This window comes from Nocardioides ganghwensis (genome assembly GCF_014779655.1).
GTDB lineage: Bacteria > Actinomycetota > Actinomycetes > Propionibacteriales > Nocardioidaceae > Nocardioides > Nocardioides ganghwensis.
Map to the genome: position 1 here is coordinate 56424 of NZ_JACXYX010000001.1, position 225869 is coordinate 282292.

General features: G+C 72.3%; 215 protein-coding genes, 2 tRNA genes, 2 pseudogenes and 1 riboswitch (2 of these 220 cut by a window edge). Of the genes and pseudogenes, 119 read left to right on the forward strand and 100 right to left on the reverse strand.

From position 1 onward, the window contains the following. On the reverse strand, window positions 1-281 hold the beginning of the coding sequence (lexA, locus tag IEZ24_RS00265; RefSeq protein WP_129455302.1) for a transcriptional repressor LexA. Its footprint begins 442 nt before the window's first position; 281 of the gene's 723 nt are visible here — the first part of the coding sequence; it begins with the start codon at window positions 279-281; its stop codon lies beyond the left edge, outside the window. 135 nt (window positions 282-416) lie between these two features. Here lexA and IEZ24_RS00270 point away from each other — a divergent pair, with 135 nt between their 5' ends. Further along, window positions 417-1208 carry an SDR family NAD(P)-dependent oxidoreductase gene (locus IEZ24_RS00270; protein ID WP_129455301.1) on the forward strand — a complete coding sequence of 264 codons (792 nt, stop codon included), beginning with the start codon at window positions 417-419 and terminating at the stop codon, window positions 1206-1208. Window positions 1209-1227: 19 nt separating this feature from the next. Here the strand turns inward: IEZ24_RS00270 and IEZ24_RS00275 are convergent, their stop codons facing one another. Further along, a complete protein-coding gene (locus tag IEZ24_RS00275) occupies window positions 1228-2436 on the reverse strand; it encodes an NAD(P)/FAD-dependent oxidoreductase (RefSeq protein ID WP_165356086.1) in 1209 nt (402 codons plus the stop codon). Between the two features lie 290 nt (window positions 2437-2726). Between IEZ24_RS00275 and IEZ24_RS00280 the strand changes: the two genes are divergently transcribed. From IEZ24_RS00280 to IEZ24_RS00290, 3 genes are all read left to right on the forward strand, one after another. Continuing rightward, entirely contained in the window at window positions 2727-3080 is a 354-nt protein-coding gene (locus tag IEZ24_RS00280; RefSeq protein WP_129455299.1) for a LysM peptidoglycan-binding domain-containing protein, read from the forward strand. 333 nt (window positions 3081-3413) lie between these two features. Further along, window positions 3414-3926, forward strand: a complete 513-nt coding sequence (locus IEZ24_RS00285) for a hypothetical protein (protein ID WP_129455298.1) — start codon at window positions 3414-3416, stop codon at window positions 3924-3926. Beyond that, on the forward strand, window positions 3926-4705 hold the full coding sequence (locus IEZ24_RS00290; RefSeq protein WP_129455297.1) for a hypothetical protein: 780 nt from the start codon (window positions 3926-3928) through the stop codon (window positions 4703-4705). The genes IEZ24_RS00285 and IEZ24_RS00290 overlap by 1 nt, the downstream gene beginning before the upstream one ends. 181 nt (window positions 4706-4886) lie before the next feature. Here IEZ24_RS00290 and IEZ24_RS00295 read toward each other — a convergent pair whose 3' ends face one another. Continuing rightward, on the reverse strand, window positions 4887-5165 hold the full coding sequence (locus IEZ24_RS00295) for a hypothetical protein (protein WP_129455296.1): 279 nt from the start codon (window positions 5163-5165) through the stop codon (window positions 4887-4889). Window positions 5166-5568: 403 nt separating this feature from the next. On the opposite strand from IEZ24_RS00295, the gene nrdR reads away from it, so the two are divergent. After that, complete coding sequence (nrdR, locus tag IEZ24_RS00300) at window positions 5569-6054, forward strand: transcriptional regulator NrdR (protein ID WP_129455295.1); 486 nt, start codon at window positions 5569-5571, stop codon at window positions 6052-6054. 105 nt (window positions 6055-6159) lie between these two features. Then, the gene (locus tag IEZ24_RS00305; protein ID WP_129455294.1) at window positions 6160-9066 is read left to right on the forward strand and encodes a vitamin B12-dependent ribonucleotide reductase; all 2907 of its coding nucleotides are present in this window, start codon (window positions 6160-6162) and stop codon (window positions 9064-9066) included. 97 nt (window positions 9067-9163) lie between these two features. On the opposite strand, the gene IEZ24_RS00310 is transcribed toward IEZ24_RS00305, so the two are convergent. Together IEZ24_RS00310 and IEZ24_RS00315 are read right to left on the reverse strand one after the other, a co-directional pair. After that, window positions 9164-12184: a DUF3427 domain-containing protein gene (locus tag IEZ24_RS00310; RefSeq protein ID WP_191192788.1), complete on the reverse strand. Its 3021-nt coding sequence runs from the start codon at window positions 12182-12184 to the stop codon at window positions 9164-9166. 141 nt (window positions 12185-12325) lie between these two features. Further along, window positions 12326-12727, reverse strand: coding sequence for a (deoxy)nucleoside triphosphate pyrophosphohydrolase (locus IEZ24_RS00315; RefSeq protein ID WP_191192804.1), 402 nt, complete (start codon window positions 12725-12727; stop codon window positions 12326-12328). A 485-nt stretch (window positions 12728-13212) separates the two neighbouring features. Here IEZ24_RS00315 and IEZ24_RS00320 point away from each other — a divergent pair, with 485 nt between their 5' ends. Both IEZ24_RS00320 and IEZ24_RS00325 read left to right on the forward strand, forming a co-directional pair. After that, window positions 13213-13644, forward strand: a complete 432-nt coding sequence (locus tag IEZ24_RS00320; protein WP_129455292.1) for a hypothetical protein — start codon at window positions 13213-13215, stop codon at window positions 13642-13644. Window positions 13645-13789: 145 nt separating this feature from the next. Then, window positions 13790-14230 (forward strand): hypothetical protein, encoded by a 441-nt coding sequence (locus IEZ24_RS00325; protein WP_129455291.1) that lies wholly within the window; start codon window positions 13790-13792, stop codon window positions 14228-14230. Between the two features lie 25 nt (window positions 14231-14255). Here the strand turns inward: IEZ24_RS00325 and IEZ24_RS00330 are convergent, their stop codons facing one another. Together IEZ24_RS00330 and IEZ24_RS00335 are read right to left on the reverse strand one after the other, a co-directional pair. Then, a complete protein-coding gene (locus IEZ24_RS00330) occupies window positions 14256-14810 on the reverse strand; it encodes a hypothetical protein (RefSeq protein ID WP_129455290.1) in 555 nt (184 codons plus the stop codon). Between the two features lie 34 nt (window positions 14811-14844). Next, window positions 14845-15294, reverse strand: a complete 450-nt coding sequence (locus IEZ24_RS00335) for a hypothetical protein (protein ID WP_129455289.1) — start codon at window positions 15292-15294, stop codon at window positions 14845-14847. 246 nt (window positions 15295-15540) lie between these two features. Between IEZ24_RS00335 and IEZ24_RS00340 the strand changes: the two genes are divergently transcribed. From IEZ24_RS00340 to IEZ24_RS00350, 3 genes are read left to right on the forward strand one after another with little or no spacing between them, the layout of a single operon-like run. Then, a complete protein-coding gene (locus tag IEZ24_RS00340; protein WP_129455288.1) occupies window positions 15541-16029 on the forward strand; it encodes a hypothetical protein in 489 nt (162 codons plus the stop codon). Window positions 16030-16036: 7 nt separating this feature from the next. Then, window positions 16037-16276: a hypothetical protein gene (locus IEZ24_RS00345; protein WP_129455287.1), complete on the forward strand. Its 240-nt coding sequence runs from the start codon at window positions 16037-16039 to the stop codon at window positions 16274-16276. Next, complete coding sequence (locus tag IEZ24_RS00350; RefSeq protein ID WP_207206819.1) at window positions 16273-16653, forward strand: PIN domain-containing protein; 381 nt, start codon at window positions 16273-16275, stop codon at window positions 16651-16653. The genes IEZ24_RS00345 and IEZ24_RS00350 overlap by 4 nt, the downstream gene beginning before the upstream one ends. A 35-nt stretch (window positions 16654-16688) precedes the next feature. Here the strand turns inward: IEZ24_RS00350 and IEZ24_RS00355 are convergent, their stop codons facing one another. Continuing rightward, a complete protein-coding gene (locus IEZ24_RS00355) occupies window positions 16689-19505 on the reverse strand; it encodes a DEAD/DEAH box helicase family protein (protein WP_242498490.1) in 2817 nt (938 codons plus the stop codon). A gap of 328 nt (window positions 19506-19833) precedes the next feature. Between IEZ24_RS00355 and IEZ24_RS00360 the strand changes: the two genes are divergently transcribed. Both IEZ24_RS00360 and IEZ24_RS00365 read left to right on the forward strand, forming a co-directional pair. Then, window positions 19834-20376: a DUF488 domain-containing protein gene (locus IEZ24_RS00360; protein WP_129455285.1), complete on the forward strand. Its 543-nt coding sequence runs from the start codon at window positions 19834-19836 to the stop codon at window positions 20374-20376. Further along, entirely contained in the window at window positions 20373-20669 is a 297-nt protein-coding gene (locus IEZ24_RS00365) for an MGMT family protein (RefSeq protein ID WP_129455284.1), read from the forward strand. Before IEZ24_RS00360 ends, IEZ24_RS00365 begins: the two co-directional genes overlap by 4 nt. Before the next feature lie 58 nt (window positions 20670-20727). Here IEZ24_RS00365 and IEZ24_RS21430 read toward each other — a convergent pair. Both IEZ24_RS21430 and IEZ24_RS21435 read right to left on the reverse strand, forming a co-directional pair. Next, window positions 20728-20988, reverse strand: a pseudogene (locus IEZ24_RS21430) (DUF2249 domain-containing protein); the annotation flags it as partial. A gap of 135 nt (window positions 20989-21123) precedes the next feature. After that, window positions 21124-21525 (reverse strand): annotated as a pseudogene (locus tag IEZ24_RS21435) (hemerythrin domain-containing protein); the annotation flags it as partial. 43 nt (window positions 21526-21568) lie between these two features. Here IEZ24_RS21435 and IEZ24_RS00375 point away from each other — a divergent pair. From IEZ24_RS00375 to IEZ24_RS00385, 3 genes are read left to right on the forward strand one after another with little or no spacing between them, the layout of a single operon-like run. Next, window positions 21569-22204 carry a helix-turn-helix transcriptional regulator gene (locus IEZ24_RS00375; RefSeq protein WP_129455282.1) on the forward strand — a complete coding sequence of 212 codons (636 nt, stop codon included), beginning with the start codon at window positions 21569-21571 and terminating at the stop codon, window positions 22202-22204. Next, window positions 22201-23325, forward strand: a complete 1125-nt coding sequence (locus IEZ24_RS00380) for a hypothetical protein (RefSeq protein ID WP_191192789.1) — start codon at window positions 22201-22203, stop codon at window positions 23323-23325. The genes IEZ24_RS00375 and IEZ24_RS00380 overlap by 4 nt, the downstream gene beginning before the upstream one ends. Continuing rightward, window positions 23322-25970 (forward strand): multicopper oxidase domain-containing protein, encoded by a 2649-nt coding sequence (locus tag IEZ24_RS00385; protein WP_129455281.1) that lies wholly within the window; start codon window positions 23322-23324, stop codon window positions 25968-25970. Before IEZ24_RS00380 ends, IEZ24_RS00385 begins: the two co-directional genes overlap by 4 nt. A 2-nt stretch (window positions 25971-25972) precedes the next feature. Here the strand turns inward: IEZ24_RS00385 and IEZ24_RS00390 are convergent, their stop codons facing one another. The 5 genes from IEZ24_RS00390 to IEZ24_RS00410 form a co-directional block, all read right to left on the reverse strand. Then, window positions 25973-26443 (reverse strand): methyltransferase family protein, encoded by a 471-nt coding sequence (locus IEZ24_RS00390; RefSeq protein ID WP_129455280.1) that lies wholly within the window; start codon window positions 26441-26443, stop codon window positions 25973-25975. Continuing rightward, entirely contained in the window at window positions 26440-26751 is a 312-nt protein-coding gene (locus IEZ24_RS00395; RefSeq protein WP_129455279.1) for a hypothetical protein, read from the reverse strand. Before IEZ24_RS00395 ends, IEZ24_RS00390 begins: the two co-directional genes overlap by 4 nt. Window positions 26752-26838: 87 nt before the next feature. Beyond that, window positions 26839-28449 carry a helix-turn-helix transcriptional regulator gene (locus tag IEZ24_RS22170; protein WP_242498489.1) on the reverse strand — a complete coding sequence of 537 codons (1611 nt, stop codon included), beginning with the start codon at window positions 28447-28449 and terminating at the stop codon, window positions 26839-26841. 20 nt (window positions 28450-28469) lie between these two features. Then, window positions 28470-29591 (reverse strand): flavin-containing monooxygenase, encoded by a 1122-nt coding sequence (locus tag IEZ24_RS00405; RefSeq protein ID WP_129455278.1) that lies wholly within the window; start codon window positions 29589-29591, stop codon window positions 28470-28472. Between the two features lie 120 nt (window positions 29592-29711). Continuing rightward, complete coding sequence (locus IEZ24_RS00410) at window positions 29712-30515, reverse strand: alpha/beta hydrolase (RefSeq protein WP_242498488.1); 804 nt, start codon at window positions 30513-30515, stop codon at window positions 29712-29714. A 139-nt stretch (window positions 30516-30654) separates the two neighbouring features. On the opposite strand from IEZ24_RS00410, the gene IEZ24_RS00415 reads away from it, so the two are divergent. Further along, window positions 30655-30843, forward strand: coding sequence for a DUF1918 domain-containing protein (locus tag IEZ24_RS00415; RefSeq protein WP_129455277.1), 189 nt, complete (start codon window positions 30655-30657; stop codon window positions 30841-30843). Window positions 30844-30922: 79 nt separating this feature from the next. On the opposite strand, the gene IEZ24_RS00420 is transcribed toward IEZ24_RS00415, so the two are convergent. From IEZ24_RS00420 to IEZ24_RS00445, 6 genes are all read right to left on the reverse strand, one after another. Continuing rightward, the gene (locus IEZ24_RS00420) at window positions 30923-31516 is read right to left on the reverse strand and encodes a hypothetical protein (protein ID WP_129455276.1); all 594 of its coding nucleotides are present in this window, start codon (window positions 31514-31516) and stop codon (window positions 30923-30925) included. Window positions 31517-31651: 135 nt separating this feature from the next. After that, on the reverse strand, window positions 31652-32101 hold the full coding sequence (locus tag IEZ24_RS00425; RefSeq protein ID WP_129455275.1) for a nucleoside deaminase: 450 nt from the start codon (window positions 32099-32101) through the stop codon (window positions 31652-31654). A gap of 15 nt (window positions 32102-32116) precedes the next feature. Then, window positions 32117-33016 (reverse strand): ABC transporter permease, encoded by a 900-nt coding sequence (locus tag IEZ24_RS00430; RefSeq protein ID WP_129455274.1) that lies wholly within the window; start codon window positions 33014-33016, stop codon window positions 32117-32119. Continuing rightward, a complete protein-coding gene (locus IEZ24_RS00435) occupies window positions 33013-34113 on the reverse strand; it encodes an ABC transporter permease (RefSeq protein ID WP_224744647.1) in 1101 nt (366 codons plus the stop codon). Before IEZ24_RS00435 ends, IEZ24_RS00430 begins: the two co-directional genes overlap by 4 nt. Then, on the reverse strand, window positions 34110-35687 hold the full coding sequence (locus IEZ24_RS00440; protein ID WP_242498487.1) for an ABC transporter ATP-binding protein: 1578 nt from the start codon (window positions 35685-35687) through the stop codon (window positions 34110-34112). Before IEZ24_RS00440 ends, IEZ24_RS00435 begins: the two co-directional genes overlap by 4 nt. Beyond that, on the reverse strand, window positions 35684-36745 hold the full coding sequence (locus IEZ24_RS00445) for a BMP family protein (protein ID WP_224744648.1): 1062 nt from the start codon (window positions 36743-36745) through the stop codon (window positions 35684-35686). Before IEZ24_RS00445 ends, IEZ24_RS00440 begins: the two co-directional genes overlap by 4 nt. A 181-nt stretch (window positions 36746-36926) precedes the next feature. Between IEZ24_RS00445 and IEZ24_RS00450 the strand changes: the two genes are divergently transcribed. From IEZ24_RS00450 to IEZ24_RS00485, 8 genes are all read left to right on the forward strand, one after another. Then, a complete protein-coding gene (locus IEZ24_RS00450) occupies window positions 36927-38447 on the forward strand; it encodes a PucR family transcriptional regulator (RefSeq protein ID WP_165356085.1) in 1521 nt (506 codons plus the stop codon). Between the two features lie 187 nt (window positions 38448-38634). Further along, a complete protein-coding gene (locus IEZ24_RS00455) occupies window positions 38635-39810 on the forward strand; it encodes a T3SS (YopN, CesT) and YbjN peptide-binding chaperone 1 (protein WP_129455271.1) in 1176 nt (391 codons plus the stop codon). A gap of 46 nt (window positions 39811-39856) precedes the next feature. Next, window positions 39857-41506, forward strand: coding sequence for a nuclease-related domain-containing DEAD/DEAH box helicase (locus IEZ24_RS00460; RefSeq protein ID WP_129455270.1), 1650 nt, complete (start codon window positions 39857-39859; stop codon window positions 41504-41506). A 78-nt stretch (window positions 41507-41584) separates the two neighbouring features. Continuing rightward, the gene (locus tag IEZ24_RS00465) at window positions 41585-43462 is read left to right on the forward strand and encodes a BTAD domain-containing putative transcriptional regulator (protein WP_207206818.1); all 1878 of its coding nucleotides are present in this window, start codon (window positions 41585-41587) and stop codon (window positions 43460-43462) included. Window positions 43463-43484: 22 nt separating this feature from the next. Next, entirely contained in the window at window positions 43485-44867 is a 1383-nt protein-coding gene (locus tag IEZ24_RS00470; protein ID WP_129455269.1) for an FAD-binding oxidoreductase, read from the forward strand. Window positions 44868-44957: 90 nt separating this feature from the next. Further along, window positions 44958-46325 (forward strand): FAD-binding oxidoreductase, encoded by a 1368-nt coding sequence (locus IEZ24_RS00475; protein ID WP_129455268.1) that lies wholly within the window; start codon window positions 44958-44960, stop codon window positions 46323-46325. A gap of 210 nt (window positions 46326-46535) precedes the next feature. Then, entirely contained in the window at window positions 46536-47957 is a 1422-nt protein-coding gene (locus IEZ24_RS00480; RefSeq protein ID WP_165356084.1) for a sensor histidine kinase, read from the forward strand. Further along, on the forward strand, window positions 47954-48598 hold the full coding sequence (locus IEZ24_RS00485; RefSeq protein ID WP_207206817.1) for a response regulator: 645 nt from the start codon (window positions 47954-47956) through the stop codon (window positions 48596-48598). Before IEZ24_RS00480 ends, IEZ24_RS00485 begins: the two co-directional genes overlap by 4 nt. Here IEZ24_RS00485 and IEZ24_RS00490 read toward each other — a convergent pair. The 3 genes from IEZ24_RS00490 to IEZ24_RS00500 form a co-directional block, all read right to left on the reverse strand. Next, complete coding sequence (locus IEZ24_RS00490; protein WP_129455265.1) at window positions 48576-48869, reverse strand: DUF6907 domain-containing protein; 294 nt, start codon at window positions 48867-48869, stop codon at window positions 48576-48578. The two genes, IEZ24_RS00485 and IEZ24_RS00490, sit on opposite strands and share 23 nt — an antisense overlap. Before the next feature lie 90 nt (window positions 48870-48959). Next, window positions 48960-51860 (reverse strand): HYR domain-containing protein, encoded by a 2901-nt coding sequence (locus IEZ24_RS00495; RefSeq protein ID WP_191192790.1) that lies wholly within the window; start codon window positions 51858-51860, stop codon window positions 48960-48962. A 259-nt stretch (window positions 51861-52119) separates the two neighbouring features. Beyond that, a complete protein-coding gene (locus tag IEZ24_RS00500) occupies window positions 52120-53130 on the reverse strand; it encodes a zinc-dependent alcohol dehydrogenase (RefSeq protein WP_129455263.1) in 1011 nt (336 codons plus the stop codon). Window positions 53131-53363: 233 nt separating this feature from the next. On the opposite strand from IEZ24_RS00500, the gene IEZ24_RS00505 reads away from it, so the two are divergent. From IEZ24_RS00505 to IEZ24_RS00515, 3 genes are read left to right on the forward strand one after another with little or no spacing between them, the layout of a single operon-like run. After that, window positions 53364-54614, forward strand: a complete 1251-nt coding sequence (locus IEZ24_RS00505; protein WP_129455262.1) for a DUF2786 domain-containing protein — start codon at window positions 53364-53366, stop codon at window positions 54612-54614. A 39-nt stretch (window positions 54615-54653) separates the two neighbouring features. Continuing rightward, the gene (locus tag IEZ24_RS00510) at window positions 54654-54881 is read left to right on the forward strand and encodes a type II toxin-antitoxin system CcdA family antitoxin (RefSeq protein WP_129455261.1); all 228 of its coding nucleotides are present in this window, start codon (window positions 54654-54656) and stop codon (window positions 54879-54881) included. Beyond that, window positions 54868-55275, forward strand: a complete 408-nt coding sequence (locus IEZ24_RS00515; protein WP_129455260.1) for a type II toxin-antitoxin system VapC family toxin — start codon at window positions 54868-54870, stop codon at window positions 55273-55275. The genes IEZ24_RS00510 and IEZ24_RS00515 overlap by 14 nt, the downstream gene beginning before the upstream one ends. A 64-nt stretch (window positions 55276-55339) precedes the next feature. Here IEZ24_RS00515 and IEZ24_RS00520 read toward each other — a convergent pair whose 3' ends face one another. Continuing rightward, window positions 55340-55993 carry a nucleoside/nucleotide kinase family protein gene (locus IEZ24_RS00520; RefSeq protein WP_129455259.1) on the reverse strand — a complete coding sequence of 218 codons (654 nt, stop codon included), beginning with the start codon at window positions 55991-55993 and terminating at the stop codon, window positions 55340-55342. Window positions 55994-56012: 19 nt separating this feature from the next. After that, a complete protein-coding gene (locus tag IEZ24_RS00525; protein WP_129455258.1) occupies window positions 56013-56420 on the reverse strand; it encodes a hypothetical protein in 408 nt (135 codons plus the stop codon). Between the two features lie 120 nt (window positions 56421-56540). Between IEZ24_RS00525 and IEZ24_RS00530 the strand changes: the two genes are divergently transcribed. Then, the gene (locus IEZ24_RS00530; RefSeq protein ID WP_129455257.1) at window positions 56541-57716 is read left to right on the forward strand and encodes a hypothetical protein; all 1176 of its coding nucleotides are present in this window, start codon (window positions 56541-56543) and stop codon (window positions 57714-57716) included. A 55-nt stretch (window positions 57717-57771) separates the two neighbouring features. On the opposite strand, the gene IEZ24_RS00535 is transcribed toward IEZ24_RS00530, so the two are convergent. After that, window positions 57772-58599 carry an oxidoreductase gene (locus tag IEZ24_RS00535; protein WP_129455256.1) on the reverse strand — a complete coding sequence of 276 codons (828 nt, stop codon included), beginning with the start codon at window positions 58597-58599 and terminating at the stop codon, window positions 57772-57774. A gap of 40 nt (window positions 58600-58639) precedes the next feature. Continuing rightward, on the reverse strand, window positions 58640-61768 hold the full coding sequence (locus IEZ24_RS00540; protein WP_129455255.1) for a M14 family metallopeptidase: 3129 nt from the start codon (window positions 61766-61768) through the stop codon (window positions 58640-58642). A gap of 122 nt (window positions 61769-61890) precedes the next feature. On the opposite strand from IEZ24_RS00540, the gene IEZ24_RS00545 reads away from it, so the two are divergent. After that, window positions 61891-63027, forward strand: a complete 1137-nt coding sequence (locus tag IEZ24_RS00545; protein WP_129455254.1) for a serine hydrolase domain-containing protein — start codon at window positions 61891-61893, stop codon at window positions 63025-63027. Between the two features lie 24 nt (window positions 63028-63051). Here IEZ24_RS00545 and IEZ24_RS00550 read toward each other — a convergent pair whose 3' ends face one another. Genes IEZ24_RS00550 through IEZ24_RS00560 form a run of 3 tightly spaced genes read right to left on the reverse strand, consistent with a single transcriptional unit; the run spans window position 63052 to window position 64902 of the window. Next, a complete protein-coding gene (locus IEZ24_RS00550; protein WP_129455253.1) occupies window positions 63052-63240 on the reverse strand; it encodes a hypothetical protein in 189 nt (62 codons plus the stop codon). Further along, window positions 63233-64018, reverse strand: coding sequence for a phosphatase PAP2 family protein (locus tag IEZ24_RS00555; RefSeq protein ID WP_129455252.1), 786 nt, complete (start codon window positions 64016-64018; stop codon window positions 63233-63235). The genes IEZ24_RS00550 and IEZ24_RS00555 overlap by 8 nt, the downstream gene beginning before the upstream one ends. After that, the gene (locus tag IEZ24_RS00560; protein ID WP_129455251.1) at window positions 64015-64902 is read right to left on the reverse strand and encodes a 2-oxo acid dehydrogenase subunit E2; all 888 of its coding nucleotides are present in this window, start codon (window positions 64900-64902) and stop codon (window positions 64015-64017) included. The genes IEZ24_RS00555 and IEZ24_RS00560 overlap by 4 nt, the downstream gene beginning before the upstream one ends. Before the next feature lie 121 nt (window positions 64903-65023). On the opposite strand from IEZ24_RS00560, the gene IEZ24_RS00565 reads away from it, so the two are divergent. The 7 genes from IEZ24_RS00565 to IEZ24_RS00595 all read left to right on the forward strand — a co-directional run bounded on the left by IEZ24_RS00565 (window position 65024) and on the right by IEZ24_RS00595 (window position 70973). Continuing rightward, entirely contained in the window at window positions 65024-65968 is a 945-nt protein-coding gene (locus IEZ24_RS00565) for an ABC transporter ATP-binding protein (protein ID WP_129455250.1), read from the forward strand. 8 nt (window positions 65969-65976) lie between these two features. Next, window positions 65977-67152 (forward strand): ABC transporter permease, encoded by a 1176-nt coding sequence (locus tag IEZ24_RS00570; RefSeq protein WP_207206816.1) that lies wholly within the window; start codon window positions 65977-65979, stop codon window positions 67150-67152. Continuing rightward, window positions 67149-68312: an ABC transporter permease gene (locus tag IEZ24_RS00575; RefSeq protein ID WP_129455249.1), complete on the forward strand. Its 1164-nt coding sequence runs from the start codon at window positions 67149-67151 to the stop codon at window positions 68310-68312. The genes IEZ24_RS00570 and IEZ24_RS00575 overlap by 4 nt, the downstream gene beginning before the upstream one ends. Window positions 68313-68388: 76 nt before the next feature. Beyond that, window positions 68389-68628: a hypothetical protein gene (locus IEZ24_RS00580; RefSeq protein WP_129455248.1), complete on the forward strand. Its 240-nt coding sequence runs from the start codon at window positions 68389-68391 to the stop codon at window positions 68626-68628. A gap of 7 nt (window positions 68629-68635) precedes the next feature. Continuing rightward, on the forward strand, window positions 68636-69145 hold the full coding sequence (locus IEZ24_RS00585; RefSeq protein WP_129455247.1) for a mycothiol transferase: 510 nt from the start codon (window positions 68636-68638) through the stop codon (window positions 69143-69145). 83 nt (window positions 69146-69228) lie between these two features. Next, on the forward strand, window positions 69229-69450 hold the full coding sequence (locus tag IEZ24_RS00590) for a hypothetical protein (protein ID WP_129455246.1): 222 nt from the start codon (window positions 69229-69231) through the stop codon (window positions 69448-69450). Between the two features lie 41 nt (window positions 69451-69491). Further along, window positions 69492-70973, forward strand: coding sequence for a cryptochrome/photolyase family protein (locus IEZ24_RS00595; RefSeq protein WP_129455245.1), 1482 nt, complete (start codon window positions 69492-69494; stop codon window positions 70971-70973). 219 nt (window positions 70974-71192) lie between these two features. On the opposite strand, the gene IEZ24_RS00600 is transcribed toward IEZ24_RS00595, so the two are convergent. Genes IEZ24_RS00600 through IEZ24_RS00610 form a run of 3 tightly spaced genes read right to left on the reverse strand, consistent with a single transcriptional unit; the run spans window position 71193 to window position 73627 of the window. Further along, window positions 71193-71924 (reverse strand): matrixin family metalloprotease, encoded by a 732-nt coding sequence (locus IEZ24_RS00600; RefSeq protein WP_129455244.1) that lies wholly within the window; start codon window positions 71922-71924, stop codon window positions 71193-71195. A gap of 45 nt (window positions 71925-71969) precedes the next feature. Next, complete coding sequence (locus IEZ24_RS00605) at window positions 71970-72317, reverse strand: DUF7674 family protein (RefSeq protein WP_129455243.1); 348 nt, start codon at window positions 72315-72317, stop codon at window positions 71970-71972. Next, window positions 72314-73627 carry a WXG100-like domain-containing protein gene (locus IEZ24_RS00610; RefSeq protein ID WP_129455242.1) on the reverse strand — a complete coding sequence of 438 codons (1314 nt, stop codon included), beginning with the start codon at window positions 73625-73627 and terminating at the stop codon, window positions 72314-72316. The genes IEZ24_RS00605 and IEZ24_RS00610 overlap by 4 nt, the downstream gene beginning before the upstream one ends. Before the next feature lie 83 nt (window positions 73628-73710). Between IEZ24_RS00610 and IEZ24_RS00615 the strand changes: the two genes are divergently transcribed. Then, the gene (locus tag IEZ24_RS00615; RefSeq protein ID WP_129455241.1) at window positions 73711-74469 is read left to right on the forward strand and encodes an MOSC domain-containing protein; all 759 of its coding nucleotides are present in this window, start codon (window positions 73711-73713) and stop codon (window positions 74467-74469) included. On the opposite strand, the gene IEZ24_RS00620 is transcribed toward IEZ24_RS00615, so the two are convergent. The 3 genes from IEZ24_RS00620 to IEZ24_RS00630 form a co-directional block, all read right to left on the reverse strand. Continuing rightward, window positions 74459-74758, reverse strand: coding sequence for a WXG100 family type VII secretion target (locus IEZ24_RS00620; protein ID WP_129455240.1), 300 nt, complete (start codon window positions 74756-74758; stop codon window positions 74459-74461). The two genes, IEZ24_RS00615 and IEZ24_RS00620, sit on opposite strands and share 11 nt — an antisense overlap. After that, on the reverse strand, window positions 74755-75084 hold the full coding sequence (locus IEZ24_RS00625) for a WXG100 family type VII secretion target (protein WP_129455239.1): 330 nt from the start codon (window positions 75082-75084) through the stop codon (window positions 74755-74757). Before IEZ24_RS00625 ends, IEZ24_RS00620 begins: the two co-directional genes overlap by 4 nt. Window positions 75085-75148: 64 nt before the next feature. Next, entirely contained in the window at window positions 75149-75808 is a 660-nt protein-coding gene (locus IEZ24_RS00630) for a TetR/AcrR family transcriptional regulator (protein WP_242498486.1), read from the reverse strand. A gap of 124 nt (window positions 75809-75932) precedes the next feature. Between IEZ24_RS00630 and IEZ24_RS00635 the strand changes: the two genes are divergently transcribed. Further along, entirely contained in the window at window positions 75933-76724 is a 792-nt protein-coding gene (locus tag IEZ24_RS00635) for an SDR family NAD(P)-dependent oxidoreductase (protein WP_129455237.1), read from the forward strand. A gap of 7 nt (window positions 76725-76731) precedes the next feature. Next, window positions 76732-78285 (forward strand): acyl-CoA synthetase, encoded by a 1554-nt coding sequence (locus IEZ24_RS00640; protein WP_129455236.1) that lies wholly within the window; start codon window positions 76732-76734, stop codon window positions 78283-78285. On the opposite strand, the gene IEZ24_RS00645 is transcribed toward IEZ24_RS00640, so the two are convergent. Then, entirely contained in the window at window positions 78251-78565 is a 315-nt protein-coding gene (locus IEZ24_RS00645) for a WXG100 family type VII secretion target (protein WP_129455235.1), read from the reverse strand. The two genes, IEZ24_RS00640 and IEZ24_RS00645, sit on opposite strands and share 35 nt — an antisense overlap. Before the next feature lie 135 nt (window positions 78566-78700). Here IEZ24_RS00645 and IEZ24_RS00650 point away from each other — a divergent pair, with 135 nt between their 5' ends. Next, window positions 78701-80068: a GntP family permease gene (locus IEZ24_RS00650; RefSeq protein ID WP_207206815.1), complete on the forward strand. Its 1368-nt coding sequence runs from the start codon at window positions 78701-78703 to the stop codon at window positions 80066-80068. Beyond that, the gene (locus tag IEZ24_RS00655; RefSeq protein ID WP_129455233.1) at window positions 80065-80607 is read left to right on the forward strand and encodes a gluconokinase; all 543 of its coding nucleotides are present in this window, start codon (window positions 80065-80067) and stop codon (window positions 80605-80607) included. Before IEZ24_RS00650 ends, IEZ24_RS00655 begins: the two co-directional genes overlap by 4 nt. Before the next feature lie 11 nt (window positions 80608-80618). Here the strand turns inward: IEZ24_RS00655 and IEZ24_RS00660 are convergent, their stop codons facing one another. Beyond that, complete coding sequence (locus IEZ24_RS00660; protein WP_224744649.1) at window positions 80619-81107, reverse strand: TspO/MBR family protein; 489 nt, start codon at window positions 81105-81107, stop codon at window positions 80619-80621. Window positions 81108-81135: 28 nt separating this feature from the next. Further along, window positions 81136-82710 carry a bifunctional NAD(P)/FAD-dependent oxidoreductase/class I SAM-dependent methyltransferase gene (locus tag IEZ24_RS00665; protein ID WP_129455232.1) on the reverse strand — a complete coding sequence of 525 codons (1575 nt, stop codon included), beginning with the start codon at window positions 82708-82710 and terminating at the stop codon, window positions 81136-81138. Window positions 82711-82787: 77 nt separating this feature from the next. Here IEZ24_RS00665 and IEZ24_RS00670 point away from each other — a divergent pair, with 77 nt between their 5' ends. Together IEZ24_RS00670 and IEZ24_RS00675 are read left to right on the forward strand one after the other, a co-directional pair. Then, the gene (locus IEZ24_RS00670; protein ID WP_129455231.1) at window positions 82788-83348 is read left to right on the forward strand and encodes a helix-turn-helix domain-containing protein; all 561 of its coding nucleotides are present in this window, start codon (window positions 82788-82790) and stop codon (window positions 83346-83348) included. A 41-nt stretch (window positions 83349-83389) separates the two neighbouring features. Next, complete coding sequence (locus IEZ24_RS00675; RefSeq protein ID WP_129455230.1) at window positions 83390-83602, forward strand: hypervirulence associated TUDOR domain-containing protein; 213 nt, start codon at window positions 83390-83392, stop codon at window positions 83600-83602. A 92-nt stretch (window positions 83603-83694) separates the two neighbouring features. On the opposite strand, the gene IEZ24_RS00680 is transcribed toward IEZ24_RS00675, so the two are convergent. Next, window positions 83695-84084, reverse strand: a complete 390-nt coding sequence (locus tag IEZ24_RS00680; RefSeq protein WP_129455229.1) for a DUF2237 family protein — start codon at window positions 84082-84084, stop codon at window positions 83695-83697. Next, window positions 84081-85016 (reverse strand): acyl-ACP desaturase, encoded by a 936-nt coding sequence (locus tag IEZ24_RS00685; RefSeq protein WP_129455228.1) that lies wholly within the window; start codon window positions 85014-85016, stop codon window positions 84081-84083. Before IEZ24_RS00685 ends, IEZ24_RS00680 begins: the two co-directional genes overlap by 4 nt. A 174-nt stretch (window positions 85017-85190) precedes the next feature. Here IEZ24_RS00685 and IEZ24_RS00690 point away from each other — a divergent pair, with 174 nt between their 5' ends. After that, on the forward strand, window positions 85191-85874 hold the full coding sequence (locus IEZ24_RS00690) for an AIM24 family protein (RefSeq protein WP_129455227.1): 684 nt from the start codon (window positions 85191-85193) through the stop codon (window positions 85872-85874). 98 nt (window positions 85875-85972) lie between these two features. Here the strand turns inward: IEZ24_RS00690 and IEZ24_RS00695 are convergent, their stop codons facing one another. Both IEZ24_RS00695 and IEZ24_RS00700 read right to left on the reverse strand, forming a co-directional pair. Further along, on the reverse strand, window positions 85973-87406 hold the full coding sequence (locus IEZ24_RS00695; RefSeq protein ID WP_129455226.1) for a serine hydrolase domain-containing protein: 1434 nt from the start codon (window positions 87404-87406) through the stop codon (window positions 85973-85975). Between the two features lie 23 nt (window positions 87407-87429). Continuing rightward, a complete protein-coding gene (locus IEZ24_RS00700) occupies window positions 87430-88623 on the reverse strand; it encodes an endonuclease (RefSeq protein WP_129455225.1) in 1194 nt (397 codons plus the stop codon). A gap of 312 nt (window positions 88624-88935) precedes the next feature. Here IEZ24_RS00700 and IEZ24_RS00705 point away from each other — a divergent pair, with 312 nt between their 5' ends. Genes IEZ24_RS00705 through IEZ24_RS00725 form a run of 5 tightly spaced genes read left to right on the forward strand, consistent with a single transcriptional unit; the run spans window position 88936 to window position 94547 of the window. Then, window positions 88936-92334, forward strand: coding sequence for a sensor histidine kinase (locus tag IEZ24_RS00705; protein WP_129455224.1), 3399 nt, complete (start codon window positions 88936-88938; stop codon window positions 92332-92334). After that, window positions 92331-92768: a roadblock/LC7 domain-containing protein gene (locus tag IEZ24_RS00710; RefSeq protein WP_129455223.1), complete on the forward strand. Its 438-nt coding sequence runs from the start codon at window positions 92331-92333 to the stop codon at window positions 92766-92768. The genes IEZ24_RS00705 and IEZ24_RS00710 overlap by 4 nt, the downstream gene beginning before the upstream one ends. Window positions 92769-92781: 13 nt before the next feature. Further along, a complete protein-coding gene (locus tag IEZ24_RS00715) occupies window positions 92782-93150 on the forward strand; it encodes a DUF742 domain-containing protein (RefSeq protein ID WP_129455222.1) in 369 nt (122 codons plus the stop codon). Then, on the forward strand, window positions 93131-93727 hold the full coding sequence (locus IEZ24_RS00720) for a GTP-binding protein (protein WP_056906137.1): 597 nt from the start codon (window positions 93131-93133) through the stop codon (window positions 93725-93727). The genes IEZ24_RS00715 and IEZ24_RS00720 overlap by 20 nt, the downstream gene beginning before the upstream one ends. Window positions 93728-93731: 4 nt before the next feature. After that, window positions 93732-94547 carry an ABC transporter substrate-binding protein gene (locus IEZ24_RS00725; RefSeq protein WP_165356082.1) on the forward strand — a complete coding sequence of 272 codons (816 nt, stop codon included), beginning with the start codon at window positions 93732-93734 and terminating at the stop codon, window positions 94545-94547. Window positions 94548-94619: 72 nt separating this feature from the next. Here IEZ24_RS00725 and IEZ24_RS00730 read toward each other — a convergent pair whose 3' ends face one another. Next, a complete protein-coding gene (locus IEZ24_RS00730) occupies window positions 94620-95789 on the reverse strand; it encodes a calcium:proton antiporter (RefSeq protein ID WP_129455220.1) in 1170 nt (389 codons plus the stop codon). A gap of 35 nt (window positions 95790-95824) precedes the next feature. Further along, a complete protein-coding gene (locus IEZ24_RS00735) occupies window positions 95825-96832 on the reverse strand; it encodes a GTP pyrophosphokinase (protein ID WP_129455219.1) in 1008 nt (335 codons plus the stop codon). Between the two features lie 106 nt (window positions 96833-96938). Between IEZ24_RS00735 and IEZ24_RS00740 the strand changes: the two genes are divergently transcribed. Beyond that, entirely contained in the window at window positions 96939-97538 is a 600-nt protein-coding gene (locus IEZ24_RS00740; protein ID WP_129455218.1) for a hypothetical protein, read from the forward strand. A gap of 9 nt (window positions 97539-97547) precedes the next feature. On the opposite strand, the gene IEZ24_RS00745 is transcribed toward IEZ24_RS00740, so the two are convergent. Continuing rightward, window positions 97548-98948: a phosphodiester glycosidase family protein gene (locus IEZ24_RS00745; RefSeq protein ID WP_129455217.1), complete on the reverse strand. Its 1401-nt coding sequence runs from the start codon at window positions 98946-98948 to the stop codon at window positions 97548-97550. A 103-nt stretch (window positions 98949-99051) separates the two neighbouring features. Between IEZ24_RS00745 and IEZ24_RS00750 the strand changes: the two genes are divergently transcribed. Further along, on the forward strand, window positions 99052-100296 hold the full coding sequence (locus tag IEZ24_RS00750) for a site-specific DNA-methyltransferase (RefSeq protein WP_242498485.1): 1245 nt from the start codon (window positions 99052-99054) through the stop codon (window positions 100294-100296). 74 nt (window positions 100297-100370) lie between these two features. Here IEZ24_RS00750 and IEZ24_RS00755 read toward each other — a convergent pair whose 3' ends face one another. Next, the gene (locus IEZ24_RS00755; protein WP_129455216.1) at window positions 100371-101777 is read right to left on the reverse strand and encodes a WS/DGAT/MGAT family O-acyltransferase; all 1407 of its coding nucleotides are present in this window, start codon (window positions 101775-101777) and stop codon (window positions 100371-100373) included. Window positions 101778-101869: 92 nt separating this feature from the next. Then, on the reverse strand, window positions 101870-103003 hold the full coding sequence (locus tag IEZ24_RS00760) for a glutamate--cysteine ligase (RefSeq protein WP_129455215.1): 1134 nt from the start codon (window positions 103001-103003) through the stop codon (window positions 101870-101872). Window positions 103004-103082: 79 nt separating this feature from the next. Here IEZ24_RS00760 and IEZ24_RS00765 point away from each other — a divergent pair, with 79 nt between their 5' ends. Beyond that, entirely contained in the window at window positions 103083-104471 is a 1389-nt protein-coding gene (locus tag IEZ24_RS00765) for a threonine/serine exporter family protein (protein WP_242498484.1), read from the forward strand. Here the strand turns inward: IEZ24_RS00765 and IEZ24_RS00770 are convergent. The 6 genes from IEZ24_RS00770 to IEZ24_RS00795 form a co-directional block, all read right to left on the reverse strand. Further along, entirely contained in the window at window positions 104449-105018 is a 570-nt protein-coding gene (locus tag IEZ24_RS00770; protein ID WP_129455214.1) for a DUF402 domain-containing protein, read from the reverse strand. The genes IEZ24_RS00765 and IEZ24_RS00770 overlap by 23 nt on opposite strands. Window positions 105019-105257: 239 nt before the next feature. Next, complete coding sequence (locus tag IEZ24_RS00775) at window positions 105258-106103, reverse strand: SDR family NAD(P)-dependent oxidoreductase (RefSeq protein WP_129455213.1); 846 nt, start codon at window positions 106101-106103, stop codon at window positions 105258-105260. Window positions 106104-106124: 21 nt separating this feature from the next. Further along, window positions 106125-107519 carry a sensor histidine kinase gene (locus IEZ24_RS00780; RefSeq protein ID WP_129455212.1) on the reverse strand — a complete coding sequence of 465 codons (1395 nt, stop codon included), beginning with the start codon at window positions 107517-107519 and terminating at the stop codon, window positions 106125-106127. Continuing rightward, complete coding sequence (locus IEZ24_RS00785; RefSeq protein ID WP_397190522.1) at window positions 107519-108235, reverse strand: response regulator transcription factor; 717 nt, start codon at window positions 108233-108235, stop codon at window positions 107519-107521. Before IEZ24_RS00785 ends, IEZ24_RS00780 begins: the two co-directional genes overlap by 1 nt. A 56-nt stretch (window positions 108236-108291) precedes the next feature. Beyond that, on the reverse strand, window positions 108292-109461 hold the full coding sequence (locus IEZ24_RS00790) for an RNA polymerase sigma factor (protein WP_129455210.1): 1170 nt from the start codon (window positions 109459-109461) through the stop codon (window positions 108292-108294). A gap of 7 nt (window positions 109462-109468) precedes the next feature. Then, entirely contained in the window at window positions 109469-109876 is a 408-nt protein-coding gene (locus IEZ24_RS00795) for a YciI family protein (protein ID WP_129455209.1), read from the reverse strand. 184 nt (window positions 109877-110060) lie between these two features. On the opposite strand from IEZ24_RS00795, the gene IEZ24_RS00800 reads away from it, so the two are divergent. The 5 genes from IEZ24_RS00800 (at window position 110061) to IEZ24_RS00820 (ending at window position 117111) form a co-directional block, all read left to right on the forward strand. Further along, complete coding sequence (locus IEZ24_RS00800) at window positions 110061-110486, forward strand: hypothetical protein (RefSeq protein WP_129455208.1); 426 nt, start codon at window positions 110061-110063, stop codon at window positions 110484-110486. 116 nt (window positions 110487-110602) lie between these two features. Beyond that, complete coding sequence (gene hrpA / locus IEZ24_RS00805) at window positions 110603-114445, forward strand: ATP-dependent RNA helicase HrpA (protein WP_129455207.1); 3843 nt, start codon at window positions 110603-110605, stop codon at window positions 114443-114445. 9 nt (window positions 114446-114454) lie between these two features. Further along, window positions 114455-115051: a hypothetical protein gene (locus IEZ24_RS00810; RefSeq protein ID WP_129455206.1), complete on the forward strand. Its 597-nt coding sequence runs from the start codon at window positions 114455-114457 to the stop codon at window positions 115049-115051. A 173-nt stretch (window positions 115052-115224) separates the two neighbouring features. Beyond that, window positions 115225-115698, forward strand: coding sequence for a type II toxin-antitoxin system PemK/MazF family toxin (locus IEZ24_RS00815; RefSeq protein ID WP_129455205.1), 474 nt, complete (start codon window positions 115225-115227; stop codon window positions 115696-115698). A 9-nt stretch (window positions 115699-115707) separates the two neighbouring features. Further along, window positions 115708-117111 carry an extracellular solute-binding protein gene (locus IEZ24_RS00820; protein ID WP_129455204.1) on the forward strand — a complete coding sequence of 468 codons (1404 nt, stop codon included), beginning with the start codon at window positions 115708-115710 and terminating at the stop codon, window positions 117109-117111. Window positions 117112-117336: 225 nt separating this feature from the next. Here the strand turns inward: IEZ24_RS00820 and IEZ24_RS00825 are convergent, their stop codons facing one another. Further along, window positions 117337-118638 (reverse strand): HRDC domain-containing protein, encoded by a 1302-nt coding sequence (locus IEZ24_RS00825; RefSeq protein WP_129455203.1) that lies wholly within the window; start codon window positions 118636-118638, stop codon window positions 117337-117339. A 4-nt stretch (window positions 118639-118642) separates the two neighbouring features. Then, on the reverse strand, window positions 118643-119263 hold the full coding sequence (locus tag IEZ24_RS00830) for a DUF3000 domain-containing protein (RefSeq protein ID WP_129455202.1): 621 nt from the start codon (window positions 119261-119263) through the stop codon (window positions 118643-118645). A gap of 71 nt (window positions 119264-119334) precedes the next feature. On the opposite strand from IEZ24_RS00830, the gene hemE reads away from it, so the two are divergent. Continuing rightward, a complete protein-coding gene (gene hemE, locus IEZ24_RS00835; protein ID WP_191192791.1) occupies window positions 119335-120381 on the forward strand; it encodes a uroporphyrinogen decarboxylase in 1047 nt (348 codons plus the stop codon). Window positions 120382-120394: 13 nt separating this feature from the next. Here hemE and IEZ24_RS00840 read toward each other — a convergent pair whose 3' ends face one another. Together IEZ24_RS00840 and IEZ24_RS00845 are read right to left on the reverse strand one after the other, a co-directional pair. Further along, on the reverse strand, window positions 120395-121327 hold the full coding sequence (locus tag IEZ24_RS00840) for a DUF4349 domain-containing protein (RefSeq protein ID WP_129455200.1): 933 nt from the start codon (window positions 121325-121327) through the stop codon (window positions 120395-120397). A 58-nt stretch (window positions 121328-121385) separates the two neighbouring features. Further along, window positions 121386-122366, reverse strand: a complete 981-nt coding sequence (locus IEZ24_RS00845; RefSeq protein ID WP_191192792.1) for an NYN domain-containing protein — start codon at window positions 122364-122366, stop codon at window positions 121386-121388. A 55-nt stretch (window positions 122367-122421) separates the two neighbouring features. Here IEZ24_RS00845 and hemG point away from each other — a divergent pair, with 55 nt between their 5' ends. Genes hemG through IEZ24_RS00860 form a run of 3 tightly spaced genes read left to right on the forward strand, consistent with a single transcriptional unit; the run spans window position 122422 to window position 125382 of the window. Continuing rightward, window positions 122422-123771, forward strand: a complete 1350-nt coding sequence (gene hemG / locus IEZ24_RS00850; protein WP_242498569.1) for a protoporphyrinogen oxidase — start codon at window positions 122422-122424, stop codon at window positions 123769-123771. Between the two features lie 4 nt (window positions 123772-123775). Further along, window positions 123776-124498 (forward strand): hydrogen peroxide-dependent heme synthase, encoded by a 723-nt coding sequence (gene hemQ / locus IEZ24_RS00855; RefSeq protein ID WP_129456378.1) that lies wholly within the window; start codon window positions 123776-123778, stop codon window positions 124496-124498. A 38-nt stretch (window positions 124499-124536) separates the two neighbouring features. Next, window positions 124537-125382, forward strand: a complete 846-nt coding sequence (locus tag IEZ24_RS00860) for a hypothetical protein (RefSeq protein WP_129456377.1) — start codon at window positions 124537-124539, stop codon at window positions 125380-125382. Here the strand turns inward: IEZ24_RS00860 and msrB are convergent, their stop codons facing one another. Further along, window positions 125383-125781, reverse strand: a complete 399-nt coding sequence (gene msrB, locus IEZ24_RS00865; protein WP_129456376.1) for a peptide-methionine (R)-S-oxide reductase MsrB — start codon at window positions 125779-125781, stop codon at window positions 125383-125385. Window positions 125782-125863: 82 nt separating this feature from the next. On the opposite strand from msrB, the gene IEZ24_RS00870 reads away from it, so the two are divergent. The 3 genes from IEZ24_RS00870 to IEZ24_RS00880 are packed head-to-tail and all read left to right on the forward strand — an operon-like array spanning window position 125864 to window position 128391. Beyond that, window positions 125864-126748: a hypothetical protein gene (locus IEZ24_RS00870; protein ID WP_165356167.1), complete on the forward strand. Its 885-nt coding sequence runs from the start codon at window positions 125864-125866 to the stop codon at window positions 126746-126748. A 33-nt stretch (window positions 126749-126781) separates the two neighbouring features. Continuing rightward, a complete protein-coding gene (locus IEZ24_RS00875; protein WP_129456373.1) occupies window positions 126782-127867 on the forward strand; it encodes a DNA polymerase domain-containing protein in 1086 nt (361 codons plus the stop codon). Next, window positions 127864-128391 (forward strand): mycothiol transferase, encoded by a 528-nt coding sequence (locus tag IEZ24_RS00880; protein ID WP_129456372.1) that lies wholly within the window; start codon window positions 127864-127866, stop codon window positions 128389-128391. Before IEZ24_RS00875 ends, IEZ24_RS00880 begins: the two co-directional genes overlap by 4 nt. Window positions 128392-128410: 19 nt before the next feature. Here the strand turns inward: IEZ24_RS00880 and IEZ24_RS00885 are convergent, their stop codons facing one another. Then, entirely contained in the window at window positions 128411-131179 is a 2769-nt protein-coding gene (locus IEZ24_RS00885) for a stealth conserved region 3 domain-containing protein (RefSeq protein ID WP_165356166.1), read from the reverse strand. A 76-nt stretch (window positions 131180-131255) separates the two neighbouring features. On the opposite strand from IEZ24_RS00885, the gene IEZ24_RS00890 reads away from it, so the two are divergent. Further along, a complete protein-coding gene (locus IEZ24_RS00890) occupies window positions 131256-132341 on the forward strand; it encodes a sulfotransferase family protein (RefSeq protein WP_129456370.1) in 1086 nt (361 codons plus the stop codon). A gap of 11 nt (window positions 132342-132352) precedes the next feature. Here the strand turns inward: IEZ24_RS00890 and IEZ24_RS00895 are convergent, their stop codons facing one another. The 6 genes from IEZ24_RS00895 to IEZ24_RS00920 are packed head-to-tail and all read right to left on the reverse strand — an operon-like array spanning window position 132353 to window position 137564. Further along, the gene (locus IEZ24_RS00895; protein ID WP_129456369.1) at window positions 132353-132940 is read right to left on the reverse strand and encodes a hypothetical protein; all 588 of its coding nucleotides are present in this window, start codon (window positions 132938-132940) and stop codon (window positions 132353-132355) included. Continuing rightward, window positions 132937-134058 (reverse strand): ATP-dependent DNA ligase, encoded by a 1122-nt coding sequence (locus tag IEZ24_RS00900; protein ID WP_129456368.1) that lies wholly within the window; start codon window positions 134056-134058, stop codon window positions 132937-132939. Before IEZ24_RS00900 ends, IEZ24_RS00895 begins: the two co-directional genes overlap by 4 nt. Before the next feature lie 36 nt (window positions 134059-134094). Continuing rightward, complete coding sequence (locus tag IEZ24_RS00905) at window positions 134095-134793, reverse strand: ABC transporter permease (protein WP_165356165.1); 699 nt, start codon at window positions 134791-134793, stop codon at window positions 134095-134097. 11 nt (window positions 134794-134804) lie between these two features. After that, entirely contained in the window at window positions 134805-135716 is a 912-nt protein-coding gene (locus IEZ24_RS00910; RefSeq protein WP_129456366.1) for an ABC transporter ATP-binding protein, read from the reverse strand. Next, complete coding sequence (locus IEZ24_RS00915; RefSeq protein ID WP_129456365.1) at window positions 135713-136612, reverse strand: ABC transporter permease; 900 nt, start codon at window positions 136610-136612, stop codon at window positions 135713-135715. Before IEZ24_RS00915 ends, IEZ24_RS00910 begins: the two co-directional genes overlap by 4 nt. Then, window positions 136605-137564, reverse strand: coding sequence for an ABC transporter ATP-binding protein (locus IEZ24_RS00920; RefSeq protein ID WP_242498568.1), 960 nt, complete (start codon window positions 137562-137564; stop codon window positions 136605-136607). Before IEZ24_RS00920 ends, IEZ24_RS00915 begins: the two co-directional genes overlap by 8 nt. Before the next feature lie 103 nt (window positions 137565-137667). On the opposite strand from IEZ24_RS00920, the gene IEZ24_RS00925 reads away from it, so the two are divergent. The 5 genes from IEZ24_RS00925 (at window position 137668) to IEZ24_RS00945 (ending at window position 140369) form a co-directional block, all read left to right on the forward strand. After that, a tRNA-Gln gene (locus IEZ24_RS00925) sits at window positions 137668-137749 on the forward strand. Window positions 137750-137766: 17 nt separating this feature from the next. Continuing rightward, window positions 137767-138144, forward strand: a complete 378-nt coding sequence (locus IEZ24_RS00930; RefSeq protein ID WP_165356164.1) for a hypothetical protein — start codon at window positions 137767-137769, stop codon at window positions 138142-138144. Then, entirely contained in the window at window positions 138141-138605 is a 465-nt protein-coding gene (locus IEZ24_RS00935; protein ID WP_165356163.1) for a TspO/MBR family protein, read from the forward strand. Before IEZ24_RS00930 ends, IEZ24_RS00935 begins: the two co-directional genes overlap by 4 nt. A 118-nt stretch (window positions 138606-138723) precedes the next feature. Next, the gene (locus IEZ24_RS00940; RefSeq protein WP_129456363.1) at window positions 138724-139014 is read left to right on the forward strand and encodes a hypothetical protein; all 291 of its coding nucleotides are present in this window, start codon (window positions 138724-138726) and stop codon (window positions 139012-139014) included. Then, window positions 139011-140369 (forward strand): glycosyltransferase, encoded by a 1359-nt coding sequence (locus IEZ24_RS00945; RefSeq protein ID WP_129456362.1) that lies wholly within the window; start codon window positions 139011-139013, stop codon window positions 140367-140369. Before IEZ24_RS00940 ends, IEZ24_RS00945 begins: the two co-directional genes overlap by 4 nt. 6 nt (window positions 140370-140375) lie before the next feature. On the opposite strand, the gene IEZ24_RS00950 is transcribed toward IEZ24_RS00945, so the two are convergent. The 4 genes from IEZ24_RS00950 to IEZ24_RS00965 form a co-directional block, all read right to left on the reverse strand. Further along, window positions 140376-142031: a SulP family inorganic anion transporter gene (locus IEZ24_RS00950; protein WP_129456361.1), complete on the reverse strand. Its 1656-nt coding sequence runs from the start codon at window positions 142029-142031 to the stop codon at window positions 140376-140378. A gap of 74 nt (window positions 142032-142105) precedes the next feature. After that, window positions 142106-143044 carry an alpha/beta fold hydrolase gene (locus IEZ24_RS00955; protein ID WP_129456360.1) on the reverse strand — a complete coding sequence of 313 codons (939 nt, stop codon included), beginning with the start codon at window positions 143042-143044 and terminating at the stop codon, window positions 142106-142108. Next, window positions 143041-144510 carry a flavin-containing monooxygenase gene (locus IEZ24_RS00960; protein ID WP_129456359.1) on the reverse strand — a complete coding sequence of 490 codons (1470 nt, stop codon included), beginning with the start codon at window positions 144508-144510 and terminating at the stop codon, window positions 143041-143043. Before IEZ24_RS00960 ends, IEZ24_RS00955 begins: the two co-directional genes overlap by 4 nt. Window positions 144511-144562: 52 nt before the next feature. Next, window positions 144563-145201, reverse strand: coding sequence for a TetR/AcrR family transcriptional regulator (locus tag IEZ24_RS00965; protein WP_165356162.1), 639 nt, complete (start codon window positions 145199-145201; stop codon window positions 144563-144565). A 126-nt stretch (window positions 145202-145327) separates the two neighbouring features. On the opposite strand from IEZ24_RS00965, the gene glmU reads away from it, so the two are divergent. Together glmU and IEZ24_RS00975 are read left to right on the forward strand one after the other, a co-directional pair. Further along, window positions 145328-146764, forward strand: a complete 1437-nt coding sequence (gene glmU / locus IEZ24_RS00970) for a bifunctional UDP-N-acetylglucosamine diphosphorylase/glucosamine-1-phosphate N-acetyltransferase GlmU (protein ID WP_129456357.1) — start codon at window positions 145328-145330, stop codon at window positions 146762-146764. 112 nt (window positions 146765-146876) lie between these two features. Next, a complete protein-coding gene (locus IEZ24_RS00975) occupies window positions 146877-147848 on the forward strand; it encodes a ribose-phosphate diphosphokinase (RefSeq protein WP_129456356.1) in 972 nt (323 codons plus the stop codon). Here IEZ24_RS00975 and IEZ24_RS00980 read toward each other — a convergent pair. Together IEZ24_RS00980 and pepN are read right to left on the reverse strand one after the other, a co-directional pair. After that, window positions 147839-148474 (reverse strand): maleylpyruvate isomerase family mycothiol-dependent enzyme, encoded by a 636-nt coding sequence (locus IEZ24_RS00980; protein WP_129456355.1) that lies wholly within the window; start codon window positions 148472-148474, stop codon window positions 147839-147841. The genes IEZ24_RS00975 and IEZ24_RS00980 overlap by 10 nt on opposite strands. 263 nt (window positions 148475-148737) lie before the next feature. Then, window positions 148738-151173: an aminopeptidase N gene (gene pepN, locus IEZ24_RS00985; protein ID WP_224744699.1), complete on the reverse strand. Its 2436-nt coding sequence runs from the start codon at window positions 151171-151173 to the stop codon at window positions 148738-148740. Window positions 151174-151416: 243 nt separating this feature from the next. Here pepN and IEZ24_RS00990 point away from each other — a divergent pair, with 243 nt between their 5' ends. The 3 genes from IEZ24_RS00990 to IEZ24_RS01000 all read left to right on the forward strand — a co-directional run bounded on the left by IEZ24_RS00990 (window position 151417) and on the right by IEZ24_RS01000 (window position 153744). Continuing rightward, a complete protein-coding gene (locus IEZ24_RS00990) occupies window positions 151417-152097 on the forward strand; it encodes a 50S ribosomal protein L25/general stress protein Ctc (RefSeq protein WP_129456353.1) in 681 nt (226 codons plus the stop codon). Window positions 152098-152264: 167 nt separating this feature from the next. Continuing rightward, window positions 152265-152849, forward strand: a complete 585-nt coding sequence (gene pth / locus IEZ24_RS00995; protein WP_129456352.1) for an aminoacyl-tRNA hydrolase — start codon at window positions 152265-152267, stop codon at window positions 152847-152849. A gap of 178 nt (window positions 152850-153027) precedes the next feature. Further along, window positions 153028-153744 carry a class I SAM-dependent methyltransferase gene (locus IEZ24_RS01000; protein WP_129456351.1) on the forward strand — a complete coding sequence of 239 codons (717 nt, stop codon included), beginning with the start codon at window positions 153028-153030 and terminating at the stop codon, window positions 153742-153744. Window positions 153745-153847: 103 nt separating this feature from the next. Here IEZ24_RS01000 and IEZ24_RS01005 read toward each other — a convergent pair whose 3' ends face one another. Next, window positions 153848-154870 (reverse strand): hypothetical protein, encoded by a 1023-nt coding sequence (locus IEZ24_RS01005; RefSeq protein WP_129456350.1) that lies wholly within the window; start codon window positions 154868-154870, stop codon window positions 153848-153850. 200 nt (window positions 154871-155070) lie between these two features. Here IEZ24_RS01005 and IEZ24_RS01010 point away from each other — a divergent pair, with 200 nt between their 5' ends. From IEZ24_RS01010 to IEZ24_RS01040, 7 genes are all read left to right on the forward strand, one after another. After that, complete coding sequence (locus IEZ24_RS01010) at window positions 155071-155883, forward strand: glycosyltransferase family 2 protein (RefSeq protein WP_129456385.1); 813 nt, start codon at window positions 155071-155073, stop codon at window positions 155881-155883. Continuing rightward, window positions 155880-157013: a glycosyltransferase family protein gene (locus IEZ24_RS01015; RefSeq protein ID WP_129456349.1), complete on the forward strand. Its 1134-nt coding sequence runs from the start codon at window positions 155880-155882 to the stop codon at window positions 157011-157013. The genes IEZ24_RS01010 and IEZ24_RS01015 overlap by 4 nt, the downstream gene beginning before the upstream one ends. 160 nt (window positions 157014-157173) lie before the next feature. Further along, the gene (locus tag IEZ24_RS21930; RefSeq protein WP_129456348.1) at window positions 157174-158667 is read left to right on the forward strand and encodes a lipopolysaccharide biosynthesis protein; all 1494 of its coding nucleotides are present in this window, start codon (window positions 157174-157176) and stop codon (window positions 158665-158667) included. Window positions 158668-158671: 4 nt separating this feature from the next. Beyond that, the gene (locus IEZ24_RS01025) at window positions 158672-159469 is read left to right on the forward strand and encodes a hypothetical protein (protein ID WP_129456347.1); all 798 of its coding nucleotides are present in this window, start codon (window positions 158672-158674) and stop codon (window positions 159467-159469) included. Window positions 159470-159512: 43 nt separating this feature from the next. Next, entirely contained in the window at window positions 159513-160967 is a 1455-nt protein-coding gene (locus IEZ24_RS22175) for an O-antigen ligase family protein (protein ID WP_165356161.1), read from the forward strand. A gap of 7 nt (window positions 160968-160974) precedes the next feature. Continuing rightward, complete coding sequence (locus tag IEZ24_RS01035; RefSeq protein ID WP_165356160.1) at window positions 160975-161934, forward strand: glycosyltransferase; 960 nt, start codon at window positions 160975-160977, stop codon at window positions 161932-161934. A gap of 385 nt (window positions 161935-162319) precedes the next feature. Beyond that, on the forward strand, window positions 162320-162967 hold the full coding sequence (locus IEZ24_RS01040; protein WP_129456344.1) for a hypothetical protein: 648 nt from the start codon (window positions 162320-162322) through the stop codon (window positions 162965-162967). Here IEZ24_RS01040 and IEZ24_RS01045 read toward each other — a convergent pair. The 6 genes from IEZ24_RS01045 to IEZ24_RS01070 all read right to left on the reverse strand — a co-directional run bounded on the left by IEZ24_RS01045 (window position 162942) and on the right by IEZ24_RS01070 (window position 168828). Then, window positions 162942-164177, reverse strand: a complete 1236-nt coding sequence (locus tag IEZ24_RS01045) for a class I SAM-dependent methyltransferase (RefSeq protein ID WP_129456343.1) — start codon at window positions 164175-164177, stop codon at window positions 162942-162944. The genes IEZ24_RS01040 and IEZ24_RS01045 overlap by 26 nt on opposite strands. After that, complete coding sequence (locus IEZ24_RS01050; RefSeq protein WP_129456342.1) at window positions 164158-164811, reverse strand: PIG-L deacetylase family protein; 654 nt, start codon at window positions 164809-164811, stop codon at window positions 164158-164160. The genes IEZ24_RS01045 and IEZ24_RS01050 overlap by 20 nt, the downstream gene beginning before the upstream one ends. Next, on the reverse strand, window positions 164808-165662 hold the full coding sequence (locus IEZ24_RS01055; RefSeq protein WP_224744650.1) for a sugar phosphate nucleotidyltransferase: 855 nt from the start codon (window positions 165660-165662) through the stop codon (window positions 164808-164810). Before IEZ24_RS01055 ends, IEZ24_RS01050 begins: the two co-directional genes overlap by 4 nt. After that, a complete protein-coding gene (locus IEZ24_RS01060) occupies window positions 165659-166891 on the reverse strand; it encodes a class I SAM-dependent methyltransferase (protein WP_129456341.1) in 1233 nt (410 codons plus the stop codon). The genes IEZ24_RS01055 and IEZ24_RS01060 overlap by 4 nt, the downstream gene beginning before the upstream one ends. Beyond that, a complete protein-coding gene (locus IEZ24_RS01065) occupies window positions 166888-167916 on the reverse strand; it encodes an NAD-dependent epimerase/dehydratase family protein (RefSeq protein WP_242498567.1) in 1029 nt (342 codons plus the stop codon). The genes IEZ24_RS01060 and IEZ24_RS01065 overlap by 4 nt, the downstream gene beginning before the upstream one ends. Window positions 167917-168126: 210 nt before the next feature. After that, entirely contained in the window at window positions 168127-168828 is a 702-nt protein-coding gene (locus IEZ24_RS01070) for a polysaccharide deacetylase family protein (protein WP_165356159.1), read from the reverse strand. Between the two features lie 229 nt (window positions 168829-169057). Between IEZ24_RS01070 and IEZ24_RS01075 the strand changes: the two genes are divergently transcribed. Continuing rightward, entirely contained in the window at window positions 169058-170512 is a 1455-nt protein-coding gene (locus IEZ24_RS01075; protein WP_129456338.1) for a glycosyltransferase family 4 protein, read from the forward strand. Here IEZ24_RS01075 and IEZ24_RS01080 read toward each other — a convergent pair. Then, on the reverse strand, window positions 170473-171459 hold the full coding sequence (locus IEZ24_RS01080) for an endonuclease/exonuclease/phosphatase family protein (RefSeq protein ID WP_165356158.1): 987 nt from the start codon (window positions 171457-171459) through the stop codon (window positions 170473-170475). The genes IEZ24_RS01075 and IEZ24_RS01080 overlap by 40 nt on opposite strands. Window positions 171460-171571: 112 nt before the next feature. Here IEZ24_RS01080 and IEZ24_RS01085 point away from each other — a divergent pair, with 112 nt between their 5' ends. The 5 genes from IEZ24_RS01085 (at window position 171572) to IEZ24_RS01105 (ending at window position 176541) form a co-directional block, all read left to right on the forward strand. Next, complete coding sequence (locus tag IEZ24_RS01085) at window positions 171572-172498, forward strand: glycosyltransferase family 2 protein (RefSeq protein WP_129456336.1); 927 nt, start codon at window positions 171572-171574, stop codon at window positions 172496-172498. A 172-nt stretch (window positions 172499-172670) separates the two neighbouring features. Then, window positions 172671-173531: a hypothetical protein gene (locus tag IEZ24_RS22180; protein WP_207206893.1), complete on the forward strand. Its 861-nt coding sequence runs from the start codon at window positions 172671-172673 to the stop codon at window positions 173529-173531. Further along, window positions 173516-174763, forward strand: coding sequence for a pyridoxal-dependent decarboxylase, exosortase A system-associated (locus IEZ24_RS01095; protein WP_242498565.1), 1248 nt, complete (start codon window positions 173516-173518; stop codon window positions 174761-174763). Before IEZ24_RS22180 ends, IEZ24_RS01095 begins: the two co-directional genes overlap by 16 nt. Window positions 174764-174803: 40 nt before the next feature. After that, entirely contained in the window at window positions 174804-175106 is a 303-nt protein-coding gene (locus tag IEZ24_RS01100) for an acyl carrier protein (RefSeq protein WP_129456335.1), read from the forward strand. 1 nt (window position 175107) lies between these two features. Then, entirely contained in the window at window positions 175108-176541 is a 1434-nt protein-coding gene (locus tag IEZ24_RS01105) for an AMP-binding protein (RefSeq protein ID WP_129456334.1), read from the forward strand. A gap of 54 nt (window positions 176542-176595) precedes the next feature. On the opposite strand, the gene IEZ24_RS01110 is transcribed toward IEZ24_RS01105, so the two are convergent. From IEZ24_RS01110 to IEZ24_RS01125, 4 genes are all read right to left on the reverse strand, one after another. Next, window positions 176596-178143 carry a sugar transferase gene (locus IEZ24_RS01110; protein ID WP_129456333.1) on the reverse strand — a complete coding sequence of 516 codons (1548 nt, stop codon included), beginning with the start codon at window positions 178141-178143 and terminating at the stop codon, window positions 176596-176598. 321 nt (window positions 178144-178464) lie between these two features. After that, window positions 178465-180327, reverse strand: a complete 1863-nt coding sequence (gene asnB, locus IEZ24_RS01115; protein WP_129456332.1) for an asparagine synthase (glutamine-hydrolyzing) — start codon at window positions 180325-180327, stop codon at window positions 178465-178467. Continuing rightward, window positions 180324-181007 carry a response regulator transcription factor gene (locus IEZ24_RS01120; RefSeq protein ID WP_129456331.1) on the reverse strand — a complete coding sequence of 228 codons (684 nt, stop codon included), beginning with the start codon at window positions 181005-181007 and terminating at the stop codon, window positions 180324-180326. Before IEZ24_RS01120 ends, asnB begins: the two co-directional genes overlap by 4 nt. Beyond that, window positions 180991-181665 carry a sensor histidine kinase gene (locus IEZ24_RS01125; protein ID WP_129456330.1) on the reverse strand — a complete coding sequence of 225 codons (675 nt, stop codon included), beginning with the start codon at window positions 181663-181665 and terminating at the stop codon, window positions 180991-180993. Before IEZ24_RS01125 ends, IEZ24_RS01120 begins: the two co-directional genes overlap by 17 nt. A 687-nt stretch (window positions 181666-182352) precedes the next feature. On the opposite strand from IEZ24_RS01125, the gene IEZ24_RS01130 reads away from it, so the two are divergent. Together IEZ24_RS01130 and IEZ24_RS01135 are read left to right on the forward strand one after the other, a co-directional pair. After that, window positions 182353-183159, forward strand: coding sequence for a response regulator transcription factor (locus tag IEZ24_RS01130; RefSeq protein WP_129456329.1), 807 nt, complete (start codon window positions 182353-182355; stop codon window positions 183157-183159). Between the two features lie 10 nt (window positions 183160-183169). After that, window positions 183170-183940 carry a 3'(2'),5'-bisphosphate nucleotidase CysQ gene (locus IEZ24_RS01135; RefSeq protein ID WP_129456328.1) on the forward strand — a complete coding sequence of 257 codons (771 nt, stop codon included), beginning with the start codon at window positions 183170-183172 and terminating at the stop codon, window positions 183938-183940. 14 nt (window positions 183941-183954) lie between these two features. On the opposite strand, the gene IEZ24_RS01140 is transcribed toward IEZ24_RS01135, so the two are convergent. Beyond that, entirely contained in the window at window positions 183955-184269 is a 315-nt protein-coding gene (locus IEZ24_RS01140) for a DMT family transporter (protein WP_129456327.1), read from the reverse strand. Window positions 184270-184281: 12 nt separating this feature from the next. Further along, a riboswitch (guanidine-III (ykkC-III) riboswitch) is annotated at window positions 184282-184347 on the reverse strand. A 47-nt stretch (window positions 184348-184394) separates the two neighbouring features. Here IEZ24_RS01140 and IEZ24_RS01145 point away from each other — a divergent pair. Continuing rightward, window positions 184395-184808, forward strand: coding sequence for a VOC family protein (locus tag IEZ24_RS01145; protein ID WP_129456326.1), 414 nt, complete (start codon window positions 184395-184397; stop codon window positions 184806-184808). 11 nt (window positions 184809-184819) lie between these two features. Here the strand turns inward: IEZ24_RS01145 and IEZ24_RS01150 are convergent, their stop codons facing one another. From IEZ24_RS01150 to IEZ24_RS01160, 3 genes are all read right to left on the reverse strand, one after another. Further along, window positions 184820-186343: a M28 family peptidase gene (locus tag IEZ24_RS01150; RefSeq protein WP_129456325.1), complete on the reverse strand. Its 1524-nt coding sequence runs from the start codon at window positions 186341-186343 to the stop codon at window positions 184820-184822. Between the two features lie 64 nt (window positions 186344-186407). Beyond that, a complete protein-coding gene (locus tag IEZ24_RS01155; protein WP_129456324.1) occupies window positions 186408-187103 on the reverse strand; it encodes an immunoglobulin domain-containing family protein in 696 nt (231 codons plus the stop codon). A gap of 100 nt (window positions 187104-187203) precedes the next feature. Next, window positions 187204-187929, reverse strand: coding sequence for a hypothetical protein (locus tag IEZ24_RS01160; protein WP_129456323.1), 726 nt, complete (start codon window positions 187927-187929; stop codon window positions 187204-187206). A gap of 198 nt (window positions 187930-188127) precedes the next feature. Between IEZ24_RS01160 and mfd the strand changes: the two genes are divergently transcribed. The 4 genes from mfd to IEZ24_RS01180 all read left to right on the forward strand — a co-directional run bounded on the left by mfd (window position 188128) and on the right by IEZ24_RS01180 (window position 194420). After that, window positions 188128-191718, forward strand: a complete 3591-nt coding sequence (mfd, locus tag IEZ24_RS01165) for a transcription-repair coupling factor (protein WP_207206892.1) — start codon at window positions 188128-188130, stop codon at window positions 191716-191718. Continuing rightward, window positions 191715-192395: a hypothetical protein gene (locus IEZ24_RS01170; protein WP_129456322.1), complete on the forward strand. Its 681-nt coding sequence runs from the start codon at window positions 191715-191717 to the stop codon at window positions 192393-192395. Before mfd ends, IEZ24_RS01170 begins: the two co-directional genes overlap by 4 nt. A gap of 5 nt (window positions 192396-192400) precedes the next feature. Then, window positions 192401-192820 carry a MazG nucleotide pyrophosphohydrolase domain-containing protein gene (locus IEZ24_RS01175; RefSeq protein ID WP_129456321.1) on the forward strand — a complete coding sequence of 140 codons (420 nt, stop codon included), beginning with the start codon at window positions 192401-192403 and terminating at the stop codon, window positions 192818-192820. 142 nt (window positions 192821-192962) lie between these two features. Next, window positions 192963-194420 carry an HNH endonuclease signature motif containing protein gene (locus IEZ24_RS01180; protein ID WP_191192793.1) on the forward strand — a complete coding sequence of 486 codons (1458 nt, stop codon included), beginning with the start codon at window positions 192963-192965 and terminating at the stop codon, window positions 194418-194420. A 61-nt stretch (window positions 194421-194481) separates the two neighbouring features. Here the strand turns inward: IEZ24_RS01180 and IEZ24_RS01185 are convergent, their stop codons facing one another. Together IEZ24_RS01185 and IEZ24_RS01190 are read right to left on the reverse strand one after the other, a co-directional pair. Then, complete coding sequence (locus tag IEZ24_RS01185) at window positions 194482-195756, reverse strand: APC family permease (RefSeq protein ID WP_129456319.1); 1275 nt, start codon at window positions 195754-195756, stop codon at window positions 194482-194484. Further along, on the reverse strand, window positions 195753-196604 hold the full coding sequence (locus IEZ24_RS01190) for a helix-turn-helix domain-containing protein (RefSeq protein WP_165356157.1): 852 nt from the start codon (window positions 196602-196604) through the stop codon (window positions 195753-195755). The genes IEZ24_RS01185 and IEZ24_RS01190 overlap by 4 nt, the downstream gene beginning before the upstream one ends. A gap of 110 nt (window positions 196605-196714) precedes the next feature. Here IEZ24_RS01190 and eno point away from each other — a divergent pair, with 110 nt between their 5' ends. From eno to IEZ24_RS01230, 8 genes are all read left to right on the forward strand, one after another. After that, window positions 196715-197992 carry a phosphopyruvate hydratase gene (eno, locus tag IEZ24_RS01195; RefSeq protein ID WP_129456317.1) on the forward strand — a complete coding sequence of 426 codons (1278 nt, stop codon included), beginning with the start codon at window positions 196715-196717 and terminating at the stop codon, window positions 197990-197992. Window positions 197993-198011: 19 nt separating this feature from the next. Beyond that, window positions 198012-198656 (forward strand): FtsB family cell division protein, encoded by a 645-nt coding sequence (locus IEZ24_RS01200; RefSeq protein WP_129456316.1) that lies wholly within the window; start codon window positions 198012-198014, stop codon window positions 198654-198656. Continuing rightward, window positions 198653-199174 carry a DUF501 domain-containing protein gene (locus tag IEZ24_RS01205; protein ID WP_242498564.1) on the forward strand — a complete coding sequence of 174 codons (522 nt, stop codon included), beginning with the start codon at window positions 198653-198655 and terminating at the stop codon, window positions 199172-199174. Before IEZ24_RS01200 ends, IEZ24_RS01205 begins: the two co-directional genes overlap by 4 nt. Window positions 199175-199178: 4 nt before the next feature. Next, window positions 199179-200099, forward strand: coding sequence for a Ppx/GppA phosphatase family protein (locus IEZ24_RS01210; protein WP_129456314.1), 921 nt, complete (start codon window positions 199179-199181; stop codon window positions 200097-200099). Beyond that, on the forward strand, window positions 200096-200935 hold the full coding sequence (locus IEZ24_RS01215) for a uracil-DNA glycosylase (RefSeq protein WP_129456313.1): 840 nt from the start codon (window positions 200096-200098) through the stop codon (window positions 200933-200935). The genes IEZ24_RS01210 and IEZ24_RS01215 overlap by 4 nt, the downstream gene beginning before the upstream one ends. Continuing rightward, the gene (locus tag IEZ24_RS22185; RefSeq protein ID WP_129456312.1) at window positions 200932-201450 is read left to right on the forward strand and encodes a glycine cleavage system protein R; all 519 of its coding nucleotides are present in this window, start codon (window positions 200932-200934) and stop codon (window positions 201448-201450) included. The genes IEZ24_RS01215 and IEZ24_RS22185 overlap by 4 nt, the downstream gene beginning before the upstream one ends. Before the next feature lie 11 nt (window positions 201451-201461). After that, a complete protein-coding gene (locus tag IEZ24_RS01225) occupies window positions 201462-202019 on the forward strand; it encodes a peptide deformylase (RefSeq protein WP_129456311.1) in 558 nt (185 codons plus the stop codon). A gap of 19 nt (window positions 202020-202038) precedes the next feature. Continuing rightward, window positions 202039-202112, forward strand: a tRNA-Leu gene (locus tag IEZ24_RS01230). 15 nt (window positions 202113-202127) lie between these two features. On the opposite strand, the gene IEZ24_RS01235 is transcribed toward IEZ24_RS01230, so the two are convergent. Continuing rightward, window positions 202128-202583, reverse strand: coding sequence for a GNAT family N-acetyltransferase (locus IEZ24_RS01235; protein ID WP_242498563.1), 456 nt, complete (start codon window positions 202581-202583; stop codon window positions 202128-202130). A 230-nt stretch (window positions 202584-202813) separates the two neighbouring features. On the opposite strand from IEZ24_RS01235, the gene IEZ24_RS01240 reads away from it, so the two are divergent. Continuing rightward, window positions 202814-203665 (forward strand): Bax inhibitor-1/YccA family protein, encoded by an 852-nt coding sequence (locus IEZ24_RS01240; protein WP_129456310.1) that lies wholly within the window; start codon window positions 202814-202816, stop codon window positions 203663-203665. 74 nt (window positions 203666-203739) lie between these two features. Here IEZ24_RS01240 and IEZ24_RS01245 read toward each other — a convergent pair whose 3' ends face one another. Beyond that, window positions 203740-204789, reverse strand: coding sequence for an SGNH/GDSL hydrolase family protein (locus IEZ24_RS01245; protein WP_129456309.1), 1050 nt, complete (start codon window positions 204787-204789; stop codon window positions 203740-203742). A 61-nt stretch (window positions 204790-204850) separates the two neighbouring features. Between IEZ24_RS01245 and IEZ24_RS01250 the strand changes: the two genes are divergently transcribed. The 5 genes from IEZ24_RS01250 to IEZ24_RS01270 are packed head-to-tail and all read left to right on the forward strand — an operon-like array spanning window position 204851 to window position 209146. Continuing rightward, window positions 204851-206245, forward strand: a complete 1395-nt coding sequence (locus tag IEZ24_RS01250; RefSeq protein WP_129456308.1) for a cystathionine beta-synthase — start codon at window positions 204851-204853, stop codon at window positions 206243-206245. Next, window positions 206242-206682, forward strand: coding sequence for a hypothetical protein (locus IEZ24_RS01255; RefSeq protein WP_129456307.1), 441 nt, complete (start codon window positions 206242-206244; stop codon window positions 206680-206682). The genes IEZ24_RS01250 and IEZ24_RS01255 overlap by 4 nt, the downstream gene beginning before the upstream one ends. 12 nt (window positions 206683-206694) lie before the next feature. Then, a complete protein-coding gene (locus IEZ24_RS01260) occupies window positions 206695-207474 on the forward strand; it encodes a sulfite exporter TauE/SafE family protein (RefSeq protein ID WP_129456306.1) in 780 nt (259 codons plus the stop codon). 35 nt (window positions 207475-207509) lie between these two features. Next, window positions 207510-208523, forward strand: a complete 1014-nt coding sequence (locus IEZ24_RS01265) for a YihY/virulence factor BrkB family protein (RefSeq protein WP_129456305.1) — start codon at window positions 207510-207512, stop codon at window positions 208521-208523. Then, window positions 208520-209146, forward strand: a complete 627-nt coding sequence (locus tag IEZ24_RS01270) for a YigZ family protein (protein WP_129456304.1) — start codon at window positions 208520-208522, stop codon at window positions 209144-209146. The genes IEZ24_RS01265 and IEZ24_RS01270 overlap by 4 nt, the downstream gene beginning before the upstream one ends. Here the strand turns inward: IEZ24_RS01270 and IEZ24_RS01275 are convergent. After that, window positions 209139-209498, reverse strand: a complete 360-nt coding sequence (locus tag IEZ24_RS01275) for a YchJ family protein (RefSeq protein WP_129456380.1) — start codon at window positions 209496-209498, stop codon at window positions 209139-209141. The two genes, IEZ24_RS01270 and IEZ24_RS01275, sit on opposite strands and share 8 nt — an antisense overlap. Window positions 209499-209550: 52 nt before the next feature. Between IEZ24_RS01275 and IEZ24_RS01280 the strand changes: the two genes are divergently transcribed. Continuing rightward, the gene (locus tag IEZ24_RS01280) at window positions 209551-210090 is read left to right on the forward strand and encodes a hypothetical protein (RefSeq protein WP_129456303.1); all 540 of its coding nucleotides are present in this window, start codon (window positions 209551-209553) and stop codon (window positions 210088-210090) included. 25 nt (window positions 210091-210115) lie between these two features. After that, the gene (locus IEZ24_RS01285) at window positions 210116-210652 is read left to right on the forward strand and encodes a DinB family protein (RefSeq protein WP_129456302.1); all 537 of its coding nucleotides are present in this window, start codon (window positions 210116-210118) and stop codon (window positions 210650-210652) included. Between the two features lie 17 nt (window positions 210653-210669). On the opposite strand, the gene IEZ24_RS01290 is transcribed toward IEZ24_RS01285, so the two are convergent. Beyond that, entirely contained in the window at window positions 210670-211053 is a 384-nt protein-coding gene (locus tag IEZ24_RS01290) for a VOC family protein (RefSeq protein WP_129456301.1), read from the reverse strand. A gap of 92 nt (window positions 211054-211145) precedes the next feature. Between IEZ24_RS01290 and IEZ24_RS01295 the strand changes: the two genes are divergently transcribed. Next, on the forward strand, window positions 211146-211661 hold the full coding sequence (locus IEZ24_RS01295) for a GNAT family N-acetyltransferase (RefSeq protein WP_129456300.1): 516 nt from the start codon (window positions 211146-211148) through the stop codon (window positions 211659-211661). Here IEZ24_RS01295 and IEZ24_RS22190 read toward each other — a convergent pair. Next, complete coding sequence (locus tag IEZ24_RS22190) at window positions 211634-214924, reverse strand: fibronectin type III domain-containing protein (RefSeq protein ID WP_129456299.1); 3291 nt, start codon at window positions 214922-214924, stop codon at window positions 211634-211636. The genes IEZ24_RS01295 and IEZ24_RS22190 overlap by 28 nt on opposite strands. A 173-nt stretch (window positions 214925-215097) precedes the next feature. Here IEZ24_RS22190 and IEZ24_RS01305 point away from each other — a divergent pair, with 173 nt between their 5' ends. Further along, complete coding sequence (locus tag IEZ24_RS01305; RefSeq protein ID WP_129456298.1) at window positions 215098-215748, forward strand: response regulator; 651 nt, start codon at window positions 215098-215100, stop codon at window positions 215746-215748. A 132-nt stretch (window positions 215749-215880) separates the two neighbouring features. Further along, window positions 215881-216489, forward strand: coding sequence for a hypothetical protein (locus IEZ24_RS01310; protein WP_224744651.1), 609 nt, complete (start codon window positions 215881-215883; stop codon window positions 216487-216489). Window positions 216490-216567: 78 nt separating this feature from the next. Here IEZ24_RS01310 and IEZ24_RS01315 read toward each other — a convergent pair whose 3' ends face one another. Next, complete coding sequence (locus tag IEZ24_RS01315; RefSeq protein ID WP_165356128.1) at window positions 216568-218157, reverse strand: GAF domain-containing sensor histidine kinase; 1590 nt, start codon at window positions 218155-218157, stop codon at window positions 216568-216570. Between the two features lie 35 nt (window positions 218158-218192). Next, on the reverse strand, window positions 218193-218633 hold the full coding sequence (locus IEZ24_RS01320; RefSeq protein ID WP_129455913.1) for a pyridoxamine 5'-phosphate oxidase family protein: 441 nt from the start codon (window positions 218631-218633) through the stop codon (window positions 218193-218195). Between the two features lie 159 nt (window positions 218634-218792). Here IEZ24_RS01320 and IEZ24_RS01325 point away from each other — a divergent pair, with 159 nt between their 5' ends. The 3 genes from IEZ24_RS01325 to IEZ24_RS01335 are packed head-to-tail and all read left to right on the forward strand — an operon-like array spanning window position 218793 to window position 222794. Beyond that, complete coding sequence (locus IEZ24_RS01325; protein ID WP_242498538.1) at window positions 218793-220202, forward strand: sigma 54-interacting transcriptional regulator; 1410 nt, start codon at window positions 218793-218795, stop codon at window positions 220200-220202. After that, window positions 220195-220749 carry a GNAT family N-acetyltransferase gene (locus tag IEZ24_RS01330; protein ID WP_129455914.1) on the forward strand — a complete coding sequence of 185 codons (555 nt, stop codon included), beginning with the start codon at window positions 220195-220197 and terminating at the stop codon, window positions 220747-220749. Before IEZ24_RS01325 ends, IEZ24_RS01330 begins: the two co-directional genes overlap by 8 nt. Beyond that, entirely contained in the window at window positions 220746-222794 is a 2049-nt protein-coding gene (locus IEZ24_RS01335; protein WP_129455915.1) for a VWA domain-containing protein, read from the forward strand. The genes IEZ24_RS01330 and IEZ24_RS01335 overlap by 4 nt, the downstream gene beginning before the upstream one ends. A 96-nt stretch (window positions 222795-222890) precedes the next feature. On the opposite strand, the gene IEZ24_RS01340 is transcribed toward IEZ24_RS01335, so the two are convergent. Next, window positions 222891-223313, reverse strand: coding sequence for a nuclear transport factor 2 family protein (locus tag IEZ24_RS01340; protein WP_129455916.1), 423 nt, complete (start codon window positions 223311-223313; stop codon window positions 222891-222893). 12 nt (window positions 223314-223325) lie between these two features. Further along, a complete protein-coding gene (locus IEZ24_RS01345) occupies window positions 223326-224678 on the reverse strand; it encodes an ABC1 kinase family protein (protein ID WP_129455917.1) in 1353 nt (450 codons plus the stop codon). A 129-nt stretch (window positions 224679-224807) separates the two neighbouring features. Between IEZ24_RS01345 and IEZ24_RS01350 the strand changes: the two genes are divergently transcribed. Beyond that, window positions 224808-225869 carry the 5' portion of a S8 family serine peptidase gene (locus IEZ24_RS01350; RefSeq protein ID WP_242498539.1) on the forward strand. The gene runs 411 nt beyond the window's last position, so only the first 1062 of its 1473 coding nucleotides appear in the window; it begins with the start codon at window positions 224808-224810; its stop codon lies off the right edge, out of view.

Here is a 225869-nt window from a genome sequence, read left to right on the forward strand (position 1 = left end):
GCGGCCATCACCTCGGGCAGGAACACCTCGAGGGCGCGGGGCCGGTTGGGGTCGCGCTTGAGGAAGCCCTTGCCCTCGAGCACGCGGAGCTGGTGGGCCACGCTGGAGGACGACGTGAGGCCGACGGCCTGGCCGATCTCACGCATCGACGGCGGGTAGCCCTTGGACTCGATCGAGTCCTTGATCGTGGCGAGCACGCGCTGCTGGCGCGGTGTCAGCCCGGTGGCGTCCGGGGGGCCGTCGGGCATCTCGATGACGTTCTTGTCGTCCTGCTTGGCCATGGCGTCCTCCACTGCGGGGTGCCCCCACCGTCCGCGCCGGGCGGGAGCCGTGCGCTCACCGTAGCCCTCCGGGAGCCGTGGGATCAAACACCTGTTCGAAGTCGCGTGTCGCTGGTTGTCGCTAGTGTCGGTGCGATGCAGACCTCGTGCGTCGTCACCGGTGGAGCCCGCGGGATCGGGCGTGGGATCGCGGAGCTGATGGTCGCGCGCGGCCACGCCGTCGTCATCGGCGACCTCGACGGGTGGGCGGCCGCTGCGACGGCGGCGGAGATCGGCGCGGTCGCGGGCCTCGCCCAGGACGTACGCGATCCCGCCTCCCACGTCCTGGTCGCGGAGGAGGCGGCGCGCCACGGGGCGCTGACGTCGTGGTTCAACAACGCCGGCGTCGGCGACGACGGCACCCTGGCCTCGCTGTCGGAGCAGCAGGTGCGCCGCCTCGTGGAGGTCAACCTGCTCGGTACGACGTGGGGCACCCGCGCCGCGCTGGCGGCCTTCGGGCCGGCCGGTGGCGACGTCGTCAACGTCGCCTCGCTGTCCGGGCTCGGTCCGGTGCCGGGCTACAGCATGTACGCCGCGACGAAGGCCGCGGTCGTCTCGCTGTCGGCGTCGGTCAACGCCGAGGCGCCACGCGGGGTGCGGGTCCACGCCCTGTGCCCCGATGGGGTGGACACCGCGATGCTGGCCGCCCAGGACCCCGACGGCCTGGGCTCACAGCTGACCCACTCCGGTGGCCCGATCCTCGGCGTGGCCGAGGTCGCCGAGGCGGCCGTCGCGCTCGTGGGCTCGCGCCGCGTGGTGCGGACCGTGCCCGGCTGGCGCGGGGCAGTGGTGCGCGGCGCGGCTCTCGCCCCGGGCGTCACGCAGCACGCCGCGTCGCTGTTCGCGGCGCAGGGGCGCCGCGCGATGCGGCGCCGCTCCGCCTCCTGACCTGACTCCTCGACGAGGGTCAGGGCAGTCGCACCTGGCCGTGCTTCATCTTCCAGAGGAAGTACTTCTCGAAGCCGAGCTTCATCGCGTGCGCCTGCGGGCCGGGGATCAGCACGCCGTGCTTGCGCGGCGGCAGCATCTTGTCGGCGAGGATGATGACGCCGTTGTTGCCGGCGTCCATCACGCACACCGCGGGGATGTCCCCGAACGCCTTGTGCGCGTCGGGTGCCTCGCCCTTGATCTGCGCGGCGATGTTGACGGCCGCGACGTGCGCCTGCTGCTCGGTGGGGAAGCCGGTCTTCGGGATGCCGACCGGCGTGGGGGTCTGCCACGGGACGTCGACCGCGGCGGCCACGCCCACGGCGTACACGTCGTCGTAGGCCTCGCTCTGGTAGGTGTCGCGCACCTTCACGAACCCGTTGTCGTCGGCGAGCTTGGGCGTGCGGAGGATGACCTCCTGGCCGGAGAACGGCGGGATGATCATCGCGTAGCCGAAGTCGAGCGCGCGGCCGTCGGCGAGCACCAGCCGGCCCTCGTCGACGTGGTCCATGGCGGTGTCGAGGACGACGTCGATGCGCTCCTTCTTGAGGAACATCCCGAGCAGCGCCTCGCCGTGGGGGAGGCCGCCGATGCCGAAGTGGCCGAGGAACGGCTCGGCGCTGACGTAGGTGAGCTTCACGCGGTCCTTGAGACCGGCCTTCTTCAGCTGGTAGCTGGTGTTGAAGAGGAACTCGTACGCCGCGCCGAAGCAGCCGGCGCCCTGGGTCGCGCCGATGACGACGTCGCCCGGCTTCTCGCGGAAGCGGCGCCAGCCCTCACCGGCGTGGATCGCGTCGTCCAGCGTGGTGATCGTGAACGCGTTGCCGCCCTCGCCGAGGCCGGGGATCACGTCGAAGCGGTTGCGGTAGCCGGTGGCGATGACGAGGTAGTCGTAGTCCTGCGGGCCCGCGGTGGTCTCGACGCGTCGCGCCTCCGGGTCGATGGCGGTGGCCTCGGCGTGGACGAACTCGACCTCGTGGTCCTCGAACGTCGGGCCGAGCTTGAACGTGATGTCCGCGCGCGTGCGCTTGCCGAACGGCACCCAGATCAGCGACGGGGTGAAGAGGAACTCGTCGGAGGAGGACACGACGGTCACGTCGACGTCCCCGTGCAGCTGGTGCTTGACCGTGATGGCGGCGGTGAGACCGCCGAAGTTGCCCCCCAGGACCAGGACCTTCTTGCGCGACATGGCTCGCTCTCCTTGTGTCGTCGTGCGTCGTCGACGTGTCGTCGTGCCTCCACGCTCGTCGCTCGTCGGTGCGGCGGGTAGGTCCGTTGGTCCCCTCCGGGCCGGGCCTTCTGGGGCTTCGAACATTCGTTCGTCGAGGTGCTTGACCTGTTCGAACACGTGCTCTAACGTCGTACACATGTTCGATCGAACGTCTGATCGACACCCGGTGGCGCAGGCCACTGTCGGTGGGTCCGACTAGACATTCGCTCGACAGAGACATCCGGCTGAATCTTCCCCAGGAGGCCACCATGAGCACCCTCAGCCTTGCCCCCGCCTTTGCCCCCGTTCCCGTCCGCCGCGGCTCGACCGTGCGGCTGACCCGGCGCGGGCGGCTCGTGGTCTTCCTGACCTCGCTGTTCCTCGTGCTCGCCGTGGCCTTCATGCTCGCCGGCGGTGCCGTAGGCACGGGCTCGTCCGGTGAGCCGGCGCCCACCGAGATCGTCCAGGTGGCGCCCGGCGACACCCTGTGGGGCATCGCCAGCGAGATCGCGACCGACGGCGACGTCCGCTCCATGATGAACGAGATCGAGCGGCTCAACGCCCTCGAGTCCGCCGGCCTCTCCGCCGGCCAGAAGCTCCGCGTCCCTGTCGTCTCCGACTGACGCGCGAGGCCTCCATCAGCCGCTTCGACCCCGGCTGGTGGAACCAAGGGGAAGACCGAGGGGCGGGCCTGTGGGCCCGCCCCTCGGCGCATTTGCTGCTTCGGTGGTCGAGTGGCTGCGAGGCGGCGTCCTGAGTGCCGGTGAGGGACGAGCCGGCGTATCGAAGGGGACGAGCGGGCGACAACGTGGAAGTTCTGAGTCACCTGGTGACCCAAGAGCTCCACGATCTTTTCGAGCGCCGGTTGTCCACAGGCTTTGCCTCCGGTCTGGTTCAGACCACGCCCGAATGGGTAGTTTCACCCGTGCTGACGTTGTTCTCGGGAAGGCACCTTCATGCACGTACGCCGCGCACTCGCGCTCACCCTCGCGGTCCCCGCCCTACTGGCCGGGTGCTCCGACGACCCGGAGCCCACGCCGAAGATCCCGGAGCCGACGAGTTCGTCGCCGACGCCGAGCCCGACGGAGTCGGAGGAGCCGGAGGCGGAGAGTCCGGAGGAGTTCATCCGGCGCTGGGTTGAGGCCGGCGACGAGATGCAGGTAACGGGAGAGACCGCTGAGTACGACCGGATGACTCCGGAGTGCAGGCCATGTCAGGACTTCGTCGCCAACGTTGAGCAGGTGTACGAGAACGGTGGTAGCGCGGAGTTCGCGGGCTCCACAATTGTCGACCTCGAGCGAATGGCAGGTAATCCGCCGACCTACAACCTGACGAAGGACATCCCCGAGACGGTCATTCTGCGTCCTAGCGGGGAGACTCAGACGCTGCCAGAAGGCCGATCGACCATCCGCGTGACGCTGGGGAAGGTGGAAGGCGAGTGGGTCGTGACCCACTTCGCGATCGTGTGATGCGACAGCGTTTGTGGATTCCTTTCCTCGCCTGGGCACCGCTGGGCGGCATGACGCTGACGGCCTCGCCCGCAGTTGCTGATCCGTCGTCATGTATCGCGGTGGGCTGGGAGCAGGCTGATGCTGAATGCAGCTGGACCTTCGCTGAGTACCAAGAATCGTCCGGTTCAGGTGACGGCCACACTTGGGTCGTCACCATCCAATGCGGCAACGGCGGCATCTGCGCTGAGCACGTCGAATGCGTCGAGAACGGAGAAGAGGGCTTCATGCATGACGTCTTCAGGGACGGCGTGGATGTGGGCGACGTGTGCGTGCCAGAAGACGCGGTGCAAGAAGTCGACCTCGTCAAGCTGATCATCCGGGAGTTCAAGCGCATGGAGTGGCCAGCGTCGACGTTGGTCGTGCAGCCGAGGGGCGGCAAGACCCTGGTCAACTTCAAGACCAACTTCTACACGCCGGACCACCGGCTCATCGAACGTGAGGTCACCTTGGCGGGCCAGCCGGTCACCATCCGCGCGGTCCCGGTGTCGTACAAGTGGCACTTCGGCGACGGCACCAGCACCACCACGACAAGCCCGGGCAGCCCGCACCCTGACCTCGAGATCACGCACGAGTATGCCAACGTCGACGAGGTCGCAGTACGCGTCGACACGACCTACGCCGGCGAGTTCCGCATCGGCAACGGCGACTGGGCCTCGATCCCGGAGACCCTCACCGTCGCTGGTGCGGCCCAGGACCTCCAGATCGTCGAGGCCCTCCCACAACTGGTCCTCAGATAGCGAAGGTCGAAGTTCACTCGTACCACGCACGAGCGAACTTCGAGTCCGACCCCGCCCAAGCTCCTGGGCGCGAAGAGTGCGGTGCGTGTGGTTCACCAGGCGCACCACGGCCACCGCACAGACGATCAGCGAGCAAGATCGTGGCAGTTCCGAGCCACCGGGTGACTCAGGTCCTCCACGATCACCGCGCGGCGCGCTTCCCGCCGACGGGGCGCGGGGGAGCGTCGGGCGACGGGGGCGGTGAGGTGATCCCCATGACCCGCATCATCCGCGCGACCAGGAGCAGGCCGACGAAGAGGCAGGCGATGGCGCCGGCGCAGGCAAGGGCCATGAAGGTCCACGCCGACGAGTTGCCCCCGCGCGCGGCCGTACCGAAGTCGATCGCGGCGTACACGAGGTAGCCCCAGGCCACCACCAAGAGGGTGGTCGCGGCGCCCAGGAGCAGCGCCGCCTTGTTCAAGGGACGGGGCTGGCGGGCGCCTCTGCGCGACCCTGCTCTCTTCCCCGTGGACACGGGCTCCATTGTGGCGGATGTGACCTGAGTGGGGCAGCCGAACGACCCAGAAGGAGGGGCCCGACACGCCGCCGCTGGACCACGTCGCAGAGCCCTGACCTGCGGTTTTGTCGAGGGCTCGAAATTGATCCGACGAGCTTCGGCATTCGCTTGCCATGCGTTGTGGTCGGGGCGTACGGTTACCACTACATCTAGTAGTTACACCGCTGTAGTTATCCACATCTGGTGCACAGGCTGAGGGCGTGAACCCACAGGCGCAGGCTAGATGTCCACAGGAAGATCCACAGGCGCCACCCCGTTATGAGGGTGTACGAACCGCGCCCTGAACGTACCCGGGAGGAGGGCCGCCATGCACTGTCCCTACTGCAAGAACGAGGACACCAAGGTCCTCGACTCCCGCGTCGCCGACGACGGTGGCTCGATCCGCCGCCGGCGTACGTGTGCGGCCTGCGACCGTCGCTTCACGACGGTCGAGAAGATGCAGCTCACCGTGCTCAAGCGCTCGGGCGCGACCGAGCCGTTCAACCGCGACAAGGCGATCGCCGGCGTCCGCAAGGCCTGCAAGGGCCGCCCGGTCACCGACGCCCAGCTCGCCTGCCTCGGCCAGGAGGTCGAGGACGCACTCCGTCTGAGCGGGCAGGCCGAGTTCGACGCCAACGACGTCGGCCTCGCGATCCTCGCCCCGTTGCGGGCGCTCGACGAGGTGGCGTACCTCCGGTTCGCCTCCGTCTACCGCGCGTTCGAGTCGGCCGACGACTTCGACGCGGAGATCAAGATGCTGCGGCTCGAGCGAGCCGCGGACGACCAGCCAGCGCATCCGGCGCATTCGGGCTGACCCACATTCGGCCCGGCAGGTAGTGGGGAAGCTGCCTGCCGGGCTTACCAAGCAGCCGCGAGAAGACTCGCGAAGTTGAAGCAGAACCAGGGAAGAGGAGAACCCATGACCGAGACGGTGAGCACCCGCGCGAAGGCGAGGGGCAAGGGCCTGAAGATGGAGCGCGTCTTCAGCACCGAGGGCACCCACCCCTACGACGCCATCACGTGGGAGCGTCGCGACGTCGTCCAGCAGAACTGGAAGACCGGCGAGACCGTCTTCGAGCAGCGCGGCGTGGAGTTCCCCGACTTCTGGTCGGTCAACGCCTCGACGATCGTCACCACCAAGTACTTCCGCGGCGCCGTCGGCACCGACGCCCGCGAGTGGAGCCTCAAGCAGCTCATCGACCGGGTCGTGAAGACCTACACCAAGGCCGGCATCGACCACGACTACTTCGCCACCGACGCCGACGCCGAGATCTTCGAGCACGAGCTGACCTGGCTGCTGGTCAACCAGTACTTCTCCTTCAACTCTCCCGTCTGGTTCAACGTCGGCACCCCGTCGCCGCAGCAGGTCTCGGCCTGCTTCATCCTCTCGGTCGACGACTCGATGGACTCGATCCTCAACTGGTACAAGGAGGAGGGCTTCATCTTCAAGGGCGGCTCCGGCGCCGGCCTCAACCTCTCCCGCATCCGCTCCTCCAAGGAGCTCCTCTCCTCCGGCGGTACGGCCTCCGGCCCCGTCTCCTTCATGCGCGGCGCCGACGCGTCCGCCGGCACCATCAAGTCGGGCGGCGCGACGCGTCGTGCGGCCAAGATGGTCGTCCTCGACGTCGACCACCCCGACATCGAGGAGTTCGTGATGACGAAGGCCAAGGAGGAGGACAAGATCCGCGCCCTCCGCGACGCCGGGTTCGACATGGACCTCGGCGGCGCCGACATCACCTCCGTCCAGTACCAGAACGCCAACAACTCGGTCCGTGTCAGCGACGAGTTCATGCGCGCGGTCGAGGACGGCACCGAGTTCGGCCTGCGCTCGCGCGGCACCGGTGAGGTCATCGAGACCGTCGACGCCCGCGACCTCTTCCGCAAGATCAGCGAGGCCGCCTGGGCCTGCGCCGACCCGGGCCTGCAGTACGACGACACGATCAACGACTGGCACACCAACCCCGAGACCGGCCGCATCACCGCGTCCAACCCGTGCTCGGAGTACATGTCGCTCGACAACTCCTCGTGCAACCTGGCGTCGCTCAACCTGCTGAAGTTCCTCAAGGACGACGACACCTTCGACGCCGCCCTCTTCGCCAAGGCCGTCGAGTTCATCATCACTGCGATGGACATCTCGATCTGCTTCGCGGACTTCCCGACCGAGGCGATCGGCAAGACCACCGTCGACTACCGCCAGCTCGGCATCGGGTACGCCAACCTCGGCGCGCTGCTGATGGCGATGGGCCTCGGGTACGACTCCGAGGGTGGCCGCTCGATGGCTGCCGCGATCACCTCGCTCATGACCGGCACCTCCTACAAGCGCAGCGCCGAGCTCGCCGGCATCGTGGGGCCGTACGCCGGGTACGCCCGCAACGCCGACGCCCACAAGCGCGTGATGCGCAAGCACCAGGCGGCCAACGACGTCGTCCGCGTGCTGCACACCGAGGACGGCCGCGTGCACAAGCTGGCCACCAAGGCGTGGGCCGACGTGATCAAGCTCGGCGACAAGAACGGCTTCCGCAACGCGCAGGCCTCGGTGCTCGCGCCCACCGGCACCATCGGCTTCATGATGGACTGCGACACCACCGGCATCGAGCCCGACTTCTCGCTCGTGAAGTTCAAGAAGCTCGTCGGCGGCGGCTCGATGCAGATCGTCAACCAGACCATCCCGCGGGCCCTGAAGAAGCTGGGCTACCAGGAGGAGCAGGTCGAGGCGATCGTCGCCTACATCGCCGAGCACGGCCACGTGATCGACGCGCCCGGCCTGAAGACCGAGCACTACGAGATCTTCGACACCGCGATGGGCGCCCGGGCGCTCAAGCCGATGGGCCACGTGCGGATGATGGCGGCCGCGCAGCCGTTCCTCTCCGGCGCGATCTCCAAGACGGTCAACCTGCCGGAGTCGGCCACGGTCGAGGAGATCGAGGACGTCTACCTGCAGTCCTGGAAGCTGGGCCTGAAGGCGACCGCGATCTACCGCGACAACTGCAAGGTCGGCCAGCCCCTGTCCGACGGTGGCGGCAAGGCCAAGAAGGACGCCGCCGACAAGGTTGCGGCCGAGGCCGAGGTCGTCGAGAAGGTCGTGGAGAAGGTCGTCTACGCCCCGGTCCGCAAGCGCCTGCCGAAGTCGCGCGTCTCCCGCACGACGTCGTTCACCGTCGGCGGTGCCGAGGGCTACATGACCTCCGGTGCCCACGACGACGGCCAGCTCGGCGAGGTCTTCCTCAAGCTCGGCAAGCAGGGCTCGACCCTGGCCGGCGTGATGGACGCCTTCTCGATCGCGGTGTCGATCGGCCTGCAGTACGGCGTGCCGCTCGAGACGTACGTCTCGAAGTTCACCAACCTGCGCTTCGAGCCGGCCGGCCTGACCGACGACCCGGACGTGCGGATGTCGCAGTCGATCATGGACTACATCTTCCGCCGCCTGGCCCTGGACTACCTGTCCTTCGAGGAGCGCTCGCAGCTCGGCATCTACTCCGCCGAGGAGCGCCAGCGCCACCTCGAGACCGGCTCCTACGAGCCGCTCGTGGAGGAGACCGGCTCGGCGTCCGAGCTCACCTCGTCCGACTCCTCCTCGCCGGTTGAGCCTGTCGAAACCAAGACCGAGGTCATCGACGTCGAGACCAAGGACACCCACGGCTCCGAGGCCCGCCAGGTCCCGGCCCACGTGACCACGGGCGAGGCCAAGACCACGGCCGAGCTCTTCGAGAAGCTCACCGGCACCGCCGTCGACTCCCCCCTCTGCATGACCTGCGGGACGAAGATGCGCCCGGCCGGCTCGTGCTACGTGTGCGAGGGCTGCGGGAGCACGAGCGGCTGCAGCTGATGACCTGATTGATCTGAAGGGCCCCGACCTTGAATGTGAGAGGTCGGGGCCCTTCAGCTTGTCCTAGCTCGGGACCGTCAGGCGTGGGCGGGACGCTCTACTGAGCAACCGCAGACGCGTGATTGAAGAAGTCCGTCGGCATCTGGGTTCCAAGCCGCCACGTGATCGCAATCGGGCGATCGCCTGTGTGGCTGACGTACGTCGCCGGCCCCAGGAAGAGGTAGGGCGACGTGCCGAAGTCGTCCTTCTGTTCCTGACGCACGAACAAGAGCACGGTGCTCGAGCCGCTGAGATACCGCTGACCCGTCTTCGACGAGACAGAGGTAGTTGACTGCGACTCCCAGTGGAACAGGTCGCGCGAGATCGGGTAGTCGGCGTACATCGTCGTCGGCGAGTAGTCCGCCTCTGACTTCTTCAGGGTGATGAAGAAGGCGTCGACGTTCAGGTGTTCGAGATACAGCACTCCCTCGCGGAAGCTGTTGGGGTTCCGCGGGAAGTCGAGCGCGGCGAGGATCTCCTCACGCTGATATCTGGCGTGGATCTTCAAAGGTACGTTTGCCAGCGTCGGCGGGAGATCGGACGGGACGTGGCGCGCGGCCTCGTAGCTCAGGTCGACGACCGTCGAGATCTCTGCGCGGGTCGCGACTTCCCCGCGGAGAGCGTCGAGGCCCTCGTCGACTGAGGCGTAGCCCCCGCCGTCGGACCAGAGGGAGAAGTAGAGCATTCGCGCCAGGCGCTGCTCGGCCTGCGACATGTGCGAGTAGTCCGGCGCCCCGTCGTCTAGCAGTGCCTTGTAGGCCGTCGCCCTGATCGGGTCATCCACGTGGGCGAACGCACGTACGCGCTTCAGGAGCCTGGCTTCGAGCTCGGAGCCCGGAAGCGTGGGCAGGTCTGCATCTCTACGAAGCTTGGTCCACGAATGGCTTCCCCGTCGGAGGATGTCGCTCAGTTCCAGCCCAGAGGCGTCGAGGAAATCTGCAAGTGAGTCGTCCTTGGTGGCCTTGAGGTGAGCGACGATCTGCGCCCAGCGGTTGCTGATCTGGGAGCGCAGATTCTCCAGGACCACCTGCTGACTCTGCTGGTCCAGCCTGACCTGACATCCGGAAGGCAGGAAGGGGAAGTCTTCCTTCACTGCCTTCTCGAGCTGCTTGCCGTGAAGTCCCGTGAGGGCACTGAACTTGCGCGCGAAGCTGAACTCCTTCCGGTGATAGCCAACGAAGTCCAGGACGGTGAGAACCGCCTTGTTCGTGGTCCGGCGCAGTCCGCGGCCCAACTGCTGCATGAAGATGGTGGAGCTCTCCGTCGGCCTCAAGAACAACACCGTGTCGACGTCGGGGACGTCGAGGCCCTCATTGAAGACGTCGACGGTGAACAGCACATTCACCTCGGCGTCCCGAAGTGCGCGTAGTGCAGTCGCCCGCTTGTCGTGAGGCGTAGTTCCGTCGACGGTGCGCGCTGGAATGCCAGCATTGTTGAACACGCGCGTCATGTACTCGGCATGTGCAACGCTGACGCAGAAGCCCAATGCTCGCATCTGCCCGGCGTCGGCAATCTTGTCTTCGACGGCTTTCAGAATGATTCGCGCACGCGCGTCGTTTCCGGTGAAGACGCCATCGAGTTGGGTCTCGTCGTACTTGCCTCGAGACCAGGTGATCGAGCGAAGGTCGGTGCCGTCGGCGATCGCGAAGTAGTGGAACGGGCAGAGAAGGTCGGCCCCGAGGGCATCCCACAGTCGAAGTTCGGCCGCCGTACGACCGTCGAAGAAGGTGCGCACGTCGACTCCATCGCCACGCTCTGGCGTAGCGGTGAGGCCCAGAAGCTCTCGGGGTGTCACGTGGTCGAGGATCCGTCGGTAGGTGCGCGCTTCTGCGTGGTGGAACTCGTCGATGACGACGATCTCGAATGCGTCAGCTGGGATGTTGGCGACGCCGTAGGCCGTCAGCGACTGGATGCTGGCGAAGACGTGCTGCCAGCGCTCGGGTCGCTGGCCGCCGACGTAGAGTTCACCGAAGTCGCCGTCCCCGAGCACCTCGCGGTAGGTCCGCATTGACTGCACCAGGATTTCCTTGCGGTGCGCGACGAACAGCAGCGACGGCTGCCTGCCGGCTTCGTACGCGAGGTTTCGGTAGTCGAGGGCAGCGATGACGGTCTTGCCCGTGCCCGTTGCCGCGACCACGAGATTCCGATGCCTGTCATGGAGCACACGCTCAACCTGGATCGCATCGAGCATCTCCTGCTGATACGGGTAGGGGCGTACCTCGAGGCCCGCGAGCGTGATCGTGACCCGGTCGGAGGACTTGCCGCCCTTGGCTTCGAGAAGCGCGTCGTCGAGGCGATCGCGATCGCGTTCGGGGTCGTACGACTCGAACTCGGGGCTGTTCCAATACGCGTCGAAGGTGGCGCGGAACTTGTCGAGCAGGCTCGGGGTCGCGGCCGTGCTCAGCCGCACGTTCCATTCGACCCCCTCCAGCATGGCCGAGGTGGTGAGGTTCGAGGAACCTACGTACGCGGTGTCGAAGCCCGTGTTGCGCCCGAAAAGCCACGCCTTGGCGTGAAGGCGCGTGCGCTTGGCGTCGTACTGGACCTTCACCTCCGCACCGAACTCGTTGACCAACCGGTCGAGCGCGCGCCGCTCGGTGCCACCGATGTACGTCGTGGTGACGACGCGAATCGGTACCCCCGCGTCGTGCGCCGCCTTGAGTTCGTTCTCAATCAGGCGCAGGCCATGCCACATCACGAAGGCGCACAGAAGGTCGACAGTGTCTGCCGAGTCGATCTCGGCTCGAAGCTCGGAGGCAAGGCTGGGCTCGCCGTGTGCATTGGTGAGCAACGCGGCGTCGTTCAGGGGAGTCTTTGGCCGGAGCGCCATCCGCGCTACCTGTCCTGGGCCTGCAGGTCGGCGCACGGCGAGCAGTTGCTCGACAGGCGCAGTGACAGGACGGTGCGAACCCTCGATCACTCGCAAGAGGTCGTTGGCCGCGTCGAGACGCGCAACGGGATCTTTGATTGCGGCCAGGCGGCGCTGAAATGCAGACGCGATGTGGCGGGTTAGAACATGAACTTGATCCGCTTCATCCACCCGGCCCTGTTCGTGCTCGTTCGCTTGGTCGAGATTCATCAGCGACTGAAGCTGCTCCGTGACGAGCGTTTCGTGAAGGCCAACAGGCAGTGAAGAAGATTCGTGCACGCGACGGAAGCTTGCCAGGCGGATTCGACGAGATGTCGGGATTCAGGGGGTTCGTGACGGTCAACCCGCCGTTTAATCATTCGTCGCGCCGGTCAAGTGCCTCACGACTTCCTCGACCGCTGGCACATCCGCTGGAGCCCAAGCCAAGTCGGCGAGATGGGCGGGGTGCAGCCAGAGTTCAGCTGCGTGCTCGGTGAGCGATGGCTCGCCCGCAATCAGGTCGCAGTAGAAGGTCGTGAGTCGAACGGTCCCGAATTCGTAGTCATGCGCGGTGGTAACGACCTTGTTGCCGACCTTCACCTCGCACAGGAGTTCCTCCTGGATCTCGCGACTCAGGGCGGTGATCTCGTCTTCGCCGGGCTCGATCTTTCCGCCGGGAAACTCCCACATGCCAGGCAGGCTGCCGCCAGGTCCGCGTTGTACGCAGTACACGAGTCCGTCGCGCACGATCACCGCGCCGACCACCTCGATCATTCGCCTCACCGGGCCGATTCTGTCGCCTTGTCGCCGGTCTCGTAGCAGAGGTGCCCGCCCACTTGCATCTCAGCCGAGTCCTCTGGGCATGCCTGTCACCGCCGATCTCCGCGATCGCCGAGTGGACTCGCTTCGATGTCCTTAGTCTCACCTCCGGGGCGGCGCCATCGCGATGGAACACCCGCGGGACTCGTCCGGCGTGCGCACTCAGGGGTGATCGCCCAGGTCACGGACCCGCTGCGCTCCGCTGACGGACTGAAGGCGACCGGCACGCGATGTCTAGACCATTTCCGGTCCACTGTCGGTGGCGGTCCATAACGTGCTCCCTGTCGCCGGATCCCGGCGGCACGACGGGGGACGTCGGGCACGGCATCAGCCGGCCGGGGCGCACGTCGTACGGAATGCGGGGGCGTCCGTCGGATGGTCTCCGCCGCGACTGCACGCGTCATTGCGTGCTGCCGCGATGACAGATGGGGGTCGACACCATGAAGAAGGTGTTGCTGGGCGTGGTCATCGCCCTGGTACTGCTGGTGGGGGGCGGCTTCGCGGTCCTCGGTGCTGGCATCAACGCGGCCGACGAGGCCATCTCCGCCGAGGCGGAGAACGACAAGCCGCGCGCAGTGGCGGTCGGCAAGGCGTTCGAGCACGACGACTACAAGATCGAGGCTGGTTGGAAGGTCGTCAAGGACGCGCTTGGCGGCGCGGACATCACGGGGCTGAAGGTGACCAACACCCACGACCAGACCGAGGTCGTTCAGTTCACCTTCACGTTCGTGAAGGGCAACGACAAGCTCGGTGAGGTCGAGTGCAACGCCGGCGAGCTCGAGCCCGGGCAGAGCGCTGCGATGGACTGCTTCTCGCTGGACGAGAGCTTCCCGAAGGGCTACACCGAGGTCCGCGTCGCGGACATGTGGTGATGGGCTGGTGGGCGCGGTGCATGGGGTGCCGCGCCCACCCCGGTCGAGACGACGGAGGCGTGGAAGGGACGCAATGGAGCCAGACAGCGACGCTGGGCGCACGGAGCCTGCTCCCGTACGTCGGGCGAAGGTCTACCAGCCCCGAGTGGAGGGTCTCTTGCAGGTCGACCTCTCCCAGCTGACGATGGACGACCTCGGTCCGGTCAGCACGGTGGAGGAAGCCGAGGCGCGCGCTCGCCGGCCGACTGCTCGCATGCGCAGGCTCGCGAAGGCGCCATGGTGGGCGCTCGAGAAGCGGCTCGCCCGGCGCCGGTCGCTGAGGCAGCGACGGGAGCGGGGATGGACGGACAGCGAGCTGTGGAACCTCGATGTCCACCTGTGCCGGCACCTGGGGTCGATGCTCGCCGCCCAGGTCGAGGAGATCAGGAACCACCCGCCCGAGCTCGAGCACGACGAGTGGTGCGCCCAGGTTCGTCGTGCCGGCGAGCTTCTCCTGGCCTATGACCCGGAGGACGCCGAGCGGGTCGCCGAAGCGCGGTCGGCGCTGCGCTGGGTGACCTACCACCTCGTCGATCTCTGGGACTGATGGCCTCGGGCGAGGGCGAGCTGCGCTACTCCCGGGTCGGGCGAAGCGCCTCGGCCATGACGTCGAGCTGGTCGGGCGCGAGACCGAGGGCGGTCCGGACGCGACGCCGTCCGCTGAGCAGCATCCCGTCAGCGGGGTCACCATCCGGGAAGCCGTGCGTGAACGGGATGTTGTACCAGCGCAGCGCCTGCCTCAGCTGGTCATGGATCTCGTACGCCTCGGCGACGAGGTGACAGGTCGTCCGACTGATCTCGTCGTCGCGCGCCAGCCCGCGCAACGCCTTGTCGTATTCCGCGGCCGACTCCGTGTTGCCCTCGTCGAGCGCCAACGACAACAGGTTCGCGATCGGGTCGGAGGCTGACTCGCCACCGTCACGCATCGCGAGCCGGAAGCAGCGCCGCGCCTCGTCGTACTCCTGATGCATCTGCCAGTGCTCACCAGCCGCGATCAACAGCGACTCGCGTCCGTGCTCGCCAGGCTGGAGGTCGTTCGCCTGGCGCTCGAACCGTGCGGGCTTCTCGTCGAGCGGGACGCGCTCCTCGATCGCGGTCAACAGGTCGAACAACTCGTCCTCGGTCATGAGCACAGCCTTGCAGCACGTTCGCGCGGAGCGATCACGCCACCATCCGGGGCTCGTGGCCGCAGGCGTCAGTCATGAAGTCCACCCAGCCGTGCTCGGTGACCAGGATGAGCTCGCCCGTGTAGACGTGCTGGAGGTGATTGGCATAGCGCCAACCCCGGCACCAGACGCCCTCGTTGGGTCCGAAGATCGCGAAGCCGGGTCGCACGACGATGGTCACGGCCTTGTGGTCGGGTCCCTTCCCGTTGTTGGTCCACGGGAGCCCGAACGCTTCCGTCGCTACGCGGAGATGCTCGGAGATGTCGTCGTCATCGTCCAGCAGGGCCGGAATCGGCAGCGGGTCCACGCGGAGCAAGGCCTGCTCCGTCGACGGGTGGCGGATGAGCGCCAGCCACGCGGTGTCCTCGCCGAGGACCACGGCCTTGGCCACCTCGCGAATCAGCGTGGCCGGATCGCGGAGCTCGTACGTCCTGAGTTCGTCCATGTCGTCACGATGCCTCGGTCGCGCGCCGTCGTGCTGGCGTCATCCACAGGCACACGTCCGCCTCTGGTGTCGGCGGTGCGGCGCAGCAAGGGTGGACGTCGACCACCAGACCACGGGAGGACGCATGGGCTTCAGCACCGACTTCGTCGGCCACATCGACATCGAGCCGCCTCTGAATGAGTCCGAGATCGCCTATCTCGCCGCATTCAACGCGTCGCGGCGCTACGACCGAGGGACCCGTACGAGGTGCCCGGCAACCCGCGCGCGGAGTCGGGCTCCAGCGTCGGTGATCGGTACAACCGTCCGGGACAGGGGCAGCCGAACCTCTGGTGCGACTGGGCGGTCTGCTGGGACGGGTGCTGCATCACGTGGAGCGGCAAGGAGAAGTCGTACTCGATGGAGCCGTGGCTTCGGTACGTCATCGACCACTTCCTGAGGGCGGGTGGCCACGCGTCCTCGGACCCGCGATTCAAGGACTTCACCTTCGATCACGTCCTCTCAGGGACCATCGTCGGTTGCCGCCGCGACAACAAGGAGTTGTTCGCCATCCGGGTGGAGGACAACGAGGTCACCAGGGAGGTCATGGTGCGTGCAGATCCGAGGTACGTCGACTACCCACCCCTGCCCTACGAGGAGGAGATCGATCGCGAGGCCGACGACACGCGCCGTCGCCGCCGGCGGCCTCTGCCGGAGGAGTCCTCGAAGGTGGTCCCGCCTGCGCGCCGATCAGTATGATCAAAGTATGAGTGCCCGCATCACGGTCAGCCTGCCGGACGACCTCGTCGCGTCCGCGGCCGCCGCGGTGGCTGCCGGTCGCGCGACGTCGGTCTCGGCGTACGTCGCGAGTGCGATGCGGGAGAAGGCCGAACGCGAGTCCGTGGCCACGGTGCTGGCTGAGTGGCGCACCGAGGCCGGGCCACTCACGGCCGCGGACGAGACCTGGGTGCAGGACGCGCTCGCCAGGGCACAGCTCGAGCCGTGACCCGCGGTTTCTGCCTGGACGCAGGCGCACTCATCGCCCTTGACCGAGGGCAGCCGCGGGTGGTGCACCTGCTCGATCGGGTGATCGCCGGTGGAGGGGCGGTGGACATTCCCGCACCGGTCATCGCTCAGGTGTGGCGCGACGGCTCACGGCAGGCGCGACTGGCGCGTCTGCTCGGTGCGAGCGATGTCGTCCTGGTCGATCTCGATGCCGAGATGGCGCGCGCCGTCGGGGTCCTGTGCGGAGCGGTCGGTGTCGCCGACGTGGTGGATGGGCACGTCGCCCTGCACGCGCGACGTCGCGACCTGGCCGTCCTGACGTCGGACCCCGACGACATCGCGCGGCTGGATCCGACCCTGGCCATCGTCACGGTCTAGGCACGTGCCGCCGAGCGCGGCACCCGGATCGGCAGCTAAGACCAGTGGCGCCGCATCACCGTGGTCGCTGCGAACGGGTCCTCACCCGACACCGCGGCCACGATGCCGGCACCTTCCGGCTTCGCGGTTGCGAGCAGCCGGCCCTCGCCCACCCAGGCGGTCCACGCGTCGAGGTAGTGGCCGGCGCTGGTGGCGTTGCGGCCCAGGACGGTCGGGACCGGGTGCCACGCCTCCCCGGTCGCCCGTGCGGCGCGCAACGCCGCACGCGCGCCGCGACGCGTACGGATCGGGGCGTCCGGGGCTTGCGCGTCGGTGAAGCGGGACACGATGTAGCGCGGTGCGGCGACCGGTCCGATCGCCTCGTCGAACGCGACCGCGAAGACCTCGGCGTCGGCCTCGGTGCCGCCGAGCCGGAAGCGGTACTCCCCGCCGGGGTGGACGTCGACGGCGAGGCCGGACGCACCCACGCTCGTCAGCCCGGCGGCAGCCAGGCCGTCCGCGACGGCAGCGGCGACCGCCACCAGCGGCGGCACGACCGAGGTCAGAGCGAGCTGCGAGCGCACCCATCGCGTGAGCGTGTCGGTGTGACGACGACCGGTGACAGCGCCATGGCCGATCGTGGCCAGTGCGCCGACGGCGCCGGCCACCAGGGCCCACTCGCCCGCGACAAGAGTTGTGCCGCTGACGCCCGCCGTACCTGCTGCCAGCGCCAGAGGCGTACGCCAGCTGGTGGCCGGTAGCGGTTCGTCGGTCGTCATCCCGTCCGTCGTCAGTCGCCACGACGGTGGGACGGGAGCGAGGGTGACGACGTCGTCCAATGGCGCGGTGACCACAGACGTTGCGGGCCGGACGCGCAATGAGACCAGGGTGACGTCCTGGTAGGGCTCGCCGACCGCCCACGCGTCGCGGATGGCGTCGCGGTCGGCGGCGGCTACGAGCATGCGGGCGTTCAGGGCGTCGAAGGAGGCGACCGGCGGCGGAGCGAAGGGGGAGAAGGACGCGTCGATGTGGGCGACCCCGTCGACGATGTCCCCGTCGTCGTCAACGCCGTGGAACCCCTGGTGCTTGCGCACCAGCCGGAACCAGTCGTTGTCACCCTTGAGGTGAGCCTCCGAGACGCACACGACCGTCCAGTTGGTCGCGACCTTGTCCGGCCAGGTCGGGTCCGTGCGCAGCGCCCGGCCACGCGTCTGCACGACGGCCGTCAGGGTGGTGGCGGTGGACAGGTCGATGAGCGTGGAGACACCGCGGGCGTTCCACCCCTCGCCGAGGAGGCCGCGGGTGCCGACGAGGACCTGGGTCCGACCGGCCTCGAAGAACGCAGTGACGTGGCCGACCCAGGTACGCGAGGTCCACCCGGACGTACAGGTCGAGACGGGGCCGGCTCCCGCCTCGACGAGCAGCTTCGACGCCAGCTCGCGATCGCGGTCGGCGACGAAGGCGACGAGGTCGCGCAGCGTCTCCTCGGACGCGGCCACGACGGACCCGGTGACCAACATCGGGTGGAGCACGGCCGTGTCAGGGTCCGTCAGCAGGGCCTCGAGCGCGGCCATCGCCGAACCCGCCTCGGCGTCGAGGACCCCGTCGAGGGCGACGGGCACGGTCGCGGACGCGCGTTCGTGGTCGCACAGCACCAGCACCCGGACACGTTCGCCGATCGCGGCGTGCTCGGCGGCGATGATCTGGGCCGCGGCGCCGGGCTTGGCGTACGACCGCGCCAGGACGCGGTCGACGGTGGAGCGCCCGCGACGTACGCCGCGCCGCGTCCACTGGTAGCCCACCGAGGGCAGGGCGGCCTTCACGACCGCGAGCACCTCGGCGTCGCCCGGGTCCTCGGAGACGGCCACGTGGTTCAGCAGCCAGTCGCCGAGGAGCCGTACCCAGTCCTCGGCGGACGGGTCGTGCCGGTGCTCCTCGCGCAGCCGCGCGCCGACGGGCAGGTCGAGCAGGCCCGCGTGGTGCATGCGCAGGGCGGAGTCGCAGAGGTCGGGTTCCCGCTCGGCGAGCGCCGCCCAGGTGGTCGTGGCCGGGACCGGCTCGACGAACCGGGCGGTGAGCCACTCGTAGAACCCGACCGACCCGAATCCCGGAGTGGTGAGCAGGGTGGTGAGCTCGGTGAAGCGCAGCGCCTCGCTGGTGAGCCAGTCCTCCTCGGTCGGCGTGGGGGTGGTCAGCCAGACGAGCTCGTCGAACGGCGCGAGGTGCCCCTCCTTGACCACCGCCGGGACCGAGACGCGGTAGAGGATGCTCCCGAAGAGCTGGTCGACGAGCGCGCGCTGCTCGCCGACGAGGCTCTCGGGCGGTGTCGCGGTGAGCGCCAGGACGTGGGCGCGGTCGACGGCGTCGAGCAGCTCGGCGAGCAGCCGCCCCCACACCTCGAGCAGGTGGTGGCACTCGTCGAGGACGAGCACCAGGCGAGGCTCTGCGCGGATCCGGTCGAAGAGGGCGACGCCGTTGGGGTGGAGCCGGTCGACGACCGTGGTCGCGTCGGCGTCGGCGTCGGCGTCCGTGGCCTCGGAGTCGAAGACGGCCAGGGACTGGTACGTCAGGCAGGTCAGCGGGCTGGCGAGGGACTTGTCGTCGCTCGCGTCGAGCCCCATCGTCGCTGCCTCGGCGATCCACTGCGACTGGATGGCGGTGTTGGGGGCGAGCACGACCGCCCGCGTGCCGGGGTGTTCCCGGAGCTCGCCGGCGACGGCCTCGAGGCCGACGCGGGTCTTGCCCGCCCCGGGCGGCAGGACCACCCACGCCCGCGGGTGTTCCGCGTCGTGCCACGCGCGAGCGAGTGCCTCGAGCGCTTCACGCTGGTGGATGCGCAGCGACGGCACGGCAGGCGCGTCCGGGTCGGGCACCGCTGGCCGCCTCCAGGTCGGCTGGGGGAAGTCACCTGGCGAGCCGCCGTGCGCCGCCGGTGTGTCGGTGCATGGTGCCACGCGTCCCGCGCGTGTCCGGCCGCAGGCAGGATCGGTCGAGTCGCTCGCACGCAGAGGGGTCATTGCCCCACCTCGATGTCCGGGGGTGGTCGAGATGGCTGTCGGTCGCACCATGCGGGTGTCACGATGAGCCTGCCGTCGGCGAGCCCGTCGACCGTGTCAACGGTCGCAGCACGGGTACGTCGTAGGTGCGAGGTCCCGGGGGTGGCCCGGCGTCGCGATCCGGGACGAGCGGAGGGAGGACGAGATGGGTCGGCTGCTCACCGTCGGGCACGGGACGCTCGACCGCGACGACCTTGCGGCGCTCCTGAGCGGCGCCGCGGTCGACCTGCTCGTCGATGTCCGCCGCTTCCCGGGCAGTCGGCACAACCCCGACGTCAGCTCCGACGCCCTGGCCGCATGGCTGCCCGAGGCCGGCATCGAGTACCGCTGGGAGGAGCGGCTCGGTGGACGCCGGCGACGGGACAAGGGCGCCGATCTGGACGCCGACGGCTGGTGGCGCGTCGAGGCGTTCCGGGCGTACGCCGCCCACACCCGGACGCCGGACTTCATCGCCGCGCTCGACGACCTGTGCGAGGACGTCGCCGCACGCGGCACGACGGCCGTCATGTGCAGCGAAGCGGTCTGGTGGCGCTGCCACCGCCGGCTCGTCGCCGACGCCGCGCTACTGCTCCGCGCGATCGACGTGGCGCACCTGGCGCACGGAGGCAAGACCACCCCGCACGAGCCGTCGGGGGGCGCGCAGGTGGTCGACGGCGTGCTCCGCTACGACGCGAGCGACGAGGGATGAGCCGCGTGGACGACGAGTACGTCGAGGCGGTACTGACGCTGGTCGAGCAGGTCCCGACCGGCCGGGTGACGACGTACGGCGCCCTGGCGCGAGCCGTCGGGACCGGTGGCCCGCGTCAGGTGGGGCGGGTGATGGCGCTGCACGGCGACGCGGTGCCGTGGTGGCGCGTGGTGCACGCCGACGGGAGCCCGGCCACGTGTCATGGCGGGACGGCCGTCGAGCGACTCCGGGAGGAGGGCGTGCCGCTCACGGGTCGCGGGCGGGTGGACCTGCGCACGAGCCTGGTCCCGTGACGGTCGCCGACCGACTTCTCGACCAACGGTCGGGCGGTGCGTCGCGTACCTGTCCGGGTCAGGCCTTCCTGCTCAGCTCCAGGCGCCACAGCTCGGGACCCGAGTCGCGGTAGGACACGGCGTAGCCGCCGGGGGCACGCTGCTCGAGCTGGGCCAGGAGCGGCAGCGGGTCGTGGTCGGCGACCAGCAGCAGTCCGGCACCGGGGCGCAGGCCCTCCAGCGCGCCGAAGATGGTCGCGTGACGGATGGCGTGCGGGATGGTGCGCACGTCGAGCTCGGGCAGGCCCGCCTCGTCGTGGCCGCCGCACGCGCACTGGTGCCCGCCGTGGCCGGGCTCGGTGACCGAGGCGTCCTCGACGTGGTCCTCGTGCTCACCGTGGCCGCCGAGGAGCTCGTGCATGCCGGCCAGCATCTCGGCCACCGAGTAGTCCGGTGAGGCGACGAGGGTCGGGATGAGCTGGTCGTTCTCCTTGGCGAGGTGGCTGCCGAAGAGCGTCTCGAGGGCCCGGGCGACCGCCGCGGCCTCGATCGGGTCGGCCGCAGCCTCGAGGTCGGCCACCAGCCGGTGGATGAGGACGTGCTCGGCCAGCATGGCCTCGACCAGCAACCGCGCCTCGACGATCTGCGCGGCGGCGGGGTAGAGGGTCTGCTCCTCCGCGGTCGCGTGCGGCACGAGCTCGTCGCGCAGCCAGGACAGCAGCTGCTGCCGCGCGGACCGGGCCTGGTCGGTGCGTGCGGCCCGCACGACGTCAGCGGTGAGCAGGGCGAGCCGGCCCGCCATCTCGGCGTGGTGCTGCTCGACCTTCTCGGCCGCCTCGGCGTCGGCGTGACTGCTGGCGATGGTGATGGTGGACATGGGTGCCTCCTCGGGTGGGCATGGGGTTCACTAATAATCTACAATGAACCCCGTGGAAATAAATGAGCAGGGTGTCACCGCCGCCCAGGCACGCGTGCTGGCCACCCTCCGCGAGGCCGGCCGTCCGTTGACCTTGGGGGAGCTGCAGGACCGCACCGGCCTGCACCCCAACACCTTGCGCGGCCACCTCGACGCGATCGTGGCGGGAGGCAACGCGAGCCGCATCGCCAGCCGGAGCGGCGGTCGTGGTCGCCCCGCGTGGAGCTACCTCGCCCGCGAGCCGGAGTACGCCGCCCTCGCGATGGCGCTCGCCTCCGGCCTGGACCGGGGACCGGCGACGGGCTCGAGCCCGGATCCCGCCGAGGACCCCGCACGCACCCTCGATCCCGCGGCCGAGCGCGGCGGCCGGGCCTGGGGCGAGCAGCTCCGGTCCCAGCTCGGAGCCGTCGAGGACGGCCGCGAGCGCGTGCTGCTGGCCCTCGCCCACACCGGCTTCGCCCCCGAGGCCAGCGGCGACCGGGTCACGCTGAACGCCTGCCCCATCCTCGCGGCGGCGCGGTCGCACCCCGGCGTCGTGTGCGCGGTCCACCTCGGGCTCGTCAAGGGCGTGCTCGGCGCCGACGGCGTACGGCTCCGCCCGCGCCCCGACACCCTGGGCTGCGAGGTGAGCCTCCCGTGAGCGGGCGTCGTCCGCCGGCGCCGCGCGCGCTGCTGGCGGTCCCCGCAGCCGTCGCGATGGTGGTCGGCGTCGACGCCGGCCTGACCCTGCTGGGCGTGTGGGCGCCGGTGCCCTCGGGCCGCCTGGGCGAGGCCCACGGGCTGCTCATGGTGCTCGGCTTCGTAGGCACGCTCGTGGCGCTGGAGCGTGCCGTGGCGCTCGGCTCCTCCTGGGGCTACGCGGTCCCGGCCCTCCTGGGAACCGGCGCCCTGGCGCTGCTCGTCCCGGGAGCGGGCCGGCTCGGCCACCTCCTCCTGGTGGCCGGCACGGCCGGGTTGTGCGCGCTATACGTCCCGCTGTGGCGGCGCCAGCGCGACGACGCGGTCCTGGTCTCCGCACTCGGCGCGGTCCTCGCGCTCGGTGGCGCGGTGCTGGTCCTCGGCGGCGCCGACCTCGCCCTCGCGCTTCCCTGGCTGGCCGGCTTCGTCGTGCTGACCATCGCCGGCGAGCGCCTCGAGCTGGCACGGCTGGCGATGCCACCGGGAGCAGGGACCTCGCTGGTGCTGCTGGGCCTCGCGGTGACCGTGGGCGTCCCGGCCGCGACGATGTGGCCGCGGGTCGGAGCCGGTGTGCTGGGCCTGGTGGTCCTGCTGCTCGCGGCCTGGCTCGCGGCGTACGACGTGGCGAGGCGGACCGTGCGCGGCACCGGGCTCCCTCGCTTCGCAGCCGCCTGCATGCTCGCCGGTCAGCTGTGGCTGGCCGTCGCGGGCGGCATCTGGCTGGTCGCCGGGCAGCCGGCCGACGGTGCGGCGTACGACGCGCTGGTGCACGCGGTCTTCCTCGGCTTCACGATCTCGATGATCATGGCGCACGCGCCCTCGATCCTCCCGGCGGTGACGCGGGTGCCGCTGCCCTACCGCCCGGCCATGTGGGCCCCGTGGCTGCTGCTCCAGGCCTCCCTCGTCCTCCGCCTCTGGGGAGGCGACGCCCTCGGCAGCGACCTGGCGCGCGAGGTCGGCGGTGCCGGCAACGCGGTCGCACTGCTGCTGTTCTTCGTGGTGGCTGCCGCGAGCACTGCGACGGGTCCTCCGGGGTCGCGCGCTGCAGTGGCCGCGGAACGCCAGTCGGAGGTCGTGCGATGACGACCCTGCAGACGCCTTCCGGGACCCGCGCCGGCGAGCCGACGACCGGCACCCGCGGCTTCTGGCCGATCCGGGACCTGCCGGTCGTGGGCTGGCTGCTGGCGGCCGTGGTCGTGGCGCTGGTGCACCAGTGGGTGCCCGAGCCACGCTGGCTCCTGCTGCACCTGCTGCTGCTCGGCGCCGCCGGCCACGCGATCCTCGTGTGGAGCCGCTACTTCGCCGACACTCTCCTGCGAGGACCGGCGACCCCGCGGCGGGAGCAGTCGATCCGTCTGGCGACGTTCGACCTCGGCGCGGTCGCGGTCACGATCGGGGTCGCCTTCGACCTGTGGCTCCTCGTCCTGGGCGGCGCGGCGGCCGTGGCGCTGGCCGTCACATGGCACGTGGCGTCCCTGGCGCGGGGCCTGCGTGGCAGGTTCGGCTCACGCTTCGCACCGACGGTGCACTACTACCTCGCCGCGGGTGCCCTCCTCCCCGTCGGCGCCACGCTGGGAGTCTGGCTCGCCCGCGGCCTGGCCGACCCCCTCGACGCACGCGTGCGCATCGCCCACGCCGGCATCAACGTGCTCGGCTGGGTGGGCCTCACCGTGCTGGGCACCCTCGTCACGCTGTGGCCGACGATGCTGCGCACGCGCCTGGCGGAGGGCGCGGAGAAGGCCTCGCGCGCCGCGCTGCCCGTGCTGGTCGCGGGGATCGGCCTGGTGGCGGCCGCGGCGTGGGCGGACCAGCCCCGCGTCGTCGCGCTCGGCCTGGTGACCTACCTCGGCGGCGTCCTGGTCCTGGCCCGCCCGATGACCGACGCGGCGAGGGTGAAGCCGCCCGACGGCTTCCCCACGTGGTCGGTCGGCGCGGGCGTGCTGTGGCTGGTGGCGATGCTCGTCTGGGTGTCGGCGCGGGTCGCGGTCGGAGGCCAGTGGGACGACGTGTCCCGGGCGCTGCACGACGCTGCGCCGTACCTCGCCGCCGGGTTCGTCGCCCAGGTGCTGCTCGGCGCCCTGTCCTACCTCGTGCCGGTGGTGCTCGGCGGCGGACCCGCCGTCGTACGGGCCGCCAACCGGGCGCTCGACTCGGGCGGTGCGATGCGGGTGGCCCTCGCCAACGTGGGCCTGGTGTGGTGCCTGCTGCCGGTGCCGAGCGTCGTACGCGTCGTCGCGTCGGTGCTGGTGCTCGGAGCCCTCGCGAGCTTCGTCCCGCTGCTGCTGCGAGCCGTACGCCTGCGGCACCGCGGCGCGGCGAGCCCTGCGGTCGTCGGACGACCCCGTGGCCAGAACACCGGGCTGGCCGCCGTCGGGGTGGCGCTCGCCGTGCTGGCCGTGGCGGTCGGTGGTGCCGTCGACCCGGCCGCACTGGGCCGGGTGGGCTCGGCCGATGCAGGGGTCGCCCCGACCGGTCGGACCGTCGAGGTGGAGGTGGTGGCCCGGGAGATGCGGTTCATCCCCGACCGCGTCGAGGTGGCGGCCGGAGACCGGCTGGTGATCACGCTGCGCAACGAGAGCGCCGGCGACGTGCACGACCTGGTCCTGGAGACCGGCGCCGACACGGGTCGCATCGCGCCGGGTGAGGAGACCGTGCTGGACGTCGGCGTCGTCGGTCGCGACCTCGACGGCTGGTGCTCGGTCGTCGGGCACCGCCAGATGGGGATGACGTTCGCGGTCGAGGTCACCGGTGGGGACACGGCCGCCTCGGGCGGGGACGCCGTGGCCGCCACCGCGCCCACCGAGCCCGCCGGGCACGAGGACCACGGCCACGACGCGTCCGGCGCGCCGATCGACGCCGCGGGGGACCCGGGGCCGGACTTCGCGGCGTACGACCCGGTCCTGCCGCCTCTGGCGCCGGGACGGGTCCACCGCCGCACCTTCCGGATCACCGAGCAGCAGGCCGAGGTCGCTCCGGGGGTGACCCAGGAGGTCTGGACCTTCAACGGCACCGCGCCCGGCCCGGTGCTCCGCGGACGCGTCGGCGACCGGTTCGTCATCACCCTGGTCAACGACGGCACCATGGGCCACTCGATCGACTTCCACGCCGGCGTGCGCGCCCCCGACGACGTGATGCGCACGATCCCGCCCGGGGAGTCGCTGACCTACCGCTTCACCGCGACCCGGGCCGGGGTGTGGATGTACCACTGCTCCACGATGCCGATGACCGCGCACATCGCGAATGGTCTCTTCGGCGCCGTCGTGATCGAGCCGCCCGGCCTGCCCCGGGTCGACCGCGAGTACGTGCTCGTCCAGTCCGAGCAGTACCACGGGGCCGCCGGCGCGGTCGCCGACCTCGACAAGGTGGCGGCCGAGGACGCGGACGCCGTGGTGTTCAACGGCTACCCCGACCAGTACGCCCACCAGCCCCTGCGTGCCCGGACCGGCGAGCGGGTCCGGATGTGGGTGCTCGACGCGGGACCGAGCCGCGCGTCGTCCTTCCACGTCGTCGGGGGGCAGTTCGACACCGTGTTCTCCGAGGGCGCGTGGCAGCTCGGCAGCCGGTCGGGGCCGGCCCGCGACGGCGGAGCGCAGGTGCTGCCCCTGCTGCCGGCCCAGGGCGGGTTCGTCGAGCTCGTGCTGGACGAGCCGGGCGACTACCCGTTCGTCAGCCACGTCATGGTGGACGCCGAGCGCGGGGCCCGCGGGGTGCTGCGGGTGCGCCGCTGAGGTCAGGGTGATGACGACCGGCGACCGAGGTAGCGAGGCACCGTGGCCCGGTAGGTGTCGTACTCGGCGCCGAACAGCTCGTGCAGCAGGGCCTCCTCGCGCGGCAGCCAGCGGTGGAGGAGCGCTGCGCTGACGGGGCAGGTGGCCAGCATCCAGCCGTTGCGGGTCGCGAGGGCCAGGCCGAGGTGGGCGAGGGTGAAACCGAGGTAGATCGGGTTGCGGGTCCGTGCATGCACGCCGGTGGTGGTGAGTGCGACCGGGTGTTCCAGGTCGCCCGGACCTCGTTCGCGCCAGGCGACCACCACCAGGCCGGTCCCCGCGACGACGCAGAGGATGCCGGCAGGTCGGACCGCGGGCGGCAGTGACAACGGCCGCATCCGCTGGGCGACCGCGCCCACCGCCACCCCGCCGAGGGTCTCGGCCGGCAACGGGATCCGGCCGGCCAGCTCCGCGAGCCGCGACGAGAGGGTCATCGTTGCGCTCCGGCCGCTGCCGGTCGTCCGGCGTCCGCCCTGGCGGCGGCGCGGTAGCGGAGGTACCAGTGCAGCATCAGCGCCGAGCTGACCAGGTAGAACGTGTGCAGCACCCAGATCGGGCCCGGCGGCAGGGCGAACACGTACACCGAGTGCACCGTGTTGCCCACATTGGCCAGGACGATGTTGCCGGGACTGTACGAGGACAGCTCCCGCGTGCGGAACGCCTTGCGGAGCATCGGCAGGACGCTTGCGACGAAGACGATCGTGGAGACCGTCCCCGCGAGCACCGGCAGCGTCGTGTCCATGCCTCCGACGCTAGGACCAGCGCCCGCCGGCCGGCATCGGCCGGAACACGCATCCCGCGCGCCGGCCCATGGGACGGACCACCCACGTCACACCAGTCCGTGCTCGAAGGCGTACGCCGCGGCCGCGGTGCGCGAGGCGACGTCGAGCTTGACGAAGATGTTCGACAGGTGCCGCGCGACGGTCTTCTCGCTCAGCACGAGCTCGGCCGCGATCTGCGGGTTGCTCCGGCCCGAGGCGACGAGGCGGAGCACCTCGACCTCGCGGGCGGTCAGCCCTCCCGGCAGGGAGGCCGGAGCCAGCAGCGACGAGGCGAGGTCGGCCATCGGCGCCGCACCGACCTGGCGGAAGACCGCACGCGCGGCCGTCAGCTCGCGCTCGGCCGAGGACGTGTCGCCGAGGGCGAGGAGGCAGCGGCCGATGAGCAGCCTCGTGACGGCGGCGTCGTACGGCGAGGACGACCGCGACCAAAGCTGGTGGGCCTTGCGGAGGTAGGGCAATCCTCCCGCGGCATCCGCTGCGGCGAGCGCGACGGCACCCTGGGCCTGGGCGGCGGCCGCGGACAGCACGGCGGCCCCGACCGCCGTCGCCAAGGACTCCAGCTCGCGGGCCAGGGGCCCCGCGCGCTCGACCTCGCCCGACGCCAGCAGCACCTCGATGGCCCCCGGCAGCGTCCGGCACCGCTCCACCGGCCCGGCCGGCGAGGCGAGCAGCCGGTCGACAGCAGCGACCGAAGCGGACGAGCGACCCTGCGCCAGCCACAGCAGCGCGAGACCGGGCTGCGGGTCGACGCCGAGGTCGGCCGCACGCTGGTAGGCGTCGTCGGCAGCGTCGAGGTCACCGCGCAGCCGCAGCACGTCGCCGGTCTCGAGGGCGGTGAGTCCGATGGCGGCAGGGGTGCCCAGGGCGACGTACCGCTCAGCGGCAAGTGACCACTCGCGCAACGCGTCGTCCCAGGCGCCACGCAGGCGCATCAGCTGTCCACGGTGCACGGCGCACTGGCCGGTGAAGGCCAGCAGCCCGGGCTGCGCGTCGCACCACCGCTCGAGGGCGGCGGTCCACTCGGCGACCCGGCCGAAGTCGCTGACCTCCTGGGCGCCCTCGATGGCGGTGCAGTAGACGTGCCCTGCGATCACCGGGGACAGCTCGCCGGCCACGACCCGGACCATGGAGTCGTCGAGCTGCGCCAGCCCCTCGGCGAAGTGCCCCGTCATGATCGACATCCGGCCCCGCGCGCACGTGCTCATCGCCGTCAGGTCCGCGTCGTGGAAGCGCCGGCCGACGTCGTACGCCTCGCGGGCCAGGCGCTCCGCCTCCACGAGGTCACCCTCGCCGAGGGCGCGGAACATCATGAGGAACGTCACCCAGCCGCGCTCCGCACACTCCGCCCCGATCTCGTCGACCAGCTCGGTCGCCCGAGCTGCCCAGCCGGCGGCGAGGGCGTGCTCGCCGTGCTCGGCCAGGCTCATGGAGAGACGGAACGCGCACCCCGCAGCGGCGTGGAGGTCACCCGCCTGGTGGTGGGCGCGGAAGGCACGCTGCAGGACGGGGACCACCTCGTCGTGCGACCCGACCAGCTCGACGGCCGCGCCGAAGGAGTCGAGCTCGGCGGCGCTGAGGCCGTCGGGCCCGGTGCGGGACCACGCGTCGTACGCGGCCTGCCAGTCGCCGCGTGCGTAGTGGTCAGCGGCCGTGTCCACGGCTTCGAGGGTACGTCGGTTCAGGCGGCCGTGGGCAGCGTCGGAGTCGCCTCGTCCCGCTTGCGTGCGCGGTCCGCGACCCGGTCGGCGACGTACGCCGCGTCGCGACCGACCCCGGGCAGGACCATCGAGCTGAAGGAGTACTGGAAGGACAGTCCGCAGAAGAACAGCCCGGGAGCGTCGGGGGACACCCCGCGCGTCTCCCGGGGCCAGCCGTCGTCGCCGATCACCGGCAGGTGGATCCAGTCGAAGACCTGCCGGAATCCGGTCGCCCACACGACGGTCGAGACCTCGCGCGGCGTGCCGTCGACGACGGGCAGGCCGTCGCGGACCTCCTCGACCCGGCTGGTCACCCGCTCGACGCCGCGGTCGAGCAGGTCGCGACGCTTGACCCGGATCATCGGTCCGCCGTGGTGGCGGACCTGGGCCATCTCCTTGCGGCCCACCGGGGTGCGCCGGGTGAGCACGTGCCGCCACGCGAAGAGCATGACCGGGAAGACGAGCCGGAAGGCCGGAGACTCCAGCCGGGGTGGGATCTCGCCGCAGTCGCGACCGGCAAGGATCGTCGGGTGCGTCTCGGCGAGCTCGTAGGCGATGTCGGTGCCGGAGTGGCTGGCGCCGACGACCAGCACCGGCCCGTCGTTGACCTGGCTGGGTCGGCGGTACTCGCTGGAGTGCAGCTGGAGGATCGCGGGGTCGAGCTCGGCGGTGATGTCGGGCACGGCGCTCGTCCGGCCGAACGTGCCGGTGCACACCACGACGTTGCGGCAGGTGTAGCGGCCGCGGTCGGTGGTGACGACGTAGCCCTCGTCGTCCTGGTCGAGGGCCTGCACCCGGGTCTCCAGGCGGACCGGGAGGGCGAAGGTGCGGGCGTACGACTCGAGGTAGTCGCCCACGGCGTCCTTGCCGGGGAAGGTCCAGCGCGGGGCGGGGAACGGCAGGCCCGGCAACCCGTCCACGTGGGCGGGGGAGTAGAGCCGGAGGCTGTCCCACTGCCGGCGCCAGTTGTCGCCGACGCGCGTGGAAGCGTCGAGGATCACGAACGGGATCCCTCGCTGTCGGAGGAAGTGGCCGGTCACCAGGCCGGCCTGGCCGGCGCCGATGATCACGGTGTCGATGTCGGTGTCGTTGTTGGTGTCCATGTGCCCACGGTCGCGCGATGCGTACGTCGTACGCGTCGGGCGCGATGCCCATCTCCGGTGCCGCGGGCATGGGTGGATGCACCCACGCGCGAGGACGACGGTCGACCGGGACGGCCGACGTCAGCCCACGCTGCGGGCGAGCCGTGCGACGGCGTCGGCGACCCGCGGCCCGAACATGACCGCGTCGTTGTGGCCGGCGCCCTCGAGCACGACCCGTTCGACGAGCACGGGGACACCGTCGGCGACCCGCGCGCTCAGCTCGGTCGGGACCACGTCGTCGCGGTCGCCGTAGACCACGGTGACGGGCACGTCGCTCGCGGCGAGCGGCTCGAGGACGGGGAAGCGGTCGCGGAGCAGCGTGCGCACGGGCAGCCACGGGTAGTGGTGGCCGCCGACGTCGGCGAGGTCGGTGAACGGTGACCTCAGCACGATCCCGGCCGGACGGTGCCGCTGCTGGAGGCCGGCGACCACCCCGGTCCCCAGCGACTCACCGAGGAAGATCGTCCGGTCGACGGGGTGGCCGAGGTCGGCCAGCGCACGTACGGCCGCGTCGGCGTCCGCGGCGAGCCCGTCCTCGCTGGGGCTGCCGGGGTTCCCGCCGTAGCCGCGGTAGTCGATGACCAGCACCGCGAGCCCGCGGTCGGCCAGGTCGCGGGCGAGGTCGGCCCGGCCGGCACGGTTGCCACCGTTGCCCGGGGCCATCAGGACGGCCAGGCCGGTGTCGCGATCGGCGTCGGCAGGCACGTACCACGCGCCCAGCTCGAGCCCGTCGTGCGTCTCGAGCGTCACGTCGCGGGCGCCCGGGAGCACGTCGCCGGCAGGTGGCACGTCGCTCGCGTCGGGGTAGTAGATCAGCTGCCGCTGCAGGCCCCAGACGACTGCCAGGCCGACGCCGAGGAGGACCACCAGGACCACGAGCGCCACGACGAGCCTCCTGCTGCGGGACCGCACCACCGGTTCATCGTGACACGCGCGCGCCGACCTCGGTCCTGCAGCGAGGCGGACCTGGGCCGAGGGCCGAAGGTCCCTTGCCGGACGGTCCGCGGCGGCGCATGGTGGACGGATGAAGGCAGAAGTGGGCGACAGCCTGGTCGTCGAGAGCAACAAGGTCGATGCGGCCCCCAGGCAGGGAGAGATCGTCGAGGTGCGCGGCGAGGACGGCGGCCCGCCGTACGCCGTGAAGTGGAGCGACGGCCACGAGGGTCTGGTCTACCCGGGCGCCGACGCGCACGTCGTGCCCGCGCAGCACTGACGCGCCGGAGCACCTGACCGTCCGGTGCGGCGAGACCGTGCCGGGGCTCCCGAGCGCCCCGGTGCATCCACTGGATGTCTCAGCGGGAGGCGAACCAGGGGTGGTGCAGGTCGTAGAACTCCGCGTTCGCCATGGCGTACTCGAGGCCGGACCGGACCTCCGGGGGCGGCTCGACCTGCTCGCCCTGCCGCGCGGCGTCCTCGCTGGTGAACGCGACGGTCTCGGTGAAGGTGCCGTCCGGCTCGATGGCGAGGGTGCCGCCGATGATCTCGGGCCGCGCCTCGTGCAGCGAGTCGGTGTCGGTGGTCATCAACGACCTGAGGCGCTCGACGTCGTCGACCTTGCCCCGGATGACCTGGACGAAGCCGGCGTCGTCGGACCCGCCGTCCATCAGCAGGGTGACGTCGTCGCAGTCGTGGAACTCGACGGGCCCGTCGAAGAGCTCCATCATGCGCGCGGCCCACGCGTCCTGCTCGGGCCGGCCGGAGTTGGACATCGCGGACTCCCGCGAGTCGAATCGGACGACGCCCATGAACATGTCGTCGTCGGTGAACCCGTAGGTCCCTCCGAGCCAGCCCGGTGCTCCGGAGCTGAGCTCGTTGCGCCACGTGTCCAGGTGCTCGTGGAGCTCCTGCTGGCGCGTGCACTTGCCTTGGATGATCTGGATGAACACGCTGCTCCTCCTCTGAGTGGTCACCCACCTCTCGGGATCGGGGGGTGGGAGGGCAGTCCTCGAATCTACGCCGGTGAGGGGGCCGCGGACAGGGGTCTCCGGTGGGTCTAGACCGCCTCGATCCGCGCCCAGCGCTCACCCGGGTTCGCCGATGTCCTCGTTCCACAGCTGCGGGTTGGCCGCGATGAAGTCCCGCATCATCGCCTTGCACTGCTCGTCGTCGACCACGACGACCTCGACGCCACGGGAGCGGAGGTAGTCCTCGCCGCCGTAGAACGTCGTGTTCTCGCCGACCACCACCCGCGGGATGCCGTAGAGCAGGATCGCGCCGGTGCACATGTCGCACGGCGACAGGGTGGTCGCGATGGTGGCCCCGGCGTAGACGCTGGCCGGCAGGCGCCCGACGTTCTCCAGGCAGTCGGTCTCGCCGTGCCGGATGGCGCTGCCCAGCTGCACCCGGCGGTTGCGGCCGACCCCGAGCAGGCGGTCTCCCTGCGCGAGGGCCGCGCCGATCGGGATCCCTCCCTCCGCCGCGCCCGCGCGCGCCTCCGCGATGGCGAGGGCGAGCAGCTCTTCGTCAGTCATGGATGACTCCTCGTGTCAGGCACGCCGGTAGGCCTTCAAGTAGGACCCCGGGTAGTGCACCTTGCGGCCCCAGACGGCCAGGGCGGTGATCACCGCCACGTAGGGGAGCGCGAGCATCACCTCGCGCGGGACGTCGCTGAACGCCGTGGTGATGGCCAGCTGGAGCTGGAGGGCGTCCGTGACGGCGAAGATGAGGGCGCCGAGCACGACGGGCCACACACGCCACTTGGCGAAGATGACGAGCGCGATGCACACCCACCCGCGTCCGTTGATGATGTTGAGGGTGAAGCTGCCCAGCACGGCGAGGGTGAGGAACGCCCCCCCGATGGCCATGAACGCACCGCCGACGGCGAGGGCGGCGTACCGCGTGGCGTTCACCGAGATCCCAGCCACCTCGGCGGCCTCGAAGTTCTCCCCGACGGCGTGGATCCGGTAACCGAGGCCGGTCGAGCGCAGCACCCACCACGTCCCCGGAGCCAGCACGAGGAAGGCGACGTACGTCAGCCAGTGCTGCTCGAGCACCGGTACGTCGGACAGCCAGGCGTCGAACTTGTCGTCGAGCTTCGGCCGTCCGCCGGCGTACAGCATCCGGAAGGTGAACTCGCACCCGGCGATGAGCAGCAGCGTCAGGCCGAGGCCCGAGACGTGCTGGTTGAGGCCCAGGGTGACGGACAGGACCGCCATCGCCAGCCCCGCGACGACGCCTGTGAGGATCGCAGCGAGCAGACCCCACCACGGAGAGCCGGTGCGGAGGGCGACGAGGAAGCCGGTGAAAGCGCCGGCGTACATGGTGCCCTCGATGCCGAGGTTGAGCACGCCGGTCTTCTCGACGATCAGCTCGCCGATGCCGGCCCACACCAGCGGGGTAGCGACGGTCAGCATGGCGGCCAGGGCGGCCAGGAGGTTGATGCTCATCGGTGCCCCACCTCTTCGCGCTCGGAGTCCTCAGCGGCACGTCGCGGTGGTCGCCACTGGACCCGGTAGCGCCGCCAGCTCAGCGCGGACAGCACGGTCAGCATCAGGAGCGCGCCGAACATGTCACCGAGCTGGGTGGGCACCTGCAGCACCAAGGAGACGCTCTCGGCTCCGACGGTGATGTCCCCGAGGAGACCCGCGACGAGCACGACACCGAGCGCGGTGAGGCCACCCAGCGTGGCCACGATGATGCCGGTGTACCCGTAGTTGTTGGAGATGCCCTGGGTGAGCTGGTGCTGGACCCCCATCACCTGGGAGGCGCCGCCCAGGCCGGCGATGCCGCCCGACACCAGGGCGGCCCGGAACCGCAGCCGGTCGACCGGCACCCCGCTGAAGGCGGCCGCGTCGGGGGCCGCGCCCGTGGCCCGCACATGGAGCCCGACCGCGGTCCTGCTGAGGACGAACCACGTCAGGGCGATGATGAGCAGGGCGACCGCGAACCCCCAGTGCACCCGGGTGCCGGGCACGATCTCCGGCAGGTCGTAGCCCGTGCCAAAGCGGTCGGAGTCGGTGAAGCCGCTCGCGGTGTTGCGCCACGGCCCGTTGAGGAGTCCCTGGACGACCAGCAGGGCGACCGGGTTGAGCAGGAGCGTGGTCACCACTTCGTCGATGCGACCGTGCCGCTTCAGCCAGGCAGGCAGGAGCGCCCAGCCGGCGCCCCCGACCGCGCCGGCGACGAGCCCGAAGGGAAGCGCGGCGACGGCCGGCAGGTCCGGGAGCGTCAATGCCAACCAGGTGGTCAGCACGGCGCCCATGAGGAACTGACCCTCGGCCCCGATGTTCCAGTAGCCGGCGCGGAACGCGATGGCGACCGCTATGCCGGTGAACAGCAGCGGTGTCGCGGACAGCAGGACCTCGTAGATCCCTTGGGGCGAGCTGAGGGGCTGGACCAGGTAGCGCTCGAACGCCGCGGGCGGGTTGGCGCCCGCGATGCGGATCGGGATGGCGGTGAGCACGACCGTGGCCAGCACCGCCACCAGGACCGCCACGGGCGCGACCCACCGCGGCTCGCTGCCGCGCAGCACCAGCCGCATCATGCGCTCACCTCGCCGGCCATCATCCGTCCCAGCCGATCGCTGGTGGCCTCTGCCGGAGCCACCTCCGCGGTGATCCGGCCGCGGAAGAGGACCACGATGCGGTCGCACAGGGACCGCAGCTCGTCGAGGTCCTCGGAGATCACCAGCACCCCACCGTCGCGCGCCTTCAGGTCCTCGAGGCGGCCGTGGACGTAGCGGTAGGCGCCGACGTCCAGGCCGCGGGTGGGTTGGGCGGCGACCAGTGCCCGGGGCCGGCGCGCCAGGGTCCGCGCCAAGAGCACCTTCTGCATGTTGCCTCCGGAGAGGTTGGCGATGACGTCCGTGGGGGTCGCCCGGATGTCGAACCGCTCGATGAGCTCCTCGGCGTGCCGACGGATGGCCGCGCCGTCGAGAACGCCGCGGCGGGTGAACGCCGGCAGGTCCTCGAGCACGAGGTTCTGCTCCACGCTCAGCTGCGGGATGACGCTGCCACGCCGATCCTCGGTGAGCCGCCCGAGCCCGGCCTGCAGCCGGGCGCCGACGCCGCTGCGGGTGATGTCCTGACCGGCGACCTCGACCCGTCCCCGGCTGGCGGCCAGCGTGCCGGCCAGCACCCCTGTGAGCTCGGTCTGCCCGTTGCCGCTGATGCCCGCGACGCCCACGATCTCGCCGGGCATCACCTGCAGGCTGACGCCGTCGAGGACCGGATGCCCACGGACCTCGTACGTCACGTCCGTCAGGCTGAGCGCCGGTACGCGCGCGCCGGGGTCGGGGGACGCCGGGGAGCTCGCGTCCCGGTTCGTCGCCGGGACGGAGAGTCCCACGGCGGCGGCGGCGGTGTCGGTGTCCGTGGTGGTCGTGGTCGAGGCCGTGGTCGACCCCATCATCAGGGCCGCCAGCTCGGCGTCGCCGACCTCCTGGGTGACGCGCTCGCCGACCAGCGTGCCGCGGCGCAGCACCACCACGCGGTGGGAGATCTCCGCGACCTCACGCAGCTTGTGCGAGACGAAGAGCACGCCCAGTCCGGAGGTCCGCAGCCGCTCGATCGTGACGAACAGCGCCCGGACGTCCTGAGGGGTGAGCACGGCGGTCGGCTCGTCCAGGATGAGTACCCGGCAGTCGTGGAAGAGGGCCTTCACGATCTCCACCCGCTGGCGCTCGCCGATGGACAGCGTGGACACGAGACGCTCCGGCTGGAGGTCCACGCCGATGCGCTCCATGGCCTGTTCGACACGGGCACGGTGCTGGCGGGCGTCGATCCGACCGAGGCCGACACCGGACAGGGCGACGTTCTCCCGGACCGTCATGGTCTCCACCAGCGAGAACTCCTGGGTGACCATGCCGATGCCGGCGGCCATCGCGTCGCGCGGCGACCGGATGTTGAGGGTCCGCCCCTCCATGCGGATGACGCCGGCGTCCGGGCGTACGAGCCCGTAGATGATCTTCATCAGCGTCGACTTGCCGGCTCCGTTCTCACCGAGCATGGCCACCACCTCGCCGCGCCCCACGGACATGCTCAGCGAGTCGTTCGCGACCAGGTCTCCGAAGCGCTTGGTGATGCCTTCGAGCTCGAGGAGCGGCGCAGCGGTGCTCACTGCCGCGAGACGTCGATGGAGCCCGCCGGCGCCGACTCGTCCACCGGTGTGGTGAAGGAGCCGTCCATGATCGCCGCCTCCTTCTCCTCCACCTGCTGCACGAGGTCCTCCGGCACGCCACCGACGACGTCGGTGTTGATGGGAGCCAGCTCGCTGCCGCCGACGTTCATGAAGCTGTACTCGCCCAGGTCGACGGCGGCCGGACCGTTCTCGGCCTGCTCGACGACCGCGTCCACGGTGGGCCGCATGTGCCAGATCAGCGACGTCACGACGTGTTCGGGTGCCTCCTCCTCCTGGTCGACCATCATCCCGATGACCGGGATGTCCGCCTCCTCCGCGGCGGCGATGACCCCGTCGCGCTCGGCGAACAGCACGTCCGCACCGGCGGCGACATGGGCGTTGGCGGCCTGCTTGGCAGCCGCGGGGTCGAAGAAGGTGTTGATGAAAGAGACCTTCACCGTGGCCTCCGGGTTCGTCTCCTTGATGCCCTGGACGAAGGCGTTGACGATCCGGTTGACCTCCGGGATGGGCATCGCCCCGACCACGCCGATCACGTCGCTCTCGGTCAGGCCGCCGGCGATCATGCCGGCGAGGTAGGCCGGGTCCTGCAGCCAGTTGTCGAAGACGCTCATGTTGGGCTCCACGGGGTCCTCGCCCGAGCCGAACGCGAAGGGGATGTCGGGGAACTCCGCGGCGACCTTGCGGACCGCCTCCTCCGCCGCGAACGCGTCGCCCATGATCGCGTCCGGCTGCTCGCTGGACGCGATGTTGCGCAGCGTGCGCTCCATGGCGTCGGCGGTGTTCACGTTGTCCACGTGCTTGTACTCGATGGTCCCGTCCTCGACCGCGCTCTGCAGCGCGGCGTGGATGGCGCCGTCCCACGGCTCCTCGAGCGGGGTGGCGAAGACGCCGTAGATCAGCGGCAGGTCCTCCGTGCCCTCCCCGCCACCGCCCGTGGTCTCCTCGCCGGTGGTGCCGCCGCAGGCGGCCAGGACCACCATGCTCGCTGCCGCGACCCCGGCCAGTGCCCGGTGCCGCCAGGTACGACGTGTCTGCATGCCCATGAGCGTCTCCGTGCTGTCAGGAGCGGTGGCCCCGCGGGTCGCGGCTGTTTCCGCCTCGACAGCAACTCAACCCCCCACCTGCAGCGGACGACAAGGGTCGAAGCGTCATTTCGATGCGGTAACGACCGGACAGTTCGTCATGCCTGAACGGGACCTGGGACGTCATGCTGTCGACATGGCGATCACGGTGCAGGACCTTCTCGAGCTGCCCGTGCTCAGCGAGGCCCGTCCCGAGGTCCTGTCCGGGGGTGACCTGTCTCGCCGACCCGTGCGGTGGGTGCACACCTCGGAGATCTACGAGATCTGGCCACTGCTGCGCGGCGGCGAGGTCCTGCTGACCACCGGGCTGGGTCTGGTGGGTGCGTCACCGGAGGCGACGGCGGCGTACGTCCGCGCCCTGGCGCGCAAGGAGGTCGCTGCCCTGCTCCTCGAGCTGGGGCGCACCTTCACCCGCCCGCCCGAGGCGCTCGTGGTGGCGGCCGTCGAGCACGGCCTGCCCCTGGTCGTCCTGCACGGTGTCGTGCCCTTCGTCGAGGTCACGGAGACCGTCCACCCGCTGCTCCTCGACCACCAGGTGGAGGAGCTGCGCGTCCTCGAACGCGCGTCCGCGGAGATGAACCGCAGGCTCGTGGGCGGCGACGGGCTGCCCGACCTCGTGGCTGCCGTCGCCGAGCTGTGCGGGGGACTGGTCGGCCTCTACCGGATGGACGGAACCCTGGCGGCGGGCTCCGACGTGGAGGATGCCGACGACGCGTGGGAGGTCGGTGTGGGCACCGGTCCGTGGGCGAGGCTCGTGGTCACAGGGGTCGGGTCCGAGCACCGACGCCTCGTGGAGCTCTGCTCCGGCTCGCTGGCCGTCTTCCTGGCCCACAGCGACGCGGCCACGGTCACGCCCAGCACGGCGGCCGCTGCGCTGCTCCGCGACCTCGCCTCGGGCCGGTACGTCTCGGGGGCGGACATCGCCGAACGCGCCTCCGCCTTGGGACTCTCGGCCCAGCCGGGAAAGCGGCTGCTGGCGCTGGTCGTCCGCACCACCACCCTCACGTCGGGCCGGACCGGCACCGATGCGGTGGTGCACGCCGCGCGGCGCGTGCTCGAGACCTGTGCGGCGGCGGAGGTGGACGGACAGGTGCTGATCGCCGCGAGCCTGCCCTTCGCCGAGCTCCGCGAGCGGCTGTCCCGTCTGCTCGACTCCATCGATGCCGAGCTGAGCGCGACCGTGGGCGGGTCGGTGAGCCTGATGACGGCCGGCGCCACGGTCGATGATGTCACTGGTCTCGCGCGGTCCGTGCCCCAGGCGATCGAGGCGGCGACGCTGGCCACGAAGCTCAGCCTGCGCTCGCGCCTGGTGCTGGCGAGCGACCTGGGCGTCTACGACCTGCTGTCCGGGGTGGTGGCCGATGCCGAGCTCGAGCGCTTCGTCGACGAGCAGCTGGGGCCGCTGCTGGGCCAGGACGCCCGGACAGGCTCGGAGCTCGTCCGTACGCTCGACGCCTACCTGGAGGCGGGTCTGTCCAAGACGACCGCTGCGGCCGCGCTGGGCATCCGCCGGCAGACCATGTACGCCCGCCTGGAACGCATCAGCCGCCTGCTGGGCGGCCTGGCGCCCGACGACCGACAGCGACGTACGGCGCTGGACCTGGCGCTGGTGACCTGGCGGATGCGGTCCTCCGCACCGGCCCACCGACCGCGCTGACCACCCGGCCATCCCGCTCCTGTTGCCGGTGGTGGCGTCGAGCTTGACGGAGTCCCAGGCGTAGACGGCGTCGGCGGCCTTGCCCTGGTCGGTATCGGCGCCGTCGACGGGGCCGGCGTTGTCGGTGGTCGTCCCTAGAGTCGTGCTCGTGGGGATCGCGGGGGCGATCCGGACAGGGGTCGAAGGCATGGGCGACGAGCTGGAGCGTCGGTGGGACGACGCGGTCGAGACGGCGTGGCGGGAGTTCCGGCAGCGGCTGGCCGACCGCCTCGCGGAGCTGGGGTCGGGCGGTCTCCTCATCGTGGACACCGGGCCCGAGGACGAGACCGCGCCGTGGTGCCAGGTGCTGGTCGCGGACGGCGTCATCCTCGTCGAGGCGTTCCGCGGGGGAGCGACGGACGCGTCGGTGGAGCTGACCTCGCGCCACGTCGACGAGGCCGCGGTGTTGGTCGTCGACACCCTCCGCGAGCGCTACGGCGTGCTGCACCCCGTCTACCTCGACGCCGACGGCCTGGAGCCGGAGGGAGCCGTACGCCCGCTGCCGCCGCGGCCGCCGCGACCGGACGGGCACGACCTCGACGAGGTGGTCCAGCCGTCGTCGGTCGAGGAGGTGCGCGGCGTCATCGACCTCGCGGTCGCCGACGTCTACGACGAGGCGCCGGAGTGGGACGACGACGGCGACCTGCCGCTGCCCGCCGACAGCCGCCTCGTGTGGGTGACGGTCCACAAGGACGCCCCGCGCGTGCTGCTCTCGTGCCTCCTGGTCGACGACGTGGCCGACGAGCGGGTCGCGCTGGCGGAGGTCAACCGGCTCAACCGCTCCGAGCCCGGCCTGACGTTCTCCCTGACCGAGCAGCGGATCAGCGTCACGCGCGAGGTCGGCCTCGCCGTGGCCGTGCCGCAGGCCGTGCGCGGCGAGATCATGCGGCTGCTGTCGCAGGTCGACGGGTGGGCGCGCGACCTCGGCGAGCGCGTGCGCACCGCGCCGGAGCCGGTGGCCGAGCGGGCGGGCAGCCGCTTCGAGACGGCGTACGCCGTGATGGCCGAGCTCGAGCGGGAGGAGCGCGGGTCGGTCGGGCCGGCCACGATGGTGCGGATCTACGGCAACGACACAGGGCTGCTGCTCAAGGCGCTCCGCATCACGGAGAAGCGGCGCCGGGAGGCGCGCGGCAAGGTCCGTGAGGCACGCCAGCTGCAGCAGCGCAGCAAGGAGAAGGTCCTCCTGGCGCGGCACGACTACCTCCGCGACCTCGCCGCGCGGATGCGCGCCGGGCTGCGGCTGATGGTCGACGCGCCGGTGCGCAAGGTGCAGGTCGACCAGCTCGCACTGTTCGACGAGGACGAGGCGGGGACCAACCGGTGACGTCGTTCGGCGGACGCGCGGTGGTGCTCGGTGATGGGGTGGTCGCATGCCGCGCCTGATCCCGGAGAGCCCGACCTTCGCCACCACGTCCGAGCAGGCCGTGTGGGAGCGGCTGCGCGCCGGTCTCGGCACCGACGACGTGCTCATCGCCAACCTCCGGCTGACCGACGAGCGCAAGGACCACGAGATCGACCTCGTCGTCCTCATGCCCGACGTCGGCATCGTGGCGCTGGAGGTCAAGGGCGGCAGCGTCTGGTGGGACGACGGCTGGCGGATCATGCGCCGCGGCCACGAGGCCACCATCCACCCCGTCGACCAGGCGCGCGACGGCAAGTACGCCCTCCGCGAGTACGTCGAGCGCGACGAGCGGTGGGGCAGCCGCACCCGCGTCGCGTGGTCGCACGCCGTCGTCACGCCCTACTCCGAGTTCGGGTCGGACTTCGCGCTGCCCGACCTGCCGCGCTGGGCGCTCCACGACAAGGGCGACCAGGACCACCTGGTCGGCCGGCTCCGCCAGAACGCCCAGCGGATGACGCACGGCCAGCGGGTCGCGACCGTCGACGACGTCGACGAGATCGCCGAGATCCTCACCGGCCGGCTGCCCACCACCTACGACGTCCGGGCGGAGGCCGACCAGCGTGCGGAGGTCGCCGACCGGCTGACGCTCGAGCAGGCCACGATCCTGCGGGTCACCCGGCTGCTCAACCGGGTCGAGGTGCGCGGCGGTGCCGGCAGCGGCAAGACCGTCCTCGCGCTCCAGCAGGCCAAGGAGCTCACCCGCGGCCTGCAGGACCGCAAGCCGCAGCGGGTGGCGCTGCTCTGCTACTCCATCGGCCTGGCCGAGCACCTCAAGCGAGAGGTCGCTTCCTGGCCGCGCAACCACCGGCCGGCGTTCGTCGGCACCTTCCACGCCTTCGGCAAGCAGTGGGGAGCGCCCGACGGCGACCGCACGGACAGCGACTTCTGGGAGGAGCGCCTGCCGGCAGAGATGGCGGAGCTGGCGACCGCCCTGCCCGACGGCCACAAGTACGACGCGGTGATCGTCGACGAGGCCCAGGACTTCGCCGACTCGTGGTGGACGCCCGTGCTCCGCGCACTGCGAGACGAGGAGGAGGGCGGGCTCTACGTCTACTCCGACGAGAACCAGCGGATCTTCGCGCGCTTCGGCCGCCCACCGGTCGCGTTGGTGCCGCTCGTGCTCGACCACAACCTTCGCAACACCCGCCAGATCCACGAGTCCTTCGGTCCGCTGGCGCCGAGCCGGATGTACTCCCGCGGCGGCGACGGCCCCGCCGTACGCTTCCTCGACGCGGCCGGCGAGGACCCGCTCGACGTCGCCGACGACGAGGTGGACCGCCTCCTCGACGGCGGCTGGGACCCGCAGCACGTCGCGCTCCTCACCACCGGGCACCGCCACCCGATCCAGGTCGAGCGCACCGACTTCCACGACCAGGACGGCTACTGGCGCACCTACTGGGACGACGACGTCTTCTACGGCCACGTGCTGGGGTGCAAGGGTCTCGAGCGCCGGGCGGTCGTGCTCTGCCTCAACGAGGACGGCTCCCGTGACCGCGCCCGCGAGCGGCTCTACGTCGGGATGTCCCGCGCCACCGACGAGCTCGTCGTCGTGGGCGACCCGCTGACCGTACGCCGGGTGGCGGGCGACGACGTGGCGCGGAGGCTCGGGATCTGCTGAGGCCGCGTGCCCAAAATCGGGGCAGCCGGCGGCGCGCCGACGGCCCTATCCTCGACGGAGTCGACGCGAGGAAGTGGGGTGGACGGACAGCCGCACCTTCACCTGCACGTGCTCGGCGAGCTCACGGCCACGCGGGACGGGGAGGCCGTGGACCTCGGCGGGCGCCGTCAGCGCGCCGTGCTCGCGGGCCTGGCGATGCAGCGTGACCAGATCGTGCCGGCCGACCGCCTCGTCGACTGTGTCTGGGGCGACCACCCGCCTGCCAACGCGAACGGTGCGCTCCAGGCGTACGTGAGCCACCTGCGCCGTCGGCTCGAGCCCGACGCGACGGCGCGGCAGCGCGAGGGTGTCATCGCCCGCGCCGGCCCCGGCTACGTGCTGCGGCTCCCGCCCGACGCCGTGGACGCATGGGCCTTCGAGTCGGCGGTCGAGGCGGCAGCGGGCCAGGCGCCGGGTGAGGCAGTGTGCACGCTGGACACCGCACTGCGGACGTGGCGCGGACCCGCGTACGCCGACTACGCGGGGGAGGCGTGGGCCGAGGCGGAGATCGCCCGGCTCGCCGAGCTGCGCGGGGTCGCCCGCGAGCGGCTCCTCGGGACGCGGCTCGAGCTCGGCGAGGCCCAGCTCGTCATCGGCGAGCTCGAGGCCCTGGTCGCGGAGGACCCGCTCCGGGAGGAACGCTGGCGACTCCTGACCCTCGCGCTCTACCGGGCGCACCGCCAGGCTGCGGCGCTCGCGGCGCTGCGCCGAGCCCGCCAGGTGCTCGCCGACGAGCTCGGGGTAGACCCCGGCCCGGCCCTCCGCTCGCTCGAGGCGGAGGTCCTCGCGCAGTCGCCCGACCTCGACGCACCGACCCCGCCGTCGGTCGACCGGGCAGTCGAGCTCGTGCCACGACCCCGCACGCCCGACGGGCTCGTGGACCGGGACCGCGAGATGGCGATCCTGCGCGAGAAGCTGGACGAGCTCGAGCAGGGGGTGCCCGGCTGCCTCCTGGTGGAGGGGCCTGCGGGCATCGGCAAGACGCGCCTGCTCGACGAGCTGCGCCGGCTCGCGGTCGCTGCCGGCACGTGGGTGCGGTCGGCGCGCAGCAGCGCACTGGAGCAGGACTTCGAGTGGGGAGTGGTCCGGCAGCTGTTCGGCGCCGGCGCGGACGAGGCGTTGGCTCGCGACGAGCGCTACGCGGTGCTCCGCGGGCTGTGCGAGGTGACGACGCACCTCGCCGAGGAGGCCCCGTTCGTGCTCTGTGTCGACGACATCCAGCGGTGCGACGACGCGTCGCTGCAGTTCCTCACCTACCTCGTCCGGCGCCTCGAGGGTCTTCCCGTGCTCGTGGTCCTGGCCATGCGCACCGGCGAGCCAAACCGGGCCGACGACCTCGCCGAGCTGGTCGCCGACGAATCGGTGATCCTCGTACGCCCCGCGCCGCTCACCGAGCAGGGCACGGCGGACATGGTGACCGAGCGGCTCGGTCGCGGCGCGGATGCCTTCGTCGCAGCCTGCCACCGGATGACCTCGGGCAACCCGCTCCTGCTGCGCCAGCTGCTGCGTGCCCTCGCCGACGAAGGCGTGCCGCCCGACGTGGCCCACATCGACACGGTCCGGGCCGTGGGCTCGCGGGCGATCGCCTCGCTGGTGACGCTGCGGCTGCGCCGGATGCCACCGACCGTGACGACGGTCGCGCGCGCCGTCGCGATGCTCGGGCCGACGGCCGACCTGGTGAGCGTCGCCGACCTCGCGCAGCTCTCGGAGGAGGACGTGGCGTCGGCGCTCGACCTCCTGGCCCGCAGCGAGATCCTGCTCGACGGCCACCCGCTCGACTTCGTGAACCCGCTGGTGCGCGACGCGATCCATGCCGACGTTCCCGCGGGGGAGCGCGCCCTGCTCGTCGAGCGGCTGGGCCGGCGGCTCAAGTCGTCCTCAAGTCACCCCAGCCAGGCTGGGGTGCCCACCCAGTGAGGCGGTGACAGTGCCCGAGTCCATGCCACTCCCGAGGCCCCTTCCCGCCGTCGACGCCGCCGCGCTGCGCGGGCTGGCCGGCGGTGCCGTGCACCTCCCAGGGGACCCCCTCTACGACGAGGCGCGGATGCCGTGGAACCTCCAGGTCGACGAGCACCCGGCGGCGGTCGCCTATCCGGCCGATCCGCACGAGGTGTCCCGGACCGTACGGGCCGCTGCGGAGGCCGGCCTCAGGGTCGCACCGCAGGGCACCGGTCACGGTGCCCCGCCGCTGGCAGGGCGGCTCGGCGACGCCGTCCTCCTGCGCACCTCGGCGATGACCGGGCTGCGCGTCGACGTCGCCGGCCGTACGGCGCGCGCGGACGCCGGCGTGCTCTGGGGTGATGTCGTCACCCGGGCCGGTCGGGTCGGGCTGGCCGGGATGCACATGTCCAGCCCGGGAGTGGGCGTGGTCGGGTCGTCGCTCGGCGGCGGGGTGAGCTGGTACGCCCGCCGGCACGGCCTGCAGTGCAGCGCGATCACGGCCGTCGAGCTGGTGCTCGCCGACGGGACCTTCGTGCGCGCCACCGAGGACCACGACACCGACCTGCTGTGGGCGGCGCGCGGCGGCAGTGGCGGCTTCGGGGTGGTCACGTCCCTGGAGTTCGACCTGCTGCCGATCCGGACGGCGTACGCCGGGATGCTCGCGTGGGACTGGCAGCACGCCCGCCGGGTGCTCACCGCGTGGGGCGGGTGGACGGCGGACGCCCCCGACGAGGTGACGAGCGTGGCCCGGATCTTCCAGGTGCCCGACGTCGGGTGGCTGCCGGCCCGGCTGCGCGACCGGAAGATGGTCATGATCGACGCCGTCGCGCTCGGCGACGCGGAGACAGGCGCTCGCACCGTCGCCCCGTTGCGTGCCCTGCGGCCCGAGGTCGACACGTTCGCGCAGGTGCCGGCCAGCGACGTCGCCCACCTCCAGATCGACCCGCAGGAGCCGACCGCGGTCTACGCCAACAGCGTCCTGGTCCACGGCCTGCCCGCGGACGCGGTGGAGGCGCTGGTCGCGTCGGCCGGGCCCGGCTCCGGCAGCAACCTGCTCTTCGTCGAGCTGCGTCAGCTCGGCGGCGCGCTCGCGCGGCCAGCACCTCGCGCCGGCGCGATGGACCAGCTCGACGGGTCCTTCCTGGTGCTCGGTGTGGGGCTCGACGTCGGCACCGGCTGGAGTGCCGTCCGCGAGGACGCCAGGAGGGTCCTGGACTCGCTCGCCCCGTGGGCATCACGGGCGTCGTACCTCTCGATGGCCTACGAGGCCGCGGCCCGGCGCGGCTGGTCGCCGGCGGCGTACGACCGACTCCAACGGATCCGTCGCGCAGCCGACCCGCACGGACTGTTTGTCGCACCGCAGAGCGGCGCTGGCGACTGATTCCGCGGCGGGTCTCAAGTCGGGCGCAAGTCCGTCTCAACCGTGGGGGTGCACCTTCGTCGGGTCAACGACGACACCAACGGAGGAAGCATGACCATCGCACAGACCAGCCCCGCAGCCGTACCGTTCGCGGAGCTGGAGGCACTCACCATCGGGACCGTCGCGGTGCCAGGTGACAAGGCGTACGACGCACTCGTCTCGCCGTGGAACCTGGCCGTCCCGGTCCGACCCGTGGCCGTCCTCGCGGCCTTCGACGCCCAGGACGTCGTGGAGGCCGTGCAGTTCGCGGCCCGGCACGGCATCCGCGTCACCCCGCAGGCCACCGGCCACGGCCCCATGGCCGCCCTCACCACCGAGCTGCTGGTCACCACCAAGGAGCTCGACGAGGTCACGCTCCACCCCGAGGAGGGATGGGCGCGCGTCGGTGCCGGCGTGAAGTGGCTGGAGGTCGTCGAGGCCGCTGCGCCCCACGGCCTGGCGCCGCTGTCGGGATCGATCACCGACGTCGGCATCGTCGGCTACACCACCGGCGGCGGACTGGGCCCGATGGCCCGCACCTACGGGCTCGCCATCGACCGGGTCCGCGCCATCGAGGTCGTCACCGGCGACGGCGTGCTGCGGCGGGTGACTCCGACCGACCACCCCGAGCTCTTCTTCGCCCTGCGGGGCGGCAAGGGGATGCTCGGGATCATCACCGCGATCGAGTTCGACCTCGTCCACCAGCCGCGGTTCTACGGCGGCTCGCTGTGGTTCGACGGCGCGGACGCTCCCGCGGTCATCGACGCCTGGCGTACGTGGTCGGCCGAGCTGCCCGAGGAGGGCACCACGTCGTTCGCGTTGTTCCAGCTGCCGGAGATGGACGGCGTGCCCCCGATGCTCGCCGGTCGGCTGACCCTGTCGGTGCGCTACGTGTGGACCGGCTCGGCCGAGGAGGGCGAGCGCTGGTTCGCGGCGATGCGGGCGGCCGCGCCCGTCATCCTCGACGACGTGGCCGACAAGCCCTACACCGCGATCGACTCGGTCCACACCGACCCGCTCGACCCGACCCCGGCGTACGAGGCCGGCGACGTGCTGGCCGACTTCCCGCGGGAGGCGGCCGACGCGCTGCTCGCGCTGACCGGTCCGGGTGTCGCGTCGCCCCAGATCCTGGTGGAGGTGCGCCAGCTCGGCGGCGCGTTCGCCCGCCAGGGCGAGCACCCGAGCGCGTTCGCGTCGCGCGACGCGGCGTACTCGCTGCTCGTCGTCGGCATCTCGGAGGTCCCGGGCGTGGAGGACCACGCCGCGGCGATCCTCGACGCGATGGAGCCCTGGGCGGGCGGGCACCGGCTGCCGAACTTCACGTTCACGCCCGAGGAGTACGTCGACGCCTACGACGAGGTCACGCTCGCGCGACTGCGGCGGGCCCGCCGGACGTACGACCCCGCAGGCGTCCTGGCGATCGGAGGCGTGCTCGCCTGAACCAACGGCTCGTGGCCCCTCGGGTTGGTGGGGCCACGAGCCGTTTCGCGTGCCCGCGTGGTCGTCCGGCTCGACCACGTAGGCGTCATGGTCGCGGCGTCAGGGTCCGCTCACCCGCGGGGGTGCCGCACATCCAAGGGACAGTCAACCTTGGGGCCAGTTCTGGTAAAGACGGACAGGCGTACGACCTGCGCGACCTACAGTGCGCGCATGCCTGTGGGGGGCACGACCACCCGCGTGGCGCCGCGGAGAGCGCCCGTGCTGACGGCTGCGGGTTGGGCGGCCGGTGCGGCGTGCACCGCGGCCATCCTGGGGACGCCGTACCTGCGCTTCGGCTACCACAGTCCAGAGCTGCACCTGATGCTCGACTCGGTCGACGCCTGCATCGCGCTGCTGCTGGCCTACCTTCTCGTCGGGCGGCTGCGGCGGACTCCGCGTCTGCAGGACCTGCTGCTGGTCGTGGGCCTGGTGCTCCTGGCCGTCGTCGCGCTGGGAGTCGCCCTGTCGGCCAGCCGGTTCGCCGAGCCGGCCCGGCAGACGATCGGCGTCTGGCTGCCCGTCACCCTCAGGACCACGGCCGCGATCCTGGTCGCAGTCGCGGCCGTCGCCCCGGCAAGGTCGCTGACGCGGACCCAGGTCGTCCGCGGGTCGCAGGTCGCACTGGTGGGGGCAGCGGCAGCGGTGGCCCTCGTCTGGCTGCTGCGCAACGACCTGCCGGTGGCCGTGACCGCCACGCCCCCCGAGTCGGCGCAGCGTCCCGTCATCGACGGCCACCCGGTGTTCCTCGCTGCCCAGGCGCTGGGTGCCGCGTGCCTGCTCTTCGCGTCCCTGCAGTTCACCCGACAGGCTCGGGAGCGGGGTGAAGAGGTGCTGCGCTGGCTCGGACCGGGCTGCGCGCTCCTCGGGTTCGCGCGGGTCAACTACCTCCTCTTCCCCTCGCTCTACTCCGGCTGGCTCTACACCGGAGACCTGCTGCGCACCGCCGGGTACGCGTGCCTCCTCGTGGGCGCGACCCGTGAGATCCGCGGCTACTGGGCGGCGCGGGCCGACCTCGCGGTCGTCGAGGACCGGCGCCGGCTCGCGCGCGAGCTGCACGACGGCGTGGTCCAGGAGCTGAGCTGGATCAAGTCAGAGGCTCGCGTGCTGTCCCGGGGCGCGGAGGACGCATCGACCGTGCAGTCGATCCTCGACGCCAGCGACCGGGCGCTCGACGAGGCCCGGGCGGCGGTCGAGGCGCTCGGCAGGGACGCGGACGAGCCCCTCGGGTACGCCCTGCACCGATCGGCCCGGGACGTCGCCGAGCGGCACGGCGCCCGCGTCGTGGTCGAGCTCGACGACTCGGTACAGGCAGACCAGCACCAGCGGCACGGGCTCGCCCGCATCGTCCGCGAGGCCGTCGGCAACGCCCTGAAGCACGGGGGCGCCGACTGCGTCCGCGTGACGCTCCAGGCGACGCCGGCGGGCGGCCGCCTCCTCGTGCAGGACGACGGTCGCGGCTTCGACGTGGCGACAGCGGCGTACGGCAACGGCTACGGGCTGACGAGCATGCGCGAGCGTGCCCAACGACTGCCGGGCGCCTGCACCGTGACGTCCGAGCCCGGCCGCGGCACGACGGTGGAGGTGACCTGGTGAGCGAGGAGCCCATCCGGGTGGTGATGGCGGACGACCACGCCCGCATGCGCACGCGGATCCGGGAGGCCCTCGAGGTCGGCGGATGCGTCGTCTGCGGCGAGGGCGCATCGGCGGACGAGGCGGTCGCGCTGGCCACCGAGCACCGGCCCGACGTCGCGCTGCTCGACATCCACATGCCGGGCAACGGCATCACCGCCGCCCGCGAGATCGCCCGCACGCTGCCCGGCACCGCGGTCGTCATGCTCACCGCCTCCGCCGAGGACGCCGACCTCTTCGACTCGCTGCGAGCGGGCGCCTCTGGCTACCTGCTCAAGGACACCGACCCGGCTGTCCTCGTCGACGAGCTCCGCAGCGCGCTCGGAGGTGAGTCCCCTCTGTCGCGACGGATGGTCAGCCGGATCATGGAGGAGTTCCGCTCACCGGCGACGCCGCGGTTCGTGCGCCGGTCCCGCGCCGCGGCGAGGCTCAGCGGGCGCGAGTGGGAGGTGATGGAGCTGCTCGGCGACGGGCTCTCCACGGACGAGGTCGCCCAGCGGCTCTTCCTCTCGCCCACGACCGTGCGGGTGCACGTGTCGAGCGTCCTGCGCAAGCTGCGTGTCAAGGATCGCGCGAGCGCGTTCAAGGTCCTGAGGGGGGAGTGAGGTCTGCCGCGCGGTCGACCAGCTGGGTCAGCGCGTCGATGAGGGCCTCGGCCTCGTGGAGCGAGTACGCCTCCGCGCCGACCAGCACGTACGGCCCCTCCCGCACGCCAGTGCCCGGGTCGTGCGGCTGGCACAACCGCAGGACCGCGTGACGCACCATCAGCGCGCCGCTGACATGGACCGCGTCGTCCTCCCCGGGAAGACGTCCGTGGTCCAGCACGCACCAGGACGGGCAGCTCAGCAGCCGGCGCGGCGATGGCACGACTCCCATGACTTCCTCCCTCGGTCCGGTGTCGCCCCGCTGCCTCCAGGCCACTGGCGTGGCCTGGAGGCAGCACCCCCGGGGGGCGGCTGGGGCCTCCTACTTCAGCGAGATGGTGACCGTGCGGAGCACACCGTCGCCGGTGTCGACCCTGAGCTGGTAGGTGCCGGCGGACAGCGTCTTCGTGTTGAGGTTGAAGACGTACTGGCCGCTGGTGGCGTCGTACCGGAACAGGTTGCCGGTGGTGGCGCCCGAGGTCGAGATCGCCTCGACCTCCTTGCCGGCGGGGACGGGGCCGAGCTTCTGCAGGTACAGCCTCGCCTGCAGGTTGGTGACCCCAGCACTGGCGCCGGTGAGCTGGAACTTCACCGCGACGGTGCTGCCGAGCTTGAAGATCGAGCTGCCGTCGGTGTTGACCGGCTGCAGGATCCCGGACCAGGCCGCGGTGACCGTGACGGTGAACTTCTCCGTCCCGGTGTTGCCGGCCTCGTCCGTGGCCGTGCAGGTCACGGTGGTGCTGCCCAGCGGGAAGACGCTGCCGGACGCCTTGTCGCAGCCGGCCGCCACGGTGCCGTCGACGATGTCGGTCGCGGACGGTGCGGAGTAGGTCACGGCCGCGCCGTTGACCGAGGTGGCGGTGGCGGTCCTGGCGGTCGACACCGTCAGGTTGGGTGCCGTGGTGTCCTCCACCGTCACGGAGAAGGTGTTGTCACCGGGGTTGCCGGCCTTGTCCTTCGCGGAGCACGTGACCGTCGTCGTGCCGACCGGGAACACCGTGCCGGACGCCTTGCTGCAGGTCGCGGTCAGCGGCCCGTCGACGTCGTCGGAGGCGGTGACGCCCATGTAGGTCACCACGGCGCCGTCGGGGCCGGTGGCCTCCTTGGTGATGTCGGCCGGGACGGTGACGACCGGCTTGGTCTGGTCCTGCACCTCCACGGTGAACTCCGCGGTGCCCGTGTTGCCCGCGGCGTCCGTCGCCTTGCAGGTGACGGTGGTGATCCCCATCGGGAAGCTGCTCCCCGAAGCCGGTGAGCACGTCACCGGACGGACCCCGCTCACCAGGTCGCTCGCCGCGGCGCCGGTGTACGCCACCACCGCGCCGGTCGGCGAGTCGTTCCCCTTCACCAGGTTGGCGGGCGCCTGCACCTCGGGCGGCGTGGTGTCCTGCACCGTGACGGTGAAGGACCTCGACCCCTTGTTGCCGGCCGCGTCGATCGCCGTGCAGGTCACCGTGGTGGTGCCGAGCGCGAAGACGGTGTCGGAGGGCTGGGTGCAGCTCGGGTTCATCGGGCCGTCCACGATGTCGCTGGCGCTGACGTCGCCGTAGGCGACCTTGGCGCCGCTCGGGCCGGTGGCCTCGGCGACCTCGTCGGCCGGGACCTTGACGCTCGGAGCGGTGGTGTCGGCGACGGTCACGGTGAAGCTCTCCGTGCCCGTGTTGCCGGCGTTGTCGGTCGCCGTGCAGGTCACCGTGGTGGTGCCGAGACCGAAGGTCGATCCCGAGGCCGGGTCGCAGTCGGTGCTCACGGCACCGTCGACCGCGTCGGCGGCCGTGCCCGAGAAGCTGGCCGGGGCGCCGGCGGCCGAGGTCGCCTCCTCGGTGATGTCAGCCGGGACCTGCACGACAGGCGCCGTGGTGTCCTCGACCGTCACCGTGAACGAGCTGTCGCCGGTGTTGCGGGCCTTGTCGGTGGCGGAGCAGGTCACGGTCGTCGTGCCCAGGGGGAAGACGGTGCCCGAGGCCTTGCTGCAGGTCACGTCCACCACACCGTCGACGTCGTCCTCGCCGGTGGCCGCGTCGAAGTGCACGGTCGCGCCGTTCGGACCGGTCGCCTCCGCGGTCCGGTTCGCCGGAACCGTGACGACCGGCCTGGTCACGTCCTGCACCTCGACGGTGAACGTCTCCGTGCCCTCGTTGCCCGCCTTGTCGGTCGCCGAGCAGGTCACGACGGTCGTGCCGAGTGCGAAGGTCGCGCCGGAGGCCGGCAGGCAGCTCGCCGCGACCTCGCCGTCCACCAGGTCGCTCGCGGTGGCGGCCTCGTAGGTCACGGTCGCGTCGTCGTTGCCGACGACGAGGTTCGCCGAGGTGGTGACCACCGGAGCCGTGGTGTCACGCACGACCACGTCGAACGGGTCGCTGGTGCCGGTGTTGCCGGCCTTGTCCGTGGCGGAGCAGGAGAGCGTCGTGGTGCCGACGGGGAATCCGTCACCAGAGGCGTACGACGCTCCGCCGGAGGTCGTGCACGTCACGGGGCGGTCCCCGTCCACCGCGTCGTACGCACTCGCGGTGAACTCGACCGGGGTGCTTGCGTCGGTTGCCTCGACTGGGTCGGGCGCGACGGCGGTGACCAGCGGCTTGCGGGTGTCGACGATGGTGTAGGTGGCGGAGGCCTTGGCGTTCAGGCCGCCACCATTGGCGGTGTCCGTGTAGTTGCAGGACGCGGTCTGGCTGCCGAGGCCCTCGGCGGCACGCGCGCCGGAGATCGCCGTCAGGCTGGCGTCGAAGGAGCTGTTGCCGTCCTCCTTGTCGGTGACGTTGCAGCGTGCGACCGGCACGTTGCCGAACTCGTAGGACGATCCGTTTGCCACGTTGGCGATGGCGACGCTCGGAGCCGTGTTCACGACGGCGGGTTTGGTGACCGTCAGGGTGAAGCTCGCGTTGCTCGTGACGTACGTGCCGGTGCCGGCGTCGCTGACCGACACCGAGATCGCGTAGGTCCCCGGGATCGTGGAGGAGAAGTCGAAGTACTGCGTCGTGCAGCCGGTGAACACGCGTGACGCCGGGGCCACGGTCACGGCCGCCGGCTTGACCACGGTCAGCGTGGCGGGCGTGGAGTCCGCGGGGTTGCAGTTGTTCTGGACGTCGCCGTCGCGGTTGTTCTGGTTGGTGATCGTGTAGCCGATGGTCGTCGTGTCGCCTGCGACCACGCTCGGGCTGCCGCCCGCGACGATGGTGTTGGACACGGTGTCTGCCTGGGCCGCGGTGGGCACCGCGAGCACCGCCAGGACGCTCGCGCTGACCAGCGCGAGCGCCCGGCGTCCCCGCCGGCTCGCTCGTGTGGACCCCCCGGTCCGCCTGTGCGTTCGTTGCATGACTTGCCTTCCCCACGGTTGCCGGCCGCCCCCTGCGGGCGAGCCCTCACCAAGGGTGTGGTGGGGGCCGCCACGGGAGAAGGGGTCGAGGCGTTCAGTGGCCTGAACGCAGCGTTCAACCAGGTAAACGCAGCCGACGGTCGCCGGGAGTCGCGACCAGTCGCGGTCACCGCATGTCGAACACCAGCCGCGCCGGCACCTCCCCGGCCAGCACCTCCTCGAAGCACGCGTTGACGTCGTCGAGCTTGCGGCTCGCAGTGACGACACGGGTCAGCCCGCGGGCGTGGAGGTCGAAGCAGGTGGCGAGGTCGTTGCGGGTGCCGACCAGCGAGCCGATGATCGAGATGCCCTTGAGCACGGTCTCGAACACGGGGAGCTCGAGGCGGTTGTCGGCCGGGAGGCCGACCAGGACGAGACGGCCGTTGGGGTTGAGGGCGGCGTGCGCGGCGCGCATCGCGGCCGGCGACGGCACCGTCACGAGGGCGATGTCGACGCCGCCGATCTCGGCGAGCTGAGCCGCCTGGTCGCCGCGCGCGTCGATCACGTGGTCGGCGCCGAGGTCCTTGGCCAGCTGCAGCTTGTCGTCGTGCACGTCGACGGCGACGGTGCGGGTGCCGAAGATGCGGGCGTACTGCAGGCCGAGGTGGCCGAGGCCGCCGATGCCCACGACCATGCAGGTCTCGTCCGGCTTCGGGTCCGCGACCTTGAGCGCCTTGTAGGTCGTCACTCCGGCGCAGGTCAGCGGCGAGGCGTCCATCGGGTCGACGCCGTCGGGGACGGGCACGACGTGGCTGGCCCACGCGACGGCGTACTCGGCGTAGCTGCCGTCCATCGTGTAGCCCATGTAGGACGGGCTGGTGCAGTACGTCTCCCAGCCGTCGACGCAGTAGCGGCAGTGGCCGCACGCCTGGCCGAGCCAGGGCAGGGCGACGCGCTGGCCGACCGCGACCGGCAGGTCGCCCTCGCCGACGGACTCGACGATCCCGACGCCCTCGTGTCCGGGGACGAGCTGGTCCTTGGGCTTGACCGGCCACTCGCCGCGGGCCGCGTGGATGTCGGTGTGGCACAGCCCGCAGGTCTCGATGCGGACGAGCACCTGGCCGGGACCGGGTGCGGGGACGGGCACGTCGCGGATCTCCAGCGGTGCTCCGAGGGTGGGGACGACGGCAGCCTTCATGGCGTGCTCCTCTGTGGTCTGGCGCGGCGCGATCTGCACCGAGGGAGCGCGCTCGCTCCACCTCGAGGGTCGTCGTGCCGACGGCCGACCGGCAGGGGCGATGGGACCCCGGGGTGTGGGGCGAAGGTCCTGATCGGGTCGCGGCAGCCGGACCTGTGGATGACCTCCACCGGTCGGCATCCCGATGTCGGCGGTGAGTCGTAGCGTCCGTCGGACCACGAAGGGGGACACGGATGGGCGTCAACAACAGGAAGCGCAGGGCGGCAAGGCAGCGCAAGCAGGCGCGCGATCGCCACGAGGCAGGATCGCCGGGCGGTTTCCATCCGCCCGGGGCTGAGAGCTGGGACGCCGAGACGGCGTACGACGTCGTCGAGGCCAAGGTGCATGCCGCCGTACGCCGCCTCGGCCGGCAGCGGCTAGCCGACGCCGAGCTGGCGAGCGTCGCGGAACGGCTGGTCGCGAGCGTCGCGCCGCACCCGCGCCACGTGGTCGAGACCGTGGTCGGCGACCTCCTCGTCCGGGTGGTCAGAGCCGTGGCCGACGGCGGCTGGTCGCCCACGGACCTGGCCGAGCTGGTCCGTCGCAACCTGAGCCCGGCGTACGTCCCGACCCTCGCCGCCGCCCTGCACGAGGATTGCGGCCAGCACCCGCGCGGTCACGCGTGGCAGTCGGCGGTGGACCGGATCGGTTCCCAGCCCGCGTTGCTGCTCGGGGCGGACGAAGCCCTGCAGTCGGCTCTGGGGGTGGCCGCGCTGCTGACCCACGCGCCGTTGCTGTCCGACGCCGTCGCCGCCACTCGTCCGGAGGACGGCCCCGAGCATCCCAAGCTCGCACGGGTGCGCGCGCTGCTGGCCAAGGCCGAGTCCACCGAGTTCGACGAGGAGGCCGAGGCGTTGTCCGCCAAGGCCCAGGAGCTGATCTCACGACATGCCCTGGACCGGCTCGTGGCCGACGGCGCGGCCCGCGGCCGCAGTGATCTTCAGGTCCGGCGGCTCTGGTTGGACGCGCCCTATCTGCGGGCGAAGGCAGCCCTGGTGTCCGTCGTGGCGTCGGCCAACCGGTGCCGGGCAGCGAGCGCCGAGCGGTGGGGCTTCTGCGTGGTCGTGGGGGCGGCGCACGACCTGGACGCGCTCGAGCTGCTGGTCACGTCACTCCTGGTCCAGGCCGACGCGGCGATGCTGCGCCACGGACGCCGATCCGACCGAGCCGGGACCACCCGCACCAGGTCCTTCCGTCAGTCCTTCCTGACCGCCTACGCCACCCGCATCGGGCAACGGTTGGCCGCCGTGAACAACCTCGCCGCTGCCCGCGCGGGCGAGGTGGACCTCCTCCCGGTGCTGCGCTCGCACGAGGTCAAGGTCGCCGAGGAGTTCGATCGGCTCGTGCCGCACACCGTCGGCAGGTCGGCGAGCGTCAGCAACGGTGAGGGCTGGGCCGCCGGGATCGCGGCCGCCGACCTCGCGGTGCTCGACGTCGACCGGTGACTCGACGCAGGATGAGCAGGAAGTGTGTAGCGTGTGTGTATGGCCCGGATCAATGTCTACGTCCCCGACGAGCTGGCCGCTCGCAGTCGTGAGGCGGGGCTCAACGTGTCGGCGCTGACCCAGCAGGCCATCGCCGCCGCTCTGGCGGTCGAGCAGACGGACGCCTGGCTCGCGAGTGTCGCTCCTCGACGGCCGACCGAGGTCGCCCTCGACGACGTCCTGGCCGCGCTCGACGAGGCGCGGGACGACTTCGGTGCCGCCGGCTGACGGCTGGGTGGTCGACGCCTCCGTGCTGGTCGACCTCGTCATCGGTGGCGCCGGTGCCACTGCCAGCGCTGCGGCGCTCGCCGGCCACCGGCTGCACGCGCCGGCTCACGTGGACGTAGAGGTCGCGTCTGCGCTGGCCCGCCTGCATCGTGCCGGCGCGATCAGCAGGGCCGCGGCGGGTCGGGCAGTGAGCGCCTTCGCCGATGCCCCGCTCGTCCGCCACGAGCTCCCGACTCTGCTGCCCGGTGCGTGGAGGCGGCAGACGCGGCTGCGGGTGGCCGATGCGTTCTATGTCGAGCTCGCGCACCAGCTGGGCATCCGGGTGCTGACCGTCGACGCCCGCCTCGCTCGCGCCACGACGTACGCCGTGCTGCCGGCGGGGATCGGCGACTGAACGGTCGAGGGTTTCGAGGCTCGCTTCGCTCGCACCTCAACCAGCGGCTAAGTGCGCTCGCACCTCAACCACCGAGGGAGACTGCATCCACCAACCGGTCGGCCGCGTCGCGCGTGGACGCCACCAGCGCGGCGTTCGGCTCGTCGACGTCCTCCACCCATGCGCGGGCGGCGTCGGCGGACTTGCCGAACTGTTCGTGCCGCCGCACCAGCCGCTCGCGACGTACGTCGTCGTCGACCTCCACGAACCACACCTCCGCGCACAGCGGGCGTACGCGCTCCCACCCGCCGCTGTGCAGCAAGAGGTAGTTGCCCTCGGTGACCACCAGGCGCACCGACGGGGAGATGGCGATGGCGGCCGCGATGGGCTGCTCGAGGTCGCGCTCGAAGCCCGGCGCGTAGAGCGTGCGGCCGGGCTCGTCGTGCAACCGCCGGAGGGCGGCGACGTAGCCGTCGACGTCGAAGGTCTCCGGCGCACCCTTGCGGTCGCGGAGCCCGAGACGGTCGAGCTGGGCGTCGGCGAGGTGGAACCCGTCCATCGGCAGGTGGCCGACGGCGTCCGGGCCGAGGCGCGACGCCAACGCCGACAGCAGCGACGAGGTGACCGTGGACTTGCCGGCTCCCGGCGAGCCCGCGATCCCGAGCACCACCCGACCCGGCCGCTCGAGGAGCGATGCGGCCCGGTCGACGAGGGCGATCGGGCCGTCCGGAGCGCGCATGTCGCGAGCGTAGTGGCGGCTACCGGATCCCGACGACGTCGGCGGGGACGGGGCGGATCTCGCCGCGGGTGGCGAGGTGCACGACCTCGCACGGCACGCCGGCGCGGCGCGCGGCGGCGTACAGGCTCCTCGCCCAAGCGCGGTCGGTGTCGGTGATCGTGCCCTTGCCGGGACGCGAGCGCAGGAACGCGACGCGGACCCCCGGCGCCACCTCGCGGTCCAGCCTGTGCAGGATCTCCGCGAGGCCGTCCACGTGGGCGGCGTCGGGCGGTTCCTCGCACTCCGAGATCTCGGTCAGTTGCGGAAGGGGACGGTCGTCGACGACGAGCATCATCCAGACGCTGTGGCGGCCGAAGCTCCACGGGCCCATGAGCTCGCGCCACGCGTCCTCCACCTGGGTCTGGGTCGTCAGCACTGGTTCGAACATGGCGCCGAGCCTGCCCCCGTCGAGGGCGTCTGGCGAACGGGTCTCCACAGGGCTGCGGGTTCTCCACAGATCCGGCCGAGTGGCTTGTGGCGTCCGTCTGCCGCGGCCTTGGGTGGAGACATGTCTCGGAACACCACTCCCGGCTTTCGCCGGCTGCCGCGCGTCGCCGACCAGATGACCGCCGCCCACGTCGACCTCGTGACGCAGTCCCTCGCTGCCGAGCGGTCCGGAGATGCCGCCCGCGCGCTCGAGCTGCACGCCTCCGTCCCCGCCTTCAAGAAGCGGAGCCGGCACAACGTGCTGCTGACCCAGCTCGCCTCGCTCGGCGACGACCTGCCCGACTGGGTGTGGGCGCGCTGGATCGCCTACCAGGCCATCCGCTGCGAGGACCAGGACACCGACACGGGGAAGATCCAGCGACTCGCGCTCAAGTACGTCCTCGAGACCTTCCACGACGACCAGCTCGCGGACTGCCACGCCAACGGCGGCGACCCGGTGCAGGTGTTCGCACGGGTGGCTTCCGAGTCCTGGCTGTTCCACCAGCTCCTCGTCCACGAGTTCGCCGGGCTCGACCGCTTCGTCGACGAGCTCGCCACGGGGCGCCTCGCCGAGCACGCTGCGCTGGCACGATCCTGGGTCGGGGCCCCGTTGAGGGGGTACGGGATCGGCGTCCCCCAGCCGGGCGGGCTGCTGCGCGTCGAGGACCTGGCCGCCGGGTCGTGGACCGACGTGCTGGACCTGGGCGCCCGGGCGACCGTCGGCGAGTCGGGTGGGGGATGGGTCCTTGGGCGGCTGGTGCCCAGTGGGGTCGACGACCTCCTGATGTTCGACGCCCCACCGATCGCCGTGCCCGAGCGCGTGGCCCGCGACGTGGCCGAGGCGCCGAAGCCGTGGGCGCGAGTCACCGAGGCCCTCGCCGAGGGCAGGCTCGTCGAGCGTCACCTCATGCGCACCGACCTCGAGCTCGTCACCGACGTGCCCAGCATCGACCTCCTGAGAGTCGGTACGCCGCCCGCCGACCTCGAGCGCGTCACCGCCCAGCTGCGCGCGGGTCGTGACGAGATCCCGCGAGCGGCCTTCCGGATCCTGCGGCGCGCCGCCGACCGGGCCCTGCCGGAGTCGGACGCTCCCCACGTCGCGGCGGCGGTCCTCCAGCCGACCGCGCACGCCGACGCGCGGCGGATGCTCGTCCGCGAGGGCCAGCACGACGTGTGGACGGGGTGGGCGGCGCTGGTGCACGAGCCCGCACGGGGGTTGCTCCTCGACCTCGCCGAGGCGGGCCGGGCTGCCGGATGACCTCGCCGCCGAGCGGGTCCTGACCATCCGGCCCGGAGTCGCCTGCCCGAGGCGTCTACCTGGTCCCGTACGTCCGGCTCACGACCTCGTCGAACACCCGGTCGGGCAGCAGGTCGCGCGAGGTGGTGATCACGCGCGCTCCGCGCCCGACGGGGTAGCGCGCGGCGGGGCGCTTGGCGAGGGCCGCCTTCACGATCTTGTCCGCGACCTCCTCGGGACTGGAGGCCCGCGACGGCTCGTCGAAGCGCTCCATCACGCCGTGCGCCTTGCGCGCCCAGTCGGCGTACGCCCCGTCGCCCGAGCGCTCGAGCAGCGAGTCGCGGGCGATCTCGTTCCACTCGGTGCGGATCGGACCGGGCTCGATGAGCACGACCTGGATGCCGAACGGGCGCAGCTCCATGCGGAGGCTGTCGCTGAAGCCCTCCACCGCGAACTTGGTCGCGTGGTACCAGGCGCCGAACGGCTCGTAGAACTTCCCGCCGATCGAGGAGATGTTGATGATCCGCCCGGACCTCCGTGACCGCATGTGCGGCGTGACGAGCTGGACCAGGCGGGCCAGGCCGAACACGTTGACCTCGAACTGTCGGCGGGCCTCGTCGATCGGGACGTCCTCGACGGCGCCGTACGACCCGTAGCCCGCGTTGTTGACCAGGACGTCGATGCGGCCCTGCTCGGTGATGATCCGCTCGATCCCGGCGACCATCGAGGCGTCGTCGGTGACGTCCATCGCGAAGACGTGCACGCCCTCGGACTCGAGCGCCGACATGCGCTCGACACGGCGCGCCACGGCGTACACCGCGAACCCCTTCGCGAGGAGGGCGCGGGCGGTGGCCTCACCGATGCCGGACGATCCACCGGTGACGAGGGCGACGGGCTTGCTCATGCGGCGAGCGTAGCCAGCGCCCTCGCCTACCGGTGGCGGCTCAGTCCAGCAGGTGCTCCAGCGCCCTCCCCATCACCTCGTTGCGCTCCGCCGGCGTGGCGATGCCCTCGAACCCGAACCCCAGCAGCAGGGAGTCGGGCGTGGAGATCGCGGCACCCACGGGGAACCCGCCGGCGTCGGTCACGATCCAGTCGTTGCCGTTGGCGGCGCTGCCCGGAGGAGCGCCGGGCACCTCCCACCCGTCGAGGCCCGCCTCGAAGGAGGTCGACGAACCGTCGGGCAGGGTCACGTCGTCGACGAACGTCCCGAGGTTCTGGGTGGCCCAGTCGCTCGCGTACGTGATCGACACCTCGACCTGGCCACCGGCCCACTCGCCGAGGTCGACGCTCCACTCCTGCCATCCACTCGAGGAGCCCGAGGCTGCGTGCCACTCACCCGTCTCGCCCGAGGCCGTGCACGTCTCCGTGCCGGCGTCGTAGGTCTGGTAGTGGTCGAGCTGCGGGTGCAGCTCGCGCCAGCCCGACGCACAGCTCTCGCCGGTCTCCTGCGAGGTGTGGCCGTTGAGGTCGGGCAGCGTCGTCCAGTCGTCACCACTGGGCGTGCGCGCCTCGACGAACACGTAGTCCCAGTCGGCCTCGGTGTCGTAGGACGTCCAGAAGTCGAGGGTGCCGCCGCCGGCCGGGACGTCCACCGTCCGGGTCAGCCGCTTGTAGGACACGTCGGCGAGCTGGCTGTAGACGTACTGGTCGCCGGTGTGCGGGTCGAACGGTCCGCCCGGCTTGTCCCAGCGTGCCGAGGGCCAGCTCTCGAACTGCGGGAACTGCTCGACCGGAAGGATGCCGCTGGTCGAGATGAACGACGACGTCTCGTCCTGGTTGTCCGCCGAGTCGGGGCCGTTCATCGCCCACGTCGCTCCGGCGAACGGGTCGTCGATCCCGGCCACGTCGTGGACGTCGCCGTTGTCGTCGAGCCCGTCGCCGGCGATCTGCACGTATCCGCCGAACCAGTACTGGAGGACGTCGTTGGTCCCGTCGCCCGAGCCGCGCAGGGCGAGACACCGACGGCTGTCGACCTCCGCCGGAAGCGGGAGCGGGCGGCATGCGATCTCGCCCTTCGGGTCGTAGTACTGCGTGCCCACGGCCGCGCCGGTGTACTGCATCCCGGCCCAGTCGCCGGTGTACATCACCTGGCCGCCCTCGTTGAGGTAGGCCCGGAACTCCAGCATCTGGTCGAGCGCGAGCCGGTCCACGTTGCCGGGGCCGCGCCCGGCCGTACGGGTGACGACGTCGTCGCCGGTGTACCAGATCGCCGCGTCGTAGTGGCTGAGCACGCCGAGGGCATCGGGAGCCGTACGACCTTGCGCATCCACGTCGTAGACGTCGGCGTCCTCGCCGTTGGCGACGAGGGCGTCGAGGTAGTAGTCGAGGTAGTGCGGACCGGGTGTCTGGTTGGGCGACGCGCCCGTGTAGTCCTCGGCCGCGACGACCAGGACCCGGTCGCCGGACTCGGAGACCGCCTCGTAGCTGAACGACTCGCTGCTCTCGCCGCCACCCTCGAACCACACCTCGACGATGTCGCCGGGATCGGTGCCGGTGACCGTGCCGCGGACCTGGTGGTAGTGCGTCGAGGTCATCCCGAAGCGCTCACCCCCGGCCCACTCGGTGGTGGGGCCGGACTGGGTGGGGCCGCCGTTGACCTTCCACTTCGCGGTGACCGCGCCGAGGCTCCGCTTGGCGAGCACGGCGACGGTCTGGGGGTCGCCGTACGACTTGTCGAAGCTGAGGTTCACCGCCGGCAGGCCGGACTTGTAGGAGTCCTCGGTGTCGAGGTGGAAGGGCTTGGTCTTGATGCCGAGGACCGACTTCGGGTCGTCGGGGTCCGCCGCGGACTCCGCCACGGACTCGGCGAACGGCAGATTGCGCTCGAACTCCTCGGCCACCAGCTGCTCGTCGTCGGGGAAGACGAAGCCGCACCCGGGGCAACCGGGCGAGAGCTCAGGGGTCCAGGCCAGCGTGCCGTTCGCCTCCTGCACGTAGCCGTCGGTCTCGCCGTTGGTGACGTAGAGGACGTCGGAGGACAGGCCGGGGTGGTAGCCCTCGATGGCGGCCTCGTCGAGGTTGCCCGAGAGGGCGTGGTAGATCGGGTCGTCGGCCGTCGGGGTGCCGATCTGCCAGCCGTCGTTGTAGAGCAGCCACTCCCCGTTGGAGTGGTAGTTGACCAGGAACTCCGCCTTGGCCAGGTCGAAGAGCCGGATGGCCGCTTGCGTCTCGGGCTCCGAGGCGGGGGACGGCCCGCGGTAGGTCTCGCTGGACGGGATGTCGGACGAGCCCTCGTTGTCGTAGCCCCAGTGCGCGGGGAAGTTGCGGTTGGGGTCGACGCCGTCGCCGACCTGGGTGATGCCGTCGCCGTTGTTGTCGCGCAGGTTCTTGCGCCACAGCCTCTCGTCGGTGAACGTGTACTCGTAGCCGTCGGGGTTCATCACCGGCACGAACCACAGCTCGGTGCTCTGGAGGAGCTTCTTGGTCGGCTCGTCGTCGGCCTCCCAGCGCTCGAGGTAGGTGTACATCAGCCGACGGACGACCTCTGGCGCGATCCACTCCCGCGCGTGCTGGGTGGCGCTGAAGATCGCCGCCGGCCGCGAGCCGTCCTTCTGCCCGCGCGCGCCCTGCGTCATCTTGAGCGCGAGGATGTCGCGGCCCTGGTAGGTCGTGCCGAGCTTCACCAGCTTGGTGACGCCGGGGTGGTCCCTCGCGATGGTGGTGAGCTGGTCGCGGTAGCCGCCGGGCTCGTCGTAGGACTTCCACACGGTGTAGCCGGAGGCGGCCTGCGCGGCGGCGAACTGCCGCACGGTCTGGCCGCCCTTGACCCGCGCCAGGCGCATGTCGATGCCCTCCCCGCGCAGTCGCTCGGCCTCGTCCCTGGTCAGGACGAGGTCGACGCGGGTCGTGTCACCGGTCGGGTGCGCCTCGTGGAGGTCGTAGCCCTGACGGGCGAGGGTGCGCAGCTGCTCGGCGCTGACGCCCCTCGCGGTGTAGGCGTCCAGCGGCTGGTCGGCCTGCGGAGCACTCCGGGCGGCGGTGGGCGGCGAGGTCGACGAGGGCGGAGCCAGGCCCACTCCCAGGGCAGCGACGGCGACGGCGACGACGGATCCGGACAGCAGGCGACGCATGGGGACCTCCGAGGGGTGTGATCCACGTCACACTGCCACCGCTCGGGTCGTTGCGGAATACCCCAGATGGGACTGCCCGTCCTCGGCCCCGCGACCACCGGCACGAGCGGTACGGTCGCCGCATGGCGGACCTCGAGGCGACGCTGCGGCCCTACGTCGACTCCGGCGCGATCCCGGGCCTCGTCGCCCTCGTCGCGCGGGGAGACGAGGCCGAGGTCGTCACCCTCGGCGAGCAGGACTCGAGCGGCACGCCGATGGCGCGCGACTCGATCTTCCGGGCCGCGTCGATCACCAAGCCGCTGACGGCCGCGCTGACGATGCTGCTCGTCGAGGACGGGCGCATCGACCTCGACGCCCCTGTCGGCGACCTGCTCCCCGAGCTCGCCGAGCCTCGGGTGCTGCGTACGTTCGACAGCCCGCTCGACGACACGGTGGCGTGCGCGCGGCCGATCACTGCCAGGCATCTGCTCACGGGGACGGCGGGGCACGGCTTCTGCACGTGGGACTCCGCCGTCACGCCGCTGCTCATCGAGCGGTTGGGCCAGGCCGCGGACGACATCCACGAGGTGCCCGCGCCCGACGAGTGGATGCGGCGGCTGTCGGAGATCCCGCTCATGCACCAGCCCGGCGAGGGCTGGACCTACAACGCCTCGTACGACGTGCTCGGCGTCCTCGCCGCGCGCGCGGCCCGGCAGGACCTCGCCGACGCGATGGCCGATCGCCTGCTCGAGCCGCTCGGGATGCACGACACCGGCTTCCACGTGCCGGACGAGGAACGCCACCGGTTCACCACGCTCCACGGCGCGAACGACGGCGCGAACGACGGCGCGCTCCCCGTGCGGGACGAGCCCGACGGCTGCTTCAGCCGCCCGCCTGCCTTCGCCTCCGGGTCGGGCGGGCTCGTCACCACGGCCGACGACTGGCTGGCCTTCGGCCGGACGCTGCTGGCGGACGGCGACGGGCTGCTGCAGCCGGAGTCGGTGCGGCTGATGATGACCGACCACACGACGCCACGGCAGCGAGAGCTGGGCGGGTTCTTCCTCGACGGCCAGGGCTGGGGGTTCGGCGGCGGTGTCGACACCGAGCTGCTCCACGAGTGGAACGTCGTCGGACGCTACGGCTGGGTCGGCGGCACCGGCACCGCGGCGTACGTCGACCCGCGTGCCGGCACCGTGTCGATCCTCCTCACCCAGGTCGAGCTCGGGGGCCCCGAGTCTGCGGGCGTGCTCGAGGCGTTCTGGACCGCCGCCGCCTCCTGAACGCCCTCGGCCGCCCGCGACCGGTCAGGCGCCCAGGGCGTCGAGCCCGTGGTAGACCGCGAACGCCGGCCAGACGATCCCCTCGAGGATCGCCAGGACGTGCTGCCAGAAGCCGTCGGCCTGCATCCAGAAGTAGACCCAGGCGCCGAACATGCCGATGCCGTAGATCGCGTTGCCCGCCTGTCCCGTGGTGCTGCCCGTGCGATCAGCCATGGTGTCCTCCCTCGTCGACGACGCTAGGCGGACGCGCGACCTGCTGGCAGGGCCGTTCGGCCTCCCCGTCCTCGGCACTCGACCCCACCCACCTCGCCGCCCCCAGCCCGACGACGGCGAGCAGCACCCCCGCCGGGAGGTCGAGGACCCAGTGGTTCGCCGTGGCCAGCACCACCCAGCACATGACGAGCGGGTGCAGCACGCACCAGGTCCGGAGGAGGAGCGACCGGGACAGCTGCCAGACCACCGCGCACACGACCACCAGGTAGCCGACGTGGAAGCTCGGCATCGCGGCGATCTCGTTGGCGATGCCGACCGGACGGGCGGCAGCGTCGACGGCCGAGGTGCTGATGGTGTCGGTGTAGCCGAGGTCGGTGAGGCGAGGCGGGGCGAGGGGCCAGAGGACGTACGCCGGCAGCCCGACGATCCCGCCCGCGAGCAGGGCGTTGCGCAGGAAGGCGTAGTCGCGGGGACGGCGGACGAAGAGGACGACCAGGGCCAGGGCGACCACGGGCAGGTAACCCCACACGTAGAACCAGGACGCGACGGTCGCCAGCCACGGCACGGCCTCGACGGAGTCCTGGGCCGCGTGCTCCCAGTCGAGGTGCAGGGACTCCTGCAGCGACAGCAGCGAGTGGGCGTGGGCCACCGCGACGTCGAAATCGTCGAGGGTGAGCCGGCGCGCCAGCAGGTTGACGAGCAGCGCCGCGCCGACCACGCCGACCTCGACCAGCACGCCCCGCAGCCCCGGGGCGCGCCGGAGCAGGAGCGGGCTCATCGCCGTGGCGGCCAGACCGGGACGATCTGCTCGACGGTGAGGGACGCGTCGGCGAGCAGCTCCGGCTCCGCGACCAGCCGCCGGATCACCTCGGACGTCTTCGCGAAGTAGAAGCCGTCGGTCGCGCGCTCGTCGAGGGTGTAGGCGACGTCGACGCACTGCCGCGCGACCACCGCACCGGACTCGTCGACCACCGGCTGCGGCGCCACGCGACCGATCGCGACGAAGGCGCTCGCGGTGCCGGTCTCGTAGAGGTGGTGGAAGGGCGGGTCGATGCCGATCGAGCCGGCGTGCACGACGTACACGCTGGTGTAGAGGGGGATCGCGTCGACCAGCCTGCGCGGCATCAGGTTGTGGTGGTCCAGGAGCCTCAGGCCGCCGGCGATGCCGGTGAGCACCGGCCGCGGCCACGACGCGAAGAAGTCGACCAGCCGGTCGTCGCCGCCGCGCTCGACGGCGGCCCGCTCGCGGCGTACGACGCCGTCGACGAGGCGGCGTACGTCGTCGACCGACTCCTCGCCGGTCAGCACGATCCGGGCCTCGGACTCCTCCGCCTCCTCGGTCATGCCCTGCTTGACGACGAACGAGACGGCGATCTCGTCGTGCTCGTAGGTGCGGCGACCGGCGATGAACCGGTTCGTCTGTGGGCGCAGCCGGATCGTGCGCCCGATCGCTGTCAGGAAGACGTGGAAGAGGGTCACCCGCTCGTCGCGGGTCCGCCCGGTGTTGGTCTCGTCGAGCCAGGTGAGGAGGGCGCCGACCTCGATCCGCTGCGTGAAGTAGACGAGCGACTCCGTGCGGGTGCGCATGAGGTAGGGGATCACGCGGCGCAGGGGCGGCAGGTCACCGACGTACGTGCCGTCGGAGCGCCGCTTGAGGGCCATGCTTCGACGGTAGTCCTGGTGGCCGGTCACGCGACGGCCAGAAGGCCCCTGATCCGTGACGTTCGTCCCTGACGCTCCCGCCACGCGGTCCCTAGCGTGAGGGCGACGGGGAGGAATGCAGATGACGGACGACGTGCTGGTGGTGGACTCGCTGGTCCGGCGCTTCGGTGACCTGACGGCGGTGGACGAGGTGTCCTTCCGCATCGCGCCGGGCGAGACGTACGGACTGCTCGGGCCCAACGGTGCCGGGAAGACGACGACGATCTCGATGGTCGCGGGGCTGATCGCCGCCGACGCGGGCACGGTCACCGTGGCGGGGCAGCCGATGACGCCGCGGACCACCGAGCCGAAGCGCCACCTCGGTCTGGTGCCGCAGGAGCTCGCGATCTACCCCGACCTGACCGGGCGGGAGAACCTCGCCCTGTTCGGCAAGCTCCAGGGCCTGCGCGGCGTCGAGCTCAAGGGCCGCGTCGACGAGGTGCTCACCCTGATCGGCCTCGCCGACCGCGCGAAGGACCGCAGCAAGGAGTACAGCGGCGGCATGAAGCGCCGCCTCAACATCGGCATCGGCCTGCTCAACCGGCCCACGCTGCTGATCCTCGACGAGCCGACCGTCGGCGTCGATCCGCAGTCGCGACACGCGATCCTCGAGTCCGTCGAGGCCCTGTCGGGCGAGGGCATGGCCGTGCTCTACACGACGCACTACATGGAGGAGGCCGAGCGGCTCTGCGACCGCATCGGCATCATCGACTCCGGCCGGCTGCAGGCCGAGGGCACGCGCGACGAGCTGATCCGGCTGGTCGGCGGCGTCGACACCATCCGGCTCGGCGGCAGTGGCGGCGACCTGACTGCGGCCGCCGAGGAGCTGCGCCTCATCCCCGGCGTCGAGCGGGTCGAGGCGGAACGACGATCCGCGATCCTGACCGTCAAGGACGCGCCGGCGCTGGTCGCGCAGGTGGTGGGGACGGCGTCCGCACGCGGCGTCACCCTCGCCGACGTCGAGATCGCCCGGCCCGACCTCGAGTCGGTCTTCCTGCACCTCACCGGCAAGGGCCTGAGGGACTAGGGGGACTCGTGCGCCAGCTGCTCGTCCTCACCGGCTCCGACCTGCTGCAACGACTGCGCGACAAGTCGGTCCTGATCTTCGCCCTCGTCGTGCCGATGGCGCTGATGTCGGTCTTCAACCTCGTCTTCAGCCAGGCCGACGACATCGAGATCAAGCCCCTGACAGTCGCCGTCAGCGCTCCGGCCGACGACGACCTCGCGGCGGTGCTCACCGACGTCCTGCGCTCCCTCGACGGCGCCGACGAGCTCGACGTGACGGTCGAGGAGGTCGACGAGGCCGCCGGTCGGCGGCAGGTCGAGGACGGCGACGCTGCCGTCGCGCTGCTGGTGCCGGACGGCTTCGGGCCGGCCGCGCGAGCCGGCGAGCCGGTCACCGTCGAGGCCGTACGCGGGGACGAGGCGGGACTCGAGGCCGACATCGTGCTGTCCGTCGTCGACGGTTTCCTCAAGCAGGTCGCCGCCGGCGCGGTCACCGCGCGTGCAGGACTGGCCGAGGGAGTCGCGATGACCGACGTCCCGGCGCTCGTCGAGCAGGCGACGACCGGCGGGCCGGCGTACGACCTCGTGCGCGGCGAGGCCTCCGACGAGCAGCTCGACGCGGGCGCGGCCCTGGTGGCGGGGCAGGCTGGCCTGTTCCTGCTGTTCACCGTCGGCTTCGGCGTCACCGGCCTGCTCGTCGACCGCGAGTCCGGCACGCTCGCGCGACTGCGGTCGATGCCGATCCCCGGCTGGGTGATCGTGGCGTCCAAGGCGCTGGTGAGCTTCGTGCTCGGCACCGTCGCCACGGCGATCCTGCTGGGGCTCGGCGGCTACCTCTTCGACGCGGACTTCGGCTCCGTCCCGGCGGTCGCCCTCCTGGTGCTGTGCGCGACCGCCGCTGGGACGTCGGTGATGTTCCTGATCGTGCGCGTGGCCCGGACCAGCGAGCAGGCCGGCATCGCGACCTCCATCGTCGCCCTGGTGCTCGGCATCGGGGGCGGCGCGTTCTTCCCCGTCAGCGCCACCGGCTCCCTCTCCCGGGTGCTCGACCTGAACCCGGTCGCAGCGCTGCTGCGCGGACTCGGCACCACCTCGGGTGGCGGCGGGCTGGGCGACATCGGCGTACCGGTCGCGATCATGCTGGGCTTCGTCGCGGTGATGCTCGTCGTCTCGCGGCTGGTGCCGGACCGGGGGGCGCTGTCGTGAGCAACGCGATCGTGGTCGCCGGCACCGAGCTGCGGCTCTTCCTGCGCGACCGCTCCAACCTGTTCTTCGTCTTCGTCTTCCCGCTGCTGCTGGTGCTGATGATCGGCCTCCAGTTCGGGGAGGGCGCCAGGTCAGGGCGGGTCGCCGTCAGCGGCGCCGGCTCCGACCTGCAGTCCGGGCTGGTCGAGCGGCTCGAGGACGACGACGTCGTGGTCTCCGACCTCGCCTGGGACGACGCGCTGGCGCTGCTCGCACGTGGCCGGCTGGACGCCGCAGTCCGGGTCGACGCGGCGGCAGCCACGGCGTACGACGCGGGGGAGGCCGTGACGCTCGAGGTCGTGCGCGGCTCGGCGGGCAACGCCCAGGTGGTCGAGCAACAGGTCCGCTCCGCGGTCGACTCCCTCCGCGCCGACCGGGGCAGGCTCCTCGCGCTGGAGGACGCGGGCGTGCCGCCCGATCGCGCCGCCTCCGCGGTCGAGGCCGCCGAGGGGCAGGTCGTCGCACCGGAGCTGGAGGTGACGAGCGTGGACCGGCTGAGCCAGGAGTTCGAGGGGATGGGGCAGTTCGAGTTCGGCGCCTCGGGCCAGCTGCTGCTCTTCACCTTCCTCGCCTGCCTCGGCGGCTCCGCGACGCTCATCCAGGCCCGGCGGCTGGGCGTCGTCTCGCGGATGCTCGCCGGACCGATGACGTCGGGCGAGCTGGTCGCCGGACAGATCCTCGGCCGGTGGGCGATCGCGCTCTTCCAGGGCGGCTACCTGATGGTGGCGACCAGCCTGATCTTCGGCGTCGACTGGGGGAACCTGCCGCTGGCACTGCTCGTCCTGCTGCTCTTCAGCCTCGTCGCCGCCGGGGCGGCGATCCTCCTCGGCACGCTCCTGGAGAACGAGGGTGCCGCCGCCGGAGCCGGGATCGGCTTCGGCCTGGTCCTCGCCGCGCTCGGCGGCTCGATGTTCCCCCTCGAGCTCTTCCCCGACACGATGCGGGCGATCTCGCGGATCACCCCGCACGCGTGGGCCTACGAGGCGCTGGCCGACATCCAGCGCCGGGACGGTGGGCTCCTCGACGTGCTGCCGCAGCTCGGCGTGCTGGCCGCGATGGCGCTCGCCCTCGCGGCTCTCGGTGGCTGGTCGCTGCGGCGGAGCCTGGCGCGGGCGATGTAGTCCCCGAGGAGTGAGCGAGGGTGGCACACCCCGACGGACGGTTGTCCTCAGCGGACGGCTGGCTAGCGTGGTCGGCATGACTGACGAGGAGAAGCAGGCGGCGATCGAGGCCGCGCAGCGAGTGGTCGACGAGGTCAGCTCCTACCAGTACAGCGCGGAGGACGCGACCATCGCCGACCAGCTCGACGAGGGCCTCGCGAAGGCGAAGGTGTCGCTCAGCGACGACGAGCGCACGCGCATCCTCGCCGAGATCGACGGCCTGAAGGACGAGAAGTCGGCGGCGCCGCAGGTCAGGTCCGCCACCCCGGCGGAGTGAGGCGGCCGTGGACGTACGCGGAGTGCTGACCGAGGCCTTCGGCAGGGTCACCGAGCTGTACGACGGCATCGCCGACGGTCTCGACGACGACGCCCTGGCGTACCGCCCCGGCGGCACCGGCAACCCGATCGGCTGGCTGCTGTGGCACCTCGCGCGGGTGCAGGACGACCACGTCGCCGCGCTCGCCGACCAGCCCCAGGTGTGGGAGCAGTGGCAGGAGCGGTTCGGCCTGCCCAACGGGACCGACGACATCGGCTACGGCCACACGAGCGAGCAGGTCGACGCGGTCCGCATCACCGACCCGGAGCTGCTCACCGGCTACCACCGCGAGGTCACCCTCGCGACCGCGCGCTACCTCCAGACGGTGGACGAGCGCGAGCTCGAGCGGGAGGTCGACCAGAGCTGGGACCCGCCGGTCACGGCCGGCGTACGCCTCATCAGCATCCTCGGCGACTGCCTCCAGCACCTCGGTCAGGCGGCGTACGTCAAGGGGTTGCTCGGGTCCCGCACCTCCTGACGCCCCCGGGCGGCGCGGCTGCGAGCAGCATTCTCGGGGTGAGGATGCCCCACAAGGCCGTCCGGAGGCGCATACTGGGGGTGATGACCTCCTCGAGTGGCCGACGGCCCAAGCACCTCCCCAGCAGCCCGTTCAAGCCCGCGGTCGACCCCGTGGTCGAGGTGTTCGAGGTGGGTGACCGGGTCACCCACGACATCTACGGCCTCGGCCAGGTGACGCACCTCGACAGCCACGCGGCCACCGTCGACTTCGGGGACAAGGCGGTCCGCATCGCGCACCCCTACCCCAAGCTGCACCACCTCTGAGCCGGCCCACCGCAGTTCTCCAGCCTGCCTAGGCTGACCGCATGACGACCCGGTGGCTCTTCGGCGACCAGCTCGGGCCGCACTTCGCCGCCGACCACCGCGGCCCCCTGTTGATGGTCGAGTCGACCGGCGTCTTCCGCCGCCGCCGCTTCCACCGGGCCAAGGCCCACCTGGTGCTGAGCGCGATGCGCCACCGCGCCGCGGAGCTCGGCGACCGGCTGACCTACGTCCAGGCCGAGACGTACGCCGAGGCGGTGCGCGAGCACGGCTCCGACGGAGGTGTCGAGGTCGTGCACCCGACGTCGTACGCCGCGCTCGGGCTGGTCGAACGGCTCGGCTGCACGGTGCTGCCGCCGCGCGGCTTCGCCACGGCGCGCGAGGACTTCGAGCGCTGGGCCGACGGGCGCCGCGGCAAGGGGCTGCTGATGGAGGACTTCTACCGGCGCGCCCGCCAGGCCCACGGCGTGCTGCTCGACGGCGGCGAGCCGGCAGGCGGGCAGTGGAACTTCGACCACGACAACCGCGAGCCACCGCCGAAGGGCGCCGACACGCTCGGTGTGACCGAGCCGTGGTGGCCGACCGAGGACGACATCGACGCCCAGGTCCGCGAGGACCTCGACCGGTGGGAGCGCGACGGTGAGGTGTCGTTCATCGGCCGCGACGGCCCGCGCATCTTCCCCGCCACCCGGCGGGAGGCGCTGGCCGCGCTCGACCACTTCGTCGAGCACCGGCTGCCGGACTTCGGGGCGTACGAGGACGCGATCCTCGAGGGTGACCCGTGGATGGCCCACAGCCTGGTGAGCGCCCCCATGAACCTCGGCCTGCTCGACCCGCTCGAGGTCGTCGAGCGGGCGGAGGAGGCGTACCGGAGCGGCGCGGCGCCGATCGCCAGCGTCGAGGGGTTCGTCCGGCAGGTCATCGGCTGGCGCGACTACGTCTGGCACGTCTACTGGCACATGGGCGACGGCTACCGCCGGGAGAACTCCCTCGCGGCGCGCGAGCGGATCCCGAAGTGGTTCGCCGAGCTGGACGGTGCTGCCACCGACGCGCGCTGCCTGTCGCACACCCTCGACCAGGTGGCCGAGCACGGCTGGGTGCACCACATCCCGCGGCTGATGGTGCTGGGGTCGTACGCCCTGCAGCGCGGCTGGGCGCCGACGCAGGTCACCGACTGGTTCCACCGGGCGTTCGTCGACGGCTACGACTGGGTGATGGTGCCCAACGTCGTCGGCATGTCGCAGCACGCGGACGGCGGCCGGATGATGACGAAGCCCTACACCTCCGGCGGCGCCTACATCGACAAGATGAGCGACCACTGCGGATCGTGCCGCTTCGACCCCAAGGTGCGGGTGGGGGACGACGCGTGCCCGTTCACCGCGGGCTACTGGTGGTTCCTCGACCGGCACCGCGAGACCTTCGAGGGCAACCACCGGATGTCGCGGGCGGTCACGGGGCTCGACCGGCTCAAGGACCTCGACGGGCTCGTCGCGCAGGAGGACGCGCGCGGCAACCGCGCACCCTGAGTCACGGCCTTCGGGCACCATGAAGGCAGTTCGCGACTCGCGGCGGCTGACTGAGCGTGGGACCGGCAGCCCGACGCGCGAACTGCCTTCATGGTGCGCGGCTCGGGGACCACGGAGGCAGTTCGCCGTTCGGGCCAGCCGGCCGAGCGTGGCGGGCGCTGGCGACGGTTCGAACTGCCTACGTCAGTCGGTCCGCGTACGGGCTCGCCCCTCGCCTGGTCAGCCGCAGGGGAGCGAGCCGAGCCGGGCGAGGCCCTCGCGGTCACCGGGGCCGAGCTCGACCTGCCCGGTGTTGTCGGCGTACATCAGCTCCATCGGCTCCTTCACGTGCCCCAGGCCGATGACGTGCGCGACCTCGTGCAGCACGATCGCCTCCATCACCCGCGGCTGCTGGGCGACGGCCGTCGGCGTGAACGCCTCGACGTCGAGGACCACGCTGCCGCTGACGAACCGCAGCCGGCCCGCCGAGTCGCTCTCTGCGACGGCACCGCCGACGCCGGCCACCTGCCCGGCGAGGTCGGGGTACTCGCGCGGGTCTCCCCACCCGATGACGACGGGGTCGGGGCGTCCGAACAGCTTCACCCCGTCGGGGAACGGGCGGTCGTCGGTCTCGCCCTCGTCGGCGAAGGACAGGCCGGTCGCCGCACTCGCCCGCCGCAGCGCCTCGGTGACGAGCCCGCGTCCGCCGGGGGGCTCGCCGGCCGGGTTGACCCGGTAGCGGATCTCCTCGCACGGGTCCCACCCGACGGGCGCGTCGCTGTCGGGCTGGGTCATCGCCCAGGTGTACGCCCCTCCCGCGCGCACGACCTCGGGTGCGGGCAGCGGCCGCTCCGCGCCGATCCCGATCGCGCGGCGGGCGCCCTCCAGCTGCTCCGCGGGATGCCACGTCACGACAGCCGCCAGCATCGCTGCGGTGACCACGAGGGTCAGGCGGGTCGAGGAGCGGGACACCCGGACAGTGTGGCGGGTGGGTGGGAGTGTGGGAGTGCTTCCGGGTCAGGAGACCAGGCCGAGATCGCGGGCTACGGAGGTCAGCTCTGGCCCGAGTCGAAGCAGCAGCGCGGCACCCTCGGGCGGGTAAGGGATCGTCTCGACGAAACCCAGACCGATCAGGTCCTTCTCAGCAGGCTCGGCCGCTGCGAACTCCCGCTCCAGCCAGTCCACGACCTCGCCCACGAGCTCGGGGTCGTCGGCGTTGGTGGCCTGCGTCCATCGAGCGATGTCGGCCATGACGAGGTAGGGAAGCAGTTCACCTTCCTGGTCGGCGAGGTGCTCCGCCATCACAGGCTCCAGCTGTGGGAAGGACGCAACCAGGCGGCGCACCAGCTCTTCGGACGCGGTCATGACTGGAGTGCCTCTCTGAGCTCGTCGGCAATTTGCTGGGCGATCCTGTGATCGGACGGGTCTGCATCTGAATTGTGTCGCAGCCACTTGTCCAAACCGCGCAAGGTCTCCTCGCCCTTGATGATGTGACGACGACCGTGCACGGAATCACCGGTACGCAGCTCATGCCTGATTGCGTCCATGGTGGTGCCGTCACCGATGCGCTGCGGGTTGTCCACTCCCTTGAAGAGCTGGTCGACGTAGTTGCCGAGCTTCTGGTCCTCGACCTCCGGCTTGGGGCGTCCCGGCGTACGAGCCCGGCCTCCCCACCCCAGCGGGTGCTTCACGCTCCCGACTTCGTCCCGCGCCGGCACTCGGACGAACTTCTCGAGCCGCGCCCGCAACGCAGCGAGCTCGTCGACGACCCGCTCGATCCGCGCGGCAGCGGCGGCAGCGCCCGCGCGCAACGCGGTCAGGAGGGTGAAGAACCGTGGTGCCTGGGCGCGCACCCGGGCCGCGGCTGCCGCCATCGCCACCCCGCCGCCGAAGCCTCCGGAGAGGCCCGCGACCACGACCGAGATGGCCGCACCCTCGACCACCATCTGGCCGACCTCGGCGAGCAGCGCACGCGTACGGTCCCGGGCCGCGTCGACCGATTCGGCGTACTCCTCGCAGGCGGTCGCGAGCTCGGACAGCTGCCACGCGGTGTCGCCGATCACCGTGGTGAGCTCGCCGAGGGCGTCGACGGCGAGCGGGACCTCGGGGGAGCGCTGCTGCTCGACCAGCGCGACGGCGGCGTCGACGTGGTCGGCGAGCCCGGCAGTCGACGCAGCCGCGCGCCGCCAGGCGGAGGCGGTCGCGCGGAGTCGTCCCACGTCGGCGGACGGCCACGCGAAACCCTCGACCTGGTCGAGGATCCACCGGTCGACCACCCCGAGTGACGGCTCCTGCGCGCCGAGGCTGGAGGGAGGCGACGCCGGCTGGACGCGTACGTACGCGTCGTCGTCGAGACTGCCGCCGGCGTAACCGAGGGTGCGCGGCCGTCCGGCTGCGGCCGACTCGGCGCGTACGTGGTTGTCGCCGGTCGCTGCGAGCAGGCGGCCGGCGCCGGTGAAGGCGTGGGTGAGGTCGGCCATCGCTGCGAGCGCCTCGGCGGCAGCGCCGTCGTACGCCCGCGAGAACCCCCCGCTGGTCGCGTCGTCGCCGGCCATCCCCGCGCACCCCGCGAGCCGCGTGGCGAGGGACTCGGTCAGCACGGCGCTGGTGTGGTTGGCCGTCAGGCACGCGTCCGCCGCCCGGGTGAACCCGCCGCACTCCACTGTGATCCGCACGGGCACCAGCCTTCGTTCCGTACGGTGCCTCCCGCCAGAGGGTCGCAATGATCTGTGGACAACCGGCGTGGAACGATCGGCCCATGCCCGCCACCCACGTCGTACGCCGGGCCGGGTTCGCGCCGGTCAAGGGCATGCGGCACCTCGACCTCGACGAGGTCGTCCTCGACGAGCAGGGCGCGGTCGGCGACCGGGCGTGGTGCCTCGTCGACGTCGAGCAGGCCCGTGTGCTGAAGACCGTGCAGCATCCGTCGTTGATCGGTGTCGTCGCGCGGACGCAGGGGGACGAGCTGGAGCTGACCCTCCCGACCGGCGAGTCCGTGAGCGCACCCACCCCGCCGAGCGGCGAGGACGTCACGTGCGACTACTGGGGCCGACCCGTCGCGCTCGCGTTGACCGACGGCCCGCACGCCGAGCTGCTGTCCGGCTGGCTGCACGAGCCCGTGCGCCTCGCTGCCGCCCCGCGTGGCGGGGTCGTGTTCGCCGACCCGGTCACGCTCGTCGGCACGGCGTCGCTGCGCGACCTGGCCGCACGGGTCGGGCACGAGGACGTACGCCACCAGGCCGCGCGCTTCCGGGCGACCCTCGTCGTCGAGACCGAGGAGCCCTACGTCGAGGAGTCGTGGGCGGGGCAGGAGCACGTCGTCGGTGAGGCGACGCTGCGGATCGGCGGCCCGGTCCCGCGGTGCGCCGTCATCGACCACCACCCGGTCACGGGGGAGAAGGACGTCCGGCTGCTCAAGGCGCTCGCCCGGGACCGTCCGCTGAACAGCGCCGGCGAGCCGATGCTCGGGGTCTATGCCACGTGCGTGCGACCCGGCCGGGTGGGCGTCACGCGCTGACCTGCTGCCAGAGCGCGAGGTTGGCCTCGACCGCGGAGGAGTAGTGGCTGTCCGCGGCGGCGACGATCGTCCGCATCGCGGCAAGCGCCGTCACCATGTCGGCGCACTCGTCGCGCCAGGAGCCGTACGCCACCTCCTGCGCCGCGCTCGCGTGCCCGAGCCACTGGTGCTGCACCTTGGCCTGTGCGTCGTCGATGTCGCCGGCGAGCTCGAGGAGGTCGCGCTGGCAGCTCGCGAGCTCCGCGACGACGCTGCGCAGCTCGGCGAGGTCGACGTCGAAGGCGGTCACCCCAGGCGCCCTTCGAGGTGTCCGGCCATCGCGCGGGGGTGCTGCGAGGCGCCGGTGTCCGCCGCGACGAGGTCGCCGCGTGCGCCGGCGAGCGCGGCAACGTCGCCGCCGAGGTCGGCGACGACCGAGGAAGCGGCGGAGCTCCACGTCGCCCACTGCGAGCCGAACGCCGTCGCCGCCTCCCCGTGCCAGGTCGAGAGCAGTCGCTCGACGGACGCCTCAGCTGTCCGGCGGCGTGCGTCGAGCTCCCTCAGACGGTCGTCGAGCAGGGTGGCGGCGGCCGCGTGGGCGGTCGGATCGAGGTGGACGGTTCCCGAGGTCGTCATGCCCCGATCGTGGTCAGTCGCACGGCGCGGCGACACCCCCGCACCCGGATCTGTGGAGAACTCCTCAGCCCAGCAGCGACGGCATCAGCGTGTGCACCCGAGCGGTCAGCACCGACAGCACGTGCTCGCGCTCGGTGTCCGGGCCGGTCGCCCAGGCGAGCAGCGACTGCGCGAAGAGCCCGTCGAGCATGCCGTAGCAGGTCGAGGAGTCCACGGACGGCGCCCGGCCGGCGAGCTCGGCGTACCGCGAGACCACCCGCCAGATCATCTGCTCGAGCTGGCCGTCGATCTCGAGGACCACCTCACGCAGCGCGGGCTCGAACATCGACTGGTTGCGCAGGTCGTACCAGAGCTGGTGCATCGGGCCCTCCTCGCGGATGGTCCCGGCCAGCTTCTCGGCGAAGCGCGACTGCAGCTCGGCCGCGGTGGTGGACGACGCCACGATCTCGTCGTAGCGCGTCACGCAGGTGCGCTTGTAGTGGCGCACGCAGGAGGTGATCAGCTCCTCCTTGCTGGAGAAGTAGTAGTGCACGACCCCGTGCGAGAACGGTGAGCGCTGGGCGATCTCGCGCAGCGAGGTCTTCGCGTAGCCCAGCGTGCCGAGGGTGACCAGCGCCGACTCGGCGAGCTGCTCGCGCCGGTCCTCGTGCTTGCTCGGCCGCTCCGCCGACGGCGCAGCCGGGTCGGCTGCGGGCTCGGCGACGGAGCGGGCGGGGGTCGGCACGCGCGGCATCCTACGCGCGCCGCAGGGGGTGGGACGGACCAGTGGAAGATTTTCTTGACAGTCGTCAAGACGTGCGGTCAGTGTGATGGCCATCACTCGCCCCCGCAGCCCTGAGGAGACCTCGATGACCGCAACGGACCTGACCGGACGCGTCGCACTCGTCACGGGAGGCGCCCAGGGCCTGGGCGAGGGCATGGCCCGCGCCCTGGCGGCCGCGGGCGCCCGCGTGATGATCGCGGACGTCAACGAGGCGGGGGCCGAGACCGCCGCGGGCCTCGGTGACGGGCACGGGTTCGTACGCCTCGACGTCACCGACGAGGCCGGCTGGGAGGCGGCCGTCCAGGCCACCGTCGACCAGCTCGGCGGCCTCGACGTCCTCGTCAACAACGCCGGCGTCGAGATCACCAGTCTCCTCACCGAGGTGCAGGTCGACGACATCCGCACGATGCTCGACGTCAACGTCCTCGGCACCACCCTCGGGCTCAAGCACGGCCTGCGCGCCATGCGCCCCGACGGTGCGGCCGGCAAGGGCGGCTCGATCATCAACATCTCGTCGGTGGCCGCGACGATCGCCTTCCCCGCGATCGCGGTCTACAGCGGCACCAAGTCCGCGGTCGACCGGCTCACCCGCGTCGCGGCGATGGAGTCCGGCAAGCTCGGCTACGGCGTACGGGTCAACTGCATCTACCCGGGCCTGGTGCCGACCGCGATGGGTGCCGGGCTCGCCAACGACATGGCCTCGCTCGGGCTCTACGGCAGCCCCGAGGAGGCCGTCGGCGCCGTCATCGAGCTGACCCCTTCGGGACGCCTCGGCGAGGTCGACGACATGGCGGACGCCGTGGTCTTCCTCGCCTCCGACGCGTCGCGCTTCATCAACGGGGCCGGGATCCCGGTCGACGGCGGCATGGGCATGTGAGGGGCCGATGCGGCTGCACGACTACCTGGACAAGGGCGCGAGCCTGGGCGCCGAGCGCCCCTGCCTGACCACCGACGGCACCACGCGGTCGTACGCCGAGGTGGTCGGGCTGTCGCACGAGGTCGCGGCGGCGCTCCTCGGGTGCGGCGTGGCCGAGGGGTCGCGCGTCGCGGTCCTCTCCGCCAACGACCCGGTGGCCTTCACCTGCGTGTTCGGCATCAGCCGCGCCGGAGCCGTGTGGTGCCCGATCAACCCCCGCAACGAGGCCGCGGAGAACCGCGAGCTGCTCGAGCTGTTCGACACCGAGGTGGTGCTCTACCAGTCGGGGTTCGCCCCGCTCGTGGCCGCGATCCGCGACGACCTGCCCGGGATCCACACGTGGGTCTGCCTCGACGCCGCGGACCAGGGGTCCCTGGCGCGGCAGGAGTTCCTCGACCGCGGCGCCGGCGTCGACGTGCCGGAGCGCATCGCCCCGCCCGGCCCGGGGGAGCTCGCGATGCTCGTCGGCACCGGCGGGACCACCGGCCGGCCCAAGGGCGTGATGCTCACCCCCACCAACCTCGAGACGATGACGGCGCTGACCCTGATGGGCTACCCGTTCGACGGCCCGCCGGTCTACCTCGCGCTCGCGCCGCTCACCCATGCGGCCGGCGTGCTGTGCTTCCCGGTGATGTCGCTGGGCGGCGAGGTCGTGATCATGCGCGCGCCCGACGTCGGAGGGTTCCTGCGCCTCGTGCAGGAGCACGGCGTCACCCACACGTTCCTGCCGCCGACCCTGATCTACATGGTGCTCGGCCACCCCGACCTGGACTCCACCGACCTCGGCAGCCTGCAGTGCTTCTGGTTCGGCGCGGCGCCGATGTCGGCCTCCCGGCTCGAGGAGGCGCTCACGAGGATCGGACCGGTGATGGCGCAGCTCTTCGGCCAGACCGAGGCGCCGATGATGATCTCGATGATGCCGCCGGCCGACCACCTCCGCGCCGACGGCTCCGTGGCCACCGAGCGGCTCACCAGTGCGGGGCGACCGGCGCCCCTGGTGCGGGTGGCGATCCTCGACGAGCACGACCGCCCGGTGCGGCCGGGGGAGCGCGGTGAGATCTGCGCACGGTCGTCGCTGGTGATGGCCGGCTACTGGAAGGACCCGGAGGAGACGGCGCGGACGCTGCGCAACGGCTGGCTGCACACCGGCGACATCGGGTTCGTCGACGAGGAGGGCTTCCTCCACATCGTCGACCGGGCCAAGGACATGATCATCACCGGCGGATTCAACGTGTACTCGACCGAGGTCGAGCAGGCGGTCCTCGCCCACGAGGCCGTCCAGGACTGCGCGGTGGTCGGGCTGCCCGACGACAAGTGGGGCGAACGTGTCGCGGTCGTCGTCCAGCCGCACCCGGGGGCGTCCGTCGACCCCGACGACCTCCGGTCCTTCGTCAAGCAACGCATCGGGTCGGTGAAGGCACCCAAGGACGTCCACGTGTGGCCGGACCTGCCGCGCTCGAAGGTCGGCAAGGTGCTCAAGGCGGAGATCAAGACCCGGATCGTGGGCGGGGCGCCTGGCTGACCGCACGAGCGTCGGTCAGGTCCTCGCGGGCGAGGTCGAGAACACCGATGAGCGCCGACAGCGAGTCGATGACGTCGTTGGCGGCGAGGTCCCAGTCCTGCCAGCCGGACTGCTGGTGGAGGACGGCGCCGCCCTGCCACGAGGCGAGGAGCGCGTCCACGCTGCGCTCGGCGACCCGGCGTCGCGCGTCGATGTCGGCGAGCCGGTCGGACAGGCGGTCGGCGGGCGTACGGCCGTGCCGGTCGCGCCGGTCGTGCTGGAGGTGCCCCGACAGGATCATGTCTCGACCATCACCCGCGCACATGGCGCACCGACAGGCCCTTGACCGGATCTGTGGAGAACCGAGACGTGTCCTTCCGCCGCCGCAGGGGCCTAGGGTGGGGCTTCCCCACTCGGAGGTAATCACGTGGATCCCATGACTCCCGTCCATGGCGCCGGCACGCTCCTGGTGATCGCGGCCCTCGCCGTCGCCGTGCTGCTGGTGCTCATCATCGCCCTGCGGATGCACGCCTTCGTGGCGCTCGTCCTCGTCAGCCTGGCCACAGCCATCGTCGCCGGCGTCCCCGTCGCCGACGTGCCGGCGGTCGCGATCGGAGCGTTCGGCTCCACCCTCGGCGCGGTGGCGCTGCTCGTCGGCCTCGGAGTGATGATCGGGCGCATCCTGGAGGTCACGGGTGGCGCCCAGGTGCTGGCCGACACCCTGATCAGCCGCTTCGGCGAGAAGCGCGCACCGCTGGCGCTCGGCATCGCGGCGCTGCTCTTCGGCCTCCCGATCTTCTTCGACGCCGGCCTGGTCGTCTTCCTGCCGATCATCTTCTCGGTCGCCAAGCGCTTCGGCGGCTCCGTGCTGATGTACGCCCTCCCCGCGGCCGGTGCCTTCGCCGCGATGCACGCGATCGTGCCGCCGCACCCCGGACCGGTCACCGCCGCCACCGAGATCGGCGCGAGCATCGGCCTCACGCTGGTGATCGGCGTCGTCGCCGCGGTCGTCGCCTGGGCGGTCGGCGTGTACGCCGTCACGCTCGGCTGGCTCGGCAAGATCCACGTGCCGATCGACGACTCGGTCCTCACCGGCGGCCGCGCGCCCGACGAGGGCGACCGCCCCGCGTTCGTCCACGTCCTCGCGATCCTGCTGCTGCCGTTGGTGCTGATCAGCCTCAACACCGTCCTCACCACGCTGCGGGCCAACGAGACGATCGAGGCCGAGGGCGGGTTCGTCGACGCGCTCGTGTTCATCGGCCAGACGCCCGTGGCGCTGCTGATCGCCCTGCTCGTCGCGACGTACACCCTCGCCGTGCGCCACCACTCGCGCGCCGAGGTGGAGGACCTCCTCAACGACGCGCTCGGCCCGATCTGCGCGATCATCCTCATCACCGGCGCGGGCGGGATGTTCGGCGGCGTGCTGCGCTACAGCGGCATCGGCAGCGCCCTCTCGGACTCGCTCGCCGACCTCGGCCTGCCGCTGATCGTGTCGGCCTTCGTCATCGCCACCATCCTGCGCGTCGCCCAGGGCTCCGCGACGGTCGCACTCACCACGACCGCCGGGCTGCTCTCGGCGGCGGTGGTCGACGCCGACCCGTCCTCGCTGCAGCTCGTCGCGCTCGTGCTGGCGATCGCGGCCGGCGCCACGGTGCTGTCCCACGTCAACGACTCGGGCTTCTGGCTGGTGAGCAGGTTCTTCGGGATGGACGTCAAGACCACCCTGAAGACCTGGACGGTGATGGAGACGACCCTGGGCGTGAGCATCTTCGTCCTCGCGCTCGGCATCTGGGCGGTCGGATGAACGCACTCCACGAGTCGAGCACGCCCCGCCCGTTCCACCTCGTCTTCATGGGCGTCTCCGGATCGGGGAAGTCCACGGTGGCGCGCGCGGTGCAGGAGCGGCTCGGCTGGGAGATGGCCGAGGGTGACGACTTCCACCCGCCCGAGAACGTCGCGAAGATGAGCGAGGGCACGCCCCTCACCGACGCCGACCGCTGGGGCTGGCTGGAGTCCCTGGCCGCCTGGACCGCGGAGCGCGAGGCCCGCGACGAGCCGACGATCATGGCGTGCAGCGCCCTGCGCCGGAGCTACCGCGACGTGCTGCGCCGCGGCGGCGAGGGCACGTTCTTCGTCCACTGCACCGGCGACAAGCACATGCTCCTCGACCGGATGAACGCCCGTGACCACTTCATGCCGCCGAGCCTGCTGGAGTCGCAGCTCGACACCCTCGAGCCGCTCGGCCCCGACGAGGCGGGGATGGACGTCGACCCGGCGCTGCCGGTCGACCGGCTCGCCGCGATGGTGCTGGCGCGGCTCGGGCTGTCCGAGCGGGGTCGCTAGCCGCAGCCTCGCTAGTCGAGGACCACGATGCCGGCGTTGAGCGCGGTGGCGAAGCAGGTCCACGCGAGGTAGGGCACGAGCAGCCACGCCGCGGCCCGTACGCGCCGCCACGCCAGCGCCACGAGCACGGCCACCGCCACGTCGAGGGCGACGATGTCGACCAGCGCCAGGACGTACTGGTCGGCGCCGAAGAACAGCGGCGTCCACGCCAGGTTGAGCACCAGCTGGCCGGCCCACAGCCACAGCACGCCGTCCCAGCCGCCCGCGCGCCACAGCAGCCACCCGGCGACGCCGATGAAGAGGTAGAGCACGGACCACACCGGCCCGAACAGCCACGGCGGCGGCGCGAACACCGGCAGCTCCAGTGCGCGGTAGGTCGCCTGCGCGGAGGAGGCGGCCAGCCCGCCGACCCCGGCCACCGCGACCACGGCGACCAGGAAGGGGATGAGCGTCCACCACTGGCGGGCGGGCGGCACGAGCGGCATCTCCCGAGAGCTCATGTCGCCATCATGCCGACCCGCCCCACGCTCACGACCTGCGTCGGGCCCTGAGCACCGCGTCGGCGACGGCGATCTCCTCGCCGGTGTGCGGGTGGGCCTGCGTGCGCGGCCGCGCCTCGCACACCTCGACCTCGAAGTCGTCCGGGAGCGCCGGCACCAGCTGGTCGGCGGTGAACATGAACGTGTCGTGCCCGTGCCGCAGCCCGGTGGCCAGGTCGTCGGGGTGGTGCCCGACGACCAGGAGGGTGCCGCCCGGTGCCACCGCGGACGCGAGCCGGCGTACGACGTCGGGCATGCCGCCGTCGGGCAGGTGGAAGAAGTGGGAGGTGACGAGGTCCCACGTCTCGCCGGCGGGGTCGAAGGCGCGCACGTCGAGGCGGCGGGTCTCGACGCGGTCGCCCACGCCGGCCTCCGCCGCGTGCTCGGCGACCCGGGCCAGGGCGGCGTCGGCGAAGTCGACGGCTGTGACCTGCCACCCCTGCGAGGCGAGCCAGATCGCGTCGCCGCCCTCTCCGCACCCGATGTCCAGGGCGCGGCCGGGGGCGAGCGACGGCGCCTCCGCGGCGAGCTGGACGTTGACCTTGCCGCTCCAGACGCGGTCACCGGAGTAGCGCTCCTCCCACGCCGGGCGCTCGAAGAACCCGTCCCGGCGGGCCTGCACCGCGCGCGCGGCGTCGGCGGACGCGAGCTCGGCGTTGATCCAGGCGCCGACGCGGGTGCCGTGGGCCGCGGACGCGACCAGGATCATGGAGATGTCGGTGGCGTTGCCGGCCGCGAAGACGCCGGGGACCGACGTGGCGCCGGTCGGCTCCACCTCGAGCACCGAGCCGAGGACGAGCCCGTTCATCTCGAAGGGCTTCGGCTCGATGCCGAGCGGGCCGAGGAAGTCGGCGCGGACGTGGGGCTGCGAGGCCACGACGACGGCGTCCCGCTCGAGGACCGAGCCGTCCGTCAGCCGCAGCCCGACGAGGGCGTCGCCGTCGTCGGTGGCGACGACCTCCTGCGGAGTGCCGTGGACGAACCGGACGCCGATCGCGCCGAGCCTCTCCATCTCCTCGTCGGGGATCTCGGCACCGTCGTGCACCACGACCACCACGTCGTCGGAGAGCTGGCGGAACAGCAGGGCCTGGTGCCCGGCCATCGGGCTGGTGGCGAGGACGGCGATCGCCCGGTCGCGCACCTCCCAGCCGTGGCAGTAGGGGCAGTGCAGGACGTCCCGGCCCCACCGGGCCGCGAGGCCGGGCACGTCGGGCAGGTCGTCGACGACGCCGCCGGTGACGAGCACCCGGCGGGCGCCGAAGCGGCGACCGCCCGCGGTCGTGACGAGGAAGTCGTCGACCTCGCCGGAGAGTCCGACCACCCGGTCGGTGAGCACCTCGACGCCGTACTGCGCCACCTCGCGGCGGCCGATCTCGAGCAGCTCCAGCGGGGGGACGCCCTCGCGGCCGAGGTAGTTGTGGGCGTGGTCGGCAGGGGCGTTGCGGGGCTCGCCTGCGTCGATGACCAGCACCGAGCGCCTCGACCGGCCCAGGGCCGTCGCACCGCTCAGGCCGGCTGCACCGCCACCGACCACCACCACGTCGTAGGTCTTCATCTCAGTCATGACGTCGATGCTGCACCCCGTTCGCCGTACTGACAAACATTATTGCCGCAACGGCAAATCCGGTGCACACTGGCCGCATGGACGACGAAGGAGTGCTGCGCGGCGTCGGGCCCCGGTTGCGACAGCTGCGCCTCGAGCGGGAGGCCACGCTGACCGACCTGGCCGAGGAGACCGGCATCTCGGTCAGCACGCTGTCGCGCCTGGAGTCGGGCCAGCGCAAGCCGACGCTCGAGCTGCTGCTGCCGCTCGCGCGCGCCCACCGGGTGGCGCTGGACGAGCTCGTCGACGCGCCCGAGACGGGCGACCCGCGGGTCAGGTCGAAGCCTGTCGTGCGCCACGGCCGCACGTTCATCTCCCTCACGCGGCGTCCGGGCGGGCTCCAGTCCTACAAGATGGTGATGCCCGTCGACGACGTGCCCGCACCCTCGCTGCGCACCCACGAGGGCTACGAGTGGCTCTACGTCCTCAGCGGCAGGGTGCGACTCGTCCTCGGCACCAAGGACCTCACCCTCGGGCCGGGCGAGGTGGTCGAGTTCGACACCCGTACGCCGCACTGGGTCGGCAATCCCGGGCCCACGCCGGCAGAGGTGCTGGCGATCTTCGGCCCGCAGGGCGAGCGCATGCACGTCCGCTCCTAGGGGTGGGCCGCGGTGTCGTCGGCGCGTGCCACGGTTGGACCATGGCGATCCGCACCGGCACGAACGTGAAGTGGAAGTGGGGCTCGTCGTGGGCCGAGGGCACCGTCACCGAGGTGCACCACGACCAGGTCACGCGCACGACCAAGGGCGAGAAGGTCACGCGCAAGGGCAGCGACGACGACCCGGCCTACGTCATCGAGCAGGAGGACGGCACCATCGTGCTCAAGCTCCAGAGCGAGGTCGAACGCGCCTGACCCAGGCTCGCGTGCCATGGAGCGTCCGGGGGAGGCCGGGGGAGGCCGGGGGAGGCCGGTGACCGGGTCCTCGAACGCTGGATGCTCGCCGGTCAGCCCCAGGCGCCGAGGTCCGGGGGCACGTCGACGGAGAGCTGCTGCAGCACGGCCAGCGGCACCACGTCGAGCGCGCGCTCGGAGGTGGCGGCGAGCACGACCGGGGCGGCCACGCCGTCGTCGTACGCCTGGAGCCACCGCGCCGCGACGACGCACCAGCGGTCGCCCGGCACCAGGCCGGGGAAGCTCCACTCGGGGCGTGGCGTCGAGAGGTCGTTGCCGACAGATCGCTGGTGGGCCAGGAACTCCTCGGTCATCACGGCGCAGACCGCGTGGAGGCCGACGTCGTGAGGTCCGACGGTGCAGGTGCCGTCGCGGTGGAAGCCGGTGACGGGGTCGGTGCCGCAGGGCTCGAGCTCACCGCCGAGGACGTTGCGCTCCCTCACGACGACTGGCGGGCGGCGCGCTTGGCCTCGGCCTCGGCGCGCCGCTCGACGAAGCGGGTCGCCTCGCCGTCGAGGGCCGACACCGCGGCCGCGAGCTCTTCGCGCGCCTTCTCGCCGTCCTCGTCGAGGTCCTCGAGGTCCCAGACCCCCCACTTCTTCAGCAGGGGGGTGACGATGTCGTCGTGGTGGATGCGGAGGTCGTAGATCCCGGCCTTGGCCATCTGCACCGCCTTGCGGGAGAACCCGGGGATCACGCTGCCCGGCATCTGGAAGTCGACGACCTCCTCGGTGATGGCCCGCATGGTCTGGCTGGGCGCGAGCTGGAGGGCCGCGGCGACGATGTTGCGGTAGAAGATCATGTGCAGGTTCTCGTCCTTGGCGACCCGGCTCAGCAGCTTCTCCGCGATCGGCTCCTCGGTGTAGCGCCCGGTGTTGCGGTGCGAGATGCGGGTGGCGAGCTCCTGGAAGGAGACGTACGCGCACACGTTGAGCAGTGACTTGTCCAGCGCCTCGTAGCCGGTCTCCATCGTCTCCATCCGCGCGCGCTCGAGCTCGACGGGGTCGACGCCGCGCGTGACGAGGAGGTAGTCGCGGATGCAGAACGCGTGCCGGCCCTCCTCGGCCGTCCAGCGGTTGACCCAGGTGCCCCACGCGCTGTCGCGGCCGAAGGCGCGGTCGATCTCGCGGTGGTAGCTCGGCAGGTTGTCCTCGGTGAGCAGGTTGACCTCGAGCGCCGTGCGGGCGATCGGTGACAGCTGCGACTGCGCGACCTCCCACGGTTCCCCGCCGAGCTCGGCGAAGTCGCGCCCGAGGCTCCAGGGGACGTACTCGTGCGGCATCCACTCGTCCGCCATGTCGAGGTGTCGGTTGAGGTTGTCCTCGACCGTGGGCTCGAGCTCGGCCAGGAGGGTTGCGGTGTCGAGTGCGGCCATGTCCATCTCCTCGAGTGAGTGCGAGGGCGCGGTGTCCTCGGACCCTGCCTACACCTGCGGGGCCCGCGTGACCAGAGGGTCGAGCCGTCCGGTGTGCGGCAGGCGGGACGGATCCCCGGTCTTCTAGGCTCGCCGCAGCGCGGCCGACCGGGCCGCCACGAGGACGGGGGACACATGCGCAGCGAGCTGTTCGACCAGGCCAACCAGGAGGACACGACCGCCCAGCGGTTCAGCCTCCACCACCGCAAGACGCTGCGGGTGGTGCTCGGCGAGCCGGTGCTGGCCGCCAAGGGATCGATGGTGGCCTACCAGGGCCAGGTGACGTTCGAGCACAAGTCGGCGGGCTCGATCGGCAAGATGATGCGCCGGCTGGTGACCTCCGAGGACACCCCGCTCATGACCGTGGCCGGCCAGGGCGAGGTGTTCTTCGCCGATGCCGCCAAGGACGTCTTCCTGGTCGACCTCGAGGGGGACGGACTCTCGGTCAACGGCACCGCGCTGCTGGCCATGGACGCCTCGCTCGACTACGACGTGCACCGGGTCAAGGGCGCCGGGATGATGAGCGGCGGGATGTTCAACACGCTCGTCCAGGGCCGGGGCACGGTGGCGCTCACCAGCGACGGGCAGCCGCTCATACTCGACTGCTCCCAGACCCCGACGTACGTCGACATCAACGCCGCCGTCTGCTGGTCGGCCGGCCTGGTGCCGCAGGTGGTCAGCTCGATGAACATGCGGTCGATGCTGCGCGGCGGGACGGGGGAGGCGTTCCAGTACGCCTTCCAGGGGCCCGGCTTCGTCGTGGTCCAGCCGTCCGAGGGCCCGGTCGTGCCGCCCCACAGCCACGGCTCCGGCGGCTGATCCGCCTCCACCCACGCGACAGTGGAGCCCCCGGCCGGTAGGTACGGCCGGGGGCTCCGCTGTCGACGGGCTGGTCCGTGGGACTGCCCGACCCTGCGTCACCCGTGCCGGCGAGGGCAGTGCAGGGTCGCCAGACGACCGCCATCCAGTGGGGTCGTGTGCCAGGCAGCCTCCGCGGCCCTTGCCGGCAGCGAGCAGGTGAGGCGCAGGCGGTGCGGGGTCTCCAGGAACGAGACCTCCACCCGCAGCGTGCCGTCGTCGTCCCAGCCGCCCGACGCCGCGACCGGCACGACGTCGCCGTGGCTGTCGAGGGGTGACGATCCCAGCCAGCCGTCAGTCCCCACGGGGAACGTCAACGCGTTGTCCGCCTCGGCCAGGGTGACCTCGAGGCCGCCGTCCACCGGGTTGACTCCGACGGACGTGAAGCTCGTCCCGGGAGCCACGACGAAGGGCGACGTCCAGTCCTCCTGACCGCCCGGCTGGGGGCGGGCGGTGTACGGCACGAGCGAGAGGCCCCGCAGGCGCCGCTCGAGCTCGGGCTGGGCGCTGTCCTCTGGGCGGTCGTCACGCAGGCCGGGGAGGAGGTGGGTCCACAGGTGGTCGAGCACCGCCTGCATCGCCTCGGTCCCGCCGGTCGTCGCGACCACGACGTCGTGCTCGGGCAGCACGATGCAGAACTGGCCGAAGGCACCGTCGCCGCGGTAGCCGTGCCGTGCCATCCAGAACTGGAAGCCGTAGCCCTGTCGCCAGTCGGGGTTCTCCATGTCCGGGTTGTCGACCTGGCGCGACGTGGCCTGCTCGACGTACGCCTCGGGGATCAGCTGGGTCTCTCCCCAGCGCCCGCGTCGGAGGTAGAGCAGACCGAGCTTGGCGATGTCCTCGGTGCGGGCGAACAGGCCACTGAACCCCTGCTCGCGACCGGGCGGCCAGGTCGCCCAGCCGACCGACCCGATGCCGAGCGGGTCGAGCAGCCGGGGTCGCAGGTAGGCACTCAAGGGCATGCCCGCAGCGCGCTGGATGATGCTCGCCAGCGCATACGTGCACGGCTGGCTGTAGGCGAACAGGGTCCCGGGCGGGGCATCCGGCGGCACCATCAGGAACCCGCGCACCGGCTCGTGCGGGTCGAGGGCCAGGGCCTCGTCGATCATGTCGCGGTCGTGGCCGCTGGCCATGGAGGCGACGTCGCGGACCGTGATGGACCTGCTGCCCGGGTCGGTGATGTCGTCGGCGAGCTCGGGGAAGTGCGACACCACGGTGTCGTCCAGGCCGACCAGTCCCTCCTGCAGCGCGAATGCCAGGGCGGTCGAGGTGAAGCTCTTGCTCAGGGAGTAGACCAGCCGGGTGCGCTCGGGCGTGTGCGGTGCCCACCAGCCTTCGGCGACGACGTGCCCGTGCCTCACCACCATCAGGCTGTGCAGCTCCACCGCCGGATCGCCGTCGATCGCGTCCACGGTGGCCAACAGGGCAGCCGGAGCGACGTGCTGGTCGGCCGGCAGGCTGCGGGGGAGCGCTGGGTCGAGGTGGTCCTCCATCCTCCGACAGTACGACGGGCGGCTCAGTTCCAGATCGCGTCGGCCCACTCGGGGTGGTCGATGAAGGGGTTGCGGTTGCCCTGCCACTGGGCGTGGATGCGGTCGTTGCGCCGCATCTCGAACGCGTTGACCGGGTCGGCGGCGTTCCACGCCAGCAGGGTCTCGAGGTCGCCGATGAGCGTGGAGGACGTGCCGACCGTGGAGCTCATCTCGAGGTTGTTGAAGCCGTCGCCGCCCTCGTAGCGGATCGCCATGTAGAGCAGCATCCGCGCCACGTCGCCCTTCACCGCGTCGCGCGGCTCGAAGGAGTCGGAGTCGGTCCAGCAGTCGTTGCAGCCGGAGACCGCGGAGCCGCCGTTGTCGAAGTCCTTGTTGCCGCGGATCGAGTTGACCGTGACGTCCTCGGGCCGGATGTGGTGCAGGTCGGTGCCGGGGCCCGCGCTGGTGGTGAAGCCGCCGCGCGACTGGGCCCAGACGTGCTCACGGTTCCAGTTGCCGGTGCTGCCGCCGTTGCTGGACTTGGAGATGGAGCGCCCGGTGTAGAGCTCGATGACGTTGGCGGTGTTGCCGGGGTCCTGGTCGGTGTCCTTCAGTGCGGTCCACACCGCGTCGTACGACAGCTTCGTGTGGCCGTCGATGATGTCGTGCAGCGCGGCGCGCAGGGCGGTGCCGGACTTGCCGACGGCCGGCGCGTAGTAGGTGGAGTCCCACGGACTCGTGCCGCCGGTCGGCGGCGGCTCGGTGGTGCCGCCGCCCGAGAGCGCGAAGGCCGACGTGCTCGTCATGCCGGGGTGGGAGAAGTAGGACGACAGCGCGCCGGTGACGTCGATCTGCTTGCCCATCAACGACGGGTTCGTCCTCAGGCCCCACTGCGAGCGGAACGCCGAGGGGATCTGCACGTAGAGCATCGACGACGTGCTGGTCGTCGACGCCGAGTCGGCGATCGCGAGCGCGTAGTCGTTGGGGAAGTTGGAGCGTACGACCGTGTTGGTGGCGGTCGGCTGCCCGACGACGTAGCCGCGGACGGTCTGCGTCGCCCCGGTCTGCTGGCCGATGGCCTGGCTGACGGTGAGAGGGGTGGCGGCGGTGGCGGGCTCGGTGGCAGCCGGCAGCAGCACCAGTGAGAGGACGAGGGCGAGCGAGGCGGCGAGGGAGGAGGCGAGGGATGAGGCGTGGGTGGTCGCGCGGGCACGACCCTTCCCGAGATGTGGGGTCATGGCGGTGAAGCCTGCCGTACGTGCGCCCGCCGCGGAAGGGCCTGCGGGTGAACCGTCGGCGACGGCCCGGGTGCCGTGGGGGAGTCGTCCCACGCGCCACACACAACGCTTTGGAAACGGGTCTGGTGTGGTCGGTGGTGCCGGTGGGACACTGCCCACCGCTCGTCGAGGTGCCGCGAGGCCCCTTTACACCCCCACCACCCCAGTTCTGCGAAAACGCCACGGAATGTCGCAAGACTCCTTAGGTTGAGTCTGCTCCGGTCCCACCGGTTCAGTTTCGACGTCGTATCGCTCACCAAACGCGAGGCACACATGACTCAGGATGCAGCCCGGCCCCGCAAGGGCACGGGTCTCTCGGTCGCCGGCTGGCCGCTGGGCCGCAAGATGGCCCTTGCCCTGGCGATCCCGCTGCTGCTCGCGGCGGTCCTCGGCGGCCTGCGCGTCTCCGGCGACTACGGCGACTCCCGGCAGGCGTCCCGCAGTGCCCAGCAGGTCACGATCATCCAGCCCGCGGTCGACTACCTCACCGCGTCGGAGGCCGCCATGGTGGCCGCGCAGACCGACAGCGCCGCCAGTCAGGGCGACCTGATCGACGCGATCAGCGACATCTCCACCAACGCCGAGACCCTTGTCCAGGCCCGCGACAGCGCCGACCTCGACGAGCTCCAGACCGCCCACGTCAACGCGCTGCTCGACCTGAGCCAGGCGATGCGGGGCCAGGGTGCCGAGACCCTCGGCCCGGCGACCTGGATCGCGCTCGTGCGCCAGCTCGAGTCGAGCGTCTCGCAGCTCATCACCAGCGTGAACGCCGCCCAGGAGACCCCGGAGCCGCGCCTCGAGCAGCTGTCCCAGGTCATGAGCGGCCGGCTCTCGCTGGCCCTCCAGCAGGGCCTGCTCGCCACCACGCTCTCGCAGTCCAGCTCGCAGGAGCTCTTCTCGGAGATCGGCGTGGAGGCGGCCGCCATCGACCGTCTCGCCGGCTCCGTCGAGGGCGCCGAGGAGCAGACGGCCCTCCTGCGTACGCAGAACACCCGCCACGCCGGTCAGATCCGCGACGACTCCGCGACCGACCTCGACGGCCGCGACGCCTACGTCCCCTACGACGAGATCACCCAGACGCTCGTCACCGGCGTCACCGAGACCCTCGACGAGGCCGCCTCCGACGCCCAGCGCAACGCGCTCGTCGGCGCCGTCCTGACGATCCTTGCGCTCGCCGCCGCGATCGCGCTCGCCTTCTTCGTCGCCCGCAGCCTCCTCGGCCCGATCGGCAAGGTGCGCGAGGGCGCGCTCGCCGTGGCCCGCCACCGCCTGCCCGACGCGGTCGCCCGGATCCGCGCCGGCCAGGAGCCCGAGCCGATCAGGACGATCGACGTCACCACCAACGAGGAGATCGGCCAGGTCGCGCGAGCGGTCGACGACCTCCACCGCCAGGCCATCCACCTCGCCTCCGGCGAGGCCCAGCTCCGCCAGACCGTCAACGCGATGTTCGTGACGCTGTCGCGCCGCTCGACCTCGCTGGTCAACCAGCAGCTCGCCCAGATCGAGCGCCTCGAGCACGACGAGGAGGACCCCAAGCGCCTCGAGTCGCTGTTCCGGCTCGACCACCTCGCCTCCCGCATGCGCCGTACGGCCGACTCGCTGCTGATCCTCGCCGACGCACCGAACCGCGCCGCCGGCCAGTTCAGCCTCACCGTCGGCGAGGCGCTGCAGGCCGCGACCTCGGGCGTGCAGGACTACCAGCGCGTGCAGATCCTGTCGCACCTCAACACCCGCGTCGGTGACGAGGCCGCGGCCGACGTGGTCCACCTGCTGACCGAGCTCGTCGACAACGCGCTGTCCTTCTCGCCGCCTGCCGAGCCCGTACGCCTCGCCGCCAAGCAGGGCCCCGAGGGCGTCACGATCACCGTCACCGACTCCGGCCTGGGAGTGCCGCCGGCCGAGCTGGAGCAGCTCAACCGCGACCTCCAGCACGGTGCCGAGGCCACGCCCGACACCGCTCGCCGGATGGGCCTCTTCGTGGTCTCGCGCCTCGCCGAGCGCCACGACATCGATGCCCACCTGGCGCGCAACCCCGGTGGCGGCATGACGGCCACCGTCACGCTCCCGCCCTCCGTGCTGCCCGACCTGCCCCAGGCCGGCGCCCCCGCGGCCCCGGCCGCTGCCGCACAGGCCAGTCCCGCGACCGGCACGACGGAGGTCCTCGAGACCGCCGCCGTCGCCGCTCCCGTCCTGTCCAAGCGTGAGGCCCGCAACCGGGCCCGCGCGGAGAAGGCCGAGGCGAAGGCCGCGGAGCGCGCCGCCGCCGCAGAGGCGAAGTCCGCGAAGAAGGACGCCGCGTCGGAGGCGAAGGCCGCCAAGCAGGAGGCCGAGCTCGAGCCCCTGACCGCGTCGACAGCCGCCGCTGCTGCGTCCGCCGCCGCGACCGCGCCCGCCGACGGGCGTACGACCGGCACCGCGCAGGCCCCGGCCGCGAGGTCCACCACCGGCTCCGAGCCGACGCCGGACCGCCCGCCGCTGGGCAGCCTGCTGCCGCGCCGCGACCCGGGCGCCAACATGCCCCGCACGGGTGCCGACGCGTTCCTGCCGCCCGAGACGTCCACGGCGACCGGTCCGCTCTTCGGCAAGCGTCCCGAGCCGTCGGAGGCGCCCGCTGCGGCCGACTCCGCCCCGCGCGAGGGTGCCGCCACCGAGCGCGCGGAGAAGGTCGCCCGCGTGGTGCCCATCACCGCCCTCGCCGCCCGCCAGCGCGCCCAGGCCGAGCAGGAGGCGCGGGTCGCCGAGACCGCGCCGGAGACGACCGAGGTCGAGGACCAGACGGTCGTCGACGAGACGGTCGTCGAGCCGGCGGCCGAGCCCGCTGCCGAGCCGGCACGTGCCCACGACCCGCTGTCCGACCCGCTGCCCGCGGACGCCTTCGACGAGCCCGGTGCTGCCGAGGCCGAGCCGGAAGCTGCCGCCGAGCCGGAGCCCCAGACGGAGCCGGAGCCCGAGCCGGAGCCCGTCGCCGCTGCAGAGCCGGAGCCCGAGCCGGAGCCCGAGCCCGTCGTGGCGCGGTCGGTCGAGCGCGAGGTCGAGGTCGACGCCAACGACCCGCTGGGCCTGGGTGTCCCCGCGGCCCCCGCGCGGGAGACCGCGCCGGAGCCGGCCGCCCAGACCGCACCGGAGCCGGCCGCCCAGGCGGCACCCGAGCCGGTCGTCGAGCCCCAGCCCGAGCCCGCACCCGAGCCGTCCGTCTGGCAGCAGCCGGCGTACGAGCCCCCCGCCGCGGTGCTGGACGCCGGTCACGGCACGAACGGCTCCCACGGCACGAACGGCACGAACGGCTCCAACGGCTCCAACGGCTCCAACGGCCTGTCGCACCGCGGCGAGCCCGCCCGCTCCGGCGGCGAGTCGCCGATCTTCAAGTCGATGCGGTCGGGCTGGCTCACCGGTGACGCGAGCCAGATCCACGAGACCGAGGTGGACCGCGGGTGGGAGATCGCCGAGCACGTCGCCGAGGAGGCGCCGGCCGTCGAGTCGACCCCCGTCGGACTTCCGCGACGCGCCCCCGGGGAGCGGCTCGTTCCCGGTAGCGTGACACCGCCCACGGCAGCCAAGACGCGCGACCCCGAAGCGATCCGCCGCCGCCTCCAGGCACACACCGCGGGAGTCTCCCGCGGCCGACGAGCAGCCCAGAGTTCCACCCAGCACACGGAAGCAGGCCCCGCATGACTCACGATTCCGCCACCGCACCCGCCGCCAGCGCTGCTGGTGACGACCGAGACCTCGACTGGGTGATGTCGCGATTCGTCGACGACGTCCCCGACGCAGCGCACGCCATCCTGGTGTCCGCCGACGGCCTCCTGATGGCGTCGAGCACCAGCATCCCCGGCGAGCGCGCCGAGCAGGTCGCGGCCGTCTCCTCCGGCCTGGCCAGCCTCGCCGTCGGTGCCGCCCGCCTCTTCGAGGGCGGCTCGGTGATGCAGACCATCGTCGAGATGGAGATGGGCTTCCTGATGCTGATGAGCGTGGGTGACGGCTCCAACCTCACCGTGCTCACCACCGAGGAGGCCGACATCGGCCAGGTGGGCTACGAGATGGCCCTGCTGGTGGACCGCGTGGGACGTACCGTCGAGGCCCAGGCCCGCGTCGGTACGGGCGGCTGACCGGCTCCGCGCCATGACGCCGCCACACGAGCCGGAGGACGAGGGCTACCGCCCGCGCCTCATCCGGTCCTACACCCTCACCGCCGGACGGACGGCCGCCAAGGTGGAGCTGGCCATGGAGGCGACGCTTCGCCTCCAGGCCGGTGCGGAGGCACCTGTGCTCTCGCCGTCCGCCGCGCAGGTTCTCGAGGTCTGCGACCGGCGCTCCGTGGCCGAGGTGTCGGCCCTGACCAAGATGCCGATCGGCGTCACCCGGGTGCTGCTGGGTGACCTGATCGAGCAGGGCCTGGTCCGCATCCAGGCCACCATCAACGACAGCACGTCGACAGATGAGCGTCTCGAGCTCATCGAAAGGACCCTCCGTGGACTTCGAAACTACTAAGGCACAGCGTGCGGCTGCGTCGACGAAGATCGTCATTGCCGGCGGCTTCGGCGTCGGCAAGTCGACGCTGGTCGGCGCGGTCTCGGAGATCGACCCGCTGCGCACCGAGGCACTCGTCACCAACGAGTCCGAGGGCGTCGACGATCTCGCTGCCGTGCCCACCAAGGCCACCACGACCGTGGCCATGGACTTCGGGCGCCTGACCCTGGCGGAGGACCTCGTCCTCTACCTGTTCGGCACCCCCGGCCAGCGTCGCTTCTGGTTCATGTGGGACGACCTGTGCCGCGGCGCCATCGGCGCCATCGTGCTGGTCGACGTGGCCCGGCTCGACGAGTCCTTCTCGCCGCTCGACTACTTCGAGTCCAAAGGCATCCCGTTCATCGTGGCCGTCAACGAGTTCGACGGCGTCCCGCGCTACCCCGCCGAGGAGATCGCCGCCGCGCTGGCCCTGCCCGCCGACGTACCGATCATCAGCCTCGACGCCCGCGACCGCGAGCAGGCCAAGGGTGCGCTCGTGAAGATCACCGAATACGCCCTCATGCGACTTCGCGAGTCGCTCACCGTGAATGCGAACTGACGCCATGACCCGCACCACCCGACGACTCGGTCCTGCCCGAACGACTGCAGCCGCCCTCTCCGCCGTGGCCCTGATGGCCACGCTGAGTGCGTGCGGCGGCAGCGCCAGCGGGGAGGAGGCCGACGCGCTCACCGACGTGTCGCTCGTCTTCAGCGGTGCGCTCACGGTCTGCACCGACATGCCCTACGCGCCCTTCGAGTACGAGGAGAAGGGCAAGCCCACCGGCTTCGACATCGACCTGGTGCGCAAGGTCGCCGACGACCTCGAGGCCGACCTCGACGTGGTGGACGTGTCCTTCGACGACATCACGTCCGGCACCTCGCTCAACAACGACGTCTGCGACGTCGCGATCTCCGCGATGACGATCACCGGCGAGCGGGCGCGCGTCCTCGACTTCTCCAGCCCCTACTTCGACGCCAAGCAGGCGCTGATCACCCCGAAGGGCTCCGGCCTCGACGAGATCTCCGAGCTGGCGGGCCAGCGGGTCGGCGTCCAGAAGGACACCACCGGCGAGACCTACCTGAGCGACTTCGCGCCCGAGACCACCCAGGTCACGACGTACGACGACGCGGCGGGGCTGCAGGCGGCGCTCGCGGCCGGTGAGCTCGATGCGGCGATGCTCGACAACACGGTGTCCGGCCAGTTCGTCGCCGACAACCCGCGCCTCAAGCTCTCGCGCGAGTTCGACACCGGCGAGCAGTACGGCATGGCGGTCAAGAAGGACGGCAACATCCCGCTCCTGCGCTCGATCAACAGCACGCTCGCCGACCTCCGCGAGGACGGCAGCTACGAGGAGATCTACGCCAAGTACTTCGGCTGATCCCAGCGCTGACACGGCCCGGCAGGACCTCCTGCCGGGCCGTGCTGCGTCCTGCGGGGCCCTACGCCGTTGCTAGGGCGCGACGGTCAGGAACAGGAACGACACGAACAGCACCAGGTGCACGCCGCCCTGGAGCGGCTTGGCCCGGCCCGGGACCACGGTCAGGATCGCGACCGCGGCGGTCAGGACGAGCAGGACCGTCTGGAGCTGGTTGAGCCCGAGCTCGAGCGGGCCGTCGAGCCAGATGCTGGCCACGGCGATCGCCGGGATGGTGAGCCCGATGGAGGCCATGGCCGACCCGAGGGCGAGGTTGAGGCTGACCTGGACCCGGTTGCGCACGGCCGCGCGGACCGCGGCGATCGTCTCCGGTGCGAGCACCAGCAGGGCGATCACCACACCGACCACGGCGTACGGGAACCCCGCGGCCGACACCATCGACTCGATCGCAGGCGACTCGATCTTGGCGAGCCCGACCACGGAGACGAGCGAGACCACGAGGAGTCCCAGGCTGGTGAGGGCGGCCTTCGCGGTCGGGGGGTCGGCGTGCCCGTCCTCGTCCTCGTCGACCGGCTCGTGCTCGAAGGAGCCGGACGGCCCGGCGCCCGAGGTGCGCTGGGCGTGCGTGCCCGGCCCGGCGACGACCGGGACGTACTGCTGCGGCGCGACCGGCAGGAAGAAGTCGCGGTGCCGGATGGTCTGGGTGAAGACGAACATGCCGTAGAGCGCCAGCGACGCGACGGCGGCGAAGACGAGCTGGGCGCCGGTGAACTCGGGCCCCGGCTCCGACGTGGTGACCGACGGGACGACCAGGCACAGCACGGCCAGGGCGATGACGGTCGCCAGGGCGGCACCCGTGCCCTCGGGGTTGAAGACCGCGAGGTGGTGCTTGAGGGCGCCGACGAGCAGCGAGATGCCGACGATCCCGTTGACGGTGATCATCACCGCGGCGAAGACCGTGTCGCGGGCCAGGCCGGCATTGCTCCCGTCGGCGGTGATCATCAGGGTGACGATCAGGCCGACCTCGATGACCGTCACCGCCACGGCCAGCACGAGGGAGCCGTACGGCTCTCCGACCCGGTGCGCCACGACCTCGGCGTGGTGCACCGCGGCCAGCACCGCACCGACGAGCAGGAGGGCGAGGAGGCCGAGCACGACGGCGTTCTCGGGGTGCAGCGGCCAGGCGACGGCCAGCGCGACCGCGGCCAGCAGGGGGAGGACGGTGGTCCAGGAAGGCCGGGGCATGACATAACCCTAGGGGGCTCGATCCAGCCGACCGGTCAGCTCTCCGGCGTCGTCAGCTTCTCCAGCCGGGCGCGCAGCAGCGGCACCCGGTGGCTGTTGCCCTCGAGGGTGACGTACTGCTCGCCGAAGATCGCCAGCAGCGCGTCGTCGAGGCGGCGTACGGCTCCGGCGGGGTAGCGGTAGCCCATGCGGCGGATCACGGCGTCGGCGTCGACGGAGGTCAGCAGGTCGTCGAGGTCGTCGATGCTGTCGATGCCGAGCTGGGTGAGAAGCCCGGCGATCCAGTCGTAGTGGTCGGTGTGCGACCAGCCGGCGTCGCTGTAGTGGCCGGCGAGGAAGGTCGCGAGCTCCTGGCCGACGATGTGGTCGGCCTCCACCTCCGTGGTGCTGCCCGGCGCCGCCTGCTGGATCCGCTCGCGGATCGTGGCGAACTCGCGGTCGGCGAGCTCGATGAGCCCGGCGGCCAGGGTGAAGCGGCGGTCGAGGTCGGCCGCGGCGTCCTCCGGGACGTTGCCCTTGTAGCGGATGTCGTGCTCGAACTCGGCCCAGGCGTGCTGCAGGACCGTGCGGACCTGGATGCTGGCGCGCTCCCCGGCGAGCTCGGGGTGCTCGTCGTTGTCGTCGGCGTCCTCGGAGCGGACCAGCAGGTGCCGGCTGGCGTAGCCGAAGCGGCCGGACCGGGCGGTCTCCTCGCCGAGGTCGCGGTCGTCGAGGATGGTGAGCTGGTCGTCGAGCACCTCGGCCACGGCGGCGACGTCGCTGTGGACGTAGGTGATCACCCGGACGCCGATCTGGTCGGTGATCTGCTCGAGAGGGTGGGGGTAGAGGAGCCGGTCGCCGTCGGTGCGGTTGGCCTTGGCGGAGAAGGAGGCCACGCTCTTCGTGCGCCCGGTGACGCTGAGGTAGTCGATGCCGGCGTCGTCGAGCAGCGTGCGGACCAGGGTGACCCAGCCCGCGGTCGCGGCGACGAGCTGCGGCTGCCGTGCCGCATAGGCACGTACGGCCTCGCGCACCGGCTCTGCATGGGTCTCGGGGCCGCTCATGGCGTCAGCCTGCCAGTGCGGGCCGTCGGCGTCGATGCGACGTCCCGCAGGTGCGTGCGCGTGCCTGGCCGGGGAGCCGGACGGCGGTGGCTATCGTCGAAGGACCATGCGCACCTCCTCGACCACACCGGACCCGTCCCTCGGCCGCCGACTCGCGGGCCTCCTCACCGGCCTCGCCGGTCTCGTGCTGGTCGGCGGGCTGTCGTCCTGCGCGTCCGGCGGCGGCGACAGCGCGACCGACCCGTACGCGCCGAGCACGCCGAGCGAGACGCCGTCGGAGACCCCGACCGAGACGCCCACCGAGACGCCCACCCAGGAACTGTCCGACGGCGCCACCGCGACGCTGCGTGCCGTGGGGTCCGCCGGCATCACCGAGGTGCTGCTCGTCGACGCGACCGAGGGTGGCGGTTCGCCGTCGACGCTCGCCTTCGCGCTCGACACCGACCAGGCCGTCGACGACTTCGTGGTCGGAATGCAGGCCGGGCTGCCCGAGGAGGTCTCCTCAGCCGTGGCCGACCTCGCCGAGCAGTCACCCGACGCGACCCCCTACGGGGCCGTCGTGTCGACCGGGTGCGAGCCGCCGCGCAGGGTGACCATCGACGCGGGCGAGGCGGGCTTCGAGGTGGTGCCCGCCCTGCCGAAGAGCACCGTGCAGTGCCTGGCCCCGGTGACGTACGTCGTGCTCTTCGCCGCGCCGAACGCCTGAGGCCCGCCGTCAGCGAGCGGCGGTCGGGGTCGGGGTCGGCGTCGGGGTCGGCGTGGGGGTCGGCAGGATCGGGACCACCGGCGGCAGCTCGGCGTGGTAGACCACCCCGAACGCGTTGGGCACGAGGCGCTCGGTGCCGTCGGAGGGCTCGTTGACCACGCCGAAGGCGCCGGTGCCGGTGCGGGAGTACATCGTCGAGGAACCGCCGCCGTCGAGGTTGATGGCGTTCTCCGCGCCGAGCGCGGTCATGATGTCGGCGAGCTCGACCATCGTGTAGCCGCGGCTCGCCGAGGAGCGGCCGTCGACCACGAGGATGAGCAGCTTGCGCCCGTCGGCGTCGATGCCGACGGCCGTACGCGGGTGGGCGATGGTGTTGTTGATGACCGTCCGCACGCCGTTGACCAGCACGGGGCGGTCGCCGCTGATCGCGACGGTGGGCTTGCCGCCGTCGAACCGGGTGGCGAGCGTGATCTTCTTGCCCTTCTTCAGGGTCTTCAGCTTGCCGGCGGCCGGGCCGGTGCCGATGAGGACCTTGTCCTTCTTGCCGATCTTCTTGCCGCTGGAGAGCTTGGGGCGGTTGGACACGACGCGGTTCTTGCGCAGGACCACCTCGCGGGCACGCTTCTTGCCCCCGGTGACCTGGTAGCCCGGGGTCCGGTTGAAGGCGTGGGTGAAGACGCCGATCTCACCGGCCGGGATGCTGGGGTGGTTGATGCCGCTGACCGTCCACTTCCTGCGCTGACGGATCGTGTTCTGCACGGTGATGGGGCTGACGTGCGGCCCGGCCGCGTCGAACCACAGCGTCGAGTTCACGTCGGGGATCCAGCCCTCGCGGGACCCGGTGAGGATGCCCGCCTCGCGGTCGACCGACGTGCCGAGCGGGGCGTTGGTCCGGCCGATGTCGAAGAAGTCGCCGTTGACCGCGGTCAGGGCCCCGTTCCAGGCGCCGAGCTGGCTGACGGTCTTGCGGCTGGTGACGAACGTCGGCGACAGCTCCTCGAAGGAGATGTTGGCGGCGTCGAGGCTGACGGTCACCAGGTTCATCCGGACCTGGCCGATCGGCTGGCGGCCGTCGACCTGGTCCCACTCGCGCAGCGTGACGCCGGGCGCGATCTCGTAGCTCACGTCGTTCTTGACCTGAGCCGTGCGGCCGCGGAAGCTGACCGGCGGTCCGACGACGGTGCCGGGCCTGCCGTCGGAGGTCTGGTTGCGCCCGCGGTAGCCGCTGTCGGTCCCCGAGGTCAGGCCCCGGCCCCGGACGTCGCCGTCGTCGGCGGCCGACGGGCCGACGCCGACGTTGAGGGCGAGACCGGCGACGAGCACGCCCGCGGTGGCGACGGTCAGCCCGCGGGAGCGGAGCGCCGAGACGGGGCGGAGGGCGGTCAGGGAGCGACGCGTGGAGGAAGGCACGCGCTCCAGAGTAAAGGAGATAGTGGGACGGGTGGGAAAATTGGGATCTGCGGCCCGGCGTACGCGCCCTCCTGCTCCGCTTGCACGGCCTAGGCTGTGGGGCGTGCCGGTCGAGCCCGCTGCCCAGCCCGCTCACGAGGGACCGGTGTGGAACACGCTCCACGTCGGCGACAACCTCGACGTGCTGCCCCGGCTCGAGCCCGGGTCGGTCGACGTCGTCTACACCGACCCGCCCTACAACACCGGCAACGACTTCGCCTACGCCGACCGCTTCCGCGACGGCTCGCACCCCGATCCGTACGCCGGGCGCCACGCCGCGTGGACCGCGATGATGCGCCCGCGACTCGAGGCCGTCCGCGAGGCGCTGGCCCCGCACGGGGCGGTGTTCGTCAGCATCGACGACAACGAGGTCGCGCACCTGCGGCTGCTGATGGACGAGGTCTTCGGCGAGGCCAACTTCCTCGCCCAGGTCGTGGTCAACCTCAACCCCAAGGGTCGCCAGCTCGGGCGCGGGTTCGCGACGAGCCACGAGTACGTCCTGGCGTACGCCCGCCACCTGCCGGGGTGCGTGGTGGACGGCAGCACCACCGAGTCGGTCGACGAGGCCGACTTCCCGCTGACCAGTCCGGACGGCCGGCGCTTCCGCTACCTCCCGCTGCGCAACACCAACAAGAAGTTCAACCCGCTCACCACGCCGACCCTCCACTTCCCCCTCTACGGCGACCCGGTGACCGGACGGGTGTCCGTGTCGGAGTTCGAGGGGAGCCTCGCGCTCACGCCGGTCTTCGGTGACGGGCGCCCCGCGGTGTGGCGGTGGTCGAGGCCCCGCGTGGACGAGCGGCCCGACGACCTCGAGTGCCGGGTGATCCGCGGTCGCGCGGGCGAGCGCGCCGACATCTTCCAGCGCGACTGGCTGCACCGCGAGGGCGGGAGGCGCAAGAAGCTGCGCACCATCTGGCTGGCCGAGGAGATCGGTTCGACCGACACCGCGGTCGCCGAGCTCAAGGCGCTCGTGGGCCACGTCTTCGAGTCGCCGAAGCCGACCGGGCTCGTGCGCCGCATCCTCTCCACGCTCCCCGACGACGTCGTCGTGCTCGACCCCTTCGCCGGCAGCGGGACCACCGGTCACGCCGTCGCGCTGGCCAACGCCGCCGACGGGGGCGCCCGTCGCTGCATCAGCATCAACTCCGCCGAACCCACCCGCGAGGGCTCCAACGCCCGGCTCGCCGGCCTGGCCACCGTCGCCGACATCACCCGCGCCCGGCTGGAGGCCGTGGCCGAGCGGGTCGGCGGCGGCCTCGCGGTCCACCCGTCGGCGGAACCGCCCGTCGTCGGAACCACCGGCTGACCGGTGATCCATGAGGTTCTCACCTGTTGCAACGGGTGAGAACCCCGCGAACCACCGGTTGACCGGTGGTTCCCTCAGCGCACCCCCGCAGCCTTCTCGAGGGCCTTCAGCTCGTCGTCGAGGTACTGCAGCAGCACCTGCAGGTGCGGGACCGTACGCCGGCAGCCGGTGAGGCCGAAGCACATCTTGCCGTCGTAGGAGGTGCAGGTGATGTTGAGCGCCATGCCGTTGATGGGGATCGACAGGGGATAGGTGCCGGTGAGCTTCGCGCCGTTCCAGTAGTGGGTCGTGCGCGGGCCCGGCACGTTGCTGACGATCAGGTTGTAGGGCGGGCGGACGATGCCCTGCATCCGGAAGATCGGCCCCAGGATGGCCGGCGCCTGCCCGAGCGCGCTCATCGCGAGGATCTGCGCCGGAGTCATCGCCGACAGGCTCTGCTTGCCGTCCTGCATCGAGCGGTGGATGGCCGCGAGCCGGTCAGCCGGGTCGGGCAGGTGGGTGCCGAGCTGCACCATCACCGAGCCGACCGCGTTGCCGCCGTCGGAGGACGCGAGCTGCGACTGCTTGGCGTTGAGGCCGACCGGCACCATCGAGATCAGCGTCGTCTCGGGCAGCGCGTCGAGGTCGAGCAGGTAGGTCCGCATCGCGCCGCTGACCATCGCCAGCACCACGTCGTTGATGGTCGTGCCCGTGGCCTTGCCGACCCCGCGCAGGCGCTCGACGGGCCAGTCCTGGGCGGCGAAGCGGCGAGAGCCGGTGATGTTCTGGTTGAGCATGGTGCGCGGCGCGTAGAGCGACAGCGCGGACGTCTCGTTGCGCACGCTCTTGTTGAGCGTACGGATCAGCGCGCCGGGCATCCCGGCGGCCTCGGACGCGATCGCGAGGGCCGTACGGACGGTGGCCGCGGAGACGTCGGCCAGCGAGGCGCCGCCGTCGGACGGCAGCTCCTCGCGGGGCGCGCGCGGACGCAGCGCCCACGGGGCGGGCATGTCGCGCTCGTCGGGGTCGGTCGAGAGCACGCTCGCGAGGAGCCGCATCGCCGAGACACCGTCGACGAGGGCGTGGTGGGTCTTGGTGTACATCGCGACCCGGCCGTCGCGCAGGCCCTCGATCACGGTGGCCTCCCACAGCGGGCGCTCCCAGGCCAGGCGGGTGCTGTGCAGCCGCGAGCAGAGCTCGAGGAGCTCGCGGATCCGGCCCGGCTTGGGCAGCGCGCTGTGGCGCACGTGGTGCTCGATGTCGAACTGCTCGTCGGGCTGCCACACCAGCTGCCCGGCCGTACGCGCGGAGCGGTGCGGGTGCTTGAGGAAGAGCGGCGCGACCTGCTCGACGTCGCGCATCTGCTCGTACATCTCGCGGACGTAGCCGCGGCCCGCGCCCTCGGGCTTCTCGAAGAGCTGGAGCCCGCCGACGTGCATCGGCATGTTGCGGTTCTCGGCGAGGAGGAAGCCGGTCGCCGTCGGGTCGATCGGGTTGACCACTGGTGTTCTCCTCGCGTCCGCCTCGTCCCCATCGGGGGCGTCCGGGCATCCTCTCGTCCCGGTGAGGACAGCCACAAGGGCGCCGCGCGGTCTCAGGCCTCCAGGGAGTGGGCCAGCTCGGCCACGACGGCGTCGACCACCGCGACCAGGTCGCCGCCCGACTCCTTGGCGACGGCGCGCTGCCGCTGGTAGGACGCGCCGCGGATGGGGATGTCGGCGACGGTGCGGAGCTCGGCTTCGCAGTCCAGGCGCTTCGCGACCGGGGTGAGCTGCTCGAGCAGGTCGTGGAGGTCCTCGGTGACCAGGCGCTCGCGGTTGTGGTCGTCGACGATGACGATCGCGTCGAGGCCGTAGCGCGCGGCTCGCCACTTGTTCTCCTGCACCTGCCACGGCGGCATCGTGGGGAGCGTCTCGCCGGCGGCGAGGCGGGTGTCGAGGTCGACGACCAGGCAGTGCACGAGCGCCGTCAGCGCCGCGAGCTCGCCGATGTCCGACATGCCGTCGCACACGCGGTGCTCGAGGGTGCCCAGGTGGGGCGCGGGTCGTACGTCCCAGCGCACGTCGGCCATCGAGTCGATGATCCCCGTGGTCGTCTGGTCGTCGATGCACTTCTCGAACTCGGCCCACGTGTCGAACGCGAACGGCAGCCCGGCGGTCGGCAGCTGCTGGAACATCAGCGCGCGGTTGGAGGCGTATCCGGTGTCCTGCCCGGCCCAGATCGGCGAGCTCGCCGAGAGCGCGAGCAGGTGGGGGTACGTCGTGAGGATCGAGGACAGGACCGGCATCACCCGGTCGCGCTCGGGCATCCCGACGTGCACGTGGACGCCCCAGATGAGCATCTGGCGGCCCCACCACTGGGTGCGGTTGATCAGCTCGGCGTAGCGGTGGCCCTCGGTGAGCTGCTGGTGCGACCAGTCGGCGAAGGGGTGCGAGCCGGCGCCGAGGAGGTCGACCCCCAGCTCGCCGGCCGCGGGCGCGACCACCGCGAGCGTCTCGCGCAGGTCGGTGACGGCCTCGCCGACGGTGTCGCAGATCCCGGTGACGACCTCGATCGTGTTGCGCAACAGCTCCTTGTGCAGCCGCTGGGGCTCGTCGAGACGTCCGCCCGCCAGCTCGTGCACCTCGGAGGCGACGCTGACGAGGTCGCGGGTGGTCCGGTCGACGAGCGCGAACTCCCACTCCACGCCGAGCGTGGGCGCCTGCGACGCGTGGAAGTCGATGCGCATGCGTCGAGTCTAGGGACGCGCCCCCGACGAGGGCTCACCCCTGTGACGGCGCCGCTCGCGGCGGTGCCACCATGGCCCGGTGGACGAGCACGACGACCCCGACCAGGACGCCGAGCAGCAGGCGGAGCGGGCCCGCGAGGTCCACCTCACGATGGACCTGTGCCTGCGGATCGGCGAGATGCTGCTGTCGTCGGGAGCCGGCGCGGCCGACGTGACCGCGACCATGCGGTCCGTGGCCGACCACCTCGGCCTGCGGCAGGCCGAGATCGACGTGACCTTCACCGCGCTGTCGATGAGCCACCAGCGCTCGGTCGACGACGTGCCGACGCTGATGATGCGCCACGTCCGGCAGCGCGACATCGACTACGAGGACCTGACCGCGGTCGACCACCTCGTCCGCGACGTGCTGACCGACCGGGCCGACCTCTACCTCGCGCGCACGCGCATGGCCACCATCGTCTCGCTCGGCCACGCGTTCCCCCGCTGGGCGGTCACCATCGCGTGGATGGTGATGGCCGCGTCCGTCGGCGTCTTCCTCGGCGGCGGGCCCGTCGTCTCGGTCGTGGCCGCGGTCGCCGCCGCGCTGATCGACCGCGTGCAGATCGTGCTGGCCCGGCGCCGGCTGCCGTTCTTCTACCTCCAGGTCGCCGGCGGCGCGATCGCCACGCTGCTGGCGGCGGGTGTCGCGGCCACCCCGATCGACGTCGACCCCTCGCTGGTCGTGACCGCCAACATCATCATGCTGCTGGCCGGCATCGGCCTGATGGGCGCGGTGCAGGACGCGCTCACCGGCTTCTACCTGACCTCGAGCGCCCGACTCATCGAGGCGATGATGGCCACCGCCGGCATCATCGCCGGCGTCGCACTGGGCATCTCGGTCGCCGACGGCGTCGGCCTCGAGCTCGGGCAGCTGGTGCCCGGTGCGTACGGCATCTCCGACCTCCCCGGCGTGCTGGGCGGCGCAGCGGTGGCGGCGGCCGCCTTCAGCGTCGCGTCGTACGCCCCCCGCCGCGCGGTGCTGCCGGTCGCCCTCGTCACGGCCGTCGCGTCGGGCATCTCGCAGGCCGTCACGGTCGCCGGCTTCGGCCGGGCCGCCGCGGCCGGGGCGGCGGCGTTCTTCATCGGCCTCGTCGCCTACGCCGTCGCCGGACGGGTACGGGTCCCGCCGCTGGTCGTGGCCGTGCCGGCGATCGTGCCGTTCCTGCCCGGCCTGTCGATCTACCGCGGCCTGACGTTCCTGGCCGACGGCGGCTTCTTCGTCTCGCAGGGCATCCTCGCGCTGATGACCGCGATCTCGGTCGCGATCGCGCTCGCCTCGGGGGTGATCCTGGGCGAGTACGTCGCCCAGCCCCTCAAGCGCGAGGCGCGCAAGCTCGAGAGCCGCCTCGCCGGCCCCCGCCTGGTCGGGCCGTTCCGGGCGATGACCCGCGCCGAGCGGCGGGCGCTCAGGAAGCAGTCAGTCGACTGAGGACCTCGAGCCAGCGGCGGTGCGTGCCGTCGTACGGCGGCAGGCCGGCGCGTACGGCGGCGACGAGCTGGTCGCAGGAGGACTGCGCGCTGGCGACCACCTCGGCCGGGTAGCCGAAGGCGACCTGGTGCTCGGCGAACTCGTCCTCGTCGTCGACGAACACCTCGCCGGGGCCGGCGGGTGGTTCGTCCCAGGGAGCCGACTCGACCGGCGGGAGCGGGTCTGGCAGGCGGATCACGTCGAGGTCGAGGTCGATCGCCCTCAGCACGCGCCCGTCCCAGGCCGCGGGCGTCGTCACGTCGATGTAGAGGTCGCACCAGATGCCGGGCGCCTGGAACGTGGGCAGGTGCCACCGGTCGGGCTGGACGAGCGTCACGGCGTCGACCGCGGAGTGGAAGTGGTGCCCGGGGCGCTGGTTGTGGGTGCCCTGCGGGAAGCCGAGCCACTCGCCGTGCTCGTCGGCCCCGAGGTGGATGCCGGTGAACTGCCAGTGCGGCCGGTCGCCCCACTTCGTCATCTCGCAGCGGATCGGGGTCCCGGGCTCCATGCGCCCAACCTAGGCGACCGGGCAGTTGGTGACGCAGGGAGCGCGCCGACCGGGCAGTTGGTGACGCAGGGAGCGCGCCGACCGGGCAGTTGGTGACGCAGGGAGCGCGCCGACCGGGCACTTACGGGGGAGGAAGTGCCCGGTCGGCGGGTCTGGTGGGGGAGGAAGTGCCCGGTCAGCGGGTCTGGTGGGGGAGGAAGTGCCCGGTCGGCGGGTCTGGTGGGGGAGGAAGTGCCCGGTCAGCGCAGGGGCATGCGGGAGGTGACGCGCGCGACCACGTCCTGGTAGCGCGCCCCGGCGAGCTTGGCGAAGTGGTGGATGACGTGGGCGTCGATGCCGGCGAGCACGCGGGCCTTCCCGGCGAGGGCGCCGTCGAGGATGATCTCGGCGGCCCGCTCGGGCGACATCCGGGCGAGCTTCTTCTCGAAGAGCGCGTCGATGGCGGCGCCGTCGAGGCCGGCCGCCTTGCGGCCGTGGCGGCTGATGCCCGTACGGATGCCGCCGGGGTGCACGCAGGTGACGGTCACCGGGTGGCCGGCGACGAGCATCTCTCCGCGGATCGCCTCGGTGAGCCCGCGCACGGCGTACTTCGTGGCGTTGTAGGCCGACTGGCCAGGCACCGAGACCAGCCCGAACAGCGAGGAGATGTTGACCAGGGCGCCGTCGCCGCTGGCGATCAGGTGCGGCAGGAACTCCTTGGATCCGTGGACCACGCCGTGGAAGTTGATGCCGACGATCCAGTCGAGGTCCTCGTAGGACAGCTCGGTGAAGTCGCCCGTGGCGGTCACGCCGGCGTTGTTGACGACGAGGTTGACCCGGCCGAACTCCTCCACGACGCCGTCGGCCCAGGCCGCGACGGCGGCCCGGTCGGAGACGTCGACCACGTCGTGGCGCACCTTCGGGGTCTGGGCCGAGACCCCGGCCTGCTCGACGAGCCGTACGGTCTCCGCCAGCCCGTCGGCGTCCCAGTCGGACAGCGCGAGGAGCGCGCCGCCACGGGCGCTGCGGAGGGCGAGGGCGCGGCCGATGCCGGACCCGGCGCCGGTGATCACGACGACCTTGTCGCGGAGGGTGGTCAGGCTCATGGCAGTCACTGTAACTCTCGTTTACGGATGTGGGGAGGGCAGCGCCACGGTGATCGTGGTGTCCCCCGGGGAGCTGGTCAGCTCCACCGAGCCGCCGTGGGCGGCCACGATGGCCTGGACGAGGGAGAGCCCGAGGCCGGCACCGCCCCGCGTACGGGCCACGTCGCCGCGGGTGAACCGCTCGAACGCGTGGGGCGCCAGGTCGGGCGCGAAGCCGGGGCCGTCGTCGTGGACGGTGAAGCCCTCGGGGGTCGCGGTGACCGTGACGGTCGAGCCGGCCGGCGTGTGCGTACGGGCGTTGGTGAGCAGGTTGGTGACCACCTGGTGCAGCCGCGCCTCGTCGCCGGTCACCGTGATCGGCTCGTCCGGCAGGGACAGCCGCCACGAGCGCTCCGCGTCGACGACGCGGGCGTCGTCGACGGCCTCGAGGAGCAGCCGGGACAGGTCGACCGGCCCGCGCTCGAGCGGGCGGCCGGAGTCGAGCCGGGCGAGCAGCAGCAGGTCCTCGACCAGGGCGGTCATCCGCGCCGACTCGGTCTCGACCTTGTCGAGGGCGGTGCCGCTGGTCTCGGGTCGGTGGCGGGCCAGCTCGGTGTAGCCCGCGATGGTGGCCAGCGGCGTACGCAGCTCGTGCGAGGCGTCGGCGACGAACTGCCGCACCTGCTGCTCGCTGCGGTGGCGCTGGCCCAGGGAGTCCTCGACGTGGTCGAGCATCGCGTTGAGCGCCGAACCGACCTGGCCGATCTCGGTACGCTCGTCGGTGAGCCGGTCGGGCACCCGCTCGGCCATCTCGATGTCGCCGGACGCCAGCGGCAGCTCGGCGACGCGGTGCGCGGTGGCCGCGACCTCGCGCAGCGGCGCCAGCTGGCGGCGTACGACCCAGGTGCCGACGCCGGCGGCGCCGAGCACGCCGAGGAGCAGGAAGGCCGCCTCCGCGGCGAGCAGCGAGGCGACGGCGTCGTCGAGGTCGTCGGTCGACTGGCCGATGACCAGCAGCCCCTGGTTGGTGTCGACGGCGGTGACGCGGTAGCTGCCACGGCCCACCCGGACGTCGTGGACGCGGCCGTCGACGGGGACCGAGGCCAGCTCGGACACCTCGTCGGCGTCGAGCTCGTCGCCGTCGTCGCCGCGGTTGCCGAGGATGTAGCCGTCGTCGAGGTCGGGCAGCGCCACGAGCGTGCCGGGGGGCTGGTTGCCGATGTCGATGACGCCACCACCGGGTCCCGGGCGAGGTCCGGGGCCCTCGGTGCGACGGATCGAGGCGAGCACCGACTCGTTCAGCTTGTCGGAGAGGTGGTCGCGCATCGCCAGCGTGGTCGCGGCGCCGATCAGGGTCGCCGCCACAGCCACGAGCAGCACCGCCACCGCGACGAGGCGCGCGGTGAGGGTGAGCGGGCGGAGCCGGGGGAGCCGCATCAGGGGGCCGGCTTCAGGACGTAGCCCGCGCCGCGCATCGTGTGGATCATCGGCTCGCGCCCGGCGTCGACCTTCTTGCGCAGGTAGGAGATGTAGAGCTCGACGACGTTGGCCTGCCCGCCGAAGTCGTACTGCCAGACCCGGTCGAGGATCTGCGCCTTGCTCAGCACCCGCCGGGGGTTGCGCATGAGGAAGCGGAGCAGCTCGAACTCGGTCGCCGTCAGCGTGATCTCGTCGCCGCCGCGGTGCACCTCGTGGCTGTCCTCGTCGAGGGTGAGGTCGCCGACGACCAGGACGTTGCCGGCGTCGGCCAGCGCCGCGGTGCCGCCGCGGCGGATCAGCCCGCGCAGCCGGGCCACGACCTCCTCCAGCGAGAACGGCTTGGTGACGTAGTCGTCGCCGCCCGCGGTGAGGCCGGCGATCCGGTCCTCGACGGCGTCCTTGGCGGTGAGGAAGAGGACGGGCACGTCGCTGCCGTCGGCACGCATCCGGCGCAGCACCTCGAGGCCGTCGAAGTCCGGCAGCATGATGTCGAGCACGACCGCGTCGGGGCGGAAGTCGCGCGCGGCCGCGACTGCGTCGGTGCCGCTGTGCGCCATCCGGAGGTCCCAGCCCTCGTAGCGCAGCGCCATCGCGAGGAGCTCGGCGATGTTGACCTCGTCGTCGACGACGAGGACGCGTACGGGGGAACCGTCGGCCCGGGTCAGCTGCTGCACGGGCAGCATCCTGCCGCGGATTCCTGTGTGGTTGCTGTGCGAACCCTGTCCCTCTCCTACTCGCCCGCCGAGGAGTTGAGCCGGGCCGCCTGCTTCGTCAGGTGGGTGCGCTCGGCGAGGTTCGTCGCGAGGGCGGCGGCCTCGGCGTAGAGCTGCGCGGCCGTCGCGAGGTCCCCGGACTTCTCGTGGAGGTACGCCGCGGCTGCACGGTGCCGTGGCAGGTCCGGGTCGACGTCGGCGAGCGCCGCGAGACCGGCCCGGGCGCCGTCGGCCTCGCCCACGGCGACGGCGCGGTTGAGGCGTACGACGGGGCTGTCGGTCAGCGCCAGCAGCTCGTCGTACCACTGGACGACCTGCACCCAGTCGGTCTCCCCGGTGCTCGGTGCGTCGGCGTGCAGCGCGGCGATGGCCGCCTGGAGCTGGTACTCGCCACGCTGCTGCCGGGCGAGCGCGGCCTGCAGGACGTCCACCCCCTCCTGCACGAGCGTGGTGTCCCAGAGGCTGCGGTCCTGCTCGGACAGCGGGACCAGGGTGCCGTCGGCGCGGGTGCGGGCCGGCCGCCGCGCGTGGTGCAGCAGCATCAGCGCCAGCAGGCCCTCGGTCTCGGGGTCCTGGCCGTCGGGGCCGGCCAGGGTCGCGAGCTGGCGGGTCAGCCGGATCGCCTCGGCGGCGAGGTCGACATCGCCGGAGTAGCCCTCGTTGAAGACGAGGTAGAGCACCCGCCGCACCGTCGCGAGGTCGCCCGGGCGGTCGAAGGACGCCGTCGACACGGTCCTCTTGGCGCGACTGATGCGCTGCGCCATCGTGGCCTCGGGCACGAGGTAGGCCTCGGCGACCTGCCTGGTCGTCAAGCCCGCCACCGCGCGCAGGGTCAGGGCCACGGCGGAGGCCGGCGTGAGCGCGGGGTGCGCGCACAGGAAGAAGACCTGCAGCGTGTCGTCGGCGTCCTGCGTCGGGCCGGGGTCGGGCTCGAGCTCTGTCGCGACCTCTCGTCGCTGTCGCGCGGACTCCGAGCGCACGACGTCGAGGAACCGCCGCCACGCGACCGTGACCAGCCAGCCCTTGGGGTCGCGGGGCGGGTCGTGCGGCCAGGACCGCACCGCCTCGACGAGCGCCTCCTGGACGGCGTCCTCGGCCGCCGCGAAGTCGGCTCCGCGGCGGACGAGGACACCGATCACCGACGGCACGAGCGAGCGGAGCGTCGCCTCGTCGAAGGGGCCGGTCACGTCGAGGTCAGTCCCCGGTGGCCGACGGCGCGCCGTAGAACGGGCGCACCTCGAGCCACTCGTGGATCGGCCTGCCGTCCTTGCCGGGCGCGAGGGACAGCTCGCCGGCGAGCTCGACGGCGCGGTCCCAGCCGTCGACGTCGACGACGTACCAGCCGGCGATGAGGTCCTTCGTCTCGGCGAACGGCCCGTCGGTCACCGGCCCGGTGCCCTGGTCGTTCGCGCGCACGAACGCGCCCTCCTGCGACAGCGCCTGGGCGTCGACGAGCTCGCCGTTCTCCTCCAGGCGCTTGCCGAACTCGTCCATGAACTGCATGTGCGCGTCGACCTCGGCCGGCGCCCACTGGTCCATCGGGACGTCGTTCACGGTGGCGGGGGTGCCGCGGTAGTGCTTGAGGATCAGGTACTTCGGCATGTCGGTTCTCCTTGTCGAGTGCAGCCCATTGTGGCCGCGTCCACATCCGGGACGGAGCCGTCGGCGGGTTCTCGACATCGGAGACCGGGCAGGTTCTGGGCAGGCTGGGCAGGTCTGGGCAGGTCTGGGCCGGTTCAGGGCTGGTCCACAGGTGCCGCACAGGTGGCCGGCGCACGCTCGGTCCATGAGCGACGACAAGCCCCGCGACACCCCGGCCCCGCAGGCCGGTGACGAGACCCAGCCCGTACGCGCCGAGGGGGCCGCACCCCCGGCCGCCGTCTCCGACGAGCCTGCCGAGCCCGTTGCGCAGTGGCGTGGCTTCCGCGAGCGCCTGCGCTCGGTCGGCCGGTCCGGCGGGAGCCGTACGTTCGGCCTGGCCGCCCTGATCGCCTCCGCGCTGGCCGGCATCATCGTCGGCGGGCTCGGCGTGGCCGCGGTGGGCGCGATCACCGACGACCACGACCGCGGGGCCGGCCGCGGCGGCTGGGTGCAACGCGACGACGACCGCGGCCCCGGCGACCGCGGCGGCATGCGCGGCGGTCCCCGCGGCGTACCCGGTCAGCTCCCGCCGACCACCGCGCCCGAGGACGACGAGGGGTCCGCCTCCTAGACACCACCGCACGTGCGGCGGGTGCGGCCCCCGATCCGCGGATGTGGGGGCCACACCCGCCGCACGTGCGTCCGTGGTGCCGGTCCGGGGAAACCCGGTTGCCGCCGTGGGCGAGAATGGCGCCCGTTGTGAAGATCACCTACCCGCCCGAGCTCCCGGTCTCCGCTCGCCGCGACGACATCGCCGCGGCCATCCGCGACCACCAGGTCGTCATCGTCGCCGGCGAGACCGGCTCGGGGAAGACGACGCAGCTGCCCAAGATCTGCCTCGAGCTGGGGCGCGGCGCGGGTGCCGCGGGCGGGGGCAGGCTGATCGGCCACACCCAGCCCCGCCGGATCGCCGCGCGCTCGGTGGCCGAGCGGATCGCGGAGGAGCTCGGCACCGAGCTCGGCGACGTCGTGGGCTACCAGGTCCGGTTCACCGACCGCACGTCGCGCGCCAGCCGGGTCAAGCTGATGACCGACGGCATCCTGCTCGCCGAGCTCCAGCGCGACCGCGACCTGCGCAAGTACGACACGCTCATCATCGACGAGGCCCACGAGCGCAGCCTCAACATCGACTTCCTGCTCGGCTACCTCAAGCGGCTCCTGCCGCGGCGCCCCGACCTCAAGGTCATCATCACGAGTGCCACCATCGACGTGGACCGCTTCGCCGAGCACTTCCGTGCGCCGGTGGTCGAGGTGTCGGGGCGTACGTACCCGGTCGAGGTCCGCTACCGCCCCCTGCTGGAGCTGCCGGAGGACGACGAGGACGGCGAGCCGGTCCAGCGCGACCAGACCGAGGCGATCCTCGACGCCGTGCGCGAGCTGTCGGCCGAGGGCCCCGGAGACGTGCTCGTCTTCCTCCCCGGCGAGCGCGAGATCCGTGACACCGCTGATGCGTTCGACGCCCTGCTGGGCTCGTCGGGGCGGGGCGACCGCCTCGAGATCGTGCCGCTCTACTCCCGCCTCAGCGCCGCCGACCAGCACAAGGTGTTCTCCAGCCACCCCTCCACGGTGCGCCGCGTCGTGCTCGCCACCAACGTCGCCGAGACCTCGCTGACCGTGCCCGGGATCCGCTACGTCGTCGACACCGGCGTCGCCCGGATCAGCCGCTACTCCGTACGCACCAAGGTGCAGCGGCTGCCGATCGAGCCGATCAGCCAGGCGTCGGCCAACCAGCGCTCCGGCCGCTGCGGGCGCGTCTCCGAGGGAATCGCGATCCGGCTGTACTCGGAGGAGGACTTCGAGGCGCGCCCGGAGTTCACGGACCCCGAGATCCTGCGCACCAACCTCGCCAGCGTCATCCTCCAGATGGCCTCGCTGCGCCTCGGCGACATCGCCCGCTTCCCCTTCGTCGAGCCGCCCGACCGCCGCAACGTCAAGGCCGGCACCGACCTCCTCGAGGAGCTCGGCGCGGTGACCGCGGCGGGCGACCGGCCGGGCGTACGCCTCACTGCGGTCGGCAAGCGCCTGGCCCGCCTCCCGATCGACCCGCGGCTGGGCCGGATGATCCTCGAGGCGGAGCGGCTCGGCTGCCTCCGGGACGTCCTCGTCATCGCCGCGGCGCTGTCCATCCAGGACCCGCGCGAGCGACCGGAGGAGCAGCGCGCCCAGGCCGACCAGCTGCACGCGCGCTTCAAGCACGAGTCGAGCGACTTCCTCACCTGGCTCAACCTGTGGCGCCACCTCAAGCAGCAGCAGCGCGAGCTCTCCTCGAGCGCCTTCCGGCGGATGTGCCGGCGCGAGCACCTCAACTACCTGCGCATCCGCGAGTGGCAGGACTACGAGTCCCAGCTGCGCCAGGTGTGCAAGGAGATGGGTCTCGACCTGGGCAAGGGTCGTGGCGAGGGGAGCGAGGGCGGGGCGGCGTACGACGAGGACGGCATCCACCAGGCGCTGCTGTCCGGGCTGCTCAGCCACGTCGGCGCGCTCGAGGAGCGAGAGAAGGCCAGGCCGGGGGAGCGGCGCCCGATGCGCGAGTACCTCGGCGCGCGCAACGCCCGCTTCGCGGTCTTCCCCGGCAGCGTGCTGAAGGGCCGCAACCCGGACTTCCTGATGAGCGCCGAGCTCGTCGAGACCTCGCGTCTCTGGGCGCGGCAGAACGCCGCGATCAAGCCGGAGTGGGCCGAGCGGCTGGGCGCCCACCTGGTCAAGCGGACCTACTCCGAGCCCCACTGGTCGCGCAAGCGCGCCGCAGTCATGGCGCGCGAGCGGGTCACGCTGTACGGCGTGCCGCTGGTGGCCGACCGCCTCGTGTCCTACGGAAAGGTCGACCCGCCGCTCGCCCGAGAGCTCTTCATCCGCCACGCGCTCGTGCAGCGCGAGTGGGACTCCCGGCACCGCTTCCTCGCCGAGAACGCCCGCCTCCTCGAGGAGGCCGAGGAGCTCGAGCACCGCGCGCGGCGCCGCGACATCGTCGTCGACGAGGAAACCCTCTTCGAGTTCTACGACGCCCGCGTCGGCGACGACGTGGTCAGCGGCCAGCACTTCGACCAGTGGTGGAAGCGGGCCCGCCAGAAGCGCCCCGACCTGCTCACCTTCGACCCCGAGATGCTCACCCACGGCACCGCCGACGAGGTGCGCGCGCACGACTTCCCGACCCAGTGGCTCTCCGGTGGGCACGACGGTGACGCGGGACTGACCTTCCCGATCAGCTACCACTTCGAGCCCGGGGCCGCCGACGACGGCCTCACCATCGACGTGCCGGTCGCGACCCTCAACCGCGTCGACGCCGACGACTTCTCGTGGCTCGTGCCCGGGCTGCGCGAGGAGCTGGTCACCGAGCTGATCCGCTCGCTGCCCAAGCACCTGCGCGTCGCGATGGTGCCGGCGCCCAACACCGCACGCGAGTTCCTCGACGCGACCCCGCCCGGCGCCGAGCCGCTGCTCGACGCGCTCGAGCGCTTCGCCCGCAGCACCCGGAGCCTGGTGATCGACCGCGACGCCTGGGACTGGTCCAAGGTGCCCGCACACCTGCGCCCGACCTACCGCGTGGTGACCGAGGAGGGGGGCGAGGCCGGCCGGGGCAAGGACCTCGACGCCCTCAAGGAGCCGCTCCGGCCGACCTTCGAGCAGGCGATGGCCGACGTCGCCGCCGACTCCGGCGTCACCGCCAGCGGGCAGACGTCGTGGACCTTCGGCACGGTCGAGGAGTCCTTCGTGCAGCGCCGCGCCGGGCACGAGGTGCGCGGCTTCCCCGCGCTCGTCGACGAGGGCGCCACGGTCGGGCTGCAGGTGCTCGCCACGGCCGACGAGGCGGCCGCCCACCACCGCCTCGGCGTACGCCGTCTGGTGCTGCTCGGGCTCGGACCCGCGCAGCCGGTGGACGACGTGCTCGCCGCCGCCGGGCTCGACCAGCGGGCCAAGCTCGCGCTCGTCGGGTCCCCGTACGCCTCGGTCGGGGACCTGCTCGACGACGTCCGGGCGGGCATCGTCGGCGAGGTCGTCGACGCACGCCCGGACGTGCGGGACGAGGCGGCGTACGACGCGCTGGTCGCCGCGGCTCGCGAGGCCGTCGCCGCGGGGACGAGCGCCGCCGTGCACGACGTGATGCGGGTGCTCGAGGCCTGGCGCACCACCGACAAGGCGATCTCGGGGAGGGCCGACCTGATGACCCTGCCGGCGCTCACCGACATGCGCGCGCAGGTGGGCCGGCTGATGGCCCCGGGGTTCGTCGGGGAGGCGGGCGTCACGCGGCTGCGCGACTACCCCCGCTACCTGCAGGCGGTGGCCTACCGCCGTGAGCGCCTCGACCAGCAGGTCGCCCGCGACCGCCAGCTGATGGACCAGCTCTCCGGGCTGCAGGAGGCATGGCTGCACGCGGTCGCCGCGCTGCCCGACGGCCAGCCGGTGCCGCAGCACCTGCGCGAGGCACGCTGGATGCTGGAGGAGTACCGCGTCTCGCTCTTCGCGCAGCCGCTCGGCACCCGGGAGAAGGTCAGCGACCAGCGCATCCGCAAGGTGATGGGCCGGTCCTAGGCTGGAGCCATGACCGGTCGCTCGCACCACCGTCCGATGACGCCCGGCGGCGGCTTCTTCGCCGAGATCGCCGGCGGAGCCGATCCCGCTCAGGTCCGCGAGGCCGGCGACCTGGCCGCGACGGTGCTCGTGCGTGGCGCCCGCACCTCCGACGACCCGCAGGTGGCCGAGCGGATCGTCCACCTCGCGGAGACCGAGGGCCTCGAGACCCTCGCGGAGGTGTGGTCGGGCGCGCCTGCCGACACGCTCGCCGGCAGCCTGTGGCGGCTGTTCCTGCTGCGCTCGTGGGTGCACGCCGCCCCGGAGGAGGTCGCGGAGGAGTACGACGCGGGCCAGCGCCGCGTCGATGTCGCCCGCGTGGTCGCGGGGGTCGCCGACCCGCCGGGGCCCGACGAGCTGCGCCGGATGGTCGACGACGTGCTGCGCGGCATCGCGCGGGGCGACTTCGCCGTGACGCTCTTCCGGGCGGCCGCCTTCGCGCGGATCGTCGCCGCAGGTCGCGCCGCGCTCGGCAGCGCCTCGCACGAGGAGATCAGCCGCGTGCTCGTCCTCTCGGAGCAGCTGGAGGCGGCCGGACACGGCGAAATCGCCAACACCCTGGCCTGAGTGTTTAAAATGGTCCTCGAGTGCGTCGGACCGTGGCAGCCCCGGGTCCCACAATTAGCCGCTACGAGCGGCCACGCGCCGTGAGGCGCTCCCGGTCCGGCGCGCTCACTCACGTCCGGCTCAGGTCCGGATGATGGCCGGTTGCTGTCCGGGCCCACCTCTAGGCTCGTGGGATGACGATCGCCAAGCGCATCCGCGCGTTCCTCTCCGGTGGCGCAGCAGGCTCGCCCGCCCGCACCCCCGCCGGCACGTCCGCCCCGCAGTCGGCGTACGCGCCCGAGCTCGACGGCGAGCCCGACCCCGGCGAGGTCGTCTGGGCCTGGGTCCCCTACGAGGACGACCCGAGCCAGGGCAAGGACCGCCCGGTGCTGGTGCTCGACACCGCTGGGGGCGGGGAGGGTGACGGCTGGACCGGGCTGATGCTCAGCAGCCAGGACCACGACCGCGATGCCGAGGACGAGGCGCGGTTCGGCCGCTACTGGATGGACGTCGGCACCGGCGGCTGGGACTCGCAGGGGCGACCGAGCGAGGTGCGGCTCGACCGGCTCATCCACCTCGAGCGCGACGGCGTACGACGTGAGGGGGCCGCGCTGGACGAGACGATCTTCACTGCCGTGGTGGAAGCCCGTCGTGGCCTGCCCCGCTAGGGTTTCGCCGTGTCTCGCCACTTCTTCCGCCGCAGCGCCCTGGCCGCCTCGGCCCTCGCGCTCGCGCTGACGACGGCCGCCTGCACGGGCGACGCGGAGCCCGAGCAGGACCCGACGCCGACGCCGAGCGCGTCCGGCAAGCCGACCGAGAAGCCGCGCAAGGTCACCTTCGGCGCCTACGGCAGCGAGGAGGAGGTCGCGGCCTTCCAGAGCGTCGTCGACTCGTTCAACGCGTCCTCCACCACCCGCCAGGTCACCCTGCAGTCGTGGCCCGACCACGAGTCCGCCCTCGCCGACGTCCTGGCCGGCAACGCCCCGGACGCCTTCCTCACCTCGCGGATCGACCTCGACCAGCTGGTGGAGGCCGAGGCCCTCCGGCCGGTCAGCCTGCTGCTCGACGAGCGTGGCGTCGACTTCGGCGACCGCTTCTCCCGCGACGCTGTCGACGCCTTCGCGATGGACGACGAGCTGCAGTGCATGGCCTACTCGGTGTCCCCGATGGTCGTCTACTACAACACCGACCTCGTCGACTTCGACAAGATGGAGCGCCGCGAGCTCGACGTCCCCACCGCCAACGACGAGGGCGTGCGCGAGCGCTGGACCCTTGCCGAGTTCGGCGCCGCCGCGGAGTTCGCGTCGCGCCGCGGCGACCGCCGCGGCGTCTGGATCGACCCGACCCTGCAGGGCCTCGCGCCGTTCATCTACTCCGGCGGCGGGCAGGTCTTCGACGACGACGAGGCGCCCACGTCCCTCGCCTTCAGCGACGACTCGACCCGCGAGGCGCTCAACGAGACGCTCGCCATCCTGCGCAACGCCGCGCTGACGCCGACCAACGCCCAGCTCGCGAGGGCCACGCCCGTCCAGCTGTTCAAGCGGGGCGAGCTCGCGATGGTGGCCGGCTTCCGCAACCTCGTGCCGGAGCTGCGCGAGGCCGAGGACCTCGACTTCGACGTCCTGCCGATGCCCGTCATCGAGGACCGCGCCACGGTCGGCGACATCAGTGGGCTCTGCCTGTCCGCGGACTCCGAGGTGACCGGCGACGCCGCCGACTTCATCGCGTACGCCGTGTCCGACGCCGCCATCGCCACCGTCGCCTCCACGGGCTACATCGTGCCGGCCAACACCTCCGTCGCCGCGTCCGACGAGTTCCTCGCCCCCGACCAGGAGCCCGCCAACGCCGCGGCGTTCAACGCGAGCATCCGCTACATGGTCGTGCCGCCCTTCATCGACCAGCGAGACGAGCTGGTCGAGGCCGTGACACCGCTGCTGGAGCGCCTGGTCACCGCGCCCGGTGTCCTCGACCTCGAGGAGACCACCGAGCAGATCGACCAGGCGTCACGAACGATCCTCTCGCCCGAGGACGAGGAGACCGAGTCGCCGACCGAGGAGCCGAGCGAGTCGCCCTCGGAGTAGGGCTGTCGCTCGACGGGCCGCGCCAGCCCCCGCTGCGTCATACGAACCGAGGGTCATGGGTGCGGATCGGTATGACGCCGCCGCGCCAGCCCCCGCTGCGTCATACGAACCGAGGGTCATGGGTGCGGATCGGTATGACGCCGCCGCGCCAGCCCCCGCTGCGTCATACGAACCGAGGGTCATGGCCGCGGATCGGTATGACGCTGCCCCGCCCGGCGCCGGCGGCTACTCGCGCTCGGCCCCGAGGATGGCGCCGACCAGGGCGCCGGTGACCAGCTCGGCCTGCCAGGGCCGCGCGCCGTACGAGGCGAGCTGGGCGCGTACGGCCTCCGCGAGCTCGGCCGGCTCGCGGGTCGCCGGGGGCGCCCACATCAGGCGCCGCAGGAAGTCGGGGGTGAGCAGGTTCTCGACCGGCAGCTGGTGCTCCTCGGCGAGGTTGAGCATCGACTCGCGGGCGGACTTGAAGCGCCGGTCGGCGACGGGCTCGCGGTCGGCCCACGTGCGCGGGTGCGGGGGGCCGTCGCCGCGCGGGGCGCGGGTGGGCAGCTCGTCCTCGTCCATCTCGCGCACCCGCTGGAGGGCCTCGACCCACGTCGAGGCGTAGCGGCTGGCCCCGCGACCGTGGAAGCCCTGGGTGGACAGCAGGGCGCGGCGGTCGGTGGGCATCACGGTGGCCGCGACGACGATCGCGGAGTCGGGCAGGATCCGGCCCGGCGTGACGTCACGCTCGGCGGCGATGGCGTCGCGTGCCTCCCACATCGCCTTCGCGGCGCCGAGCGCGCGGCGCCCGCGCAGCCGGTGCACGCCCGACGTACGCCGCCACGCGTCGACGCGCACGGCCGGCTCGAAGCCCAGCAGGTGGTCGAACTCCTGGCGCGCCCACTCGGCCTTCCCGGCCTTCTCGAGCTCGGTGACCATGTGCTCGCGCAGCTCGAGGAGGACCTCGACGTCGAGCGCGGCGTACTCGAGCCACGACTCCGGCAGCGGCCGGGTCGACCAGTCGGCGGCGGAGTGCTCCTTGCGCATCCGCTGCCCCAGGACGGTCTCGACCAGGGTGGCGAGGCCGACGCGGGGGTAGCCGAGGAGGCGCCCGGCGAGCTCGGTGTCGAAGAGGCTGGTCGGGGTGAGGCCGACGTCGCGCAGGCACGGCAGGTCCTGGGTGGCGGCGTGCAGGATCCACTCGGAGCCGTCGAGGGCCTCCTGCAGCGGGGCGAGCGTGGTCATCTCGATGGGGTCGACCAGCCAGGTGCCGGCCCCCTCGCGGCGCAGCTGGATCAGGTAGGCGCGGTTGGAGTAGCGGTAGCCCGAGGCGCGCTCGGCGTCGATCGCCACCGGTCCGCTGGCGGCGGCGAGGGCCTCGCACGCCTCGAGGAGCCCGGCGTCGGTGTCGACGACCTCGGGGAGCCCGTCGCGCAGCTCGAGCAGGGGAGCGGGTGCGGCCTCGGGCTCGGTCGCGTCGAGGTCGGTGGTCTCGCGCCCAGTGCCGGGATCGGCCTCTGTGCGTGAGGTGTCCGGGGTGTCGGGCATCGGTTCAGGTGCCGCGCTGTCCACGACGGCTCGGGATCGCGGTGACGCCCTCCGGCACCGGGGGGAGGCCGACGGCCGTGCACATCAGCTCGCCCCACGCCTCGACGTGGGCGGTCATGTCGAGCGCGCCGGCGTCGTCGACGTCGGGGGTCCACGAGGCGCGGATCTCGACCTGGGCGGTGCCGGACTCGTCGGCCATCTGGCCGAAGCTCTCGGTGGTGACCCGGGTGACGGTGCCGGACGCGGCGTGGAAGCCGGCGCCATGGGCCTCCAGCGCCTCGGTCAGCCACGACCAGCCGACGGCCGCCAGCATCGGGTCGGCACCGAGCTCGGGGTCGATGTCGGCGCGGGCGTACGCCACGCAGCGGAAGGTGCCGTCCCACGCGTCGTTGCCGGCGGGGTCGTGGAGCAGGATCAGCCGGCCGGTGCCGAGGTCCTCGTCGTCGACGGTGACGTCGCCGCTCAGCGCGGACGACCAGGGTGCGATGCGCTGCGGCGCGGGCATCTCCTCGCAGAGGACCTCCGGGCGCAGCGTCGCCCGACGCATCGACTCCACAGCCGCGCGGAACTCCGCGGGCCCAGCCGCGGCAGCATTGCCGGGGTGGGTCTCGTGACGGGCCACCATGGGCTCAGAGTAGGCCAGCGCCCCACCTCGCCGATGTGCCGCCACGCCGCCTGACCTGCGAAGATTCGGGCGTGACCCACGCCGTACGCACGCCCCACCCCGGACTCGCCGCGAGCCCCTTCCTCGCTGCGGCGCGCGGCGAGCGGCCCTCGCACACGCCGGTCTGGTTCATGCGGCAGGCGGGGCGCTCCCTCCCGGAGTACCTCAAGGTGCGCGAGGGCATCGGGATGCTCGAGTCCTGCATGGACGCCGACCTCGTCACCGAGATCACCCTCCAGCCGGTGCGCCGCTACGGCGTCGACGCGGCGATCTTCTTCTCCGACATCGTGCTGCCGCTCAAGGCGGTGGGCGTCGACCTCGACATCAAGCCGGGCGTCGGGCCCGTCGTCGCCTCACCCGTACGCACCCTCGCGGACGTCGAGGCGATCCCGGACCTCACGCCCGAGCACGTCCCCTACATCTCCCGGGCCGTGCGCCAGCTCGTCGCCGAGCTGGGCGCCACGCCCCTCATCGGCTTCGCCGGCGCCCCGTTCACCGTCGCGTCCTACCTCGTCGAGGGTGGCCCGTCCAAGGAGCACGCGAGGACCAAGGCGATGATGTTCGGCGCCCCCGACGTGTGGGACGCGCTGATGCGCAAGATCGCCGGCATCGCGGCGACCTACCTCCGCATCCAGGTCGAGGCCGGTGCCTCGGCCGTCCAGCTCTTCGACTCGTGGGCGGGCGCGCTGACGCCGGCCGACTACCGCGCCTCGGTGATGCCTCACTCCGAGCGGGTCCTCGCCGCCGCCGGTGAGCTCGGCGTGCCGCGGATCCACTTCGGCGTCGGGACGACCAACCTCCTCGGCCTGATGGGGGAGGCCGGCGCCGACGTGGTCGGAGTCGACTGGCGCACGCCGCTGGAGCAGGCGATCCCGCTGGTGGGCGACCGGGCCGTGCAGGGCAACCTCGACCCGACCCTGGTCTTCGCACCCACCGACGTGATGACCGCGCGCGCGGCCGAGATCATCGACGCGGGCCGCGCGGCCAAGGGGCACATCTTCAACCTCGGCCACGGCGTCATCCCGTCGACCGACCCCGACCAGCTCGCGGCGCTGACCGAGTTCGTGCACGCGTACTGATCGCTGCTGACGGCTACGCCGCGGGCGGCTGGGCCGGTGCCGTCGCCCGGCGGCGGCGTACGACCAGCCACACCGGCAGCCCGAGCAGCAGGGCCACCGCCGCGAACGGCAGCAGCGCCCCCAGCACGGTCGTGAGCACCGTGACCAGGGCCCGGAGCGCCTCGGTCCCGCCCTCGAGACCGGCGAGGAAGCCGGCGGGCTCGTCCTCCGGCTCGTCCTCGACGACCTCGTGGCGCGAGATGTCGACCGTGATGGTGGAGAGGGAGGTCTGGTCCGCCAGCCACGACTGCTGCGACTTCAGCGAGTCGAGCTCGGCCTGGCGGCTGGTGAGCTGCGACTCGATCCAGATGATGTCCTTGAGGTCCCGGGCGTCGGCGAGCAGCATCTCGACCCGCCTGAGGCTCGCCTCCTGCGCCCGGACGCGCACGCCGGTGTCGATGACCTCGGTGGTCACGTCGTCGGAGCCGCGGTCGGACGACCTCAGCATCCCCACCTGCTCGAGGGCCGACATGGTCTCGCCGAACTCGGCGCTGGGGACCCGTACGACCAGCCGGACGTAGGCGGTGTCACCGTCGGAGTCGGTCTCGGACGTCTCGTCGGTGACCTCGCCGCCCTTCGCGTCGACGACACGTTGCACCTCGCGCCGCGTGGCACGCACGTCCTCGCCCGCGAGCGAGATGGTGCCGCTCGAGATCACCGAGCGCTCCATCTGCGGCGTGGTCGGCCCGTCCGCGCCCGCCCGGTCGGAGGCCGACCCGTCGGTGCCGCCGCCCGCCTCGGAGCCGGCGCCCGAGCCCGAGCCCGAGTCCGAGCTCCTGGAGGCCGGCGCGGACTCCCCGGAGGCCGCGTCACTGCCGCCGTCGGAGCTGGAGCAGGCGGCCAGCGCGGCCGTCGTGGTGAGCGCGATGAGGAGTCCCGCGGCACGGGAGGCGGTGGAGGTCGTCATGGCCGTCGGACGCCGACTGCGCGGGCGCCGGTTCCGGCCGTGATGCAACTGTGATGCGTCAGGACTTCTTGGCGGACTGCTTCCTCGCCGACCGGGTGGTGGTGGTGACCTTCGGCGCCGTGTCCTTGGTCGTGTCCTTGGTCGGGGCCTTGGTCGGGGCCTTGGTCGGGGCCTTGGTCGGGGCCTTGGTCGGGGCCTTGGTCGGGGCCTTGGTCGGGGCCTTGGTCGGGGCCTTGGTCGGGGCCTTGGTCGTGTCCTTGGTCGGGGCCGCCTTCTTCTTCGACGCCGCCTTGGCGGCGGCGTGGCCCTTGACCCGTACGCGCATCGGGCCGTCGGCGGCCGTCTCGAGGTAGGGCTGGTCCGCGAGGAGGCCCTGCAGCCCCCGGTGGCCGTAGTTGCGCGGGTCCAGCGACGGGTGGGTCCGGCTCAGGTGGCTGCCGACCGCGCCCGGTGTCGCCCAGCCCTCGTCGTCCGCGACGGCGTTGACGGCCTTGGTGATCGCGCTCTGGAGGTTGAGCTCGGGCGCCGGGCCGGGATCCTGGACCGGCTCCCGCTCGTCGTCCTCCGCGCCCGGCTGGTCCGGCTCGGACTCCACCTCGCCGAGCAGCTCGAGGCGGATGAACTTGTCGCACGCGTTCTGCAGCGACGCCGGGGTCTTCGCGCCGCCGAGGCCGTAGACGACCTTGCCCGACTCGCGCAGTCGCAGTGCCAGGCTGGTGAAGTCGCTGTCGCTGGTGACCAGCGCGAACGCCTCGACGTTGCCGTCGTAGAGCAGGTCCATCGCGTCGATGATGAGGGCGGAGTCGGTGGAGTTCTTGCCCCGGGTGAACGCCCCCTGGTGCATGCCGCGGATCGCACGGAGGTTGAGCTCGGTGCTCCAGCCGCCCAGCCGCGGCGAGGACCAGTCGCCGTACGCCCGCTTGATCGTCGGGTTGCCGTACTTCGCGATCTCGTCGAGCAACGCCTCGGCGTAGCGGTGCGAGGTGTTGTCGGCGTCGATCAGCACGGCGATCCGGGCGGGGCTCACGTTGGGGTCCACACCCGCAGCCTAGGGTGCGCCGGTGGTCCGCGACCTCCTCTGGCAGGGTGGTGGCGTGAAGCGTGACGCAGTGGTCGTGGGCGGCGGGATCGCCGGTCTGGTCGCGGCCCGGGGTCTCGCCGCGTCAGGTCGCGACGTGCTGCTGCTCGAGGGGTCGCCCCAGGTCGGTGGCAAGCTGCGCAGCGCCGAGGTCGCTGGGCTGACCGTCGACGTCGGTGCCGAGGCGATGCTCGCGCGTCGCCCCGAGGGGCTGGCGCTCGCCACCGAGATCGGGGCCGAGGTGGTCCACCCGACCGCCGCCACGTCGGCCGTCTGGTCGCGTGGCGCGCTGCGCGCGATGCCGCGCTCGCTGATGGGCGTGCCCTTCGACCTCGACCAGCTCGCGGCCAGCGGGGTGCTCAGCCCCGAGGGCCTGGCGCGCGTCGCGGCCGAGACCGACACCCCCGTCGGCGGCGACGTCTCGGTCGGCGACCTGGTGGCCGCGCGGCTCGGCGACGAGCTCGTCGACCGCCTGGTGGAGCCGCTGCTCGGAGGCGTGTACGCCGGGCACGCCCGCCGCATCTCGGCCGCGGCGGCCGTGCCGCAGCTGCTCGCCATGGCGCGGCGCGGGAGCCTGCTCGAGCAGGCCGCAGCCGTCCCGGCGTCGACCGCGCCCGTCTTCGCCGCCCTTCCCGGCGGCATGGGACGCCTGCCCGGACTCGTCGTCGACGGCGGTGGCTTCGAGGTGCGGACGTCGGCGACCGTACGTGCCCTGCGGCGTACGACCGGCGGGTGGGCGCTGACGATCGGTCCGACCACCCACCCCGAGACCGTCGAGGCCGACACGGTCGTGCTGGCCACGCCCGCCTCGCCCGCCGCGCGGCTGCTGGGGGAGGTGGTCCCCGACGCGGCCGCCGAGCTGGCGACGGTCGAGGCCGCGAGCGTCGCCGTCGTGACGCTCGCCTTCCGCGCGCAGGACCTCCCCGACACGCTCCTCGACCGGTCCGGCTTCCTGGTGCCGCCGGTCGAGCAGCGCACCATCAAGGCCTCGACCTTCTCCTTCGCCAAGTGGGCGTGGGTGCGCGACCTCGATCCCGACGTCGTCGTGCTGCGCACCTCGCTGGGCCGCCACCGCGAGGAGACCACGCTGCAGGCCGCCGACGACGGCCTGGTCCGCGTCTCGCTCGCCGACCTCGCCGCGATGGCCGGCATCACGGCCCGGCCGCTCGACACCCACGTGCAGCGCTGGGGCGGCGGTCTGCCGCAGTACGCCGTCGGCCACCTCGACCGCGTCGCCCGGATCCGCGCCGCGGTCGCGGCACGGCCGGGGCTCGCGGTCTGCGGGGCGGCGTACGACGGGGTCGGCATCCCCGCGGTGATCGGGTCGGCCCGGCACGCGGTGGCCTCGGTCACACGGGCAGAATGAAGCCATGACCGAGACGGACCAGACGCAGGAGAAGACCAACGCCGCCCGCACGCGGGAGCTCAACGACACCATCCGCTACACGATGTGGTCGGTCTTCAAGCTGCGCGACGTCATCGGCGACGCCGACCGGGCCGCGGAGGCCACCGACGTCGAGGCGCTCTTCGAGGTGCTCGCCGAGCAGGACGTCAAGGTCCGCGGGCTCTACGACGTCAGCGGCCTGCGCGCCGACGCCGACCTCATGGTGTGGTGGCACGCCGCCGACTCCCAGCAGCTCCAGGGCGCCTACAACGCGTTCCGTCGCACGTCGTTCGGCCGCCGCCTCGAGCCGGTGTGGTCGCAGATGGCGCTGCACCGCCCGGCGGAGTTCAACAAGTCGCACATCCCGGCCTTCCTCGCCGACGAGGAGCCGCGCGCGCACGTGTGCGTCTACCCGTTCGTGCGGTCCTACGAGTGGTACCTCCTCGACGACGCCGAGCGCCGCCGGATGCTCGCCCAGCACGGCCAGCAGGCCCGCGGCTACGCCGACGTACGCGCCAACACGGTCGCGTCGTTCGCCCTCGGCGACTACGAGTGGCTGCTCGCCTTCGAGGCCGACGAGCTGCACCGCATCGTCGACCTGATGCGCGACCTGCGCGCCTCCGACGCGCGCCGGCACGTGCGCGAGGAGGTGCCGTTCTACACCGGCGCCCGCGTCACCCCGGCCGAGCTGCTCGACCGCCTGCCCTGACGCGGGAACGGCCCGGCACGCAGTAGCGTCGGAGCATCATGAGGATCTTCGCTGCCGCCGCCGTGCTGACCGTCCTGGGCGCCGCCACCGCCTGCTCCACCGAGGCCGAGATGAAGGCCGTGGACCCCTCGGGGGCCGGTGACCCGGCCGCTGCCGCTCCGTCCGGCGAGGCGCCGACACCCGTGCCGGACGGCGCGGTCCGTACGCAGGGGCTGGTGATGGTGCTCGACGACGGCGACGGTCCCGAGATGTGCCTCGGCGGGGTCGCCGAGTCCTACCCGCCCCAGTGCGGCGGGCCCGCGCTCGCCGACTTCGCCTGGGGCGACGTCGGGTTCGAGGAGGCGTCGGGCGTGCGGTGGGGCCAGTACGCCCTGACCGGCACCTTCGACGGCACCACGTTCACCGTCACCGACGCGATCCCGGCCGCGCTCTACGACGTGATGGCCGAGCCGGAGCCGGACCCGCTGGAGGCCGCCTGCGACGACGCCACCACCACCGACACCTCCAGGGCGACCCCGGAGGACATGGACGCCACGCTGGCCGCGGCGTCCGCGCTGCCGACGTACGCCACCGCGTGGCTGACCGGCAACACGATCAACGTCGCCGTCACCGAGGACGCCGCGGGCGCCGAGGCGGAGCTGCGCAGGACGTGGGGCGGAATGCTCTGCGTGACCACGGTCGAGCGGACCGAGGCCGACCTCGACGAGGTCAACCAGGACCTGCAGGCGGCGCTCGGCGACCAGCTGCTGACGAGCGGGTCCTTCACCCCCGACTCCCTCGACGCGCAGGTCGTCTTCGACGACGGCTCGATCCAGGAGTGGGCCGACGCGACCTACGGAGACGGGCTGGTGACGATCAGCTCGGCGCTGGAGCCGACCGCCTGATCACTTCTTCTCGTTGAGCGTGATGCTGATCGAGTTGATGCAGTAGCGGTCGCCGGTCGGCGTGCCGAAGCCGTCGGGGAAGACGTGGCCGAGGTGCGAGCCGCACTTCGCGCAGCGGACCTCGACGCGCTTCATGCCGTGTGAGTTGTCCTCGATGTACTCCACGGTGTCGGTCATCGGCTGGTAGAAGCTCGGCCAGCCGCAGCCGGAGTGGAACTTGGTGTCGCTGGTGAACAGCTCCGACCCGCAGGCCTTGCACGAGTAGGTGCCCTCGGTCTCGGTGTCGGTGTACTCGCCGGTGAAGGCGCGCTCGGTGCCGGCCTGCCGGAGCACGGCGTACTCCTCGGGGGTCAGCTCCTCGCGCCACTGCTCGTCGGTCTTCTGCACGTCATAGGCCATGGCGCCAGTTTACGGAGGCACCGAAGATCACGATCCGGCGACGCCGCTCGCCAACGCGGTCGGCCTGCGCCACCGTGTCCCCATGAGGGGGACGTGGCCGCTGGCGGTCGTGGGGCTCGTGCTCGTGGCGGGCTGCGGCGAGCGGTCGTCGGATCCGGCGGCGGGGGCGGGAGCCCAGGCGTACGCCGGCCCGGTCGTGCTGCCGACGGCCGTGCCGGCCGCGAGCGGGCGCGTGGTCTCGAGCCGGACGGTGACGGTCACCGACGACGGCTCGGGAGCCCGTCTGTGCTTCAGCGACGTCACCTGGGGAGGGGGGCTCCCCACGCCCCTGGTGTGTGACGACGCGGCCGTGGCGGGGTGGGACTGGGACCGCTTCGGAGGCGAGCTCACCGAGGAGCAGGGTGTCCGGATGGGCACCTACCGTCTCGTCGGCACGTTCGACGGCTCGACCTTCACCGTCGAGGAGGCGACCCAGCCGGAGCCGGAGCCCCACGTCTTCGACTTCGAGATCCCGTGCCCGGCTCCCGAGGGCGGGTGGCAGGTGACGGACAGCTCGCGGGTCACCCGGGACGACCTCCACCGGGCGACGTCCGTGGCGCAGGGCCTCGACGACTTCGCGACCGTCGCGGTCAGCACCCCGGACGGCGAGCCCGGGCCGCGCGACCCCGCCGCCACGGTGGTCTCGGTCTACGTCGCGGGCGACCCGGCGGTGGCGGAGGCGGCGGTCCGTGAGGCGTGGAGCGGGATGCTCTGCGTGGTCCGGGTGGAGCGCACCGAGAAGGAGCTGCTCGCCCTCCAGCAGGCGACGCTCGACCTGCCCGGGTTCGTCGAGAGCGGCGCCGGGAGCCCGAGCAACCAGCTCGAGCTCACGGTGTTCCACGACGACGGCCGCATCCAGCAGTGGGTGGACGACCGGCACGGCGAGGGCGCGGTGGCCGTCGAGTCGGTCCTGCTGCCCGTGGGCTGACCCGGCGCACGCGTCGCGGGCTAGGGTCGGGCCATGGCGAAGGCGTCGGAGGAGTACGTCCGGGCGGGGGAGCGCGAGGTCAGGATCTCCTCACCGGAGAGGGTGATCTACGAGGCGACCGACCGCACACCGGCGGTCACCAAGCTCATGGTCGCGGAGTACTTCACGAGCGTCGAGGAGGGCCTGATGCGGGCCCTGCGGGACCGCCCGACGGCGCTCGAGCGGTGGACGTCCGGCGTACGGCCCGGCATGAAGCTGGCGACCGGACCGCAGGACCGCAACGCCGACGCGTTCTACCAGAAGCGCGTGCCGAAGGGTGCTCCCGACTACCTCGAGTCGGTGCAGATCACCTTCCCGTCGGGGCGGACGGCCGACGAGATCTGCCCCACCGAGATCGCGGTGCCGGTGTGGTGCGCGCAGATGGGCACCCTCACCTTCCACCCCTGGCCGGTGCGGCGCACGGACGTCGACCACCCCGACGAGCTGCGGATCGACCTCGACCCGCAGCCGGGCACGACCTTCGCCGACGCCGTACGGGTGGCCGGGGTGGCGCGCGAGCTGCTGGCGGACCTCGGCATGACCGGCTTCGCCAAGACGTCGGGCAACCGGGGCATCCACGTCTACGTCCGGATCGAGCCGCGGTGGGACTTCGGCGAGGTGCGGCACGCCGCGATCGCCTTCGGTCGTGAGCTGGAGAAGCGCGACGACGGCGTGACGACGGCGTGGTGGAAGGAGGAGCGCGGGGAGCGGATCTTCGTCGACTTCAACCAGAACACCCGCGACCGGACGATCGCCTCGGCCTACTCGCTGCGCCCGATCGCCGGCGCGCCCGTGTCGACCCCGCTCGCGTGGGACGAGCTCGCCGACCTCACGAACCCCCACGACCTCAACCTGTTCTCGGTGCCGTCGCGGCTCGCCGTCGACGGCGACCCGTGGGCCACGATCGACGACGTGCACCACTCGCTCCAGCCGCTGCTCGACCTGTGGGAGGAGCACCCCGTCGAGCTCAACTACCCGCCCGACCACCCCAAGATGCCCGGCGAGCCGCCGCGGGTGCAGCCGTCCAAGAAGGTCGAGTCGCACTGGGACGCCGAGGGCAACCGGATCGAGGGCACGTGAGCGAGGACCAGCGCGTCGCCCGCAACACCGGCGAGCCGCCGACGTCCGGAGGGGCCGGCGCGCAGCGCTGGGCCGACTACCTCGACTGGGTGCGCGGCGACCTCGCAGCCACGGTGCTGTCGCTGCCGTACGCCGACCAGCGCACGTCGCGACTGCCCTCGGGGTGGACGCCGCTGGAGCTGCTCGCCCATGTGCTGCCCATGGAGCAGCGCTGGTTCGTCTGGGGGTTCCTCGGCGAACCGGTCGCCGAGCCGTGGGGCGACTGGGCCGACGGCGACCCAGGACCCGCGTCGCGGTGGCACGTGACCGACGGCGTGACCGCCGAGTCCCTGGCGACCCGGCTCGAGGGCGTCGCCGCCCGGACCCGGGGCGTCCTCCGCGACCACCCCCTGGACGCGACCGCTGCGACAGGCGGCCGCTTCGCCGAGGACCCGCCCACGCTGGAGTGGATCTGCTTCCACGTCCTGGCCGAGTACGCCCGGCACGCCGGGCACCTCGACGTCGTGGCAGAGCTCGCCGACTGAGGCACTGCTGAGCGGTGGCTCACGCACCGCCCGGTGCGAGCTCCCAGGGAGCGGCGATCGGGAAGTACTGCTCCAGGAAGTCGTGCAGCAGCCCGTCGGCGCGCTCCTCGTCGAAGGCCGCGAGCAGGTTGTCGGCGATGCAGAAGAAGTCCCGGTCGCGCTTGAGCATCTGCCGCAGCTGGACGGGCAGCTGCTGGTGGCCGAGGTCGACGTAGCCGTGGTGGGCGCGGGCCCTGAACGCCTGCCCGGTGACCAGCCCGTAGCTCTGCGCGAACGACGAGAGCATCGACAGGTCGGTCTCCGAGCGGAACGGCGCGTGGGTGGTGCGGGAGACCTCGTCGGGGAAGCGGGCCGAGATCTCCTCGAGGGTCGTACGCCGCTGCGGGTGCGGGCTGTGCATCATCGTGTGGGTCAGCGTGACCCCGAACGCGTCGGCCAGCAGACGGCGGTTGTTCTGCGCGGCGGAGAGGTAGGGGCGGTCGTCGGTGCCGGGCAGGCCGACGGCACGGTGGTCGGCGACGAAGGCGGCGTACTGCCCGCCGGGCGCGAAGAAGTGCTCCTTGCGTCGCGGCCGGCCGAGGAAGACGTCGTCGTTGACGTAGACGAAGTGGTCGGCGAGGTCGGGCACGGCGTGCAGCCGGGTCTCGATCGCGTGCGAGCTGAAGGTCGGCAGCGCGGAGCCCGGGAGGATCTCGCGGTGGTCCACGACGCGTACGCGGTCGTGCGAGGTGTCGAGCCAGTCCGGCACCTGCCCGGCGGTGACGAGGTGGATGCGACGCACCCACGGGGCGAACAGGTGGATGCTCCGCATCGAGTAGCGCAGCTCGTCGCGGCTGCGGTAGCGCGAGGCGCCGCTCGCGCGGGCGCTCGGGGTGCCGCCGAGCCCGGTGATCCGCTCGTCGCGCGCGGCCAGCCACGCCTCGTCGTCGCCGTCGACCCACGTGTAGACGACGTCGACGTCGAAGCGGCAGTCGTCGATCGTCGGCAGGGCCATCAGCTCGAGCGTGGGCACCTCGACGCCCTCGACCGTGGTCGTGGTGCGGGGCGTGCCGACCGGGACGCGGTCGCCCCAACGGTTGGGTCCCGGTGCGAGCAGGTCACCGTCGGGGGACTCCTCCCAGAACTGCACACCCACCTCGACGCCCTCGCCGAGGACGCCGTCGTGGCCGCCCCGCATCGGCCACGGCTCGAGGAAGAGCGAGGCGGTGCGCGTGCGGGCGAGCTCCCCGGTCATCACCGCCACCGTGCCGCGCCGCTCGGGCCAGCCGCGCTCGGCCGGGTCGCGCACGGACAGCCAGTCGGGCACGGCACCCGAGGCCAGCGCGGCCAGGAAGTCGCCGCGGCGTGACGACGGCACGACGACCAGCGGGTGCGGGTCGAGGCCCCGGGCGGGCACGACGAACCAGCCCTCGCCCGTCGCGGCCGCCGCGGTGGTCAGGGCGGTGAGGGAGGCCGTACGCGCCTGGGCGGGCGTGACGCCACGGGCGCCGTCGGTCTCGGGCAGGTCGCCGAGCGGCCCCGGGCGCAGGCCGTGCAGCACGCGGCGCGGGGCGAGCGGGTCGGCACGGCGGGCGATCGCCGTACGGAAGGTGTCGACCCACTGGCGGGCGAGGAGCTGCCCGTCCCACCGCTCCGACCGGTCGAGCGCGGCGGCGCCGAGGCGGGCGCGGAGGTCGTCGTCCGTGGCGATCCGCAGCATCGCGGCGGCCAGCGCGGCCTTGGACCCCGGCGGGACGAGCAGCCCGTCGACGTCGTGGGTGATGATCTCGCGCGGACCGGACGGGCAGTCGTAGGACACCGGCGGCACGCCGGCCGACATCGCCTCCTGAAGGACCAGGGGATAGCCCTCGCCGCGCGAGGCGAGCACGGCGACGCTGGCGCGCGCCCACTCGGCGGCCAGGTCGTCGGTCGAGCCGGGGAGGCGTACGCGGTCCTCGAGCCCGAGCTTGCGCACCTGCGCGGCCAGGTTGTCGGCGCGCGGTCCGTCGCCCCAGACGGTCAGGGTCCAGCCGGGCACCTGCTCGTGGATGCGCCAGAAGGCGTCGACGACGTGCTCGAACTGCTTCTCCGGCGCGAGCCGGCCGGCCGTCACGAACGCCCGCTGGTCCAGCGGCGATCGCTCCTGCGCGTGGGCGGGCAGCGGGTTGGGGATCACCTGGAGCTCGGGTGCCGCGCCGCCGAGCCGGCCCGCGAGCCACCGCGACATCGACTCGGTCAGGGACACGACGACGTCGGCGCGGGGCGCGAACTGGAGCAGCGCACCGAGATCGTTGACCCGGCTCGAGGAGGCGCGGTGCTCCTGGTGCACCAGCGCGACGTCGGCGGGGGCGAGCTGGGCGACGACGGCGAGCAGCTCGGGGGTGGTGGTGACGAGGACGTCGGCCTCGATCGCACCGAGCGCCTCGCGCATCGTGGCGTCGGTCAGCCCGTTGTAGAGCGCGTCCCAGCTGCGCGGCACGATCAGCGACTCGCGCTCGGCCAGCTCGGGTGCGTGGCCGCCGCGGACGGCGGCGGGGCGCTCGTCGCGCACGTCGACGAGGTAGGTGACCTCCAACCCGTCGGCCAGCCGGTAGTGGGTCGAGGCGCCGCTGCGCGTGACGCTGAGGATGCGGACCCGGTGCCCCTCGCCCAGGGAGAGCAGCGCGTTGGCCTGCTCGATGCCTGAGCGGGCGGTGCCGCCCATGCCGTCGGCGTTGAACAGGACGAAGACGATGTCGAGCGGGCCGTCGCGGCGTACGCGGCGTACGGCCGAGCGCACCTTCCCACCGAGCCTGTCGGTCAGTGCCACGTGGTCCTCAGTCCTCTCCCGGGGAAGCGTCGGCACGATCCTAGGGGGCGGCGGTCCGGCCGATAGGGTGAGCCGCATGCCGACGTCCTCCACCCCGCTGGTCCTGGTGTCCGGCTCCGGCCGCAGCGGCACCAGCTCCCTCGCCGGCACCCTGAAGCGCCTCGGCCTCCACGTGCCGCAGCCCGAGGTCGAGGCGTCGGAGACCAACCCGCGCGGGTTCTACGAGCCGCAGTGGGTCATCGACTTCCACAAGCGGCACCTCAAGGAGCTCGCGCTCTTCAACATCGACAGCCGGCCCGCGGCGGTCGACATCGTCTCGCGCTACGTCGAGTCGGGAGTGCCGACCGCCGAGCTCCACGAGTGGCTCTCGGGCCAGCTCGACGAGCAGCAGGTCCGCGGGTCGCAGATCGTGGTCAAGGACCCGCACGCGTTCTGGTTCGCCCAGGTGTGGGAGGTCGTCAGCGCCGAGCTGGGGGCCGACCTGCGCTGGCTGACCGCGCTGCGCCACCCGGCCGAGGTCGTCGGCTCGCGCGACATCGCCTACCTCTCGAGCCAGTCCGACGACCTGCGGCTGACCAAGGAGACCTCCAACGTCGCCGGCTGGGTGCACGCCGCGCTGCTCACCGAGAAGGCCGGTCGTGGCTCCAGGCGGTCGTTCGTGCGCTACGTCGACCTGCTGGCCGACTGGCGTACGGCCCTGGTGCCCGTCCAGCAGCAGCTCGAGCTGGAGCTCAACACCGATCTCGCGTCGTCCGCACACCACTCCGTCGACGACTTCATCGAGCCGTCGATGCGCAAGTCGCAGCTCACCTGGGACGACGTCCGCACCCCCGACTGGCTGCGCGACATGGCCGAGGAGGTCTGGCAGCTGCTCGGCACCCTGACCACCGCCCCGCACGACCCCGGCACGCTGTCGGCGCTCGACCGCATCCACGCCGACTACAACGCCCGCTACGCCGACGCCGTCGCGCTCACCTTCGACCACACCAAGGCCGAGTCGACCCTCGCCGCCCGCGAGGCGCGCGACGCCCAGCGCGCCACGGTGCAGCAGCTGCGCCGCGACCTCGCGCAGGTCCGGGCCGCCAAGGAGCCCGCCGTGGGCGGTCGCGAGGCGGCCGCGATCCTGCGGCGCGCGGTCGTACGCCGGGTCACCCGCCGCTAGCTGGAGTCGGCTCAGAGGCCGCTGACGCCCTCGCCGGAGCCGGAGGCCTGCTCGTCGAAGTTCTCGTGCTCGATCAGGTGGAGGACAGGTACGCCGAGCTTGCGGCGCGCGCGGGAGGTCCAGTCGACGTGGAAGAACTCGGCGACCACGTGCGGGCGGGTCAGGATGATCGCCTCGCGAGCGTCGACCGCGGTCACGAGCGCGGCGAGTGCGTCGACGGGCGGCTCGGAGGTGACCTTGCCGTGCGCGGTGCCGCCGGCCGCGGCGATGGCCTTGAGCGTCCGCTGGAGGTCGGAGGAGGAGTTCTCCTCGCACTCGCGGCGCAGCGCGTCGATGTCGACGTCGTTCATGGCCAGGGCGGGAGCGGCCATCAGGTCGCCGGCGCCGAGCGTGCCGAGCGAGGCCTCGATGCGGGCGGCAGCGTCCTCGAGGGGCAGCAGGACGTGGTAGACGACCTTGTCCTCGATCTCGCTGTGCAGCGAACGGACCTGCTCGGCGTCGGCGGGCGTCAGGGCCTGCTCGACGAGGAGCACCACGTCGTAGGTGCCCTGCCCGTCGTGGATCGACTCGTCAGGGCTGCTGGGGGTGTTCTCGGTCATGACGCGCCTCCGGGTTCGGTGCTGAGGATTCTAGTGAGGTCGTAGCCCGCCGGCTCGTCGAGCTGGGCGTAGCCGCAGGACTCCGGGTCGCGGTCGGTGCGCCACCTCTTGAAGTGCGCAGTGTGCCGGAACCGCCGACCTTCCATGTGGTCGTACTTCACCTCCAGCACCCGCTCGGGGCGCAGCGCGGTGAACCCGAGGTCCTTGCCCGCGCTCCACCGGCTCTGGGTCCCGGGGACGCGGTCGGGGTTGGCGGTGAGGAACTCGTTCCACCGGCCCCACGGGTGGTCGGCGATGTCGCAGACCAGCGGCTGCAGCTCCTGCCACAGCTCGGCCCGCCGCTTGGCGGTGAAGCTGGCCGAGACGCCGATGTGCTGGAGCTCGCCCGCCTCGTCGTACAGGCCGAGCAGCAGCGAGCCGATCAGCGGCTCGTCCGGCGTCGACGTCTTGTGCTCGCGGTAGCCGGCGAGGACGACGTCGGCGGTGCGCTCGTGCTTGATCTTGAGCATGGTGCGCTTGTTGGGCTCGTACGCCGCCCCCAGCGGCTTGGCCACGACCCCGTCGAGGCCCGCGCCCTCGAACTCCTCGAACCAGCGCTCGGCCTCGGCCGCGTCCTCGGTGGTGCGCGTCAGGAAGCAGGGGCCCGTGCCGTCGAGGTGGCCGAGGGCCTCGACGAGCGCGGCGCGGCGCTCGGAGAAGGGCCGACCGAGGTAGGACTCGTCGCCGAGGGCCAGCAGGTCGAAGGCCACGAAGCCGGCCGGGGTCTCGACGGCCAGCTTGTCGACGCGGCTGGCGGCGGGATGGATGCGCTCCTGCAGCGTCTCGAACTCCAGGCGCCAGCCGTCGGGCCCCTGGAGGCCGACGAAGATCTCGCCGTCGAGCACGACCCGGTCGGGGAGCTGGGCGCGGCACGCCTCGACGACCTCGGGGAAGTAGCGGGTCAGCGGCTTGGTGTTGCGGCTGGCGAGCTCGACCTCGTCACCGTCCTTGAAGACCAGGCAGCGGAAGCCGTCCCACTTGGGCTCGAAGCTCAGCCCGCCGTGCTTCGCCGGGTCGGGCACCCCGCTGACGCTCTTGGCCAGCATCGGCTGCACGGGCGGCATCACGGGGAGGTCCACGTCATCGAGCCTAGTGCGGATGAACCCGATGGGAGGTCAGTCCTCGCCGCGGAGGGAGAACGACCGCAACCGGTCGCCGGCGAACCAGACGGCGACGACCGTGACGAGGAGGCTCGCCACCACGGCGTAGGGCAGGTCGACGACGTCGGGCAGGTAGTCGGAGACCTCGTGGCCGACCCGCAGGCCCCACTGGCCGATGCTCAGCCAGGCGACCCCGGTGAAGAGGTTGCCGAGCAGGCCCTCCCAGATCAGCACGAACATCAGCGAGGCGATCACCGCGTGGCGGGTGACCGCCGAGATCGCGACGAAGAGGGCGGAGTACGCCGTGCCGGCGACGGCGGCGGCGACGAGGAGCGCAGTCGAGCGGGTGGTGTGGCCGGTGACCAGGCCGGCGACGAAGATGGGCAGCGCACCGGTCACGAGCGTCGCGGCAAGGGCCACGAGCCACTTGCTGAAGGCCACGCCGTAGCGGTTCACCGGCTTGGACAGCAGGTAGACGATCGAGCCGTCGTCGACCTCGGGCCCGAGCACCGAGGACGCCGCGAGGATCGCGACGAGCGGCAGCACGAGCGGGTAGCCCAGGTTGGGCAGCACCGAGAAGGCCGCGTCGCCGTCCACGAGGGCCGTGACCAGCGCGACCAGCCCGACGAGAAGCGTCGGGAAGGCCAGCAGCAGGTAGAAGCGGCGGCGGCCGAGCAGCGCCTGAAGGGCCAGCTTGGCAATGGTCCCGTTCATCATCCCCGCGTTCATCGGGCCACCAGGTAGGCGAACACGCTCTCCAGCGACTCGTCGCTGGGGGAGAGCTCGTACAGGGTCACGTCGTGCTGCCGGGCCAGGCCGGGGAGGCTGACGGCGAAGCTGCCCAGGTCGCCGACCTGGACGTCGAGCCCATCGGTGCGCAGGCTGACCGCGCGTACGGACTCCTCGGCCATCAGCGCCGCGGCGAGGGCGCGGTCGTCGCTGGACTGGATGGCGTAGCGCACCGGCCGGTCGGTCATCAGGCGACGGATGGCGCCGAAGTCGCCGGAGGCCGCGTGCCGTCCGGAGACGACCACCTCGATGTGGCGCGCGAGCCGCTCGACCTCCTCCAGGATGTGGGAGCTGAACAGGACCGTGCGGCCCTCGTCGCCGAGGCGCCTCAGCAGGTCCATCAGGTGCATCCGCTGGCGCGGGTCGACGCCGTTGAACGGCTCGTCGAGCAGTAGCACGGCCGGGTCGTGGACGAGCGCGGCGGCGATCTTCACGCGCTGCCGCATGCCCTTGGAGTAGGTGTCGAGGCGTCGCCCGGCCGGCTCGACCATGTCGACGACCTCGAGGATCCGCTCGGTGGCCGCGGCGGCGTCCGGGAGCCGGTGCAGGTCGGCGTTGGCCCGGACGAACTGCCGTCCGGTGAGGTAGCCGAAGCTGAGCTCGCGCTCGGGGACCAGGCCGATCTGGCGGTAGGTCTCGGTGTTGCGCCACACCGGCTTGCCGTCGAGCGTGACGTGCCCGGCGGAGGGGGCGAGGAAGCCCGACATCATCGCCATCAGCGTCGTCTTTCCGGCGCCGTTGGGGCCGAGCAGCCCGGTGACCCCGGGGCCGATGGACAGCGACACGTCGTTGACGGCGACGACGTTGCCGAACCAGCGCGAGGCCGAGTCGAGGACGAGGGTGCTCACAGCGACCCCACCTTCCGGAAGCGGGCGACCAGCCCGAGCAGGCAGCCGGCGGCGATCAGCGCGGCCACGATCACGTAGGCCGGGACCCAGGCGCCGTCGACGGGGACGGGGGTCTCGATGCCGGCGTCCCACGCGTTGGCGAGGCCGGTGTAGAGCGACCAGGGCGAGACCAGCCCGACGCCGGTCGAGACCGCCTCGCTGTCGCCCTCGAAGTAGGCGATGTTCTGCATGACCGTCACGACGCCGGTGAGCACGATCAGCGCCATCACCGAGCCGACGACGGCGAAGCCGCGCCGCAGCGACACCGACGAGATGAGCCCGCTGAGGCCGGCGACGAGCATCGCGAGGAGGACCTGGAGGGTCACCGCCTTGAGCATGCTCGTGGCCTGGTCGCTCTTGTCGAGGCCGGCCAGCATCGCGCCGGCGAACAGCACGGCCGTGGGGACGGCGGTGAAGACGAAGACCGCGACGGTCAGCGAGAGCCACCGCACCAGCGCGAGCGCCGTCGCGCCCAGGGGCCGAGCCAGGTAGAGCACGATCGAGCGGTGGCGCAGGTCGCGCGAGAACAGCACGGGCGCCTGCGCGGCCGCGAAGAGGCTGACCAGCAGCTGCGTCTGGTTGGTGTAGTCGGCGTAGGACACCGGCAGCTCGTCGAGTCCGGTGAGGACCACGACGCCGACGACGATCGCGGCGGGCAGCAGCGACATGGCCAGCAGCAGGAACGGCATGACCTTCGACTTGCCCGACCGGCCCAGTCCGTACGCGTGGCGCAGACCGGTCGCGAAGAGCGTACGGGCGATGGCGCCCGAGCCCTCGCGCACGCCGTCGAAGCGGCGGTAGCCGAGGTCGTGGATGATGCCGGGGCGACCCGCGCCCGACGGCGAGTGGTCAGGCACGGGTGCCTCCTTCGAGGAAGACGTCCTCGAGGTGGCGTCGGTCCGGCTGGAGGCGCATCAGGCCCAGGCCCAGCTCGGCGGCCACGTCGCGGATCAGGTCCTGGGCGGCGCCGCCCTCGGCGAGCTCCGGCGGCGGCGGGTCGATGGCGACCATCGCGCCACGCGGACGGCACGACAGGCCGCGCTGCGCGAGCGCCTCGCCGAGGCGGTCGCGCTCGGTCTCGGTGCCGACGACCTCGACGAGGAGGCTGCCGGTGCGCTGGGTGAACTCGCCGGTCGCGCTGCTGCGCAGCAGGTGCCCGCCGTCGAGCACGATGACGTGGTCGCTGACCTGCTCGAGCTCGCCGAGCAGGTGGGAGGTGACGAGCACCGCGATGCCGAAGTCGCTGCCGATCCGCTCGACGAGGCGCAGCATGTCGGTCCGCGCGGCCGGGTCGAGGCCGTTGGTGGGCTCGTCGAGGAACACCAGGCGCGGGTCGTGGGCGAGGGCCTGGGCGAGCTTGGCGCGCTGCTTCATGCCGGTGGAGTAGCCGCCCATCGGGCGGTAGCGCTCCTCGTCGAGGCCGACGTGGCGCAGCACGTCGGCCGAGCGCTCACGGGCCGCCGACGCCCCGAGGCCCGACATGCGCGCCATGTGCACGACGAAGTCGCTCGCGCTGACATCCGGCGGCAGGCAGTCGTGCTCGGGCATGTAGCCCACCAGGCGACGGATCTCCTGGCCCTGGTGCTCGATGTCGTGACCCAGCACGCTGGCCTGCCCGCCGGTCGGCTCGAGCAGGCCGAGCAGGATCTTGATGAGCGTCGACTTGCCCGCGCCGTTGGCACCGACGAGACCCGTCACGCCCTCGCCGACGTCGACCGTGAGGTCGGTCAGCGCGTGGACCGTCCCGTAGTGCTTGGTGAGGCCCGCGGTCGAGATGACCGGCGGGCGCCCCATGAGTTCCCCCGTCACCCGCCTCACGCTAGCGGGCGCGGCCCTGCTCGACATCAGGGATCGCCCCGATCAGTGTGGAGGTGTGGTGAAGATCGGCTCGGCCCTAGGCTTGGCGCCACATTCCCCGGTTGGTCTGCCGGTAGGGCCCGCCTGACTTTGAATCAGGACTAGCGACGTAGGTTCGACTCCTACCCGGGGAGCCACTCGGTAGCGTCTGGCCATGACCGTCTCCGAGCTCGTCGGCGTCTACGACGCGGACGGCGGCCTGCTGGGCGAGGCGGCGTACGTCTGGGGGAAGGTTCGCGGCACCCGGCACTGCGCGCTGTGCGACATCACCCACTCGATCGTGCGCCGCAAGGGGGAGTGGGACCGGATGGTGGCGACGCTGCCCGTCCCCGTGCGGCTGCTGCACCTCAACGAGCTCGACGACGACCTGGTCGCTGCCGTCGCCGCGACGCGGGCGCCGGTGGTGCTGGCGCGCGAGGGCGACGGCTGGCGCGAGCTGGTCGGTGCGGCCGAGCTCGACGAGATGGTGGGCTCGGTGACCGCCTTCGAGGCCGCCGTACGCGCGCGCCTCGCCGACGGGGGATCGCCGTGACGGCATGGGCGCCGACCCTGGCCTGGTGCGCGCTCGTCGTGGTCTTCGCCGCGCTGTCGAACGCCTGGAACGGCCACGAGCCGGGCTGGTACGCCTCGCTGGCGCGGCCGTCCTTCCAACCGCCCGACGTCGTCTTCGGCGTGATGTGGCCGCTCAACTTCCTGCTGCTGCTCGTGGTCGGGCTGACCGCCGTACGCACCGCGCCGACCGGTGCGGCGTGGGCGGCCACCGGCGTGCTCGCCGTCTCGGTGGCGCTGGCCCTCGGCTGGGCCTGGCTGTTCTACGTCCCCCACAGCCTCGGCCCGGCTGCGGTCTCGCTGGCCGGCGCGGCGCTGCTGACCTGGGTGCTCGTCGTCGTGGTCGCGCGGTTCGAGCCGTGGGGCGGCGTGCTGCTGGCGCCGTACGCGCTCTGGCTGTCGGTGGCGACCGTGCTGTCGGTCTCCTACGCGCGCCTGAACTGACGTCCGGTCACGACGGCAGGAGGGTCGGGCCGTGGGCCCCGGCCGGGAGCGGGACCTAGGACCCTGTCGGGCGCTCCGCGGGCTGGCGAGACTCGGAGGGAGACCCGAGGAGATCGCCATGTGTCCCGCGAGAGCACCCCGTCCACCGTCACCCGAGCCCGTCCAGGTCGTGGTCGAGGACGTCCACGACCTCGAGGAGCGCGTCAGTGACGCCGCACGGCGGGCCAGGGCCTGCCACCGCGCGGTGGAGCTCGTCGAGCCGTTCGTGGAGGAGTGCGACCACGCGGCGCGGGCGGAGCTGATCCGCCGCATGGATGCTGCGCTGGACGTCGCCCGCCGGGCCGCGCCCGGGGTCGAGATCCGGGTGGGCCCTCACGTCGGCGTGCCGCGACCCCGTGGTGCGTCGTGACCGGCCTGGTCGAGGTCCAGGTGGCCCCGGTCGCGCTGGAGCGGCTGGCCTCGCTGCTGCCGCCGGAGCGGGTGGAGCGGATCGAGGTGTACGCCGCCGAGGCCCGACGCCTCCTCGCCGGGCGTACGGTCTGGAACGTCAGCTCTACCGCACGCGGCGGCGGCGTGGCGGAGATGCTGCACACCCTCGTCGCCTACGCGGCCGGGACCGGGATCGGCATCCGCTGGTTCGTCATCGGCGGGGACCCGGGCTTCTTCACGGTGACCAAGCGCATCCACAACCGGCTGCACGGCGTCCCCGGTGACGACGGGGCACTCGACGCCGCGGCCCGGGCGACGTACGACGCCACGCAGGCGCGCCACGTCGACGAGCTCGTCGACCTCGTGCAGCCCGGCGACGTCGTCCTCCTGCACGACCCGCAGACCGCGGGGCTCGCCGGGGCGCTGCGGGAGCGGGGTGCCTGGGTCGTGTGGCGCTGCCACGTGGGCCTGGACGAGAGCAACCAGTGGACCAAGGAGGCGTGGGGGTTCCTGGAGGAGCTGGTCGCGCCCGCCCACGCCGTCGTCTTCTCGCGGGAGGAGTTCGCCCCCGACTGGGTCGACCGGCGGTGGCTGCGGATCATCCCGCCGTCCCTCGACCCGTTCAGCCCCAAGAACGCCGAGATGGCGCCGGCGGAGGTCGAGGCGCTCGTGCACCGCCCGGGGCTGGTGGTCGAGGGGCCGCCGCTGCCGACCGACGCCCCTCTGGTGCTGCAGGTCAGCCGCTGGGACCGGCTCAAGGACATGGCCGGTGTGATGGAGGCCTTCGCCGCCCACCTCGACGAGCTCCCTCCCGACGTCCACCTCGTGCTCGCGGGGCCGGAGACGGACGGCGTGGCCGACGACCCCGAGGCGAGCGAGGTGCTCGCCGAGTGCCGCGAGCGCCATCGCTCGCTCCCGGAGCGGGCCCGCCTGCGGATCCACCTCGTCTCGGTGCCGATGGACGACCTGGACGCCAACGCGCGGACCGTCAACGCCCTCCAGCGCCGCGCGGCGGTCGTCGTGCAGAAGAGCCTCGCGGAAGGGTTCGGCCTCACTGTCACCGAGCCGATGTGGAAGTCCCGTCCCGTGGTCGCCTCGGCGGTCGGGGGCATCCGCGACCAGGTCGAGCACGGGGTGAGCGGCCTCCTGCTCGACGACCCGCGCGACGGTGCCGAGCTGGCGGCGGCGCTGACCTCCCTCCTCGGCGACGAGGACCGACGGCTCGCGCTGGGACGCGCTGCCCACCTGAGGGTGCGCGACCAGTACCTCGCGGACCGGCACCTCATCCAGTACGTCGACCTGTTCGCGCAGCTGCTCGCTGCCGCCGAGGCCTAGCAGGCCTCACGGCTGCCCGGTCGCCGCCCGGTATCCGTCGAGCGCGGTCGGCAACGTGGGGAAGATGTGCTCGGCCCCGATCCGGTCCAGCAGGCCGCTCGGCTCGAGGGCCTCGCGCTGCTCCTGCTTGAGACGGGCCAGCGCCAGCACGACGCCCTCGGCCTCGAGCTCGGCACGGAGCGTCTCGAGTGCCTGTGCGCCGGTGAAGTCGACCTCGCCGATGGCCTCGGTGTTGAGCAGCACCCACTGCGGGGCGTACGCCGCCACGGCCTCCCGCACGCGGGTGAGGAAGTTGTCGGCGTTGGCGAAGAAGAGCGGTGCGTCGTAGCGGTAGACGAGCAGGCCGGGCACCGGGACGGCGTCGGCGTAGTCGTCGACGTCGTGCATGCCCGCCAGGTCCGGGACGATCCCCTCGATCGCGTCGTGCGGCCGCGCCACCCGGCGGATCACGTCGACGAGCGAGAGGCTGATGGCGACGACCACCCCCTGGAGCACGCCGAGGGCGAGGACTCCCGCGGTCGTGGCGAGCGCGATGAACAGCTCGGTGCGCCGGTAGCGCGCGATCCGGACGAACTCCTCGACGTCGATGAGCCTAAGGCCCGCATAGACGACGACGGCCGCCAGCGCAGCGTCGGGGAAACGGGCCAGGACCGGCCGCAGCGCCACGACCAGGACGAGGGCGGCGCCCAGCGTCGACAGCCCCGCCCAGCGGGACCGACCTCCCACGGCGTCGACGATCGCCGTACGGCTGCCGGAGCTGCTCACCGGGAAGCCGTGCACCACGCCGGCTGCGACGTTGGCGGCGCCCAGCGCGAGGAGCTCGCGCCGCGCGTCGATCCGGTCGCCGTGGCGGTCGCCGAAGGCGCGGGCGGTGAGGACGTTGTCGGTGAAGCCGACCACGGCGATCGCCAGGGCGGTCGTCAGCAGCGCCCACGACCCGAGCAACGACACCGGCGGCAGGCCGAGCGAGGGCAGCGCGAAGGGGAGCGCGCCGACGACGGCCACGCCGTCGTCGGACAGCCCTGCCACCGCGACGGCGAGGGTCGCCACGAGCATGCCGACGAGCGGAACCGGACCCGTCGGCCACGCCCAGGCTCCGGCCAGGAGCAGCAGGAGCGTGCCGAGGCACACCGCGAGGGTGGGCCAGTGGACTGCCGACGGGTGCTGCACGAGCCACCACGTCTGCGCCAGCACGCTGCCGTCGGGGACGTCGGCGCCGCTCCCGCGAGCCGTCTGCGACAGGACCATGAGACCCGCGATCCCGGCCATGTAGCCCACGAGCACCGGCTTGGAGAGCAGGTCGGCGAGGAACGCGAGCCCACCGACCCACGCGAGCAGGCACACGGCACCGACGGCGAGGGCGAGCACCGCAGCGGTGTCCTGCGCGGAGGCGCCCGGCACGGCGAGGGTCGCGAGGGCGGCGCCCGTCATCAGGGCGGTGGTCGACTCCGGTCCCACCGAGAGCTGGGGCGAGGAACCGACGACGAAGTAGACCGCGAGGGCGACGAAGGCCGCCCAGAGACCGGCGGCGGGCGGCACGCGGGCCAGGCCGGAGTAGGCCAGGACCTGGGGCACGAGGTAGGCCGCCACGGTGATGCCGGCGACGACGTCGCCGCGCAGGGCGCCTCGCCCCGGCGGTCGGAGGGTGGCCGACCAGGACATCGCGACCTCCCTCGTGCGCGGTCCCCGCGCGGGACCGCCTCAGGGCCAGTCGATCGTAGGACGCACGCGGCCCGTTAGGGCACTTCGTCCCGTCGTCGGCTGCCGGCGCCGACCCGGGCCAGGAAGGCGCGGTAGTCGGCGGCGCTGCGTCGGGGCGCCTCCAGCATCGGCATGTGACCGATGCCCGGGTAGAGCACCGTACGGGCTCCCGCGATGCCGTCCGCCCACGCCCGCGCGGTGCTCGGGTGGACGAGCCGGTCCTCCTCGCCCCACATCACCAGGGTCGGGGCGGTGATCTCGTCGAGCCGGTCGTCGAGGGTGGCGACGCCGTGGAAGTCGGCGAAGATCTCGGCCAGCTGCTCGCGCCGTGCGACGTAGTCGGCGGCGACCGCGGCCCTCAGCACGCCGGGGAGGAAGGGCGGGCGCGCCATCGTCATGGCGTAGAAGTCGGGGAAGTCGGCGACGCTGTCGAGCAGGAACGGGTTGCGTCCCTGGCGGATGAGCAGCTCGGCCTCGCTCGGCTCGGGCGACGCGACGCCCACCGCGTCGCTGAGCAGCAGCGAGCGGACCCGCTCGGGGTGCTGGACGGCGAGCGTGGCGGCGACGAAGCCGCCCATGGAGTTGCCCGCGACGTGGGCGGCGTCGATGCCGAGGCGCTCGAGGAGCGTGGCGACGCGTGCCGCCTGCGCCGGAGCCGAGTGCCCCGCGCCGCTGGTGAAGCCGGTCGCGCCGTGCCCGGCCAGCTCGGGCACGACGACGCGGTGGTCGCGCAGCAGGTGGCGGGCGAAGCGGACCCACACCACGCGGTCGGCGGAGTAGCCGTGGATGAGCACCACCGCCGGGGCGTCGACCGGCCCACCCTCGAGGAGCGCGAGGGAGCAGTCCCCGACGTCGACGCGACGCTCGCGCAGGCCGTACGCCCGCGCCTCCGCGGCGGTCGCGGCGGCGTACGCACGACCGGCGAGCGTCGTACGCCGGCTCGAGCCGGCGGCCTGGTCGACGAGGTCCTTCATGCTGGCGTCCCTTCGGAGGCGATGACGTGGTGCTCGGGTCGGAAGCGCCGCGCGAGGCGGCGGAAGGAGAAGGAGAAGCCCGGGAACATCGCGATCACGCGGCCCGAGCGGGACCGGTACCACGACGTGCAGCCGCCGTCGTGCCACACGGTCTTCTCCATCTCGCGGTGGATGGTGGTGGTGTAGGCGTCCTCGGCCTCGGGACGCACCTCGATGCTCGCCGCGTCCGCGGCGAGCACGGCGTCGATCGCCCGCAGGAGGTACTCCATCTGCGACTCGATGACGAAGATCGCGCTGGTGTGGCCGATGCCGGTGTTGGGGCCGGTGACGACGAAGAAGTTGGGGAAGCCGGGCACGGTCGTGCCGAGGTAGGCGCGCGGGAACTCGTGCCAGAAGTCGGCGAGCCGCGCGCCGTCGCGGCCGCGCACCTCGTAGGGGATCAGCCCGTCGGTGGCGTCGTAGCCGGTGGAGAAGACGACCACGTCGAGGTCGAGGTGCTCGCCCGATCCGGTGACGACGCCGGTCGCGTCGAAGCGGACGATGCCGTCGTGGCGGTCGTGCAGGGTCGTGCCGGGCGCCGACAGCGCGGGATAGAGGGTGTCGGACAGGATGATGCGCTTGCAGCCGATCGTGTAGTCCGGCGTGACCTTGGCGCGCAGCTCGGGGTCGGACACCTGGGCTGCGATGTGGCGCAGGGCCTCTCGCTGCGCGACCCGCCGGAGCAGCCGGCGGCTGTGCTTGAAGCCGATGACCCGGGTCTCGAGCTTCCAGTAGATCGCGGTGCGCAGCGCCCGCTGCACGGGCCGCAGCCCGAGCAGCCGCCGCTGGAGCGGGGTGAAGACGCGGTCCGGGCGGGGGAGCACCCAGTGGGGGCTGCGCTGGAAGACGTGCAGCTCGGCGACCTCGGGCTGGATCGCGGGGATCACCTGGGCGGCGCTCGCGCCCGACCCGACGACTGCGACGCGCTTGCCGGCGAGGTCGACGTCGTGGTCCCAGCCGTTGGTGTGGAAGGTGCGCCCCTCGAAGTCGTCGAGCCCGGCGAACGCCGGCACGACCGGCGTGCTCAGGGGTCCGGAGGCGTTGACGACGAACCGGGCGCGGTGGACCGTGCCGTCGCTGGTGCGCACGCACCACGCCTCACCGTCCCACTCCGCGGCCACGACCTCGGCGCCGAGGACGGTGCGCTCGCGCAGGCGGTGCTTGTCGATCACGTGCTCGGTGTAGGCGCGCAGCTCGGCCTGCTCGGCGTACATCCGGGTCCAGGGGTAGGGCTCGGAGGCGATGGAGTAGAGCGGCGAGGGCACGTCGACCGCGGCCCCGGGGTAGGAGTTCTGGCACCACGTGCCGCCCATGAAGTCGCGGCGCTCGAGGATGCGGACGTCGGTGATCCCGCGGCGCAGCAGGTTGATCGCCGTCACCTGGCCGCCGAAGCCGCTGCCGATGACGAGGACGGTCGTGGTCTCCACCCCCGCAGGCTAAAGTGATGACGTTTGATTCCGCATCGAGGGGTGACGCAGGTCACGTCCCGGGCGGCGGGTGGGCCAGGGCGGTCGCGGCGCCGGCGAGGAACTGCGACAGCGACTCGGTGACGACCGCCCGCTCGGTGGCGAAACCCGTGATCGACCACGTCACCACGGCGTTGCTCACCGCCCCGACGGCGGCGCTGGCCATCAGCTCGCGGGCGGCGTCGGGGAGGGCGGCGGTGTCGTCGCGGTCGGCGAGCACGTCGAGCATCAGGTGGCCGAAGCGCTGCATCCGGGTCAGGTAGGTCGACTCGACACGGGGGCTGACGCCGAGTACCTCGAACCACACCACCCGCGCCAGCCGCGGGTCGACCTCGACGAGGGTGAGGAAGGCGTCGAGGCCGCGGCGGGCCAGGTCGCCCACCTCGCCCCTGCGGTCGCCGAGCGCCTCGAGCGCGGCCTGCTCCAGGCGGGCGGTGCCCTCGTCGTACACCGCGACCAGCAGGTCCTCGGTCGAGTCGAACTGCTCGTAGAAGTGGCGGTCGCTGATCCGGGCCTCGCGGCAGAGCAGCCGTACGGTCGTCGCGCGGTAGCCGACGGTGCCGAAGAGCTCCAGCCCCGCGTCGAGCAGCTGGCGACGCCGACGCTCGAGGCGGTCGCTCGCCGACTCCCCGGCATAGGTGCGCCCGCTCACGGCGTCATTCGACCACAGGGCGGGATCCGGGCGGCGGCCCGCGACGCCGTTCACGGCGCCGGCGCAGGGGCCGCGGCACCCCCACGCAGGTGTCTCGCCCGAGACGGCCAGTGACACACTGCGCCCATGGACAACCTCACCGTCATCGTCCTCGCCGCAGGCGGCGGCACCCGCATGAAGTCGAAGACCATGAAGGTGCTGCACCCCATCGCCGGACGCTCGATGATCGGCCACGTGCTCCGTGCCGTGCAGGCCGTGGAGCCGACCCGGGTGGTCGCGGTCGTGGGCCACCAGCGCGAGCAGGTGGGGCCGCACATCACCGAGCAGCTGCCGTCCGCCGTGCTCGCCGTCCAGGAGCAGCAGCAGGGCACCGGCCACGCCGTCCGCATCGCGATGGAGGCCGCGGGCACCACCACCGGCACCGTGCTCGTCGCCGCCGGTGACACCCCGCTGCTGGAGGGCGAGTCGCTGCGGGTCTTCGCCGAGGAGCACGAGGCGGCCCAGCGGGCGGTGAGCATCCTGAGCGGCCGGGTGGCCGACCCGTTCGGCTACGGCCGCATCGTGCGCAACCACGAGGGCGACGTCGAGGCGATCGTGGAGGAGAAGGACGCCACCCCCGAGCAGCGCGAGATCGCCGAGATCAGCTCCGGCATCCTGGCCTTCGACGCCGAGTTCCTGGTGTCGGCGCTGGAGCGGATCACCAACGACAACGCCAAGGGCGAGTACTACCTCACCGACGCCGTCGGCCTCGCGCGCGAGGACGGCCTCACGGTCGGGGCGCACGTGATCGACGACGTCGAGCAGACCGAGGGCGCCAACGACCGCGTCCAGCTCGCCGAGCTCGGCCGCAAGCTCAACCAGCGCATCGTCACCCGCTGGATGCGCGAGGGCGTCACGGTCATGGACCCGGCGACGACCTGGATCGAGGCCGACGTGGTGATCGAGCCGGACGCCACGATCCTCCCCGGCACCCAGCTCCTCGGCGCGACCCTCGTCCACGAGGACGCGGTGATCGGCCCCGACACCACGCTGAAGGACTGCGAGATCGGCGTCGGCGCGCGGGTCGTGCGCACCCACGCCGAGCTCGCCGTGATCGGTGACCGGGCCTCGGTCGGGCCGTTCGCCTACCTCCGACCGGGCAGCCGGCTCGGCGTCGGCGGCAAGATCGGCACCTTCGTGGAGACCAAGAACTCCTCCATCGGCGACGGCGCCAAGGTGCCGCACCTGTCCTACGTCGGCGACGCGGAGATCGGCGAGGGCACCAACATCGGCGCCGGCACGATCTTCGCCAACTACGACGGCATCGCCAAGCACCGCACCGTCATCGGCCGCCACGCCCGTACGGGCTCCAACAACACCTTCGTCGCCCCCGTCGAGGTCGGCGACGGTGCGGGCACCGCCGGCGGCACGACCGTACGCCGCAACGTGCCGGCCGGTGCGCTCGCCGTGAGCAGCAGCCCGCAGCGCAACCTCGAGGGTTGGACCGAGTCGCGGCGGCCCGGCACGGCGCAGGCCGAGGCCGCGCGAACGGCTCGTGAACAGCAGGAGAAGACCGACCAGTGACCCCGGGGTTGGTGGTGGCCGGGAAGTGGGCCAGACTTCTGTCCAGCACCTCCGAACGAGCCTTCCCCCCGAGGCCGACCAGGACAGCGAGGAGTCGCGTCGCGTGACCGGAATGAAGCGGACCACCGAGAAGAACCTGATGGTCTTCAGCGGCCGGGCCTACCCCGACCTCGCGACCGAGGTCGCCGACCTCCTCGAGTGCGGGCTCGTCCCCCAGGACGCGCGGGCGTTCGCCAACGGCGAGCTCTACGTGCGCTACGAGGAGTCCGTGCGCGGCTGTGACGCCTTCGTGATCCAGAGCCACACCGCTCCGATCAACGAGTGGATCATGGAGCACCTGATCATGGTCGACGCGCTCAAGCGCGCATCGGCCAAGCGGATCACGGTCGTCATGCCGTTCTACGGGTATGCCCGCCAGGACAAGAAGCACCGCGGCCGCGAGCCGATCTCGGCCAGGCTGGTCGCCGACCTGTTCAAGACCGCCGGCGCCGACCGGCTCATCACCGTCGACCTGCACGCCGACCAGATCCAGGGCTTCTTCGACGGCCCCGTCGACCACCTGATGGCGCTGCCGATCCTCACCGACTACGTCAAGGAGAAGTACGGCGACCAGCAGCTCGCCGTGGTCTCCCCGGACGCCGGCCGGATCAAGGTCGCCGAGCGCTGGTCGGCCCGCCTCGGTGGCGTGCCGCTGGCCTTCATCCACAAGACCCGCCGCATCGACGTGGCCAACGAGGTCGTCGCCAACCGCGTCGTCGGCGAGGTCAAGGGCAAGATCTGCATCCTGACCGACGACATGGTCGACACCGGCGGCACGATCGTGAAGGCCGCGGAGGCGTGCATGGCCGACGGCGCGGCCGGCGTGATCATCGCCGCGACCCACCCGATCCTGTCGGACCCGGCCGTCGACCGGCTGAAGAACTCCTCCGCCATGGAGGTCGTGGTCACCAACACGCTGCCGGTCCCGCCGGAGAAGCAGTTCGACAAGCTCACCACGCTCTCGATCGCGCCGCTCATCGCCCGCGCGATCCGCGAGGTCTTCGAGGACGGCTCGGTGACCTCGATGTTCGACGGTCACGCCTGAGCCGGGAGCAGCTCCGTCCCCTCGCCGCTGAGTCCCTCGGCGACGCGCCCCCGGCCCATGCACACCATCAGCAGCTCCTGGACGGGTCCGGTGAGCGTCGGTCCGCGTCCGCGCGACCAGTCGATGTCGGTGGCGACCATCCGGGTGCCCTTCACCACCGCACGCGACCCTGACAGGAACGCGAGCGTCCGGCTCCGGTCGGCCGCCACGGCCGCGGCCTCGGGTGCCATCTCGTGCCTCAGGCCGAGCGGTCGGAGGATGTCCTGGTGGTGCACGAGGGCGTCGATGAGGGGCTCGACAGGGGTCGTGGTGGGCACCTTGCGGGTGGAGGAGTCGTACGTCTGGAAGTCGGCGAGGATCGACTCCCTGGTCGATCGCTCACCCAGGCGTTTGACCTCCCGGAAGATCATCGCGTTGTAGCCGTGTCCGAGGTTGCGGGCGACCATCCCCGGCATCTGAGCCCAGCCGATCTGCGGGTGGGCGATGACGTGGGCGGCGACCTCCTTGACAGTCCATCCCTCGCAGAGCGACGGCTGCTCCCACTGCTCGTCATCGAGGCCGGCCAGCGTCGCAGCGAGGGAGCGTCGCTCCTCATGGATGTGCTGCCAGATCGTGGCCTTGTCCATCGCCAGCGCTCCGCGGTAGTCAGAGAGTCGTACTACATGGTCAGCCTGGCTGACCAATACCGTCAAGGGAGAAGTCCGTGCAGCTGCCCACCGCGCGACGCCCGGGCCCGGCTGATCCGGATCTCCCAGCGGGGCAAGGAGGCCCAGGCGTGCGCGCGCGAGATGGAGCAGCGGCTCGACGCGGAGTTCGAGGCGCACCTGGGTCCGCGGCGGATGCGCGAGCTCAGGCGGTCGCTGGAGTCCTTGCGCGAGATCACCGACCCCTACGCCTGAGGCAGGGTGCGCTGGAGGTCGTCGAGGGAGTCGTTCCACGAACGGGCGAGCACGGTCGGGACGTCCCCCTCCAGCGCGGCGGCGACGGTGTCGCGCAGCTCCAGTCGGGACTCCGTGCTGAGTGGCAGGCTCGGGAACGCGTCGCCGATGACGTCGCCCATCGCCTGGCCCGAGCGGCGGGCGAGGTCGAGGCCGTCGGTGACGTAGCGGGTGAGGTAGGGGCGGACCAGGTCGGCCTGCTCCCACCCCCAGAACCCGGCGGCGACGGCGTCGAACTCGTGGTTGCCCAGCTCGCCGCCCATCAGGCGGTCCCAGGCCTCGGCCTTGGCCTCGGGCGTGGGTACGGCGGCCCGCGCCGTGAGTGCCGCGTGGTGCCCCGCGACGGACCGGTCGCGCTCGGCCTCCGCGTCGATGTGGGACGGGTCGCCCAGCTCGGCCAGCCGGTGCACCGCGGCCCAGCGGACCCCCGGGTCGACCTCGTCGCCCCGCTCGAGCCACTCGACGAGGAAGGTCCGGTCGGCGCTGAGCCGGGCCAGCGCCCGGGACGCGCCCGGGGCGAGGTCGGGGACGCCGCCCTCCACGGCATGGCGCGCGAGGTCGGCGACGACCGCCAGGTGGCCGGCCACGTCCTCCGGCGCGGCGTAGCGCCGGGTGACGGACTGCAGCGCCTTCATCACGCCCTCGAAGACCAGCGGGTGGGTCTCGGGTCGCAGGTGCCGGTCCGCGAGGTCGACGAGGTCGCCGACGCCGATGACCTGCGACTCGCACAGGTCGACCGCCGTCCACCACAGCATCGCCCGGGTCAGCTGCGACTCGACCGACGACAGCCCGGCCGTGATCGCGGCCCACGACTGCTCGTCGGGCCGGATCACCGCGAACGTCTCGTCGCCGGAGTTGGGCACCACGACCCGGCCGGCGAACTCCTCGAGCCGCACGGGCTGGCCGCCGAGGTGCACGTCGCGGGAGCCGACGAGCCGCATGTCGTCGTCGTAGGCCGACACGGTGAGGCGGTGCGGCCGCGAGCCCTCGCGGGTGAGGACGGGCACGCCTGAGTCGTCGCGGGTCACCCGCAGCGTGTCGAAGCCGGTCGTACGCAGCCACGCCTCGGCCCACGCGCGTACGTCGTGGTCGCTGGCCGAGTCGAGGGAGTCGAGGAAGGCGGCGAGGTCGGCGTTGCCGAAGGCGTGCTTGGTGAGGTGCGTGTTGACCCCGGCGAGGAAGTCCTCCTCGCCGAGCCAGTGGCCGAGCTGCGCGAGGGCGGCGTTGCCCTTGGCGTAGGTGATCATGTCGAAGTTGGCGAACGCCGTGTCGACGTCGACGATCTTGTCGGTGTCCTCGGCGATCGGGTGGGTCGAGCGGCGCCGGTCGGCGCGGTAGCCCGCGGGCTTGCGGGTGATCGCGGCCGACGTCCACGCGTCGGTGTAGCCCGCGGCCGTCCCGGCCACGTCGTAGCCCATGAAGTCGGCGAACGACTCGTTGAGCCACGAGTCCTCCCACCACGTCATCGTCACCAGGTCGCCGAACCACATGTGCGCCATCTCGTGCGCGATCGTCGAGGCCATCCACTGGCGCTCGAGCTCGGTCGGGGTGCCCTTCATCAACGCCTGGTCGCGGTAGACGACGCACCCGGGGAACTCCATCGCACCCCAGTTGAGGCCGGGCGCGAAGACCTGCTGGTAGTCGGCGTAGGGGTACTCCGGCTCGAAGACGGTCGTGTAGTGCTGGAAGCACGTGCTGGTGATGCGCCGGAGCTCGTCGGCGAAGCGGCGGAGGTCGTGCTCCTGCGAGGCCCGCGCGTGCCAGCCGAAGGGCAGGGTGCCGCCGGGAGCCGGGGCGTACGGCTCGTCCCACGTCACCGACACCCACGGCCCGCCGACGAGGGTGAAGAGGTAGGACGAGAACGGCGGGGTGGTCTCGAAGGTCCAGGTGTCGTGGGTGGTGTCACCGGTGGTCCCGGTGGACCGGCCGGCGAGCCGGCCGTTGGCGAGGACGGTCCAGTGCGACGGCGCCGTGACCGTCACGTCGAAGGTCGACTTGATGTCGGGCTGGTCGAAGCAGGGGATGACCTTCTGCGTGATGTCCATCGAGGTGTGCGCGCAGACGTAGCGCTCGCCGTCGGCCGGGTCGACCGTGACCGTCATCCCGTCGCCGTCGGTGACGTAGGGCATCCGCGCGGTCACGCGGACCGTGTTGGTCGCGGCCAGGTCGGGCAGCGGGATCCGCCCCTCGGCGTACGCCGCCGGCCGGCCGTCGAGGGTGACCTCGGTGGCGCCGTTGAGCTCGAGGAAGGTGGAGGCGCCGGGCCGGGTGCAGCCGAAGGAGATCGTCGCCTCGACACCGAAGTCCTCGGTGGAGGTGAGGTCGAGGTGGACCTCGGTGCGGACGTCGGTCAGCAGGGCGGCGCGCTCGCGCGCCTCGGGGAGCATCAGGGGCACCGGGCAACCCTAGGGGGCCCGCCCGCGCGACGGCATCCGGGATTCGACCGGGCGTGCGGGCGGGGTCTAGAGTTGACGGGTTGCCTCGGCGAGGGAGCCCGTACGACCAGGACTCCGTGATCGACTGGGCCGGTCCGCACTGCTGCGCCGCGCTCACGATCCGGAGCGCGGCGTTCGTCGTCTCCGGCCTCGAGGCCCCCGAACCTCACCCCGATCCCGACCCAGGAGAAGAAGATGTCTGCCCCCGAGAAGATCACCACCGAGGCCCGCACCGAGTTCGGCAAGGGTGCCGCGCGCCGCATCCGTCGCGAGGACAAGATCCCCGCCGTCATCTACGGTCACGGCAACGACCCCGTCCACGTGATCCTGCCCGGCCACCAGACGATGATGGCCCTCAAGCACGGCGGCGCCAACGCGCTGCTCGCGCTCGACATCGAGGGCTCCGAGCAGCTCGCCCTGACCAAGGACGTGCAGATCGACCCGATCCGCCGCGTCATCGAGCACGTCGACTTCGTCGCCGTCCGTCGCGGCGAGAAGGTCACCGTCGACGTCCCCGTCCACGTGACCGGCGACGCCGCCCCGGACACGCTGGTCGTCACCGAGAACGCCGTCGTGTCCGTCGAGGCCGAGGCCACCCACATCCCCGAGTTCTTCGAGGTCTCCGTCCAGGACGCCCCGATCGGCACCCAGATCCACGCCAAGGACCTGGACCTCCCCTCGGGCACCACGCTGCTCGCCGACGAGGAGCTGCTCATCGTCAACGTGACCGAGCAGATCTCCGCCGAGGCCCTCGAGGCCGAGCTGGAGGAGGCCGAGGCCGAGGCCGGCATCGAGCACGACGCCCCCGAGGCCGAGGCTGCCGAGGGCGACGAGGCCCCGGCCGAGGACGCCGGCGAGGGCTCCGACTCCGAGTGACCGAGCGGGCACGTCGTGCCCGCCCTCACCGCCGACCGGGCGGTTCCTCCCCACTGCCGGGGACGAACCGCCCGGTCGTCGCACGTGACGGGGGAGGACGTGCCCGGTCGTCGCACGTGACGGGGGAGGACGTGCCCGGTCACCGGGATGGAAGGATGGATGGGGTGATGGAGCAGAGCGATGTGTGGCTGGTCGTCGGCCTCGGCAACCCTGGCCCCGCGTACGCCGGGCACCGCCACAACGTCGGCTACCTCGTCACCGACGAGCTGGCCTCCCGGATGGGCAGTCCCTTCCGGTCGCACAAGTCCGGGCGCGCCGACGTCGTCGAGGGCAGGCTGTCCCTGGGCGGTCCGCGCGTCGTGCTGGCCCGCGCTCGCGGCTACATGAACGAGTCCGGCGGTCCGGTGAAGGCGCTCGCCACCTTCTACAAGGTCGCGCCCGACCACGTGATCGCGATCCACGACGAGCTCGACATCGCCTTCGGGACGTTGCGGGTCAAGCTCGGCGGCGGGGACAACGGGCACAACGGCCTCAAGTCGATGCGCTCGTCGCTCGGCACGGGCGACTTCTACCGCGTCCGCGCCGGCATCGGGCGGCCCCCCGGTCGCCAGGACGTCGCCGACTTCGTGCTGTCCAACTACTCGACCGTCGAGCGCAAGGAGCTGCCCTTCCAGGTCTCCGACGCCGCCGACGCGGTCGAGTCGCTGATCACCGACGGCCTCGAGAAGACCCAGCAGCGCTTCAACTCCTGAGCCCGGCTCGCCCACCCGGCTCACCCATCCCGGCTCACCAATCCCGGCTCACCAATATCGGCGAATCGGCCACCGGCCGCGGCGTACGACGGACCGGGCGGCGGCACCATGGCGGGGCCACACCGGAGCGACCGTGCGCGGTCGCTCGGTGTGGACCACACGTCGAAGGGGATCCACCTTGAGCTCGCTCCTGTCACCCGCAACCGTCGGCCGCCGCTCCCGGGACGCCCTGATCCGCGCCCGCGGACGGATGATCTTCGCCGTGCCGGACACGTGGCGCGGCCGCGTGGCGGCGACGCTGCCCGCCCGGCTGGTCCCGCCCGAGATGCGGCCCGGCTTCTTCGAGCACTTCTTCGACGAGGGCGACCCGTTCGGGTTCGACGTCCACCCCGAGGAGCAGCTCAAGTTCGACCGCACCCTCGAGGTCTGCGGTGACGGTCCGCTGGGACGCGTGCTGGAGCTCGGCTGCGCCGTCGGGTCCTTCACCGAGGTGCTCGCGCCCCGCGCCACCGACGTGCTGGCCCTCGACGTGTCACAGTCCGCGGTCGACCAGGTGCTGCGGCGGTTGAGCGGGCACGACAACGTCCGGGCCGTCGCGATGAGCATCCCGGACGAGTTCCCCGACGACACCTTCGACCTCGTCGTCGCCTCCGACGTCCTCTACTACCTCCCGGTGCCGGTCCTCCAGCAGTGCGTGGACCGGATCGAGGCCAGCCTGGCCCCGGGCGGAGCCTTCGTCTCGGTCCACTACGTGCCCCGGATGGGCAGCGTCCTCAACGGCGACGAGGCGCACGACGTCGTGACCGCCCACACCCGCCTCGAGCACGTGCTGTCCGAGCGCACGGAGTTCGGGGCCGGTCGGACATACCGGGTCGACCGCTTCGTGAAGTCCTGATCCGCCCCGACCGCCGACCGGTCGCCGACGGAGCAGACCGATCCACATCAGGACGGACAGCGAACCGGCCCGCCCCCACGGGGGGCGGGCCGGTTCGTGTCGGTCAGTGCGTGGGCTTGGGGCAGACCGTCCCGGCCGTGGGTGCCTCGACGCGCTCGAGCCAGTCCTCGCGCCACAGCGGCAGGTGCTCGCGGGCGCAGAACCACGCACCCGCCGTGAAGTGGCCCTTGCACACGACGTCCTCGAGGGCGATGCACTCCTGCTTCATCTGCAGCAGCTCGCCCGTCTGCTCGTTGATGAGTCGCTCGACGCGCTGGTGCACGCGGAAGGTCTGGCCGCAGTACTGCACCATCTCGTGGGTGAAGAGCATGCCCCGGTGTGCCCCGCCCGAGTTGAGGGTCCGGCCGATCTCCTCCTTGGACCGCACCCGTACCCAGTCGCCGGGCTGGAGGCCCAGCTTCTCGCCGTCGACGCGGTCCTTGCCGGCGACCTCGAGCGGCAGGTAGGGGCGCAGGCCGGCCTTGCGCGCGAGCTTGGTGACCAGGGCGCTGGAGCCGACGCGCACCAGCTCCGGGACGCCGACGTTGCCGACGCGGACCTCCCGGACGTACTGGCCGACGGCCTTCTCCGGCATCGGCGTGGTGGCGCGGGTGGCCTCGGTCGCCTGGCAGCGGAACACCTCGCCCTTCTCGGGGTCCGTGCGGTGGGCGCCGATGTCCAGGAGCGGGAGCAGGCGCTCGGGTGCCACCGCGTGCGGGTCGTCGTCGGGCGACGACGCGTCGGCGTGCTCGAGCCAGATCTCCTTCCAGAAGATGCGGCACTCCGCCTGGCAGCCGCCGTGGCCGGAGCCGTCGCAGCGGGTCTCGTTGAGCAGGACCGCGTCGGTCATCCGCCTACTGCGGGACTCCTGGCCCATGTAGTCGCAGATCTTCTCGAGCCGGCGGTAGACGGTCATGGTCCGTCCGGCGAACTCGGTCATCTCGAGCATGAACGGGACGTTCTCGTAGGACCCCGTCTCGTCGAGGGTCTCGAGGATCTCGTGCAACGGCCGGAGCCGCACCCTGTCGCCGGGTCGCAGCGACCCGGGCTCGACCAGCCTCCTGGCCGATCCTGTCGTGATGGTCATGTGCACATCGAGCCGCACCGACGACGGCCGCGGGAGGGTGGCACGGGGGTTTTGCCCCAGAGAGGGTATGCCGGGGACGCCTGGTACCGACCAGACTCACCCGCAGGGGGAGGTGCCGGAGCGCGAGAGCGCGACGCGCTCGGCATCCACCCGGATACTCGGCATCCACCCGGATAGGGGAGCACGTGGGACAGGCGGCGATGAAGACACAGGCGTGGGCGCGCGCGCAGCTGCGTGACGCGTACGGCACCTGGCCGCTCTTCGAGGCCCGGGCAAAGGCCCTCGGCTGGCCCCGCGCGATCGCCGCGGCCCGGACCGAGCGGAGCGAGGTGCAGCGGCTCTCGCGCGCGGTGAGCGTTCCTCCTTCGCTGGTGGCGACGATCATCCCCACGCACCGCCGTCCCGACTCCCTGGCGCGAGCGGTCGACAGTGCGCTGGCCCAGACGGTCGGGGACCACGTCGTGGTGGTCGTCGACGATGGCGCGGGCCTGTCGCGCCTCCCGGTGGACGACCGACTCGTGGCCGTCTCGCTCTCGAAGAACGTCGGTAGCCCGGGGGTGGTGCGCAACGTCGGCATCGCGCTGTCCCGTTCGACGTACATCGCCTTCCTCGACGACGACAACCTGTGGTGCCCTCATCACATCGCGACTGCGCTGCAGGCGATGGGGGACGCGGACCTCGTCTACACCGGGGTCGAGCGCGCGCACCCCGATGGGACCGTCCTCGACGTGCTCGCCCGGCCGTTCGACCGTCGTGCGCTGGCAGACGGGCCGTACGTGGACACCAGCAGCATCGTGGTGCGCCGCGGGCGTGGCGTGCACTTCAGCCGGCTGCCGCGATCCAGTCCGAAGGTGCCCGGGGAGGACTGGGAGCTGGTCTGGCGGCTCAGCCGCCGCCGACGGGTCCGACACGTGCCCGAGGTGACGGTGAGCTATCTCGTCAACCCGGACAGCTACTTCACCCGGTGGGACGTCGTCCCCGCCGAACGGCCGCACGACGGGGACGCGCGATGAGCAGTTGTCCGCGCGTGGTGATCGCCTCCCGCAGGGGCATCGAGCAGAAGGTCTGGCAGGCCTCCCAGCTCGAGTTCGAGGACGTGGTCGCCGAGGTCGACGACGTGGCGTGGTGCCTGCCCCGGCCGCTCCCCGGAGGCCCACCCGTACGCCTCGCCCACGGCCTGCTCAACCGCGCGGGACGCCCGCTCGGCCGGGACCGCCGCGCGCGGATGCTGCCGCCTGTCGCCGGTGGCGACGTCGCCGCCGAGCTGTTCTTCGCGGTCTTCGCCGACGCCAACGAGATCGGCATGCTGCCCCTCGTGGGGCGTACGGCCCGAGCCGCCGGGGCACGCATCGCCTGGATCGTCGAGCTGTGGACCCCGCAGCTGGCCCAGGTGTCGGACTACCTGCGGCAGCTGCGCGACTTCGACCACGTCATCGTGTCCAACCGCGCGGTCGTGGACGCCGTGCAGCAGATCACGGGCGTGCCGTGCTCCTACATGCCGCTGGCCATCGACGCGGACCGCTACGTCCCGCCGGGCCACGGCGCACCCGCGCGCACGGTCGACGTCGCGAGCTGGGGCCGTCGCTTCGCCGGCACCCACGACCCGCTCGTGCGGGCGATGACCGACCAGCAGCTCTTCTACCACTTCGACACCGTGCACGGCCCGTGGTCGGTCACCGATCACGCCGAGCACCGGCTCGTCCAGGCGCGGCTGCTGCAGCGCACCCGCTACTCCGTCGTCTACCGCATCAACGACGAGCCCGGCCGCATCGACCGGACCGGCGGCGAGGAGTCGCTGACCAACCGCTACTTCGAGGCGCTCGCGGCGGGCACGATCATGCTCGGCACCGCGCCCGACTCGAGCGAGTGGGACGACGCCTTCCCGTGGCCGGACGCCGTGGTGACGATCCCGGTGCCCGCCCCCGACATCGTCTCCACGATCCGTGAGCTCGACCAGGACCCGGCCCGGCTCGAACACGCCAGGACTGCAGCGGTGACCACGTTCCTCAGGCGTCACGACTGGGCCCACAGGTGGCGTGACGTCCTGGCGCTCGCCGGCCTTGCCGAGCCCCGGGCGCTCAGCGAGCGGCTGCACCGCCTCGAGGCACGCGCCCTCGCGTGGGACGTCCCGGTCCGGCTCTAGTCGTGCCTCAGCGCTCGTCGGCTCCCTCGCGGGCTCGTACCCACTATTGGGCAGCGTGCCTTCTCTGCCACGCGGTCGCGTTCCCGGGCGGGGAGTCTGGAGTCGCGCCGTCGGCGAAAGACGACGTTGGGGGAGCACGAGTGGATCCGTGGGGGAAAAGGTGACCAGCACGCACGAGTCGAGCAGCATGTCGTTCGACGCCGTGATCGACACGGAGGGCGTGGCGACTGCTTCACGCCACACCATGCTGTCCCAGGTGCTCACCCAAGCCTCGCGCCTGGGCGTGAGCATCGTGCTTGCGCGCCTGCTCACGCCCCACGACTTCGGAGTCGTCGCCGCCGGCATGGTGGTCATGGTCGTGGCATGGCAGCTCACCGACCTCGGCACGTCAGCCGTGGTCATCCAGCGCGAGGCGGTCGACGATGCTCTCCTGAGTTCGCTCTTCTTCTTCAACCTGTTGCTCGGCACGCTCCTCGCTGCCCTCACGGTCACCCTCGCCGGACCGATGGCGAACGGTCTGGGGCAACCTGCCGCCGCCCCAGCCATTCAGGCGCTGGCCGCCGTCTCGCTCCTCGGGGCGTTGGGGAACATGCACCACGCTCTGCTGCGCCGCACCATGCAGTTCGGCCGGCTGGCGACCGTCAACATCGCAAACGCGGTCGTCAATGGCGCCGTCGGGATCGGGCTCGCCTTCGCCGGGGCCGGCATCTGGGCGCTCGTCGCCGGAACCGTGGCCGGGGTGGCCGTGTCGACAGCCGGCGCTTGGCTGTACGTCGCGTGGCGTCCCTCGCCGAGCTTCAGCTTGCACCGGCTGCGCGAGGTGGCGAGGTTCAGCATCAACTTCTTCTGGTCGAGCGCACTGGCGGTCTTCTTCGCGCAGCTGGACAAGGTGGTCATCAGCCGGATGCTCGGCGGCGTCGCGCTTGGCACGTACACCGTCGCGCAGCGCACGGTGACCTCCCCGATGAATGCCGTGGGCGCAACCGTCTCGACGGTGAGCTTCTCGGCCTTCGCTCGCGAGCAGGACAACCCGGAGACGCTTCGCGCGGGCGCGATCCGGGCGACAGGCGTCGTGGCCCTGGTGGTGCTGCCTGCAATGGTCGGTCTGGCAGTGATGGCGGAGCAGGCGGTGCTGGTGGTCTACGGCGCGCAGTGGGAGGCGGCCGTACCGGTCATCCAGGTGCTTGCCCCGGTGGCGGTCGTGCAGGCCGTGCTGAGTGTCACCTCGTCGGTGATGCTGGCGATGGGACGCAGCGATTGGCTCTATCGGTGGGGCCTGGCGTACTGCCTGGCGGGTGCCGTCGTGATGATGGCGTGCGCGCGCTGGGGGCTGCTCGGCGTGAGCCTGGGCCTGGCCGGGGTGATGGTCGTCCTCGCGCCGCTCGAGATGAAGATGTCCCTCAGCCTCATCGACATGCGCCTGTCCACCTACCTGCGCTCCGTCCTCCCCCTGGTCCTCGTCACGGTGGTCATGGCTGCCGCGGCACGCCTGGCGGCCGAGGGAGCCGCGCTCCTCGAGGCAGGCGTCGTGCTGCAGCTGGCTGCAGCGGCATCAACCGGTGGCGTCGTGTACGCCTTTCTGATCTGGCATTCCGGACTACCCGCGGTCGACGACGCACGTCGGGTGCTGGGCCGTTGGGCGAAAAGGAGATGACTGCATGGATGCCGTTGACATCCTGAAGACCTGTCTGCGCCGGTGGTACGTGATGCTGCCGATCCTGCTGGGGGCAGCGGGCGTGAGCTATCAGCTCGTGGGGTCGCAGGAGACCACCTACACCGCTGCGACCTCGTACGGGCTCGTCCAACCTCAACTTCCTGTCAGTGCGTCCGAAGCCGACCGCAACCCACTCGGGGCGGACGGCAAGGCACTCGTGGGCGCGGCGCTGCAGGCCCAGCTGAACTCCCAGGAGACCCAACGTGAGCTCGGCAGCGCAGCCACTCGCGGGTGGGGCCCTGGGCAGTCGGCGAACGGCTCCTCCTACTCGGTGGAGATCCCGATGTACCAGACCACGTACGAGGTGCGGGCCTGGGGGCAGGACGCGCAGGCCGTCCGCGAGGTGGTGGACCGGGTGGTGGCGGCGGCTCCCGGGATAACCGACGAGCTCCAGAGCCGGGCGGGGGCCCCGGCCGGGGTCCGCTACAAGCCCTTCATCCTCGCGGCCACGCAGGTGGAGGCGCTGCCCTCCACCTCGGCGGCGAAGCTGGTCGTGGCGGTGATGGGTGTCGGGGTGCTGGTCGGTGCCGCTTGGGCGATCGTGACCGATCGCCTGCTGGGGCGGCGTCGCCAGGCGGAACGGACGGTGACCAGCTCATCCCGTCCCGTTCTGCGACCAGCGGGACCGCGCCCTGCGCCGTCCCGGCCGGCCTCCACCGCCGACCCCGCCGTGCCGCCATTGCGCCAGCGCCCGCCGCGCGCCCAGCCACCACGTGGTGGTCAATCCTCACTGCGGCGGTGACGTCATGCCGGTCGATCTTCGCTTGAGGTTGCATCGGCTCGTCGTGCCGTTCTCACTTGGTGTCGGGGCGGTCGCACTGGGAGGATTCGCGATCCTGCCCTTCACCGACCTGCTGCCGGGCCGCGCGGCCGCGGCGTTGCTCGTGCTCGGCCTGATCGTCGGCCTGCTCACTCTTTCGGCGAGGGACGCGTGCTCGGTGCTCACCTGGCTGTTGGTGCTGCTCTTCCTCGTGCCGCAGCCCTTCGTCCTCGTCGGGCCGCTGAAGTCGGTGGGCAGCCCTGCCGGGCTGGTGGCACTGGGCGCCCTTGCCATCTGGGCAGCCTCGCGGGTCCTGGGTCTCATCGAAGCGCCGGAGCTGCACCCCGTGCGCTGGGCACTGCTTGGCTTCTCCGTGGCGGCCCTCGCGTCGTACGGGGCGGGTCTGACGCGCGACCTGACCACCGGCGAGGCGGCGAGCATGGATCGCGTCGTCTTCCAGCACCTCGCGTTCCTGGGCGTCGGGCTGCTGGCAGTCGACGGCCTGGGAAGTCGGGAACGCATCACGACCCTTCTCCAGCGCCTCGTCCTGCTCGGCGGCGTGGCTGCCTTCATCGGGATCCTCGAGTTCGTGTTCTCAGGGTTCGACTTCCGCAGCCTGATGCTCCTGCCTGGGCTGACGACGAGTGCGGAGCTGGACTCCTACAGCCGTTCCGGATTCGACAGGATCGCAGCGGGAGCGTCGCACCCCATTGAGTTCTCGGTCGTGACAGCGGCACTCGTACCGCCGGCCATGCACTTCGTCATCCACGCGCAGTCGGGTCGCTGGAAGTACTGGCTGGCGCTGATCGCGCTGCTGGCCGCGGTGCCGATGAGCATCAGCCGGTCCGGCTTCCTGACCTTGGCCGTCGGGGTGGTCTTCTATGCGGCGGTGCTGACCAACCGGGGTCGGTTCAACGTCCTCGTGCTGGGCGTCATCGGTCTCGGCGTCTTCCGGGCGATGGTGCCGGGGCTGCTCGGCACGGTGCGGAGCCTGTTCCGGGACGCTGACACCGACCCCAGCATCTCGGGGCGAACGGAGGACTACGCAGCCATCCCGAGCCTCATGCAGGACCACTGGTGGATCGGTCGCGGCACCGGGACTTTCGTGCCGGACGTGTACTTCTTCCTCGACAACCAGTACCTGGCCACGCTGCTGCAGGGCGGACTCGTGGGCCTGGTCGCCTTCGTGTCACTGCACGTCGTCGGCTTGGGGGTGGCGCGCGGCGTGCGACGACGCGGCACGGACGCGGCGCTTCGCAGCGAGGGACAGGCGCTGGCGGCCACCATCGCGGCCGTCGGGGTCGCGTCCCTCTTCTACGACGCCTTCAGCTTCAGGCAGAGTGCCTTCTTGCTGATGCTGGTCGTCGGCTGCGCAGGCGCGCTCTGGTCCATCGTCCGCGACCTGCCCAAGGTGCACGACGATCACATCCGCGAGCAGGAACCCGACCTCGAGCCCGAGCGCAACCATGCCCCCGTCTGAGGTCCAGGTGTCGCGGCTCACCAAGATGGGCGATAGCTCCGGCTTCAGGGACGGCAGCAAGGGCGGCTACGACCAGGATCACAGTGGCGAGCACCCGCGATCGCCCAAGGGGCCAGGAGGCGAGATGGCGGTCGCGAGCGTGATCATCCCGGCACACAACGAGGCCAGCTCGATCGTTCGATGCCTTTCGGCCCTGCGGGACGGGACTTCCCCTGGTCAGCTCGAGGTGATTGTCGTGTGCAACGGCTGCACCGACGACACGGCTCAGGTGGCCCGGCGCGCCGATCCCCGGGTCCGTGTCATCGAGATCGACATGCCCTCAAAGAGCGAGGCGGTCCGGGTCGGCAACGCGTCCACCACCCTGTTCCCGCGGGTGCACGTCGACGCCGACATCGAGCTCTCCGGCACAGCGCTGCTGGCCCTGATCGAACCGATCCGAAGGGGCGAAGCGCTTGCCACCGCCCCCGTGCGCAACATCCCGCTCGCCGGATGCTCACGATGGGTGAGGTGGTACTACGACGTCTGGGTGGCGCTGCCGCAGGTGCAGGCGGGTCTCTTCGGTCGCGGCGTGGTCGCGCTCTCGGCGCCGGCCCAGGCTCGGGTCGAACACCTGGCGGGCATGATGAGCGACGACCTCGGACTGTCCGACGAGTTCGACCATGCCGAACGCAGGGTCGTCGCCGGAGCGGTGGCCGTCGTGCGCCCGCCGCGGACGCTCAGCGACCTGCTCAAGCGTCGGGTGCGCGTGGCAACCGGCAACGTGCAGGCCGCCCGCATGGGCGCACGGCGGGACTCGTCGAGGACGACGCTGCGAACCCTGCTCCGCGTCGCGGTCGCTCAACCGGGCGTCGCGGTCCGTCTCCCGGTGTTCGTGACGGTCTGGGCCATCGCCACCGTCCGAGCCCGCGGAGCAGTCCGATCGGGGGACTTCGAGACCTGGCAGCGCGACGAGAGCTCGCGTACCTGACAGGTGCGACGGCCGTGATCGATGGTGTTGTTGTGACTCGTGAGACGGCGGACGACACATTTTGGGGATGCCATGGGTCGACCTTCGTGATCACATAGGGCGGTTGTCCCCCAACCCCCGGAGAGCTTCGACTGTGATCCGTCACGCCAAGTCCTTGTCCCTACGTCCCACCTCCACCGCAGCGGTCCTGGTCTCTGGACTACTGGCCATGTTCTTGCTGATCGGTCCGCCCGCCCACACGGTGGATGTCCGATCACAACGTGCGTCCGCGCCGGACGTACGCCCATCCGGCTCGGCACCCGACCCGGCTCTCGCCCCCTGCCGGATGAAGCCGAACAACGGCAACACCGGAGCGAGCGGCAAGCTGCGCGCCTCGAATCGCACCGTGCTGGGGGACGGCGCTCGGCTGAGGAACGCCCATGTCTCCGAGCTCATGATCACCGGGACCGACGTGCGGGTCGAGAATGTTCGCGTCGACGGCGCCCTCGACATCTTGGGCGAGAACGTGAGGCTCAAGCGAATCAGCGCTCCCGGCGTCGGGATCACCGGTGCGACCGACGTCGTGGTCGCGCGGGCGAACATCGGGTACAGCACCCAGGACTCCATCCACATCAACTCCGACGGTGACCGCTACACCCGCGACGTTGTCCTGCGCTACAACTACATCCATCATCCGGTCAACACGCCGGAGTCCCACTACGACGCCACTCAGGTCCGCGACATCGACACGCTCGTCATCAGGTGCTCGACCTACCAGATGGGCCCGTACGACGAGGCGTACAACGCCAACATCTACTTGGAGAACACCGTGCGTGGCGTCTCGAACGTGACGCTGGCACGGAACTGGCTCTACGGCTCGCTCTTCGGCGTGATGGTCTCTGCTGATAGTGCTCGGATCATCGGCAACAAGTTCGGCGGCGACATCCACTACGGGTACTGCTACCTCAGCTCTGAGGGCGGGGACATCGTCACCCGCGACAACACCAAGGTTCCCGAAGGTCGGAAGATCAACCTCTGCGGGCTGGGGAAGTGAGCGGACGCACCGCGCCGAGCGCGACCAGGGTCGCACCGGGGCTCAGCCGGTCGAGGTCGGCGCGGATCTCGTCGAGGTAGACCGGGTTCATGGCCACCACGAGGCCGGCCGGGTCGTCCGCCAGGGTGGCGGGAGCCAGGATCGGGTGACCGGTGCCGGCGACGTACTTGCCGGCGAGGTGGGGGTTGACGTCGACGACGGCGTCCACGAGCCCGGCGGTCGGTCCGAGGGCGTGGAGGAACGCCGTCCCCTTGGAGCCGGACCCCCACACGACCACCCGTCCGGAGCGGGCGTGGTCCTCGATGGTCCGGGCGAGCGACTCGACCTGGCCCCGTGCGGCCGCACGGAAGCCGACGGCCGCGCGGACGAGCCGGTCGAGGTCGGCGTCCGGGAGCCGCATCGGCCGCGGGCGCCCGGTGGGCAGGGCCTCGACGAGGAGGTACTGGTCGCCGTAGGCGAGGGTCGCGGAGCGGACCACGAAGCCGGAGGACTCGAAGAGCTCGACGGCGACCTCGCGGGTCAGGTAGTTGCAGTGCTCGTGGTAGACGTCCCAGAAGGCGCCCTCGGCGAGGATCCGCCCGGCCTCGGGGAGCTCGACGAGCACGGGCACGTCCGGGCGCTCCGCCAGGCCGTGGCGCAGCGCGCGCAGGATGGCGCCGGGGTCGTCGACGTGCTCGAGCACGTGGCGCATGGCGACCGCGTCCACCGACGACAGGTCGGTGTCGGCGTCGTACGTCTCGGCGACGAGGGTGACGCGCGGGTCGGGCTCGCCGAAGCGGAGGGGGTCGACCGTCGGGTCCATGGCCAGCACCCGGCCGGCGCCGGCGGCGGCGAGCAGGCGGCTGAAGTCGCCACGTCCCGCGCCGACCTCGAGCACCGTGCGGCCGCGGAGGTCCCAGTCGTCGACCCAGTGCGCGGCGAGCCCGCGCGCGTAGTCGAGGAAGGTGGTGGAGAAGGCCTGGGAGTCCTCGTAGCGGGCGCTGTAGGCCATGTCCTGCTCACCGAAGCGCCGGTTGGTCATCGCGCCGCAGCCGCGGCACAGCACGACCGCCAGGGCGCCCGAGGCGATCGCGACCGCCTCGGCCCGGCTGTCCATGACCAGGCAGCTGTGCACCGGGACGCTGGCCACCTCGTGCAGCGGCTCGCCCCCGGGGCGCCCGCAGACCGGGCACGGGCGTACGTCGAGCGGGTCAGGCGCCGGGTCCGACAAGGTCGAGCCTCGCCTTCTCGATGAGGAAGCCCTCGGCGTACGGCGCGCGGCACTCCACGCCACGGAGCTTCATCAGCGCGAGGAAGGTCTCGTCCTCCCACCAGTCGCGGCCGACCTGCGAGGGGTAGACCTTGGTGAGCAGCTCGGCCTTGAGCCGCGCCCGGGCGGCGTCGAGGGGCACGTAGTGGGTGACGCGACCCAGGTCGCCGTCCCACTTGGGGATCTCGTAGTGCAGGACGAGGGAGTCGCGCCAGACCGTCGGCACCAGCTCGGCCAGCAGCCGGTGGTCCTGGTGGCTGTCGTCGCGACGGGGCGCGAGGACCAGGTCGGGTGCGGGATGCGCGCGCGCCGCGTCCTCGAGGACGTCCTTCACCTCCGACCAGTGGTCCGGCAGCCGTGAGTCGGGCAGCTGCCCGAACGTGACCCCTGACCCGGCGCCGTTGAACGCCTCCGCGGCGGCCTCGGCCTCGAGCTGTCGTTCGGCGGAGCCGGTCAGGACCAGGCTGTGCACCTCCACCCCGGGCCGCTCCCGGAGCGCCAGCAGGGTCCCGCCGCACCCGATCTCGACGTCGTCGGGGTGGGCGCCGACCGCCACGACCTGCAGCGGGCCGGCGGGGAGGTGCAGGTCCCTCACGTCGTCGCCACCAGCCGCGGCGCGGGCACCGGCACGTCGACCGGTTCGGGGGCGGGCGCGACCGCGTGCTGGGCGGGTCGGCGCCACAGCGCCCACGGGCTCTCGCCGGACCAGTAGAGCGCCTCGAGCGAGGCGCGCTCCTTGAGCGTGTCCATCGGGCGCCAGAAGCCGTCGTAGGGGATCGCGAGGAGCCGGCCGGCCTGCGCGGCCCGCACGCACGCGTCCGTGACGAGGTCGTCGCCCTCCTCGAGGTAGTCGAAGATCCCCTGTCGGAAGACGAAGAACCCGCCGTTGACCCGCAGCGGCAGGTCCTCGGCCGAGCGGAACCCCGAGACGCGGTCGTCCTCGTCGGTCATCACCACGTGGAAGGAGCCGGGCGGCCGGATCGCCAGCAGCGAGCCGACGGCGTCCGACGCGGCGAGCCGGGCGACGAGCTGGTCCATGGGGGCGTCGGTGAGGACGTCGCCGTAGTGGGCCAGGAACATCTCGTCGTCGCCGAGGTGCCGGCGCACCCGCCGCAGCCGCTCGCCGATCTCGGTGGTGAGGCCGGTGTCGACGAAGGTGATCCGCCACTCGCTGATGTCGCTGCTGAGCAGCTCCACGTCGCGCCCGCCGCCGGAGAGGACGAAGTCGTTGCTCGCGGTCTCCTGGTAGTTGAGGAAGTAGTCCTTGACGTGCTGGCCGCCGTAGCCGAGGCAGAGCACGAACTCCGTGTGCCCGAAGTGCGCGTAGTAGCGCATGATGTGCCACAGGACCGGCCGGTCGCCGACGGTCATCATCGGCTTGGGGCGGGGGTCGTCCCCCGAGCGCATGCGCATCCCCATGCCTCCGCAGAACAGGACGACCTTCATCCGATCACCTCCAGGGTCGGGAGGGGGAAGACGAGGCGCGCCCCCCACTCGCGGGTGTGTGCCAGCTGGGCGGTGATCTCCTCGCGGAGGTTCCACGGCAGCACGACGATGTAGTCCGGGCGCTCGCGGTCGAGGTGCTCGGGCTCGTGGATCGGGATGTGCGTGCCCGGCAGGAACTTGCCGTGCTTGAACGTGTTGCGGTCCACGGTGAACGAGATGAGGTCCTGGCGCACCCCGGCGTGGTTGAGCAGGGTGTTGCCCTTGCCCGGGGCACCGTACGCCGCGACGGAGGCGCCCTCGCGGGAACGCTCGATGAGGAACTGCACCAGGTCGTTGCGCGCGGTCGCGACCGAGCGGGCGAACCCGTCGTGTCCCTCGACCGTGTGCAGGCCGGCCGCCTCCTCGTCGGCGAGGATCTTGGCGACCGCGTCGCTGGGCGCCCCGGCCGACGCGGTGGGCACCGACCACGTCCGCAGCGAGCCGCCGTGCGTCGACAGCTCCTCGACGTCGACGACCGTGAGCCCGGCGGCCTCCAGCACCCGCTGCGTGGTGAGCAGCGAGAGGTAGGAGTAGTGCTCGTGGTAGATCGTGTCGTAGAGGTTGCCCTCGATGAGCCGCAGCAGGTGCGGGATCTCGATGGTGACCGTGCCGGACTCGCCGGCCAGGACGCGCAGGCCCGTGGCGAAGTCGACGATGTCGGGCACGTGGGCGAACACGTTGTTGGCGGCGACGAGGTCGGCGCTGCCGTGCCGCTCGACGAAGTCGCGGGCGGTCGACTCGCCGACGAAGGCGACGGTGGTCTCGATGCCCTTCGCTCGCGCGGCCTCGGCGACGTTGGCGGCCGGCTCGATGCCGTGGCAGCGGATGCCGCGGGCCTGCACGTGCTGGAGCAGGTAGCCGTCGTTGCTGGCCACCTCCACCACGAAGGAGTCCTCGTCCAGCCGGAGCCGTGCGGCGGCGTCCTCCACGTAGCGACGGGCGTGCTCGACCCACGACTCGCTGAAGGACGAGAAGTAGGCGTAGTGGCTGAAGATGTCCTCCGCCGCGATGTAGGCGGGCAGCTGCACCAGCAGGCAGCTCTCGCAGATGCGCACGTTGAGCGGGTAGAACGTCTCGCCGCGGTCCAGCTCGTCGGCGGACAGGTAGCTCTCGCAGGGCGGGGACATGCCGAGGTCGACGAAGGTCCGGCGCAGCTCGGCGCCGCAGAGCCGGCAGGCGGGCAGGCTCATGACGCCACCTCCACCCGGTCGCCGAGGCGCAGGTCCGGTGTCATCCGGCCCTCCGTCTGGAGCTCGCGGATCCGGGCCAGCCGGACGAAGCGGGGTCCTTCGAAGTCCTCCGCCGCGAGACCGCGCTCGGCCATGTCGGCGGAGAGCTCGGCGATGCCGTCGGGGATGGTCCACGCCGGCACGAAGCCCGGCAGCAACCGTCCGATCTTGGTGAAGTCGACGCGGTAGTCACGGGTGTCGGGGCCGGCACCCTCGGCGAAGGTCACCGGCACGTCCATGGCCCGGGACACGGCGTTGGCGATGTCGCGGACCTGCACGACGTCCTCGTCGCGGCCCACGTTGAACGCCTGGTCGTGCACGACCTCGACCGGAGCCGCGAGGACGGCCGCGAAGGCGCGGGCGATGTCCTCGGCGTGGACCAGCGGACGCCACGGCGAACCGTCGCTCTGCAGCTCCACCTTGCCGCGGGTGAACGCGGTGCCGGTCAGGTTGTTGACGACGATGTCGGCGCGCAGCCGCGTGGAGGAGCCGTACGCCGTCGCGTTGCGCATGTAGGTCGGGCTGAAGTCGCCGTCGGCGAGGGCGGAGATGCCCTCCTCGGCCAGGACCTTGCTCTCGCCGTAGGGCGTGACCGGTCGGAAGGGGGCGTCCTCGTCGACGACCCCGTCGCCGGCCGCGCCGTACAGCGAGCAGGACGAGGCGAAGAGGAAGCGCCCCACGCCGGCGGCCTTCGCCACGCGGGCGGTGTGGACCGCGCCCCGCGCGTTGACCGAGAAGGTGGCGTCGGGGTTGAGGTGCCCGATCGGGTCGTTGGAGATCGCGGCGAGGTGTGCCACCGCGTCGAAGCCGCGGAGGTCCGCCGGGCCGGCGTCGCGCACGTCGCCGGTGCGCTGCTCGTAGTCGGTGAACGGCCGGCCGAAGTCGCAGCCGTCGTACCACCCTGCGTCCAGCCCGACCACGTCGTGGCCGGCGGCCAGGAGGTGCGGCACCATCACGGAGCCGAGGTAGCCCCGGTCTCCCGTCACCAGCACCCTCATGGCGCACCCGCAGCCGTCGTCGCGCCGATCGTCGTCATCGTCATGCTCACCGTCCCCCAGATCACTGCCGGATGTCTTCCCCACTGCGCGACCGCACGGGCCCCGCGGATGGCCTCACCTTCGTGCAGCCGGGAAGGGCCCGCGCGGATCGGGGACGGACATACCACCGACTGGGTACTCGACCGGTGACGCGACGCGTCAGCGCAGTCGCTTGACGAGGGACGCAGCGGCGTTCCGCACCCGGCGGGCGGGGGCGGTGGAGGCCAGCAGCCTGGCCTGCAGCGAGGCGGCGGTGTCGTCCGCGCGCACGCTGAACCGCGGCTGGAGCCACGCCCCGGGGCGGGCCGGGCGCTGGTCGCTCACGTTCACCTCGGCGCAGCCGCCGGATCGCAGCAGCGCGAGCGTGTGCCGGTCGTAGCGCCCGAGCGGCGCCGCGGCGCGGTCCACCCGGCGGCCGAGGAGGTCCTCGAGCGCGTGGCGGGGCGCGAGGATCTCCTCACGTGCCTCCTCGCCCCGCAGCCCGGCCCACGGCCGGTGGGTCAGGCCGTGGGTGCCGACGTCCATCCCGGCGGCCAGGAGCTCCTCGAGCCCACTCACCGACGTGCTCCAGGCGTCGCCGATCCGGTCGACGACGGGGAAGAAGGTGGCGAGCACACCGCGCTCGACCAGCGCCGGCAGCACGACGTCGACGTCGGAGCGGTTGCCGTCGTCGAACGAGAGGGCCACCTGCGGGGACTGTGCCACCCAGTCGAGGATCTCGAGGAGCTGGTCGCGACCCACCCAGTAGCCCGCCTCCCCGGGCTCCCGCTCGTGCGTCGGGACACCGACGCCGTGGAAGCAGAGGGTGAAGGGCAGGTCGGGCCCGCGCGTGGTGCTGGGTCCCTGCGTCGTCACGGTCACTGGACCGACGCTAGGGCGGCCGCCGACGCGTCTGGCGGCGGCGGGCACGTACGTCCCCTGCTTGGGGCATATCGACGCGGCTCGCGTCGCGGCCACCGTCCGCGTTCCTACGCTCCGGGCCAGTGATGGCTCGAGGGGGAGTGTCGATGGCCGGGTACGGAGGCCGCGCGGTGCAGCGCGACGGGACGTGGGACGGGACGTGTCGCGAGACGTGCGGAGGGATCGCCGGATGAGCAGGGCGCGAGGAGTGCACCCGTCGGCCAGGCACGTCCTGGTGGTCGTGCAGAACCTGCCGGTGCCCCTGGACCGCCGGGTCTGGCTGGAGTGCCAGGCCCTGCGCGCGCACGGCTACGACGTGAGCGTCATCTGCCCCAAGGGCCCGGGCGACCCGGCACGGCAGGTGATCGACGGCGTCCACATCTACAAGTACCGTCCGCCGCCCGAGGCGCGCGGGCTGCTGGGCTACGCCCTCGAGTTCGTCTACTGCTGGGTGCGCACGGCGCTGCTCAGCCGCACCGTGTGGCGGCGCCAGCCCTTCCAGGCGCTCCAGGCGTGCAACCCGCCCGACACCTACTGGTTGCTGGCGAGGTGGTGGAAGCGCCGCGGCGTGCGGTTCGTCTTCGACCACCACGACCTCAACCCCGAGCTCTTCCGGTCCCGCTTCGGCGACCCGCGCTCGTTGCGCGAGCGCTGCGAGATGTGGGCGCTCACGTGGCTCGAGCGGCAGACCTTCCGCACGGCCGACCGGGTCATCTCGACCAACGAGTCCTACCGCAACGTCGCGCTGACGCGGGGCGGCTGCGTGCCCGGCACCGTGAAGGTGGTCCGCAGCGGACCCGACACGACCGCGATGCGCCCGCTCGTCCCGGAGGAGCGGCCGGCGGACGCGCCGTACACCCTCGCCTACCTCGGCATCATGGGCCCGCAGGACGGCGTGGACACCGTCCTGGACGTGATGGAGGAGCTGGTGCGCACGCGCGGTCGTCGCGACGTGCGCGCGGTGCTCATGGGCTTCGGCGACTGCCTCGAGCAGCTGCGGGCCGACTGCACCGCCCGCGGGCTCGACGACGTCGTGACGTTCACCGGGCGGGTCGACCGCGCCCAGATCGCCGAGCACCTCAGCACCGCCGACCTCGGGCTGTGCCCGGACGCGAAGTCGCCGCTCAACGACGTGTCGACGATGAACAAGACGATGGAGTACATGGCCTACGGGCTCCCGTCGGTGTGCTTCGACCTCATCGAGACCCGGGTCTCGGGCGGTGACACCGTCCTCTACGCCCCGGCGGGGGACGTCACGGCCTTCACCGACCACGTCGAGCGCCTCCTCGACGACGAGGAGCTGCGCGTCGGGCTCGGCCTGCGGGCCAGGCAGCGGGTCTGCGACGTCCTGGACTGGCGGCAGCAGGCCGAGGTCTACGTGTCGGTGTTCCGCGACCTGCTCGGGCCGGTCGTGCAGGCGCCCCGCCCGCGTGCCGCCGCGGACGCCGTCCTTCCCGTCCGCGACGCGGACCGCGACGAGCTCGGCCGGGCGTACGTCGACCTCGACGACCCTGCGGCGTTGGAGGCGTTCGTGCGTGACCGCGGCCGGCGCCGTCGCGCCGAGGTGCTGCGGCCGGCGCCGGTCCCGCCGGAGGTGCGGGTGCCTCAGCCGGCCACGGAGACCGTGGCCAGCACCGCCCTGTGATCTGCCCCCCGCAGGTCGAGGGTCCGTGACGACGTCGCCACCAGCCGTGGCGACGTCAGCACGTGGTCGATCGCCGCGAACGCGGGCACCGTCAGGCCGAGGCGGCGCTGGTGCGACCCGGACGGCCAGGTCGGCGACCAGCCGGCGTTGGCCTGCACCGCGGAGTCGCTGAAGCCGAGGTCGACGAGGCGTCGCACCGGTGCGTGCGCGAGGGTGGCGTTCAGGTCCCCGGCCACGACGACGGCCCGGTCGGCGTCGGCGCGCACCCGCGCGAGCGCCGTACGGACCTGCTCGTGGTCGTCGCGCCACGCATCGGGGTCGTAGGGCGGCCGGGTGTGCACGGCGGCGATCGTCACGGCCCCGAGTCCGGGTGCCTCCAGCTCGACCAGCCGGCTCGCGGACCCGGCGTGGAGCAGCTCGGTCCCCGTGACCGGGATCCGGCTCAGCACGACCGCACCGCCCTCGCCGATCCCTGCCGAGTGGGGCAGCAGCTCCTCCATCCCCGCCTCCAGGAGCGGGTCGACGCGGCCGCTGTCGGCGTCGGTGAGGACCAGGACGTCGACGTCCTCGTCGCGCACCAGCCCGACCAGCGCCGCCGGGTCGCCGTACTCGAAGTTCTGCGCCAGCACCACCAGCGACGCAGGCCCGCCGACCGGCCGCGAGCCGGCGTACGACGGTGCCAGCCACCAGGCGTGCACCGTCACCAGGCACACGGCGGCGACCAGCGAGACGACGACAGCGCGCCGTGGCCCGCCCAGGGCGCGGAGCACGAGGGCCACCAGCAGGGCCGCCCCGGCGAGAGGGAGGCCGAGGGGGCTGAGGGACGCCAGCTCGATGAGCCGTCTGGCCCCGGGGTCCCCGACGCGCACCGCGGCGAGCAGGAGCGAGCCAAGCAGCAGGCCGACCACCGCCAGCGAGGCGACCGCCGACGCCCAGCGCCCCGGCATGGTGCCTCCCGTCCCCGGCGAGCAGTGGCCCGAGCCTAGGGGCTCGGCCCCCGCCCGGTCTTCGCCCATTTCGGGGGCGAGGTGCCCCGACGGTCGAACCTAGGATGACCGCATGTCCGGGGGTCGCACCGACGAGGTCGTCGTCGTGGTCGTGACCTACGAGAGCGCCGCGCTCGTCGCCGACCTCGTGGACTCCCTCCCGGTCGGCATGGGCGAGGTGCCGTGGCGGCTCGTCGTGGTCGACAACGCCTCGAGCGACGGCACGGTCGAGCGGGTGCGCGCGCTCGCTCCCGACGCCGTGGTGGTGGAGATGGGGCGCAACGCCGGGTACGCCGCCGGGATCAACGCCGGCGCGCGGCACGCCCGCGCCGACCAGGCGCTGCTGGTGCTCAACCCGGACGTACGCCTCGCGCCGGGCTGCGTGCCCGCCCTCCTGGGCGCGCTCGACATGCCAGGGGTGGGGGTGGCCGTGCCGCGGCTGGTGGACGGCGACGGCGTGCTGGTCCCGTCGATGCGGCGCGAACCCACCCTCCTGCGTGCCGTGGCCGACACGGTCCTGGGGGCGTCCCGGGCCGGCGGCATCGCCACGCTGGGCGAGGTGGTGACCGCACCGGGGGAGTACGAGCGGAGCCAGCCCACCGACTGGGCGGAGGGGTCGACGCAGCTGATCAGTGCCGAGTGCTGGGCGCGCTGCGGACCCTGGGACGAGAGCTTCTTCCTCTACTCCGAGGAGACCGACTTCCACCTGCGGGTCCGCGACGCCGGCCTCACCACCTGCTACGTGCCCACCGCCATGGCCGTGCACCTCGGCGGGGACTCGACCTCCTCGCCACGGCTGTGGTCGATGCTCGTGGCCAACCGGGTCAAGCTGTTCTCCGGCCGCAACGGTCCCGTCCGCTCGGCCGCGTTCTGGGTCGCCCTGCTCCTGCGGGAGGCGAGCCGCGCGGCCCTCGGGCGGGCCACGTCACGTCGCGCGGTCCGGACGCTGCTGAGCCCGGCGGCGCTGCGCGCCCCCCGAGGTCCCGAGTGGGGAGCCTGACGGCACCAACCGTCCCCCGACTTGGGTATGCGCAGCCGCGCGGGCGTCCCGCGTCGCTCGCGCGACCTACGATCCGAGCATCCGCCGACGGGGTTCGTCACGTGGTCGCCACGGGGGACCGGCAGGGGACGGCAGGGGGCCGGCGCCGGCGTACGGAGTGAGGGGAGGCACGGTGGGGGCACGGCTGTCACCGATCATGTCCGCGGACGTGCCCGATGTGGCGCGCTTCCTCACCGAGCACCTGAACCACCGGGTGCCCGCCGAGCGGTGGACGCGGGCCCTGTCCGTGCCCTGGGCCAGCGAGCAGCCCAACCACGGGTTCCACCTGCGTGACGCCGACGGGGCGGTCGTCGGGGCCTACCTCGCCTACTACTCGCAGCAGCCCGTCGACGGACGCCTCGAGCGGTTCTGCAACCTGGGCGCCTGGTGCGTCCTGCCGGACCACCGTGCGCAGGGCGTCCGGCTGCTGACCCGCCTGCTGGGCCAGGAGGGCTACCACTTCACCGACTTCTCGCCGAGCGGCAACGTCGTGGAGCTCAACCGGCGGCTGAAGTTCGTCGACCTCGACACGACCACCGACCTCCTCGCCAACGCGCCGCTGCCGGCACGGCCGGGCGCGGCGCAGGTGAGTGCCGACCCCGACACGCTGCTCGGCAGCCTGTCGCCCGACGAGCTCGCGCTCTACCGCGACCACCGCCGTGCCGCGGCGGCACGGCACCTGGTCGTCCGCACGCCGCGCGAGCACTGCTACGTCGTGTTCCGCCGCGACACCCGCAAGCGCGTACGCGCCTTCGGGTCGGTCCTCCACGTCAGCAACCCCGAGCTCTTCCGCGCCGAGGCCGGCCGGGTCGCGACGCACCTGCTGACCCGGCACGGCATCGCCGCCACGCTGGTCGAGCGCCGGGTGTCGGGCGGCCCGCTGCGCCGGGCGACGGCCCTGTCCCGCCCCCGGCCCAAGATGTTCCGGAGCCCGTCCCTCGCGCCCGAGCAGGTGCACTACCTCTACAGCGAGCTCACGTGCCTGGCGTGGTGAGCGGGCCCGGGTCGGTGCACGCCGACCTCGACCCCGCGACCGACGGCGGCGAGCTCCTCGTCGGGGGCGTGCCCCTGTCCCGCCTCGCGCAGCGCGTGGGCAGCACGCCGTTCTTCGCCTACGACCGCGAGCTGCTCACCCAGCGCGTCGCGCGGCTGCGGGCCGCGATGCCGGACGACCTGGAGATCAGCTACGCCGTCAAGGCGAACCCGATGCCGGCCCTGGTGCAGCACCTGAGCCGGGTCGTCGACTCGCTCGACGTCGCCTCCGGTGCCGAGATGCGCCTGGCCCTCGACACCCCGCTCCCGCCGGGGATGGTGAGCTTCGCCGGTCCCGGCAAGTCGGTGGCGGAGCTGTCGCAGGCCGTCGCCGCCGGGGTCGTGGTGGAGGTCGAGTCGCCCCTCGAGGTCGACCGCATCACCGCGATCGGCGAGGAGACCGGGATCCGTCCGGTCGTCGCCCTGCGACTCAACCCCGACTTCGAGGTCAAGGGCTCGGGCATGCGCATGGGCGGGGGAGCGCAGCAGTTCGGCGTCGACGTCGAGGAGGCGCCCCGGCTGCTGAAGGAGATGGAGGCCCGGGGGCTGGACCTGCGCGGCTTCCACGTGTTCGCCGGGTCGCAGAACCTGCACGCCGACATCCTCGCCGAGGCCCAGCGTCGCACCGTCGACCTGGTGCTGCGGATGGCCGACGAGATGACCGCGGAGCCGACCTACGTCAACCTCGGCGGCGGCCTCGGCATCCCCTACTACGAGAAGGACCGTGCGCTCGACCTCGGCGCCGTCGGCGACAACCTCGAGGAGCTGATGCGCTCGCTCGTACGTCCCCGGCTGCCGGGGGCGCGCGTCCTGCTCGAGCTCGGTCGCTACATCGTCGGGGAGGCGGGCGTCTACGTCACCCGCGTCGTGGACCGCAAGGAGTCCCGCGGCACGACCTTCCTCGTGGTCGACGGCGGGATGCACCACCAGCTGGCCGCGTCCGGCAACTTCGGGCAGGTGATCCGCCGCAACTACCCCATCGCCGTCGGCACCCGGATGGACCAGGGCGACGTCGAGACCGTCCAGGTCGTGGGGTGCCTCTGCACCCCGCTGGACCTGCTCGGCGACAAGGTGCGGCTGCCGCGCGGCGAGGTGGGCGACCTCGTCGTCCTCTTCCAGGCCGGGGCCTACGGCCACACCGCCAGCCCCACCGCCTTCCTCAGCCACCCGGCGCCGCTGGAGGTGCTGGTGTGAGGACTCACAGCCACCCGGACATGCACGAGAGAGGCACGAGATGACGCACGAGACGACCCGCGAGGCGGTCGCCGCCCGGACGCTGGACCGGCCCGCGGCCCACCCGACCGAGGAGGCACTGGCCGGGCTGCTGGCCGAGCTGCTCGGCGGGGACCCCGGCCGGTACGCGCCCGACACCGAGCTGTTCGGCAGCCTGCCCGAGCTCGACTCTCTCGCCCTCGTCGAGCTGATCACCGCGATCGAGGAGCGGTTCGGCTTCGAGCTCGACGAGGACGACATCACCGCGGAGGTCTTCGGGACGGTCGAGTCGCTCGCCGCCCACGTCGACGCCTGCACGGCCTGACATGCACGCGCTGTCCGAGCTGGTGCGCGCCTCGGCGGCGCGTGCCCCGGCCAGCGTGGTGGCGGACTCGCGCTCCTCCCTCACCCTCGCCGACGCGCTGCGGGAGGCGGAGGACGTCGCCCGCGCGATCGCTCGTACGTCGCCGCGGGAGCGGCCGCTCGTGGCGGTCGTCCTGCCCGGCTCGGTGGCCACCGTGACCCACCTGCTGGCGGCCGTGCTGGGCGACCACACGGTGTGCTTCCTCGACCCGGGCGCCGGTCCGCGCACCGACGCGGTCCTCGACGCGCTGGACCCCGACGTGGTGGTCGACGCGAGCGGGGTGCACCCGCGTCCTGCCGACCCCGCACGGCCCGACCCCGTCACGGCGGGCTACGTCGCGATGTCGTCGGGGACCACCGGCACCGGCGCCAAGGGGGTGCTGACGTCGTGGGCGTGCCTCGCCGACTTCCTGCCCCACGGCGCGGAGGCCCTCGACCTCGACTCCGCGGCCCGGTGGGCCGAGCCCACCCACCCGTCGTACGACCTCGCGCTCACCAACTGGCTGCTGGCGCTGGCCGCCGGCGCGTCGCTGCACGTGTCGGGCTCCCTCGCCGACCGGGTGCGCCCGCTGGCCTTCCTGGCCCGCCGGGAGGCGACGCACGTCCGCCTGGCACCGGGCTACGTCGACCTCGCCGCGACGGAGGCCGGGCGCGGGGCCCCGTGCGAGGTGCGCGTCTGGGGCTCGGGCGGCGACCGGCTCAGCCCGGCGCAGGCCAGGACGGTGCTCGGCCTGGGCCGCGCCACCCTCGTCAACACCTACGGCACGAGCGAGACCGGCGGCTTCGCCAGCGCCGCGGCGTACGCGTCCCCCGACGAGGTGCGCGCCCGCGACGGGTCGGTGTCCGTCGGCCGCGGACGGGTGGGGCCCTGGCGGGTGGGCCTGGTCCGGGACGAGAAGGACGCAGGGGAGGACACGGTGGGGGACGACGCGGTGGGGGAGGACGAGGTGCTCGCCATCCACTCGCCCCACGTGGGCGACGGCTACCTCTTCGGCGGGCACGGCCAGGACTACCCCCGGTGGGAGCCCGGCCGCGTCGTGACCGGCGACCGCGGGGTCGTGGCGGACGGCGAGGTCTACTGCCTGGGCCGGGTGGGCCGGCTGGTCAAGCGCAGCGCAGGCTTCGTGAACCTCGACGACGTCGACACCGCGATCCGCGACGTGCGCGGCATCGTCAGCTACACCGTCGCCACGCGCGGCGGGTCCCTCGTCACGCTCGTGGAGGGCGACGGCCACCCCCTGACGGCGGTGCGCGAGGACCTGGCGACCCGCGTCGCGCCGGGCGTGCTGCCGGACCGGCTCGTCCCGGTGCGCGCCCTGCCCCGCCTGGGCAACGGCAAGACCGACCAGGCCGGCGCGGTGCGGCTCGCGGAGCGCGCCCTGGGGCAGGCGGACTGAGAACCGACGACCCGCTGAGCGGGGACCGATCCCGTCCGCTCGCCGGTCAGCCGGTCAGTACGCGCCGCGACTCGACACGACGGCCCGCAGCGTGCGGACCATGATCGCCAGGTCCATCCCCAGCGACCAGTTCTCGACGTAGCGCACGTCCAGGCGCACCGACTCGGCCCAGGAGAGGTCCGAGCGGCCGGACACCTGCCACAGTCCGGTCATGCCTGGCTTGACGACCAGGCGGCGCCGCGGGTCCACGTCGTAGCGCGCGACCTCGTCCGGCAGCGCGGGCCGCGGGCCGACGAGCGACATCTCCCCGCGCACCACGTTCCACAGCTGGGGCAGCTCGTCGAGGCTGGTGCGGCGCAGCCAGCGGCCGACCCGGGTGATGCGAGGGTCCTGCTGGATCTTGAAGAGCACCCCGTCGGCCTCGTTGCACGCGACCAGGTGGGCGCGGTCGGCGTCGGCGGAGGTCGACATCGACCGGAACTTGTACATCGTGAACAGCCGGCCGTCGCGTCCCACGCGTTCCTGGCGGTAGATCGCCGGGCCGGGGGAGTCGAGGCGGACCATGAGGCCGAGGGCGAGCATGACGGGCAGCAGGAGCACCATCCCCACGATCGAGGCGACCCGCTCCACGACCTCCTTGACCCACCGCCGCGGCCCACGCAGGGCGGCGGGGACGACGTGCACGAGGTTCAGGCCTCCCGAGGCGAGCACCCGGGCCCGGCCGGGGGTGACGTCGATGAGGCCGGTGCCGACGCAGAGCTCGGCGCCCACGGCCGCGACGGCCCAGTGCAGCCGGCGGACCTCGGCGGCGGCCAGCCGGGCGCCCGGCAGCACGACGACGGCGTCCGCTCGGTGACCGTCGGCCACCTCGGCGGCGGCGCCGAGCCCGACGTACGTCGGCAGGTCGCCCAGAGGGACCTTCGACGCCCGGGTCACGCAGGCGGCGACCACCTCGTGGTGACCGGCCAGCTCCAGCTCCAGCATCGCCTCGCGGACGTCCCGCGGCCGGCCGGCGAGGACCAGCCGGGGCCGGTGTCGTCGGGTGACGAGCAGGGCGTGCGCAGTGCTCGCCATGGCGAACATCGCGACCAGCTGCGCCAGCATCAGCGGGTCGGCCAGCGGACCGGTGGCGGCGCCGAGCCACGGGGTGAGCGCGAGCACGAGGACACAGGTGCGTACGCCGGTCCAGGCTGCCGACCAGGCACGCCTGCCGCGGCTCTCGCCCAGCGACTGGCCGCGGTAGTGGCCGGCGACCAGGAGCAGGAGCGGCCACGCGGTGGCGGCTGCCACCGCGAGCTCGAGCTCGAGCGTCTCGAGGGCGAGCCCGGTTGCTCCCGCCACGGCCAGGGCGAGGACGAGGTCGACTCCCAGCACCGGCCAGCTCCGGCGCGCCCGTCGGCGACCGAGCTCCTCGACCGGTACGGCGGGTGCCAGGTCGGCGGGCGCCGGGTCGGCGGGTGCGGGTTCGACCGGTGCCGGGCTCGTGGCGGCGGCGAGCGGGGCGTCCGAGGGCGTCTGGGGCTCGGTGTCGCGAGGCCGGGGGACGGTGGGGACCAGCGGTGCATCGTCGAGCGACGTGGTGCGGACCGTGGTCTGCGTCATGTGCCCCTCACTCTCGCCTCACGGATCGGACGGAGGACGACCCCCCGACCGTGCTTCGGAGCCTAGGAACGCGGCCTGCGTGCGGCATGCCCTGAATCGGCGAAAGCCGTGCAGTGCCCAAATACCTACTCGTAGGGATGGGCCGCGCGACTGCCCGGACCTACCCTTGAAGAGGTGCACCACGCTGGTTCGCGACGCTCATTCTTCCAGTGATGGTCTGTGTGACCGAGTGGATGGCGAGCAGCCCCACATCTCGCCATGGACGACGAAGCGCACCAGTGGCGGCGGTCGAGGTTCCCCCTCCTCGACCGCCGCGGCACGTCAGGACAGGTGCGCCGTGCTCGCCGCGACCGGGCGTGCCGCTCCCCGCGGTCGGGGGAGGGCGGGGGTCTCGGAGAGGTCGGAGAAGAAGGCCTCGTGCCAGACCTCGAGCGACACGAGCGCCCAGATCCGGTCCTGCTCGTGACCGCCGTGCTCGTGCCTCAGCAGGAGGTCGCGCACGAGCGACTGGTCGAGGGTCTGCGCGATCCACGACCCGGGGCCGGTGAGGCGCTCGCGCACGGTGTCGCGCATGCCGGCGTACCACCAGGACCCGGCGCCGGGCTCGAGCACGCGGCGCTCGATGACCTCGTCGGGCAGCAGCGGACGGGCCGCTTCCCGGAGCACCCAGGTGGTGCACCCGGCACGCACCTTGACCGAGGTCGGCAGCCGGAAGGCCAGCTCGACGAGGTGGTGGTCGAGCAGCGGCAGGCGCACCTCGAGCGAGGCCGCGGTCGACATCCGGTCGAGGCGCTCGAGGACGTCGTCGGGCAGGGTGTGGCGCAGGTCGTGGCGCAGCATCCGGTCGACCGGATCCACCCCGACGCTCGGCGCCGAGCGGCGGTCCCGCGGAGGTGCCTGGCCGAGGAGGCGCCGGCGCTCGGGCGCGGAGAAGGTCGCGCCGAGCCGGCGCTCGACCCGGCGACCGAGTCCCGAGCGGAGGGGCGCGGGCAGGCCGGGCAGTCCGTACGACCGCTCCGCGACGCCCGCCAGCCGGTAGCGCTGGTGCCCGCCGAAGAGCTCGTCGGCGCCTTGCGCGCAGAGGATGGCCGGCACGTGCTCGCCCGCGGCCCGCGCGAGGACGTGGGCGGCGAGGTCCGCCGGGCCGGAGAGCGGGGCGTCGCGGTGCCAGGTCAGGGGGCCCCAGAGCTCGTCGAGGTCGGGCCGGTGCAGGTGCACGTCGTGGTGACGGGTGCCGAGCAGGCGGCTGAGCCGCCCGGTCCGGGCGAGCTCGTCGGGTGCGCCGTCGCCGAAGGCCGGGGAGAACGTGTGCACCGGCTCGTCGCCGCCGAGCTGCTGGGCCTGGGCGACGAGCAGGCTGCTGGCGAGCCCGCCGGTGAGGTTGATGCCCACCGGCGCACCGGGGTCGAGAGCGGAGCGCACCGCCTCGCGCACGCCGTCGCGCACGGCCTCGATCGCGTCGTCCGGTGTCCAGGTCCCGTCCGGGTCGGTGTCCGGCGGTGACCAGTACGCCGTCTCCTCGAGGTGCCCCCCCGGCATGATCGCCACGCGGTGCGCGGGGCGTACCTTCTTCACGCCCTCGAACAGGGTGTCGGGCGCGGGCACGGTGCGGTGCGCGAGGTAGGCGTCGAGGCTGCGGTGGTCCACGCCCGGGCGCGGTCCGAGCACGAGGAGCGCCTTGACCTCGGAGGCGAAGGCGATGCCGCCGGGGACGTGGCGGTAGTGCAGCGGCAGGACGCCGATCCGGTCGCGGACCAGGTGCGTGGTGTCGGTGCGCAGGTCGTGCGCGACGAGGGCGAACTGGCCCTGCAGGCGCTCCACGAAGCTGATGCCCTCGAGCGCGAGCCCCGCGACGACGAGCTCGGCGTCGTCCCGGCTGCGGAACGGGTAGTCGAGGTGGGCGCGCAGGGCGACGTGGTTGCGGACCGCACCGTCGAGGGCCACCACCCACCGCCCGTCGACCGACCGCGCCGGCTGGGGGCTCGGGTCGGCAGCGGGTCCGTCCGGGAGGGGCGAGGCGGCCGGCCTCGACCGGGCCAGGCCGACGTCGGGGCCGAGCCACACGTCGGCCCCGCCGCCGCCCCGGTGGTCCTGGGCGGCTGCCATCTCCTCCAAGGTGTCGCGGGTGAGGCTCGAGGTCCGGGGCGAGAGGGCGCGGATGCCGCTCACTCCCGCGCTGGTCATACGCCGAGCCTCCAGCCGATCTGGTTGGCCATGCCGACCGCGGCCAATTGGGACGACACCTCGAGCTTGTTGAGGATCGACTTCACCTGGGTGCGCACGGTGGCCTCCGACACCACGCTGTCCTGCGAGATGGCGCGCACCGTGCGTCCTTCGATGAGCGCTTCGAGGACCTGGCGCTCACGCGGGGTGAGGCGGTCGAGGCGTCGTCGGATGTCGTCGTCGACCCGGCTCTGGTGCGACCACGCGTCGAGCAGTGACTCGAGCTCCTCCCGGGTGGTCACCGGCAGTCCCTGGTGGAGCCGGCGGACCGTCGACAGCGCCTGCTGCAGCGCGCCGCTCTTGGTCAGCACCTTGCGCGCACCGAGCCGCATGCACTCGCCCCATCGGCCGAGCTCCTGCGACGCCGTCACGACCACGACGTTGACGTGGGCGTGGGCCAGCGGGGAGATCAGGTTGACGCCGTCGCCGAAGCGTCCGAGGTCGAGGTCGAGGATGACCGTCCGCGGGTTGGCGCGCAGTGCCAGCGACCGCAGGGTGGCCATCGAGCCGCCCTCCTCGGGCAGCTCGAGGCGGCGTACGTCGTAGCCCTCGAGCGACAGCGCGAGCTCGAGCGACTCGGCGAAGAGGACGTGGTCGTCGATGATCAGGACGCGGTGGTCGGCCCTAGTAAGTCCATGCACGACGGCTCCCCGGTGCCACGTCGTCGTCCGCGGGCCGGCGGGCGGCCGGCAGCGTGATGACGAACGACGAACCGTTGCCCTCGTGCTCGGCGAGCCGCAGCGACCCGCCGTCCTCGGTCATCAGGCGCTGGGCGAGGTTCAGCCCGATGCCCTCGCCCGGCGAGTCCTCGCCGCGCAGGCCCCAGTCGAAGATGTGGTCGCGCTGCTCCGGCGGGATCCCGCGGCCCTCGTCGCTGACGCGGATGTCGACGGTGTCCTCGTCGCGCCGGACCACCTCGACGACGCTGTGGTCGACGCCGCCGTGCGTGGCCGCGTTGTCGACGAGGATGTTGAGCACCTCGGCCAGCGCGTCGTACCGGCCCTGGACGACGTCACCGGCGCCCCGCACCTCGACGTGGCGGCCCTTGAGCCGCTGGAGCTCCAGGATGGGCTCGAGGGCCTGGTCGAGGTCGATCTCGGCCGTCGGACCCATGCGGCCCGACAGCAGGCGGTCCATCCGGTCGAGCTCGCGGCGCATCGACTCCCACAGCCGTTGCCGGGCCTCCGGCGACACGTCGGGGTTGTCGAGCATCACCGACCCCGAGACCAGCCCGGCCATCGTGCTGCGCAGCTCGTGCAGCAGCTCGCGCTGCTCGCGGGTCGTGCTGCTCTGTGTCACGACCTCGTGACGTGACCCGTACGGGTCCGGGCCCGGGTCGTGGTCGGGCGCCGGGCGCCTGGTCCTCCAGACGAGGTGTGGACGGACGGCGCCGGCGCTGGCCAGCGCTCGTCCGACGAGTGCGCGACCGACGATCCCGGTCGTGGCTCGCGGCGCCGACCACCTGGCCCGCGCACTGATGGCTGAACTGAGCATGGTGCTCCCCCATAGTCATGCGTAATTTTCCTGCTCGCGGACCACGGCCACTCCCCAGCGGCCTGCGACCCGATCACCCCGAGCGAGCAGAACTCCCACCAGCACCTTCGGACTGTTCCCACCGCCTGTCCACCCCTTCGTGCTCCGTACCCCATTTGTGGGAGGTCCGGTCTGGTCCGGAGCCGGGAGGCCTTGCCAAATATTGGTCAAGAACCCCGCAAGGTCGTGGTCAGCGCACGTCCAGCGCAGGCCAAGATGGCCCTGCCGGACAGGCCGTCCGCGCGCGGACGGAACCCGCGGGCGACGGCGGTCCGGGTCCGCCCCGGCGTCGTGCCGAGGAGGGGCCACTGCCCCCGCCGGCCCGGTCGGGCAGGCCGCGTCGGAGGGTCGGTGCGATCCGTCCCCAATTGTGTGCACATTGGCCAGAGGGTCGACACCACGCCTGATCGGGGCCGTCATGCTCGCACCACAGTGGCCGGCGGAGGAGGGCGGATGGGCGTATCGGGGCGCGTGGGTGTCGTGTCGCCGCACCTCCTGGTGGCTCAGGCCGTGGCGGCTGCACTGAGGTCTGTCGGCACCTCCGCGGAGGCGATGGCGTGGGAGACCCCGCTCGCGACAGGCGCGCCGGCGGGAGGGGTGACTCCCCGCTTTCGACACCTGGTGGTCATCACGGACGGGCTTGACAACGAAGCCGTCATCACCCATGTCCGTCGTTACCTCACCATCGGTGGCGTACGGGTCCTCGTCGTCACGTCGGCGGAGGGTGCGGTGAGGTGGGGCAGGCTCCTGGAGTCGGAGCAGCTCGACCTGCTCACGCAGACCACCGCGGTGGCCCAGCTGGCCGAGGCGGTCGACCAGCTGGAGGCCGGTCGCCCCGTGATGGATCCCGAGCGGCGGACCGCCCTGCGCACGGCCTGGGCGCTCACCGTCGACCGTCAGCAACGCCTCGAGGCCCTGATGGCGACGCTCTCCCCCCAGCAGCGCCGGGTGCTCGAGCTGCTCGCCACCGGACGGCGGGTCTCCGAGGTCGGCGCCGAGCTCGGTGTCTCGAGCGGCACGGTGCGCAGCCACGTCAAGTCGCTGCGCGCCAAGCTCGGGGCTCCCACGCAGCTCAAGGCCGTGGCGATGTACCACCAGGCCCACGAACGCGTCTTCGCAGTCGACCTGGTCCCGGCCCCGCGCCAGACGGGTGAGGAGGTCGGTGAGGAGGGCGGCGAGGACGGCGGTGGCCCGGAGGCCGAGCACGCGGCGAAGAGGGGCGAGGTGAGCGGCGGCGCGGTGACGCTGGCCCGTCGATAGGCTGACCGGCATGATCGATCCCACCTCGCTCGACGACCACGCCTTCGCCGTCTGGGCGGCCGAACGGGCCGGAGCCGTGCTCCTCGACGTACGCGCCGGTGCCGCCGCCGACGGGCTGGAGGGCAAGGCCCTCAAGGACGCCGGCGACGCCGCCGCGCAGGCCGAGCTCGACCGGCTCCTCACCGAGCACCGCCCCGACGACGCCGTGCTCTCCGAGGAGGCCGCCGACGACAAGTCGCGCCTCACGGCGGACCGGGTGTGGATCATCGACCCGCTCGACGGCACGCGGGAGTTCTCGGAGCCCCCGCGCGACGACTGGGCCGTCCACGTCGCGCTGTGGGCCGACGGTGACCTCGTCGCGGGGGCCGTCGCCCAGCCGGCGCTCGGGGAGACCTTCAGCACCGGCCGCCCCAGCGTCGTGCCCCCGCGCACCTCCGATCGCCCCCGCATCGCCGTCTCCCGCAGCCGCCCGCCCGCCTTCGTCGAGGCGCTGGCCGCCGAGCTCGACGCCGAGCTGGTGCCGATGGGCAGCGCCGGGGTGAAGGTGATGAGCGTGGTGCGCGACGTCGCCGACGCCTACGTCCACGCCGGCGGGCAGTACCAGTGGGACAACGCCGCTCCTGTCGCGGTCGCCCGCGCCGCCGGCCTGCACTGCAGCCGGGTCGACGGCTCGCCCCTGGTCTACAACGAGGACGACACCTCGCTGCCGGACCTCATCGTGTGCCGGCCCGAGCTGGCCGATCAGATCGTCGACTTCGTCAGGCGCCACGGCACGGAGTGAGGGCACGCCGCTCGTCAGTGGACGAGCTTGAGGCCCACGATGCAGCCCACGAGCCCGGTCAGCAGCAGCGCCTTGGCCACCGAGAACGACTCGGCGCCCGTCGTCATCGCGACCAGGACGGTCAGGGTCGCGCCGATGCCGACCCACACGGCGTACGACGTGCCGACGGGCAGGGTGCGCATGGCGTAGCCGAGCCCGCCCATGCTGAGCACGAGCGCGACCACGAACGTGGCGGTCGGCACCGGGCGGGTGAGTCCGTCGGAGCGGCCGAGGGCGGTGGCCCACACCGCCTCCAGGACGCCGGACAGGACGAGCACGAACCACGACATGGCCATATCCTCGACGGCCGTCTTGTCGCTGTCCTGGTACGGCTCCCTCGTCAGGTGGCCCCCTCGGCGGGGCGGGGCGAGCATATCCGCTTGCGGGTGGCCGCCCGACTTGCCAGCGTGGCGCCATGACCTCCTTCGTCGCGCACACGACCGTCGACTGCCATGACGCCTACGAGCTCTCGGAGTGGTGGAAGAAGCTGCTCGGCTACGTCGACGTCGAGGGCGACCCCAACGAGCCGGGGCACGAGGAGTGCATGATCGTCGACCCCGGGACCGGGCACAGCATCCTGTTCATCGAGGTGCCCGACGTCGAGCTGCCCGCCAAGCGCATCCACCTCGACCTGCGTCCGCGCGAGGGCACGCGCGACGAGGAGGTCGAGCGCGTGCTCGGTCTGGGCGCGACCCTGGTGGGCGACCAGCGCGGACAGTACGGACCCGGCACCGGTTGGGTCGTGCTCGCCGACCCGGAGGGCAACCAGTTCTGCATCCTGCGCTCGCAGGCGGAGGTGGACGCCGGTCCGCCCCCGCCCGCGAGCTGAGGTGCGCCGCGTCAGTGGGCCAGGGCGTACGCCGCGCAGCCGATCAGCTCCATGCTCACCGTGAGCCGGTCCATCGAGATGTTCTTCTCGATGGTGTCCTCGGGCGAGTGGTAGGGCGGCTCCAGCAGCGCCGGGGTCGCCTCCCCGCGCCAGGAGAAGTTCGCCGAGGCGATGCCGACCTCCTGGAAGGACTGGTGGTCGCTGGCCCCGCGCTGGGTGACCGGTGAGATCTGCGGGTCGTAGCCGAGCCGTGTCGCCGCCGCGGCCACCTGGTCGGTGGTGGGATTGCCGGTGCCGGAGAACGACAGCAGCCAGTAGCGCGTGGCCGGGCTCCAGCTGGTGCCGACCATGTCGTTCTGGAAGACACCGCGGATGCGGTCCCTCTCGGCCTGCGGCAGCTGAGCGACGTGGTGGCGAGACCCGATGAGCCCCTGCTCCTCCGAGCCCCACAGCGCCAGCCGGATCGTCGCGTCGCCCGTGGGCAGCTTCCTCAGCACGCGCGCCAGCTCCAGCGTGAGCACCGTGCCGGAGCCGTCGTCGTTGGCGCCGGGCGCCCCGATCACCGAGTCGTAGTGACCGGAGATGTAGACGACGGGTCCCGCCGGTCCGAGGCGGCCCGGGATGTCGGCGAGGACGTTGTTGCTGGTCAGCCCGCGGTGCGCGGTGGTGCTGACGGCCAGCCGCAGCGGCCGGACCGCGAGGTCCTCGCGCAGCAGCCGCTTCTGCACCTGGGCGATACCGAGCACCGGGATGGTCGCGACCGGGGTGGGTGCCGGGGGAGTGGACCCGGTGGTGGGCACGAGGCGCAGCGAGGCAGCGGACGCGCGTCGCGGGTGCGCGAGGTCGGCCGGCAGCAGGACGACGGCGGCGGCGCCACGTCGCTGTGCCTCGAGGACGAAGGCGGCGCGCAGGTTGACCCGCGTGGCCGGGTCGGCGTCCTGCGCGTCGTCGGCCAGCAGCACGGCACCGGTGACCGCGGCCTCGTCGGCGGGCCAGGTGGGCGCGGTGGCGGCGCGCACGTCCACGACCCGCCCGGTCACGGCGACGTCGAGCCCCGCGTCGGGCGACGCGCCGGCCTGCCAGCAGAGGTCGTCGGGCAGCTGACCGTCCGGGTCGCCGATGTCGGCGAGGAACTTGTCCGCCACCGGGAACGGCTGGAGCCGTACGTCGCTGCACCCGGCGCTGCGCAAGGTGGTGAGGGCGAACTCCGCGGCCGCCTTCTCCGACGCCGTGCCGCCGATGCGAGGTCCGATGCCCTCGGACAGCGTGCGCAGGTCCGAGAGGGCGCGGGCCGGCCTGATGCCGCGCACGACCTGACGGTCGCGGGAGGCGAGGGCAGGTCCGCGCAGGGCACCGGGACGCGTCGCGTCGACGGCCCAGGCCGGCTGGCCGGCGGCGATGACTGCGACGCCTCCCGCGGCGCCGGCGAGCAGGCCGCGGCGGCTGAGGGCGCCGGCCCCGTCGCCCGTGGCCAGGCGGGTCGGTTGGTCGGATCGGTGGGTGGGCAGGTGGTCGTGTCCCGAGAGCTGGTTCATGACAGGCGAACCTATGTGTCCGACTGCCGAACGGTAAAGGGTCGGATGGTCCGCGGGTCGGGCGTCAGCGCGCGCGTTCGGGAGAGACCCAGGTGCGCCACTTGAACCGGGTGCCGGCGTACGCCCGGTCGGCCTTGACCACGAACGACCAGTACCAGACGCCGCTGCGTCGGGGGAGGACCAGCGAGTACCGGCCGCGCCGGTCGGTCCTGATCCTGGTGAACCGCGTGAAGCCGCCGCGCTCCTCCGAGGAGACCCTCACCACGATGGGGCGCTCGCCGTAGCGGGGCCGCACCCGTCCCGAGACCTTGAACCCGCCCGTCGGGCGGGTGATCGTGCGGGCGACCTCGACCGTGAAGGGGGCGGACTCGCTGGGCTCGTAGCTGTCGTCGCTGCTCGTGGCGGCCTCGTGGCCGCTGTAGACGACCTTGTAGGTCGTCGTCATCCACGGGCGCACGTCGAAGAAGTCGAGGGAGGCCGAGGTGTTGGTGGTGACGGCCTTCCACCTCGAGCTCGTCGCCTCGCGTGCCCAGAGAGTGGAGGTGCCCTCGGTGGGCGAGAAGCCGTTCTCGCCGTCGACCTCGAGCGTGACGTCGATCGTCTCCCCGAAGTCGATCGTCTGCGACTCCGGCTCGGCGACCGTGGTCGTGGCGAGCGTGTCACGCGCCGCAGCGGCCGGGGTGGTGCCGAGCGACGTCACGCCGAGCAGTCCTGCGGCCAGTCCTGCCACGCACGTGCGTGCGGCGAGTCGGGTCGACATCGGGCGGTGGTCCTCTCGGGGGTTCGGGAGGGTGCAACAGTACGACCGGCCCCGCCAGCAGTGCTGGCGGAGCCGGTCGTGAGGTCAGTGACCGGTGACGTCAGCCCAGCTTCGCGATGCGCGGGGTGAGGGTCGAGCGGTAGCTGTAGGTGTACCAGACCTCGCTGTAGGACAGGAACTTCGAGTTCCCGGGGACCGTGATCTTGAAGTAGAGCTTGTTGCCGCGGCGCGGGGCCGGGAGGCGGACCTGGAACGTGCTCTTCCGGGTGGTCTTGACGGTCTTGAACTTGACGTAGCGCTTGCCCTTCTTGATCTGGACCTTGACCTTGTTGCGCTTGTAGTCGGGCTTGATCTTGCCCTTGATCGTCATCCGCGCCTTGGCGTTGTCGATCTTGACGTTGCGCTGCACGCCGATGGTGAAGGTCGCGGACTCGCTCGGCGTGTAGTTGTCGCCGTAGGTGCCCTGGTCGGGGTCGGTGAAGCCGCTGTAGACGACCTTGTAGGCGGTGGTGGCCTTGGGCTTCACGTCGTAGAAGGACGAGTAGGTGTTGGCCGCGGTGGCGACGGGGACCCAGGCGCTGGTGCCGGCCTCCATCGCGTAGAGCGTGAGCGTGCCGTCGGTGCTGCCGGGCGAGTAGCCGTCGGAGCTGGCCACGTCGACGGAGATGTAGAGGTCGTCGCCGTAGGTGACGCCGGTCGCGCTGGGCGTGGCGGTGGTCGTGGTGGTCCACGTGTCGGCCGCGTGCCCCGGTGCGGCGATGGCGATCGGCGTGAGGCCGAGCAGGCCGGCGGAGACGGTGCCGGCGACGAAGCGAGTGATGCGCATTCCCCGTTGTTCCTCTCGAGTGAAGTTCTGTGCCGCCCGGCCGTCGGCCTGGCGTGGGTGGTTGCTACCCCCGGGGCGCACAGGACAAACCCCTCGTCCCCCACGAACCCCCGTCGGTCAGCCCCCGTAGACTTTCATCCTCCCCCCACCCCTCCGTCACGTGGGGGCACTTCCGCGTGCTCTCGAAGGGATCTCCCGGTGCCGTCCACGCCGCTCGCCGCCGTCGCCCAGCGCGTCGTCACCGCCCCCACGCTGGGTGGCGCGCTGGCCGACGCCGCCCTCCACAACGCCCTCGAGCTCACCGGACCGGCCGCGGTCCGGCCGTTCGTGGTGCACGGCCTCGTCGAGCGGGGCCGCACAGTCCTGGCCGTGACGGCGACCTCGCGGGAGGCCGAGGACCTCGTCGAGGAGCTCGCCGACCTCGTCGACCCCGACACGGTCGCCTACTACCCGAGCTGGGAGACGCTCCCGCACGAGCGGCTCAGCCCGCGCAGCGACACGGTCGGGCGACGGCTCGCCGTCCTGCGGCGGCTGCGCCACCCCGGCACCGACGCGGCCAACGGCCCGCTCAAGGTCGTCGTCGCGCCGATCCGCAGCCTGCTCCAGCCGCAGGTGCCGGGCCTGGCCGACATCGAGCCGGTCGAGCTGGCGCCGGGTGACTCGCGGGCGCTGGACGACGTGGTCCGCGGCCTCGCCGACGCGGCGTACACGCGCGTCGACATGGTCGAGCGGCGTGGTGAGTTCGCGGTGCGCGGCGGCATCGTCGACGTGTTCCCGCCGACCGAGGAGCACCCGCTGCGGGTGGAGTTCTGGGGCGACGACGTGGAGGAGATCCGCGCCTTCTCCGTCGCCGACCAGCGCACCCTCGAGACGGTGCAGCGCCTCTGGGCGCCGCCGTGCCGCGAGCTGCTGCTGACCGACGACGTACGCCGCCGCGCCGCCGAGCTGGGCGAGGCGCACCCGCAGCTGCTGGAGCTCACCGACAAGATGGCCGCCGGCATCGCGGTGGAGGGCATGGAGTCCCTCGCGCCGGTGCTCGTCGACACCATGGAGCTGCTCGTCGACCTGATGCCCAGCGACACGACGGTCCTGGTGCTCGACCCCGAGCGCGCCCGCAGCCGCGCCCACGACCTCGTCGCCACCAGCGAGGAGTTCCTCGGCGCCTCGTGGGCCGCCGCGGCAGGCGGCGGCACCGCGCCGATCGACCTGGGCGCCGCGTCCTACCGCGAGATCGCCGACGTGCGCCTGCACGCCCTCGGTCTCGGGCACGCGTGGTGGGCGGTGAGCCCGTTCGGGATCGACACTCCGGACGAGCCGGGTCTCGGCGTGTCGACCGCCGGCGACGGGGACGTGCCGAGCCGGACCCTGCCGACGCACGCGGCCGAGGCCTACCGCGGCGACCTGCAGCAGGCCGTCGACGACATCCGCGGCTGGGTGCGCGAGGGCCTCGACGTCGTGGTCGTGCACGCCGGCCACGGCCCCGCCGAGCGGTTCGTCGAGCTGCTCGGCGAGAACGACATCGCTGCTCGACTCGTCGAGGACGGTGACACCGCGGGGCCCGGCGTCGTGACCGTGACGTGCGGCCACCTCGTCCACGGCATCGTCGACGACGAGGCGCGGATCGCGGTCGTGACCGGCGACGACCTGTCGGGCCAGAAGACCTCGACCCGTGACATGCGCAAGATGCCCGCGCGTCGCAAGAAGCAGATCGACCCGCTCGAGCTCAAGGCCGGCGACTACGTCGTGCACGAGCAGCACGGCGTGGGGCGCTTCGTGGAGATGAAGCAGCGCGAGATCGGCGGGGCGGTGCGCGAGTACCTCGTCCTCGAGTACGGCCCCAGCAAGCGCGGCGGCCCCAACGACATGCTCTACGTCCCCGCCGACACCCTCGACCAGGTCACCCGCTACGTCGGCGGCGAGAACCCGAGCCTCGACCGCCTCGGCGGCGGCGACTGGACCAAGCGCAAGAACAAGGCGCGGCGCGCGGTGCGCGAGATCGCCGCCGAGCTGATCAAGCTCTACGCCGCCCGTCAGGCCACCCGCGGCCACGCCTACGGCCCCGACACCCCGTGGCAGCGCGAGCTCGAGGACGCCTTCCCGTTCACCGAGACCGCCGACCAGCTCACGACGGTCGACGAGGTCAAGGCCGACATGCGCCAGGTCGTGCCGATGGACCGGCTGGTGTGCGGCGACGTCGGCTACGGCAAGACCGAGATCGCGGTGCGCGCGGCGTTCAAGGCCGTGCAGGACGGCAAGCAGGTGGCCGTGCTGGTGCCGACGACGCTGCTCGTCACCCAGCACATGTCGACGTTCTCCGAGCGGATGTCGGGCTTCCCGGTCGTCATCAAGGGCCTGTCGCGGTTCCAGACCGACAAGGAGGCCAAGGAGGTCATCGCCGGCCTCGAGGACGGCTCGGTCGACATCGTCGTCGGCACCCATCGCCTGCTCAACCCCGACATCAGGATGAAGGACCTCGGCCTCATCATCGTCGACGAGGAGCAGCGCTTCGGTGTCGAGCACAAGGAGCAGATGAAGCGGATGCGCACCTCCGTCGACGTGCTGTCGATGAGCGCGACGCCGATCCCGCGCACGCTCGAGATGGCGGTCACCGGCATCCGCGAGATGTCGACGATCACCACGCCGCCGGAGGAGCGGCACCCGGTCCTCACCTACGTCGGCGCCTACGAGGACCGCCAGGTCGTCGCAGCCGTACGCCGCGAGCTGTTGCGCGAGGGCCAGGTCTTCTACATCCACAACCGGGTCCAGTCGATCGAGAAGGCCGCCGCGCGGATCCGCGAGCTGGTCCCGGAGGCGCGCGTGGCGACCGCGCACGGCCAGATGGGCGAGCACGCCCTCGAGCAGGTCATGCTCGACTTCTGGGAGAAGCGCTTCGACGTGCTGGTCTGCACGACGATCGTGGAGAGCGGCCTCGACGTGTCCAACGCCAACACGATGATCATCGAGCGCTCCGACACCCTCGGCCTCTCGCAGCTGCACCAGCTGCGCGGCCGCGTCGGCCGGTCCCGCGAGCGCGCCTACGCCTACTTCCTCTATCCAGCGGAGAAGCCGCTGACCGAGACCGCGCACGAGCGGCTCGCCACGCTGGCCCAGCACTCCGACCTCGGCGGCGGCATGGCGATCGCGATGAAGGACCTCGAGATCCGCGGTGCCGGCAACCTGCTCGGCGGCGAGCAGTCCGGTCACATCGCCGACGTCGGCTTCGACCTCTACGTCCGGCTCGTCGGCGAGGCGGTGGCCGACTTCAAGGGCGGCGCCGAGGAGGAGCTCGCCGAGGTCCGCATCGAGCTGCCCGTCGACGCCCACCTTCCGCACGACTACATCCCCAGCGAGCGGCTGCGGCTGGAGATCTACAAGCGGCTGGCCGAGGTGCGCACCGACGCCGACGTCGACGAGGTGCGCGCCGAGCTGCTCGACCGCTACGGCAACCCGCCGGAGGTCGTCGAGTCCCTGCTGGTGGTCGCCCGCTTCCGCGCCCGCTGCCGCCAGGTCGGGGTGCGTGAGGTGACGGTCGCCGGCAAGTACGTCCGCTTCGCGCCCGTCGACCTGCCCGAGTCGCGCGTCGTACGCCTCAACCGCCTCCATCCCAAGAGCGTCGTCAAGGCGCCCGTCAGTACCATCCTGGTGCCGCGTCCCCAGAGCGCGGGGTTCCCCGTCCGACCGGTGGCGGGCGTCGCCCTGCTTGAATGGGCGCGCGGCGTGATCGACGAGGTGGTCGCACCTCCGGCACCCGCCCACCAGACCGCAGCAACCACTGGGAGTGACTCGTGAGCAAGACCCGCCTGATGACGGCCGCGCCCACCTGGGTGACCGTGGGCCTCGCAGGACTGCTGCTGACCGGGTGCGGCAGTGCCGCCCCCGGCGTCGCGGTGAAGGTCGGCGACGAGGAGCTCACCGTCCGCCACGTCGACGCGGTGACCGCCAACTACTGCACGGCCGTCGGCGACCTCGAGTCCGAGGTGCCCATGAGCTTCGTGCGCCAGTACGTCGTGCAGCTGCTCACGCTGCGCTCGCAGGCCTCGCAGATGGCCGAGGAGTACGGCGTCGAGGCCGGCTCGTCCTACCTCAACGACGTCGCGCAGCGGCAGGGCACGGCGGGCACCCAGCCCGAGGAGGTGCGCGACGACTACGTCGAGCTCGCCTCCACCACGGCGTACGCCCAGGACATCGTCGACCAGATCGGGCGCATCACGCTCGAGGAGGAGGGCATCACCGACGTGACGCCCGAGCAGGCCACCGAGGCCGGCATCGACGTGTTCAACCAGTGGCCGGGCGCCAACGGCATCGAGATCGACCCCCGCTACGGGCTCGAGGTGGTCGACGGCGTGCTGACCCCAGTCGACACCAACGTCTCCGTCGCGGTCGGCGAGACGGCGAAGGCAGGCCTGGGCACCGAGCCGGACCCCGCGTTCGCCCGGACCCTGCCGTCCAACCACCGCTGCGGCTGAGCCGCATGCCCGCCGCGCCCGACGGGTCCGCGCTGGAGGCGTTCGCCGACCAGATGCGGGTGCTGCAGCGCGAGTGCGCGTGGAAGCGGGAGCAGACGCACACCTCGCTCATCCCCTACGTGCGCGAGGAGGCCGAGGAGGTCGTCGAGGCGATCGAGTCCGGCGACCCGGCCGCGCTGTGCGACGAGCTGGGCGACCTGCTGCTCCAGGTGGTGATCCACGCGGTCATCGCCGAGGAGGCGGGCGACTTCACCCTCGACGACGTGGCGCGTGGGGTGATGGCGAAGATGGAGCGCCGCAACCCGCACGTCTTCGGCGACGCCGTGGCCACCGACGTCGCCGAGGTGATGCGGCTGTGGAACGCCGCCAAGGCCGCCGAGAAGGTCGAGAAGACCGCGAAGGCGAGCCCCTCGAACGGTGGTTGAGGTGCGAGGGCACTGGGTCGGTGGTTGAGGAGGGACGAAGTCCCGTCACGAAACCCGTCCGGGAAACCCTGGCTGGGAACCGTCCACAGCCGAGGCGCTCTGTCGGCGGTCACTGTCGGTGGCCGGCCGTAGAATCGAACACATGATCGAAGCGCTGTCGGGGCTCGGAGCAGGTGAGGTCGACGACCTCACCGCCTCCGACGTGCTGCACGCGATCCGCGACCGCAAGGCGGCCGAGGACCGGGCCGCGGCCGACCAGCTTGTCCTCGCTGCCTGGTGGGCCGATCTGCACCCGCCGGAGTCGATCCACGACGCTGCGTCGTTCACGGTGCCGGGGTGTGAGCACGAGGAGCCCATCGCCGGCGACGGTGCGCCGTTGGTGGCGGAGTTCTGTGTCGCCGAGCTCGGGACCGTGCTCGGGATCTCGACCACGGCGGCGAAGAAGCTCATCGGTCACGCGTTGGAGCTGCGCCACCGCCTGCCCCGGTTGTGGGAGCAGGTCCACTCCGGCCGGGTGCCGGCGTGGCGGGCCCGCGCGGTTGCGGAGGCCACCATCCACTCGTCGCCTGCTTTGACTCGCGAGGCGGCGGGGTTCGTCGACTCCCAGGTCGCGGCCGTGGCCGGGCGGATCGGGCAGGCGCAGCTCGACCGGCTCCTCGCGGATACGATCAGGCGCTACGACCTAGCAACCGCCGACCCCACCGCCGACCCCGAGGACGGGTGGCAGCACGTCGACCCGCGTCACGTCACCGTGGACAAGGACGACGTGCACTACGCCGGCACCCTGCACCTGGAGGCCGAGCTCGACCTCGCCGACGCCCTCGACCTCGACCGTGCCGTCGCGCACCACGCAGCAGTCCAGAAGGCCCTCGGGTCCCAGCTGTCACTCGACGCGCGTCGGGCCAAGGCGCTCGGGGAGCTTGCCCGGCAACAGACCGCGCTCGACCTCCACGCTGACCGCGGTGGTTTCGAGGCTCGCTCCTCAACCACCGACAAAGCCAGGACCTCGACCACCGATGAGAGCGGGCCGGACCTGCCGGCTGCGCGGGAGGTGGTCATCCACGCCCACTTCGACGCCTCCGTGGTCGGCGAGCAGACCGTGTTCGGGCCGACCGGGCGGATGGAGAACGGGCAGCGACTCGTGCTGCTGGACCAGGTCCGGTCCTGGTGCGCCGACTCCCGTACGAAGGTGACGATCAAGCCCGTCATCGACCTCAACGCCCAGCTGACCGCGCAGAGCTACGAGATCCCGGACCGGATCCGCGAGCAAATCATTCTCCGCGACCGCACCTGCGTGTTCCCGTCCTGCACGAGACCGGCCCGCGGCTGCGACATCGACCACATCACCGCCTACGACCACGACGCCGAAGCCAAGGGCAGACCCCAGCCCGGCCCGACTCGCAGTGACAACCTCGCCTGCCTGTGCCGGTTCCACCATCGCCTCAAGACGCACTCCGCCTGGCGCTACGAGATGACCGCGCCCGGGGTGTTCGAGTGGACCAGCCCCCACGGCCACCGCTACCGCCGCGACCACACCGGCACCACCGCACTCGACCCACCGGCCGCACCACCGGGCATCCCACGACCCCGCCGACGATGACCCCGCCCCACACCCCGCCTTCCAGTGAAGGCGGGGCCACAGCCATGCCCGACGCCGACCGTCACGTGCGGCGTCGCAGTGCGACCGCCCGTCCGAGGATCCCGACCGCGAACACCGCGAGCCCGGCCAGCACGGAGCCGATCGGGAGTGCCGCGGTCATGACGAGGCAGCCGGCCAGCCCGAGCACCTGGAGGCCGCGCGGCCAGCGTCGCTGCTCGGCAGGCTGGCGGAGGGCGGACAGGTTGGCGACGGCGTAGTAGACGAGCACGCCGAAGGAGGAGAAGCCGATCGCGCCGCGCACGTCGGCGAGCAGCACGAGCGCCACGACGGCGGCCCCGATGACGACCTGCGCCGTGTCGGGGACCTGGTGCCGCGCGTCGACGGAGGCCAGCGGCGCCGGCAGGTCCCGCTCGCGTGCCATCGCCAGCGTCGTACGCCCCACTCCGGCCAGGAGCGCCAGCAGCGCGCCGAGCGCAGCGGCGGCGGCGCCGATCCGCACCACCGGGACGGCCCACGCGGCGCCGACCGCCTCGGTGGCGGCTGCGACCGGCACGGGGTTGCCCGGCAGGTCCGCGCCGAGGACCTCCACCAGCGCGAGCCCGACGAGCAGGTAGAGCACGACGGCGGTGCCGAGGGCCACGAGGATCGCTCGGCCGAGCTGCTCGGGTCGGCGCACCTCCTCGGCGAGCGTCGCGATCCGCGCGTAGCCGGCGAACGCGAAGAAGAGCAGTCCGGCCGCCTGCAACACCCCCCACGCCCCGCCGGTCGCCTCCAGCGGCACGGTCGGTCCTGCCTCGCCCGTCGCCGCGATCAGCAGGAACCCGAGGAGCACCGCGAGCGTCGTCACCAGCAGCACCCGGGCGGCCGTCGCGGTACGGGTGATCCCGCGCAGGTTGAGCACCGTGAACGCCACCACCACCAGCGCCGCCAGCCCGCGCTGCCACCACCCGGCCCCGTCGTCGCCGGCCCCGGAGGTCGTGTCGGGGAGGGCGTACGCCGCGAACGTCATCGCCATCGCCGTGCAGGACGCGGTCTTGCCGACCACGAAGCCCCACCCGGCGAGGAAGCCCCACCACGGGCCGAGCACCTCGCGGCCGAAGAGGTAGGTGCCGCCCGAGGCGGGGTAGGAGGACGCGAGCTGGGCCGACGCCACGGCGTTGCAGAAGGCGATGACCGCGGCGATGCCGAGGGCGACGAGCAGCCCGCTGCCGGCCGCCTCCGCGGCCGGTGCGAAGGCGACGAAGACACCGGCGCCGAGCATCGCGCTGAGGCCCACGACGGTGGCGTCGACGGTCCCGAGGCGCCGGGCGAGCGCGGGCCCGCCGGGGGTGCTCATCCGAGCCCGCCGGCCGCGTCGGACGCGCGCAGCCGGCACAGCGCGGTCGTGCGGAGGTGGTCGGCGTCGACGAGCACGTGCGCGACCATCTCGCCGACCGTCCGCGTGACCGGGCCGGGGGCGAAGGCGTCGACGAACGCCTCGTCGAACCGTCCCGTCGCGGCGAGCAGCGCCACCGTGTCGGCGAGCTCGGGCCCGACCCGGTCGAGCCGCGAGCGCAGCGAGCCCAGCGACTCCGGGGTCCCCGTGCGGGCGGTCTCGTGCGGGACGTCGTGGGCGGCCGCGGTGATCGCCTCCATGCGATCGACGAGCTGCGTCAGCGACGCTCGCAGCGAGAGGCCACCGGCGCCCGCGCCGGTCCCGTCCGTCCCGTCCCTCTCGTCGAGATCGGCGTCGGGGAGGACGGCGGCCGCGTCGACCAGGTCGCCGACGGCCCGCACGTGGTGCGTCACCAGCTCGCCGAGGAGGTCCACGCCGTCCATCCTCCGACGGGCGGGGAGCCGCACGCCATCCGGCGGCCGGAAGTGGACGTCGCCGGGCGCGTCGATGGCCCACGAGGTGGGGGCGGCCCGCCACGCGGACGGGAGGTCGCCGTACTCGCGTCGGAACGCGCGGGCGAACACGTCGTAGCCACGGAAGCCGCTCTCCGTCGCGATGTCCTGCAGCGTGCGTCGGGTGGTCGCGACGAGGTGCGCGGCGCGCTCGAGGACGATGCGGTCGGAGAACCGTGCCGGTGACTCGCCGGCCAACGCGCGACGGAACCGCGACGTGCCCGGGGCGTCGTCACCCACGGCACGGGCGACGAATGCCCGGAAGCCGTCGACGGGGGAGGGCGTCGGGCTGGGCACGCCGGTCACGGTAGTGGCCACCACCCACACCCACGGACACCCGGCGACGTACGGGCGGCACGTGGCTAGGCTGGCGGCTGCCCACGACGTACCCCACCAGGAGCTCTCCCATGTCGATCATCGCTGCTGTCGGCGCCCGCGAAATCCTCGATTCGCGCGGCAACCCCACCGTCGAGGTGGAGGTACTCCTCGAGGACGGCGCGTTCGGTCGCGCCGCCGTGCCCAGCGGCGCCTCCACCGGCGCCTTCGAGGCGGTCGAGCTGCGCGACGGCGGCAAGCGCTACGTCGGCAAGGGCGTGCAGAAGGCCGTCGACGGCGTCATCGACACCATCGCGGGCGCGATCGTCGGCCTCGACGCCGACGACCAGCGCCTCGTCGACCAGGTCATGCTCGACCTCGACGGCACCCCCAACAAGGCCAAGCTCGGCGCCAACGCCATCCTCGGCGTCTCCCTCGCCACCGCCAAGGCGGCCGCGGAGTCCGCCGGGCTCCCGCTGTTCCGCTACGTCGGTGGCCCCAATGCCCACCTGCTGCCCGTCCCGATGATGAACATCCTCAACGGCGGCTCGCACGCCGACTCCAACGTCGACGTCCAGGAGTTCATGATCGCCCCGATCGGCGCGGCGACGTTCCGCGAGGCGCTCCAGCACGGCGCCGAGGTCTACCACGCCCTCAAGTCCGTGCTGAAGAAGAAGGGCCTCTCGACCGGCCTCGGCGACGAGGGCGGCTTCGCCCCCGACCTCGAGAGCAACCGCGCGGCGCTCGACCTGATCGCCGAGGCCGTCAAGGCCGCCGGCTTCAAGCTCGGCAAGGACATCGCGCTCGCGATGGACGTCGCGGCCAGCGAGTTCCACGACAAGGGCAAGTACACCTTCGAGGGCAAGAAGCTCAAGAGCGACGACATGGTCGCCTACTACACCGACCTCGTCGCGTCCTACCCGATCGTCTCCATCGAGGACCCGCTCGACGAGGAGGACTGGGCCGGCTGGAAGGCGATCACCGACAGCCTCGGCGACAAGACCCAGATCGTCGGCGACGACCTGTTCGTCACCAACGTCGAGCGCCTCCAGCGCGGCATCGACGGCGGCCAGGCCAACGCGATGCTCGTCAAGGTCAACCAGATCGGCTCCCTCACCGAGACCCTCGACGCCGTCGAGCTCGCGCACCGGTCGGGCTTCCGCAACATGATGAGCCACCGCTCCGGCGAGACCGAGGACACGACCATCGCCGACCTCGCGGTCGCCACCAACTGCGGCCAGATCAAGACCGGCGCGCCGGCCCGCTCGGACCGCGTCGCGAAGTACAACCAGCTCCTCCGCATCGAGGACGAGCTGGGTGACGCGGCTCGCTATGCCGGCCGGGGCGCCTTCCCGCGTTTCTCCGGCTGAAGCAGGCAGACTGGACCGCATGCCTTCCCAGCGCCGTACGCCTCGTGGTGGGCCCGGCGGACCGCGCGGACCGAGGCAGGGCCACAGCACGCACCCCGGCGCCCGCGGCACCCGGCCGCGGGCGGGCGGGACGCGTACGCCCGCCTCGCGGAGCGAGCCCGTCCCGGCCACCGCGGGGCCTGCCGCCACCCGGAGCACCACCCGCGGCACCACCAGGAGCCCCCAGCGCCGCCCCCGCTTCACCGGCCGCGCCGCCGTGCTCGTGCTGGTGCTCGCCGTGCTGACGGTGTCGTACGCCTCGTCGCTGCGGGCCTACCTCCAGCAGCGCTCCCACATCGGCGAGCTCAAGGCGCAGATCGCCGAGCGCGAGGCCAGCATCAACGACCTCGAGCGGGAGAAGAAGCGCTGGGACGACCCGGCGTACGTCAAGGCGCAGGCCCGCGCGCGCTTCGGCTACCTGATGCCGGGCGAGCAGGGGTTCGAGGTCATCGGCGCCGACGGCAGGCCGATCGAGGCGCAGGCCACCCTCAACGACCCCGACGAGGTCATCAAGACGGTGCCCAAGGCATGGTGGACCGCCGCCTGGGAGTCGGTGGAGCTCGCCGGCAACCCGCCCCCGCCCGACGAGGAACCCGCAGAGATGATCGACGGAACGCAGCAGTGAACCAGCAGAGGATCGACCCGGCCGACGAGGCCGCCATCCACGCGCAGCTCAAGCGCCGGCCCCGCGGGATCGACTCCGTCGGACACCGCTGCCCCTGCGGCAACCCCGACGTGGTCACCACCGAGCCGCGGCTGCCCAACGGCACGCCGTTCCCGACGACGTTCTACCTGACCTGCCCGCGTGCCGCCTCGCGCATCGGCACGCTCGAGGGCTCGGGGCTGATGAAGGAGATGCAGGCGCGCCTCGGCACCGACGAGGAGCTCGCCGCGGCCTACCGCGACGCCCACGAGCGCTACCTCGAGTTCCGTGCCGAGGTGGGGGAGCGGGCCGGCCTCGACGTGCCCGAGATCGAGGGCATCACCGCCGGCGGCATGCCCGACCGGGTCAAGTGCCTGCACGTCCTCGCCGGCCAGTCGCTGGCGATGGGCCGCGGCGTCAACCCGCTCGGCGACGAGGTCCTCGACCTGCTCGGCCCCTGGTGGGAGTCGGGGCCGTGCGTCGAGCGTCCGGCGCCGTGACCGCATGAGCACCGTCGCGGCCATCGACTGCGGGACCAACTCGATCAAGGTCCTGATCGGCACGGTGCGCGACGACGGCCGGCTCGACGTCGTCCTGCGCGACTCGCGCGTCGTCCGGCTCGGCCAGGGCGTGGACCGCACGGGCGAGCTCGCCGACGAGGCGCTCGAGCGCACGTTCGCGGCGCTCGACGAGTTCGCCGAGACCATCCGTCGTCACGCCGTGCCGCCGGCGCGGGTCCGGTTCTGCGCCACCTCGGCCACCCGCGACGCCAGCAACGCCGCGGTGTTCCGCGAGGGCGTACGCCGTCGGCTGGGCATCGAGCCCGAGGTGCTGTCCGGCGACGAGGAGGCGGCACTCGTCTACGCCGGCGCCATCGCCGCGCAGGTCCCGATGCCGCCCGAGCCGGTGCTGGTGGTCGACATCGGCGGCGGCTCCACCGAGCTCGTGCTGGGGGAGGGCGGCGAGCGGCAGGCCGTCTCGATGGACATCGGGTCCGTACGCCTGCACGAGCGCCACCTCCACAGCGACCCGCCGACGTCGGCGGAGGTCGCCGCGTGCGTCGCCGACATCGACGCCCATCTCGACGCCGGCGGGGTCCCCCTCGAGCGCACCCGCACCGTGATCGGCACCTCCGGCACGATCAAGACCCTCGCGTGCGGCGTCCTCGCCCTCGACAGCTATGACCGCGAGGCGTTCGACCGCGCCGTCCTGCCCAACGACGCGACCGCGTCCTACGTCGACGGGCTCGTCGCGATGACCGTCGCCGAGCGGCGGGCGCTGCCCTACATGCACCCCGGCCGCGCCGACGTGATCGGCGCGGGGGCGCTGATCTGGAGCCGCATCCTGGCGCGGGTGCCGGTGCCCGAGCACGTCGTGTCCGAGGCCGACATCCTGCACGGCATGGCCGCCGCCATCCCGCGATGACGCGGCGACCGGTCACGCTCCTGCCGCACCCGGTCGTCGGGGGCGCGTTCGCCAGCCCGGTCGAGCCCGGCGCCGGCTGGCCGGACGACCCGGCAGCCGCGGGCACGCCCGTCGCGCGCGACGCCGACGACGTACGCCGCCTCGCGCAGGACGCCGGCCTGGACGAGCTCGACGCCCGGGTCAGCGTCTGCTCCGCCTGCCCCCGCCTGGTGGCCTGGCGCGAGGGCGTCGCGCAGGAGAAGCGGGCGTCCTTCGCCGACCAGCCCTACTGGGGCAGGCCGATCCCGGGCTGGGGCGACCCCACGCCCTCCCTGCTCATCGTCGGCCTCGCGCCCGCGGCCAACGGCGGCAACCGCACCGGGCGGATCTTCACCGGCGACCCGAGCGCGGACTGGCTCTTCGCGAGCCTGCACCGCACCGGGTGGGCCGTGCAGCCCACCAGCGAGCACGCCGGCGACGGCCAGCGCCTCGTCGACGCGCGGATGGTCGCGACCGTGCGCTGCGCCCCTCCGGACAACAAGCCCACCGCCGTCGAGCGCGACACCTGTGCGCCGTGGATCGCCGCCGAGCTGGCCCTGCTCACCACGGTGCGCGTCGTCGTGGCCCTCGGCTCGTTCGGCTGGGACGGCGCCGTACGCTCGCTGGTCGCCGCGGGCGCACCGGCACCGGCGACGCGGCCGAAGTTCGGGCACGGCGCCGAGGTCGAGCTCGGCGACGTGACCCTCCTCGGGTGCTACCACCCCTCGCCGCACAACACCTACACCAAGCGGCTCACCGCCGAGATGACGGACGCGGTCTTCGAGCGGGCGCGGGCGCTGACAGACTTGCCCGTGTGACCCTCCACGCCATCACCGTCCTCGGCCACGACCGTCCCGGCATCATCGCCGAGACCACCGGCAGGCTCGCCGGGCTGGGCCTCAACCTCGAGGACTCGACGATGACCCTCCTGCGCGGCCACTTCGCGATGATGCTGGTCTGCGAGGGCGCGACCCCGGACGCCGAGATCGAGGCGGCGCTCGCGCCGCTGACCGCCGACGGCAGCCTGACGGTCACGGTCCGCGAGGTCCCTGTCGAGGCTCCGGCACCGGCCGACGGCACCTCGTGGATCCTGTCGGTCCACGGCGGCGACCGCCCGGGCATCGTGTCGGCCGTCGTCGCGGTGATCGCCGGCGTCGGGGGCAACATCACCGACCTGACGACGCGGCTGGCCGGCGACCTCTACCTCCTCGTCGCCGAGGTCGACCTCCCGGCCGGCGTCGACGTCTCCGCGGTCGAGCGCGCCCTGACGGCCGTCGCCGCGGACCTCGGCGTGGGCGTGACCCTGCGCGCCGCCGAGACCGACGAGCTCTGAGCGCCGGTCCGATGAGCGTGAACCCCCGGGTCCTGGCGTGGACCGAGACCGACCTCGGCGTGGCCGGGACGCTGCGCGAGGTCGTACGCGCCCCCGCCGCCGTGCTGTCCACGGTCGGCGCGGCCGTCGACCCCACCTCGCCCGACGTCGTACGGCTCGCCGCCGACCTCGTCGCCACGATGCGCGTCTCCCCGGGCTGCGTCGGCCTCGCCGCGCCGCAGGTCGGGGTGGGGGCGAAGGTCTTCTGCGTGGACGTGTCGGAGCACCCCAAGACCCGCGACCACCACGGCACCTTCGTGCTGTGCAACGCCGAGGTCGTCTCCGGCAGCCGCAACGAGAAGGCTCGCGAGGGCTGCATGTCCGTCCCCGACCTCACCGGTGACGTGCGGCGCCCGAGCCGCATCGTCGTCCGCGGCCAGCTCCCCGGCAGCGGCGAGGAGGTCGAGCTCGAGGCCGAGGCCTTCGAGGCGCGGGCGCTCCAGCACGAGATCGACCACTGCGACGGCCTGCTGTTCCTCGACCGCACGGCGGGCGCCCATGCCGTCTACGCTCGCAGGACGTACCTGTGACCTGCCCGCCAGGTCGTCAGCCCCGGTATCCCAACCGGTAGAGGAAGCGGTCTTAAAAACCGCACAGTCTGGGTTCGAACCCCAGCCGGGGCACGGGTCGGCGGACCGTCAGCCGAACTTCACGAAGGCGCGCAGGGAGCCGTCGTCGAGGTCGCGGATCTCGGCGAAGCCGAGGGACTGGTAGAACGCGCGCTGGCCGGGCTCGTCGTCGGTCAGCAGCACCTGCTGCCTCACGGCGTCGAACGGGGCGAGGGCCTCGGCGACGAGGCGCTTGCCCACACCCTGTCCCTGCTCCTCGGGCCGGACCAGGACGTCCTGGAGGTAGGCCACCGTCGCGCCGTCGCTGACGACCCGCGCGAGACCGACCAGGCGCCCCTCCTTGCGCGCCGTGACGACGTGGGACGAGCCCTGCATCGCCCGCTCGAGGGTCGGGAGGTCGCGGGTGTAGGCCACCCAGCCCACCGCGTCGTACAGGTCTGCCAGCTCGTCGCGTCCGGGGATCGCGCCTGAGGAGATGTCCGTGGAGATGTCGGTGGAGATGTGGGTGGAGATGTCGGTGGTCACGCGCACAGTGTGGTCAGCGGTCGGGGGCGGCGCGACCGGTTTGACGGACGAGCGGCCCCCGGTCCTCCCCACGGACAACCTGAGAAGTTGCTGTGACGGGAACAGCGCCCGCCCCGCGCACGTTTGAACAGGTGTTCCCCCGGCTAGAGTGGGGGAGACGCACACGGGCGCCGTCACCGCGACGGCGCCGACCCCCCGGAACCTCCGGGGGCGGCCTCCAAGGAGAGACCATGAAGAGCAACAACCCCGTTTTCGCCCGTTCCGAGGAGTTCAACCGCGCCTCGTCGAACGCCTACGGCAACCAGACCTACCCCGCGGGCGGCGCCGGCTACCCCGGCTACGGCGAGCCCGGGACCGACCCGTCCCAGTGGGGCACCGGTGCGCCCGGCCAGGTCGACCAGAGCCGGATGACCGTCGACTCGGTGGTCCAGAAGACCGCGATCTCGATCGCACTCGTCTTCGCCGCCGCGTTCGCCACCTGGTGGTACGTCGGTGACGTCAGCAGCAACGCCGACCTGGGCCAGATCGGCATGCTCGCGATGCTCGGTGCCGGCGGCGCGTTCCTGCTGTCGCTGGTGAACTCGTTCAAGCGCGTCATCAGCCCCGCGCTGGTGCTGGCCTTCGCCGTCGCCGAGGGTGTCGCGCTGGGCGCGATCAGCAAGCTGTTCGAGGCCCAGTACCCCGGCATCGTGATGAGCGCCGTGCTCGGCACCTTCGCCGCCTTCGCTGGCACGCTCGCCGCCTACAAGGTCCTCGACATCAAGGTCGGCGACAAGTTCCGCCGCGGCGTCGTGGCCGGCATGTTCGGCATGGTGGGCCTGGGCCTGCTCTCGATCGTGCTCGGCTTCTTCGGCATCGACACCGGCCTCTACGGCAACGGCAGCCTGGGCTTCATCTTCGCCCTCGCCGGCCTCGTGCTGGGCATCTTCATGCTGATCCTCGACTTCGACTTCGTGGAGAACGGCGTCGCCGCCGGGCTCCCGGAGCGCGAGTCGTGGCGCGCGGCCTTCGGCCTGACCGTCAGCCTGGTCTGGATCTACACCAACCTGCTCCGGATCCTCGCGATCCTGCGTGGCGACTGAGCTGCTGGTCATCACCTGAACGACACTGCGGCCCGCCCGAGCTCAGCTCGGGCGGGCCGTGTCGTGTCCGCTGCTCACCGCTGGGTGGGGACGGGGTCGAGCCCGTCGTCCGGGTCCTGCTCCTCGTGCTCGTCCGGCGACTCGGCCTCGGTGGACGGGCGGCGCCGGCGGTGGCGCAGCTCGACCCAGCGACCGCGCAGGCCGCGCTGGTTGCCGCCGACCTCGGTGCCGTCGACCTCGGTGCCGGGCGTACGGGCCGCGCGGACGGCCGCGGCCGCGACCGGCAGGATCCCCTCGCGTCGGCGGGGCTCGGGCAGGGCCTCGTCCTCGGGCAGCAGGTCGAGCGCGGCCAGGCAGGACGGGATCAACACCGACGCGAGCTGCTTGTAGCCGTCGGCCGACGGGTGGAAGCGGTCGGGGCCGAACAGCACCGCCGGCGCGGCGTCGAACTCGGGGCCGAGGATGTCGCCGAGCGAGACCGAACGCCCGCCGTTCTCCACGACGGTGATCGTCTGGGCCGCCGCGAGCCGGCGCGACCACTCGCGCGCCACCTGCTTGAGCGGCGGCGGGATCGGCCGGATGGTGCCGAGGTCGGGGCAGGTGCCGACCACGACGGCGACGCCCGCCTCGCGCAGGCGGCGTACGCCCTCGGCGAGGTGCCGCACCGAGGCGGAGGGCAGCACGGTGTGGGTGACGTCGTTGGCGCCGATCAGCACGACGGCGAGGTCGGGGTGGGTGCCGAGGGCGGCGTCGACCTGCTCGGCCAGGGCGCTCGACTGCGCGCCGACCACCGCGAACGAGCGCAGGTGCACCCGGCGGTCGGCCTGGGCCGCCACGCCCGTGGCGAGGTGGGCGCCGGTGGTGTCCTCGACGCGGTCCACGCCGTAGCCCGCGGCGCTGGAGTCACCCAGCAGCGCGATGCGGATCGCGGGTCCCGGACGGCCGCGGCCGTACCAGCCCGTCGCGTTGGGCGGGCGACCGTCGCCGACGACGCCGATGACCTTCCGGGCGAACTTCGCCTCGGCCACCAGCACCCCGTACAGGCCGGCGCCGAGCACGGACAGGCCGCCGCCACCCAGGGCCGCGGCCGATGCCAGCTTGCGTGCTGCTCCTGTTGCCCCCACGCCCCGAGCCTACTCAGACGGCGTTGCATGTTACGCAGCAGTAGACGGCTAGATTGGCCGGGTGCAGTACGTGAACTCCCTCCTCGACCTGATCGGCAACACCCCGCTGGTCCGCCTCAGCCGGACGCTGGACCTCCCGGACGGATCCGGGGACGGACCGCTGGTCCTGGCGAAGGTCGAGTACCTCAACCCCGGTGGCTCGGTGAAGGACCGCATCGCGAGCCGGATGATCGAGGCCGCCGAGGCCTCGGGCGAGCTCCAGCCCGGCGGCACGATCGTCGAGCCGACGTCGGGCAACACGGGCGTCGGGCTGGCGATGGTGGCGCAGCAGAAGGGCTACAAGTGCGTCTTCGTGTGCCCCGACAAGGTCAGCGAGGACAAGCGCAACGTCCTCAAGGCCTACGGCGCCGAGGTCGTGGTCTGCCCGACCGCCGTCGCGCCCGAGCACCCGGACTCCTACTACAACGTGAGCGACCGGCTCGCCTCCCAGCCGGGCGCCTGGAAGCCCGACCAGTACTCCAACCCCCACAACCCGCGCTCCCACTACGAGACCACCGGTCCGGAGATCTGGGCGCAGACCGACGGGAAGATCACCCACTTCGTCACGGGCATGGGCACCGGCGGCACGATCAGTGGTGTCGGTCGCTACCTCAAGGAGCAGAACCCCGACATCCAGGTCGTCGGCGCCGACCCGGCCGGCTCGGTCTACTCCGGCGGCACGGGGCGCCCCTACCTCGTCGAGGGCGTGGGCGAGGACTTCTGGCCCGAGACCTACGACCGCAGCGTCGCCGACCGCGTCATCGAGGTCTCCGACGCCGACTCCTTCGCCTTCACCCGCCGCCTCGCGCGCGAGGAGGCGATGCTGGTCGGCGGCTCCGCCGGCATGGCGGCCTTCGCCGCGCGCACCCTCGCCCACGAGCTCGCGGCCGAGGGGCGTACGGACGCGGTGGTCGTGGTCCTGCTGCCCGACTCCGGGCGCGGCTACCTCACCAAGGTGTTCAACGACGACTGGCTAGGCCAGTACGGCTTCGCGACCGGGGCCCCGAGCGACCAGCGCACGGTCGGCGAGGTGCTGCGCGGCAAGTCCGGCCAGCTGCCCGACCTGGTGCACACCCACCCGAGTGAGACCATCGCGGAGGCGGTGCACATCTTCCAGGAGTACGGCGTCAGCCAGATGCCGGTCGTCCGGGCCGAGCCGCCGATCGTGGCCGCGGAGGTCGCGGGCTCGGTGTCGGTGTCGACCCTGCTCGACGCGCTGTACGCCGGCACGGCGAAGCTCAACGACCCCGTCGAGGACCACATGTCCGCCGCGCTGCCGACCATCGGGTCCACCGAGGCCGCCGCCGACGCGGTCCGACTGCTGGAGAAGGCCGACGCGGTGCTTGTCCACGAGGACGGCAAGCCCATCGGTGTGCTCACCCGGCAGGACCTCCTGACGTTCGTGGCCAAGTCGTGACGCGCGCCGCCCGGGCCCTCGCGGCCCTCACCTGCACCGGCCTGCTCGCCGGCCTGCTCGGCGCCTGCGGCGACGACCTCAACACCGACACCTCGCCGGTCGAGGTCGAGGTGGGCGAGGCGTTCTCCTGGAACTCCTTCGCCGTCGAGGAGGGCTGGGAGCTCAACCCGGTCGAGCGCTCGGCCGGTGCCGACGAGGTGACCACCCCCGAGGTGAAGGGGACGATCACCAACCGGTCCGAGGAGGAGCGGGCGGCGATCTTCGAGATGGTCTTCTCCGCCGACGGCTCGCCGGTCGCGACCCTCAGCTGCTCCGCCGCCAAGATGGTCGAGGACCAGTCGCAGCAGCTCGTCTGCCCCGGCCTGAGCGCCACCATGCCCGAGGACTACGACGCCGTCGTGGTGCAGGAGCTCAGGCGGGACACGACGCCCAGCTGACGGGCGTTCGTCATGGCGGACCTGTCCCTCGAGGTCGTCCTCTTCCTCGTCCTCGCGGCCCTGGTGGCCGGCTTCGTCGACGCCGTCGTCGGTGGCGGCGGGTTGGTGCAGCTCCCGGCCCTGCTGGTCGGCCTGCCCGGTGCGTCGGTGGTGCAGATCGCGGCGACCAACAAGCTGGCGTCGTTCTGCGGCACCTCCATCAGCGCCGCGACGTACGTCCGACGGATCCGCCCGGACCCGCGCACCTTCCTGCCCCTGATGCTCGCCGCCGCCATCGGGTCGGCCGGCGGCGCGCTGGTCGCCTCGCTGCTCCCGCGCAGCGCGTTCGACCCGATCATCCTGGCGGTGCTGGTCCTGGTCGGCGGGTACGTCTGGTTCAGACCGAGCGTGGGTGAGCTCACGAGCCTCCGCTTCCAGGGCGGGCAGCACCTCACCGCGGTCGTCCTGACCGGCCTGACGATCGGCTTCTACGACGGGGCGATCGGGCCGGGGACGGGCTCGTTCCTCGTGTTCGCGCTCGTCGGCCTGCTCGGCTACAACTTCCTGGAGGCCTCGGCCAAGGCCAAGCTGGCCAACTGGGCGACCAACCTGGCCGCGCTCGTCGTCTTCGTGCCGCAGGGGGCGGTGCTCTGGCAGCTGGCCCTGCCGATGGCGGCGGCCAACATCACCGGCGGCTACCTCGGGGCGAGGCTGGCGATGGCGCGCGGCGCCCGCTTCGTCCGGGCGTTCTTCCTCGTCGTCGTGTCCGGCTTCGTCGTGCGGATCGGCGGGGACCTGCTCGGCTGGTGGTGACCGGCGCGCGCTCACCCAGGCGGTAGCCTCCCCTCGTGGGAGCCGTGGGGTCAGTCGACGCGTTCCAGCGGCGCCACCCGGTGCTCGGATTCCCCCTCGCGGTGGTCTACAAGTACTTCGACGACCAAGGTCCCTACCTCGCGGCGGCGCTGACCTACTACGCCTTCATCGCGATCTTCCCGCTGATGCTGCTCGGCACCTCGATCCTCGGCATCATCCTGCGCGGCGAGCCCAACTGGCAGGAGTCGATCCTGGACTCCGCGCTCGCCCAGTTCCCGATCATCGGCGACGAGCTCGGTCGACCGGAGGGCCTCCAGGGTTCGTTCGCCGGTGTCGCGGTCGGTGGCCTCGCCGCCCTCTACGGCGCACTGGGGCTCGGTCAGGCGCTGCAGAACACCCAGCACGTCGCGTGGTCCGTCCCGCGCAACAGCCGCCCCAACCCCTTCTACGCCCGGGTCAAGACGCTGCTGCTGCTCCTGACCGCGGGGCTGTCGCTGCTCGCCGTCACGATCGTCTCCACCATCGCCAGCACCACCGACGTGTTCACCGAGGTCATCGGCGACGGGCTCAAGGCCCTGCTGCCGGTGCTGACCGTGCTCGTGGTCGGCACCGGGCTGACCTACCTCTTCCGCTTCGCAGCGACCGGCCAGCACTCGTTCTGGCGTGCCGCGCCCGGCGGGTTCACCCTCGCCGTGCTGTGGCAGGTGCTCCAGATCGGCGGTGCCGCCTACGTCGACCGGGTGCTGGTCAACACCTCGTCGATGACCAAGACCTTCGGCCTGGTCCTCGGCCTGATCGGCTTCCTCTGGATCGGCGCCGTGATGGCGGTGCTCGCGACCGAGGTCAACGTGGTGCTCGCGCGCCGGCTGTGGCCGCGCGCGCTGCTGACGCCGTTCACCGACAACGTGCAGCTGACCGACGCCGACCGCGAGGCGTACGCCCTCTATGCCCGGATGCAGCGGCACAAGGGCTTCGAGAAGGTGGTCGTGCGCTGGGAGCCGGGACCGGCCGAGCGGGAGCCCGACGAGCCGTCCGACAGGCCGGCATGACGACCTACCTCACCGTCGCCGGTGACGCCACCGCCGAGGTGGAGGACCGCGGCTCGCGCTTCCTGTGCACGCTGCGCAGGGTCACCGACGAGGACGCCGCCCGCGATCTCGTCGCCCTGCTGCGCCGTGAGCACTGGGACGCACGGCACCACTGCTCGGCCTTCGTGCTGGGACCCGACGGTGCGCTCCAGCGGTCCTCCGACGACGGCGAGCCCGCCGGGACCGCCGGGGCGCCGATGCTCGAGGTGCTCAAGGGGGCCGGGGTGAGCGACGTCGCGGCCGTGGTGAGCCGCTGGTTCGGCGGGACGCTGCTGGGCGCGGGCGGCCTCGTGCGGGCGTACGGCGACGCGGTCCGTGCCGCGCTGGCCGAAGCCGGCACCCTGCGTCGCTCGCGGCTCACCGAGCTGGCCCTCGACCTCGACCACGCCGACGCCGGTCGCGTCGAGGGCGAGCTGAGGTCGCGGGGCGTACGCGTCCTCGACGTCGCCCACGACGCCCGGGTGCGGCTGCTGCTCGCGGCGCCACCCGGGGAGGTGGACCGGCTCGACGAGCTGGTCGCGGCGGCGACGGCGGGCCAAGGGCTCCTCGAGCGCGTCGGCGAGCGGTGGGTGGACGTCAGCTGACCGGCCGGTCCACCACGCCGTCGACGTAGACCCACCGGCCGGCACGCTGCTCGAACCGGCTGACCTCGTGCATCGAGCCACCTTCCCAGGACGCGACGAACTCGACCGTGTCGCCCTCGGCGGCGAGGACCCGGAGCCCGGTCCACCGGGTCCCCGGGTCGGGACGGACGTCGTTGGGACGGGTCCGCGGGTGCCAGGTGCGGAACAGGTGGTCGGCGTCCCCGACGACGAACGCGGTGTAGCGCGAGCGCATCAGCTGCTCGGGCGTCCGGGCCTGGGCGGCGTTGGCCAGCAGCGGTCCGCAGCAGGCGTCGTACGCCGCGCCGGTCCCGCACGGGCAGGGGGTCGTCAGCACGGGCGCGACTCTATCGACGCCGTTTGTGTTGCGGTGTAATCATGTAAGCATGAAGCCAGACGAGAGCCGCCGCGGTCGCCGCGGCGGGTGGCAGGTCGCCGACCTGCCGGACGCGAGCGATGCGTCCGAGTGGTTCCACGGGCGGCTGCCCGAGGCATGGTTCAGCGCGGTCGACGTCACCGTCGACCGCGAGGAGATCCTGGTGGTGGGCACCCTCGCCGCCGACGACGTCACCGGGGCCGAGGCGGAGGGTCGCATCGGCCGCTTCCGCTCCGAGACCAGGGCGGAGCGCATCGAGATCGCGCTCGAGGCGCAGGCGCGCTACCAGCGCAAGGTGTCGTGGGGGGTGCGGCTCGGCGACACCGAGGCGCTGTTCACCCACGTCGCCGCGCCCGTGATGACGCGGCTGCGCCAGCCGGAGCGACGGGTGCTCGACACCCTGGTCGACGCCGGTGTCGCCCGCTCCCGGTCCGACGCCCTCGCGTGGTCGGTCCGGCTCGTGGGGGAGCACGCCGACGAGTGGCTCGGCCAGCTGCGCGACGCGATGGCGGAGGTCGACAAGCTCCGTGGCGAGGGCCCGACCCTCTGACGCAGCACGTACTACGGTGCCGCGCATGACGATCGAGCGGCCCGAGCCGTCCTTCAGCAACGACGAGACGGGGATGCTGCGCTCCTTCCTCGACCACTTCCGCGGGACGGTGCGGCTCCAGGCCAGCGGACTCACCGACGACCAGCTCGCGCAGACCCTGCCGCCGAGCGACCTGACCCTCGGCGGGATGCTCAAGCACCTCGCCTTCGTCGAGGACTACTGGTTCTCCTACAACCTCGCCGCCCACGAGCCGTCCCCGCCGTGGGACACCGCGCCCTGGGGCGACGACCCCGACTGGGACTGGCACAGCGCCGCCGGCGCGACGCACGCCGAGCTCGACGCGCTGCTCGCCGCGGCCATCGCGCGCTCGGACGCGTGCCTCGACGCCGCCCTGGCCGAGGACCCGGACCTCGGCCGGGCGGTCGCGCGGCCGCGGGACCCCGCGAAGGGCGGGACCGCCACCCTCCGGTGGGTGCTGGTCCACATGGTCGAGGAGTACGCCCGCCACGCCGGCCACGCCGACCTGATCCGCCAGTCGATCGACGGCGCGACGGACGTCTGAGCAGTCGGGGCCGGAGGTCAGGTCTGCTCGTGCAGGCAGAGCACGTTGCCGGAGGGGTCCTTGAACCAGGCGGCCTTCTCGGAGCCGAGCACGCAGACGTGGTCGACCGTGCGGAAGTCGGGCAGGTCGTAGTCCTCGAAGACGACGCCCCGACCCTCGAGCTCGCCGATCTCCGCCGAGATGTCGTCGACCTCGAAGCTCATCGCGGTGCTCTCCGAGGGGTGGCTGTCGGGGCGGGGCAGGAGGACGAGCGTCGATCCGCCGTCCAGCGCGAAGAGCGCGCTGCCCTCGTCGTTGGTGCCGGTGTAGTCGAGCCCGAGGGACTCGGAGTAGAACGTGCGGGCGCGGTCGACGTCGGTGACCGGGAGCATCATCGCGACCGTACGGTGTGTGAGCGACATGAGCGCCTCCTCGTGGTCTGGTCACCACCACTGTGCGCCCGCCGCCGGGCTGCCGGGAGACTGCTCCAGACCGGAGAATCGAAGGAGATCCCGTGATCATCAGGACCGCGACCGAGGACGACTGGCCCGCGATCTGGCCGTTCTGGAGCGAGATCGTCGAGGCGGGCGAGACGTACGCCTACCCGCTGGGCGCCACGTCGGAGACGGCCCGCGGCTGGTGGTTCGACGGCAGCCATGTCGTGGTGGCAGCGGAGGACGGCGAGGGCGGCCGGATCCTGGGCTCCGCGAAGATGGGCCCCAACCGGCCCGGTCGCGGCGCCCACGTCGGCACCGCCTCCTTCATGGTCGACGCGGCCGCCCGCGGCCGCGGCGTCGGCCGGCTCCTCGGCGAGCACGTGGTCGCATGGCACCGCGAGCAGGGCTTCGCCGGGATCCAGTTCAACGCCGTGGTCGAGACCAACACCGCCGCCGTGCGCCTGTGGCAGGACCTCGGCTTCGAGGTCCTCGGCACCGTGCCCCGCGCCTTCGAGACCCCGAGCCGGGGCCGCGTCGGACTGCACGTGATGTACCTCGAGCTCGCTCAGCGCACCCGGCCCGGTCGCCGGTAGGTCCGGGTCGTCGTGGTGTGCCCGGGCGCCCGGGCGACCACGCGCAGGGCGATCCGTGCGCCGCGGTCGGCGCGGCGCAGCACGTACGTGCGACCGGTGGCGCCCTTGATCACCCGGCTTCCGCGCAGCCAGCGACAGGTCACGCGCGTGCCCGCTGCCGGCTCCACCCGTACGCGCGCCACCAGCTTGCGGCCCACCTCCAGCACGCCGGTGTAGCGCAGCCGGTCGAACGCGACCGGGCCCGGGCTCGGGAGGACGGCCGGGTCGGGCGCGACGACAGGCGGCACGACGGGTGCGACGACCTGAGGGACCGGCGCGCCAGCGGTCACCCGCACGACCGCCACGTCCTTGATGCCGGCAGACGCCGGGGAGTGGTAGGCGTGCAGGGCGTAGGTCGCGGTCGTGCCCGCGGCGGCCGCGGCGGGCACGTCCACCCGCAGCTCCAGCGGCCGGGAGTCGCCGGGCGCCACACCGACGACCTGGTGCCAACCCACCTCCGGCGACACCTCGCCCGTGATGTCGGTGCCGGCCCGCGTCCACGTACGACCGAAGGCGGCGTACTGGTCGCCGCGGGCCTCGGCGAGTCCGTAGGTGTCGACCGTGTCCCCGGCGTTGGTGAGCACCAACCCGATCGTCGTGCTCGTCCCGGCCGGCACGGTGACGTCGAGGACCTGGCCCGCACCGGTGGCGTTGACCACGCCCGCGCCCACGGGCCCGGAGGGCGAGAGGACGGACAGGTCGGGGCGGTGCACCGGTGCCTGCGCCGCGCGTGGGCGCACCGGGTTGCTGGGCGCGCTGGCGCCCGACGTGCCGACCGAGGTGGCGGCCCGCACCCGGAAGACGTAGGGCTCGTCGCCGTCGGACAGGTTGGTCAGGCCGGTGACGGTGCACGTGAGGCCGGTCGTCTGGCAGGTGTGGGCCTGGGCGGTCGGGTCGCCGACGCGCGAGGCGACGACCGTGTAGCCGAGCCCGGTGCCGGACCCGGGGTCGGCGACAGCGGGCCACGACACGGTCGCCGAGCCGTCCCCCGCGACCGCGGTCGGGGTGTCCGGCGTCGAGGGGGCGCGACCCGCGCCTGCCTCGATCGTGAACGTCCGCTCCAACGGGACGTCGACGTAGTCGACGTCGCAGTAGCCGTCGCAGTGGCCGGTCACCCGGAAGACGTACGCACCGGCCGGCTGGTCGACGGTGAACGTACGGCTCGTGCCCGTGCCGGACGTCACGCCGAGCTGGGTCGCCCCCTTGTGCACGCCGAGCTGCAGGAGGTTGCCGTCCCAGTCGCGGTAGCGCGGGACCGGGAGGCCGCTGATGTCGACGGGGGTGAGGTGGATCTGCTCCGGCGTGGACGCCTTCACCTGGATCGTGGGCTGGTGGGGGCCGCCCGGCACGGTCGAGGCGGCGAGGCCGGCAGGCCAGTTGAGCGGGGTCGGCGCGCCGTCGCCGGTGTGCCACCTGCCGTTGGGGCCGCCGTGCTCCAGCGACTTCTCGGGCAGGGCCGCCACCTGGGCGTCGTGCCGGTAGGTCAGCGGCAGGGACTCCAGGACCGAGCCCGTCGTGCTCCGGAGGGTGAGCGTGAACGCGAGCGGGGTCTGCTGGAACGTCGCGCGGTCGACCGCGGAGTACAGGCCGAACGTGCCGCCGGAGAAGACGCGGTAGTAGGCGGTGTCGGTGCCGGCGTTCGCGGGTTGTGCGAACCGCAGGTAGGCCGAGACCGGTGCGTCCGGGCCGGTGGCGAGCGGGATGCCGGCGGCCAGTGCCTGCGGCGCTCCGTTGCCCGATCCCAGCGTCGCGAGCTGCGCGGTCGGGACCACGTACGTCGCTCCGCCGTGCCGGATGCCCTCGACCAGCAGCGAGGTGCGCGACTCCGTGCCGACGTTGGGACGGCTGGCTCCGTCCTTCCACGTCTTGTAGTTGTCCGTGACCGCGCCGACCAGCGCCATCGCGCCCGGCTCGGTGCCCGGGTCGGGGTCCGCCGCGAGGCCGCCGGGGAGTCGCGAGGCGTCCGCGAGGCCCATCCCCGCGCACGCGCTTCCGGGCGCGAGCCGGAAGTCCCGGGCAGCGACGTCCACGAACGTGGCCGGCTGGTTCAGCGTCACACCGGACAGGTCGAGCGCGGAGCGGTCGTTGCCGGTCACCTCGAAGAGGTGGTCGTTGCGCGTCTCGTTGTAGAGGCAGGAGTCGAGGACCAGGTTGTCCGCCCCGGCGCCCACGCCGTACGCGAAGTTGCCCAGGACGTCGGCCGTCGCGGTGGAGTTGGGGTTGTTGTGGGGGGCGTAGGCGTCGAGGCGCGAGTTGGCGATGATCGAGCCCCGGATCCGGGCGCGGTCCGACCGCACCGCGGTCGGGTCGTCCGGGCCGCTGGTGTCGCTGCCGATGTTGAGGTTGGACCCGTTGCCGTACATCACCACCCGGTCGACGAGCACGTCGTCGGCGTCGGGGTAGAGCTGGATCGCGCGGTCCTTGTTGAAGTCGAAGAGCGAGTTGTGGATGATCGCGCCCCACGGGTCGGCGTCGGCGCCGTCGCGGGTCAGCTGGAGGTAGACGCCGTGCGACCCGCCCGGGTCGGCGGGGTCGTTGACGTGGTCGGCGCCGCAGTCGTGCACGCGGCTGTCGATGAGCACGAAGTCCTCGGCCGTGCGGTCCCACTGCGGCGGCGTGGCACGCGCGTCACCGCCGACGTCGAGGCAGATGTTCTCGGCGTAGGTGAGGTCGATCCCGTCGAGGACGACGCGGTCCCCGTCGACGGCCATGGCGCTGCCCGCCGTCGTGCCGGTCTTGACCAGGTCGAGGTCCTGCAGGATGAGGTCGCTCTGCGCCGGACCGATGTGGAACTGGGTGGTCGTCACGAGCGTCGCGCGGCTGCCGGGTGTCTCCGGGCGCACGATCTTCGGCGCACCCGGGCTGCCTCCGTAGAGATGGCTCCACGACCACTCGGGGCCGTCCATCGTGATCGTGCTGCCGTCCGCGATGCAGCCGGTCTGGCCTGCGGCGAGCTTCTGGGTCAGGGCACTGATGTTCTTGACCGGTGCGGCCTTCGTGCCCGGGTTGGCGTCGCTGCCCGTCGGAGCGGCGTACCTGCTGCACGGCTGGACGGGCACCTCCGGGACGGGCCGCACGGACCCCGCGGTGGCGGCCGCGGCGACGGCGGGTGCCGCGACGGTCGGAGGGACGGGGACCAGGGCCAGGCCCGCGGCCGTGCCGACGGCGCAGACGAGTCGTACGACGGCCGTGCGGGCGGACGTCAGGGCGCGGGCGTGCTTCACGGGGACTCCTCCGGGACGGGGCGGTCCCGCCGACCGACCCGTGCGGCACCGGCGGCCCTCGGGGCGTCGTCGGACGCGCACGTTCGATCGTAGGCAGGCGAACCGGCACTCGTGAGCGTTTTCGCCAAGCTCGGTCACCCGCGCCGGCCCACGACCGTGGTGGAATGTCCCCCATGGCCGACCCGATCCGCGTCTACCTCCTCGACGACCACGACGTCGTCCGTCAGGGACTGAGGTTCCTGCTCGAGCAGCAGGACGACATCGTCGTCGTCGGCGAGTCCGCCACCGCGGCCGAGGCCGCGGCCCGCATCCCGGCGATGCGGCCCGACGTCGCCGTGCTCGACGCGCGGCTCCCCGACGGCTCCGGCATCGAGGTGTGCCGCACGGTGCGCGCGGTCGACCCCTCCATCAACGCCCTGATCCTCACGTCGTACGACGACGACGAGGCGCTGTTCGCCGCGATCATGGCGGGCGCGGCCGGCTACGTGCTCAAGGAGATCCGCAGCTCCGACCTCGTCACCGCCGTGCGCCACGTCGCGGCCGGCAAGTCGCTCATCGACCCCGCGATGACCGCCACCGTGCTCGAGCGGATCCGCAACGGCCCGGGCACGCCCGACGAGCTGGCGTCGCTGACGGACCAGGAGCGGGTGCTGCTGGGACACATCGCCGAGGGGCTCACCAACCGGCAGATCGCCGAGCAGATGTTCCTCGCCGAGAAGACGGTGAAGAACTACGTCTCCAGCATCCTGGCCAAGCTCGGCCTCGAGCGGCGCACGCAGGCGGCGGTGCTCGCCTCCAAGCTCCTCGGCGACGCCCCGCGCTGAGGCGCTGAGGGCCCGCGGCGGTCGGGACCAAGGTCCCGCGGAACCGGTGACCGGCGGCCCTGCTGCGCGCCCCCGCGTCACGGGAGTCTGGTGGTGACCCGGAAACCCACACCACTGAAGGAGGGGATGACGATGAGCGTCATCCATCGCCACCGCCACGAGGCCACCGCACCTGTCGTCGAACAGGCCGGCGCCCCGGCCATCGAGAGCCACGACCACGGCACCTTGTTCGACAAGGCCCTGGCCACCCTGCGGATCGCCTTCGGAATCACCTTCCTGTGGGCCTTCCTCGACAAGACCTTCGCCCTCGGCTTCCACACCGGCTACGACCAGGAAGGCAACCTGGACCGGTTCGGAGACGCGGCGTGGATCAACGGCGGCAGCCCCACCGAGGGCTTCCTGACCTTCGGTGTCCCCGCCGACAACCCCTTCCACGGCTTCTTCACCGGCCTCGCCGGCCAGGCCTGGGTCGACTGGCTGTTCATGATCGGCCTGCTCGGCATCGGCGTGACCCTGCTGCTCGGGGTCGGGATGCGGATCGGCACCGCGGCAGGCGCGCTCATGTACGCCTTCATGTACGCCGCCGTGCTCCCGCTGGAGAACAACCCGGTCGTCGACGACCACCTCGTCGGCGTGATCGTGATGGCCGTCCTCGCCCTCGGCGCGGCCGGCACCACGTGGGGGCTGGGTCGCTGGTGGAACCGCACGGACGTGGTGCAGAAGTACCCCGTCCTGAGGTGACACCAGTCCCTCACCGGACCCGGCGCCGTCCCCCGGCGCCGGGTCCTCTGGCGTGCTCGGGGGACTTGCGGGTGCCGGTCAGCGCAGCGGGACGCGCCACACCAGCACGGTGCCCCGCTCGCCCACGGCCGAGACCGTGAGCGTCCCGCCGAGGTCGTCGGCGCGGCGCCGAGCGTTGCGCAGGCCGCTCTCGGAGACCTCGGCCGGCAGGCCCACGCCGTCGTCGGCGACCCGCAGCTCCAGGAGGTCGCCCGTGACGACCAGGTCGACCTCGGCGCTGTCGGCGAGCGCGTGCCGCGCGACGTTGGAGACGGCCTCGCGCAGCACCGCGAGCAGCTGGGACCCCAGGGCCGGGGGGACGGCGGTGTCGACCGGACCGGAGGTGCGGACGACGGGAGTGAACCCCAGCACCGGGACGTACTCCTTGACCAGGCTGCGCACGGCCCCGCGCAACGAGTCGCCGCGGCGGTCCTGGAGCTCGAAGATCGTGCCGCGGATCGCCTTGATGGTGTCGTCGAGCTCGGCCACGGACTTGTCGAGGCGCTCGGTGACGGCGGCGTTGCCGGCCATCGCCGCGACACCCTGCAGCTGGAGACCGGTGGCGAAGAGCCGCTGGATGACGATGTCGTGCAGGTCGCGGGCGATGCGCTCGCGGTCGGAGATCAGCGCCAGCTCCTGGCGGTCGGCCAGGGCCTGGGTCCGGTCGAGGGACAGGGCCACCTGGTCGGCGAACCCGGCGAACAGGTCGCGGTCCTGCACGTCGAGCAGCTCGGCGCCCGGGTGGGAGACAGCGACGAGCGCGGTGACCGGGGCGAGGTGCGAGCGCAGAGGCACCACGACGAGGGGTACGCCGTCGGCGGAGGTGGTGACCACCGAGGCGCTGGTGCCCGGCTCGACCGTGCCGCGGGCCTCGGCGAGCACGTCGGTCACCCAGTCGGGGTCGACGTCCGGCGCGGTGCTGACGGTGTCGTGGTCCGGCCCCACCGACGACCAGAGCGCGACGGCGCTCGCCCGCGACACCTGCCGGGCTGCGGACACGATCTGCGGCAGCACGTCCTCGAGGTCGACGGGCGGCTGGAGCAGCTCGGCGAGCTCTGCCGAGGCCTCCAGCCACTGGCGTCGCCGCTCGCTCAGCGCGAAGGACCGCGCGTTGCTGATGACGTAGCCGGCCGTGCGGGCGAGCTCCTCGACCAGGCTCTCGTCGTCCTCGGTGAACGGGCCGCCGTCGGCCTTCTCGGTGAGGTAGAGGTTGCCGAAGACGGTGCCGCGGATCCGCACCGGCATCCCGAGGAAGGACGTCATCGGCGGGTGGTTGGGTGGGAAGCCCACCGAGGAGGGATGGGCGCTCAGGTCGGCCAGGCGCAGCCCCGACGGGTCCTCGATGATCACGCCGAGGATGCCGCGGCCGCGGGGGAGGTCGCCGATGAGCGCACGGGTGCGCTCGTCGAGGCCGGTCGTGACGAACTCGACCAGCTCGCCGTCGTTGCCCAGCACCCCGAGGGCCCCGTAGCGGGCGTTCGTCAGCGCCGTGGCCGCCTCGACGATGCGGGTCAGCACGCTGGTGAGGTCGAGGTCGCTGGAGATGGCCGTGACGGCCTCGAGCAGCGAGCGGGCGTCGGCGCCGAGGTCGGGGGAGGGAGCTGGGGTGGGCGAGGAGGTGGGCGTCACGCCCCCATCATCTCCCGAGGCGCAGGCGGACCCCGTCAGGCGAGCCGTCGGACCGGCAGGTGCTCCCATGGGTCCCAGCCGCCGCCGAGCTGCCGGCCGCTGACCTCGGTCCACGGGATGCGGACGATGAGGTTGCGCTGACCGGTCGCCCACGGCCGGGGTTGCCAGGAGCGGGCGATCTCGGCGAGCTCGTCCTGGTCGTGGACGAACGCCCCGCGACCGCGTACGACGACGCTCCAGCCGCGCTTGAGCTCGTAGTCGAACTGGTCGACCTCGAAGCACAGCTGTGCGTCGCGGCCGTAGGTGCCGAGCAGGCTGTAGGCGGTGGTGCGGATGAGCACCGACTCGCCGTCGACGGCGTAGTTGACCGGGATGATGTGGGGCCCGTTGGGGGTGCCGACGGCGACCCGGCCCGCGACTCCGGCCGAGAGCAGGCGCGCGCAGTCATCGCGGGAGAGGTCGTGGGTGGTGTGCATGGTGCGCCTCCTTGTGCTGGACTCCCAGCGTCACCCGCGCCCCGTCGCGCCGAGCAGGGCCGAAGGTCCCGACGACACAGGGACGGGAGTCGCTCGTCGCCCCCGGTGTGCGGACTTCGAGCGCACTCCACGTTGACCGGCGGGTCTAGCGTGGAGGGCGTGACCCACGTGGACGACCAGCAGACCCAGCACCCCGCAGCCAGCACCCTCGGCCAGCTCCGCGAGAGCGGGCACCAGCTGAAGTCGCTGCGGCAGGAGCTCCGCGACAACCTGCTCGAGCGGCTCGCGGCCGGCGTCGACCCGTGGCCGGGGCTGCACGGCTTCGCCGACAGCGTCATCCCGCAGGTCGAGCGGGCGCTGCTCGCGGGCCACGACATCGTGCTGCTGGGCGAGCGCGGCCAGGGCAAGACCCGGCTGCTGCGATCCCTCGTCGGCCTGCTCGACGAGTGGACCCCGGTGATCTCCGGCTCCGAGCTCGGCGAGCACCCCTACGAGCCGATCACCGTGACGTCCAAGCAGGCGGCCGCGACCTACGGCGACGACCTGCGCATCTCGTGGGTCCACCGCGACGAGAGGTACGCCGAGAAGCTCGCGACCCCGGACACGTCGGTCGCCGACCTGATCGGCGACGTCGACCCGATGAAGGTCGCGGAGGGACGCCACCTCGGCGACCCGGAGACCATCCACTTCGGGCTGATCCCGCGCAGCCACCGCGGCATCGTGGCGATCAACGAGCTGCCCGACCTCGCCGAGCGGATCCAGGTCGCGATGCTCAACGTGATGGAGGAGCGTGACATCCAGATCCGCGGCTACGTCCTGAGGCTGCCGCTCGACGTGCTCGTCGTGGCCAGCGCCAACCCGGAGGACTACACCAACCGCGGGCGCATCATCACCCCGCTCAAGGACCGCTTCGGCGCCGAGATCCGCACCCACTACCCCCGCGAGGTGGAGGAGGAGATCGCCGTCATCGAGCAGGAGTCCGACCTCGTGGCCGAGGTGCCGGCCTACCTGCTCGAGGTGCTCGCCCGCTTCACCCGCAACCTGCGCGACTCCCAGTCCGTCGACCAGCGCTCCGGCGTGAGCGCCCGCTTCGCCATCGCCGGCGCGGAGACCATCGCGGCCGCCGCGCTGCACCGGGCGACCACCCAGGGAGAGGACGAGGCGGTGGCCCGCGTCGTCGACCTCGAGACCGCGGTCGACGTGCTCGGCGGCAAGATCGAGTTCGAGACCGGCGAGGAGGGACGCGAGAGCGAGATCCTCACCCACCTGCTGCGCACGGCCGTCGCCGAGACGGTGCGCGCCCACCTCGCCGGCATCGACCTGCGGCTGCTCGTCGAGGCCATCGAGGAGGGCGCCATGGTCGGCACCGGCGCGCGCGTCGGTGCCCGCGACTTCCTCGCCGGGCTGCCGGTGCTGGGGGAGTCCGACCTCTACGACGAGGTGTGCGAGCGACTCGGCGCCAGCAACGACGGCGAGCGCGCCGCCGCGATCGAGCTGGCGCTGGAGGGCCTCTACCTCGCGCGCAAGATCGGCAAGGACACCGACGGCGGCGAGACCTTCTATGGCTGAGTCCCCCTCGGCGGTCGACGTGCGGGCGCAGCAGTGCGCCGAGGTCACCCTCCGGCCGGCCACCGTCGACGACATCCCGGCCCTCCGGGCCCTCGGCGAGGCGGTCGTGCCGCCGACCTACGGCCCCATCGACGCGGCGTACGCCCAGCGGATGCTCGACGAGTGGTGGACGGCCGAGCGCTTCGCCGACACGCTGCCGCGGGTGAGGATGCTCGTGGCCGAGCGCGACGGGCAGGTCGTGGCCATGAGCAGCTTCGGACGGCTCTCCGCCTCGCACCGCGACTTCCCCCACGTCACCGGCGACCGCGAGGTGATGTGGAAGCTCTACGTCCACCCCGACCACCACGGCCTCGGCATCGGCAGCCGGCTGCTGGCGGAGGTCGAGTCCATGACCGAGGGCGACGAGCTGTGGCTCGAGGTCGTCGACGGCAACGTCCGGGCCTACGACTTCTACGTCTCGCGCGGGTTCCGGGAGGTCGAGCGGGTCACCGACCGGGAGTGGCCCGACGACATCTGGCTCCGCAAGCCGCTGGGTGGTGCACGGTGAGCCGCTTCCGCAAGTACGACGGCGGCGACCCGCTCGCGCCGCCGGTCGACCTCGCCGAGGCGCTCGACGCGATCGGGCAGGACGTGATGGCGGGCTACTCGCCCGAGCGCGCGATGCGGGAGTTCCTGCGCCGCGGGGGCACCGACCAGGCCGGGCTCGACGAGCTGGCCCGCCGGGTCGCCGAGCGGCGTCGCGAGATCCTCCAGCGCAACAACCTCGACGGCACGATGCGCGAGGTGCGCGAGCTCCTCGACCGGGCGGTGCTGGCCGAGCGCGGACAGCTGGCCCGCGACATCACCATGGACGACTCCGACCGCGCCTTCTGCGAGCTCGTGCTCGACGACCTGCCGACCTCCACCCCGGCAGCGGTGGCCGAGCTGGCGTCGTACGACTGGCAGTCGAGCGAGGCGCGCGAGGCCTACGAGCAGATCAAGGACCTCCTCGGCCGCGAGCTGCTCGACCAGCGCTTCGCCGGGATGAAGCAGGCGCTCGAGGGCGCCACCGACGAGGACCGGCAGGCCGTGCAGGAGATGCTCTCCGACCTCAACGACCTGCTCGAGAAGCACGCCGCCGGAGGAGTCACGGACGAGGAGTTCCGCGACTTCATGGACAAGCACGGCGACTACTTCGCCGACTCGGACGGCCGGACCCCGCAGGACATGGACGACCTGCTCGACTCCCTCGCCCAGCGCGCCGCCGCGGCCCAGCGGATGCTCAACTCGATGACGCCGGAGCAGCGCCAGGAGCTGATGGAGCTGTCGCAGCAGGCGTTCGGCTCGCCGGCGCTGATGGAGCAGCTCGCCCGGATGGACGCCAACCTGCAGGCGCTGCGTCCCGGCGAGGACTGGTCGGGCTCGGAGGGCTTCGAGGGAGACCAGGGTATGGGGCTCGGCGACGGCACCGGGGCCCTGCAGGACCTCGCGCAGCTGGACGCCCTGGCCGACCAGCTCGCCCAGTCCCACCACGGCGCCCGGATGGACGACGTCGACCTCGACGCGCTGGCCAGGCAGCTCGGCCCCGACGCGGCGGTGGCGGCGAAGACCCTCCAGGAGCTCGAGCGGGCGCTGCGCGACAGCGGCTACCTCAAGCGCGGCTCGGACGGCGAGCTGCGGCTCTCGCCCAAGGCGATGCGCCAGCTCGGCAAGGCGCTGCTGCGCGACGTCGCGGACCGGATGAGCGGGCGCAGCGGCGCGCGGGAGACGCGTACGACGGGGCTGGCCGGGGAGCCGACCGGGTCCAGCCGGCGCTGGGAGTTCGGCGACACCGAGCCGTGGGACGTGCCGCGCACCATCACCAACGCGGTCCTGCGGGACCCGCAAGCTCTCGGTGGTCGAGTGGCCGGCGAGGGCCGAGCCGGCGTGTCGAGACTACGGATCCGGGTCGACGACATCGAGGTCACCGAGACCGAGGCGCGCACCCAGGCGGCCGTGGCCCTGCTGGTCGACACGTCGTTCTCGATGGCGATGGACGGGCGCTGGGTGCCGATGAAGCGCACCGCGCTCGCGCTGCACCAGCTGGTGCGCTCGCGCTTCCGCGGCGACGAACTCCAGCTGATCGCCTTCGGCCGGCACGCGCAGGTGATGGAGATCGAGGAGCTCACCGCGCTGGACGCCCGCTGGGACAAGGGCACCAACCTCCACCACGGGCTGCTGCTCGCCAACCGGTTCTTCCGCAAGCACCCCAACGCGCAGCCCGTGCTGCTCGTCGTCACCGACGGTGAGCCGACCGCTCACCTCGAGGCCGACGGCGAGGTCTGGTTCTCCTACCCGCCGCACCCGCTGACGATCGCCCACTCCGTGCGCGAGCTCGACGCGGCGGCCCGGCTCGGGGCGCAGACGACGTTCTTCCGCCTCGGTGAGGACCCCGGCCTGGCGCGCTTCATCGACTCGATGGCCCGGCGGGTCGACGGCCGGATGGTCAGCCCCGAGCTCGACGACCTCGGTGCCGCGGTCGTCGGGTCCTACCTCGGATCAAGGGGTCCCGCCTCGTCCTACCGCGAGCACTTCGGGGACTTCTACGGCGGCGGCCGGGGGTTCTGGGTGTAGGAGCCGGCTCCGGCCGGTCGGCTTCCTGGGGTGGTCCGCCAACTCACCAGTTGGCGCGCCAACGGGCGCGGGCCACCGACATCCCCGGTCGGACAGTCAGGCCGGTGGCCTGTCGGCCGCTTCGAGCATCCGCAGCAGCTCGGCGCCCATGTGCTCGATGACGGCCTGGAGCGCCTTGGCGGGGCGCACCATGACCGTGAAGTCGACGATCTGGCCGTCGCTGTCCCACGTGATCATGTCGATGCCGGAGACCTCGAGGCCGCCGACCTCGGTGCGGAACTGCAGCACCGCAGAGTCCTCACCGAGCCACTCGCGCTCGTACGCCAGGGCGGGCCCGAGAACCGTGAACGCGGCCGTGAGGTAGCCGACGACCGTGTCGCGGCCGACCTGCGGCGTGTGCACGGCGGGGCTGCGGAAGACCGCGTCCTCCGCGATCAGGCCGGGCAGGCCAGCCGGGTCGCGGCTCTCGACGACGGCGTGCCAGCGGGCCAGGGCGGCGGCTGCGGAGGTCGTGCTCATCGCGTCATGCTGTCACTCGTCGGCGAACCCCGGCAGCGACTCCTCGAGGATCTCGCGGAACGGGGCGCTGGCGCCGAGCTGGCTCAGCAGGCCGAGGGCGCCGAGCCAGGTGCGGTGGATGAGCAGGTAGGACGTCGGGAGGTTGAGCTTGGTGGCCAGCGTGAACGACTCGGCGCGCGGGTCGTTGATGCGCTCGAACTGCTCGCGCATCCACTCCCGGGTGAAGGCGAAGCGCTCCTGCGCGGCCGGCTCGACGAACGGGGCGAGGTAGGTCAGCACCATCGCGGGGTCGACCTCGATCCGGTCCTTGATGAAGCCCTCCTCGCGCAGCCCGGCGACGAGCGACTCCTCGTCGGACTCGAGGGCGATGCGGATCAGCCGCCCCATCGCCTCTGGGAGCTGCCCCTGCGACAGCCGCGCGACGGCCCCGAAGTCGAGCACCCCGAGCCGGCCGAGGCCGCCGTCGGGCGCGGGGAGGACGCGGAAGTTGCCCGGGTGCGGGTCGGCGTGGAGCATCCCGGTGAGCCGGGGGCCCTCGAACAGGAAGCGCACGAACAGCTCGCCGTAGTGGTCGCGCTCCTCCTGCGTGCCCTCGCGGATGACGTGGGCCAGCGAGTGGGCCGAGTCCATCCACTCGGTCACCAGCACCTCGCCCCCCACCGCGACCACGGCCGGCACCACGATGTGGGGGTGGTCGGCGAAGGCCTCGGCGTACGCCGCCTGCGCCTCGGCCTCGAGGTGGTAGTCGAGCTCGTCGGCGGCCCGGTCCTGGAGCTCGGCCACGAGCGGCTTGATGTCGATGCCCGGGAAGACCGGCGCGACGCCGCGCGCGACGCGGGCGATCTGGCGCAGGTCGGACATCAGCGCCTCGCCGGCACCGGGGTACTGCACCTTGACCGCGACGTCGCGCTCGGCGCCGTCGCCGACGTGGTCGCGCCACCGGCCGCGGTGGACCTGCCCGATCGAGGCAGCGGCCGTCGGGGCACCGTCGAGCCACACCAGCCGCTCCGGCCAGTCGGCGCCGAGGTGGGTCGTCAGCTGCTCGCGCACGGTCGAGGTCGGCATCGGGGGAGCGGAGTCCTGCAGCGCCGTGAGGTGCTCGCGGTAGGGCGCTGCGACGTCCTCGGGCAGAGCCGACTCGAGCACGCTCAGGGCCTGGCCGAACTTCATCGCCCCGCCCTTGAGCTCGCCCAGCGTGCGGAAGAGCTGCTCGGCCGTGCGCTGCTGCACCTCGGTGAGCACCGCGTCGGCCGGGCGGCCGCCGAGCCGCTTGCCCAGGCCCATCGCCTGGCGCCCGGCGTACCCGAGTGGGAGGGCGGCGAGGCGGGCCGTACGGGCGGCGGCCTTGCGGGGGAGCTCGGTCATGGTGCCCATTGTCCCTACCCGCACAATGCGGACCCGCCGGGTGGCGACGACCCGTCGTGGCGACCAGCGTGACCTGGCGCACGGTCGGTCGTTGAGGGGGCGATGACATCAACCCCTCGGGAGGAACACGTGCGCCCCAATGCGCGTCTCACGCCACTGCTCGCCTGTGCGGCGAGCGTGCTCGCTGCCTCGGCCACCTTCGCCGTCGGCGGCACCGCCGCCGCCGAGCCGTCGACGCAGCAGGCCAACGTCTCCGACTTCCTCGCCGGCCAGCTCACCGGCCTGACGGGCAGGACGACCGTGATGGTCCACGGCACGTCGATCACCGCGGCCCGGCAGGCGGTCTCGGCGACCGGCATGGAGAAGACCGGCGAGTTCGAGGCCATCGGCGTCGTGGTCGCCAACGCGTCGAAGAGCCAGATCCAGGCCGTACGCAGCGCGCCCGGCGTGACCTACGTCGAGGGCGGCGCACAGCCGATCGACTTCTTCCAGGAGACCTCCAACACCGCGACCCGCGGCGCGGAGGCGGCCACGACGCTCACCGGTGCCGACGGCTCGCCCCTCACTGGCACGGGCGTCAGCGTCGCGGTCATCGACTCCGGCGTCGACCCGACCCACCCCTACTTCGCCGAGGCCGACGGGTCGAGCGCCGTCGTCGCCAACCTCAAGGCCGTGTGCGAGCCGCTGACCGAGACCTGCTCGGTCCAGCGGGTGCCCGCCTTCGTCGACACCGACACGCTCTCCGTGGGCGGCCACGGCACGCACGTCAGCGGCATCGTCGCCGGCCGTCCGACCACGCTGAGCGACGGCGGCGAGCTCCAGGGTGCAGCCCCGGGCGCCAAGCTGGTGTCGATCTCGACCGGTGCCGGCATCGTGATCCTCGGTGCCGACTCGGCGCTCAACTGGGTGCTCGAGAACCACGAGGCCCCGTGCGGGGCCGGCGTGCCCGCCTCGACGTGCCCGCCGATCAAGGTCACGAACAACTCCTACGGCCCGTCCGGGGGCGGCGAGTTCGACCCGGAGTCGGCCACGGTCAAGCTCCAGCGCGCGCTCGCGGCGGAGGGCGTCGTCAACGTCTGGGCGGCCGGCAACGACGGCGGCGACGGCTCGACCAGCCTGACCAACCCGCCCGGCCAGGACCCGACCGGCGGCATCCTCTCGGTCGCGTCCTACTACGACCAGGACACCGGC

Coding starts and splice junctions, on each gene's coding strand:
- IEZ24_RS01135 (WP_129456328.1), top strand. CDS start 183,170: ATGATCGATCCCACCTCGCTCGACGACCACGCCTTCGCCGTCTGGGCG.
- IEZ24_RS00310 (WP_191192788.1), bottom strand. CDS start 12,184: ATGAATCTCGACCAAGCGAACGAGCACGAACAGGGCCGGGTGGATGAA.
- IEZ24_RS01140 (WP_129456327.1), bottom strand. CDS start 184,269: ATGTCGTGGTTCGTGCTCGTCCTGTCCGGCGTCCTGGAGGCGGTGTGG.
- IEZ24_RS00385 (WP_129455281.1), top strand. CDS start 23,322: ATGACGACCCTGCAGACGCCTTCCGGGACCCGCGCCGGCGAGCCGACG.
- IEZ24_RS01110 (WP_129456333.1), bottom strand. CDS start 178,143: ATGACGCAGACCACGGTCCGCACCACGTCGCTCGACGATGCACCGCTG.
- IEZ24_RS00615 (WP_129455241.1), top strand. CDS start 73,711: ATGCCCGCCACCCACGTCGTACGCCGGGCCGGGTTCGCGCCGGTCAAG.
- IEZ24_RS01345 (WP_129455917.1), bottom strand. CDS start 224,678: ATGACCGAGCTCCCCCGCAAGGCCGCCGCCCGTACGGCCCGCCTCGCC.
- IEZ24_RS00425 (WP_129455275.1), bottom strand. CDS start 32,101: ATGACTGACGAAGAGCTGCTCGCCCTCGCCATCGCGGAGGCGCGCGCG.
- IEZ24_RS00505 (WP_129455262.1), top strand. CDS start 53,364: ATGGGCGTCAACAACAGGAAGCGCAGGGCGGCAAGGCAGCGCAAGCAG.
- IEZ24_RS00320 (WP_129455292.1), top strand. CDS start 13,213: ATGAAGAAGGTGTTGCTGGGCGTGGTCATCGCCCTGGTACTGCTGGTG.
- IEZ24_RS00810 (WP_129455206.1), top strand. CDS start 114,455: ATGACCGGTCGCTCGCACCACCGTCCGATGACGCCCGGCGGCGGCTTC.
- IEZ24_RS00670 (WP_129455231.1), top strand. CDS start 82,788: ATGGACGACGAAGGAGTGCTGCGCGGCGTCGGGCCCCGGTTGCGACAG.
- IEZ24_RS00675 (WP_129455230.1), top strand. CDS start 83,390: ATGGCGATCCGCACCGGCACGAACGTGAAGTGGAAGTGGGGCTCGTCG.
- IEZ24_RS01100 (WP_129456335.1), top strand. CDS start 174,804: ATGACGCACGAGACGACCCGCGAGGCGGTCGCCGCCCGGACGCTGGAC.
- eno (WP_129456317.1), top strand. CDS start 196,715: ATGTCGATCATCGCTGCTGTCGGCGCCCGCGAAATCCTCGATTCGCGC.
- IEZ24_RS01160 (WP_129456323.1), bottom strand. CDS start 187,929: ATGCGCATCACTCGCTTCGTCGCCGGCACCGTCTCCGCCGGCCTGCTC.
- IEZ24_RS00345 (WP_129455287.1), top strand. CDS start 16,037: ATGAGTGCCCGCATCACGGTCAGCCTGCCGGACGACCTCGTCGCGTCC.
- IEZ24_RS00545 (WP_129455254.1), top strand. CDS start 61,891: ATGGCGGACCTCGAGGCGACGCTGCGGCCCTACGTCGACTCCGGCGCG.
- IEZ24_RS01055 (WP_224744650.1), bottom strand. CDS start 165,662: ATGAAGGTCGTCCTGTTCTGCGGAGGCATGGGGATGCGCATGCGCTCG.
- IEZ24_RS01330 (WP_129455914.1), top strand. CDS start 220,195: ATGGCTGAGTCCCCCTCGGCGGTCGACGTGCGGGCGCAGCAGTGCGCC.
- IEZ24_RS00605 (WP_129455243.1), bottom strand. CDS start 72,317: ATGACCGCGTCCGAAGAGCTGGTGCGCCGCCTGGTTGCGTCCTTCCCA.
- IEZ24_RS00490 (WP_129455265.1), bottom strand. CDS start 48,869: ATGGGAGTCGTGCCATCGCCGCGCCGGCTGCTGAGCTGCCCGTCCTGG.
- IEZ24_RS01285 (WP_129456302.1), top strand. CDS start 210,116: ATGACGATCGAGCGGCCCGAGCCGTCCTTCAGCAACGACGAGACGGGG.
- IEZ24_RS00955 (WP_129456360.1), bottom strand. CDS start 143,044: ATGAAGGACCTCGTCGACCAGGCCGCCGGCTCGAGCCGGCGTACGACG.
- IEZ24_RS00930 (WP_165356164.1), top strand. CDS start 137,767: ATGACCGTCTCCGAGCTCGTCGGCGTCTACGACGCGGACGGCGGCCTG.
- IEZ24_RS00700 (WP_129455225.1), bottom strand. CDS start 88,623: ATGACCCCACATCTCGGGAAGGGTCGTGCCCGCGCGACCACCCACGCC.
- IEZ24_RS00525 (WP_129455258.1), bottom strand. CDS start 56,420: ATGTTCGAACCAGTGCTGACGACCCAGACCCAGGTGGAGGACGCGTGG.
- IEZ24_RS01150 (WP_129456325.1), bottom strand. CDS start 186,343: ATGAACCAGCTCTCGGGACACGACCACCTGCCCACCCACCGATCCGAC.
- IEZ24_RS01280 (WP_129456303.1), top strand. CDS start 209,551: ATGAAGCCAGACGAGAGCCGCCGCGGTCGCCGCGGCGGGTGGCAGGTC.
- IEZ24_RS00990 (WP_129456353.1), top strand. CDS start 151,417: ATGTCTGCCCCCGAGAAGATCACCACCGAGGCCCGCACCGAGTTCGGC.
- IEZ24_RS00760 (WP_129455215.1), bottom strand. CDS start 103,003: ATGCGCATCGACTTCCACGCGTCGCAGGCGCCCACGCTCGGCGTGGAG.
- IEZ24_RS00715 (WP_129455222.1), top strand. CDS start 92,782: ATGACGCCGCCACACGAGCCGGAGGACGAGGGCTACCGCCCGCGCCTC.
- pth (WP_129456352.1), top strand. CDS start 152,265: ATGGAGCAGAGCGATGTGTGGCTGGTCGTCGGCCTCGGCAACCCTGGC.
- IEZ24_RS00780 (WP_129455212.1), bottom strand. CDS start 107,519: ATGCGGCTCCCCCGGCTCCGCCCGCTCACCCTCACCGCGCGCCTCGTC.
- IEZ24_RS00725 (WP_165356082.1), top strand. CDS start 93,732: ATGACCCGCACCACCCGACGACTCGGTCCTGCCCGAACGACTGCAGCC.
- IEZ24_RS00275 (WP_165356086.1), bottom strand. CDS start 2,436: ATGTCGCGCAAGAAGGTCCTGGTCCTGGGGGGCAACTTCGGCGGTCTC.
- IEZ24_RS00480 (WP_165356084.1), top strand. CDS start 46,536: ATGCCTGTGGGGGGCACGACCACCCGCGTGGCGCCGCGGAGAGCGCCC.
- IEZ24_RS01010 (WP_129456385.1), top strand. CDS start 155,071: ATGAAGACACAGGCGTGGGCGCGCGCGCAGCTGCGTGACGCGTACGGC.
- IEZ24_RS00590 (WP_129455246.1), top strand. CDS start 69,229: ATGACCTCCTCGAGTGGCCGACGGCCCAAGCACCTCCCCAGCAGCCCG.
- IEZ24_RS00840 (WP_129455200.1), bottom strand. CDS start 121,327: ATGACGACCTCCACCGCCTCCCGTGCCGCGGGACTCCTCATCGCGCTC.
- IEZ24_RS00635 (WP_129455237.1), top strand. CDS start 75,933: ATGACCGCAACGGACCTGACCGGACGCGTCGCACTCGTCACGGGAGGC.
- IEZ24_RS00475 (WP_129455268.1), top strand. CDS start 44,958: ATGACCATCGCACAGACCAGCCCCGCAGCCGTACCGTTCGCGGAGCTG.
- IEZ24_RS00365 (WP_129455284.1), top strand. CDS start 20,373: ATGAGCCGCGTGGACGACGAGTACGTCGAGGCGGTACTGACGCTGGTC.
- IEZ24_RS00940 (WP_129456363.1), top strand. CDS start 138,724: ATGTGTCCCGCGAGAGCACCCCGTCCACCGTCACCCGAGCCCGTCCAG.
- nrdR (WP_129455295.1), top strand. CDS start 5,569: ATGCACTGTCCCTACTGCAAGAACGAGGACACCAAGGTCCTCGACTCC.
- IEZ24_RS00315 (WP_191192804.1), bottom strand. CDS start 12,727: ATGATCGAGGTGGTCGGCGCGGTGATCGTGCGCGACGGACTCGTGTAC.
- IEZ24_RS00335 (WP_129455289.1), bottom strand. CDS start 15,294: ATGGACGAACTCAGGACGTACGAGCTCCGCGATCCGGCCACGCTGATT.
- IEZ24_RS00580 (WP_129455248.1), top strand. CDS start 68,389: ATGACTGACGAGGAGAAGCAGGCGGCGATCGAGGCCGCGCAGCGAGTG.
- hemQ (WP_129456378.1), top strand. CDS start 123,776: ATGACCGAGACGGACCAGACGCAGGAGAAGACCAACGCCGCCCGCACG.
- IEZ24_RS00665 (WP_129455232.1), bottom strand. CDS start 82,710: ATGACTGAGATGAAGACCTACGACGTGGTGGTGGTCGGTGGCGGTGCA.
- IEZ24_RS01240 (WP_129456310.1), top strand. CDS start 202,814: ATGAAGAGCAACAACCCCGTTTTCGCCCGTTCCGAGGAGTTCAACCGC.
- IEZ24_RS01270 (WP_129456304.1), top strand. CDS start 208,520: ATGACGACCTACCTCACCGTCGCCGGTGACGCCACCGCCGAGGTGGAG.
- IEZ24_RS00770 (WP_129455214.1), bottom strand. CDS start 105,018: ATGGAGCCCGGGACCCCGATCCGCTGCGAGATGACGAAGTGGGGCGAC.
- IEZ24_RS00740 (WP_129455218.1), top strand. CDS start 96,939: ATGCGCACCTCCTCGACCACACCGGACCCGTCCCTCGGCCGCCGACTC.
- IEZ24_RS00645 (WP_129455235.1), bottom strand. CDS start 78,565: ATGATCCTGTCGGGGCACCTCCAGCACGACCGGCGCGACCGGCACGGC.
- IEZ24_RS00980 (WP_129456355.1), bottom strand. CDS start 148,474: ATGGACAAGGCCACGATCTGGCAGCACATCCATGAGGAGCGACGCTCC.
- IEZ24_RS00890 (WP_129456370.1), top strand. CDS start 131,256: ATGCCGACGTCCTCCACCCCGCTGGTCCTGGTGTCCGGCTCCGGCCGC.
- IEZ24_RS01015 (WP_129456349.1), top strand. CDS start 155,880: ATGAGCAGTTGTCCGCGCGTGGTGATCGCCTCCCGCAGGGGCATCGAG.
- IEZ24_RS01130 (WP_129456329.1), top strand. CDS start 182,353: ATGGGCGTATCGGGGCGCGTGGGTGTCGTGTCGCCGCACCTCCTGGTG.
- IEZ24_RS00650 (WP_207206815.1), top strand. CDS start 78,701: ATGACTCCCGTCCATGGCGCCGGCACGCTCCTGGTGATCGCGGCCCTC.
- pepN (WP_224744699.1), bottom strand. CDS start 151,173: ATGCTCCCCGAGGCGCGCGAGCGCGCCGCCCTGCTGACCGACGTCCGC.
- IEZ24_RS01305 (WP_129456298.1), top strand. CDS start 215,098: ATGGCCGACCCGATCCGCGTCTACCTCCTCGACGACCACGACGTCGTC.
- IEZ24_RS01085 (WP_129456336.1), top strand. CDS start 171,572: ATGTCCGGGGGTCGCACCGACGAGGTCGTCGTCGTGGTCGTGACCTAC.
- IEZ24_RS01215 (WP_129456313.1), top strand. CDS start 200,096: ATGACGCGGCGACCGGTCACGCTCCTGCCGCACCCGGTCGTCGGGGGC.
- IEZ24_RS00975 (WP_129456356.1), top strand. CDS start 146,877: ATGAAGCGGACCACCGAGAAGAACCTGATGGTCTTCAGCGGCCGGGCC.
- IEZ24_RS00530 (WP_129455257.1), top strand. CDS start 56,541: ATGTCTCGGAACACCACTCCCGGCTTTCGCCGGCTGCCGCGCGTCGCC.
- IEZ24_RS01105 (WP_129456334.1), top strand. CDS start 175,108: ATGCACGCGCTGTCCGAGCTGGTGCGCGCCTCGGCGGCGCGTGCCCCG.
- IEZ24_RS00595 (WP_129455245.1), top strand. CDS start 69,492: ATGACGACCCGGTGGCTCTTCGGCGACCAGCTCGGGCCGCACTTCGCC.
- IEZ24_RS00550 (WP_129455253.1), bottom strand. CDS start 63,240: ATGGCTGATCGCACGGGCAGCACCACGGGACAGGCGGGCAACGCGATC.
- IEZ24_RS00415 (WP_129455277.1), top strand. CDS start 30,655: ATGAAGGCAGAAGTGGGCGACAGCCTGGTCGTCGAGAGCAACAAGGTC.
- IEZ24_RS00280 (WP_129455299.1), top strand. CDS start 2,727: ATGAGCACCCTCAGCCTTGCCCCCGCCTTTGCCCCCGTTCCCGTCCGC.
- IEZ24_RS00450 (WP_165356085.1), top strand. CDS start 36,927: ATGGCGATCACGGTGCAGGACCTTCTCGAGCTGCCCGTGCTCAGCGAG.
- IEZ24_RS00405 (WP_129455278.1), bottom strand. CDS start 29,591: ATGGACACCAACAACGACACCGACATCGACACCGTGATCATCGGCGCC.
- IEZ24_RS00860 (WP_129456377.1), top strand. CDS start 124,537: ATGAGGATCTTCGCTGCCGCCGCCGTGCTGACCGTCCTGGGCGCCGCC.
- IEZ24_RS00870 (WP_165356167.1), top strand. CDS start 125,864: ATGAGGGGGACGTGGCCGCTGGCGGTCGTGGGGCTCGTGCTCGTGGCG.
- IEZ24_RS01185 (WP_129456319.1), bottom strand. CDS start 195,756: ATGAGCACCCCCGGCGGGCCCGCGCTCGCCCGGCGCCTCGGGACCGTC.
- IEZ24_RS00705 (WP_129455224.1), top strand. CDS start 88,936: ATGACTCAGGATGCAGCCCGGCCCCGCAAGGGCACGGGTCTCTCGGTC.
- IEZ24_RS00285 (WP_129455298.1), top strand. CDS start 3,414: ATGCACGTACGCCGCGCACTCGCGCTCACCCTCGCGGTCCCCGCCCTA.
- IEZ24_RS01310 (WP_224744651.1), top strand. CDS start 215,881: ATGAGCGTCATCCATCGCCACCGCCACGAGGCCACCGCACCTGTCGTC.
- IEZ24_RS00290 (WP_129455297.1), top strand. CDS start 3,926: ATGCGACAGCGTTTGTGGATTCCTTTCCTCGCCTGGGCACCGCTGGGC.
- IEZ24_RS00460 (WP_129455270.1), top strand. CDS start 39,857: ATGCCGCGCCTGATCCCGGAGAGCCCGACCTTCGCCACCACGTCCGAG.
- IEZ24_RS00625 (WP_129455239.1), bottom strand. CDS start 75,084: ATGACGACCTCGGGAACCGTCCACCTCGATCCGACCGCCCACGCGGCC.
- IEZ24_RS01200 (WP_129456316.1), top strand. CDS start 198,012: ATGCCTTCCCAGCGCCGTACGCCTCGTGGTGGGCCCGGCGGACCGCGC.
- IEZ24_RS00520 (WP_129455259.1), bottom strand. CDS start 55,993: ATGCGCGCTCCGGACGGCCCGATCGCCCTCGTCGACCGGGCCGCATCG.
- IEZ24_RS00795 (WP_129455209.1), bottom strand. CDS start 109,876: ATGCCGAAGTACCTGATCCTCAAGCACTACCGCGGCACCCCCGCCACC.
- IEZ24_RS01075 (WP_129456338.1), top strand. CDS start 169,058: ATGAGCAGGGCGCGAGGAGTGCACCCGTCGGCCAGGCACGTCCTGGTG.
- glmU (WP_129456357.1), top strand. CDS start 145,328: ATGGACAACCTCACCGTCATCGTCCTCGCCGCAGGCGGCGGCACCCGC.
- IEZ24_RS00430 (WP_129455274.1), bottom strand. CDS start 33,016: ATGAGCATCAACCTCCTGGCCGCCCTGGCCGCCATGCTGACCGTCGCT.
- IEZ24_RS00500 (WP_129455263.1), bottom strand. CDS start 53,130: ATGAAGGCTGCCGTCGTCCCCACCCTCGGAGCACCGCTGGAGATCCGC.
- IEZ24_RS01290 (WP_129456301.1), bottom strand. CDS start 211,053: ATGTCGCTCACACACCGTACGGTCGCGATGATGCTCCCGGTCACCGAC.
- IEZ24_RS00690 (WP_129455227.1), top strand. CDS start 85,191: ATGCGCAGCGAGCTGTTCGACCAGGCCAACCAGGAGGACACGACCGCC.
- IEZ24_RS00735 (WP_129455219.1), bottom strand. CDS start 96,832: ATGAGCGGCCCCGAGACCCATGCAGAGCCGGTGCGCGAGGCCGTACGT.
- IEZ24_RS01175 (WP_129456321.1), top strand. CDS start 192,401: ATGCCCGCCGCGCCCGACGGGTCCGCGCTGGAGGCGTTCGCCGACCAG.
- IEZ24_RS00375 (WP_129455282.1), top strand. CDS start 21,569: ATGAACCCCGTGGAAATAAATGAGCAGGGTGTCACCGCCGCCCAGGCA.
- IEZ24_RS00800 (WP_129455208.1), top strand. CDS start 110,061: ATGAGCGACGACAAGCCCCGCGACACCCCGGCCCCGCAGGCCGGTGAC.
- IEZ24_RS00305 (WP_129455294.1), top strand. CDS start 6,160: ATGACCGAGACGGTGAGCACCCGCGCGAAGGCGAGGGGCAAGGGCCTG.
- IEZ24_RS01260 (WP_129456306.1), top strand. CDS start 206,695: ATGGCGGACCTGTCCCTCGAGGTCGTCCTCTTCCTCGTCCTCGCGGCC.
- IEZ24_RS00710 (WP_129455223.1), top strand. CDS start 92,331: ATGACTCACGATTCCGCCACCGCACCCGCCGCCAGCGCTGCTGGTGAC.
- IEZ24_RS00730 (WP_129455220.1), bottom strand. CDS start 95,789: ATGCCCCGGCCTTCCTGGACCACCGTCCTCCCCCTGCTGGCCGCGGTC.
- IEZ24_RS00435 (WP_224744647.1), bottom strand. CDS start 34,113: ATGATGCGGCTGGTGCTGCGCGGCAGCGAGCCGCGGTGGGTCGCGCCC.
- IEZ24_RS00470 (WP_129455269.1), top strand. CDS start 43,485: ATGCCACTCCCGAGGCCCCTTCCCGCCGTCGACGCCGCCGCGCTGCGC.
- IEZ24_RS00695 (WP_129455226.1), bottom strand. CDS start 87,406: ATGGAGGACCACCTCGACCCAGCGCTCCCCCGCAGCCTGCCGGCCGAC.
- IEZ24_RS00445 (WP_224744648.1), bottom strand. CDS start 36,745: ATGCAGACACGTCGTACCTGGCGGCACCGGGCACTGGCCGGGGTCGCG.
- IEZ24_RS01005 (WP_129456350.1), bottom strand. CDS start 154,870: ATGACCATCACGACAGGATCGGCCAGGAGGCTGGTCGAGCCCGGGTCG.
- IEZ24_RS00360 (WP_129455285.1), top strand. CDS start 19,834: ATGGGTCGGCTGCTCACCGTCGGGCACGGGACGCTCGACCGCGACGAC.
- IEZ24_RS01225 (WP_129456311.1), top strand. CDS start 201,462: ATGAGCGTGAACCCCCGGGTCCTGGCGTGGACCGAGACCGACCTCGGC.
- IEZ24_RS00330 (WP_129455290.1), bottom strand. CDS start 14,810: ATGACCGAGGACGAGTTGTTCGACCTGTTGACCGCGATCGAGGAGCGC.
- IEZ24_RS00555 (WP_129455252.1), bottom strand. CDS start 64,018: ATGAGCCCGCTCCTGCTCCGGCGCGCCCCGGGGCTGCGGGGCGTGCTG.
- IEZ24_RS00895 (WP_129456369.1), bottom strand. CDS start 132,940: ATGACCGAGAACACCCCCAGCAGCCCTGACGAGTCGATCCACGACGGG.
- IEZ24_RS00510 (WP_129455261.1), top strand. CDS start 54,654: ATGGCCCGGATCAATGTCTACGTCCCCGACGAGCTGGCCGCTCGCAGT.
- IEZ24_RS00905 (WP_165356165.1), bottom strand. CDS start 134,793: ATGAACGGGACCATTGCCAAGCTGGCCCTTCAGGCGCTGCTCGGCCGC.
- IEZ24_RS01080 (WP_165356158.1), bottom strand. CDS start 171,459: ATGCCGGGGCGCTGGGCGTCGGCGGTCGCCTCGCTGGCGGTGGTCGGC.
- IEZ24_RS00390 (WP_129455280.1), bottom strand. CDS start 26,443: ATGACCCTCTCGTCGCGGCTCGCGGAGCTGGCCGGCCGGATCCCGTTG.
- IEZ24_RS00815 (WP_129455205.1), top strand. CDS start 115,225: ATGACGATCGCCAAGCGCATCCGCGCGTTCCTCTCCGGTGGCGCAGCA.
- IEZ24_RS01340 (WP_129455916.1), bottom strand. CDS start 223,313: ATGAGCACGACCTCCGCAGCCGCCGCCCTGGCCCGCTGGCACGCCGTC.
- IEZ24_RS00565 (WP_129455250.1), top strand. CDS start 65,024: ATGACGGACGACGTGCTGGTGGTGGACTCGCTGGTCCGGCGCTTCGGT.
- IEZ24_RS00825 (WP_129455203.1), bottom strand. CDS start 118,638: ATGCCCGACACCCCGGACACCTCACGCACAGAGGCCGATCCCGGCACT.
- IEZ24_RS00540 (WP_129455255.1), bottom strand. CDS start 61,768: ATGCGTCGCCTGCTGTCCGGATCCGTCGTCGCCGTCGCCGTCGCTGCC.
- IEZ24_RS00270 (WP_129455301.1), top strand. CDS start 417: ATGCAGACCTCGTGCGTCGTCACCGGTGGAGCCCGCGGGATCGGGCGT.
- IEZ24_RS00395 (WP_129455279.1), bottom strand. CDS start 26,751: ATGGACACGACGCTGCCGGTGCTCGCGGGGACGGTCTCCACGATCGTC.
- IEZ24_RS00640 (WP_129455236.1), top strand. CDS start 76,732: ATGCGGCTGCACGACTACCTGGACAAGGGCGCGAGCCTGGGCGCCGAG.
- IEZ24_RS01060 (WP_129456341.1), bottom strand. CDS start 166,891: ATGAGCCTGCCCGCCTGCCGGCTCTGCGGCGCCGAGCTGCGCCGGACC.
- IEZ24_RS00950 (WP_129456361.1), bottom strand. CDS start 142,031: ATGTCCTGGTCGGCCACCCTCCGACCGCCGGGGCGAGGCGCCCTGCGC.
- IEZ24_RS01145 (WP_129456326.1), top strand. CDS start 184,395: ATGACCTCCTTCGTCGCGCACACGACCGTCGACTGCCATGACGCCTAC.
- IEZ24_RS00655 (WP_129455233.1), top strand. CDS start 80,065: ATGAACGCACTCCACGAGTCGAGCACGCCCCGCCCGTTCCACCTCGTC.
- hrpA (WP_129455207.1), top strand. CDS start 110,603: ATGGCGCCCGTTGTGAAGATCACCTACCCGCCCGAGCTCCCGGTCTCC.
- IEZ24_RS01025 (WP_129456347.1), top strand. CDS start 158,672: ATGGATGCCGTTGACATCCTGAAGACCTGTCTGCGCCGGTGGTACGTG.
- IEZ24_RS00560 (WP_129455251.1), bottom strand. CDS start 64,902: ATGGCCCTCAAGCGGCGCTCCGACGGCACGTACGTCGGTGACCTGCCG.
- IEZ24_RS00685 (WP_129455228.1), bottom strand. CDS start 85,016: ATGGCCGCACTCGACACCGCAACCCTCCTGGCCGAGCTCGAGCCCACG.
- IEZ24_RS00455 (WP_129455271.1), top strand. CDS start 38,635: ATGGGCGACGAGCTGGAGCGTCGGTGGGACGACGCGGTCGAGACGGCG.
- IEZ24_RS00830 (WP_129455202.1), bottom strand. CDS start 119,263: ATGGTGGCCCGTCACGAGACCCACCCCGGCAATGCTGCCGCGGCTGGG.
- IEZ24_RS01155 (WP_129456324.1), bottom strand. CDS start 187,103: ATGTCGACCCGACTCGCCGCACGCACGTGCGTGGCAGGACTGGCCGCA.
- IEZ24_RS01320 (WP_129455913.1), bottom strand. CDS start 218,633: ATGCACACCACCCACGACCTCTCCCGCGATGACTGCGCGCGCCTGCTC.
- asnB (WP_129456332.1), bottom strand. CDS start 180,327: ATGACCAGCGCGGGAGTGAGCGGCATCCGCGCCCTCTCGCCCCGGACC.
- IEZ24_RS01180 (WP_191192793.1), top strand. CDS start 192,963: ATGATCGAAGCGCTGTCGGGGCTCGGAGCAGGTGAGGTCGACGACCTC.
- IEZ24_RS00775 (WP_129455213.1), bottom strand. CDS start 106,103: ATGAGCCTGACCACCCTCCGCGACAAGGTCGTCGTGATCACCGGCGCC.
- IEZ24_RS00535 (WP_129455256.1), bottom strand. CDS start 58,599: ATGAGCAAGCCCGTCGCCCTCGTCACCGGTGGATCGTCCGGCATCGGT.
- msrB (WP_129456376.1), bottom strand. CDS start 125,781: ATGGCCTATGACGTGCAGAAGACCGACGAGCAGTGGCGCGAGGAGCTG.
- IEZ24_RS01210 (WP_129456314.1), top strand. CDS start 199,179: ATGAGCACCGTCGCGGCCATCGACTGCGGGACCAACTCGATCAAGGTC.
- IEZ24_RS00660 (WP_224744649.1), bottom strand. CDS start 81,107: ATGAGCTCTCGGGAGATGCCGCTCGTGCCGCCCGCCCGCCAGTGGTGG.
- IEZ24_RS00875 (WP_129456373.1), top strand. CDS start 126,782: ATGGCGAAGGCGTCGGAGGAGTACGTCCGGGCGGGGGAGCGCGAGGTC.